Genomic DNA, 229,667 nt, shown 5'->3' on the forward strand with positions numbered 1-229,667 from the left:
CGAAGCTGCCCGTCATCCTGCTGGTGAACAAGACCGACCGTCCCGACGCCCGCATCGCCGAGGTGGAGGAAGAGGCGCACGACCTGCTCCTCGGCCTCGCCGGCGATCTGGCGGACGACGTGCCCGACCTCGACGTCGACGCGCTGCTCGACGTGCCCGTGGTCTACGCCTCGGGTCGCGCCGGAGCCGCATCGCGCACGCGCCCCGGCAACGGCGAACTGCCCGACAACGACGACCTCGAGCCGCTGTTCGAGGCGATCCTCGAGCACGTCCCGGCTCCGGCCTACGACGACGGGGCTCCGCTGCAGGCCTGGGTGACGAACCTCGACTCGAGCCCGTTCCTCGGGCGCCTCGCACTCCTGCGCGTCTTCAACGGCACGCTCAAGAAGGGTCAGACCGTGGCCTGGGTGCGCGCCGACGGCACCACGAGCAACGCGCGCGTCACCGAGCTGCTGAAGACGCGTGCGCTCGAGCGCTTCCCCGCCGACGACGCCGGCCCCGGCGACATCGTCGCCATCGCGGGCTTCCCCGACATCACGATCGGCGAGACCATCGCCGACCCCGACGACGTTCGGCCGCTCAAGGCGATCACGGTCGATGACCCCGCCATCTCGATGACGATCGGCACCAACACCTCGCCGCTCATGGGCAAGGTCAAGGGCCACAAGCTGACGGCGCGCATGGTCAAGGACCGGCTCGACCGCGAGCTCATCGGCAACGTCTCGCTCAAGGTCGTCGACATCGGGCGTCCCGACGCCTGGGAGGTGCAGGGCCGCGGCGAGCTCGCGCTCGCGATCCTCGTCGAGAACATGCGCCGCGAAGGCTTCGAGCTCACGGTCGGCAAGCCGCAGGTCGTCACCAAGCGCGGTGAAGACGGCAAGCTGAAGGAGCCGTTCGAGCACCTGACCATCGACGCCCCCGAGGAGCACCTCGGCGCGATCACGCAGCTCATGGCCGCGCGCAAGGGTCGCATGGACGGGATGTCGAACCACGGCACCGGATGGGTGCGCATGGAGTTCGTCGTCCCCTCGCGTGGCCTCATCGGGTTCCGCAGCGAGTTCCTGACGATCACGCGCGGCACCGGCATCGCCAATGCGATCTCGCACGGCTACGACGACTGGGCGGGCTCGATCACGACCCGCCAGAACGGATCGATCGTCGCCGACCGCTCGGGCGTCGTGACGCCGTTCGCGATGATCGCCCTCCAGGAGCGCATGAGCTTCTTCGTGCAGCCGACCGAGGAGGTCTACGAGGGCATGGTCATCGGCGAGAACTCGCGCGCCGACGACATGGACGTCAACATCACCAAGGAGAAGAAGCTCACGAACATGCGTTCGTCGACCTCCGACTCCTTCGAGTCGATGACGCCCCCGCGGGTGCTCACCCTGGAGGAGTCGCTCGAGTTCGCGCGCGACGACGAATGCGTCGAGGTCACGCCCGAGAAGGTGCGCATCCGCAAGGTCGTGCTCGCGGCGACCGATCGCGCCCGGGCGACCGCGCGCCTGAAGCGTCAGGACGCCAACGCCTGATCACGGTTCACACGAGACCCCGCGCGCCGCACCGGCGGGCGGGGTCTCGTCGTCTCCGCCGACGGTGCACGGCGCGACGCCCCCGGCTCGATAGCATCGGAGCGATGGAGCAGGATGCCGCGACGCGGCGCGCGTGGCGCGATGGGGTGGGCGTCTCCGTCGCCACGAGCGCGTACGGAGTCTCTTTCGGCGCACTGGGCGTGGCGGCGGGCCTGGACATCTGGCAGACGTGCGTGCTCAGCCTGCTCATGTTCACCGGGGGATCGCAGTTCGCCTTCGTCGGCGTCATCGCGAGCGGCGGATGGGCTGCGCTGCCCGCGGCCATCGCCTCCGCGGCCCTCCTGGGGGTCCGGAACGTCGCCTACGGGCTGCGGATGGCGCCTGTCGTCGGTGGCAGCATCCGACGGCGGCTCGCGGCCATCCCGTTCACGATCGACGAGTCGACGGCCGTCGCGCTCGCACAGACCGAGCCGCGCGCCCGGCGCGTCGGCTTCTGGGTGACCGGCATCGGCATCTACGTCGGCTGGAACCTCTTCACGCTGGTGGGCGCGCTGCTCGGCGATGTGCTCGGCGATCCGCGCGCCTTCGGCCTCGACGCCGCCGCGGCCGCCGCCTTCCTCGCGCTGCTGTGGCCGCGGCTGCGCCGCGCCGAGGCGGTCGTCGTCGGCGTCGCGGCCGGGTTCGTGGCCGGCGTCGCGACGCCCCTCACGATGCCCGGGATCCCCGTGCTCATCGCGGCGGTCGTCGCGATCGCGTTGGCCGCCGCGACACCCGCCGGCCGGCCGGCCGGCGCCGGCGGTGCGGAATCGACGGCGGAGGAGTCGCGATGACCCCGTGGACCGGCATCCTGGTCGCAGCCATCCTGTGCGTCGCACTCAAGGCGATCGGATACCTGCTGCCGCCGCGCTGGTTCGACGGGCCGCGCGCGCAGCGGGTCATCGACCAGCTGACCGTCGCTCTGCTGTCGGCCCTCGTCGTGGTGCAGACGCTCGGTGCCGGCACCGCGATCGTGCTCGACGCGCGCGTACCGGCCGTCCTCGCGGCGGCGGTGCTGCTCGCGCTCCGCGCGCCGTTCCTCGTCGTCGTCGCTGCGGCGGCGCTCGTGGCCGCCGGTCTCCGGGCGGTCGGGTGGGCCGCCTAGACTGTTCCGGTGACTCAGACCTGGCCCCGCCTCGCCGGATGGGTCGTCGCCGCGATCGCCGGCGCCGTCTACGGCGTCGCGGGTACGATCACGCAGGCATTCGTGTGGGGTGTGCTGCCGGTGGGGCTCGTCGTCGCCGTCGCGGGCGTCACCGGACTCGTCGCGGGCCTCCGCTTGCTGACGGGCGACCGGTGGGTCGCCCTCGCCTGCGGTCTCGGCGCCCTCGTCGCGACGATCGTGTTCTCGGGTCGCGGCCCCGGCGGTTCCGTCGTCGTTCCCGCACCGCCGGATGGTCAGCTGAGCACGGGCCTGATCTGGACGTTCGCCCTGCCGATCGTGGTCGCGATCGTCGTGGGCTGGCCCTCGTTCTCGGGGGCCCGGACGGCGGCCGCTCCCGATCGCACGAACTAGACTCGTCGTGTGACTTATGTGATCGCCCTCCCGTGCGTGGACGTGAAGGACCGCGCGTGCATCGACGAGTGCCCCGTGGACTGCATCTACGAGGGCGAGCGGTCGCTGTACATCCACCCGGACGAGTGCGTCGACTGCGGTGCCTGTGAGCCCGTGTGCCCCGTCGAGGCGATCTACTACGAGGACGACCTGCCCGACGAGTGGCAGGACTACTACTCGGCCAACGTCGAGTTCTTCGACGACCTCGGGTCGCCCGGCGGAGCTGCCAAGGTCGGGGTCATCGCCAAGGATCATCCCCTCGTGGCCGCGCTGCCGCCGCAGGGGGAGGGGCATTGAGCGTCCGCGACCTCGCGGACTACCCCTGGGACGCCGTCGCCCCGTACGCGCGGACGGCCCGGAACCATCCCGACGGCATCGTCGACCTCTCGATCGGGTCACCGGTCGACCCGACGCCCGACGTGGTCGCCGCGGCGTTGCGCGCGGCCACCGATGCGCACGCGTACCCGCAGACCGTGGGAACACCCGCGCTGCGGGAGGCCATCGTCGACTGGTACGCGCGCCGGCGCGCCGTGACGGGACTGACTCCCGAGCACGTGCTGCCGACGATCGGCTCCAAGGAGCTCGTCGCGCTCCTGCCCCTGCTGCTGGGGCTCGGCGACGGCGACGTGGTCGTCCATCCGCGGGCGGCCTACCCGACCTACGAGGTGGGTGCGCGCCTCGTCGGTGCGACCCCGGTCGCGGCCGACGAACCGCAGGACTTCCCCGAGGGCACGCGGCTCATCTGGGTGAACTCGCCCGGCAACCCCGACGGGCGCGTGCTCGACGTGTCCGCCCTGCGCGAGATCGTCGCGCGTGCCCGCGAGCTCGGCGCCGTCGTCGTCTCGGACGAGTGCTACGCGGAGCTCGGCTGGGACGGGCCCTGGGCGAGCGAGCCCGTGCCGAGCGTGCTCGACCCGCGCGTGAGCGAGGGCGACACGAGCGGGCTCCTGTCGGTGTACTCGCTGAGCAAGCAGTCGAACCTCGCGGGATACCGCGCGGCCTTCCTCGCGGGCGACGAGGAGATCGTGGCGCGGCTGCTGACGGCCCGCAAGCATCTCGGACTCATGCTGCCGCTCCCGGTGCAGTCGGCGATGGTGGCCGCCCTCCGCGACGACGAGCACGTCGTCCGGCAGAAGGACCTCTACCGGCGTCGCCGCGACGTCCTGCGACCCGCGCTCGAGCGGGCGGGATTCCGCATCGACCGCAGTGAGGCCGGACTGTACCTCTGGGCGACGGCGGGTGAGGACGCCTGGGACACCCTCGGCCGCCTCGCCGAGCGCGGCATCCTCGTCGGGCCCGGGCACTTCTACGGCGACCACTTCCCCCAGCACGTGCGCTTCTCGCTCACCGCGTCGCAGGAGCGCATCGAGGCGGCAGCCGCTCGCCTCGCCGATTCGTAGGTTTTCTCCTACGGAATCGGCGATCCCTTGGCGCCGTGCGGAGTAGGCCCGCGCGCCCGATAGGCTGTAGAGACCGCACCGGACGATCGCAAGGAGGCTTCGTGGACGACACGGGCACCCCGCAGATGGCCACCGTCACCATCGGTGACCGCACCGCAGAATTGCCGGTGCTGCATGGAACCGCTGGAGTTCCGAGCGTCGACTTCTCGACGTTCACGAAGCAGACGGGGCACACGAGCCTCGACTACGGCTTCGTGAACACGGCCGCGACGCGCTCCGCCATCACCTACATCGACGGCGACCAGGGCATCCTCCGCTACCGCGGGTACCCCATCGAGCAGATCGCGAAGCACTCGACCTACCTCGAGGTGGCCTGGCTGCTGCTGTACGGCGACCTGCCGACCGCCGACGAGCTCGCCGACTTCGACGACCGCATCCGTCGTCACACCCTCTTGCACGAGGACCTCAAGCGCTTCTTCTCGTCGCTGCCTCATACGGCCCACCCCATGTCCGTGCTGTCGGCGGCCACGGCGGCGCTGTCGACCTACTACGAGGACCAGTCCGACCCCAACAACCCCGAGCACGTCGAGCTCAACACCATCCGACTGCTCGCGAAGCTGCCCGTGATCGCGGCCTACGCGCACAAGAAGAGCGTCGGACAGGCCTTCCTGTACCCCGACAACTCGCTGAGCTTCGTCGACAACTTCCTGCGACTGAACTTCGGCGTCCTGGCCGAGACCTACGAGGTCAACCCGGTCGTCTCGCGCGCGCTCGAGCGCCTGCTCATCCTGCACGAGGACCACGAGCAGAACGCCTCGACCTCGACCGTCCGTCTGGTCGGCTCCACGGGGGCCAACCAGTTCTCCTCGATCTCGGCGGGCATCAACGCGCTGTACGGTCCGCTCCACGGCGGCGCCAACGAGGCGGTCCTCGACATGCTCGCGCGCATCCGCGACTCGGGCGAGAGCGTCGAGCGTTTTGTCGCGAGGGTGAAGAACAAGGAAGACGGCGTGAAGCTCATGGGCTTCGGGCACCGCGTGTACAAGAACTACGACCCGCGCGCGAAGCTCGTAAAGGAGTCCGCGGACGAGGTGCTGAACGAGCTGGGTGTCGTCGACCCGCTCCTCGACCTCGCTAAGGAGCTCGAGGAGATCGCGCTGAGCGACGACTACTTCCGCGAGCGCCGTCTGTATCCCAACGTGGACTTCTACACGGGCGTCATCTACAAGGCGATGGGCTTCCCCACGCGCATGTTCACGCCCCTGTTCGCCATCGGCCGTCTGCCGGGCTGGCTCGCGCACTGGCGTGAGATGCAGAACGATCCGCAGACGAAGATCGGGCGGCCGCAGCAGCTGTACACCGGCTCCGCGGAGCGCGACTACCCCGTCGCCTGACCAAGGCTCCCTCCGCCCGAGAGGCCGGCGCGTTCACCACGCGCCGGCCTCTCGTGCTTCGCCGGGGCCGGCGCCGGCAGAACCGAGACCTGGTGCCGTCCACAGGCTGGATGCGCTTGTGGCACCGGCTAGGTCCGCGTCGATAGCAGTTCAGCCTGTCGGCGGGACGTCGAGGGATGGGCACAGGTACCCGGGCCGGCGCCGGTGGCGGCCGTCCCGACGCCGCCGGTAGAGCCGAGACCTGGTGCCGTCCACAGGCTGGATGCGCTTGTGGCATCTGCTGGCTCCCCTTGGATAGCAGTTCAGCCTGTCGGCGGGACGTAGAAGGACGGGCACACGTACCCGGGCCGGCGCCGGCCGCGGTCCGCTCGATCCGGTGCGCCGAGCCCCGGACGAGGACGGTCCGGCGGCGATGCGACGCGGCTCGCCCCCTGTCGCCGAGCCGTTCTGTCCCGCCGACAGGTTCGGTAGCTCGTCGAGTGGCCGGCCGTCGGGTTTCGGGGCACTGGGCCTGTGGACGGCACGACCAGACCTTCGCGTGCGCCACCCCGGCGCGTACGCCGCATCGTGCCGACCTGCCGCCTCGGCATTCGTCGTGCATCCGCATCGGCATCCGCATCTGCATCTGCGGCGGCAGCTGCTGCCGCGGCCGTGTCGATATCAGTCGGCGGGCGGCGGCGTGTGCCGTCGACAGGGCCGTTCGGGTTGGAGCCTGCCGGGGCCGGCGGGCGCGGGCCAGCCAACCTGTGGACGGCACGACGCGCATGGGGCCGCGGCCGGAGCGCCAGCCCACGGCCAGCCCGGGCCGCTCCGCGCGTCGCCGCGGGTCAGTCCTTCAGGAGCGTCGCGGCGTGGTCGGGCACGTATCCGTCGAGCTGCTGAGGCGGCCGGTCGTAGCCTCCGGACGGCGGTCGCGGTGGGATCTCGATCTCGGGCCGGTCGACGACCTCGAAGGGGATCTGCTGCAGCAGATGGTGGATCATGTTGATCCGGCCGCGCCGCTTGTCCTCGTTGTCGACCTCGTGCCAGCGCGCCTCGGGGATGTCGGTGTGCACGAACATGGTGTCCTTCGCGCGAGAGTAGTCCTCCCACTTCGTGATCGAGAGCACATCGTTGGGGGAGAGCTTCCACCGGCGCATGGGGTCCTCATTGCGTGAGCGGAAGCGCTTCTCCTGCTCGACGTCCGAGACGCTGAACCAGTATTTGAGCAGCAGGATGCCGTCCTCGACGAGCATCCGCTCGAAGATCGGAGCCTGGTGCAGGAAGCGGTGGTACTCCTCGTTGGTGCAGTAGCCCATCACCCGCTCGACGCCGGCGCGGTTGTACCAGGACCGGTCCATCAGCACGATCTCGCCGGCCGCGGGCAGATGGGAGACGTACCGCTGGAAGTACCACTGCGAGCGCTCGCGCTCGGTCGGTGCGGGGAGGGCGACGATGCGGGCGACACGGGGATTGAGGTATTCGGTGACGCGCTTGATGGTCGAGCCCTTGCCGGCGGCGTCCCGGCCCTCGAAGATCACGACGATGCGCGCCCCCGTCGCCTGGACCCACGCCTGCATGTCGACCAGCTGCGCCTGGAGCCGTTCCAGCTCGGCCCGGTACACCTTCTTGGGCACCCGTTCGGTCATCGGACCACCTCCTGCCGCGAGCATACGCCCCTGGCCTCCGGCGCCGGGGCGACGCTAGGGTGGGGCGCGACGGCGAGCGGGGGAGTGGCGTATGTGGATGCAGACGACCGATCCGCTGGGCTCGCTCGTCCTCTCCGCGCTCGTGGCCGCCATCCCGATCGTCGTGTTCCTCGTCGCTCTCGTCGGCCTGCGCCTGAGCGGTATCGTCGCGGGGCTCATCGCTCTCGTCGCGCAGCTCGTCGTCGCGACTCTCGGGTTCGGGATGCCGCTCTCAGCGGTCGGCGGTGCCGGGCTGCTCGGCGTCCTGACGGCGGTGTGGCCGATCGCGTACATCATCGTGATGGCCGTGTGGCTGTACAAGCTGGCGGTCGCGAGCGGTCGGTTCGACGTCATCCGTTCGTCCATCGGCGGCATCTCGAAGGATCAGCGGATCCAGGTGCTGCTGATCAGCTTCGCCTTCGGCGCCTTCCTCGAGGGGGCGGCGGGATTCGGGGTACCGATCGCGATCTGCGCCGCGCTGCTCGTGCAGTTGGGGTTCCGGCCGGTCCGCGCGGCGATGATCTCCCTCGTGGCGAATGCGGGCGCCGGGGCGTACGGCGCGATCGGGATCCCCGTGATCGTCGGCGCCCAGGTCGGCGGTCTCGAGGTGCACGAGCTGTCGCGCGCCATGGTCCTCGTGCTGCAGCCGCTGACGCTGCTCATCCCGTTCCTGCTGGTGGTCATCCTCGACGGTCTCCGCGGTCTGCGCGAGACGTGGCCCGCGACCCTCGTGGTCACCGTGGTCTTCAGCGGCGTGCAGGCCGGGGTGCTGTGGTTCCTCGGGCCGGAGCTGGCGGATCTCGCGTCGGGCTTGGCGGCGATGGTCGCGTTGTTCCTGCTGGGCCGTGTCTGGCAGCCCCGGCGCATCCATCGCGAGCCGGGTGCCCCCGAGCCGGAGGAGCGTCGTACCGGCCTTCGCGAGGTGGTGACGGCCTGGAGTCCGTTCTACATCCTGACCGCGGTGATCCTGGTGTGGAGCCTGCCGGCCTTCAAGAACCTGTTCGCCTCCGGCGGGCCGCTCGCCGGCCTCGTCGCGGTGATCCCCATGCCGGGGCTGACCGGCAGCGTGCAGACGCCGTCCGGCGATGTCGTGACGGCCGCATGGAGTTTCACTCCGCTGAACGCGACGGGGACGGCGATCCTGATCGCCGTCCTGGTGTCGTTCTGGACGACGCCGAGCCTGGGCGCACGCGATCTCGGACGTGCCCTCGCCGCGACGTTGCGCGAGCTGTGGCGCGCGCTGCTGCTGATCGCGATCATCCTCGTACTGGCGAACATCGCGAACTACTCGGGCGGCTCCGCGTCGATGGGAACGGCGCTGGCGGCGGTGGGGCCGTTGTTCCCGCTGCTGGCTCCCATCATCGGCTGGATCGGCGTCTTCCTGACGGGGTCGGTCGTGAACAACAACACCCTGTTCGCGCCGCTGCAGGTGGCGACCGCGGGTCAGCTCGCGGTGGACCCGGCGCTGCTGGTCGCCGCCAACACCGCGGGGGGAACCGCCGCGAAGGTCATCTCGCCGCAGTCGATCGCCATCGCCGCGGGCGCCGTCGGGCTCGCCGGTCGCGAGTCGGAGATCCTGCGGGCATCGCTCTGGTACAGCCTCGGCATACTCGCGGTCATCTGCCTGTGGAGCGGCCTGCTTTCCGTGCTCCTCGCCTGACGTGCGCGCGGCGCGAGTCCTGACGTTCGCGCGCGGCGCGACCGGTGCTCAGGCGTGCAGCGCCTCGTTCAGGGTCACCCCGACGCCGGCGCGACGGACGGCTTCGATCGCTCCGGTGAGCGAGTTACGACGGAACAGGATGCCGTCGCGGCCGGACAGCTCGGCCCCCTTGACCGTCGGACGTGTCCCGGCCGCGGTCGCGGGCTCGTCGGCCAGCACGATCTTCGACCCGGCCGTGACGTAGAGCCCCGCCTCGACGACGCAGTCGTCGCCGAGCGAGATGCCGATGCCCGCGTTGGCTCCGAGCAGCGTGCGGCGACCGATCGCGACGCGGTGGCTGCCGCCGCCCGACAGGGTGCCCATGATCGAGGCGCCACCGCCGATGTCGCTGCCGTCGCCCACGACGACGCCTTGCGAGATGCGACCCTCGACCATCGATGCACCGAGGGTGCCGGCGTTGAAGTTGACGAAGCCCTCGTGCATCACCGTCGTCCCCGGCGCGAGGTGCGCGCCCAGTCGCACGCGGGAGGCATCGGCGATGCGGACGCCCGAGGGGGTGACGTAGTCGAGCAGGCGGGGGAACTTGTCGAGGCTGTGCACCTGGATGCCGTCACGCTGAAGCAGCGGGCGGCGGCGGGTCGCGTCGTCCGGGTGCATGGGGCCCGCGGTGGTCCACGCGACGATCGGCAGGTGGCCGAAGATCCCGTCGAGGTTGACCGTGTTCGGGGCTGCGAGGCGGTGGGAGATGACGTGCAGGCGCAGGTACGCGTCGGGAGTCGAGGCCGGCGCGGCGTCGAGGTCGATCGAGACGGTGACGGCCTCGACCGTCACTCCGCGGCGCTCGTCGTTCGCGGCCAGCGGAGCCCAGGTGACCATGGCGGCCGCCGATTCCGCGGCCGCGGGCGTTCCCAGCGCGGGCTCGGGGAACCAGGTGTCGAGTGTCGTGCCGTCGCTGCTCGAGGTCGCGAGTCCCACGCCCCATGCCCACCGTTCGCTCATGCCTCCAGGTTATCGGGCCCGTCGGCGTCGATAGACTCGCGGCATGCCTGAGCTCGATCTGACCGTCTCCAGCGCCGATCTGACCCGAGCCGTCTGCGACATCCCGAGCGTGTCGGACGACGAGACGACGCTCGCCGACGCGATCTTCGCCGCCGTCTCGCCGCTCGCGCATCTCGAGGTCGTCCGTGACGGCGACACGATCGTGGCGCGTACGCGGCTCGGCCGGTCGCAGCGCGTGGTCATCGCGGGACACATCGACACCGTCCCGATCAACGACAACCTCCCCGTCCGAGACATCGTCGAGGAGGGCGAGCGGATGCTGTGGGGCCGGGGCACGGTCGACATGAAGGCGGGCGTCGCGGTGCAGCTCAAGCTCGCTGCGGAGCTGGTCGACCCGCGGGTCGACATCACCTGGATGTGGTACGACCACGAGGAGGTCGCCGCCGAGCTCAACGGCCTGACCCGCCTCGCCGCGAACCGTCCCGATCTTTTCGCCGGGGACTTCGCGATCCTCGGTGAGCCGTCGAACGGTCAGGTCGAGGGCGGCTGCAACGGCAACCTGCGCGCTGTCGTCCGCACGCACGGCGTCCGCGCGCACAGCGCGCGCGCCTGGATCGGCGACAACGCCATCCATCACGCGGCGCCGATCCTGCAGCGACTGGCCGAGCACACCCCCGCGGAGGTCGAGGTCGAGGGGCTGGTCTACCGCGAAGGACTCAACGCCGTCCGCATCTCCGGCGGAGTCGCCGGCAACGTCATCCCCGACCTGTGCGAGGTCGAGGTGAACTACCGCTTCGCTCCGAGCCGCTCACCGGAGGAAGCCGTCGAGAGGGTGCAGGCCTTCTTCTCGGGGTTCGAGGTCGAGGTCGTCGACCTCGCGGGCGGAGCACGCCCCGGACTCGATGCGCCGCTGGCTCGCGAGTTCGTCGCCGCCGTCGGCGCGGAGCCGCGACCCAAGTACGGGTGGACCGACGTCGCCCGTTTCTCCGCGCTCGGGGTGCCCGCCGTGAACTACGGCCCGGGCGACCCGTCGCTCGCCCATCATGATCACGAGCGCGTGCCGGTCTCGCAGATCGACGCCGTCGAGCGCGGGCTGCGCGCGTGGCTGTCGTCGCCGTGACCTCCCCGGCATGAGGAACAGCGCGCGCACGCGGTCGCTGCGCCGCGCCGTGGTCGGTATTCCCCCCACGGCGACGATCGCGCTCGTCTATCTGCTCTCCCGTGCCGTCACGACGCTCTTCCTCGTCATCGCGGCCGAGCTGAGCGGCCCCGAGTCGCGCTTCGGCGCGGACGCGACTCTCGGCAGCCTGACGATGGGGTGGGATGCGCAGTGGTATTGGCTCATCGCCTACAGCGGATACCCGACCGAGCTGCCCCTCGACGCGGCCGGCAACGTGGCGGAGAACGCGTGGGCGTTCATGCCCGTCTATCCCGCGGTCGCCGACGCGCTCGGGCGGCTCGTCGGTGGATTCCCGGTCGCGGCGCCGCTCGTCTCCGCCGCGGCGGGTTACCTCGCCTGTCTCGTTCTCTTCGCGCTGCTGCGTGCCCGCATCGGTCGCGTCGCGGCGATGTGGGCGGTCGTGTTCTTCAGCACTGCAGGCCCGATGGCCGCGCTGTTCCAGCTGGGGTACGCCGAGTCGCTGTTCCTCCTGTGGCTGCTGCTGGCCCTCTTCGCGGTCGACCGGCGCCGATGGTGGTGGCTCTACCTGTGGATCCCGCTCCTGGCGTTCACGCGCCCCGGTGTGCTGGCCTTCGCGCTCATGCTCGCGCTCTACGGTGTCTGGCGGTGGGTGCGCCGCCGCCGGGAGCCGCTGGCCGGCTCCGAGATCGCCCACATCGTGGCGGCGGGACTCCTGGCCGCCGCCTGCGGTTTCGCGTGGCCGGTGATCACGGGGATCGTGACCGGCGACCCCGGGGCCTATCTTCACACCGAGCTGGCGTGGCGTCGGGCCTGGGTGGGGGATCACGGCGGATTCGTGCCCTTCGATGGCACGGTGCGGGCGACCCTGTTGTGGTCCGGCATCTGGGGCATCCCGGTCTGGGTCGGCCTGGCGGGACTCGCGATGATCGTCGTGGCGGTGACGCTGGCGCTCGTGGCGGGGCGACGAGTGCGGCGGCTCGGCATGCCGATCCGGCTGTGGTCGGCCGCGTATCTGATCTACCTGCTGGCGGTGTTCTTCCCCCAGTCGAGCACGTTCCGGCTGCTCGTCCCGCTGTCGCCGCTGTGGGGAGCCGTCGCCGCGTCGCGGTCGTGGGCGTGGCGGTCCGGTGTGCTGATCGTGGGTCTCGTCGCGCAGTGGTGGTGGATCCACGAGATGTACGCCGTCGGCAGCACCTTCGCTCAGATTCCCTGAGGCGCGTGTCCGCGCTGTGCCTGCGCTGCACGATAAACTCTTCAGGTAGTCCTCATGACGAAAGGGAGCCGCGATGGCAGCCATGAAGCCGCGAACCGGAGACGGACCGATGGAGGCCGTGAAGGAGGGGCGCCTGATCATCGTGCGTGTCCCCCTCGAAGGCGGAGGGCGTCTGGTCGTCTCGGTCAATGATGAAGAGGCCAAGGAACTCCACAGCGTGCTGAGCGGAGTCGTCGGCGCCGCCTGACGACCTCGCGAACGACGAGACGGCCGATCCCCGCGGGGACCGGCCGTCTCGTCGTTCGCGCTGAGCGAGACTCAGGGTGCGGCGGTCGTCGTCAGTTGGAGCAGTCCCTCGCCCACGATCGACAGCGCTCCCAGGACGGCGGGAGACGACTGGGTCTCGTGGATGAGCGAGCGGTACGCCCGCGTGACCGCGTCGCGGCGCACGGGATCGGCGACGGCGCCGCCCGCGAGGACGCGGGGGACGAGCACCATGCCGCCCGGGCGCACGAGCCTCAGCCCGTGCTCGACGTAGTCGATGACGCCCTCGGCGTCCGCGTCGACGAGGACGATGTCGTAGGAGGCCTCGTTCATCCGCGGCAGCACGTCAGCCGCCCGGCCGGTGATGAAGCGCGCTCGAGCCGGCGGCACCTTGGCCTCGGTGAACGACTGGCGGGCGACGGCGAGATGCTCGGGCTCGATGTCGATCGTCGTCAGCGTGGCGCGCGGCGAACCGTGCAGCAGCCACAGCGCCGATACGCCGCCTCCTGTGCCGATCTCGACGATGTTGAGCGCCCCCGTCGCCGCGGCGAGGACGGCACACTGCGCCCCCACCGGAGGACTGATCGGAGCAGCCCCGATCTCGAGGGCGTGAGCGCGCGCGCGAGCGATGTGCTCCGGTTCCACCGTCGCCTCCATCGCGAACCTGCGGATCGCTTCCTGATCACCCATGGTTTCCTCCTTCCTCCAGCGTAGGCGTCCCGATGGCCGCGTCCGTTGAGGCGCACGGGTAATCTGGGGTCATGTTCTTCGGCCTAGACGGGGACAAGCTCATCCTCATCGGGGTCGCGGCTGTCCTGCTCCTCGGTCCCGAGCGCCTTCCCAAGCTCGCCGAGACGCTGGCACGCTTCACGGTGCGTGCCCGTGACTGGGTGAACGGGGCGAAGGATCGCGTCAAGGACGAGATGGGCGAGGACTTCTCCGACGTCGAGTGGCGCAAGCTCGACCCCCGTCAGTACGACCCCCGGCGCATCATCCGCGACGCTCTGCTCGAGGACGCGCCGGTTCCCACGGTCCGCGCCGCGGCGGCGGGAGCTGCGTTGACCACTGCGGCCGCGGTGGGCATGGACGCGGCCGGCGAGGCGGCGCTGCGGTTCGAACGTGGTGCCGCGGTGCCGTTCGACGACGAAGCGACCTGATCAGGTCACGCGCAGCGGCAGCGGACGGCCGTTGAGCTCTCGTCGGCCGCGCGTCAATTCGTCGGCGATCGATCCGATCGCGACCGCGGCCGGGTCGTCGGGATGCGCGAGGACGACGGGCACCCCCGCATCGGCGTCGCTGCGGAGCGACGGGCTCAGGGGCACCGAGCCGAGCACCGGGACGGCGCCGTCGGCCGACAGCGCTGTGGCGACCCGTTCGCCGCCGCCGCTTCCGAACAGGTCGAGGCGAGTGCCGTCGGGGAGGGTCAGGGCCGACATGTTCTCGATGACGCCGACAACTCGCTGGCCGGTCTGCCGGGCGACGAGGCCGCTTCGAACGGCGACGTCCGCGGCGGCCGTCTGCGGCGTCGTGACCACCACGACGTCGGCGTGGGGGAGCAGCTGCCCGACACTGATCGCGACGTCGCCGGTTCCCGGCGGCATGTCGATCAGGAGAACGTCGATGTCGCCGAAGAAGACGTCGGTGAGGAATTGCGAGACGGTGCGATGCAGCATGGGGCCGCGCCAGGCGACGGCACCGGGGGACGTCTGATCGCGCGGCAGGAACATGCCGATCGAGATGGTGCGCACCTCGTGGGCGATCGGCGGGATCATCAACCCGTCGATGCGGGTGGGCTGGGGCGGCAGGCCGTCGTCACCGATGAGCCCGAGCAGCGCGGGGATCGAGAAGCCGTGGACGTCGGCGTCGATCAGTCCGACGGCGAGACCGCGCTGCGCGAGCGCGACGGCGAGGTTCGCCGTGAGGGTCGACTTCCCGACCCCGCCCTTGCCGCTGGTGACGGCCACGACACGCGTCAGCGAGTCGGGGCCGAAGGGGTTCTCGCGTGCGGCGCGCCCGCCGCGCAGCCGGTCGGTCAGCGCGGCGCGCTCAGACGGTGTCATCACGCCGACTTCGATCGTCACCGACGCGATGCCGGGTACCGACAGCGCCGCATCCCGGACGTCACGCTCGATGCGATCGGCCGCGGGACAGCCGACGATCGTCAGCGCGATACCCACGTGGGCGCGGTCGTCGTCGACGGCGACGTCGCGGACCATGTCGAGTTCACCGAGCGGGCGGCGCAGCTCCGGGTCACGGACGGCCGCGACGGCCGCACGGACCGCGTCCGCGCTCATCGCGGGTCCGGCCGGTCGTCGGAGTCGAGACGGTCGAGCGCCGTCCGCAGCTCCGCGCGCAGCGTCTCCTTCGTGACGAGGCCGTCGGTGAGATCGGAGATCGCCATGCGCAGCGCCACGACCTCGCGGGCGAGGTACTCCGTGTCGGCGAGGTTCCGCTCCGCCCGCTGCCGGTCCTGCTCGATCTGCACGCGGTCGCGGTCGTCCTGCCGGTTCTGGGCCAACAGGATGAGCGGAGCGGCGTACGACGCCTGGAGCGAGAGCATGAGGGTGAGCGCCGTGAACCCGTTGGCGGCGGAGTCGAAGCGCAGCCCGACGGGCATGAGCGTGTTCCAGGCGAGCCACGCGGCACAGAACAGCGACAGCCCGACGAGGAACCCCGGCGTGCCCATCGCGCGAGCGATCCACTCGGTGAAGCGGCCGAACCGGTCTCGCGAGGGCTGCGACGTGCGCTGTCCGAGCACACCGCTCACGCCCCCGCGGCGTCCGCGGGGGGCCTCGAGCGTCGGTGTCTTCGACGAACGGGCCATCAGCGGCGTCCCCGCAGCGCTGCGGCGTCCTGCGGCTCGACGTCCTGCGAGCGCCAGTCATCGGGCAGCAGGTGGTCGAGCACGTCGTCGACGCTCACGACGCCGACCAGGCGCCGTGCCTGGTCGACGACCGGGACGGAGACGAGGTTGTAGCTCGCGAGCATGCGCGCGACCTCCGCGGCCGACGAGGACGCGGCGACCGGGTCGACCGCGTCGTCGATGATGGCACCGAGCCGTTCGTGCGGCGGGTAGCGCAGCATCCGCTGGAAATGCACGGTGCCGAGCAGCCGGCCCGTCGGCGTCTCGTACGGGGGCAGCGTCACGAAGACCGACGCGGCGAGAGCAGGATGCAGCTCGTGACGGCGGATCAGCGCGAGCGCTTCGGCGACGGTGGCCTCGGCAGACAGCACGATGGGGTCGCTCGTCATGAGACCGCCCGCCGTGTCGGGGCCGTACTCGAGCAGCGCGCGGACGTCCTCGGCCTCCTCGGGCTCCATCAGTTCGAGCAGCTGCTCGACGCGCCCCTCCGGCAACTGGCCGAGCAGGTCGGCGGCGTCGTCGGGCTCCATGGCGTCGAGGATGTCGGCGGCGCGCTCGTCGCCGAGTCGCTCCAGGATGTGCACCTGCTCGTCCTCGGGCATCTCCTCGAGCGCGTCGGCGAGGCGCTCGTCGGGAAGTTCCTCGGCGACCTCGAGCAGTCGCTCCTCGGGGAGGTCGAGCAGCGTGTTGGCCAGGTCGGCAGGCTTGAGCTCGGAGTAGGTTGCCACGAGCTGTTCGGCCGATTGAGCGGTGCCCGACGACTGGTCCTGGCGGACGTCGCCCCAGGCTGCGAAGGTGGTGGGGCCTTTCGCGAACGGTGACGCGCTCGTCTTGGGACGGCGGAGGAACAGCTGTCCGATGTCCCATTCGCCGAGCCGGTTGCGTTCGATGGCGACGTCCTCGATCACCGCACCGCCGGAACCGTCGCGCAGGTAGACCTGGCGGCCCAGCAGCTCTGCCATCACCCGCACTTCGCCGCCGCGCTGCTCGAAGCGGCGGACGTTGATGAGTCCGGTCGTGATGACCTGTCCGGTCGCGATCGAGGTCACGCGACCGATCGAGAGGAACACGTTGCGGCGCCCGGGGATCTCGACGACCAGGCCGATGACTCGCGGAGGGTCCGACTTGCGGAAGATGACGACGACGTCCCGGACCTTGCCGAGGCGGTCGCCGGCGGGATCGAACACGACGCACCCGACGAGGCGCGCGACGAAAACCCTCTGCGTACTCACCGCTCCAGCGTAGTCGGCGACCGCGGGGGTGGCCCGTGACACAATGACGGGATGAGCATGATGGGCGGGAGGCCCGCTGTCACGGGCGAGAAGGTCGCTGACTACGCGTCGTACGAGGCGGCGCAGAAGGCGGTGTCGACCCTGATCGCCGCCGACATCCCGGCGCGTGAGATCGCCATCGTCGGGTCGGGACTCCGCTCGGTCGAGACCGTGACCGGACGTCTCGGTTATGCGACGGCGGCGCGGACGGGCGCGATCAACGGCATCCTGCTCGGGCTCATCTTCTCGCTCATCTTCGTGTTCGGAACACCGGACGCCGCCATCCAGCTCTTCCTCGGAGTGATGCTGGTGGGCGTCGCGATCGGCATGATGATGAGCCTGGTGATGTTCGCCCTCGTCCGGCGTCGGCGGGACTTCGCCTCGGTGACCCAGGTGGTGGCCGATCACTACGAGGTGACGGTGCAGGCGAGCAGCGTCCACCGCGCGCGCGGCGCCCTCAACGTCGCTCCGGCCCGACCGCAGACGCCCGCCACGAGCGTCGCTGACAGCCCGCCCCGCTATGGCGAACGCATCGATCCGGTCCCCGGCCCGGGCGCCGAGCGCCCCGCGCCCGGTCCTGCGGCACCCGCGGGGACGCCGGCGGGTCCTCCCGCCGGTCCGTCGGGCACCGGCTCACCCCTCCCGCCCGCCAGCGGCCCGGTACCGGGCGGTGAAGCCCCGGGTCCGGATCTGCCGTCGGCGCCGGAGTCACCGGGCGACGCGCAGCGATGATCGACGCGGTTCCCGTCGCCCTGGCGGCCGGGGCCGTGTCCGTCCCGCTTCTCCGGGACAGCGCCGATGCCGCGCAAGCCGTCATGGTCCTCGCCCACGGTGCCGGGGCCGGGCCCGACCACCCCTTCCTCGCCGGGTTCGCGCGCGGATGCGCGAACGCGGGTCTCGAGGTCGTCCGTTTCCCCTTCCCCTACATCGTGGCCGGTCGCCGTCTGCCCGGGACCGCGGCGGATGCCGTCGAGACCTGGGCGGCCGTCATGCAGGCCGTCACGGCAACGCATCCCGATCTCCCGGTCGTGGCGGCGGGCAAGTCGTACGGCGGACGGATGGCGTCTGTAGCGGCCGCGCAGGGTCGCATCGACCCCGCTCTGCTCGTCTACCTCGGGTACCCGCTCCACCCGCCCGGTCGGCCGGACCGCCCGCGCGTCGAGCATCTGCCCGGCGTGACGGGGCCGCAGCTCTTCGTCTCAGGCACGCGCGACCCGTTCGTCGAGCCCGTGGCCGATCTCGAGGCCGCGGTCTCCACGTGTGTCGACGCGGAGATCGTCTGGGTCGAGGGCGGCCGGCACTCGTTCGAGGTCGCGGGCTCGCGGCGTGAACCCGAGGTCGTCGGCGCCGAGCTCGCGGCGGTCATCGCTCCGCGGTGCCTCGCTCGCGTGGGTGCCTGAACCGGCGGATGCCAGCGGCCGAACGCCTCAGCGGCCCGCGGCGTACCCCTGGGCGCCGCGCGGGTTCGCCGCGGCCCAGAGCACACCGCGTTCGCGGTCGATGCCGACGGCCGAGAGACGCCCGAGACTCCACGGCCCGGTCCGGATGACATCGTGGCCGCGTGCGGTGAGGCCGTCGGTGGTCCCGTCGTCGAAGCGGTCCTCCATGACGACGCCCGCTGGCGTCCAACTGCGCGGCCAGAACGAGTCGATCATCGCGGTGGTGTGGAACGTCGGGGCGTCGATCGCGGACTGGGCGTCCCACCCGCCGACCAGCATCCGCAGCAGCATCGGCAGCTGCCACTGATCCTGCTGATCGCCGCCGGGTGTGCCGAGCGCGATCTCGGTGCGGTCGCCCGCCATCACGAGTGTCGGCGAGAGCGTCGTCCGAGGCCGCATCCCCGGGCGCAGGGCGGATGGCGACGACTCGTCGAGCCACGTCATCTGCAGGCGTGTTCCGAGCGCGAAACCGAGTTCGGGGATGGTCGGCGAGGACTGCAGCCAGCCGCCCGACGGTGTCACCGACACGATGTTGCCCCAGCGGTCGACCACGTCGATGTGGCAGGTGTCGCCGCGCGTGTCGCCGGCCCGACCGACGGTCGGCTCTCCGGTGCCGGCCACGGCGCTCCCGTCCGGGCGTACGAGCGGCGGACGGAACGGCGGACGGTCGCCGGGGTCGCCCGGCCGCCAGGTCTGCGACGCCTCCTCGGCGATCTCGGCGCGACGCGCGTCGGCGTACGCCGGCTCGAGAAGCCCGGTGATGTCGATCCCGTCGCCGTAGTACGCGTCGCGATCGGCGAGGACGAGCTTCATCGCCTCGACGACGGTGTGCACGCCGACCGAGGTCCCCGGGTCGATGCGGTCGTCGGGCAACGCGTCGAGCAGCGCGAGCGCCTGCAGGAGCACCGGGCCCGAGCTCCATGAGCCGGCCTTGACGATCGTGCGACCCCGGAACCCGATGGTGAGCGGCTCCTCGTAGCCGGCCGAGAAATCCGCGAAGTCCTCGACCGTGATGACACCCGCGTGCCGCCCTCCCGTCGAATGGCGGTGCGGTCGCGCGACGAAGGCCGCCGCGGCTCGCGCCACGGCGCCCGTCTTCCATTCGCGGCGTGCCGCCTCGATGCGTGCGACGCGATCGGACTCGCTCCCGCCGGCCGACACGAGCGAGACGTAGACGTCCGCGAGCGCGGGGTTGCGCTGCAGATACCCCGCGACGGGCGGCTCGCCGTCATCGTCGAGCCAGAGCGCGGCCGAGCTCGGCCATTCGTCACGGAAGAGGTCGGCGACGCGCTCGATCGTCGCGACCGCCGAGCGCAGCAGCGGATGTCCGTCGCGGGCATAGCCGATCGCGAACTCGAGGACGTCGCCGAGCTCCCAGGTGCCGTAGTCCCGCAACAGGACGAGCCACGCGTCGACGGCCCCCGGCGCGGTGGCTGCGAGGGCGCCGGCGCCCGGCACACGGTCGAGCCCCTCGGCGAGGTAGTGCGCGATCGTGGCCGCGCGGGGTGCCGGGCCCTGCCCCATCAGCACGCGCGGCCGGCTGTCGGCCGCGGCGTGGAGGAGTCCGACCAGGTCACCGCCCGGGCCGTTGAGATGAGGCTCCACCACCTGCAGCACGAAGCCGCCGGCCGCGGCGGCGTCGAACGCGTTCCCGCCGCGTTCGAGCACGGCCTGCGCCGCGGCCGTCGCGAGCCAGTGCGTCGAGGCGGTCATCCCGAAGGTCCCCGTCAGCAGGGGACGGGTCGTCTGCGCCGCGGGCGTCGAGAAGGGCGCGGTCACGACGCGGCGCGGGCGATCCAGGCCTCGACCTCGTCGGCGGTGCGCGGGATGTCGGCCGACAGGTTGACGGGTCCGCTCTCGGTCATGAGGATGTCGTCTTCGATCCGCACGCCGATGCCGCGATACTCCTCGGGAACCGTGAGGTCGTCGATCTGGAAGTACAGGCCCGGCTCGATCGTGAAGACCATGCCGGGCTCGAGGACGCCGTCGTAGTACATCTCGCGACGCGCCTGAGCGCAGTCGTGCACGTCGATGCCGAGGTGGTGGCTCGTCCCGTGCACCATGTAGCGGCGATGCTGCCCGCCGCGGTCGGCGTCGAGCGCTTCGTCGGCGCTCACGGGGAGGAGGCCCCATTCCGCCACGCGCGATGCGATCACTCCCATCGCCGCCTCGTGGATCGACCGGAACGTCACGCCGGGCCGAGCGGCGGCGAAGGCGGTGTCCGCGGCCTCGCGCACGGTCTCGTAGATGCGGCGCTGGATCTCGGTGAAGCGGCCGGACACCGGGATGGTGCGGGTGATGTCGGCGGTGTAGAGGCTGTCGACCTCGACGCCCGCATCGATGAGGATGAGGTCGCCGGGAACGACGGGGCCGTCGTTGCGGGTCCAGTGCAGGTAGCAGGCGTGCGGGCCGGAGGCGGCGATGGTGTCGTAGCCCTCGCCGTTGCCGTCCGTCCGGGCGCGCAGGTGGAACACGCCCTCCACCACGCGCTCGCCCCGCGGGGTCGCGACGATGCGCGGGAGGTCGGCGACGATGTCGTCGAAGCCACGCGCGGTCGCCGCCACCGCGAGGCGCATCTGCTCGACCTCGTACTCGTCCTTCGTCAGCCGCAGCTCCGAGAGGGCCCGGGTGAGATCGGCGTCGGCCTCGAGCACGAGGTCGTCCGCGCGCAGCTCGACGTCGGCGAGGTGCGCCGTCGTGATCCCCAGGTCGGCGGCCACGTCGTCGAGCGCCGGGCGGGGGCCGATCCAGAACTCGCCCACCGCCGCGTCGGCGTAGAACTCCGCCGTCGTGCGGTCGGCCCGGTCGCGCAGGTAGAGCGTGACCTCGTGACCGGCGGTCGTGGGCTCGAAGACGAGGACCGAGTCGGGGACGGCGTCGCTGCCCCATCCGGTGAGGTGCGAGAAGGCGGAGTGCGCGCGGAACGGGTAGTCGGTGTCGTTCGAGCGCTGCTTGAGCGATCCGGCGGGGATGACGAGGCGGCGGCCGGCGAACTCGCGTGACAGGCGCTCACGGCGCGCGGCGGCGAAGGGCGCCGCCGCGCGGGGCGTGACGGCGGTCGCGGGGCGCGACCCCCAGCCGTCGGAGATCGTGTCGAGGAAGCCCTGGGGGAACGGCTGGCGCCGGTTGGTGTTCTCCGCGGCGGCCTCTGTGCTGGCGGCGTCGGTTCCGGTCGTGTCGGTCTCGCTCGTGCTCATGCCTCCAGTCTCGCACCCTCGCCGCGGGCGTGTGAGAGCTCAGCGCCGCGTGTACTGGACGACGAGCGGGCGGTGGTCGCTACCCGAGTCGTCGAGCGACGAGATGACGACGGAGCCGGTGGCCCGCCAGGCATCCGTCGCCATGATGTGGTCGATGGGCGCGCCGAGCGGGGCCGGCAGGTCGGTGGGCCAGGTGCCGATCCCGCCGTTACCGGTCGAGCGCGCGGCGTCGTGGCAGCGTCCCACGTCGGCGTCGTCGATACCCAGCCGTGCCATGTGGTCGAGGGTCGCGTTGAAGTCGCCGGCCATGATGACGTCGTCGGTCGCGCACTGGTCGGCGAGCCACTGCAGATCGCTGCGCCAACTCGACATCTCTTCGGGACGAGGCGCGACGGCGTGCACCGCGATCACGACCGGACCGTCGCCGTCGACCGGCATCGCCACAGCGCTCGGCACGATCGTGGTGTTGCTGGTGCCGGCGGCTTCCGACTCGATCACCGCATAGTCGCCGAGCTCGGGCGAGATCAGCAATGCCGTCGAGTTCGCGGCCCAGCTGTCGGGGCCGTCGTAACTGTCGACGTGGGCCCACATCGGGCGGCCGCGCTCGCCCATGGCGACGGCGACCGCGCGTCCGGTGTCCATCGTCGTCTCGGGGAGGGCGACGATGTCGGCCTGCATGGCGACCGCGGTCTCCGCGATCGTCTCGGCATCGGTCGCGGCGCCGGCGGTGTTCCAGGTCATGACCCGGATGCTGTCCGCCGTCTTCTCGGGGAGCGTCTCGGCGCCGAGACCCCGCACCGCCAGCGTCGCGGCACCGCCGACGGCGGCGACGAGCGAGACGACGACGATCCACAGGCAGAAGGCGCGGATGCGGCGCCCGAGCGAGAGCAGCAGGAAGAAGGCGGCGATGGCGACGAAGGCCCCGATCAGCAGCGGTCGCAGCGCGACGATCTGCGCGAAGGGGAACTCGCGCTCGACCCGCAGGACACTCGGCCAGGTCGCTGTGACGGCGACCGCGGCGAACAGTGCCACCACGAGGGCCCCGAACACGCGCTTCACGCCTCGACTCTAGGAGACGGAGCCTGGACGATCGCCGGGCACGGCTACGCTGTGGAGGATGGGAACGGCAGAGCGCGAGCGGGGCTTCCACGGCCCCAGCGACCTGCACATGCACTCCCTCCGCTCCGACGGCACCGAGCCGCCGGCCGGTGTCGTCCAGGCGGCGCATCGCGCAGGGCTGCGGACGATGGCGCTGACCGACCACGACACGACGGCGGGCTGGGCGGAGGCGGCCGAGGCCACGGCCTCGCTCGGCATGACCCTCCTCCCCGGCATGGAGCTGAGTGCGCGCCACGAGTGGCGCACGGTGCACCTGCTCGCCTACCTCTTCGACCCGGACCATCCGCGGCTGCGCGCCGAGACCGAGCGCATCCGCGAGGACCGGGTGGGGCGCGCCGAGCGCATCGTCCGCAGCATCGCCCGCTCGCACGATCTCACGTGGGACGACGTCGTGGCGCAGACGGGCGCGGGTGCCACCGTGGGAAGACCGCACATCGCCGACGCCCTCGTCGCGCGGGGCCTCGCGGTCGATCGGGCCGCCGCCTTCGCCGGCATCCTGCACCCGAGCCAGGGGCACTTCACACCGCATTACGCGCCCGATCCGGGCACGGCGGTCGAACTCGTCGTCGCGGCCGGGGGAGTCCCGATCCTCGCACACCCGTCACCCAGCGGCCGCGAGCGCATGATGCCGCCCGCGGTGCTCCGCGAGCTCGTCGGCCGCGGCCTCGCGGGATTCGAGATCGAGCATCGCGAGAACACGCTGGACGGCAAGCGTGCCCTGCGTGCGCTCGCGACCGAGCTCGATCTCATCGTCACCGGCTCGAGCGACTATCACGGACTCGGCAAGCCGAACGTGCCGGGTGAGAACACCACGTCGGACGGCATGGTCGCCCGCATCATCGCCCGCGCGAACGGAACGGCGCCCGTCTACGCGTAGACGGGCGCCGTGATCGTTCTCAGCCTGCGGCGGGAGCTGCGCCCCCGGCCGCACCGGCTCCCGATCCGCCGCGGCGCCGACGACGCCGACGCGGCGAGGTCTTGCCGTCCCGGTGCTCGGCGCCGCCTCCGTCGTGCGTGCCGGTACCGGCGTCCGCTTGCGTCGTGTCGGCGGCGGTTCTCGTGGTGGCGGTGTCGACGGGCGCGGTGGAGTCATCGCCTGCACCGCGCGAACGGCGGCGACGGGGGCGCTTGGCTCCGGCCTCACCCGACTCGGGCGCGACCGTCTTGACTGTCTGCGTGGTGGGCAGCTTGCGCAGCCGTCCCTTGGTTCCCGCGGGGATGTCGAGGTCTTCGAAGAGGTGCGGGCTCGACGAGTAGGTCTCGACCGGCTCGGGCTGCCCGAACTCGAGCGCCCGATTGATGAGCGCCCACTTGTGCAGGTCCTCCCAGTCGACGAAGGTCACGGCGACACCGGTGTTGCCGGCTCGTCCGGTCCGACCCGCGCGGTGCAGGTAGGTCTTCTCGTCGTCGGGGATGGTGTGGTTGATGACGTGCGTGACGTCGTTGACGTCGATACCGCGGGCGGCAACGTCGGTGGCGATCAGCACGTCCTTCTTGCCCGCCTTGAACGCGGCCATCGAGCGCTCGCGCGCCTCCTGGCTCATGTCTCCGTGCACGGCGGCGGCGTTGAAGCCGCGGTCGCCCAGCTCGTCGACGAGCTTCTGGGCGGCCCGCTTCGTCCGCGTGAAGATGACGGCCTTCTCGCGCCCCTCCGCCTGCAGGATGCGGGCGATGACCTCGTCCTTGTCGAGCGAGTGCGCGCGGTAGACGAGGTGCTTGATGTTCGCCTGCGTGAGTCCCTCGTCGGGGTCGTTGGCGCGCATGTGGATGGGGTTCGACATGAAGCGACGCGCGAGGGCGACGATCGGGCCGGGCATGGTCGCCGAGAACAGCTGCGTGTGACGGACCGCGGGCACCTTCGAGAAGATCTTCTCGATGTCGGCGAGGAAGCCGAGGTCGAGCATCTTGTCGGCCTCGTCGAGCACGACCTCGGTCGCGTTCGACAGGTCGAGGAGTCGCTGGCCCGCGAGGTCGATGAGACGACCCGGGGTGCCGACGACGATCTGGGCGCCCGCCTTGAGCTGGTCGATCTGTCCTTCGTAGGCCTTGCCGCCGTAGATCGCCACGACGCTCGTCGAACGGTTGCGGGTCAGCATGTCCATGTCCTCGTAGACCTGTACCGCGAGCTCACGGGTCGGGACGACGATGAGGGCCTTCACACCCGGTGCGGGGTCGAGCCCGAGCCGCTGGACGACGGGGATGCCGAACCCGAAGGTCTTGCCGGTGCCCGTCTTGGCCTGGCCGATGATGTCCTGCCCGGGCAGGCCGAGCGGGATCGTCTGCTCCTGGATGGGGAACGCGTCGACGATCCCCTTCTCGGCGAGGGCGTCGACGATGTCCTGGTCGACGCCGAGATCAGCGAATGTGGTCATAGGTGACGTGCCTGTCTGGCGGTGAGAAGCCGCCGGGATGGGAGTCCACGCCCTTCACTCAGCCACAGGCGCGGGGCCCCGGTCCGATGCCGGGGCGCATCCAGCCTACCGCGACCCTAGGCTGGAGCCGTGGTGAGCTGGTTCTTCAAGCGCAAGCGTCCCGTCGGCCGCACCCTCCGGCTGCGTTCGCGGGGCGACTACGGCGACGTCCGTCGCGTCGACTTCGAGGAGCTCGCTCCCGACGTCGACACCTTCCTGGGCCAGGCGGCGTACCTCCAGCTCGGGTATTTCGAGACCTTGAGCGACCTGATCGCCTCGACTCCCGAGCTGTCGCAGAAGGAGTCGCTCTCGCTCGCCGCGGGCACGGCGCTGCTGAAGCATCGCGAGCTGGTCGGCGTCATCCGCGACCGCGGCGCCGACCCGCTCGAGCTCATGCTGCCGTTCCGTGAGCCGCTCGACGCTTTCCGGCGTGCGACGCACGGAGCGCGGCCGCTCGAGACCATGCTCTCCGTCCACCTGACCGCCGGCATGCTGGACGACTTCTACATCGCCCTGTCGGCGAGCTACGGCGACACGGGCCGCCAGGTCGCCGTCATCCTGCGGGCGCACGACGACCGGAGCGCGCTGGTGCGCATCATCACCGATGCCATCGTCGCCGACCAGCAGTGGCGGGGCCTGCTCTCGTTGTGGGGCCGACGACTGGTCGGCGACACGCTGCTGATCGCGCGCGCCGCACTGCGGTCGACGTCGTTGCAGCCCGCGGACGAGAAACGCGTCGAACCCACCTACTCGGAGGTGATCGCGGCGCATTCGAGACGCATGGCTGCGATGGGGCTCGAGGCCTGACGAGCGCCCAGGGGAGACCCGGACTCGATCAGCCGATGCGCAACCGGCGCCGTTCGGCCGCGTCGGTGCGTGCCCGTGATCGCGTGAGCGCGAACAGCACGGCGGGAACGACGACGACCGGTGCCAGCAGCGACACGGCCCAGATGGCGGGGTGGTCGAAAGCGAGTCCCGCCCAGGTGAGCGCGGTCCAGGAGAGGCCGCCGGCGGCCGCGCCCAGGAGCGGCGCGAGCGCGGAGCCGCGCGCATCGCGCCCCGGCATCACGAACTCGGCCGCCAGGCCGATCGCCGCACCGATGATGAGGGCGAGGACGACCTGCACGGTCAGGCGACGAAGCCCACGCGGCGGGTCTGGTCGGTGCCGACCTCGACGAACGCGATGCCCGCGGTCGGCACGATGTACGAGCTGCCCTTCGCGTCGGTGAGTTCGACGAACGGGGCGCCGGAGGCGAGGGCCTCGGAGACGGTCGCGCGGACGGTGTCCGCCGAGTCGTTGGATTCGAGGCTGAGCTCGCGGCCGGTGTTCGCGATGCCGATACGGATCTCCACGGATTCCTCCTCTTCGCACCCGTGCCTCGGGCGCTCTTCGACTCTACGACACGTGTCGCACGGGGATGCCGGCGGTGTCACGCCGTGGGCGAACGCGTGTCGGTGCGGCCGGTTAGCGTGGAGACATGGGTCCCCTCTCCGCCGGCGCCGAGCCCGATGTCGCGCAGGCGCGGGTGCTCGCGCTGCCCGCAACGGCGAACGCGGTCGTGGTCGGTGCTCCCGGCACAGGCAAGTCGCGAACCATCGTCGAACGCGTGCGCCGGCTGGTGGCGGACGGCGCCGACCCCGACGGTGTCGTCGTGCTCACCGCGACGCGTCAGGCGGCCACGCGGCTCCGCGACGATCTCGGTGTGGCCGTCGGTGTCGCGACCGCGGGGCCGCTGGCGCGCTCGGCGACGGCGTTCGCGTTCCAGATCGTCCGCGCCGCGGCGGTACGCCGCGGCGCCGAGCCCCCGCGGCTGCTGACCGGCGCCGACGAGGACGCGATCGTCCGAGACCTCCTCGACGGCGACGCCGAGGACGAGGCCGCCGGCGTGGCGCGCTGGCCCGCAGACCTGCCCGCGCACGTCCGGGGGTCGCGTGCGTTCCGCGCGGAGCTGCGCGCCTTCATCGCCGAATGCACCGCCGCGGGCATCGATCACCGCGCGCTGGCCGACCGCGCGCAGCGGGAGCGGCGGCCCGCTTGGCTGGCGGCGGCTTCCTTCATGTCGGAGTACTTCGGGGTGCGCGACGCCATGCGCGGACCGCACCGCGACGCCGCGGGGCTGATCCGCGAGGCAGGTGAGATCGTGGCCCGACACGGGCTGCCGGGTCTCCGGCACGTGCTGGTCGACGACGCTCAGGAGCTGACGAGCGGAGGCGTCGACCTGCTCGAGGCATGCCGCTCGCGCGGCGTCGCCGTTCTCGCGTTCGGCGATCCCGACGTGGGGTCCGGCGCGTTCCGCGGTGCGACGCCGGAGAACTTCGCCCGGCTCGCCGGCGCCGGCGACGTCCTGGTGCTCGACACCGTCCATCGCGCCGAGGGACGTCACGCCCCACTGGTCTCGACGGTCACGGCGCGCATCGGCGCCGTGGGTCTCGTCGCGCACCGTCGAGCGGTCGACCCGGATGCGCCGGCGGTCGGCGTGCGCGCGCTGACGCTGCGCTCCCGGTCGGAGGAGTTCGACGCGGTCGCGCGCCTGCTGCGGGAGCGACACGTGCACCACGGCGTGCCCTGGGAGGAATGCGCGGTCATCGCGCACGACAGTCGGCAGGTGACGGCGCTGGAAGCCGAGTTGGCCGCGCGTGACGTGCCGACCGCGTCGTCCGGCACCGGCACTGCCCTGGGCGACTCGCCGGTGGTACGCGATCTGCTGCGGCTCGTCGACCTCGCGGCACGTCCGGGCGATACCTGGACCCGCGATGAGGTGGTCGCGGCGTTGACGGGTGCGGGGCTCGACGCCGTCGACCAGCGCCGACTGCGCGCAGCCCTGCGTCACTCGTTCCCGTCGACGGACGGCGACCCGGTGTCGGCATGGGAGCTGGTGCGGTCCGCCATGCTGCACCCTGCGGAGCTGGCGCTGCTCGATCTGCGCGAGGCGCGCCGTGCGGCCCGCGTAGCCGAGACGCTCCGCCGCGTGCACGAGCTCATCGCCGACGAGGCGACGGCTCACGAGTTGCTGTGGGCGGCCTGGGAGGGTTCGGGACGCGAGCGCGGAATGCGCGAGGCGTCGCGGGGACACGGACCGCTCGCCGCGCAGGCCGATCGCGACCTCGACGCCGTGGTCGCGCTCTTCCAGGCGGCCAAGCGACACGGTGAGCGCGAGGACGGGACGACGCCGATCGTCTTCCTCCGCGGCATCCTGGATGCAGACGTGGGTGACGACCGCTTCGTCCCGCCGCCCGTCAGCGGCGCGGTCCGCGTCCTGACGCCCGCCGCCGCGCTCGGTACCGAATTCGACACGGTGGTCGTCGCGGGAGTGCAGGAGGGCATCTGGCCGAACCTCCGCGTCCGGGGCAGCCTGCTCGACACCTGGCGGCTCCCGTTCGACGATCCTGCGGTTGCCGATGCGCTCGACCGCCGCCGCGGCGTGCTGCACGACGAGCTCCGGCTGTTCGCCCGGGCGCTCTCTCGCGCACAGGATCTCGTCGTCGTCACCGCGGTGGACGACGACGACACCGGCCCGAGCCCGTTCTTCGAGCTGCTGCCCGACGCCGAGGGCGCCCCGCCCGAGGCAGCCCATCCGTTGACGCTCCGCGGCCTGGTAGCCCGCCACCGCCGTATGCTCACCGAATCGCATTCCCCCCATCCGGAGCGCGAGCGGGCGGCCGGTCAGCTCGCGCTGCTGGCCGCGGCCGGCGTCTCGGGCGCCTCCCCGGACGAGTGGTACGGGGTGCGTCCGCCCACGACCACGGCGCCCTTGCGCGACCGTGAAGGCGAGACCATCCGGGTGTCGCCCTCACGCCTCGAGACACTCGAGGAGTGTCAGCTGAACTGGGTCATCGCCGACCTCGGGGGCGATGCCGCCCGTGCGACCGCAGGAATCGGCACGATCGTCCACAGCGCGCTCGAGGTGGCCTCGCCCGACGAGGAGTCCCTCTGGCAGGCGGTGTCCTCCCGATGGAGCGAGCTGGAGTTCGAGTCGGCATGGCGGGAACGGGCGGAGCGCACGCGCGCACGTGACCTCGTGCGCCGACTGGCCCGCTACCTGCGCGACTTCGAGCGCGACGGCGGTCGCCTGTTGAGCGCCGAGCCGAGGTTCGAGGTCGAGCTCGCCCACGACGACGGTGACGGGCGCATCGTGCTCAGCGGTGCCGTCGACCGCGTCGAGCAGCGCGGTGACGGCAGCGTCGTCATCGTCGACCTCAAGACCGGCAAGCGCGAGCCGCAGACCGACCGCGCCGTCACGCATCACGCTCAGCTCGCGGCGTATCAGCTCGCGCACGAGCGCGGTGCGATACCGGCGGCGGCCGGGCTGCCCTCGGGCGGTGCGATGCTGCTGGTGCTCCGGCCGAGCGCCGCCTCGAAGGACTACGCGACGCCGCGCCAACCGCCATTCGGGGCCGATGAGCGCGCAGCGTTCCTCGACAGGCTCGACGGTGCCGCGCGGGTCATGAGCGGCGTGCGGTTCGAGGCCCCCTTCGAAGAGCACTGTCGCGACGACCACTCGTTCGGCCTCTGCCGTATCCACACCATCGCGGCGGTGAGCGCCACGTGATCGTCTCACCCGGAGCACTGGCAGCAGCTCTCGGACAGTTCCCGCCGACACCGGAGCAGAGCGCCGTCATTGCCGCGCCGCTCGCGCCCGCGCTCGTGGTGGCGGGGGCCGGCAGCGGCAAGACCGAGACGATGGCCGGCCGGGTCGTCTGGCTCGTCGCGAACCGCCTCGTCCCGCGGTCGGGCGTGCTCGGCCTCACGTTCACCCGGAAGGCGGCGGGCGAGCTCGGCGAGCGCATCCGCCGACGGCTCGACCGTCTCGCGGAGTTCGAGGACGCCGGTCTCGTGCCGTACCTCGACGACCTGCATCGGCGGGGCGCACTCGACGTCTTCGGCGAGCTCGAGCGCGCCGGCGACCCGCGCGGCGCGGGTCGGCACGCGGCGCAGCGGCGGCTCGCCGACGACACCGGTGCGCAGACTCTCGGTGCAGTCGTCGACTCGCTTCTCGAGCGACCGACCGTGTCGACCTACAACAGCTTCGCCGACGGAATCGTCCGCGAGAACGCCGTCCGGATCGGCCGCGACCCGGAGGCCGCCGTCCTCAGCGAGTCCGCGGCGTGGCTCCTGATGCGCCGCGTCGTCCTCGACTCCGACGACGAACGGCTCGAGACCCGCGAGAACGCCCTGCGCAGCATCATCGACGGAGCGCTCCGGATCGCGCGCGACGGCGTCGACAATCTCGTCGACTTCGCAGAGCTCGCCCGTTTCGGCGACGCGTTCCAGGACGTGCTCGAGCGTCCTTCGACGCGCAGCGGTACGACCGTGTACGCGGATGTCGCACGCGCGGCCGACCAGGTGTCGGGCCTGCCGCTCCTCGCGGATCTCGCGCTGGAGTATCAGCGGCGCAAACTGCGATCGGGCGTCATCGACTTCTCGGACCAGGTGGCGGGCGCACTGGCGGTCGTCCGAGCCCACCCGGGCGTCGCCGCGGATCTGCGCGAACGGTATCCCGTCGTCCTCCTCGACGAATACCAGGACACCTCCGTCGTACAGACCGAACTGCTGAGCGCCGTGTTCGCGGGGGCGTCGGTCATGGCCGTCGGCGACCCGCATCAGTCGATCTACGGGTGGCGCGGAGCCAGCGCCGGCAATCTGGGCGACTTCGCCGCCGCGTTCTCGCCGGCCGAGACGGCCGGTCGCTTCTCACTGGCGACGAGCTGGCGCAACAGCGAGCGGATCCTCGACGCCGCCAACGCCGTGCTCGCCCCGCTCGCGGAGAGGTCTCCGGTGCCCGTCGACCGACTCCGGCCGCGCCCGTCGGCCCCGGCGGGCGATGTCGAGCTGCTCTTCGAGCCCGACCTCGACACCGAGACCGATCGGGTCGCAGCCTGGTTCGAGCGCGTGCGCGGTGAGCGCGCCCAGCGCGGAGCGCCGACCAGCGCGGCCATCCTGCTGCGCAGTAAGAAGCACATGGTCCGGTACGCCGACGCGTTGGCGCGCCGCGGCATCCCGCATCGCATCCTCGGTCTGGGCGGGCTTCTCAGCACCCCCGAGGTCGTCGACGTCGTCTCGGCGTTGCGTGTCATCAGTGACCCCACGGCGGGTTCGGCGCTACTGCGCCTGCTGGGCGGACCGCGATGGTCGATCGGCTTGCGCGACCTCCGTTCCCTGGCCGACCTCGGACGGAGGCTGGCGCGCTCCGACGCGGCACTTCAGCCGCTTCCGACCGGGGCAGGCACCGACGACGACGCCTCTATCGTGGACGCGCTCGACTTCTTCGTGCGGGTGGGACCGGACCACGGCTGGCTCACCGCGTTCACCGACGACGGCCGCGTGCGCCTTCGTGAGGCGGCGGCGACCTTCGCCGCTCTGCGCCGGGCGTCGTCGATGCCGATCCCCGAACTGGTGCGACTGATCGAGGCCGAGCTCCGACTCGACATCGAGCTGGCGGCGAATGAGAGCAGGGGATCGGCGCGCGTCGCGTCCGATCAGCTGCGCGCGTTCGTCGACGAACTCCAGGGCTTCCTCGCGACCGACGAGGCGGGCTCGTTGCCGAGCCTGCTCGCGTGGCTCGACCATGCGGAGCGGCAGGACGAGTTCGCACCCCGCACCGAGCCCCCGGAGGAGGACGTCGTCCAGATCCTGACGATCCACGGCTCGAAGGGGCTGGAGTGGGACGCGGTCGCCGTCGGGCGAGTGGTGGCCGACGAGCTGCCGGCTCGCGCCCGCGACAAGCAGGGCTGGCTGGGGTTCGGGGTGCTGCCCTACGGCTTCCGCGGCGACGCGCGGTGGCTGCCGCGACTGACGTGGGAGGCACACGCGGCTCCCACCCAGCAGGATCTCAAGGCCGCGCTCGCCCGGTTCGCGGACGAGAACGCCGACCGGCAGCGTGAGGAGGAGCGGCGCCTCGCCTATGTCGCGGTAACCCGGGCGCGGGATGCCCTCCTCCTCAGCGGATCGTTCTGGTCGGGCACGCGAAACCCACGGGGGCCGAGTCCGTTCCTGCGCGAGATCGCCGACGGGCTCGCCTGCGAGCTGGTCGACGCAGAGCCGGGGGAGAACCCGTACCTCGACCGGCGGCAGGTGCTCGAGTGGCCGCTCGACCCGCTCGGTGAACGCCGCACGCGCGTCGAGTCCGCTGCCCGAGCCGTCCGCGCCGTCGCGGCGGCAGGGCGCGACGTCGAGCCCGAGCGCGACCTCGCCCTGCTGCTCGCCGAGCGCGACGAGCGCGCCGCGGGATCGCGACGCGTCGCGCCGACGCGCATCCCGGCGTCGCGCTTCAAAGACTTCGCGGCCGACTACGACGCCGCGGTGGAGGCCACCCTGCGCCCGCTGCCCGAGCGCCCCTACCGGGAGACGCGACTGGGTACGCGGTTCCACGCGTGGGTCGAGCAGCGTTCCGGCGTGGCCGCGCGGGGCGCGCAGCCCGATGCGGCCCTCTGGGAGGTCGATGACGACTCCGCCGACGCCTCCGCCCCGGGCGGCCGGGTGGTGGACGGTGACGACCTCGCCCGTCTCCAGGAGGTCTTCCTCCGATCGGAGTGGGCGACGCTGCAGCCGATCGAGGTCGAGACCGAGATCGATTTCACCGACGACCGGATGCTGGACGACGGCCGCCCGCACGTCATCATCTGCAAGCTCGACGCGGTGTACCGTCGCGCCGACCGCGGCGGACGCATCGAGATCGTCGATTGGAAGACCGGCCGGCCGCCGCGTACGGCACCCGAGCGCGCTGAACGCATGCTCCAGTTGGAACTGTATCGCCGGGCATACTCCGTGCGGCACGGCATAGACGAGTCGGAGATCGACGTCGCCCTCTTCTACGTGGCCGACGACCTCGTCATCCGCGGTTGAGGACGCGGGTCACTCGGCGCCCGACCACCGCCGCAGGGCGTTGCGCGCAGCTTCGGCGTGCTCCTCGTCGCCCGCTCCGTCGTCCCCGGCGTCGCGCTGATCCCCGGACGCGGCCTCGTTGCGGAGCATGGGCATCGAGCCGGTGTCCGACCGTCGGTCGCTCGACGCTCCGTCGGGGGTCCAGTCCGACAGGTCGATCGGAACGGTCTCGATGTCGGCCTGCTCGGCGGTGTCGCGGTCAGCCAGGTATGCGGCCAGCAGGGCGGGATCGTAGGTATCGGTCTGCATCGAGGTATCGCCCGCGGCGACCGCGGCGGGCGTGCGACCCAGCAGCTCGAGCGCGTCGTCGACGGTCGTGTAATCGTCGGGGAGCAGCGGTTCGTCGCGCACGCCGTCGTCGAGAGCGGTCAGCAGCGCCACGGCATCCTCGACGACGCGGGCAGCGCCGGTCTCGTGGCCGTGGGCGAGCCAGCGGGCGAACTCGAGCTCCGCGTAGAGGCGCGAACGGGCCGCGAGCGCGGCATCCGGTGTGTGGTGCGCCGTCTTCGCGTACGCTTCGAGCACATCGTCACGGGCGTCGGGCGCCGACGCGAGCCAGCGGAGGTCCTCCGCCGGGTCGCCGACACCCAGGCCGTGCCAGGCGAGCAGGCCGGTGACGGTCGGCCCGGCCGCCGTGTCGCTCAGCACGAAGCGTCCGGGATCCACACCGCCGAGCGTGACCGTCGCCTCGAAGCGCCAGAGCCTGTCCGCGCCGAGCGCCGTGCTCCAGCGACGGAGGAGACCGAAGGGCAGCGCCCCGGTCGCCTCGGCGCGATCCAGCAGACGCTCCGCGTCGTGGCGCACCTCGGCGCTCGTGCGCGTGCGCAGCCCCGCGTCGCGCGCGACGGCGTGCGGGAGCGCGTGGACCTTGGCGATCGCCGATCCGAGCGACCATGCGGCCCCCCGACCGGCGGGGATGTGGCCCGCCTCGACCCGGTATCCGGCGACGTACTCCTGGACCACGGCGGTGAAGCCGTCCATCCGTGCGGTGCCCAGCACGGTGGGCGCGTCGAACGGCAGGAGGCGACGGACGCCCGGCGTGAGCGCGCGCAGCGCGCGCGTGTCGGCGACGAGCTCGAGATCGGCGTCGGTGTCGACCGGAACGCGCACGACGACGCGGCGACCGTCCTCGAGAGTGACCAGCGCGCTGTCGTAACGGCCGTCGGTCCGCTCGGTCAGCTCGGCTGCGCCCACGACGGCGGCACCGGGGAGAGCCGAACTGACGGACGCGGCTAGAGTGAAGGGAGAGCGAGCCATGCCATCAGGGTAGGTCGGGCGGCCGCGCAGGCCGACGCGCCACGCCCGCGAGAGGGGTCCCCGAGATGCGAATGCAGCCGCCGGCGCTGGCCCGGTCCGTCTTCGAGCCGTCACCGGCCGAACGTGCCGACGACACCCTCATCGAGCGGCTCCGCGCCGAGTCGACCACGCGCGTCCTGCAGGTGCGCGGCGACCGCGCCCGCGTCCGCGGCGACCGCCTCGTCTGGGCCGCGGCCGCGGACGTCGTCGAGCAGGCGCCGTCGGCGGAGTGGGCGTTCCTCGGACGCGCCTCCGACGGGTCCGCGAGACTCGTCGCGGCGAGCCCGGCTGCGACGGCCGACGCCGGAACCGACCGAGACGACGAGGCGACATGGTCGTCGTTGCGGACGTCGGGCGGCGATCTGGTCGACGAGGATGCCGGCGCCTTCGTCACCGCCGTCGCCCTCGGCCGCTGGTTCGCGGACTTCGGGTTCTGTCCCCGGTGCGGATCACCGGCGCGGCTGCGCTCAGCCGGATGGTCGCGGCAGTGCACGGGATGCGGGCGCGAGCAGTTCCCTCGGACCGACCCCGCGGTCATCGTGGCGGTGCGCGACACGCGCGACGAGCGGCTGCTGCTCGGTCAGAACGCGTCATGGGCGGCTGACGGCCGTTTCTCGACGTTCGCCGGTTTCGTCGAGGCCGGCGAGTCCCTCGAGACCGCCATCCGTCGCGAGGTCGAGGAGGAGGCGGGAGTCGTGGTCGACGATCTCGAGTACCGCGGCTCGCAGGCGTGGCCCTATCCCCGATCGCTCATGCTCGGCTTCCATGCCGTCGCCGCCGATCAGCCGCAGGCGCGGCCGGACGGCGAGGAGATCGTCGCGGTCCGGTGGTTCGACCGCGACGAGATCCGCAGCGCCCTTGCGGGAGAGGGTCCTGTCGCGCTCCCCGGCAGCGCCTCGATCGCGCGACGCCTCATCGCAGACTGGTGCGGGGCGACGGCGTGACCGACCCGCTGGCCGGCCTCGACGACCAGCAGCGCGAGGCGGCCTCCGCGCTGCGCGGTCCCGTCTGCGTGCTCGCGGGTGCCGGGTCGGGCAAGACCCGGGTCATCACGCACCGCATCGCACACGGCGTCGACACCGGCGCGTACTCACCGGGCCGCGTCATGGCGGTCACCTTCACCGCGAAGGCCGCGGGCGAGATGCGCGGACGCCTCCGCGCGCTCGGAGTGGGCGGAGTCGCAGCTCGGACCTTCCACGCTGCGGCGCTCGCGCAGCTCAACTACTTCTGGCCGCAGCTCGCGGGCGACGCCGCGCCCACGATCCTCGGCAGCAAGGTCCGGCTGCTGGTGCAGGCGGCCGATTCGATCGGCCTCGACCCCGATCCGGCCGTGCTCCGCGACGTCGCCACGCGCATCGAGTGGCGCAAGATCACCCTGCGTTCCATCGAGCGGTACGCGCTGGACCGGCCCGAGCCGGTGGGATCGCTTTCGCTCGACGCCGTCGTCGCGCTGCAGCGTGCATACGAGAAGCTGAAGGACGAGCGACGTCAGCTCGACTTCGAGGACGTCCTGCTCGCGTGCGCGGGGATGCTCGAGGCCGAGCCGCGCGTGGCGGCCGAGGTGCGCGAGCAGTACCGGCACTTCACGGTCGACGAGTTCCAGGACGTCTCGCCGATCCAGCACCGGCTCCTCGAGCTGTGGCTCGGAGATCGACGCGATCTCTGCGTCGTCGGTGACGCGAGCCAGACGATCTACTCGTTCGCGGGAGCAGACCCCGCGTACCTCCTCGACTTCGGCGTGCGGCACCCCGATGCACGTATCCTTCGCCTCGAGCGCAACTACCGTTCCGAGGCGAACGTCGTCGCGGTCGCCAACGCGCTCATGCGGGGGAGACCGGGCGCGCTCGAACTCGTCGCGCAGCGCGCCACGCCCGATGTCGACCGACCCACCGTGCGCGAGTTCGCCGACGACGCGGCCGAGGCCGACGGTGTGGCCGCGGCGGTGGCCGACCAGCTCGCGCAGGGCGCCGATCCGCGCGACGTCGCGGTGCTCTACCGCGCCAACTCCCAGTCCGCGTCGCTGCTGGCAGCGCTGGCCCGGCGTGGCATCGCCGCGGCCGTGCTCGGCGGTGCGCGGTTCTTCGACATCCCCGAGGTGCGGCAGGCGGTCATGGCGCTGCGGGGCGCCTCCGTCGCGCCGAGTTCGGGAGACCTCATCGCCGATGTCCGCTCCATCCTGAGCTCGCTGGGTCTGACCGACGAGCCCCCCGCGGCCGGCGGACCCCTGCGGGACGCCTGGGAGGCGCGCGCGGCGTTGCTGCGACTGGCCGAGGAGGCCCCGACGGGCACCACGATGCGGGCGTTCACCGACGACCTGCAGATGCGAGCGAAGGATCAGCACGAGGTCGCCACTCGCACGGTGACGCTCTCCACGCTGCACGCGGCGAAGGGTCTCGAGTGGCCGCACGTGCATCTCGTCGGCCTCGCCGAAGGGCTGCTGCCGATCGCGTATGCCACGACATTCGAGCAGATCGACGAGGAGCGGCGCCTCGCCTACGTCGGCGTCACGCGGGCCGCGCGATCGCTGAACATCTCGTGGGCGCGAGGGGCGGGGCGGTATGAGCGGCAGGTCTCGCGCTTCGTCCGGGAGATCGGCACCAGCACCCTGGATGCGGTTCGTGCTCGTACCACGTCGGCTCGCCGTCCCGAGCGGGCAGGGTCACCGACCTCGTCCGCTCGGCCAGCGGGGCGCTGACGAGCCGCATCGCCGTCGCGCACGCCTCGGTGACGAGGCGGGGTTCGGTCGGGGGTGCGGCTCGGGCGACGAGTTGAGCCGCGAGGGTCGGCCACGCCGGGTCGCGCTCGCGGCGATACTCGTGCAGGCAGGCGAGGCAGCCGGTGAGTCCGGGGACGACGAGAGGCCCCACCGACACGCGGTCGCCGCCGAGCTCGAGGCGCAGGTGCGGAACGTCGTCCGCGACGAGCGTCGCCGCTCGGCGCGGCTCGACGAGCCGCGATCCGACGAGGACCACGACCCTCTCCGCGGGCGCATCGCCGTCCGGAGCGAGGCAGGCCCCCGCGACCGTGAACGCGGAGCGCACTCTCGCCCGGTCGGCGGCGCAGATCTCGTCTCCGAAGGCCAGGAGCAGCGGCCGAGCCTCGTCGTGGCTCGGCGCGAGGATCGGACGCAATGCTTCGAGCAGCACGCCGGCCGCATCGGAGGGCGCGCCCGCATTCCGGGCGATCGTGTCGAACACCCCGTCGGGGATCCCGGTGGCCAGTGCCTCGACGACCCGCTCGTGCCACGGCTCGACGGGTTCGAGCACGATCGCCGGCTCCTCGCCGAACTGCAGCGCCGAGGGTGAGCGCCAGAGGGGCAGAGCGGATGCGGCGAGGCGGAGCATGCCCCGATTCTGCGGCCGCCGCCGACGGCGTCGGCGCGCTGTCCACAGGGCTGCGGTCGGCGATCATCCGACCGCAGGCTGGGGAGATGCCGTGCGCGACGCGAGCGGACGAAGCGGTGGGTCAGACGGGCGCAGGCCCGGCGGGACCCTCGTCGGGGCGGTCCGAGCCGTCGCCGCGTGGTTCGTCGCCGGCATCGCCGGCCTCGTCGACCGCCGCCGAAGCGAGCAGCGCGTCGAGCGCGTCGTCCATCTCGTCGCGCTCCGGCGCTTCCCCGCGGGCGCGGGCCTGCAGGCGCGCGATGAGCGACGACGGGTCGTCGACATCGGCGGGCGAGGGCATGAGGTCGGGGTAGTCCCACAGGCCGTCTCGGGCCTCGCGGCCGACGGCGTCCGTGATCGCACGCCACATGGCGGCCGCCTCGCGCAGCCGCCGGGGACGCAGCTCGAGCCCGACCAACGAGGCCATGGCCTGCTCGGCCGGGCCGCCCACGGCACGCCGGCGGCGGACGGCCTCGGCGATGCGGTCGGCAGCCGGCAGACGGGTCGTGGCGTCGGCCGAGACGACGTCGACCCATCCCTCGATCGTCGCCAGGAGGTGCTCGAGACGCGTCAGCGCCGCGGACTGGGCCTCGGAGCGCTGGGGGAGGAGCACCCCGCTCTCGAGGGCCTGCCGCAGCTCGTCGGGCTGCGAGGGATCGAAGCGCGAGGCGAGCTCCTCGAGGGCGTCGGTGTCGACGTGGATGCCCCGCGCGAAGTCGGTGACCTGCGAGATCACGTGCAGGCGAAGCCACCGGGCGTGCCGGAACAGCCGGGCGTGAGCGAGCTCACGCGTCGCGAGCGCGAGGGCGAGCTGCTCGTCGTCGATCCCGAGGTCGCGGCCGAAATCGGCGAAGTTCTGGGGGAGGATCGCGGCCTCGCCGTCGGGCATGACCGGGATGCCGACGTCGCCGCCCGAGACGACCTCGAGGGAGAGCTTGCCCATGACGGCGCCGAGCTGCGCGGCGAACAGCGAACCGCCGACCGTACGCATCAGCCGACCGGCGCCGGCGATCATGCTCTGCATGTCCTCAGGCGCCTGGGACTCGAGGGCCGCCGTGAGCGCATCGGCCACCGACGTCGCGACCGGCTCGGCGAGCTCCTGCCAGACGGGCAGGGTCGCTTCGACCCAGGCCCCGCGGGTCAGGGCACGCGGCGGGGCGGCCAGATCCGAGATCGTCGTGGCCTCGCTCAGCCACAGCGTGGCGAGCGCGAAGGCGTCGGAGAAGTCCTGGCGATCACCGGCGCTGATCCCGTGCCCGTCCTTGTTCGCGAGGTGCAGGGCCTGGGTCCGCGTCGCGCTCCAGTCGATCGCGCCGTCGCCGCCCGCGGCGAAGGCACCCTGGAGGTGCTGCATCATCTGCTGGAGCATCGCGGGGTCGACGCCCATCGCGGACAGGCGCTCGAGCTGCTCGGGCCCGAGCGTGCCGCCCTGGCCCAGCAGGCTGCGCAGCAGCTCCTGGAACTCTTCTTCGGGAGAGCGGTCGTCATCAGCCATGTCAGGCGCCTTTCAGCAGGGCGGTCAGCTCGCGTTCTACGCTAGCCGCACGACCTCGTCGCACGGCTCGAACGGCCCTCGTTCGCTTTCGCCGGTCGCGAACGACCGGGACCAGAAAGCAGCACGTGTCACTTTTCGACGAGAACGCCCCCGTCCCCGCGCCCCGGCGCCGCCGGCCCAGCCGCGCGTTTATCGCGGGTCTGTGGGCGGTGTCGTTCTCGCTGGTCGCCCTGCTCGTGCTGACGATCGTGCCCACGTCGTTCGTCATCCAACGCCCCGGTCCCGTCTACGACACCCTCGGCTCCGTTGCGTCGGGCGACGGCGAGGAACGCCCCCTCATCAGCGTCTCCGGGGCCGAGACCTTCCCGACGTCCGGGACGCTGGACCTGCTGACGGTCGAGGTGCTCGGCAACCGCGAGCGGACGCCGTCGTGGCTCGAGCTCGCCGGCGCCTGGTTCGACCCCGCGCGCGCCGTCGTGCCGATCGACGACATCTTCCCCGAGGGGGTCACGACCGAGCAGCGCAACGACGAGAACGCGGCCCTCATGGTCGACTCGCAGAAAGAGGCGACGGCGGCGGCACTGACCGAGCTCGGGTACGACGTCACCTCGCTCGTGCGTGTCTTCACGCTGGCGGACTCGTCGCCGGCGGAAGGCCTCCTCGAGCCCGACGACGTCATCCGGTCGGTGGACGGCACCGCGGTGGCGACGACGACCGCGCTGCGGGACGCGATCAACGCCGCGGGCGGGAGCGCGGTCGCTCTCGATGTGGAGCGCGATGGCGAGACTCGCACCGTCGAGGTCACACCGACGCAGGCGACGGTCGACGGCGAGACGCGCTGGGTGATCGGCGTCACCATCGCGCAGGACTTCGACTTCCCGATCGACGTGACCCTGCAGCTCGACAATGTCGGCGGACCGAGCGCCGGGATGATGTTCGCGCTCGGCATCATCGATACGCTCACGCCCGGTGAGCTGACCGGCGGCGAGCGCTTCGCAGGCACCGGCACGATCGATGCCGGCGGCACCGTCGGACCGATCGGCGGGATCCGGCAGAAGCTCTACGGCGCGAAGGATGCCGGTGCGGAGTGGTTCCTCGCTCCCGAGCGCAACTGCAACGAGGTCGTGGGGCACGTCCCCGACGGCCTGCGGGTGTTCTCGGTCGCGGATCTCGACGACGCGCTCGCGGTCGTCGACGCCGTCAGCACGGGCGGCGACCTCGACGCGCTGCCGACCTGCACCACGGGGTGAGCACGGCTTCCCCCCAGCGGGCGACGCCTAGGATGGAGGGGTGACCACGACCTCAGCGCCGAACCCGGCCACACCCAGCAAATCCCGCCGCGCCGTCGGCATCACCCTCGCCGTCATCGCGGCCGTGGTGGTGGCCTTCTTCATCTTCGCGAGCCTCTACGCGGATTGGCTGTGGTTCCGCCAACTCGGCTTCGACGGCGTCCTGGTGACGCAGTGGTCGGCGCGCGCGATCATGTTCGTCGTCGGCTTCGTCGCGATGGCCGTGCCCGTCTGGCTGTCGATCCAGCTCGCCTACCGGCTGCGGCCCGTGTACGCCCGGCTGAGCTCGCAGCTCGACCGGTACCAGGAGGTCGTCGAGCCGTTGCGCCGGCTCGGCATGTGGGGCATCCCGACGTTCTTCGGGTTCTTCGCCGGCTTCGCCGCATCCGCCCAGTGGGAGACCGTCGCGCTGTGGATCAACGGCGTGACGACCGGGACGACCGATCCGCAGTTCGGCCTCGACACCGGGTTCTACCTCTTCACCCTGCCCTTCATCTCGGCCGCCGTCGGCTTCGTCTCGGCCATCGTCATCGTCTGCCTGCTCGTGACCGCCCTCGTGTCGTACCTCTACGGCTCGGTGCGCGTCGGTCAGCGCGAGCTGCGCATCTCGAAGTCGGCCCGCATCCAGCTGGCGGTGCTCGCGGGCGTCTACCTGCTCGTCCAGGGCGTCAGCATCTGGATCGACCGCTACCGCACGCTGGTCACGCCGAACGACCGCATCACCGGCGCCGGGTACGTCGACGTCAACGCGGTCATCCCGGGGCAGACGATCCTGGCGATCGCCGCGGCGATCGTCGCCGTGCTGTTCTTCGTCACCGCGATCATCGGGCGCTGGCGCTTCCCCCTCATCGGAACGGGACTCCTCGTCGTCACCTCGCTCGTCGTGGGCGTCGCCTACCCGTGGTTCGTCAACAACGTGCAGGTGCGCCCGAACCAGCTGACGCTCGAGTCGCAGTACTACGAGCGCAACATCGAGGGAACCAAGCTCGCCTACGGCATCGACGGTCTCGAGAAGACGGACTTCCAGGCCGTGACCGACGTCGAGCCGGGCCAGCTGCGCGCCGACGCCGACACGACGGCGTCCATCCGCATCATGGACCCCGCCATCATCGGTCCGACCGTGCGTCAGATCGAGCAGTACCGCTCGTACTACCAGTTCGCCGAGCCCCTCGACGTCGACCGTTACCAGATCGACGGCCAGTCGCAGGACACGGTGGTGTCGGTGCGTGAGCTCAACGTCAACCAGCTCGGCGATGCCGCATCGTGGTACAACACGACGCTCGTCTACACGCACGGCTACGGCATGGTCGCGGCCAAGGGCAACGAGCGCACCGCCGACGGGAACCCGGTGTTCGTCGAGCGCGGCATCCCCGCCGCGGGCGAGCTCACGCTCGACCAGGAGTATGAGCCGCGGGTGTACTTCGGCGAGTTCTCGCCCACCTACTCGATCGTCGGCGCCCCCGAGGGATCCTCGCCCATCGAGCTCGACTACCCGCGTGGCCAGGAGGGCGAGAGCCAGACGAAGACCACCTTCGACGGCGACGGCGGGCCGTCGATCGGCGACGTGTTCCACCGGCTGATCTACTCGCTGAAGTTCCAATCGACCGACATCCTGTTCTCCGACGCGATCAACGAGAACTCGCAGATCCTCTACGACCGCGATCCCGCCACACGCGTGCAGAAGGTGGCTCCCTACCTCGAGCTCGACAACGACCCATACCCCTCGGTCGTCGACGGCCGCATCGTCTGGATCGTCGATGGGTACACGCTCAGCGCGAACTACCCGTACTCGTCGATCGTCAGCCTGAGCGACGCCATCTCCGACTCGTCGAACCCGCAGCCGCGCGTCGCCCTCGACAACATCAACTACATCCGCAACTCGGTCAAGGCGACGGTGGACGCGTACTCGGGCGAGGTCACCCTCTACGCCTGGGACGCGGACGAGCCCCTGCTGCAGGCGTGGCAGAAGATCTACCCGAACACGCTCAAGCCGATCAGCGAGATGAGCGGCGATCTCATGAGCCACGTCCGCTACCCGACCGACATGTTCAAGGTGCAGCGCGCCATGCTCGGCACCTACCACGTCGACACCGCGCAGTCGTTCTACTCGCGCGACAACGCGTGGAAGACGCCGAACGACCCCCAGCAGGACACCCAGCTGCAGCCGCCGTACTACCTGACGATGAAGATGCCCGGGCAGGATGCTCCGTCGTACTCGATGTTCTCGTCGTTCATCCCCGGCGGTCAGGACACGCGGAACGTGCTGATGGGCTATCTGTCGGTCGACTCCGACGCGGGTGCCGAGGCGGGGACGGTCAGCGAGGCGTACGGCAAGCTGCGCATGCTCGAGATCAACGCCGAGACGCCGGTCGCCGGCCCGGGCCAGGTGCAGAACACCTTCGACGCCGACCCCGAGGTCTCGTCGTTCTCGAACATCCTGCAGCAGGGCCAGTCCGAGGTGATCAACGGAAACCTGCTGACCCTTCCGGTCGGCGGCGGTCTGCTGTACGTGCAACCCGTGTTCGTCCAGTCCTCGGGCGCCACGAAGCTGCCGACCCTCCAGAAGGTGCTCGTCGGATTCGGTGACGAGGTCGCGTTCGAGAACACCCTGCAGGAGGCGCTCGACGTCCTCTTCGGCGGCGACTCGGGTGCCAGCACCGGAGACACGGACGTCGTGCCCGACCCCGTCCCGGGTGACGACGCGACCCCGACCCCGACCCCGACTCCCACCGAGTCCGGCGACGGCGGAACCGCCACCCCCGGAACGCCGAGCCTCGACTACCAGGCCGCACTCGACCAGGCCCGCGATGCTCTCGCCGAGCGCAACGCGGCGATGCAGAGCGCGGACTGGGCGGCTTACGGTGAGGCGGACGCGAAGCTGACGGCTGCGATCGCCCGGCTGCTGGAGCTCGGCGACCAGGGCTGAGCCCGTCCCGCGAGAAAGGCCCCGACTCCAGGAGTCGGGGCCTTTCCGCTGTGCGCCGCGGACGCGGCGTCAGCGACGGGTGTAGCGGCGGGCCCGTCCGGAGAGACCGGCGAAGTGGAACGGGCCGGCCGAATCGGGAGCGATCTCGACGTCGACCGTACTGTCACGGTGCGTCGCGTCATGCAGCTCGCGGTAGGTCGGCACGTCGACGGGGGTGCGTGCCGCGAGGATCGCCTCGGTCTCGGCGCCGCGCGTCGCCTGCTGGTAGCCCGACTGCACCACGAGCGTGAAGAACTCGCTGACCGAGCCCGAGCCGTAGCTGAAGAGACCGATGCGCGCGCCGGTGAGGTCGCGGTCGCTCTCGAGGAGCGCGGCCAGCGCGATGTAGAGCGAAGCGGTGTACGAGTTGCCGATGCGACGGTTGTAGCCCGTCGTGGCGGTGACGAGCTCGGGGTCGAGCTCGACGCCGACGTGCTGCGCGAGAGCCCGATGCGCCTTGACCGCCATCTTCGTGAAGGGCTGGTGGTGGCAGAACCAGTCGATCTCGTCGATGTCGACGCCGCCGCGCGACCGGTAGTCGTCCCACGCGCCGGCGACCCCGTCGAGGTAGGCGCTGACCGACAGCTTGCCGTCGACGACGGCGGTCACGCTGTCGTTCGGCCGCCAGAAGTCGTCGACCTCCGCGGTGTAGACGCCGGCGGCGGTCTCGAGGACCGCGACGGCGGGGTCGGCCGCGACGAGGAACGCGACCGCGCCGGCGCCCTGCGTGGGCTCCGCAGCCGTGTCGAGCTCGTAACGGGCGACATCGCTGGCGATCACGAGGACGCGCTCGTCGGGGTTCCGCGCGATGAGGCCGGCCGCCGCCTGCAACGCGGCGGTCGCCGAGTAGCAGGCCTGCTTCAGTTCGACGACCCGCACCGATCGCGGCAGGCCCAGCAGCTCGTGGACGTGCACACCTGCGGCGCGGGACTGGTCGATACCGGTCTCGGTGGCGAAGAACAGCGTGCGGATGCCGTCGACGCCGTGGCGGTCGATGATGCGCTGAGCCGCGGCCGCACCCATGGTGACGATGTCCTCGTCGAGGCCGGGGATGCTCATCTGCTCCTGCCCGAGCCCGATACGGAACTTGGCGGGGTCGATGTCGGCCCGGGCGGCCAGGTCGTCGAGCTCGACGACGTGCGAGGCGGTGGCGACGGCGAGGTCGTGGATGCCGATGGTGGTCACTTCGAGGAATCCTTCCGGCGCTCGAGGAGAAGGTGCGATTGCATCAGCTCCCCGGGGTTGGTCTGGGCGGCGAGCAGCGAGAGCTCGCCGCAGAGGACGGTGGCGGCGATCAGCCCGGCGAGACGCCGAGCGTTCTCGCCGGACGGGCGCTCGTCGCGGCAGCCGAGCCGCGCGAGGGCGTCGTCGACCGCGGGCAGGTCCTTGCCGTTGCCGACGGTGCCGACGATGAGGTGGGGCAGCGTGCACGAGAAGTACAGGTCGCCGTCCCCGCGCACCTCGGCCCATGTGAAGCCCTGAGAGCCCTCGACGATGTTCGCGGCATCCTGGCCCGTGGCGAGATAGAACGCCAGCAGCATGTTCGCGTAGTGGGCGTTGGCCGACCGCAGCGCGCCGGCGATCGTCGAGCCGACCAGGTTCTTCTGCACGTTCAGATCGACGATGCGCTGCGCCGTCGAGCGCAGCTGCTTGTCGACGAGCTCGGCGGGGATCAGGATCTCGGCGATGACGCTGCGCCCGCGGCCGAGGATGCCGTTGACGGCCGTGGCCTTCTTGTCCGTGCAGTAGTTGCCGGAGATCGAGCCGTACGACAGCTCGGGGTGCCACGACAGCACCCGCTCCATCAGGGTCTCCGCGGCGAAGGTCACCATGTTGTGCCCCGAGGCGTCACCGGTCGTGAGCGCGAAGCGGAGGTACAGCAGGTTCCCCACGATCTCGGTGTCGAGATCGATGAGCTTCGCGTGACGGCTGCGTTCCGAGACCGCGGCTGCCAGCTCGTCGAACCGCTCGACGATCGCGCGCGACGCGGCGACGGCAGCGGCGGCGCTGTCGGCGACGAACAGGGACGACCGGGTCATCCGCTCGTCGACGACGGTGACGCGGATCCCGTCCTCGACCAGACGCGAGATGCGGGCACCGCGGCCGACGGAGGGCCACAGCGGCGACTCGTAGGTGGCGAGCGGCACATCCTGCTCGGTCTCGACGTCGCCCGTGAGCCGCAGCGGTCCCACCCAGCGCAGGGGGATCGGGGTGAACTCGGCGCTCATCACGCGTCCTTCCCGCCGGCGCGACGCGCCAGGCTGTCGATGTCGATGCCCCGAGCACGGGCGAACTCCGCCGCGCCTCCGTGGATCATCAGGTCGGTCCGGCGGAGGTCCGCGGGACGGGTCGCCCCCACCAGGGAGTGCAACGCCGTCAGGTGGTCAGACCATTCCCGGATCCGCGAGATTAGGGCATCCGCGCCGCCGTCGAGAACGACGGAGAGGAACGAGCCCGATGCTCCGACGGCCCGCGCGCCGAGGGCGAGCCCCCGTGCGACGTCGAGAGGTGTTCGCACGCCTCCCGACGCGAGCAGCGTGGGCGCGTCGGCGGGCGCCTCGAGCAGGCACTCGACGGCGGACTGGCCCCACCCCGCGAGGTAGGCGTAGTCGCGGCCCGACCGGCGGTCGTTCTCGATGCGCATGAAATCGGTTCCGCCGACCCCGGACACGTCGGCGAACTTCACGCCGATCGACGAGAGACGCGAGAGGGTGGCGGCGCTGAGGCCGAAACCGACCTCCTTGACCACGACGGGCACGTCGACCGCGGCGACGATGGCCTCGAGCGACCCGGGCCAGCTCGAGAACGATCGGCTGCCCTCGGGCATCACCGTCTCCTGCATCGCGTTGACGTGCACCTGGAGCGCGTCGGCGCCGAGCGCGTCGACGGCGCGCTGCGCATCCGCCGGCGATCGCTCGATCCCGACGTTGGCCATGACGAAGCCGTCGGGGTTCTCGTCGCGGATGACCCGGAAGGTCGACATGAGCTCGGGGTTGTCGAGTGCGATGCTCAGCGATCCCGAGGCGATCGCGACGCCGGTCTCGCGCGCGGCGATCGCGAGGTCGCGGTTGATGGCACCGGTCGACGCGCTGCCGCCGGTCATCGCGTTGACGTAGAACGGCAGTGCCCAGCGCGAACCGGCGACCTCGACGCCGAGGTCGACGCGGTCGGCGTCGACGCCGGCGAGCGCGTGATGGACGAACCGGACGTCGTCCCAGCCGTTCGGCCGCGGCGCCTCCTTCTGCTGGGCGGCGGCGAGTCGGACGTGATCGTCCTTGCGCTCGGAGGCCTGTTCAGCCGGCATGATGCGCTCCTTCGGGCGGGTGGACGGCGATCGTGAGGTGGCGGATGTCGTTGGTCTCCCAGACGCGCAGCATCCCCGCGACGTCGGCGCCCGCCGGTGCGAGGACGATGCCGCAGTCTCCGCCGCCGGCACCGGACGGCTTCCCCGCGGCGCCGATGCGCTCGGCGGCGTCGCAGAGGACGCGCAGCCGCTCGGTCTCGATCGTCACTCCCGAGCGCTCGCCCAGACCCTGCAGGAGGCGTCGGTTGCGGCGGATGGCATCGAGGGCGAGCCCGGTCGCTGCGCCCGGGTGCTCGTGACCAGCGCCGTCGCGCACGGCGAGCGCGCGCCACAGGTCCTCGACGCAGGATCGGGAGGCCTCGAGGAATCCGGCGTGCGCGTCGCCGCCGACGTCGGCACCGCGGGAGACTCCGCTGACTAGTCGCTCCGTTGATGCGGGGTGTCCCGTCCAGCCCACCAGCAGGCTCACGTCTTCGGGGGCGGCGAGCCGGATGATCTCCGTGCCGGCCCAGGCATCGCTGCCAAGCACCGCACCGACGCCCCGCTCGGCGCGCGCCGCGCGCAGGCGGTCGCGGTCCGGAGACCGGTAGCCGATCCACCCGCCGTAGGTGCTGGCGGCGACATCCCCGCCGGAGGCGTTGGGGGCCACGGCGATCGTGGCGAGCATCGCCAGCTCGTAACGGCCGCGCGTCCCCAGCCCGAACCCGTAGAACTCGTCAATGGCGGCGACGGTTGCGACGGTGACCGCCGCCGACGAGCCCAGCCCGAACTTGCGACCGCTCGGGTCGTCGAGTCCGCTCTCGATGTGCAGGTCGAAGAACCGGGGACGCAGCCCGCGCTCCGACCGCAGCCGCTCGGATGCCTCGATCGCCGCGATGACGTAGTCGTACGGGTGGTGCTCGCGATCGAGCGTGAGGCCGTCCTGGCCGCGCGTCCAGCGCACCGGCATCCGGCTGTACTCGGGGGAGTGGATGCTGCCGGCGTCGACGCTCTCGGTGAGCGAGACCGTCAGGTAGCGATCGACCGCGATGAGCACGGAGGGCTGCCCGGGCGACACCACGGCGTACTCGCCGGCGACGAAGAGCTTGCCCGGCGCGCGAGTGACGATCGCGCCCGATGCGTCGGAGCGCGTCATCCGTCTGTCCGAGGGAGCAGCGATGCGGCGGGTCCGGGGTGGGCGACCGCGAGCTCGTTGACGCCGTCGAGAGCGGCCGTCACGGCGGAGACCGACTCGGGCCGGGTGAGGACGACGACGTTCGGGCCGGCGTCGGCGGTCGCCCACGCGTCGACGCCGGTGTCGCGGAGGGCCGCGATCCGGTCGAAGATCTCGATGCTGACGGGGCTCAGGTACCGGATGGGCGGGTCGCACGACTGGATGAGCGCGTGCATGCGGAGCGCGTTGACCTCGGTGATCCGTCCGAGTCGCTCGATGTCGCCCGCCCGGCAGGCCTCGATCGCGGCCTCGAGACTCTCGGCGGTCGACGACACCCACGCCGGGTAGAAGGGCGAGGTGAGAACCGTGCGCCGCATCGCCTCGCGGCTCGACACCGCTTTCTCGCCCTTCTCGACCATCGCCACGACCATCGCGAGGTCGGGCGCGTCGACGGGCTCCGCGAACGAGGAGGCGTCGTCGTCGCCGGCGTGCCAGACCGCGAAGCCGGGGATGACCGAGCGTGATGCCGAGCCCGATCCGCGGCGTGCCAGCCGGCTGAGCGCCGCAGCATCGAGGTCGAGTCCGTACGCGCTGGCAGCGGCGACGGCGAGGGCTGCGAAGCCCGAGGCGGACGACGCGAGGCCCGCCGCCGAGGGGACCGTGTTGACCGTCTCGACGCGCGCACGGAGGGCGCTGCCGGCGAGATCGCGCACGATGTCGAGGAAGCGCGTGACGCGCTCGGCCGGGCCGTCGGTCCGCTCCGCGCCGTTGAAGACCAGGACGTCGTGGTCGGCGCTGTCGTCGAGCGAGACCGTCGTCGTCGTCGGGAAGATGTCGAGCGTCATGGAGAGGCTGCCCGTCGCGGGCAGATTGATGGCGCTGTCGCGCTTGCCCCAGTACTTCACGAGGGCGATGTTGGGATGCGCGATGGCGGTCGCGGTGCTCATGACGATCCTTCGACGGTGGTGGTCCAGACCGCGGCGGCGCCGGCGCGGGTGAGTCGTTCGCTCAGTTCGACAGCGGAGGCGGCATCGGACGCGAGCGCGAGGACGCATCCGCCCCGGCCGCCGCCCGTGAGCTTGGCACCCAGAGCACCGCCGGCGGTCGCGGCGTCCACGAGGTGGTCGAGCGCGGGATCGCCGACGCCGAGGCCGTTCAGCAGCACGTGCGCGCGGGCCATCGCGTCGCCGATCGCCGCGCGGTCGCCGTGCGAGACGTGCTCGCGCAGATCGGTCGCGAGGCTTCCGAGCTCGTCGAGAGAGCGTTCGACGGCCGCCGGCGCCTCGGCACGACGCTGCGCCACGGCAGCCACGGCCTCGCGGGTGCGCCCGCGCACACCCGTGTCCGCGATCACGAAGACGAGGTCGGATCCCACCGCGACGCGCTCGATGCGCCCGCCGTCGAACCAGACCGCGGCACGGGCCCGGACGGTGCGGGCGTCGAGGCCGCTCGGCGCCCCATGCGCAGCGCGCTCGGCGGTCTGAATCAGTTCGTGCATGGTCTCGTCGTCGGCGGTGTACCCGCAGGCGCCCAGGACGGCCTCGATCACGGCGGCCGACACCGCGGCGCTCGAGCCGAGTCCGCGTTCGGCGGGGATGCTGCTGTCGATCGCGATGTCCAGGTGCGCGGTCGGCTGTCCGGCTGCGGCGAGCGCGGCCCGCATCGCCGTCATCGTGACCGCGAGGCGCTCCGGCGCCCGTGCGATCGGGCCGTGGTAGAGCGTGCTCGACAGGCGGCCCGGACCCGCCGCGGGACGCGCCACCGCTTCGACGCCCAAGGCGCGCACGGGGACGGCGATCGCGGGCCGGCCGTAGACGACCGCGTGCTCGCCGAGGAGGATAGCCTTCGCACCGGCGCGGCCCGTCGCTCCCGGCTCCGCGGCCGAGCCGTGCGTCGCCGCGTGCAGACGAGCGTCCGGTGCGATGGGGACGTCGGTCGATGCAGTCATGGAATTTCGTCGAGCGTAACAGCCCGCCCCTGCCTGCGACCCGAGCGCCGGCGGATGTGCCGCGGGGCCCGTCCGGGCGCTATCATGGGCGCCGCACCCAGCAACCTTTAACACCGTCCCGTGAGGCGGAGAAGGGAGTGGCGGATGAGCACGCGAACCGTGCTGCATGAAGCCGACATAGCCCGGGCCCTGACGAGGATCTCGCACGAGATCCTCGAGTCGAACAGGGGACCCGCCGAGCTCGTCATCCTCGGGATCCCCCGGCGGGGAGTGCCCCTCGCGTCCCGCATCGGCGCGCTGCTCGCCGACATCTCCGGAACCGCGGTACCCGTCGGAGCCCTCGACGTGACGATGTACCGCGACGATCTGCATCGCAACCCCACGCGGGCGCCGCAGCCCACCGACATCCCGGCCGGCGGGGTCGACGGGAAGACCGTGGTCCTCGTCGACGACGTGCTCTTCTCGGGCCGTTCGATCCGCGCGGCCCTCGACGCTCTCCAGGACATCGGCCGCCCCGCGGCGGTCCGCCTCGCGACCCTGGTCGACCGGGGCCACCGTGAGCTGCCCATCCGGCCCGACTTCGTCGGCAAGAACCTCCCGAGCGCCCGCGAGGAGCGCGTCAACGTGCGTCTTCGCGAGATCGACGGCGCCGAGGAGGTGACGATCGGCTCATGAGGCACCTCCTCGACACGAAAGAGCTCGACCGCGCCCGGGCGCTGCGCATCCTCGACGTCGCGGAGGACATGGCCGCGACCCAGCAGCGCGAGGTGCGGAAGCTCCCCACCCTGCGCGGCAAGACCGTCGTGAACCTCTTCTTCGAGGACTCGACCCGCACGCGCATCTCGTTCGAGGCGGCCGCGAAGCGGCTCTCCGCGGACGTCATCAACTTCTCCGCCAAGGGCTCGTCGGTGTCGAAGGGCGAGTCGCTCCAGGACACCGCCCAGACGCTGCAGGCGATGGGAGCCGACGCCGTCGTCATCCGGCACGGAGCGTCGGGCGCGCCGCAGACCCTCGCGACGAGCGGATGGATCAGCGCGGGCGTGGTGAACGCCGGGGACGGCACCCACGCGCATCCGACGCAGGCGCTGCTCGACGCCTTCACGGTGCGCAAGCGCTTCTTCGGCGACGACAGTCGCGGCCGCGATCTCGCCGGCCTGCGGGTGACCATCGTCGGCGACATCCTGCACTCCCGCGTCGCACGCTCGAACGTCTGGCTCCTCGCGACCCTCGGAGCCGAGGTCACTCTCGTCGCGCCGCCCACCCTCGTCCCGCAGGACGTGTCGGCCTGGCCGGTGCGCGTGCGTTATGACCTCGACGAGGCGATCGCGGACGGACCCGACGCGCTGATGATGCTGCGCATCCAGCTCGAGCGCATGAACGCCGCGTATTTCCCCACTGAACGGGAGTATTCGCGGACGTGGGGCCTGGACGCCGAGCGTCTGGCGGCTCTGCCGGCCGATAGCATTGTGCTGCACCCCGGGCCGATGAACCGGGGGATGGAGATCTCCGCCGCTGCCGCCGATTCGCCGCGCTCGACCGTGCTCGAGCAGGTCGCGAACGGTGTGTCGGTGCGGATGGCCGTGCTCTACCTGCTGCTGGCGGGGGAGCGCACCGATGCTGAGGAGGACGGACGATGAGCGAGAGCTTCCTCATCCGCGGGGCCCGCCGCGCCGGCGGCGACGCGATGGACATGATCGTCCGGGACGGCCTCGTCGCCGAGACCGGGTCGCACCTGAGCGCATCGGGTGCGACGGTCGTCGACGCCGACGGGCTCATCGCGCTGCCCGGCCTGGTCGACCTCCACACCCACCTGCGCGAACCCGGTTACGAGGCGTCGGAGACGATCCTGACCGGTTCGCGTGCGGCGGCGGCCGGCGGCTACACGACGGTGTTCGCGATGCCCAACACCTCGCCCGTCGCCGACACGGCCGGCGTCGTCGAACAAGAGCTCGCCCTCGGCGAAGCGGCGGGCTACGTCCACGTGCAGCCGATCGGCGCCGTGACCATCGGTCAGAAGGGCGAGCGGCTCGCCGAGCTGGGAGCCATGGCCGCCTCCCGCGCGCGCGTGCGGGTGTTCAGCGACGACGGATTCTGCGTGTTCGACCCGCTCATCATGCGGCGTGCCCTCGAGTACGTGAAGTCGTTCGACGGGGTCGTCGCGCAGCACGCGCAGGACCCGCGGCTGACCGAGGGCGCGCAGATGAACGAGGGCACCGTCTCGGCCGAGCTCGGTCTGGCCGGGTGGCCGGCCGTGGCCGAGGAGTCGATCATCGCCCGCGACGTGCTGCTGGCCGAGCACGTGGGGTCTCGTCTCCACGTCTGCCACCTCTCGACGGCCGGCTCGGTCGACATCATCCGGTGGGCGAAGAAGCGCGGCGTGAACGTCACCGCCGAGGTCACCCCCCACCACCTGCTGCTCTCGGAGGAGCTGGTGCGCGGCTACGACGCGCGCTTCAAGGTCAACCCGCCGCTCCGGCGCGACGAGGATGTGCTGGCCGTTCGCGAGGGACTGGCCGACGGCACGATCGACATCGTCGCGACCGACCACGCTCCGCACCCCGCCGAGGCGAAGACGTGCGAGTGGGCCGCAGCGGCGAACGGCATGGTCGGCCTCGAGTCGGCGCTTCGCGTCGTGCAGCAGGCCGTCGTCGACACGGGGATGCTGAGCTGGGACGACGTCGCGCGCGTCATGTCGGCGGCTCCCGCCCGCATCGGTCGTCTCGACGACAGCGGCACGCCCCTCGAGGCGGGACGCCCGGGCTCGTTCACGCTGTACGACCCGCGGCCCGTGCGCACCTTCTCGGCCGCCGACCTGCGCGGCCGCAGCGTGAACTCGCCCTACCTCGATCGCGAACTGCCCGGCGAGGTGCGCTGGACCTTCTTCCGCGGCACCGCGACCGTGGCCGACGGTCACCTGCTCGACACGGCCGGGGTGCGCGCGTGAGCCGCGAGGGCGCGCTGCTCGTGATGGTGGCGGTCGCGCTCGTCCTGCTCGCTCTCGGCGTGTGGGCGTGGCGACGACGAACGCGGCGCGACAGCGGCCTCACCGCGCCGGTCGGCGAACTGCCCGACCGTGCCGTCGAGACGGCGGTGATCTCGGGACTGTACGTCGCGACGACCCGCCACGACGAGCCGCTCGAGCGCCTCGCCATCCGCGGACTCGGCTTCCGATCCCGTGTCGAGGTCATCGTCGCCGACGGCCCCGCCGGCGGTGGAGTGGCCATCGACCTGACCGGTCAGCCCCGGCTGTTCATCCCCGCCGAGCGCATTGTCTCGGTCGATCAGGCCACGGTCGCGATCGACCGCGTCGTCGAGAAGCAGGGGCTGACCCGCCTGTGCTGGCTGATCGACGACGAGACGATCGTCGACAGCTACTTCCGCCCCCAGACCGCCTCGGCGCGTGCCCTGGCCGAGTCCATCCAGACCATCGTGACCCCCACTCAGACCCCAGGAGGCGACGCGTGACCCTGTTCACCCGTGACCCCGCCGTGCTCGTTCTCGAGGACGGAACCCGCCACGTCGGCCGCGCCTATGGCGCGCGCGGCACCACTCTCGGCGAGGTCGTCTTCGCCACCGGCATGACCGGATACCAGGAGACCCTGACCGATCCGTCGTACGCCGGTCAGATCGTGCTGCAGACCGCCCCCCACATCGGCAACACCGGCATGAACGCCGAGGACGTCGAGTCGCGACGCATCTGGGTGGCCGGCTACATCGTCCGCGATCCCTCGCGCGTCGTGTCGAACTGGCGCTCCGAGAACTCGCTCGACGCGTCGCTCGAGAGCGACGGCATCGTCGGCATCAGCGGCATCGACACGCGCGCCGTGACCCGGGTCCTGCGCTCCGCCGGCTCGATGCGCGGCGGCGTGTTCAGCGGAGACGCCGCCGACATCGACCCCGACGAGCAGCTGCGCATCGTGCGCGAGGCCCCGGCGATGAGCGGCCGCAACCTCTCGGCCGAGGTGTCGGTGCCCGCCGCGGAGGTGACGCCGGCGGCGGGTGAGCGCCTGGGCAACCTCGCGGTGCTCGACCTCGGCGTCAAGCAGGCCACGGTGAACAACCTCGCCGCGCGCGGCTTCGACGTCCACGTCCTGCCGCAGGACGTGACCCTCGAGCAGCTTCGCGCCATCGATCCGGTCGCCGTCTTCTACTCGAACGGGCCCGGCGATCCCGCCGCGAGCGACCATCACGTCGAGCTGCTGCGCGGTGTGCTCGCCGAGCGGCTGCCCTTCTTCGGCATCTGCTTCGGCAATCAGCTGCTCGGCCGCGCCCTCGGCTTCGGCACGTACAAACTGCCCTTCGGGCACCGCGGCATCAACCAGCCGGTGCTCGACAAGCAGACCGGCCGCGTCGAGATCACCGCCCACAACCACGGCTTCGCCGTCGACGCGCCCCTCGAGGGCGTCATCGACAGCCCCGCCGGCTTCGGCCGCGTGGAGGTCAGCCACGTGGGCCTCAACGACAACGTCGTGGAGGGCCTGCGCGCCCTCGACCTGCCCGCCTTCTCGGTGCAGTACCACCCCGAGGCCGCGGCGGGACCGCACGATGCCAACTACCTCTTCGACCGCTTCCGCGACCTCGTGATCGCGACCCAGGAGACCAAGAACTGATGCCCAAGCGCGACGATATCCAGAGCGTCCTCGTCATCGGGTCGGGCCCGATCGTCATCGGCCAGGCCTGCGAGTTCGACTACTCCGGCACCCAGGCGTGCCGCGTCCTCCGGGAGGAGGGCGTGCGCGTCATCCTGGTGAACTCGAACCCCGCGACGATCATGACCGACCCCGACTTCGCCGATGCCACGTACATCGAGCCGATCACGTGGCAGGTCATCGAGACGATCATCGCCAAGGAGCGCCCCGACGCGATCCTGCCGACCCTCGGCGGTCAGACCGCGCTGAACGCCGCGATCGACCTGCACAAGCACGGCATCCTCGAGAAGTACGACATCGAGCTGATCGGCGCGAACTTCGAGGCGATCAACAAGGGCGAGGACCGCCAGATCTTCAAGCAGCTCGTCATCGACTCGGGGGCGGATGTCGCCGACAGCCGTATCTGCCACACGATGGACGAGGTGCTCGCCGGCGCGGCCGAGCTCGGCTATCCGCTGGTCGTCCGTCCCTCGTTCACGATGGGTGGGCTCGGCTCCGGTTTCGCCTACGACGAGAACGACCTGCGCCGTATCGCCGGCGCCGGGCTGCGCGACTCGCCCACGACCGAGGTGCTGCTCGAGGAGTCGATCCTCGGGTGGAAGGAGTACGAGCTCGAGCTCATGCGCGACACGGCCGACAACACCGTGGTCGTCTGCTCGATCGAGAACGTCGACCCGGTCGGCGTGCACACCGGCGACTCCATCACCGTGGCCCCCGCGCTGACGCTGACCGACCGCGAGTACCAGAAGATGCGCGACATCGGCATCGACATCATCCGCGCGGTCGGCGTCGACACCGGCGGCTGCAACATCCAGTTCGCCGTCGACCCTCAGACGGGCCGGATCATCGTCATCGAGATGAACCCGCGCGTCTCGCGCTCGTCGGCGCTCGCCTCGAAGGCGACGGGCTTCCCGATCGCCAAGATCGCGGCGAAGCTCGCCATCGGCTACCGGCTCGACGAGATCCCGAACGACATCACCAAGGTGACGCCGGCGAGCTTCGAGCCGACCCTCGACTACGTCGTGGTCAAGGTGCCGCGATTCAACTTCGAGAAGTTCCCCGCCGCCGACACGACGCTCACGACGACCATGAAGTCGGTCGGCGAGGCGATGGCCATCGGGCGCAACTACGCCACCGCTCTGCAGAAGGCGCTGCGCTCGCTCGAGAAGCGCGGCTCCAGCTTCCACTGGGGCGACGAGGACCGCTCGGTCGAGGAGCTGCTCGACATCGCTCGGACGCCGACCGACGGCCGCATCGTGGTGCTGCAGCAGGCCATGCGCAAGGGCGCGACGATCGAGCAGGCGTTCGAGGCGACCGCGATCGACCCGTGGTTCCTCGACCAGATCGCGCTCATCAACGAGGTCGCCGCCTTCGTCTCGGAGGCCGCCGAGCTCGACGTCCACGTGGTGCGGACGGCGAAGGAGCACGGCTTCAGCGATGCGCAGATCGCGCAGTTGCGCGGTGTCGGCGAGGACGAGGTGCGCGGCCTCCGCCACGGCCTGGGGCTGCGGCCGGTCTTCAAGACGGTGGACACGTGCGCGGGGGAGTTCCCCGCTCTCACGCCGTACCACTACTCCTCGTACGACACCGAGACGGAGGTCACCGCCTCCGACCGCACGAAGGTCGTCATCATCGGCTCGGGCCCCAACCGCATCGGGCAGGGCGTCGAGTTCGACTACTCGTGCGTGCACGCGAGCTTCGCGCTGGCCGAGGCCGGGTACGAGACGATCATGGTCAACTGCAACCCCGAGACCGTGTCGACCGACTACGACACGAGCGACCGGCTCTACTTCGAGCCGTTGACGCTCGAGGACGTGCTCGAGGTCCTGCACGCGGAGTCGAAGTCCGGCACGATCCTCGGTGTCATCTGCCAGCTCGGCGGACAGACTCCGCTGGGCCTGGCCAAGGGGATCGAGGCGGCCGGATACAGCATCCTGGGCACGCAGCCCGCCGCGATCGACCTCGCCGAGGAGCGTGAGCTGTTCTCGCGCCTGCTCGACGACGCCGGACTCGTCGCGCCCCGCAACGGCACCGCGATCGACGTCGAGGGCGCCGTGGAGGTCGCCGAGTCGATCGGGTACCCCGTCCTCGTCCGCCCGAGCTTCGTGCTCGGCGGACGGGGCATGGAGATCGTCTACGACACCGACAGCCTGCGCGACTACTTCGTGCGCGTGGCGGACCAGGCCATCATCGGCCCCGGTCTGCCGCTCCTGGTCGACCGGTTCCTCGACGACGCCGTGGAACTCGACGTCGACGCGCTGTTCGACGGCGACGAGCTCTACATCGGCGGCGTGATGGAACACCTCGAGGAGGCCGGCATCCACTCCGGCGATTCGAGCTGCACGCTGCCCCCGATGTCGCTCGGGCGCACCGAGATCGACCGGGTCCGCGAGGCCACACTCGCCATCGCGCGCGGTGTCGGCGTCCGCGGCCTGCTCAACGTGCAGTTCGCGGTCTCGGCGGGCGTCCTGTACGTCATCGAGGCGAACCCCCGCGCGAGCCGCACGGTGCCCTTCGTCTCGAAGGCGCTGGGCATCCCGCTCGCCAAGGCCGCATCGCGGATCATGGCGGGCTCGTCGATCGCCGAGCTCAAGGCCGAGGGGCTCCTGCCCGTCGAGGACGGGTCACGAGTTCCGCTGGACGCGCCCGTCGCCGTCAAGGAGGCCGTGCTGCCCTTCAAGCGCTTCCGCACCGCCGACGGCCGTACGGTCGACTCCGTCCTCGGACCCGAGATGCGCTCGACGGGCGAGGTCATGGGCATCGACCGCGACTTCCCGACCGCCTTCGCGAAGAGCCAGGCCGCCGCGTACGGCGGCATGCCGACGTCGGGCACGGTGTTCCTCTCGGTCGCCGACGACGACAAGCGCGCCGTCATCCTGCCCGCCCACCGGCTGCAGGAGCTCGGCTTCCGCCTCATCGCCACGGAGGGCACCGCCGAGATCCTCGCGCGCAACGGCATCCGCGTCGAGGTCGTCGGGAAGTACTCCGAGACGCAGGGCTCGGACGAGCGCAACATCGTCGACCTCATCAACGCCGGCGAGGTCGACATGGTCGTGAATACGCCCTCGGGCGGCACGGCGCGTGCCGACGGCTACGAGATCCGCGCCGCCGCCGTGGCCGCCGATCGGGCGCTGTTCACGACGATGGCCGTGCTCGGCGCCGCCGTCAGCGCTCTGCCGGTGCTCCGGGAGGGCTTCGAGGTGAAGAGCCTGCAGGACTACGCGATCGAGCGGGCGGGGCGCCGGTGACCGGATTCGGGGAGCGCCTCACCGGCGCGCTCGCGCAGTACGGGCCGCTCTGCGTCGGCATCGATCCGCACGCCGCGCTGCTCGCGGACTGGGGCCTGCCGGCCTCCGCCGCGGGCGTCCGAGAGTTCGGCCTGCGCGTCGTGTCGGCCGCCCACGGGCGCGTCGGCATCGTCAAGCCGCAGGTGGCCTTCTTCGAGCGCTACGGCTCGGCCGGCTTCGCCGCTCTGGAGGACGTGCAGCGCGCCGCACGCGAGGCCGGGCTGATCGTCATCGCCGATGCCAAGCGGGGTGACATCGGCAGCACGATGGACGGCTACGCGGCGGCCTGGCTCGAGCCGGGCGCACCCCTGGAAGCCGATGCCGTCACCGTGAGCCCGTACCTGGGGCCCGGATCGCTCCGCGGCACCATCTCGGCGGCGGCACGGGCCGGCAAGGGCGTGTTCGTCCTGGCCGCGACGAGCAACCCGGAGGCGTTCGGCCTGCAGTCCGCCGAGGTCACCGCGGTTGACGCCCAGCGGGGCCAGACGGTCGCCGACTGGGTGGCGAGCGGCGTCGCATGGGCGAACCGCGCCGCGGTCGACGCCGGCGGCCTCGGCCACGTGGGTCTCGTCGTGGGCGCCACCGTCGACCGCGACGAGCTCGGCCTCGGCGACGACGCGCTGCGCGGCGCGCCCATCCTTGCGCCGGGCTTCGGAGCGCAGGGCGCCGCACTGCGCGACCTGCGCGGCGTGTTCGGCGCGCACGCGTCGCAGGTCGTCGCGAGCGCGAGCCGCAGCGTCCTGGCGGCCGGTCCCGACGGGATCGAGGCGTCGATAGACGAGCACCGGCGCGAGCTCTCCGCCGTGGAGGAGGAAAGACGTGGCTGATCGTCCCCAGCCGCCGGAGGTCGATCGGGCGGCGGCATCTCGTCGCGCGGTCGAGGCCCGTCGGGCGCGCGCCGGTCTGAAGAGGGACGTCGCGATGCGCGTCATCTCGCCCCAGGAACTGCTGCGCCGCGCCCTCGCGGACCCGACGTCGGCCGCGGGGGCCATGCGCGTCACCGACTTCCTGACGGCCATCCCCGCGATCGGGGAGAACAAGCGCGACCGCATCCTCGCCGACCTCGACATCTCGCCCGTCAAGCGTCTGGGGGGGCTCGGCTCGCGTCAACGTCTCGCGCTCCAGGCGTTCCTCGACGAGCGGCTGCCCGAGCCGCGGCCGCGGGCCGGCCGGTCGCGACTGCTGGTTCTCGCCGGGCCGACCGCCGTGGGTAAGGGCACGGTCGCCGCGCACATCCGCGACAACCACCCCGAGATCCTGCTGTCGGTGTCGGCGACCACGCGTGCGCCGCGCCCGGGCGAGGTCGACGGCGAGCACTACTACTTCGTCGACGATGCCGAGTTCGACCGGCTCGTCGCCGAGGATGAGCTGCTGGAGTGGGCGACGGTGCACAACCGCCACCGGTACGGGACGCCGAAGGCCCCGATCGAGGCCGCCCTCGGTGCGGGGCGGACCGTGCTGCTCGAGATCGACCTGCAGGGCGCGCGACAGGTGCGTGCCGCGGCGCCGGATGCGACCCTCGTCTTCCTCCTGCCGCCCAGCTGGGACGAGCTCGTGCAGCGGCTCGTCGGGCGTGGGACCGAGGATGCCGAGGAGCGCGCGCGCCGGCTGCGCACGGCGCGCGTCGAGCTCGCGTCGCAGAACGAGTTCGACTACCGCATCGTGAACGACACCGTCGCCCGCGCAGCCGCCGAGGTCGCCGCGCTGGCCGACTGATCGCGTAGACTGGGGGGATGCCTGCGCCTGCGGTGCGGCAGCAGACTCTCCACCGACATCGATCCCGGAAGGATCCGCCATGGCCGGAAGCAACGAAGGCATCATCGACCCGCCCATCGACGCCCTGCTCGACAAGGTCGACTCCAAGTACCAGCTCGTCATCTACGCGTCCAAGCGCGCGCGTCAGATCAACGACTACTACTCCGACCTGCACGAGGGCAACCTCTTCGACAACGTGGGTCCGCTCGTCGACTCGTCGGTCGAGGACAAGCCGCTGACGATCGCGATGCACGAGATCCACGAGGACAAGCTGCGCCTGCGCTCGCTCGACTGATCCGACGCTCGTCCCGTCACATTTCTGCCCGCGGCAGCCGGATGTCGGCCGCCGCGGGCAGAATCGTCTCCATCCCGATCCCGCCCCGTTCCGTCCTGCCCCACAGGGAGTCCCGATGAGCCAGCTGCGCCTGTTCACGTCCGAGTCCGTCACCGAGGGTCACCCCGACAAGATCTGCGACCAGATCTCCGACAGCATCCTCGACGCCCTGCTGACGGTCGACCCGGGCTCGCGGGTCGCGGTGGAGACTCTCGTCACCACGGGCCTCGTCCACGTCGCCGGCGAGGTGCGCACGGACGGGTACGCCGATATCCCGGGCATCGTCCGCGGAGTGGTGAACCGCATCGGCTACACCTCGAGCGACACGGGGTTCGACGGCGACTCGTGCGGTGTGACGGTCTCGATCGGCGAGCAGTCGGCCGACATCGCGGCGGGCGTCGACAACGCCCTCGAGCACCGCGAGCAGGGATCGGTCGATCCCGCCGACGCGCTCGGCGCGGGCGATCAGGGCATCATGTTCGGCTACGCGACGAACGAGACGCCGCAGCTGATGCCGATGGCGATCTGGACCGCGCACCGCATCGCCGAGCGGCTGACCACGGCGCGCCGCAGCGGTGCGCTGCCGTTCCTCCGCCCCGACGGCAAGACCCAGGTCACCCTGGGCTACGACGGAGCCGTCCCCCGGACCGTCGAGACGGTCGTCCTGTCGACGCAGCACCAGCCCGACATCTCGCTGCCGGCGCTGCGCGCGGCCGTCCAGGCCGAGGTCATCGAGCCGGTGCTCGCCGAGACGGGACTCGACCTGTCCGACGTCGAGTACGTCATCAACCCCGCGGGCCCCTTCGTCGTCGGCGGGCCCAAGGGCGACGCGGGCCTCACCGGGCGCAAGATCATCATCGACACCTACGGCGGCGCTGCACGTCACGGGGGCGGCGCGTTCAGCGGCAAGGATCCGTCCAAGGTCGACCGCTCCGCGGCATACGCGATGCGCTGGGTCGCCAAGAACGCGGTCGCCGCGGGTCTGGCCGACCGGCTCGAGGTACAGGTCGCCTATGCCATCGGTCGTGCTGCGCCGGTCGGGCTCTACGTCGAGTCGTTCGGCACGGGCCACGTCTCCGACGAGGCGATCTCGGCCGCCATCCGCGATGTCTTCGACCTGCGCCCGCAGGCCATCATCGACCGCCTCGACCTGCTCCGGCCGATCTACGCGCAGACGGCTGCCTACGGTCACTTCGGTCGGGAGCTGCCCGAGTTCACGTGGGAGCGCACCGACCGCGTCGAGGAGTTGCGCACCGCCGCAGGGCTGTGACCGGCGCCTCGCGGCGCGTCGCGCGCGTCCTCATCGACTCTCCGCTGCCGCAGCTCGACCGGCTGTTCGACTATGCGGTGCCCGACGGTCTGCTCGCCGCGGCCGTCCCGGGGGTGCGGGTCAAGGTGCCGCTCCGAACCGTCGGGCGGACTGTCGAGGGATACCTGGTCGAGCTCGGCGACGAAGCCGACGGCGACCGCCCCCTCTCCGAGCTCGACGAGGTGGTCTCGCGGGTCGAGGTGCTGCCCGCCCGGCTCTATGCGCACGCGCGTCGCGCCGCCGACCGGGCCGCGGGGTCGGCGAGCGACATCCTGCGCCTGGTGATCCCGAAGCGGATGGTGCGGGCTGAGAAGGCGTGGACGGCCGCGGGTGCGCCGGAGACTCCGGCGGTCGACGAGGGCGACCGGGGCTGGGCAGCGGACGTCGTGGCGGCGTACCCCGACCTCGCGAGTGCGGTCGAGGGCGGCGAGCGCATCGCCGTCGACGCGCCGCCGCGCCCGTCCGATGACGTTCCGGCCTGGGCGGAGCTCCTTGCGGCGACGGCAGTGCTCACGCTGTCACGCGGCAGGAGCGCGGTCATCGTCGTTCCCGATCACCGCGACGAGGCGCACGTGCTCGCCGTCCTCGAGAGACACGTCGACGCGGCGGCGGTCGTGCGAGACGACGCGCGTCGGTCGGGCCCGGAGCGGTACGCGAGCTACCTCCGCCTGCTCGCGGAGGTGCCGTGCATCGTGGTGGGCAACCGGTCGAGCGTCTACGCACCCGCGCACGACGTGGGCGCCGTCATCGTGTGGGACGACGGCGACCCCCTGCTCGCCGAACCGCTCAGCCCCGGCGTGCACGCCCGCGATGCCGCCCTCGTTCGGCAGGAGCTGCAGGACTGCGCCCTCGTGTTCGCCGGCCTCACCCGCTCGACCGACGTGGAACGGCTCGTCGCGCTGGGCTGGGTGCGCGAAATCTCGGCGCGCCGACGGGAGAGCCCGAGGATCGTGCTGTCCGCGACGCGGGAGGGCGAGTCGCGCGGGACCCGCGTGCCGTCCGCCGCCTTCGCCGCCGCACGCGAGGCGCTCACGCACGGTCCGGTCCTCGTCCAGGTGGCGCGGCCGGGATACGCGCCCGTCCTCGTGTGCGCCGACTGTCGCACGCCCGCGCGCTGCGCCCACTGCGCCGGCCCCCTCCGGGCGCGACGCCCGGGGGCGGTGCCGGAGTGCGCGTGGTGCGGCCGGTCCGCGCCCGCGTGGGCATGCGCGTCGTGCTCGTCGCACCGCCTGCGCATGGCGTCATCGGGCAGCGAGCGGACGGCCGACGAACTGGGGCGCGCGTTCCCGAACACGCGCGTGATCGTCTCGGACGGCGAGCACCAGCTCACGCACGTCGACGCCAGACCCGCGCTCGTCATCGCGACCCGCGGGGCCGAGCCGTTCGCGCCGGGCGGGTACCGTGCCGTCATCCTGCTCGACGGCGATCGGATGCTCATGACCGAGCAGCTGCGGATCGCCGAGGCGTGCCTGCGCTGGTGGTCGGACGCCGCGGCGCTCGCGGCCCCCGGAGCGCCCGTCCACCTCGTCGGCGTCGCCGGCCCGGCCGCCCGCGCGCTCGCCACCTGGACCCAGGCCGCGTATGCGCGGGCCGAGCTCGCCGAGCGCGCGCCGCTGCACATGCCGCCGACGGTGCGCGTCGCCGCGATCGACGGCACTGCCGCGGCGGTGCCGGAGGCCATCGCTCAGCTCCGGCACGATGTGCCCGAGCTGTCCGAGTCGGCGGTGCTGGGGCCTGTTCCCCACGATGATGTCGTGCGCGCCCTCGTTCGGTTCGAATACTCCCTGGGCCGCGGGGTGGCGGAATCGCTGCGAGCCTCGGTCGTCGCGGCAGCACTGCGCGGGCGACGCCGGCGCGGGGCGCCCCCCGGCCCGCGCAATACACTCAGAGTGCGTCTCGACGTGCCCGATCTCGATCTGTGAGGAGCGCTATGCGCATCGTCTTCGCCGGCACCCCCGAACCGGCTCTCCCGTCGCTGCGTCGCCTCGCCGACTCGGCTCACGAGATCGTCGGGGTGGTCACGCGACGCGACGCCCCGCTCGGGCGCAAACGCGTGCTCACGCCCTCGCCCGTGGCTGCGATGGCGACGGAGCTCGGCCTGCCCGTCGTGAAGACCGACCGTCTCGACGCGGCCGCGACCGAGGCGATCGCGTCCTGGGGAGCCGATCTGGGGGTGATCGTGGCGTACGGCGGTCTCGTCCGTGAGCCTCTGCTCTCGGCGCCCACGCACGGCTGGATCAATCTGCACTTCTCCCTGCTGCCCGCCTGGCGCGGCGCGGCGCCCGTCCAGCACGCCCTCATCGCGGGCGACCGCGTCACGGGGGTGAGCGTCTTCCAGCTCGTGCCCGAACTCGACGCGGGCGACGTCTTCGCGCGCACGCGGCACACCGTCGAACGCGGCGCGACCGCGGGGGAGCTGCTCACCGAGCTCGCGGATCTGGGTGCCGACACCCTCGCCGGCGTCGTCGATGCCATCGCCGACGGCAGCGCGGTCGCGCGGCCGCAGGACGGCGAGGTCTCCGTCGCCCCGAAGCTGACGATCACGGACGGCCTGCTCGATTTCGGCGTGCCCGCCGACATCGTCCTCGACCGGTTCCGCGGGACGACGCCCGAACCCGGCGCGCACACGACCATCGCGGGTCAGCGACTCAAGGTGATCGCCGCTCGCCGCGGGGCCGAGGCCGCCCTCGCGGTGGGCGAGATCCGTCTCGTCGGCAAAGAGGTCCTCGTCGGGACCTCCGACGGCACGGTGTCGCTCCTCACGGTGCAGCCGGCCGGCCGGGGGGCCATGCCCGCGGCCGATTGGTGGCGCGGCCAGCGCGCCGCGAGCCTCGAGGCGGGATCGTGAACCCGGCTCGCCGCGTGGCGTTCGACGTCTTGCGCGCCGTCGCCGATTCGGACGCCTACGCCAACCTCCTGCTGCCCCAGGAGCTCCGCCGCGCCGGTCTCTCTCCGGCGGATGCGGGCCTGGCGACGGAGCTCACGTACGGCACCCTGCGCCGTCAGGGGACGTACGACGCGATCATCGAGCAGGCTTCGGGGCGATCGGTCGAGACGATCGACCCGCCCGTGCGAGACGCGCTCCGGCTGGGGGTGCATCAGCTCCTGTCGACGCGGGTGGCTTCGCACGCCGCGGTGAACGAGAGCGTCGAGCTGGTGCGACGCGCCGGGGCGCACAACGCCGCGGGCTTCGCGAACGCCGTGCTGCGCCGCGTTGCGCGCGACAACCCGGGCGACTGGCTGCAGCGCGTCGGCGAGGGTGCGCGCTCCGAGGACGAGCGGCTCGGTCTGCGCTTCTCGCACCCGGTGTGGGTCATCCGAGCGTTCCGCCGTGCGCTCGCGGCGGAGGGGCGGGCCGACGAGCTCGAAGACATGTTGACCGCCGACAACGTCTCACCGAGTGTCACCATGACGGCGCTCCCCGGCCTCGCCGACATCCCGTCCGACCGCGCGCGCACCCCCTATTCGCCCCTCGGCTTCCGGCTCGACGGCGGCGACCCCGAGCCGATCGTCCGCCGCTCCGAGGGACGCATCCGTGTTCAGGACGAGGGCTCTCAGCTCGCCGCTCTGGCGCTCTCGCGGGCACGGCCCGTACGGGCGGGCGAGCGATGGCTCGACCTGTGCGCGGCACCGGGAGGGAAGACGGCCGTGCTGGCCGCCGAGGCGCTGGCCGGGGGAGCGGCGCTCGAGGCGAACGAGATATCCTCGGCACGCGCCCGCCTGGTCCGCTCCTCGCTCTCCGGCGTGCCGCTCGAGGTGCCGGTCTCGGAGGAGGACGGCCGCCAGCGGGCCGGTCGTGGTCGCTACGACCGCATCCTGGTCGACGCGCCGTGCACCGGCCTCGGGGCGCTACGGCGCCGCCCCGAGGCCCGGTGGCGGAAGACCCCCGGCGACGTACCCGATCTGAGCGCCCTGCAGCGCGATCTGCTCGATGCCGCCGTCGGGGCGCTCGCCCCGGGCGGTCTCGTGGCCTACGTGACCTGCTCGCCCCACCTCGCGGAGACGGCCGTGGTGGTGGCCGACGTGCGCAGCGCCCACCCCGAGCTCGACGAGCTCGACGCCCGCCAGGTGCTGCGGTCGATCTCGCGCGACGCGATCGACCTGCCCGACCAGAACGACGGATCGGGCCGCGCGCAGCTCTGGCCGCACAGGCACGGTACCGACGCGATGTCGATCACCCTGCTCCAGAAGCGGTGAGCGGGGATAATGGGCGCGTGAGCGAACCCGACGCCGTGCGCATCAATCCCAGCATCCTGGCCGCCGACTTCGTCAACATGCAGCGTGAGCTGGAACGCATCGGGTCGGCCGACTTCGTCCACGTCGACGTCATGGACAACCACTTCGTGCCGAACCTCACGTTCGGTCCGCAGATGGTCGAGCGCATCCAGGCGACGAGCCCGGTGCCGCTCGACGTGCACCTGATGATCTCCGACGTCGACCGCTGGGGTCCGGGGTACGCCGAGCTCGGAGCCGCGAGTGTGACGTTCCACCTCGAAGCCGCAACCGATCCCGTCGCGCTGGCCCGCCGGCTCCGCGCGGTCGGGTCGCGCGCCGGTGTCGCCGTGAAGCCGGCGACACCCGTCGAGGGCCTGTTCGACGTCCTCGACGAGTTCGACCAGATCCTCGTCATGACCGTCGAGCCGGGCTTCGGCGGACAGAGCTTCCAGGCCGATCAGATGCCCAAGCTCCGCCGGCTGGCCGACGAGGCCCGACGCCGCGGCTCGCAGGTGTGGCTCCAGGTCGACGGCGGCGTCTCGGAGTCGACCATCGCGCAGGCTGCCGAAGCGGGAGCCGACACGTTCGTGGCCGGCTCCGCGGTCTTCGGCGCCGCCGAGCCCGATGCCGCCATTGCGGGCCTGCGCGACCAGGCCCGCCGCGCCCACCGACACTGACGCGAGCGTCGCGCGCGGTCGGCGACCCCCGCTGGGCCCGGTACCCTGGCTAGGTGAAGACGTTCGACGCCCTGTTCGCAGAGCTCACCTCGATCGCTGCGACCCGTCCCGAGGGTTCGGGCACGGTCGCGCAGCTCGATCGCGGCGTGCATGCCATCGGCAAGAAGATCGTCGAGGAGGCCGCCGAGGTCTGGATGGCGGCGGAGTACCAGTCCGACGTCGAGACGGCCGAGGAGATCTCGCAGCTGCTCTACCACCTCCAGGTGCTCATGATCAGCAAGGGTCTGAGCCCCGAGGACATCTACCGACATCTCTGAGCGACGCCCCGTCCTCCCGCTCTGAGACAGAAAGACCCCCATGCTGCGCATTGCCGTTCCCAACAAGGGATCGCTCGCCGAGACCGCCGCCGAGATGCTCGCGGAGGCCGGGTACACCGGTCGGCGCGACTCCAAGGACCTCCACGTCATCGACCCGCTGAACGAGGTCGAGTTCTTCTACCTGCGACCGAAGGACATCGCGACCTACGTCGGGTCCGGCGCGCTCGACGTCGGCATCACCGGCCGCGACCTGCTCCTCGACGCCCGCATGCCGGGCGCGCGCGAGATCGAGCGACTCGGGTTCGCCGGCTCCACGTTCCGCTTCGCCGCGCCGACCGGGACGTTCACCGACGTCGCGGAGCTCGCGGGCAAGCGCATCGCGACGTCTTACCCGGGCCTCGTCGACGCGTTCCTCGACGAGCGCGGCATCGCGGTCGATCTGGTCCCGCTCGACGGCGCGGTGGAGTCGGCCGTGCGACTCGGCGTCGCCGACGCCGTGGCCGATGTCGTCGAGACCGGCACCACGCTCCGCCAGGCCGGGCTCGAGGTGTTCGGTCCGGAGATCCTGCGCTCCGAGGCCGTGCTGATCGCGGGACCCCACGACGCGGACGGCACCGAGCGACTGCTGCGCCGACTGCGCGGGGTGCTCGTCGCCCGGCGCTACGTGCTGGTCGACTACGACCTGCCGGCGGAGCTCGTCGACCGCGCGGTCGAGATCGCCGGTGGCATCGAGTCGCCCACGATCTCGCCGCTGCGCGATCCCGCCTGGGTCGCGGTCCGGGTGATGGTGCCGCGGTCGGGCGTCAACACCACCATGGACGAGCTCTACGCCATCGGTGCGCGCGCGATCCTCGTCACCGCCATCGACAACGCGAGGCTGTGACGTGACACCGGCACGCCGCGTCATCCCGTGCCTCGACGTCGCCGCGGGACGGGTCGTCAAGGGCGTCAATTTCGAGAATCTCCGCGACATGGGCGACCCCGTCGAGCTGGCACGGCTGTACTTCGAGCAGGGCGCTGACGAGCTCACCTTCCTCGATGTGACGGCGACCGTCGATGGCCGCGCCACGACGTACGACGTCGTCCGTCGCACGGCCGAGCAGGTGTTCATCCCGCTCACCGTCGGCGGCGGCGTCCGATCGGTCGACGACGTCGCCAGGCTGCTGTCGGTGGGCGCCGACAAGGTGGGGGTCAACTCCGCCGCGATCGCACGCCCCGCCCTCCTCGGCGAGATCGCCGATCGGTTCGGGGCACAGGTGCTGGTCCTCTCGCTCGATGTCAAGCGTGCACCGGGCACCGAGTCGGGTTTCGTGGTGACGACGCACGGCGGCCGCACCGCCACGTCGATCGACGCGCTCGCCTGGGCGCGCGAGGCGATCGATCGAGGCGCGGGCGAGCTGCTCGTCAACTCGATCGACGCCGACGGGACGAAGGACGGCTTCGACCTGGAGCTCATCGGTCTCATGCGCGAGCTGTCGAGCGTGCCCGTCATCGCCTCGGGCGGCGCCGGCGCGGCCGAGCACTTCGCCCCCGCCATCGAGGCCGGGGCGGACGCCGTTCTCGCCGCCTCGGTATTCCACTCCGCGCAGCTCTCGATCGGCGACGTCAAGGATGCTCTCGCCGCGGACGGGATCGAGGTCCGACGGTGAGCGAGAGCATCGAGCAGCGGCTCGCGCGCGTCTCGTTCGACGACACCGGACTGGTGGCGGCCATCATCCAGCAGCACGACACGCGCGAGGTCCTCATGCTCGGCTGGATGGATGCCGAAGCGCTGCGCCGCACGCTGACGACCGGTCGCGTGACCTTCTGGTCGCGCTCACGTCGGGAGTACTGGCGCAAGGGCGACACCTCGGGTCACATCCAGCTCGTGCACGGCGCGCGTCTCGACTGCGACGGCGACGCCGTGCTGATCGCCGTCGAGCAGGTGGGCGCCGCCTGCCACACCGGGACCCGCACGTGCTTCGACGCCGACGACCTCGATCCGGTGGTGGCCCCGTCATGACGCGTCGCTCGCGCATGACCGCCGTTCTCTCCGCCGTGCTCGGCGGCGGTCTGGCGGTCATCGGATCGACGCAGCCGTGGCTCGAAGCGACGCTGCGCGACGGCGCCCACGCCGTGCTCCCCGTGCCCGGTACCGAGGCGTTGCCGCTCGTCACGCCTCTCGGGCTGGCCGCCCTGGCCCTGGGCCTCGCGATCTCCATCGTGGGCACGGTGCTGCGTTACGTGTTCGGCGGCATCGGGGTGCTGATCGGCGTCGCGCTCCTCGCGGAGTCGCTCCGGATCGCCGTCACGGCCCCGCCTGCGGCAGTCGTCGGCGTCGTCGCGGACTCGACCGGGCTCATGGGCGTCGCCGCCGTCGAGACACTCGTCTCATCGATCACGGTGACCGCGTGGCCCTGGATCACCGCCGTCGGCGCGCTCGCGGTCTGCGCCGGGGGAGTGCTGACGCTCGTCAGCGCGCGCTCGTGGCAGAGCACCGCCCGCCGCTACCGCACAGACGCCGTCGCCGAGACGAGCCGACCGCGCGGTTCGCGCCCGCACGACTCCCATGATCCGATCGATTCCTGGGACGACCTGAGCCGTGGGTCCGATCCGACGGCCTGAGCCCCGGTAGACTGTCCGAAGCCCGAGAAATCCCGCGAAGGAGAACAATGAGCAACATCGGCGACCCCGGCCACGGACACTCCCCGGCGGCGTGGACGGCTGTGGTGATCATGCTCGTCGCTTTCGCGCTGGGAACGTTGTTCTTCTGGCTCGACATGCCGGTGCTCGTCTGGGCATCGGTGGGTCTTCTCGTCATCGGTCTCGTCGTCGGCTGGGCGATGTCGAAGGCGGGTTACGGCGCCTACGGCGACAAGTACACCCCGAAAGCGCACTGACGTGCTGGCCGGTCTCACGGCCGGCGCCGTCGAGGACGCCGCGGCCCGTGCGGCCGGACGTCCCCTCGACGTCGTCGAGCGCGAAGCGCTCGCTCAGTCCCCGGCACGCGACGCCCTCGCGGCGCTCGCTCCGGCCGAGCGGGTCAAGATCATCGCCGAGGTCAAGCGGGCGAGCCCGTCGCGCGGTGACCTCGCGGCCATCCCCGACCCGGCGCTGCAGGCTGCGCGCTACGAGCAGGGTGGGGCGTCGGTCATCTCCGTGCTGACCGAGGGCCGCAGGTTCAAGGGCAGCCTCGCCGATCTCGAGGCCGTCCGCGCCGAGGTCTCGGTGCCCGTGCTGCGCAAGGACTTCATCGCCAACGCGTATCAGGTCCTCGAGGCCCGGGCGTCGGGCGCCGACCTCGTGCTGCTCATCGTGGCGGCGCTCGACCAGCCGGTACTCGCCGAACTGCACGAGCTCGTCCTCGAGCTCGGCATGACGCCGCTGGTCGAGACGCATTCGCTCGACGAGGTGCACCGTGCGGCCGACATCGGCGCGCGTCTCATCGGCGTCAACGCCCGTGACCTCTCCACATTCGAGCTCGACCGCGACCTGTTCGGCCGCCTGGCCGAGCACCTGCCCGCAGACGCCGTGAAGATCGCGGAGTCCGCGGTGCTCACCCCCGCGGACGTCGCGCATTACCGTCGCGCGGGCGCTGACGCCGTCCTGATCGGCGAAGCGCTCGTGACGAACGACCCGGTGACGACGCTGCACTCATTCCTGGAGGCCGGCGCATGAGCCTGCGAGACCAGCACGGACCGTTCTTCGGCGACTTCGGCGGGCGTTTCATGCCGGAGTCGCTCATCGCGGCCATCGACGAACTGACCGCCGTGTACGAGTCGGCGATGGCCGACCCCGGCTTCACGGCCGAGCTGACGCGCACGCTCGCCACCTACGCCGGTCGGCCGTCGGCGCTCACCGAGGTCCCGCGCTTCGCGCAGCATGCCGGCGGCGCCCGGGTCTTCCTCAAACGCGAGGACCTCAACCACACCGGATCGCACAAGATCAACAACGTCATCGGCCAAGCGATGCTCACCCAGCGTCTCGGCAAGACGCGCGTGATCGCCGAGACCGGAGCAGGACAGCACGGCGTCGCGACGGCCACGGCCGCCGCGCTGTTCGGCTTCGACTGCACCATCTACATGGGTGAGGTCGACACGGAGCGTCAGGCGCTGAACGTCGCGCGCATGCGCCTGCTGGGCGCCGAGGTGGTGCCGGTCACGACCGGCTCCCGCACGCTGAAGGACGCCATCAACGAGGCGTACCGCGACTGGGTCGCGTCGGTCGAGACGACCAATTACATCTTCGGAACGGCTGCGGGTCCGCACCCGTTCCCCGCGATGGTCCGCGACTTCCAGAAGATCATCTCCGAAGAGGCCCGCGAGCAGCTGCTCGCGGAGACCGGACGCCTGCCCGACGCGGTCGTGGCGTGCGTCGGCGGCGGATCCAATGCGATCGGCATGTTCGACGCATTCCTCGACGACGAAGGCGTCGCGCTCTACGGCGTCGAGGCTGCGGGTGAGGGAGTCGACACCGAGCGCCACGCCGCGTCGATCGAGCGGGGTCGACCCGGGGTGCTGCACGGCGCGAAGACCTTCGTGCTGCAGGACGAGGACGGACAGACCATCGAGTCGCACTCGATCTCGGCGGGCCTGGACTACCCGGGCGTCGGTCCCGAGCACGCCTGGCTCTCCTCGATCGGTCGTGCGTCGTACATCCCGGCGACCGACACCGAGGCGATGGAGGCGCTCCGCCTCCTGAGCCGCACCGAGGGCATCATCCCGGCCATCGAGTCCGCTCACGCCCTCGCGGGCGCGCTGCGGATCGGGCGCGAGCTCGGCCCCGAAGCGATCATCGCCGTCAACCTGTCGGGTCGCGGCGACAAGGACATGGACACCGCCGCGCGCTGGTTCGAGCTGTACGACGCCGACGCCGAGCCGGTGGTTGAGCCCGCGCACGACGACGCCGCCTCCGGCGAAGGGGTGGAACTGTGAGCTCGCGCGTCGCGGCCGCCATCGACGCGGCCCACGCCGAAGGGCGCGGTGCGTTCGTCGGTTACCTGCCGCTGGGGTTCCCCGATCTCGCGGGGAGCATCGACGCCGCCGTCGCGCTGGCGGAGGCGGGCGCCGACGTCCTCGAGCTCGGTCCGCCCTACAGCGACCCGGTGATGGACGGCGTGGTCATCCAGGAGGCCACGCAGACCGCGCTCGCGGCCGGCTTCCGCCTGCGTGACACATTCACCGCGGTGCGGGAGATCGCCGCGCGCGTCGACGTGCCGATCCTCGTCATGACCTACTGGAACCCCGTCCTCCAGTACGGCGTCGACCGCTTCGCCGACGATCTGGCGGCGGCCGGCGGGGCCGGGCTCATCACGCCCGACATCACCCCGGATGCGGCGCCGGACTGGATCGCGGCATCCGACCGCACCGGTCTCGACCGGGTCTTCCTCGCGGCGCCCACCTCGACCGACGAGCGGCTGCGCATGATCGTCGAGGCCTCGACCGGCTTCGTCTACACCGTGTCGACGATGGGCATCACGGGGGAGCGCGCCGAGCTCGACGCCGCCGCCCGCACGCTCGTCGGACGTCTCCGCGCCCTCGGCGACGTCCACGCCTGCGTCGGGATCGGCATCTCGACGCCGGACCAGGTCGCGGGCGTCGTCGACTACGCCGACGGCGCGATCGTCGGAACCGCTCTCGTCCGCGCACTTCGCGACGGCGGGCTCGCCGCCCTGGCCGACACCGGTCGAGCGCTGGCTGCGGGCACGGCGCGCGAGCGCGTCTAGACTTTTCCGGTCGCACGACCGCCGAATCCCGAGGGACGATCCGATGATCCACGCCGCACACACGCTCGTCGCGAGCATCCCGAGCCCGTCGGTGAGCTACATCGACCTGGGTCCGCTGCGCATCCACTTCTACGCGCTGTGCATCATCGCGGGCATCATCATCGCGACGCTGATCACGAACCACCGCCTCACGCGGCGCGGCGCCGAGCCGTGGGTCGTCATCGACATCGCGCTCCTCGCCGTGCCTCTCGCGCTGGTCGGTGCGCGGGCGTTCCACGTCCTCACCCACCCCGGTTTCTACTTCGGTCCCGATAAGAACCCCTGGGCCGTGCTGTTCATCTGGGAGGGCGGCATCGCCATCTTCGGCGCCCTGATCGGCGGCGCCGTGGGCGCGTACCTCGGGTGCAAGTGGACGGGCATCCGGTTCTGGAGCTTCGCCGACGCGCTCGCCCCCGGCCTCCTGCTCGCCCAGGCCATGGGCCGTTTCGGCAACTGGTTCAACCAGGAGCTGTTCGGGCTGCCGACGGACCTGCCGTGGGGCCTCGAGATCGACCGCGACAACCCGGCCTTCCCGGCCGGCCTCGCGCCGGACACGCTCTTCCACCCGACCTTCCTGTACGAGGTCGTCTGGAACGGCATCGGCGTGCTCGTGCTGCTGTGGGTGGGGCGCAAGACCTGGGCGCAGTGGGGCAAGCTCTTCGGCCTGTACCTCGTCTGGTACGGCGCGGGCCGGGTCGTCTGGGAGTCGATCCGCATCGACCCCAGCGAGATCTTCTTCGGGCTCCGCACGAACGTCTGGGCGGCGATCCTCGCGATCGCGGTCGGCGTCGCCATCATCGTCGTGCAGTCGCGGCGGCACCTCGGTGACGAGCCGACGCCGTATCAGCCGGGACGCGAGTGGGTCGCTCCGAGCGCGCTACAATCGCAGAGCACCGAAGACTTCGTGGATCTGAGCGCACCCCCGACGCCCGAAGCTCACGCAGACAGCGCCACAAGCGCAGTCACCTCGAAGCAGTAGTTCCCCAGGGCCGACGTCGTCCCGGTTCAGCACCAATGTGAGGACGGTCAGTATGGCCTCGAGCCCTCGACCCCAAAAGTCCGGATTCGGTTCCTTCCCCCCCAAGCAGGGCATGTACAACCCTGCGTTCGAGAAGGATGCCTGTGGTCTGGCGATGGTCGCCACGCTGCGCGGCGAAGCCGGCCACGACATCGTCGAGCTGGCGCTCACCGCGCTGCGCAATCTGGAGCACCGCGGCGCGATCGGCTCCGACGCCGGCACGGGCGACGGTGCGGGCATCCTGACGCAGATGCCCGACGCGTTCCTGCGCGCCGTCGTCGACTTCGACCTGCCCCCGGTCGGCGAGTACGCCGCCGGTATGGCCTTCCTGCCGCGCGACGCCGACGAGCGCCACGCCCTGAAGGCCGCCATCGAGACACTCGCCGGCGCTGAGGGCCTGTCCGTCCTGGGGTGGCGCGAGGTCCCCACCGACGACGACAACCTGGGCAAGCTCGCATTCGCAGCCCGCCCTGCCTTCGAGCAGCTCTTCGTCTCGCGCCCCGCCGTCGGCGACGCCCCCGCGCTGGCGGGCATCGAGCTCGACCGGCGTGTCTACCGACTGCGCAAGCGTGCGCGCCACGAGCACGACGCGTACTTCGTCTCGCTCTCGAGCCGCACCCTCGGCTACAAGGGCATGGTCACCACGCTCCAGCTCGAGCCGTTCTACCCCGACCTGCAGGACGAACGCTTCGCGTCGGAGCTGGCCGTGGTCCACTCGCGCTACTCGACCAACACCTTCCCGTCGTGGCCGCTCGCGCAGCCCCTGCGGATGCTCGCGCACAACGGCGAGATCAACACCGTCAAGGGCAACCGCAACTGGATGCGGGCGCGCCAGTCGCAGCTCGAGTCCGAGCTGCTGGGCGACGTGCGCCCGCTCCTGCCGATCTGCACCGACGGCGCCAGCGACTCCGCATCGTTCGACGAGGTCCTCGAACTGCTCACACTGACGGGGCGCAGCCTCCCGCACGCCGTCATGATGATGGTCCCCGAGGCGTACGAGAAGCAGACCGACATCGACCCCGACCTCCGGGCGTTCTACGACTACCACTCCATCCAGATGGAGCCCTGGGATGGCCCCGCCGCGCTCATCTTCACGGACGGCACGCTCGTCGGTGCGACCCTCGACCGCAACGGTCTTCGACCGGGCAGATGGACCGAGACCACCGACGGGCTCGTCGTGATCGGCAGCGAGACCGGCGTACTCGACTTCGCCCCCGAGCGCATCAAGCGGCGCGGCCGCCTGCAGCCCGGTCGCATGTTCGTCGTCGACACCGCGCAGGGCCGCATCGTCGAGGACGAGGAGATCAAGCGCGAGCTCGCCAGCCTGCATCCGTGGCAGGAGTGGCTCGACGCCGGCCGGGTGCGGCTGAAGGACCTGCCCGAGCGCGAGCACATCGTGCACCCGATCGCCTCGATCACCCGCCGTCAGCGCACCTTCGGCTACACCGAGGAAGAGGTGCGCATCCTGCTGACGCCCATGGGCCAGGTGGGAGCCGAGCCCCTCGGCGCGATGGGCAGCGACACTCCCGTCGCGGTCCTCAGCGAGCGGCCGCGTCTGCTGTTCGACTACTTCACGCAGCAGTTCGCACAGGTCACCAACCCGCCGCTCGACTCCATCCGCGAAGAGGTCGTCACCTCGCTCTCGCTCGGCCTCGGGCCGGAGGCCAACCTGCTCGCCTGGGGCCCGAAGCACACGCGCACCGTGACGCTCGACTTCCCCGTGATCGACAACGACGAGCTCGCCAAGATCCAGCACATCGACACGGCGCTGAAGGGCCGCTCGTCGGTCACCATACGCGGCCTGTACCGTGTCGAGGCCGGTCACAAGGGCATGCAGAAGCGCCTCGCGCAGATGTGCGCCGAAGCCGACCAGGCGATCGAGGACGGCGCGGAGTTCCTCGTTCTGAGCGACCGCGACTCGAACAAGGACCTCGCTCCGATCCCTTCGCTGCTCATGCTCGCGGCCGTCCACCACCACCTCATCCGTCAGCAGACCCGCATGCGGGTCGGTCTGGTCGTCGAGGCCGGAGACGTTCGCGAAGTGCACCACGTCGCGACGCTGCTCGGATACGGCGCCTCGGCCGTCAACCCGTACCTGGCGATGGAGACCGTGGAGTACCTCGTTCGCGCGGGCTACATCACCGGCGTCTCGCCCGAGAAGGCGGTCAAGAACCTGATCTACGCGCTCGGCAAGGGCGTGCTGAAGATCATGTCGAAGATGGGCATCTCCACGGTGTCGTCCTATGCCGGCGCGCAGGTGTTCGAGGCCGTCGGTCTGTCCGACGACTTCGTCTCGAAGTACTTCACGGGCACCGAGACGAAGCTCGGCGGCATCGGCATCGAGGTCATCGCAGCCGAGAACGCCGCACGCCATGCGTACGCCTACCCCGAGGACGCCGCCGTGCGCGCGCACGAGCGGCTCTGGACCGGTGGCGAGTACCAGTGGCGTCGCGATGGCGCCCCCCACCTGTTCAACCCCGACACGGTGTTCCGGCTGCAGCACGCGACCCGCACGCGTCGATACGACATCTTCCGGGAGTACACGAAGCTCGTCGACGACCAGGCTGCCGAGCTCAAGACGCTCCGCGGCATGTTCAAGCTGCGCACGGGCGTCCGCCCGGCCGTGCCCATCGACGAGGTCGAGTCGGTCGCATCCATCGTCAAACGCTTCTCCACGGGCGCCATGAGCTACGGCTCGATCTCGCAGGAGGCGCACGAGACCCTCGCCATTGCGATGAATCGGCTCGGCGCGAAGTCGAACACCGGTGAGGGCGGAGAGGACGTCGAGCGCCTGCTCGACCCCGAGCGTCGCAGCGCCATCAAGCAGGTCGCGTCCGGACGTTTCGGCGTGACGAGCATGTACTTGACGCACGCCGAAGACATCCAGATCAAGCTCGCGCAGGGCGCGAAGCCCGGCGAGGGCGGCCAGCTCCCTCCCGGCAAGGTCTACCCGTGGATCGCGCGCACTCGCGGCGGTACCCCCGGCGTCGGTCTCATCTCGCCGCCTCCGCATCACGACATCTACTCGATCGAGGACCTCAAACAGCTGATCTTCGACCTGAAACGCGCGAACCCCGCCGCGCGGGTGCACGTGAAGCTCGTGAGCCAGTCGGGCATCGGAGCCGTCGCGGCGGGCACCGCCAAGGCGCTCGCGGACGTCATCCTCGTGTCGGGCCACGACGGGGGGACGGGCGCAAGCCCGCTCAACTCCCTCAAGCACGCCGGCACGCCGTGGGAGCTCGGACTCGCCGAGACCCAGCAGACCCTGATGCTCAACGACATGCGCGACCGCGTCGTGGTGCAGGCCGACGGCCAGCTCAAGACCGGCCGCGACGTCGTCATCGCCGCTCTGCTCGGCGCCGAGGAATTCGGCTTCGCGACGACGGCCCTGGTGGTCGAGGGATGCATCATGATGCGCGTCTGCCACCTCGACACCTGCCCCGTCGGCGTCGCGACGCAGAACCCGGTGCTGCGTCAGCGTTTCACCGGGAAGCCGGAGTTCGTCGTCAACTTCATGGAGTTCGTCGCGCAGGAGGTGCGGGAGTACCTCGCCGAGCTCGGTTTCCGGTCGCTCGACGAGGCGATCGGCCGCAACGACGTCCTCGACGTCGACGGCGCGATCGACCATTGGAAGGCCAGCGGCCTCGATCTCGGTCCGATCCTCACCGGCCCCGCGTTCGCCGACGACGCCCCGCGCCGTCACCACCGCGATCAGGACCACGAGCTCGACGAGCACTTCGACGTGCAGCTGATCGAACGGGCGCAGGATGTCGTGGCCCATGGCGGGCGCATCCGGATCGATCTGCCGATCCGCAACACGGAGCGCGCCGTGGGCACGATGCTCGGCAACCGGGTCACCCTCGCGCACGGCGAGAACGGGCTGCCGGCCGACTCCATCGAGGTGAACCTGACCGGCTCGGCCGGCCAGTCGTTCGGCGCGTTCCTTCCCGCGGGCATCACGCTGCGGCTCGAGGGCGACTCCAACGACTACGTCGGCAAGGGGCTCTCGGGCGGTCAGATCGTCGTGCGGCCGCCGCGCGACGCCGTCTTCGACGCATCCGAGAACGTCATCGCCGGCAACGTCATCGGCTACGGCGCGACGCAGGGCACCATGTTCCTGCGGGGCGTCGTGGGGGAGCGGTTCCTCGTCCGGAACTCCGGCGCGACGGCGGTCGTCGAGGGCGTGGGCGACCACGCGCTCGAGTACATGACCGGCGGCTTCGCCGTGATCCTCGGCGCCACGGGCCGCAACCTCGGCGCCGGGATGTCGGGCGGCAACGCCTACGTGTACCGCCTCGACACAGCGAACGTGAACCGCGAAGCCATGGCCACCGGCGAGCTCGTCCTCGGGGAGATGGGGTCCGGCGATGCCGAGATCCTCCGCGATCTGCTCGAGCGCCACGTCGCCGAGACCGAGTCCGAGCTGGCCGTGCGCCTTCTCGACGACTTCGAGAACGAGGTCGCCAACTTCGTCCGTGTGGTGCCGCGCGACTACGCCGCGGTGCTCGAAACCCGACAGACGGCGGCCGCCGAGGGGCTCGACCCCGACGGCGACGAGGTCTGGAGCCGCATCCTGGAGGTGACCCGTGGCTGACCCCAAGGGCTTCCTGAAGACCACGGAGCGAGAGCTCCCCAAGCGTCGTCCCGTGCCCGTCCGCATCATGGATTGGCGCGAGGTGTACGAGCCCGGCGACACCGCCGTCCTCCGCCGGCAGGCGGGTCGCTGCATGGACTGCGGTGTGCCGTTCTGCCACCAGGGCTGCCCGCTGGGGAACCTGATCCCCGAGTGGAACGACCTCACCTGGCGCGGCGAGGGCCGATCGGCCATCGAGCGGCTGCATGCGACGAACAACTTCCCGGAGTTCACCGGTCGGCTGTGCCCGGCACCCTGCGAGAGCTCCTGCGTCCTGGGCATCAATCAGCCGCCGGTGACGATCAAGCAGATCGAGGTCTCGACGATCGACGAGGCCTTCGCCAACGGATGGGTCGAGGCCGAGCCTCCCGGGCGGCTGACCGGCAAGACCGTGGCCGTCGTCGGTTCGGGCCCGGCCGGACTCGCGGCGGCGCAGCAGTTGACGCGCGCCGGGCACACGGTCGCGGTCTACGAGCGCGACGACCGCATCGGCGGTCTGCTGCGGTACGGCATCCCCGACTTCAAGATGGAGAAGCGCCACATCGAGGCTCGTCTGCGTCAGATGCAGGACGAGGGCACGCGCTTCCGTGCCGGCGTCGAGATCGGTAAGGACATCACGTGGGATGCGCTCCGCGCGCGCTACGACGCGGTCGTGGTCGCGACGGGCTCGACGCAGCCGCGCGATCTGGCCATCCCCGGTCGTGACCTCGCGGGTGTGCACTTCGCGATGGAGTACCTCGTGGAGTCGAACAAGGCGGTCGCGGGCGACCAGGTCGCCAACCAGATCCACGCCGAGGGCAAGCACGTTGTCGTCATCGGCGGCGGCGACACGGGCGCCGACTGCATCGGCACCGCGCACCGGCATGGCGCTCTCAGCGTGACCAACCTCGCGATCGGCCAGCAGCCCCCGTCGGACCGGCCGGACAGCCAGCCTTGGCCCATGATGCCGACCGTCTTCGAGATCGCTTCGGCGCACGAGGAGGGCGGTGAGCGCAGCTACCTCGCCTCGACCGTCGAGTTCCTCTCGAACGACGCGGGGGAGGTGCGCGCCCTGCGCGTGGCCGAGACCGAGTTCGTCGACGGCCGTCGTGTCCCCAAGAGCGGGACCGAGCGCGAGATCCCCGCCGACCTCGTCCTCATCGCGATGGGTTTCACCGGCCCCGAGCGCAGCGAGCTCGAGAGCCAGTTGGGTACCGTCTTCACCGATCGTGGCAACCTCGAACGCGCCGACGACTACCAGACGACCACGCCGGGCGTGTTCGTCGCGGGAGACGCCGGACGGGGTCAGTCGCTCATCGTGTGGGCCATCGCGGAGGGCCGCGCCGCGGCCTCGGCCGTCGACCGCTACCTGATGGGCGACACCGACCTCCCCGCGCCGGTGCGTCCGACCGACGTCGCGATCGGGCTCCAGCGGGCATAGGCTGGACCCATCCCCTCCCCACCCGAGACCACCGGAGATTCAGTGAGACGCGCCAAGATCGTCGCCACCCTGGGACCGGCCACAGCCAGCTATGAGATGGTGCGAGCCATCATCGATGCCGGCGTGGACGTGACCCGATTCAACCTCAGCCACGGAGACTATTCGGAGCACGAGGTCCGCTGGGCCAATGTGCGCAAGGCCGCCGACGACGCGGGTCGTCCCGTCGCCATCCTGGTCGACCTTCAGGGTCCGAAGATCCGCCTCGGCAAGTTCGAGAACGGTCCGCACAACCTGGCCGTCGGCGACATCTTCAAGATCACCACCGATGACATCCTCGGCACGAAGGAGATCGTCTCGACGACCTTCAAGGGCCTGCCGGGCGACGTGACGCCGGGTGACTTCCTGCTGATCGACGACGGGAAGGTCCGGGTCGAGGTCGTCTCGGTCGAGGGCTCGGTCGTCACGACGAAGGTCATCGTCGCGGGCCCCGTGTCGAACAACAAGGGCATCAACCTGCCGGGCGTGGCCGTGAGCGTGCCGGCGCTGTCCGACAAGGACGAGGCCGACCTGCGCTGGGGGCTGCAGCAGGGCGCCGACATCATCGCGCTGTCGTTCGTGCGCGACGCCGCCGACGTCGACCGCGTGCACGAGATCATGGCCGAGGAGGGCCGTAAGGTCCCCGTCATCGCGAAGATCGAGAAGCCGCAGGCCGTCGACAACCTCGAGGAGATCATCGACGCCTTCGACGGCATCATGGTCGCGCGTGGAGACCTCGGTGTCGAGCTCCCGCTCGAGGCCGTGCCGATCGTCCAGAAGCGGGCCGTCGAACTCTGCCGCCGCATGGCCAAGCCGGTCATCGTCGCGACGCAGATGCTCGAGTCGATGATCGAGAACCCGGTGCCGACTCGCGCCGAGACGAGCGACGTCGCCAACGCCGTCCTCGACGGTGCCGACGCGGTCATGCTGTCGGGCGAGACGAGCGTGGGCAAGTACCCGGTCGGCGTCGTCGAGACCATGGCCCGCATCGTCGACTCGACCGAGACCCACGGTCTCGACCGCATCGCGCCGCTGACCGCGAAGCCCCGCACGCAGGGTGGCGCGATCACCCTGGCGGCGATGGAGGTCGCGCAGTTCATCGAGGCGAAGTTCCTCTGCATGTTCACGGAGTCGGGCGACACCGCGCGCCGGATGTCGCGCCTGCGTCCCGAGATCCCGATGATCGCCTTCGCGACCGACCCGGCGATCCGTCGCCGCATGACCCTGACGTGGGGCATCCGCTCGAGCCTGGTCGAGGAGGTCGCGCACACCGACCTGATGTACCGCCAGGTCGACGACTTCTTCCTGTCGAACGGTCTTGCCGAGGTCGGCGACAAGGTCGTCGTCATCTCCGGTTCCCCTCCCGGGATCCAGGGGTCGACGAACGACATCCGCATCCACAAGATCGGTGACGCCGTCCACGGGCGCGCCCCGATCTACCAGGCGATCCAGTAGCCGACGAGTCACGCTGGACCGTCGAAGGGCGGATACCTCGCTGAGGGGTATCCGCCCTTCGGGCGTTCGCGGACGGGTTGCGGTCAGCTGTTCAGCAGGAAGAGCACGGCCGCGTACGGCGGCGCAGCGACGAGCGCCAGCTGACCGATCTGGGCGCCGAGGGCTCGGGCGAACCGCCGCCATTGCCGCCGGCCCCGTGGCCAGAACCCGGGGATCACATCGCGCACGCCCCGCATCCCCGAGAACACCGCGGTCGTCCACCCCAGCGCTGCCAGCGGGATGAGGATCGGCCACTGCACGGCGGGCGTGGTCAGTGCGGTGAGCGACCCGAAGACGAATGCGCCGCCCACGCTCAGGATCAGGCAGAAGCGGAAGCGGTTCTCCGATGCCTGATCATAGGCGGGCGCGTGGACGTCGATGCATCGGGTGCCGCACCGGGGACACTCGTCGGCGGCATCGTGCACCCAGAGCGTTTCCCCCGGCTCGGGCGGGCGCGGAGTGAAGACGATGATCGCGGCGCCCTCGGGCCCGCGCGTATCCACGGCGGAGATCATTGGCCCACGGTATCGCCGCAGGGCTCAGGATCTCGTCGTGCCGGTGGTGGGAGTCGAACCCACACGTCCGAAGACAACCGAGTTTGAGTCGGTCGCGTCTGCCATTCCGCCACACCGGCGCACTGGGTTCGACAATACCGCCTCCCGCCGCATCGCCCGACGGAAGCGTCGCCCGAACGCCATACCGTAGGATCGAAAGGTGACAGAGCAAGAAGAGGCCCCCACGTCGGCCGCGCCCGCACCCCGCCGTGTCGTCGTGGCCGAGGACGAGTCGCTGATCCGCCTCGACATCGTCGAGATCCTCCGCGACAACGGTTACGACGTCGTGGGCGAGGCCGGAGACGGCGAGACCGCCGTTCAGCTCGCGACCGAGCTCCGCCCGGACCTCGTCATCATGGACGTCAAAATGCCCGTGCTCGACGGGATCTCGGCCGCTGAGCGGCTCGGCAAGGCCCACATCGCCCCCGTCGTGCTCCTGACGGCGTTCAGCCAGAAGGAGCTCGTCGAACGGGCCACCGAGGCGGGTGCCCTCGCCTACGTCGTGAAGCCGTTCACCCCCAACGACCTCCTGCCCGCGATCGAGATCGCCCTCGCGCGTTACGAGCAGATCATCACGCTCGAGGCCGAGGTCGCCGACATGGTCGAGCGCTTCGAGACCCGCAAGCTCGTCGATCGTGCCAAGGGCCTCCTCAACGAGAAGATGGGCCTGAGCGAGCCCGAGGCGTTCCGCTGGATCCAGAAGGCGTCCATGGACCGCCGGCTGACCATGCAGGACGTCGCCAAGGCGATCATCGAGCAGCTGGCTCCCAAGAAGTAGTCCGGCCCGCGACGTCCGAGGCCCCCTCCCGGTCGATCGGGAGGGGGCCTCGTCGTGTCGAGCCGTGCTCGCGTCAGGATGCCGCCGGGGCGTCCTTGATCATGTTCGTGATGCGGATCGTCGAGCAACGGCGGCCCTGCGCGTCGGACACGACGATCTCGTGGACGGTCATCGAGCGTCCGAGGTGCAGGGGAGTGCAGACGCCCGTGACCACGCCGCTCGTCGCGGAGCGCGTGTGCGTGGCGTTGATGTCGACGCCCACCGCGAGGCGCCCCGGTCCGGCGTGCATGTTTGCGGCCATCGAACCGAGCGACTCGCCCAGCACGACATAGGCGCCGCCGTGGAGCAGCCCGACGGGCTGTGTATTGCCCGCGACGGGCATCGTCGCGACGCAGCGCTCGGTGGTGAACTCGGTGAACTCGATGCCCATCCGCTCGGCCAGCGCACCTTTTCCGCGCCCCTGGGCCCACGCGAGCCCGTCGTCGATGTCGGTGTTCTCGAGCATGCTCCACCCTCGGTCGCAGCGGGTCGTGGTGTCCGCCGTCGTCGTTAGGCTGGACGGGTGACGGACTCCGCAAAGCCTACTCTCCTCGTCGTCGACGGCCACTCGCTGGCCTACCGGGCGTTCTTCGCGCTCCCGGTCGACAACTTCACGACGAAGGACGGCCAGCACACCAACGGCATCTACGGATTCCTGTCGATGTTCGTCAACCTGATCAAGGCCGAGAAGCCGACCCACCTCGCCGTGGCCTTCGACACCTCGCGTCAGTCGTTCCGCACGCGCGAGTACGCCGAGTACAAGGCGAACCGTTCCGAGTCGCCGGCGGAGTTCAAGGGGCAGATCCCCCTCCTGCAGGAGTGCCTCGCCGCCATGAACGTGACGGTGCTCACGAAGGAGGACTTCGAGGCCGACGACATCCTCGCCACCCTCGCGACCGAGGGTGCCGCCGCCGGCTTCGACGTCCTCGTCTGCTCGGGCGACCGCGACACGATCCAGCTCGTCACCGACGACGTGACCCTGCTGTACCCGAGCGTGCAGGGCGTTTCGCAGCTGAAGCGCTACACGCCCGAGACCGTCGTCGAGAAGTACGGACTGCCGCCGCACAACTATCCCGACATCGCCGCTCTCGTAGGCGAGACGAGCGACAACCTCCCCGGCGTCCCCAAGGTGGGGGAGAAGACCGCGGTGAAGTGGTTGACGCAGTGGGGATCGCTCGACGCGCTGCTCGAGAACGCCGACAAGATCGGCGGCGTCGTGGGCGGCAATCTTCGCGAACACCTCGACGATGTGCGGCGCAATCGCACACTGAACCGGCTGCTTCGCGACGTCGAGCTGGGGGTCACGCCCGACGATCTCGCGGTCGGTCCGATCGATGCGGAGGCGGTGCGCGACATCTTCGCGCGGCTCGAGTTCCGCACCCTCCTGCCCCGCGTCTTCGAGGCTGCAGGGGCCGATCCGGCCATGGCCGTCGAAACCGCAGCCCCCGCGGTCCCCGCACCGACGGCAGCCCAGCTGGACGCGCCCGCGCTCGCTGCGTGGGTGACCGGACACGACGGCGATGTCGGTGTCACGGTCGTCGTCGCCGGAGGCTTCCCGCAGCGCATCGGCCTCGCCACCGCGGATGAAGCCGTCGAGGCGACGTGGGACGATGACGTCGCTGTGGCCCTGCGGCCCTGGCTCGAGTCCGACGCCGCGAAGGTGCTGTCCGACGCCAAGGTCCAGGTCAAGGCGCTGCGCCGGGGGGGAGTCCGCCTCGGCGGCCTGGTCTTCGACCCGATCCTCGCGGGCTGGTTGCTGCGTCCGAGCTTCCCCGACAAGACGCTCGCCGACCTCGTGCACCGCTACCTCGACGAGAAGCTGCCCGAGGCCGACCCCACACAGCTCGTCCCCGAGACCGAGGGCGCGACCCCGGGCCAGCTGTCGTGGTTCGCCCTGCGGGTCGCCGAGGCGGTCCGGGCCGAGCTTCCCGCCCCGGTGTCCAGCGTGCTCACCGACATCGAGCTCCCGACGCTCGACACGCTCGCCGACATGGAGCTCGCGGGGGTCGCGGTGTCGCACGAGAAGTTGTCGACGTTCTCCGCCGAGCTCGCTGCGCGAGCCGACGACATCGCGCAGCGCGCCTATGCCACGATCGATCGCGAGGTCAACCTCGGGTCGCCGAAGCAGCTGCAGGAGGTGCTCTTCGAACAGCTCGAGCTGCCGAAGACCCGCAAGACGAAGACCGGCTATTCGACGGACGCGGCGGTGCTCGCCGACCTCCAGGAGTCGAACCCACATCCCTTCCTCGAGCTCCTGCTGCAACATCGCGAGGCGACGAAACTGCGTCAGATCATCGAATCGCTCGACACGGCGATCGCCGCCGACGATCGCATCCACACGACCTACGTCCAGACCGGCAGTCAGACCGGCCGGCTCTCGAGCACCGACCCCAACCTCCAGAACATCCCGATCCGCAACGAGGAAAGCCGGCGGATCCGCGCCGCATTCGAGGTCGGCTCCGGCTACGAGACGCTCCTGACGGCGGACTATTCGCAGATCGAGATGCGCATCATGGCGCATCTGTCCGAGGACCCCGGGCTCATCGAGGCATTCGTGTCGGGCGAGGATCTGCATCGGTTCGTCGGCGCGCGGGTGTTCGGCGTCGACCCCGCCGATGTCACTCCCGCGATGCGCACGAAGGTCAAGGCGATGTCGTACGGCCTCGTCTACGGCCTGTCGGCCTTCGGTCTGTCGAAGCAGCTGCGCATCGAGCAGTCCGAGGCCAAGCAGCTGATGCTCGAGTACTTCGCGCGTTTCGGCGCCGTGCGCGACTATCTCCGCTCGAGCGTCGAACAGGCGCGCATCGACGGCTACACCGAGACCATATTCGGCAGGCGGCGCCCGTTCCCCGACCTCGCGAGCCCCAACCGCGTCCTGCGGGAGAACGCCGAGCGTGCGGCCCTGAACGCCCCGATCCAGGGCAGTGCCGCCGACATCATGAAGGTCGCGCTGTTCCGCATCGACCGGGAGTTTCGCGCCGAGGGCCTGCGCTCGCGCGTGCTGCTCCAGATCCACGATGAGCTCGTGGTCGAGGTGGCGGAGGGCGAGTGGGATGTCGCCGAGCGCATCGTCCGCGAGCGCATGGGCGACGCGGCTGATCTGACGGTTGCCCTCGACGTCCAGATCGGGCGCGGCGGCGACTGGGACGTGGCCGGCCACTGACCCTCGCGCTCCGGGGGTGCGCGGCTAGGCTCGGGGGATGACCGAAACACAGCGCACGCCCACGCCGATCGATCGGATCTCCGACGCGTGGGTCGATACCCTGGCCGAGCTCTCACCCGGGCTCGCGACCTACATCGGCCGGTTCGAGCACAACGCGCGTCTCGACGACTACTCCCCGGAGGGCACCGCCCGCGCCCTCGCCGCGGCGCGCAGCACGTTGGCCGAGCTCGAGGCGGCGGAGCCCGTCGACGATGTCGATGTCGTCACACGGGCCGACCTCGCCGGTGACCTCCGCCTGCAGATCGAGCTCGCGGAGGCCGGCGCGCACCTGCGCGACGTCAACGTGATCGCCTCGCCCGCGCAGGAGATCCGAAACACCTTCGACCTCATGCCCACGGCGACGGTCGACGACTGGGGCGTCATCGCCGCTCGCCTCGGCGCCGTTCCGGCTGCCATCGAGGGTTACATCCGCACGCTGCGGGAAGGCATGGAGCGCGGGGTGGTGCCCGCACGGCGCCAGGTCGTGGAGGTGTCGACCCAGATCGGCCGGTACACCGCCGACACGGGCTTCTTCGCGACGTTCGCCGCCGACGCCGCGCCGGCCGAGGGCGGGCTGCCCGCCTCGGTCGCCCGCGAGCTGGCAGACAACGCCAACGCCGCGCGCGTCGCCTACGACGGGCTCGCATCGTTCTTCACCAGCGAGTTGCTGCCCGAAGCCGGCGAGACCGACGCCGTCGGACGCGAGCTGTACGCGCTGCACTCGCGGCGGTTCCTCGGGGCGACGATCGACCTCGACGAGACCTACGAGTGGGGTCTCCAGGAGCTGGCGCGCATGGTCGCCGAACAGGAGTCCATCGCGAACGAGATCCTCCCGGGCGCCTCCGTCGAGGAGGCCGTCGCCCATCTCGAGAAGGACGAGTCGCGCAAGCTGCATGGCGCCGACGCCCTGCAGCGGTGGATGCAGGAGACCAGCGACCGGGCCGTCGCCGAGCTCGGCCGCACCCACTTCGACATCCCCGAACCCATCCGCACGCTCGAGTGCATGATCGCACCGACGAACGAGGGCGGCATCTACTACACCGGGCCGACCGACGACTTCTCGCGACCCGGCCGGATGTGGTGGTCGGTGCCGGAGGGAGTGGACTCGTTCGATACTTGGCGGGAACTGACCACGGTCTACCACGAGGGGGTTCCCGGCCACCACTTGCAGATCGCGCAGGCCGTCTACAACAGGTCGGAGCTGAACTCGTGGCGCCGTCTGCTCGCCGGTTCCAGCGGTCACGCCGAGGGGTGGGCGCTCTACGCGGAGCGGCTCATGGAGCAGCTCGGCTACCTCGACGATCCGGCCGATCGGCTCGGGATGCTCGACGGGCAGCGGATGCGCGCGGCGCGCGTCGTGCTCGACATCGGCGTCCACCTCGGCAAGCAGCGTCCCGACGGTCAGGGCGCCTGGGATGCCGACTACGCGTTCGAGTTCATGAAGCGCAACGTCAACATGCCGGAGGAGTTCGTCCGCTTCGAGGTCAACCGCTACCTGGGCTGGCCCGGGCAGGCGCCGTCGTACAAGGTCGGGCAGCGCATCTGGGAGCAGATCCGCGACGAGGACGCGGCACGCGCGGGCGACGCGTTCGACGTCAAGGCCTTCCACATGAAGGCCCTGCGCCTGGGCGGCGTCGGCCTCGACACGCTGCGCATGGCCCTCGCCGAGAGCTGAGGGTCGCGACGATGAGCCGGGAATACCCCTCCCGGCTCATCGTTGCATTCATGTGAATGAAAGGTGGCCCCATGACCGCGACATCCGTCCAGTTCGCCCTCGACACGTTCGGGGACGTCACCCGCGGAGCGGACGGCGAACTGCTGTCCGACGCCCAGACGATCCGCAACACGGTCGACCAGGCGGTGCTCGCCGACGAGGTGGGGTTGAGCTTCTTCGGCGTGGGGGAGCACCACCGCCGCGAGTTCGCGGTCTCGAGCCCCGAGATCGTCCTCGCCGCAGCGGCGTCGCGCACCCGGGACATCAGGCTCGGCACCGCGGTCACGGTGCTCTCGAGCGATGACCCCGTGCGCGTCTATGAGCGATTCGCCACGCTCGACGCCGTGTCGAACGGCCGCGCCGAGATCATCCTCGGGCGCGGGTCGTTCACCGAATCGTTCCCGCTGTTCGGCTTCGACCTGGCCGACTACGAGATCCTCTTCGAGGAGCGGCTCGACCTGTTCGGCCGCCTGCGATCGGAGCAGCCGGTGACCTGGCAGGGCAAGACGCGTCCCGAGCTCCGCGACGCCGATGTGTTCCCCAAGACCGAGAACGGCATCCGCGCGTGGGTCGGGGTGGGCGGGTCTCCCGAGTCGGTCCTGCGCACCGCGCATCACGGGTACGGGCTGATGCTCGCCATCATCGGCGGCGGCGCCGCGCGCTTCCGGCCGTACGTCGACCTGTTCCATCGCACGCGCGACGCCATGGGCGCCGAGCGGCTGCCGGTGGGCGTGCACTCGCCGGGCCACGTGGCCGACACCGACGAGCAGGCGTGGGAGGAGGTCTACCCCGCCATGAAGGTCAACCGCGACGCGATCGGCGCCGAGCGCGGATGGCCGCCCTACTCGCGAATGCAGTTCCAGCACGACCTCGGTCCGGACGGGGCGGTCTACGCCGGTTCGCCCGAGACGGTCGCCCGCAAGCTGGCAGAGACCATCCGCACCCTCGGGCTCGACCGGTTCGATCTCAAGTTCTCTCACGGCACCCTCGCCCACGAGCGGATGATGCGGTCGATCGAGCTCTACGGGACCCGTGTGGTGCCTCTCGTGCGCGAGATGCTCGCCGACGCGTGACGTGCTGACGCCGGAGGGCGTCGCGGGTCAATAGCATGGTCGAATGACCGATACCGCGACGCCCTCGGTGGCGCGCCGCCTCGACGAGCTGCCCTTCGGCCGTCGACACCTGAAGATCCTGACGGGTTCGGGCCTCGGCTGGGCCCTCGACGCGATGGACGTCGGGCTCATCTCGTTCATCATCACCGCGCTGATCGCGCAATGGTCCCTCGACACGACGCACGCGTCCTGGATCGCATCGGCGGGTTTCGCCGGGATGGCGATCGGGGCGAGCATCGGCGGCCTCCTGTCCGACCGGTTCGGGCGCCGCTCGGTGTTCGCGATCACACTCCTCGTCTACGGCCTGGCCACGGGCGCGAGCGCGCTCGTCGGCGGCCTCGCGGCGCTGCTCGTGCTGCGCTTCATCGTGGGGCTCGGGCTGGGCGCCGAGCTGCCCGTCGCCAGCACGTACGTGAGCGAGTTCGCTCCGGCGCGCATCCGCGGCCGGGTCATCGTCGTCCTCGAGGCGTTCTGGGCGGTCGGCTGGACCGCGGCCGCCCTCATCGGTTACTTCGTCATCCCGCAGATCGACGAGGGATGGCGCTGGGCGTTCGCCGTGGGCGCGATCCCGGCCGCCTACGCGCTCATCGTGCGCTGGGGCCTGCCCGAGTCGGCGCGCTGGCTCGAGCGCCGCGGCCGGCACCGCGAGGCGGACGAGGTCGTCCGTGGATTCGAGTCCGCGGCACGCCCACACACCCACGCCGCGCACCGCGGACCGGTCGCGCCGATCGTCGCGGACACGCTGGCCCCCTCCGTCGCGACCTCGGCGGGCGGGCGCCTCGGCGCGCTGTGGTCGACCGAGTTCCGAGGCCGCACCGCGAGCCTCTGGCTCGTGTGGTTCTGCGTGAACTTCTCCTATTACGGCGCGTTCATCTGGATCCCGACCATCCTCTACACCCAGGGCTACGACCTGGTCCGCTCGTTCGGCTTCACCCTCATCATCACCCTCGCGCAGCTGCCGGGGTACGCGGTCGCGGCCTGGCTCATCGAGGTCTGGGGGCGGAGACTGACGCTCTCGGTGTTCCTCGTCGGATCGGCCGCGGCGGCCGTGGTGTTCGGCACGGCCACGACCGAGGTCGTCATCATCGCCGCCGGCATGGCGCTGTCGTTCTTCAACCTCGGAGCCTGGGGTGCGCTGTACGCGGTGACGCCGGAGATGTATCCGACCTCGCTCCGCGCGACGGGAGCGGGGTGGGCGGCCGGCGTCGGCCGCATCGCCTCGATCCTGGCGCCGCTCTCGGTGCCGCCACTGCTCGTCTGGGGCGGCGCACCCGTCCTGTTCATCGTGTTCGCCGTGTTCTTCGTCCTCGCCGCCGCCGGCGCGTGGGGCCTCATCGACCGCAGAGGAGTGTCGCTCGATGACCGCTGAGTCGGAGGAGACCGAGGTCCGGTTCGTCGCGATCGGCGATTCCTTCACCGAGGGCGTCGGCGACGAGCTGCCCGACGGCGCGGTGCGCGGCTGGGCCGACCTCACCGCCGCCGGATGGGCGGACGCCACCGGCCGAACCATCAGATACGCGAACCTCGCCATCCGGGGCAAGCTCGTGCGGCCCATCGTCGATGAGCAGCTCGAAGCTGCACTCGCGCTCCGGCCGACGCACCTGTCGTTCAACGGCGGCGGCAACGACATGCTGCGACCCCGGACCTCGATCGAGGACATCGTGGGCGCGTTCCTGCAGGTGATGCGGCGGTGCGACGAGGAGGGCGTGCGCCTCATCCTGCTGTCCGGCGCGAACCCGTCGGCCCAGTTGCCGCTCGGTGGTCTCATCCATCGACGCGGCGATGCATTGTCCGACGCCGTCGTCGATCGCATCGCCGACCGTGACGACATCGTGCGGGCGCTCAATTGGTACGACCGGACGCTTACGCATCCGTCCTACTGGTCAACAGATCGGCTGCACATGAACGCCCGCGGCCACCACCGGGTGGCCGCGCGCGTGCTGCAGGCGCTCGGGATCGAGGCGCCGGGGGAGTGGTGGTCGCTCCCCGTCGAGACCCAGACCGCGGTGTTGGCGCGTGGCGAGTACTTCCGCGAGCATCTTGCGCCGTGGGTGCGGCGGCGGCTGACGGGGCGTTCGTCGGGTGATGATCGCGATCCCAAGTTCGGTTCCTGGGTCGAGGTCGCCGCGCGCTCCTGACACGGGCCCTCCGCCTCTGTCAAGGCGCTGTGCACGGGACGGGGGGCACGGGAGGATCATCACGTCCGTTCGTCCGGAAGGAACTGTCATGAGCATTGGTGCCGGTATCGCCCTCTTCGTGATCGGCGCGATCCTCGCGTTCGCCGTCAACGTGCAGGTCGAGTGGGTGGATCTCGATCTGATCGGATACATCCTCATGGGCGCGGGTGCGCTCATCTTCTTCCTCGGGCTCATCCTGATGGTCCGTCGCCGTCAGACGGAGAGCGTCAGCCGTACCGCCGTCGATCCCGCCAGCGGACAGCGCGTCACCCGCAACAGCACGACCACGTCGGGCGATCCCACGCTCTGAACCCGCGTGGCGCGACTCACGCTCCGCCCGCTCGACCGTGCTCGGGTCGGGGACGGCGCGGGAGGTCCATGCCGATATGGATGCGGGTCTTCTTACGCTCGATCGCGATGAAGGTGCCACCGATGATCCACAGTGGCACCTGGGCGAGGAATGCGATGCGGAAGGCATCGAGCGAGTAGGTCGACGGTGATCCGGCCCCCTGCAGATCGAGGGCCAGCCCGATCGCGAACACGGCGATCAGCGCGGCGAGGAAACCGCCGGCGTTCGTGAGGCCGGTCGCGGTGCTCAGACGGTGCGAAGGGTTGTGCGTGCGGGCGTGATCGAAGGCGATCATGGACGCGGGCCCACCGGTCGCGAGTGCGACCACGAGGACGATGAGCAGCCACAGCGGAGCTGTGCCCGGCCATGCGATCACGGCCGTCCAGGCCAGCAGCTGTACTCCGACGGCGGGAAGGACGAGCGCCCGTGAACGCAGGTTGGGGATCCGTCGGGACAGGTCGCCCATGATGGGGCCGAGCGCCATGCCTGCGAAGACGTACAGCGTCGTGATGAGCGTGGCCTCGGCCTGCGTGCGCCCCTCACCCGCGGTGAGGAAGGGAATGCCCCACAGCAGGATGAATGCCGTACCAGCGAACGGGGTCGTGAAGTGCGACCAGAACGCCAGCCGCGTGCCCGGATGCGCCCAGGCTGCGCGGATGCCGACGCCGGTGTCGATGCTGGAGGTCACGACACGGATCGCACCGGTGTCGGTGTCGACGCTGACATCGCGGCCGATCTCCGGCGGGTGGTTGCGTACGAGCAGGAAGACGAGGATCGCGAAGAGCACGCCGAGGCCGGCGACACTGCCGAAGGCCACCGACCAGCTCGTGGCGTGCAGCAGCGCCGAGAGAGGGACGATGGCGACCAGCTGACCCGCCTGGCCGAGGATGCCGGTCAGCTGCACCATCAACGGTCCGCGTTGTGCGGGGAACCAGGTGGCCACGAGCCTCAGCACCGCCGGGAAGATGGCGGCGTCGCCGGCGCCGAGGAGCATCCGCGCGATGATCGCGACGCCGACGCTGGGGGAGAGGGCCATGGTCAGCTGCCCGACGGCCATCAGCATCATGCCGATGGTCATGATGGGGCGTGAGCCGTAGCGGTCGAGGAGCACACCGACGGGGATCTGCATCCCGCCGTACACCGCCAGCTGCACGACCGCGAACATCGACAGTGTCGCTGCGTCGGCCTGGAACCGCTCGGCGGCATCCACCCCGACGGCGGCGAGCGAGGTGCGGTTCGTGATGGAGAGCACGTAGGCGGCGACACCGGTGCCCCACACCAGCCAGGCCCGCAGCCCGGGTCCACTCACCCGCGCGGCGGGGATCATCGGCAGGATCCCTCGGGCATGACGGACGTCGGGGAGATCACCGTTCCACGGTACTCCTGACCGTGATCCGACATGCGCGCGTCGCGGCTCGGGCCGGCTGGCCGTCTGAGATGATGCGGAACATGACTGCACCGCTGATCCGACGATGACCGCCCTCTCGTCGTTCGAGACCGACGCGGCGATCGTCGTCGAGCATGTCGCCCGGCGGGCGACGCCGGTCGACGGCGAAACGGTCGCGCGGCTGCGATCGGAGTTCCCGCGACTGCATCGGCTCTTCAGCAGCCTCTACGGCGGTCGTCCCGACGGCCTCGACGCATTGCTGCGCCTCGTCGACACGACCTTGGATGCGCGCGCCGAGCGTACGCCCGAGCTGAGACGGCTCGATCGCGAACGCGCCGGCCGCTCCAACTGGTTCCAGTCCGAGCGCATGCTCGGCGGCGTCTGCTACGTCGACCGCTTCGCCGGCGACCTCGCGGGTGTCCGCGAGATGATCCCGTACTTCCAGGAGCTCGGTCTGACCTACCTGCACCTGATGCCGCTGTTCGCGACCCCGGAGGGTGACGACGACGGCGGATACGCGGTCTCCGACTACCGCACGGTAGACCCGGCCCTGGGCACGATGTCCGATCTGCGATCCCTCGCCGAGGAGCTGCGCGCCGCCGGCATCTCCCTCGTGCTCGATTTCATCTTCAACCACACCTCCAACGAGCACGCCTGGGCCCAACGCGCCCTCGCCGGCGATCCGTCCTACGAGGACTTCTACCTCATCTTCCCCGACCGTGAGATGCCGGACGCCTACGAGAAGACCACGCGCGAAATCTTCCCCGAAGACCATCCGGGATCCTTCGTCGCCCTTCCGGACGGGCGGTGGATCTGGGCGACCTTCTACCGGTTCCAGTGGGATCTGAACTACGCCAACCCCGACGTCTTCACGGCGATGGCGGGGGAGATGCTCTTCCTGGCGAACCAGGGCGTCGAGATCCTGCGGATGGATGCGGTCGCCTTCATCTGGAAGCGTCTGGGGACGGCGTGCGAATCGCTGCCCGAGGCGCACCTGCTCCTGCAGGCGTTCAACGCCGTCCTGCGCGTCGCCGCCCCCGCGGTGCTGTTCAAGTCCGAGGCCATCGTCCATCCCGACGAGGTGCTGGACTACATCTCGCCCGAAGAGTGCCAGCTCTCGTACAACCCGCTGCAGATGGCTCTCACGTGGGAAGCGCTGGCGACCCGAGACGCGCGACTTCTGCAGCTGGCTCTCGACGAGAGGCATGCTCTTCCGCCGGACACCGCGTGGGTGAACTACGTACGCAGTCACGATGACATCGGATGGACCTTCGCCGACGAGGATGCCGCGCGGCTCGGGATCGCGGGCGGGGCGCATCGCCGCTTCCTCAACGACTTCTACATCGGACGCTTCGACGGCTCGTTCTCGCGCGGGTACCCGTTCCAGGAGAATCCGCGCACGGGCGACGCGCGCATCGCCGGCACCACCGCATCGCTCGCGGGCGTGGGAGCAGGCGACGACGGTGGTGAGGACCGCGTCGTCCTCGCTCACGCGCTCGCCATGTCGACCGGCGGCATCCCGCTGCTGTATCTCGGCGACGAGGTCGCGCAGCTCAACGACGACACGTTCCAGCACGACCCGGCACGCAGCGCCGACAGTCGGTGGGCGCACCGTCCGCCGCGGCCCGAGCACCGCTACGCGCAGCGGTCCGACGCGACGACGACGGCCGGCCGGGTCTTCGCACGCCTTCGGCGGCTCATCGACGTGCGTTCGGCGACGGCCGAGTTCGCGGGCAACGCCCTACTTCCGTTCCATACGCCCGATGCTGCCGTCGTGGGCTTCCTTCGGCCGAACTCGCGCGGTGACGGGGGAGCGGTCCTCGTGCTGGCGAACGTCGGAGACGACCCGGTGGGGGTCTCGGCGCAGACGCTGGCGGGACTCGGCGACGTCGCGGTCGATCTTCTCGAAGACCGCGAGCGTCGCCTGGAGGGCGGACTCGAGCTGCCCGCGCATGGGTTCGTCTGGCTGCGCGTCCGCCCGCGATGAGCCGTGAGCGAGAACTGCACTCTCGGGACGCTTTCTGCAGGCGTGTCAGCTTGCCTCGAGCGCGCCGCGCCCGATCGGTGCGAACGGCGCCCAATAGGTCAGGGTGGTGTGCTCGGGTGACAGCACCGCACTCGCTTCGCCGGACCGCCAGGCGCGGTTGAAGAGGAAGACGCCGACTTCAACAGGCAGATCGCTGGGCACGAGCCACGTCCCGAGGCCCCATTGTGCGGGCTGGCCGCGCCCGTCGATGACGACGGTCGGACGGACGCCGACGAGCAGGTGCAGTCGGGGACGGCGGAGGTCGAGGGTCACGCGGCGCGCGTTCTGGCTCGCATCGGCGCTCATGCGCTCGACTTCGCAGTCCGTCGACGGTTTCTCATCGAGTCGAACGTACTGCGAGACGGCGTCGGGACGGAATCCGGCTACTTGCGGGAAGCTACTGTTACCTGTAACACTAGCTTCGTGACCGATGACGCCAAGCTTGCCGCCCTCCGTCGGGGGATGCTCGAGCCGCTCGTGCTGGCGAGCATCGAAAAGCACCGCCGGTACGCGGCCGAGATCGTCGAAGCTCTGCGCGTCTGCAACTTTCCCGTCCTCGAAGGAACGCTCTATCCGCTCCTCAACAGGCTGCGTCGTGACGGTCTGATCGAACACGAATGGCAAGAGTCGACGTCCGGCCCACCGAGGAAGTACCTCGCACTGACCGCCGAGGGGCATGCGCAACTCGCAACGTTCCGTGACTACTGGACCGGTCTCACTCACACCCTCTCGAACGTAGGAGATTGACATGTCCGACATCCAGCACATGCGGCTCAGCGGCCACGCCGGAACCTTCCCGCTCACTCCGGAAGCGCACAGCCTGCTCGTCAGCTACGTGACCTCGTCCCGCGAACAGCTCGCCGATACTCTCGATGCCGATGAGACCGTCCGCGATCTGGAGGGCGCACTCGGTGATCGGCTGCACGCGTTGCTCGGAGCATCCGAGAAAGCGATCGATGATCGTCAGATGACCGAGATCATCCGTGATCTGGGTCACGTCGAGCCCTTCTCGGCTCAGCCCGCACGGAGTGGTGGCGGGACCTGGACCCGGATCGACGAGGGGAAGTGGTTCGGCGGCGTCTGCGTCGGCTTAGCCGTTCGCGGTCACCTTCGTCTCGACTGGGTGCGTACGATCGGCGTCTTCCTCATGCTCCTCACGGGGGGACTGATCGGCATCGTCTATCTCGGGCTCTGGGCGTTTCTTCCTCGAGTCGGGGCCGTCAATGAGTACGAACAGCGCACCAGGACCGCACATCCCGCGTTCTGACCCCCGCAGTGTCGGTCTGCCGAACTGACATAATGTGCATTATCGGATTATGCGACAGCGGAGTTCGAGAGGGGGCGGTGCCGGCCTGACGGAGTCGCGGCGCTCGCGGCCAGCGCGCCGAGGACGGTCGCCGTGATGGTCGTGACCGTGAGGACGGCGGTGACCGCCGTGCGACCGGGCCCGGCGGCGTACGAGGCGCACAGTGCGATCGCGGTCATCGCCGCTCCGAAGATCAGCACCGCGGTGATGGCGCGGAAACGTCGCTCGCGCACGGTCGGCAGTCGAGACCCACGAGCGCTCCCGCCTCGGCGGACGGCCGTCACGAACAGCGCGGCGACGGAGCTCCAGAAGCCGACGACCAGGCTCGCCGTCACGACGTCGCTCGGACGATGCCAGCCCGCCGCGATCACTCCCATGCCGGCGACCGACGCCCAGACGACGAGCGCGGGCGCCAGGACGAACTTCATGCGGGGCGGCGCCGCGAACAGGGCCGCGCACGCTGCCGCGATCGCGATGGTCGCGTGTCCGGACGGCAGCGAGTTGCCATACGCGCCCCAACCGTCGGCGAGCTCCGGTCGCGCGATCACCTCGTGTTTGAGTATCTGCGTGACGATGCTCGATCCGATGAAGACGACGCCGGCCGCGGCGGCCTCGGCGAAGCGACGCCGGACGAGCGCGGCGGCCAGGCTCGCCAGCATGATGACGGCGGCGACGATCAGGATGTAGTTCGCGCTGATGTGCTGGGCGGCGAGAAGCATCGGGTTCGTCGAGTTGGCGGCTGCGACCATCGCCGTCTGATCGGCATCCTGGCCGGATGTGGTGAAAACGCAGACGGCGATCGTCACCGCGATCGCGGTGACCTGCACGCCTGCCAACTGCAGGTATCTCAGACTGCGTCCCATGCCGGCACCTCGCTCTCCGTCGCCCTCCACGGTACGGAGGTTCGGCTGTGAACCCCGTCAACGATCCAGCGCGCCGCGCTCCCCCGCCGTCGGGCCCGCGACCGCCCCCTAGGCTCGAAGGGTGCAGGTGCTGACCGGATTCGTCGTCGTCGGGGTCGCGATCGTGGTCGGTTACATCATCGGACGCATCGATCTGCTGGGCCCGCACGGTCGTCCGGTGCTGGCCCGACTCATCTTCTTCGTCCTGTCACCGTTCCTCATGTTCGTCGTCCTGTCGCAGGCTGACGTCTCGACCCTGTTCTCGGCGCTCCTCCCGGTTTCAGCCATCGCGGCCGTGTCGATGTTCGTCATCTACGCGGCCGTCGCACGATTCGTGTGGCATCGATCGGTCGGCGAGGCGCTCATCGGCACGCTCTCGGCCGGGCAGGTCAACTCGAACAACATCGGCATCCCGCTGTCGCTCTATCTGCTGGGCTCGGCGGCCCTGCCGGCACCGGTGATCCTCATGCAGCTGATCGTGTTCACCCCGGTGACGATGGCGATCCTCGAGGCGGTGACGACAGGCCAGCGTCGTCCCTTGCCGATCCTCAGGCGGACCTTCGCCAACCCCATCGTGATCTCCTCGCTCGCCGGCGTCATCGTGTCGGTCTCCGGGCTCGAGCTGCCGCCCATCGTCCTCGATCCGCTGCAACTGATCGCCGACGCGTGCGTTCCGGTGCTGTTGATCGCCTACGGCATGTCGCTGCACGGGCAGCGTGTCCTGGCGCCCTCGGGCCGGCGTCGTGACATCCTGCTCGCGTCCGGTCTGAAGCTCGTCGCGATGCCGTTGGTCGCCTGGGCCGTCGCGGCGCTCCTCTTCCGCCTCTCCCCCGCCGAGGTCCTCGCCGTGACGGTCCTCGCGGCCCTGCCGACCGCTCAGAACGTCTTCAACTTCGCACAGCGCTACGACGTGGGCGAGACGATCTCGCGCGACACAGTGTTCATCACCACGCTCGGGTGCGTGCCCGTCCTGCTCACCGCGACCCTCATCCTCGGCTGAATCCCGGTCGGGTCCACGCGCCGCCGAGGCCGTGTCGGCCTCGTCGTGGTTGCACTACCGTGTGGAATGTCGGGGGTGTGCGGCCCCCACGAAGGAGGTTCTCTCATGTCCACTTCTGATAACACCAGCACCAGGTTCGTCAGGTCGCTGCGCACGGCGTTCATCGTCGGCGGCATCCTGTCGATCGTGCTCGGCCTTCTGATCCTCATCTGGCCCGGGCGCACCGCCCAGGTCTTGACGGGGATCATCGCGGCGTACACGATCGTCGCCGGCCTCGTCTATGCCGCTCTCGGCATCTTCTCTCGGACGAAGGGCGGCTGGTCGCGCATCGGGCACATCGCCCTGGGCGTCTTCTTCGTATTCGTCGGCATCGTCGCGTTCGCGAACCTCGCGGCCTTCACCCTGTCGTTCGCGCTGTTCCTGGGCGTGCTCGTCGGCATCCTGTGGATCATCGAGGGTGCCGTGTCTCTCTCGGTGGTCGGTCAGTCGTCGTCGCGGGGCTGGACGATCGCCTTCGCGGTGCTGTCGATCATCGCGGGTGTCGTGCTGCTCTTCTCGCCGCTCTGGGGCGCGATCGTGCTCTGGTGGCTCCTGGGCATCTCCGCCGTCGCGCTCGGCATCGTGAACGTGGTGCGCGGTCTGTCGTTCCGGTCCTGACCCGACGGGGCGTCAGACCGGCAGGTGGCGGCCCCACCACTCGAGGACGGCCTCGAACCGCTGCACGCGGTGGCGGGGCCGTCCCGACCGGGTGAGCTCGTGATCCTCGCCGGGGAAGACGAGGAGCTCGGCGTCGACCCCGTTCCGGCGGAGGGCCGTGTAGTACCGGGTCGCCTGCTCCAGCGGGCAGCGGAAGTCGAGCTCCGAGTGCATGACGAGGGTGGGCGTCCGCACCTCGCCGACGACGGCCATGGGGCTCTGCTCCCGGATCGTCGCGGCATCGGTGCCGACGTACTCATCGCCGAAGAACGAGCCGATGTCGCTCGTGCCCTGGAACGTCTCCGGGTCGAGGAACCCGCGCTCGACGATCGCCGCCGCGAAGCGGTGCTCGTGCGCGATCGCCCAGGCCGTGAGGTACCCGCCGTACGAGCCGCCCATGATGCCGACTCGGGAGCCGTCGAGGCGGCTGTCGGCCTCGATCGCGCCGTCGAGGAAGGCGAGGACATCGACGAGGTCGTCGGTGCCCATCCGCCCCCGGATGCTCCTACCGTGGGCGCGTCCGTAGCCGGCGCTCCCACGCGGGTTGCAGTACACGACGGCATATCCGGCTTCGACGAGCACCTGGGTCTCGTCGAAGAGATGCACGCCGTACGACGCGTAGGGCCCGCCGTGGATCTGCAGAACGACGGGGAAGGGGCCCTCCCCCGCAGGCACGGCGACCCAGCCGTGGACGGGGTAGCCGTCGCCGGCCGTGACGTCGAGCTCGCGCGGCAGGACGTAGCCGGCGCGCCGGGCCGCGTCGCCGAAGGAAGTCAGCAGGCGGGCGTCGACGCCCGCCGCATCGAGCAGCAGGATCTCGCCCGCCGACCGGCTCGTGGCCACGGCGCAGACGATGCGCTCCCCCGCGGCGTCGGCGGCATGTCCGACGACCTCGAGCCCGCCGCGGAGCCGGCTCGAGGTCCCGTCGCGCGAGACACGGAGCAGGTGGACTTCGCCGCGCGTGCGGTTCTGCACCAGGAAGTCGTCGCCGACGGCCGTGACATGCGATCCGACCTCGCCGAGGTCGACCGTCTCGGGGTCGGTGAGCCGGCGCGGTGCGTCGCCGTCGAGGATCCAGAGCGCGACGCCGGGCGCTACGAAGTCGATGCCCGTGGCGCCGGGATCGGACGCGAGCAGGGCGATGGTTCCGTCGGGCGCCACGGCGATGTCGCTGATCGACAGGCTGGGCGGGAGCATCGAGCGCTGTCCGCCGCCGTCGACCGGCACGGCGAGAAGCGGGGTCCGCAGGTCGCGGTGCTCGGGCTCGATGGCATCCGTGGTGGTGAGGATCTCCCGGCCGTCGCGGGTGAAGACGACCCCGACGTGCGAGAGCGGACCGGACGTCAGCTGCCGCGCCTCCTCCGGCACCGGACGATGCGAGCCCGCATCCGGCGTGCCGGCGGACGGTGCTGCGTCGTAGGCGGGTTCTGCGCCCGGGTCGGGAACGCTGACGACGAATACGTGCGCCGGTCGATCGGCGACGTAGCCGAGGCCGTTCGCGTGCCATCGAATCCCTGTGATGCGACGGGGCGGCTCAGCCTCCGGCGCGATGCCGTCGATCGAGCCGTAGCGTCCGGGCTCGGGCACGCGAGCGGTGAAGCCGATGTGATCTCCGGTCGGCGACCACGCGAAGGCCGTCACGCCGAGGGGCGCGTCGGTGACCTGCACGACCTCCGAGCCGGCGGCGGCGATGATGTGCACCTGGGGCCTGCCTCCCGCGTCCGCGCGGAGGAAGGCGATGCGGCTGTCGTCGGGCGCCAGCCGGGGCGCGGAGTCGGCGACACCGCGCGTGATGCGTCGGGCATCCCCGGCCGGCAGATCGATCCGCCACAGCTGGCCGACATTGCGGTCGGCCCGGAGATCGGGGCGCGACGTCGCGAACACCGCGAACGAGCCGTCTCCGGCGATGGCGGGGCGGCCGACCGAGACGAGCGCCTCGATGTCGTCGGGGCGCATGCTCACTCGCCGCCGAAGGACGAGATGTCTCCCACCAGCCGGGTGTTGTCCGACGCGATCGGCTCGACCGCCGCCAGTGCGATCTCGGCAGCGAACTCCGAGACGTTGTAGAGCTTCCCGGCCGACTCGCGGCGCGTCGCGATGGCGCCGGGGCTGGCCCGCTCGAGCAGGGTCGCGGTGATCGTGCCCTCGATCATGTCGCCTGAGACGACCACGAAGCCGATGCCGCGCTCGCTCAGCTCGCCGATGCGCTCGCGGAGGGCGTCCTCGCCGGCACGCTTCGAGAGAGCGACGGCCTCGTACTCGGGCATCGTCGGCGTCGTGCGGATGAAGTGCGCCTGATGGCTGGTCACGAACACGACCCGCGAGCCGTCCTCGAGCAACGGCAGTGCGGCTTCCAGCGCACCGACCTGAGCATCGCGGTTGAGCGTGAGGGCGTAGTCCTCGGCCATGCCGCCCTCCATGCCCCCGGACGCGTTCAGGACCAGGAGATCGAGGCGACCGAACGTCTCGCGGACGGTGGCGAACATCTCGTCGACCGAGGCCCGGTCGGTCAGGTCGGCGCCGACGACCAGGACCTCGACGCCCAGCTCGCGGAGCTCGGCCGCGAGCTTCTCCGCGCGCGGTGCCTTGTTGCGGAAGTTGATGACGACGTTGGCCCCGGCCTGCGCCAGGTAGCGCGCGGTGTCGGCGCCGATGCCGCGCGACGATCCCGTCACGAGGGCCGTGCGGCCGGTGAGGGTTCCGGCGGGAAGGGGCTGAGTCATGGGGGCGCTCCTGCGGGGATGTTCGGCTCTCGGCGCGGCGGTCCGCCGGCACCGACCGAGCCTATCAACCGGCCCGGTGGCGACCCTCGACTGGTAGGTTCGGGGCAGGGAAGAAGGAGCGCAGATGTTGCCCGATCTCACGCAGTACCTCTGGATAGCGTGGCTCGTGCTGGCATTGATCTTCGTGATCGTCGAGCTGCTCACGCTCGAGTTCACGTTCCTGATGCTCGCCGCCGGCACGCTCGTCGGCGGCCTCGGCACCAATCTCCTCTCCGCGCCGTGGTGGCTCCAGGTCGCGGCGGCCGCCGGGGTCTCCGCTCTCCTGCTGTTCACGATCCGGCCGCTGCTGCTGCGTGCGCTGCATCGCAGCAGCGCGCTGATCCCCACCAACGTCGACGCCCTCGCCGGAACGGGCGCGCGGGTCCTCGTGCCGTTCATCGAGGGCGCGGGCTCGGTCAAGCTCGACAACGGCGAGACCTGGACCGCTCGGCTCGTCGACAGCCCCGCCGACGTCGCCGTCGGCACCCGGCTCATCGTCCGCGCCGTGCGCGGCGCCACTGTAGAGGTGACCGTCCCCGTCCCCGACCCGAAGGAGAACACCCATGGTTGACGTCGGCGCCTTCATCGGGCAGATCTTCGTGATCGTGCTCCTCGTCGTGCTCGCGATCTTCGTGATCGTCGTGCTGTTCCGCGCGATCCGGATCATCCCGCAGGCGTACGCCGGGGTCGTCGAGCGTCTCGGCCGCTACCAGCGGACCCTCTCCCCCGGGCTGAACATCCTCATCCCCTTCATCGACCGGGTCCTGCCGCTCGTGGACATGCGCGAGCAGGTCGTGTCGTTCCCGCCTCAGCCCGTCATCACCGAGGACAACCTCGTCGTCTCGATCGACACCGTCGTGTACTTCCAGGTCACGGATGCCCGGGCGGCGACGTACGAGATCAACAACTACCTCGGCGCCGTCGAGCAGCTCACGACGACGACCCTGCGCAACGTCGTCGGCGGTCTCAACCTCGAACAGGCCCTGACAAGCCGCGACAACATCAACGGTCAGCTGCGCATCGTCCTCGACGAGGCGACGGGCAAGTGGGGCATCCGCGTCTCGCGCGTCGAGCTGAAGGCCATCGACCCGCCCATCTCGATCCAGGACTCCATGGAGAAGCAGATGCGAGCGGAACGCGACCGCCGCGCCGCGATCCTCACCGCGGAGGGCTCGAAGCAGTCGCAGATCCTTGAGGCGGAGGGGCGCCGACAAGCGGAGATCCTCACGGCCGAGGGTGACAAGCAGGCCCAGATCCTCCGTGCCGAGGGCGAGTCGGCGGCGATTCAGACGGTGTTCCAGGCCATCCACGACGGCAATCCCGACGACAAGCTTCTGGCCTACCAGTACCTGCAGACGCTGCCGAAGATCAGCGACAGCGCCTCGAGCAAGCTCTGGATCATCCCGAGCGAGTTCACCGAGGCGCTCAAGAGCATGACCGCCGGATTCGCTCCTCGGCGTGACGCCCCCTCGGAACCGCCCGCGGACCGCAGCGCTCCGCCCGCTCCGTGACGCACCCGTTCTTCGCGTCCTCTCGCCCGCGCATCCTCGCGCACCGCGGGTTCGTGCCCCCGGATTCGGAGGGCATCGTCGAGAACACGTTCGCCGCGTTCGCGGCCGCGCATGCGTTGGGGGTCGCGTACGTCGAGTCGGACTGCCACCTGAGCGCCGACGGTACCGTCATCCTGTTCCACGACGCCGATCTCGAACGGGTCGCCGGCGACCCGCGTCCGATCTCGGAGGTCGGCGACCGCGAGCTCGAGACGCTGATGGCCGACCGAGGTGGGCTCGTGACGCTCGAGCAGGCGCTGGAGGCCTTCCCGACGCTTCGCTTCAACCTCGATGTCAAGGCCGCCGCGGCCGCCGACGAGGTCGGGCGGATCGTCGCGCCTTTCGCCGACCGCGTCCTGGTCACCAGCTTCTCCGATCGCCACCGAGCCCGCGCGCTCCGTGCCGCCCGCGCGGCCGGCGGCCATCCGGCGACGTCGGCCGGAACGGTCCGGATCGCGGCTCTCGTCGCGGCGGTCGCCTCGGGTGTGCCATGGTTGATGAGTCGCGCATTGCGCGGCATCGACGCGGTGCAGGTCCCCGAGCGTCGAGGACCGCTCCGCATCGTCACCCCCCGCATGATCCGCGCCGTGCACCGCGACGGCGTGGAACTCCACGTCTGGACGGTCAACGACGCAGACGATATGAGGCGCCTGCTCGCGGCCGGCGTCGACGGTCTCGTCACCGATCGGGCCGACCGAGGACTGAGCGTCGCGGCGGAGACCCGCTGAATACCCCGACACGCTGAATATCGGCTGTGAAACCCCGAAGACCACCCATCGTTCGGATGATGCACACAGCCGCGCACGTTACAACTGATAGCCGACGAGAGGACCACACAATGGCAGACCGCAGCTTGCGCGGCATCCGACTCGGCGCCTCGAGCCTACAGAGCGAAGAGGGCGTCGTCTTCCACGACCGGATCAACCACACGTACGTGTGTTCGCGCTGTGCGCACGAGACCGTCATGACGTTCGCGGCCGACGCAGATGCGCCGGAGACCTGGGAGTGCCGCGCGTGCGGCGCCGAGGCTCTCCTGCGCGTGGGCGAGACCGTCGTCGAGGTCGACCACTCGGGCGACAAGGCCGCCCGCACCCATTGGGACATGCTGCTCGAACGCCGCACGATCCCGGAGCTCGAGGAGCTTCTCGAGGAGCGTCTCGCGCTTCTCCGCGAGCGTCGCGGCTCCCGCTTGAGCGCCTGAGCCTCCAGCTCTACGCCGACGCCGCCGGTCCTTGGGCCGGCGGCGTTCTCATGCCCTCTGCCTGCGCGACGCCCGTCCGCGTGCGAGCGCGAGGAGGGTGCCGCAGGCAAGGAGGGCGGCGAGGCTGCCCCACCCGATGATGGCCTGCACTGCTCCCCCGATGATCACGGCGGGCGTCAGGCCGGTGCGCAACGGCACATCGGTGATCATCGCTCCGGCCTCGGCGGCCGGCAGCCCGTCGATCTCCGCACCGTCGGGCGCGATGACCTGACTGGTACCGACGGTCGAGATGTTCACGACCGAGCGGCCGGTCTCGATCGCGCGCATGCGCGCGAACGCCAGCTGCTGCAGGTTCTCGTCGGTGTCGCGGAAGTCGGCGTTGTTGGTCTGGAACACGTAGACCTCCGCCCCATCGCGAGCTCCCGACCACAGGACGTCGTCGTAGAGCACGTCGAAGCAGATCGCGAGTCCGACGCCGACCCCCGAGACGTCCACGAACGGGGCATTCGTGCCCGGGGTGTATTCGCGCTGGATCAGGCCGATCAGGTCCGGCACGATCATCTCGAAGAACCAGCGGTCGGGGACGTACTCGCCCATCGGCACCGGGCGCGATTTGTCATGGAGCGCGACCGGGTTGTCGGCCCCGGCTTCCCAGAGCATCGAGGTGTTGAAGATGTCGTCGCCCCGCGTGGTGGCCGCGTTGACGAGCAGCGGTGCGTCGACGCGGGCCGACAGTCGGTCCAGGGTCTCGGCGACGGACGCGTTCGACAGCGGATCGGCATCGATGCCGCCCTCGGGCCAGACGAGCAGATCCATCGGCTCGTCGATGATGGCCTGCGTCGCCTCGAGCTGCGAGCGCAGCACGCCGTAGGGCTCGCGCTCGTCGAAGTAGCCCGCGGGGCCGTTGCCCTGCACGGAGCCGATGCGGTACGTCCCGGCGTCCGTCGTGGGGAAGGCCGGGACAGCGACCAGGACCACCGCGACCGCGACGGCGGGAACGGCGGTCCGGAGGTCGCGCACACGGGCGCAACGCAGCCATTCGATGACGGCGGCCGTCACGAACACCATGAGGAACGTGAGTCCGGAGACGCCGGTCCAGGAGGCGAGATGGGCGAGCGGACTCTCGGACTGGCTCATCCCGATGCGCCCCCAGGGGAAGCCCGTGTACGGCCAGGAGCCCATGAAGAGCTCGCGCGCGGTCCACAGGCCGGCCACGAGGGTCGGGAGGGCGATGAGCCGGGCCCAGAGTCCCGGGAGCAGACGAGGGAGCCAGCGATAAGCGAGCATGATCGGGATCGACCCCGCCGCGAAGAACACGGTCTCGATGCCGGCGAGGCCGAACCACGGCAGCGGACCGAGGTAACGCGTGATCCAGGAGATGTGGATGAAGTAGAACGACGCGCCGAACACGGCCCCCACCGCGAGCGCGCCCCACGAGGACCGGCCGATGAGCCCGACAAGGCTGAACGCGATCCCCGCGAAGGCGAGCGGCCACCATCCGATGTCGGGGAAGGCGGCGTCGAGCACGGCACCGCCCACGAGGGCGCTGACGAGTGCCAGCCACAGGGGGATCAGGGGCCGCGCGGCGGCCGCGGACGAGACGGGCACGTGTTCGAGCCTAGACGCCCGAATACGCGACGATCCCGCGCCGGACCGCCTCGAGGGCCGCTCGGGCACGCCGACCGAGATCGGCGTCCGCCACGAGGGACAGTTGATCGAGGAGATCGATCGTCTGCTTCGCCCAGCGGACGAAGTCCCCCGCAGCCATGTCCGCCTCGACGAGGACCCGGTCGAGCATCACGCCCCGCGCCCAGGAGTGCATGGCTTTGGCGAGTCCGGTGGCGACGGGTTCGGTGCCCGGCAGACGATGGTCGCGCTCGAGATCGTCGAGGACGGCCCAGAGCTCCTGCGTGTCGGTCAAGGCGGTGCGGAAGGCGCCCCGAGGCAGGCCGTACTCCCCCGGCCCGTCGCCTTCGCGCCGCGGCTCGTACACGAGGCACGATGCGAGAGCGGCCAGCCCCGCAGGGTCGAGGTCCTTCCAGAGGCCGCGGCGCAGGGCCTCGGCCACCAACAGGTCGCGCTCGCCGTAGATGCGGCGCATCGTGGAGCCGGCGGACGTCAGCGACGTGGCTCCCTCGTCGTCGACCGCGACGTAGTCGAGCGCCGTGAGGACGTCGACGACGCGATCGAAGACCCGCGCGACAGTGCCCGTGCGGGTGTCGATCTGCTGGCGCACCTTCTGCACCTCGCGTCGCAGCCGCCAGTAGCGCTCGGCCCAACGTGCGTGGTGCTCCCGGTCGGGGCAGTCGTGGCAGGGGTGCCGCTGCATCCGTTTGCGCAGGCCCGCGAGCTCGTCCTGTCGGCGCTGTCGGATGCGCGCGGGTGCGGTGCGGTCGTTGCGGTTCAGCTTCTCGAGGTCGCTCAGCTCCCGCCGGATGCCGGAGTACTCGGCGAAGTCGCCGCGGTCGCAGGTCATCGAGCGCGCATAGCCCTCGAGGGTCTGCTCCTTTTCCTTGACCTGCCGGGCGAGCCCGACGACGGAGCGGTCGGCCTGGAACTGCGCGAACGACGACTCGAGGATCTCGCGGGCGCGGTCGCGACCGAAGCGGTCGATCAGGTTGACGGCCATGTTGTACGTCGGCCGGAAGCTCGAGTTCAGCGGGTACGTGCGCCGCGACGCGAGCGCGGCGACCGCCTGCGGGTCGAGGCCCTCTGTCCACTGGATGACCGCATGGCCCTCGACGTCGATGCCGCGGCGGCCGGCGCGGCCCGTGATCTGCGTGTACTCGCCCGACGTGATGGCCACGCGGGCTTCGCCGTTGAACTTCTCGAGCTTCTCGAGCACGACCGTCCGGGCCGGCATGTTGATGCCCAGGGCGAGGGTCTCGGTCGCGAAGACGGCTTTGACGAGCTTGCGCTGGAACAGCTCTTCGACGACCTCTTTGAACGCGGGGAGAAGCCCGGCGTGATGGGCGGCGACGCCCCGCTCGAGATTGTCGCGCCACTCCCAGAAGCCGAGGACCGCCAGGTCCTCCTGTGCCAGGGCGAGCGTCCGCCGCTCCACGATCGCGCGGATCTCGTCGCGCTCTTCGGGCGTCGTGAGTCGGATGCCGGAGCGGCGCACCTGCTGCACGGCACCGTCGCAGCCGGCTCTGCTGAAGATGAAGAAGATGGCGGGCAGCAGGTTCGCCCGCGCGAGGAGCTCGACGACGTCGGGACGGTCGAGCCTCTCGATCCGCTGGGTCGTGGACGGGCGGATGGGGCGCTTCCCGCCGCGATGCGGTCGCTGTGCCTCGCGCCCGCCGCCGCTCCGATGCGCGTGCGCTCTCTGGTTGCTCTCGAAGCGCTGCCCCTGGGGGGACCGCAGCCGCGTCAGCTCCTGATTGACCTGTGCCGTCGCGACGCCGGCGCGGTCGTCGAACAGCGGGAGTAGGTCGCCCCGGACCAGGACGTGCTGCTCGAGCGGCACCGGCCGGATCTCCGAGACGACGACGGCGGTGTCGCCGCGCACCGTGTCGAGCCAGTCGCCGAACTCCTCGGCGTTCGAGACGGTGGCCGAGAGGGCGATCATTCGCACCGTCGGATGGAGATGGATGATGACCTCCTCCCATACGGCGCCGCGGAAGCGGTCCGCGAGGTAGTGGACCTCGTCCATGACGACGAAGCGCAGGCCGCGGAGAGCGGGAGAATCCGCATACAGCATGTTCCGCAGCACTTCGGTGGTCATCACCACGATGCGGGCGTTGCCGTTGATGTTCGTGTCCCCGGTCAGCAGACCGACCTCGTCGGGGCCGTACACGTCGACGAGCTCTCGGAACTTCTGGTTCGACAGCGCCTTCATCGGGGTCGTGTAGAACGCCTTCGTGCCGGGCTCGCGCATCGCGAGGTGCATCGCGAACTCGCCCACGATGGTCTTGCCCGCGCCGGTGGGCGCAGCCACGAGCACGCTCCGGCCGTCCTCCAGGGCGTGGCATCCCGCGATCTGGAACGGGTCGAGATCGAATCGCTGCGCCTCTGCGAAGGCGGTGGTGAGCGGATGCGCACGCGTGGACTGCGCAGCGAGGAACCGCTCGGCGGGACTGTCGCCGGTCACGGGAGCGGGTCGCTCGTCGGGGGCGGGCCGGGAACGGTCAGGACGGGGGCGCGACGCGATCGCCGAAGGTCGAGGAGCAGCGACAGCGCGGCGGCGGCGAAGTAGAGGACGGTCAGGATCGAGGCCAGCATGAGCATGCTCACGATGTCGGCCGCGGGCGTCGCGAGGCCCGAGAAGACGACCGCGATGAGGATGGCGACACGCCACCCTTTGAGGATCGCCTTGCCGCTCATGATGCCGGCGAAGTTCAACGCGACGAGGAACACCGGGATGATGAATGCGACACCGACGACGAGCAGCAGCTTGAAGACGAAGTCGTAGTAGTACTTGCCCTCGTAGAAGTTGGCCGACGCCTCCGGCGAGAAGGTGGCCATGATCTCGACGATGTGCGGCATGACGAGCCAGCCGGTGAAGACGCCGGCGAAGAAGAGCGGGACCGCCGCCGACACGAACCCGACCGTGTAGCGGATCTCCTTGCGGGTGAGGCCCGGCATCAGGAATGCCCACACCTGCCAGAGCCACACCGGCGCGGAGAGGATGATGCCGACCGAGAACGATATGCGCAGGCGCATGTCGAACGGTCCGGTGATCGTCGAGTACATCAGCTTGACGGCCTCGGTGTCGCCCCGCTGCTCGGCGACGACGCGGATCGGCTCGGTCATCGCCCAGATGATCCAGTCGGTGAGGAAGAACGACACCACCATCGACACGACGAGAGCGATCGCCGCGATGATGAGACGTCGGCGCAGCTCGATCAGATGCTGCCCCAGAGACATGCGCTTGTCACGCCGGGGCGCACCGTCCGCCCCTGGGCGCGTGCGCTCAGCCGTCACCACGCGGGGTTACGGTGTGGGCGCTGCGGGACCGCTCTTCGGCTCCGCCGGCTTCTCGACGGGGGTCGCGTCGGCGGTCGTCGAGGCGGCAGTGCCGGCCGTCGTGTCGTCGTCCTTCATGGCCTTCATCTCACCCTTGAAGATGCGGGCGGACTGTCCCATGCTCTTCGCCAGTGCCGGAAGCTTCGCGGCGCCGAAGAGCAGCAGAATGACAATGAGTAGGATCCACAGGTGCGGGCCTGCGAACAGATTGCTCATAGCGTCTCCTCGTCGATCGTTTCGCTCAGTCTAACCCCCGCATCGGGGCGGGCGGCCGCGCCGGGCCGGGCGGCTGTACTGGGTTCCGGCCTCGGTATCGCGGGCCCCGTCCTCAGCGGTACTGGTCGAGCGCCGCGTCGGCCCACTCGCCGGCCGCGCGTCGCGCCTCTTCGGGCGCGATGACCTCCACCGTGCCGCCGCTGCGAGCGACGAGGCGCTTCAGCGAGCGCGGGTCGGCGACGCGGATCAGCGCCGTCCGCGTCGCGCCGTCCGTGCGGACCTCGGCGTTGGTGAGGAACTCCCCCACCGCGGACGCAGCATGCGCGGGATAGCGGATCTCTGCGACCGCCTCGTCGTCGCCGGGCTCGAAGAGTCCGGGGACGGGCTCGGACGAGTGGGTCGCGGGGACGTCGGTGAGCGCGGCCTCCGTGACGCGGTCGAGATGGAACGTGCGCATCGCACGCCGCGTGTGGCACCAGCCCTGCAGATACCACTGCCCTCCCGCGATCGACACGGTCACGGGATCGACGGTGCGCGTGGTGGGACGCGAGTCGGGTGCCGTGTAGCGGAAGGAGACGGCGACGCGCTCGCGGAGCGCGCGGGCGACGGTCTCGCGGACGTCGTCGACCGGTGCGGGCGCGACGATCACCTCGGCCGGCGTCTGACCGGCACCACGGGCGAGCTTCGCCAGGAGGCCCTGCACGATGCCGCTGTCGCCGACACCCGGCACGGCGGCCGCGAGCTGGAGTCCGGCCAGCAGAGCGGCTGCCTCGCGAGCCGTCAACCGGGGCGAGCGCTCCAGCCCCACGGTGTTGGTGATGACGATGCGGTCTTCGCGATCGAGCAGGTCCCAGTCGATGTCGAAGAGATCATTCGCCATCTGCCAGAAGCCGCCCTCGCCGGGCAGCCCGATCACCGTGAGCTTCTCGACCATGGCGCGCATCTGATCGGGCTCGACCTCGAAGTCCCGAGCAGCCTGCTCCACCGTGACCTCGCCCTCGGATATGAGGTACGGCACGAGCTGCAGGATCAGTGCGGCGCGATCCGTCGCGACGATCGGTTGTCCGCTCACGGGATCACCGCCGAGCTCGCCTGTGCGCCGCGGAGCCGATGGACCACGGCGTCGCGGAGAGCGTCGGGCTCGAGGACGAACACCTCCGGGCCGTACGACGCCAGTTCGTCGGCGAACACCTCGAGATCCACGAAGGGCACGCGCAGCCGACGCCCCGGAGCCTCGTCGGCGACGGCTCGGCGACGCAGTCGCAGCTCGGCCTCCGTACCCGGGACCACGGTCACCGCGGCGTGCTGACGCGTCGCGACCTCGCGCAGTCCCGACAGTGCCCGCTCGCCGGCGCCGGAGCGCTCCGACGGGTCGAAGGCCTGCCGGGTGAGGGCGACATCGGAGAGGATGCGCGACAGGAGGAATGTCCGCTCGGCGGAGACGCCGGTGTCGAAGGCGAAGAGATGCCAACGCGCCTCGAACTCGACCAGGGCGAGCGGGCGCACGCGCCGGCGCCGGGGGCTCGCCGAGCCGGGACGGAGGTAGTCGAACTCGACCTCGCGGGCCTGCTCGATCGCGCGCTGCAGAGGCAGGAAGGAGGCGTCGTGCAGGTTGAGCCGTGGAGCGAACCCGATGATCGGCTCGTCCACGGCGATGCCGAGCGAGCGGATCTTCCGCAGCCCCGATCGGGCGCCGGCCGACAGGGTGTGCTCTCCCCACACGCCGCCGGCGAGGGTGAGCACGGCGAGCTCCGCGGGGGTGAAGGTGATGTCGGCCGGCAACTCGTACTCCGCCGCAGGGATCCGGTAGCGGGCCTCGCGGAGATCGTCCGGGTCGGCGTAGTCGCCGATCGTCTCGATGGGCACGCCGAGGCCGCGCAGGTTCTCCTTGTCGCGCTCGAACATCTTCTCGAGCGCCTCGCGCCGCGTTCCGGCCTCGCCCTGCTCGCGGTAGCCCGACACCGACCCGAGGATCGTGTCCTTCGTCACGCCCTGCTCGGTCGCCATGAGGGCGACGACGAGGTTGACCAGGCGTTCCTCGGGAGGGACGCGGGTGGCGGTGGCGGACATGCCTTCGATTCTAGGCGCGCGCACCGCGGGACGAGTCAGGACGCGGGGTCCAGTCCGAGCACGTCGACGACGAAGACGAGCGTCGATCCGGCGGGGATGCCGGCCTGCGCGGTGTCGCCGTAGCCCTGGTCGGGAGGCACCACGACGAGGATCTGCGACCCCACGGTCTGCCCGCGGAGGGCGTCGGCGAAGCCCGGGATCATGCTGTCGAGCTCCACCGGCTGAGCGCCGCGGTCCCACGTGGTGTCGAACACCTGGTGGTCGTCCCATGTCACGCCCGTGTAGTGGACGCGGACGGGGACGTCTCCGGTGACCTCGGGGCCGTCGCCCTTCTTCAGCACCTCGACGGCGAGATCCGCGGGCGGCGTGCTGTCGGGCACGACGATGCCGGGCCGGCCGTCGGGGGCGAGCACGACGGAGGGCATGCCCATCCTGTCGTTGAACTGCTCCGCACCGTCGGCGGCGGCCGGGTAGACCTTCTGGAGGTCGAGGACGACGACCGTCGTGGCGTCCTCGGCCATGCCGAAGCGCGCACGCGTGTCGGCCGTGACCTCGTCCGGTCCGAGCGCCATCACGACGCGCGAGCCCTCGGTGGCGCACTGCAGACCGTCGACGAGCCCGGGGAACGTCGCCTCCCAGCTGTCGAGCGGGTAGATCTCCGACAGGGTGCCGGTGTATCCGGAGGCCGCGATCGGCGTCCCCGACGAGCCGTCGAGCACGGTGAGGTCGAAGACGACATCCTGCGCGTCGCTCGTGATGGCGCGGCCGTCTCCGGAGACGGTGTCGGCCACCGCGAGGTCGGAGACGTTGACCGGCGCCGTCAGCGAGACGGTCGGCTTGGTGCCGACCGCCGTGTCGGAGACGTCGACCAGGTCGAGCGCCGACGAGCCGGAGACATCGCGAACACACGACGCCGAACCCGACGACGTGGTCGCGCACGCCGTCAGGGCGAGCACGGTCAGGGAGAGGGCGCCGGCGGCGGCGATGATCCTACGCACCGCAGCAGTCTACGCGGACTCGTCGTCGCCGCCGGCCGAAGCGGCCAGCGTGCCACGGGCCGCTTTCTGCGCCTCGCGGACGCGCTTGCGCAGATTCTTGTCGGTGATCTCGCGGTCGCCGACGGCGCCCGGCGTCCAGGCCTCGACGTCGTGGTCGGCGTACGAGGGCTTTTTGAGGGCGCGCTTGCGCACGTCGGGCGGGATGGCGCCCGGGGCGAGCCGACGGGCGGTCAGGAGGAAGCCCGTGTGGGCGACCATCCGATGATCGGGACGCACGGCGAGACCCTCGACATGCCAACCGCGGATCATCGTCTCGGATGCGTCGGGATCGGTGAACAGACCAGTCCCGCGCAGGTACTCGGCGACGCGGCTGAGCTGGGTCGCGGTCGCGACGTAGCAGAGCACGACCCCGCCGGGCGCGAGCGCGTCCGCGACGACGTCGATGCACTCCCAGGGGGCCAGCATGTCGAGCACGACACGGTCGACGGAGCCGGGCGTCACGGCGTCGGGCAGGCTCTCGACGAGGTCTCCCACGACGACCGACCACGTATCGGGCGTGCCGCCGGTGAAGGTCGCGACGTTCGCCTGGGCGACCTCGGCGAACTCGGCACGGCGCTCGAACGACACGAGCCGGCCGGTGTCGCCGATGGCGCGCAGCAGCCACAGCGACAGGGCGCCCGAGCCGACCCCCGCCTCGACCACGGTCGCGCCCGGGAAGATGTCGGCGGCGGCGAGGATCTGCGCGGCGTCCTTCGGATAGACGATCGCGGCACCCCGCGGCATCGACATGACGAAGTCGCGCAGCAGGGGCCGCAGGGCGAGGTACTCGTGACCGCCGCTGTTCGTGGCGACCGAGCCATCCGGCTGGCCGACCAGCACCTCGTGCCGGAGCACCCCGTGGTGCGTGTGCAGCTCGCCACCCTCGCGGAGCGTGATCGTGTGCATGCGGCCCTTCGGGCCGGTCAGCTGCACGCGGTCGCCGTAGCGGAACGGGCCGCGCGGCTCGAGGTCGTCGGTCATGCGGAGGCTCCGAGTCGGTGGTGGGAGAACAGGTCGGCGAGGTCGGCGACGGAGCGCCCGGCGAGCGAGTCCCACAGCGCATGTGCGCCCAGACCGTCGAGCGGCACCATGAGGGGCACGCCCAGGGCAACGGCGCCGGAGGCGACCGCCGACCGCAGGCCGTTCGGGGAGTCCTCGATCGCGACGGTGTCGGCGATGTCGACGCCGAGGGCCTCGCAGGCCTGGAGGTAGGGGTCGGGGAACGGCTTCGGCCGCGTGGCCTCGTCTCCGGCGACGACGACGTCGAAGGCGTCGAACGGGATCGACGAGACGACGGTGTCGGCCATCCGCCGCATCGACATCGTGACGAGCGCCGTCTTGATCCCGGCATCGCGCAGGCCCGACAACAGCTCGCGCGCACCGGGACGGAACGGGGCGCCGCCGGCCGCGAGCTGGCCCGACACGGTGTCGGTGAGGTGATCGATGATCTCGTGGGTCTGCATCCGGACGCCGGCGTTCTGCAGGATCCGGGCGGAGTCCTCGAGTCCGAGACCCACGAGGCCCAGAGCCTGCTCGTGCGTCCACGTGCCGCCGAAGCTCGCGACGAGTGGGCCTTCTGCGGCCATCCAGTACGGTTCGGTGTCGACGAGGGTGCCGTCCATGTCCCAGAGGACTGCGGCAGGAGCGCGTGAAGTCATCCGCACCATGCTACCGATGCCGCACGGCAGGCCTGCGTGGCCCGACCCGCGCCGGGCGCCCTCGGCGTATCGTTGACCAGACCCGCTCGGGCAGAGAGCGGGACGCCGGAACGGAGGACGGGTTGAACAGTCTGGGACGCCGCGTGCTCGTGGTCGCGTTCGACGGGTGGAACGACGCCGGCGAAGCCGCGACGGCCGCAGCGACGCAGCTGCGCGAGTCCCGGCCGTACGACGCGGTCTACTCGGTCGATCCCGAGCTCTACTTCGACTACATGTACACCCGGCCGCACATCGAGGCCGATGCCGACGGCCGTCGCACCCTGCGCTGGCCGGACGCCACGATCTGGCGCCCGCAGGCGACGGCGCGCGGCACCCGCCTCTGGGTGCTGAGCGGTGCCGAACCAGCACGCGCGTGGAAGTCGTTCGCCGCAGAGCTGGTCGATGCGGCGCTGCGCGAGGACATCACGGGACTGGTCGCGCTGGGCTCGATGATGAGCGACGTCCCCCATACGCGGCCCATCACGGTCTTCAGCGGCAGCGACAACGACGAGCTGCGCACCGCCCTCGGCCTCGAACGCTCGACGTACGAGGGACCGGTGGGGATCCTCTCCGTCATCGCGGCCGCAGCCGAAGAGGCGGGCATCCCGACGGCGGCCCTGTGGGCGAGCGTGCCGCACTACGTCGCGGGGCATTCGCCCTCGCCCAAGGCCACCCTCGCTCTCCTCGACAAGCTCGAGACGATCACGGGAGCCAAGGTCGCGCGCGGATCGCTCCCCGGCGACGCGCTGGCCTGGGAGGCGACGATCGACGCCGCCGCGGCGGACGACGAGGAGATGACCGAGTACATCCGTCAGCTCGAGCAGACACGCGACACGTGGGACTCCCCCGACGCGTCCGGAGACGCCATCGCGCAGGAGTTCGAGAAGTATCTGCGTCACCGCGGCGACGGCGGCGACGGTCGCGGCCTCGGCCGCGGCCCGCATCGCTGAGACACGGGCCGCCGCCGCGACCGGTCAGTAGGCCTGCAGCACGCCGAGCGAGAGCAGCACGATCAGGACCGCGCCGAGCCCCACCCGGTAGAGCACGAACGGCAGGAAGCTGCCGCGCTTGAGATACCTCATGAGGAAGGCGATCACGGCCAGTCCGACACCGAAGGCGACGACCGTCGCCACCGCGGTGTCGACGAGCGAGAACACCGACGATCCCGGCTCGCGGATGGCCTGCAGCAGCTCGTAGAGGCCGCTGCCGAAGACGGCCGGGACCGCGAGCAGGAACGCGACCTCCGCGGCCGCCGGACGCGTGTAGCCGAGGGCGAGTCCCATCGTGGTCGTCGCGCCCGATCGCGAGACGCCCGGGATCAGGGCGAGCGCCTGCGCGAAGCCGAGTGCCAGACCGTGGCCGTACGTGAGGTCGTTCTCGGTGCGGATCCGTCGCCCGAGCGCATCGGCGACGCCGAGGATGAGACCGAACACGATCAGCACGATGGCGACGAGCCAGAGGTTGCGGAAGGTGTCGCGGATGACGTCCTGGAACAGGAACCCGAGCACACCGATCGGGATCGTGCCGATGATGACGATCCAGCCCAGACGAACGTCGGCATCGTCGCGCGGGACCGACCCGCTGAACGACCGGAACCATCGGCCGATGATGCGTGTGATCTTCTTCCAGAAGTAGACCAGCACCGCCAGTTCCGTACCGATCTGGGTGATGGCCGTGAAGGTGGCACCCGGGTCCTGCGCCGACGGGAGGAACTCGCCGACGATGCGCAGGTGGGCGCTCGAGGAGATCGGCAGGAACTCGGTCAGACCCTGGACGATGCCGAGGATGATGGCCTCGAGGAGCTGCATGGCGCGCCTTTCAGTACGTGCGGATGAGGTCGGTGAGCACGCGCTGCCCGAAGACGAGCGCGTCGATCGGGACGCGTTCGTCGACACCGTGGAACATACCGGTGAAGTCCATGTCCGCCGGGAGGCGCAGCGGCGCGAAGCCGAATCCCGCGATGCCCAGTTCGGAGAGGGCCTTGTTGTCGGTACCGCCGCCCATGAGGTACGGCAGGACCGGAACACCGGGATCGTGGCGCCCGAGGGCGCCCACCATGGCGTCGACGAGCGTGCCCTCGAACGGCACTTCGAGCCCGATGTCGCGGTGGACGATCTCGATGTGGATGTCTTCTCCGACGATGCGCTGGATCTCCGCGAGCACGGCGTCCTCCTGGCCCGGCAGCGTGCGCACGTCGATGGCGGCGGATGCGGCGTCGGGGATGACGTTGTGCTTGTAGCCGGCGGTCAGACCCGTGGGGTTGGTCGTGGTGCGGAAGGTGGACGCGAGGAACGCCGCGGTCGGGCCCGTCGCGTCGGCCACGGCATCCGGGTCCGCCGCGTCCCGCCCGCTGAGGGCGGAGAGGTCGTCGACGAGACGTCGTGTCGTGCTCGTGAGCTCGATCGGCCACCGGGCCCGGCCGAGCTTCGCTACCGCCTCGGAGAGGCGCGTGATGGCGTTGTCGGGGTGCAGGCGGCTGCCGTGCCCGGCGCGCCCCGTCGCGTGGAGGCGCAGCCACACGAGGGCCTTCTCGCCGACCTGCAGGAGGTAGGCGCGGTGCCCGTCGACGCCGATGGAGTAGCCCCCGACCTCGCTGATCGCCTCGGTCGCACCGGCGAACCACTCCGGGCGGTCGCGCACCACGAGCTGGGACCCCTCGACGCCGCCGTTCTCCTCGTCGGCGAAGAACGTCACCACGAGATCACGCTCGGGCTGCTCCCCCGCGCGCAGCAACTCGGCGACGGACGTGAGGATCATGGCGTCCATGTCCTTCATGTCGACGGCGCCGCGTCCCCACAGCATCCCGTCGCGGACGACGCCGGCGAAGGGGTCGACGCTCCAGTCGTCCGCCAGGGCAGGCACGACGTCGAGGTGCCCGTGCAGGACGAGCGCGGGCTTCGACGCGTCGCGTCCGGGGATGCGCACCGACACGTTCGTGCGCCGTGGGATCGGCTCGTAGTACTCCGGGCGAAGCCCGAGGGCCTCCAGGTAGGCACCGACGTACTCGGCGGCCTCCCGCTCGCCGCGCGAGCGCCCCTCGCCGAAGTTCGTCGTGTCGAAGCGGATCAGATCCCGCGCGACGCGGGCGACCTCGGGCAGATCGTCGTTCTCGGACATGATCTCCACGGTAGTCGCGAACCACCGGCGGGAATGACGAAGGGCCCCGTCTCCGGGGCCCTTCTGGTCACTGTGCGCGAGGGGGGACTTGAACCCCCACGCCCTATACGGGCACTAGCACCTCAAGCTAGCGCGTCTACCTATTCCGCCACCCGCGCAGTGTTTTTCCGGTTGTTCCCAACCGAGGATCAACACTAACACGTCCCCGGCGAGGTGAAGAATCAGCGGCAGCCCGGGCGTGGCGGCCGATCACGAGCGCACCCGCGACCGCAGCATTGCGATGCGGGCCTGGAGCTGGGCGACCGTGGCGTGCGAGACGGCGGGACCGCCGCAGACACGGCGGAGCTCGGCATGGATCTGTCCGTGCGCCTCGCCGCTCTGCCGGGCGTAGAGGCCGACGAGACTGTTGAGCAGCTGCCGCTGCTCCTTGAGCGATCGATGGAGAGGCTCGGGCAGCGTCGTCCCACCCGCCGATGAGTCCTCACTCGCAGCCGGCCCGTCGGACTTCTCGCGCGCCTCGCGGCTGTGGCGATGCTTCGTCTGCCGCGACTGCCGCTGCATCAGCAGTTCGTGGACGTGCTCGGGCTCGAGCAGCCCGGGGATCCCGAGGAACTCCTCCTCCTCGGGGGTGCCGGGCACCGCGAGCTGACCGAATTCGGCGCCGTCGAAGAGCACCCGGTCGAAGTGCGCGACGGAGCCCAGCGCCTGATAGGTGAACTCCTGCGTCAGCTCGTCGGAGGCCTTGTCCTCGCTCTCGGCCTCGGCGAGGAGCGTGTCCTCCAGCCCGTCGTCGTCGCCCGCCTCGCGGTCGAGCGCGTGATCGCGCTGTCGTTCCATCTCGGCGGCGAGACCGAGCAGCACGGGGACGTTCGGGAGGAAGACGGATGCCGTCTCGCCGCGCCGCCGGGCACGCACGAAGCGTCCGATGGCCTGGGCGAAGAAGAGCGGGGTCGAGGAGGAGGTCGCATACACGCCCACGGCGAGACGGGGGACGTCGACACCCTCCGACACCATGCGGACCGCGACCATCCAGCGTGTCGTCGCCTGCGCGAAGATCTCGATGTTGCCCGACGCGGACTTGTCGTCGGAGAGCACCACCGTGGGGGCCTCGCCGGTGATCTGCTGCAGGATGTCGGCGTATGCGCGGGCTGCCGTCTGATCGGTCGCGATCACGAGCCCGCCGGCGTCGGGCACGTCCTGACGCACCTCCGACAGGCGCCGGTCGGCGGAGCGCAGGACCGCGGGGATCCAGTCGCCCTCGGGGTTGAGCGCGGTTCGCCAGGCCTGCGACGTGATGTCCTTCGTGTTGTCCTGGCCCAGGTGGGCCTCGAACTCGTCGCCCGTCTTGGTGCGCCACTTCATGTGGCCGGCGTAGACGAGGAACAGCACGGGACGGACCACACCGTCGGCGAGGGCGCGGCCGTAGCCGTAGTTGTAGTCCGTCCGCGACAGCCGGATGCCCTTCTCGTTCGGGTGGTATTCGACGAACGGGATCGGCGCGGTGTCGCTGCGGAACGGAGTGCCCGAGAGAAGCAGTCGGCGCGTCGCGCGGCCGTACGCCTCGCGCAGCGCATCGCCCCAGCTGAGGGCGTCGCCGCCGTGGTGCACCTCGTCGAGGATCACCAGGGTGCGCGCGTCCATCGTCAGGCGCTGATGGACCGACGCCTTGACCGCCACCTGGGCGTACGTAACGGCGACACCGTGATACTGACGCGACGGGATGCCGTGGCGGTTGCTGAACCGCGGGTCGAGCCGGATGCCCACTCGTCCGGCCGCATCGGCCCACTGCGTCTTGAGGTGCTCGGTCGGGGCCACCACGATGATGCGATCGACCACGTCGCGGCGCAACAGCTCGGACGCCAGGCGCAGCGCGAAGGTCGTCTTGCCGGCGCCCGGTGTCGCGGCCGCCAGGAAGTCGCGCGGGCCGCGCCCCACGCCCTCCGGGCCGTCGGCTCCGAAGTACTGGTCGAGCGCTTCGGCCTGCCAGGCTCGCAGCCGCTGCGCCGTACCCCACGGCGCTCGTTGCGGGAACGAGGGCGACAGATGCTCGGCGGCGAAGCTTCCGAAATGCTCCTGCGGGTCCTCTGTCACGATGGACCACCCTAAACGACCCCACCCCCACGATCGGCCGCCGGGGGTACCGTGGCAGGGACGACGTTTCGAGGAGGGTCATGAGAAACAACGAGCCATCCGAGGACGTAGCCCGCACACCGTACGTGCCCAACGAGACGGCGCACCCGTGGCGGCGGATGGTCGCGATCGGCGACTCGTTCACCGAGGGGATCGGCGATCCCGAACCGGGCAGCCCGGGTGGGCACCGCGGCTGGGCGGACCGCGTCGCCGAGGTCCTGAGCTCGCAGGTCCCCGACTTCGCGTACGCGAACCTCGCGGTCCGCGGCAAGCTGATCGGTCAGATCGTCGCCGACCAGATCGAGCCCGCCCTCGCACTCAGGCCCGACCTCGTGACCTTCTCGGCCGGGGGCAACGACGTCATCCGCCCCGGCTCAGACCCGGATGCCGTCGCCCAGCAGTTCGAGGATGCCGTCGTCCGGCTCTCGTCGACCGGGGCGACCCTGGTGCTCTTCACGGGCATCGACACGAACTTCACCCCCGTCTTCCGCGGCATCCGGGGCCGCGTGGCCATCTACAACGAGAACATCCGCGCGATCGCCGACCGGTACGACGCGATCGTCGCCGACCAGTGGGCGCTCAAGGAGGTGCAGGACATGCGCTTCTTCGACGACGACCGCTTGCACTACAACGCGCTCGGACATCACGAGGTCGCCCGGATGGTGCTCCGTGCGCTGAACGTGCCCAACGATCTGCAGCCCCTGCAGCCCGACACGACCCCCGTGCTGACCTGGCGAGCCGCGCGCGGCAACGACCTCGTCTGGGCGCGCGAGTACCTCGTGCCCTGGGTCCTGCGCCGCCTGCGTCACCAGTCGTCGGGCGATCACATCACGGCGAAGCGGCCGGAACCTCTTCCCGTCCTCCGGCGCGCCGACTCCGCGGACTGATCAGCGCAGCGCCCAGAGCGACACGGCTGCTGCGGCGGCGACGTTCAGCGAGTCCACTCCCCCGGCCATCGGGATCGTCACGACGGTGTCTGCGACGGCGAGGGCGCGGCGACTGAGGCCGTCGCCCTCGGTGCCCATCAGCAGGGCGACGCGTTCCGGGCGCGCGGCGGCGAACTCGTCGAGCGGCACCGCATCGTCGGCGAGGGCGAGCGCCGCGAGGTGCAGGCCCGCGTCGCGCAGGATCGGAGCGGCCTCCGGCCAGGCGGGGAGACGCGTCCACGGCACCTGGAACACGGTCCCCATGCTCACCCGCACGCTGCGCCGATAGAGCGGATCGGCGCACCGTTCGCTCACGAGGACGGCGTCGGCGCCGAGCCCCGCGGCGGCACGGAAGGCCGCCCCGACGTTCGTGTGATCGACGATGTCCTCGAGCACCAGCACGAGGCGCGCGTCGGCGACGACCTGCGACACGGGCGCAGCGGGCGGCCGATGCATCGCCGCGAGCGCCCCGCGGTGCACCGCGTACCCCGTCAGCTCTTCGGCGACGGCGTCGGACACCACATAGACGGGTGCGTCGCCCGCGAGCTCTTCGACGTCGGGCAGCCACTTCTCCTGCACCAGGAACGAGCGCGCTCGGTGCCCCGCGGTGTGCGCGCGCCCGATCACCTTGGCCGATTCCGCGATGTACAGGCCGCCCGCCGGCTCGAGCACGCGGCGCAGCGCGACGTCGGTCAGGTCGCGGTAGTCGGCGAGGCGGGGATCGGAGGCGTCGTCGATGCGGAGCACGGGCACTCCCCCACCCTCGCACGGTCGCGGCTGCCGTGGCGCCGTCATCGCCGGCCGGGCGACGCCTCGGCCGGGACGCGATCGTAGAGTAGAGACGTGACGACTCCCGATCGCGTTCCGCCCGACGGCGACGCGATGGCCGCCGCCCTCGAGGTGCTGGCGGGCCGACGGATCGCGGTGCTGACCGGGGCGGGGGTCTCGACCGACTCCGGCATCCCCGACTACCGCGGCGCGGGCGCGCCCGTCCGCACGCCGATGACCGCTCAGCAGTTCCTCGCCAGCGACGACGCGCGGCGCCGGTACTGGGTGGGCAGCCACCTCGGCTGGCAGGCCTTCGCGGCGGCTCGGCCGAACGACGGACACGCCGCACTGGCCGACCTCGAGCGCGGCGGTGTCGTGACGGGCGTCGTCACTCAGAACGTCGACGGCCTGCACCTGCGCGCTGGCAGCAGCCGGGTCGTCGAGCTGCACGGCACCATGCGACGGGTCTTCTGCCTCCACTGCGGTCAGGTGTTCGACCGTCGTGACCTGGCCGAGCGCGTCGAACGCGACAACCCGTGGATCACGGTGCCCGAGAACGTCGAGCTGGGGCCCGACGGCGACGTCCTGCCGGCGACCAGCGACGGATTCGTCGTTCCCACGTGCACCGTCTGCGCGGGCATGCTCAAGCCCGACGTCGTCTTCTTCGGCGAGTTCGTGCCCCGTGAGAAGTTCGCCGAGGCCGAGCAGCTCGTGCGTACGAGCGACGCGTTGATCGTCGCGGGATCCTCGCTCGTGGTGAACTCCGGCGTGCGTCTCGTCGAGCGCGCGCGCCGCCGCCGCCTGCCGGTCGTCATCGTCAACCGCGGAGTAACGCGGGCGGACGCGAAGGCGACGGTGAAGATAGACGCCGGCACGAGCGAGGTGCTGCGGGCCATCGCCGATGCGCTGACGCGCGGCTGAGAGCGGCGCGTCGTGTCGGCCGCGTAGGGTCGAGGGGTGACCATCCTGACACTCGTGCGCCATGGCGAGACCGACTGGAACCGCGACCGCCGGATCCAGGGCTCCACCGACATCCCGCTCAACGAGACCGGTCGCGAGCAGGCGAGGGCCGTCGCGACGCTGCTCGGCGAATCGGTGACCGGCGACGTCGTCGTGGCGTCGAGTGATCTGTCGCGCGCCGCCGAGACGGCCCGCATCATCGCCGAGAGGCTCGGTGCCGCGGCACCCCGGACGTACCCGGAGCTGCGTGAGCGCGGCTATGGCGACGCCGAGGGTGTGGGGGTCGAGGAGTTCCACGCGCGGTGGGGAGAGTGGGCGGTCGCCGACGTGCCCAACGCCGAGCCGTGGGCGGCGGTCCGCGACCGGGCGCTCCGCGGACTCGAGCGTGCCGTCCGCGATGCCCGGGCGGACACGGCGCCCCGCTCGGTACCCCTGGTCGTCGTGGCCCACGGAGCCCTCATCCGAGAGGTGATCCGGTACGCGACCGCGGACGAGTTCCCGCTCCAGGGCGTGCGTCTCGCCAACGGCTCGGCGCACACCTTCCTCATGGAACGCGAGCGCCTCAGCCTCATCGACTCACCGGTCCTCGTGGCTTCCTGATCGCTCGTGCGGTCGATCGTGAAGCACGGTGCTCAATGAGTGTCGGCGAATCGGTGTATCGTCCAGCATCATGACCACGCACGACCGCGTCGATCTCGCGCTGCTCGAGGCCCTCGCCGACGACCCCCGGGCGACGGTGGTCGCTCTCGCCGAGCGACTCCGCATGTCCCGCAACACCGTGCAGGCCCGCATGGGTCGGCTCGAGCAGTCGGGCGCGTTCCTGTCCTACGAACGATCCATCTCGACGCGGGCCCTGGGTTTCCCGATCGAGGCGCTCGTCAGCGTGGTGCTCCGGCAGCCCGACCTCCCGCGCATCGCTCAGGAGCTCGCGACGATCCCCGAGGTGCTGCAGGCGCAGGGTCTGAGCGGTCAGGTCGATCTGATGGTGCGGGTCGTCGCGCGCGACACCCAGCATCTCTTCGCGATCGACGCGCGCATCCTCGCGATCGACGGCGTCGACCGTACCGAGACCTCGCTCATCATGGACGAGGTGATCCCCCACCGGGTCAAGCCGCTGCTGTCCGACGGTCGCTCGGCCTGACGCTCGGCGCGGTCCGCTCCGCGTCCAGTCGGACGAGTACCACGCCGACGAGGATGAGCGCGCCGCCGACGAACTGCACCGGAGCGGGAGCCTCGGCGAGCAGCAGCCAGGCGAAGCCGAGGGCGAAGAGCACCTCCGACAGCCCGATGAACGAGGCCAGCCGCGAACCGGTACGCGGTACGGCCGACACTCCGAGCGCGTAGGCGGTGCCCGTCGCGGCGCCGACCCACAGCAGGACGACCACGGGGGGCAGCTGCATCCCGACGACGTCCGCGAGGACTCCCGCCGTCGAGAACGGCAGGAGTCCGGTTAGGAGGAGCACCCCGATGACCGTCGTCGCGACGACCATCCCGCCGGCGGCGAGGACGAGGGGCGGGAGGGAGTCGCCGGTGCGTTCGGCCATGACGAAGTAGACGCACGTGCACAGTGCGGCTCCGAGCGCGAGCACCGTGCCCCAGAAATCGAACCGCGCCCCCGCTACGTCGACCACGAGGACGAGCCCGACCATCGCGACGGCGGAGCCGGCGACGACGGTCGGTGACGGCCGACGCCGCGTCGTGAGCCACACCCACAGCACCAGGAGGACCGGCGCGAGGTACTGGATGAGGAGCGCGACCGCCACGGGCATGCGCTGCATCGCCGAGAAGTAGAACAGCTGACAGCCCACGACCGGCATGACGCCGAACGCCACCAGCGAGACGCCGTGCCGACGCAGGAAGCCGCGCTCGCGCGCCACGGCCCGCACGAGGAACGGCGAGAGCACGAGCGCCGCCACGCCGATGCGGACCAGCAGAGCCGCGCCGAGGGACCAGCCGCTCTCGAGCAGCGGCTTGACGAGCGGGCCGCTCGACGAGAACGCGAGCGCGGACGCGACCGCCATCGCGATGCCGGTGGTGCGCCGCGCCGCCGCGGTCGCCGCGGGTGTCTCGGATGCGCCTGGGATGATGGGCAGGGGCGCAGTCGGATTCGTCATCGGGCAGCCTCGACGGTCAGGAGTGAATGTTATCTACACTCGTGACAGTAACCGCAGTGAACGTCAGGAGTCAACGTGGTCTTTCCCCATGACACGGAATTGTCGCTTCGTGCGACGGCGGCGCTGGTCAACACGCTGCCCCGCACGAGCGCCGGCACCTCCGACACCCTCGCCGTCGGCGCCGATCTCGACGCCTTCCTGGCGGACTTCGCGTTCACCGGCGCCATCGTGCGCGACGACGCCGAGCTTCAGGCGATGCGCCGCATCCGCCCCCGCCTCCGGGAGCTGTGGGACCTCGATCGCGACACGGCGGTACCGCACGTCAACGCCATGCTGCGCGACGGGCACGCCCAGCCCCAGCTGGTGATCCACGACAGCTACGACTGGCACATCCACGCCACCCCGGACGACGCCCCGCTCGCGACGCGGGTGCTCGTCGAGGCGGCCATGGCGTTCGTCGACGTCATCCGCGCGGACGCCTACGACCGTGTCCGCGTCTGCGCGGCGGACGACTGCGCCGCCGTCTACGTCGATTTCTCGAAGAACGGGTCGAAGCGTTACTGCGACACCGGCAACTGCGGCAACCGGATGAACGTCAACGCGTACCGCCGTCGGAAGGCGCGAGAAAGCGCGTGATCGCTGCGGCCGCCTCGCGCGGCTTCTCGTAGTGGATCAGGTGCCCGACGCCGTCGATCTCGACGAGGCGGGCGTCGTCGAACAGCGTCCGCAGCCGCCGTTCGGCCGCGATCGGGGTGATGTCGTCCTGCACCGCCGCGATGAGGAGCGTCCGCTGTCGGATCCGAGGGGCGGACGCACGGACGTCGTTCGACACCGACGTCACGAAGGCGTCGCGCAGGACATCCCGGTCGGCGAATCGAGAGAAATAGGTGTCGTGCTGGTCGTGCACGAATCGGCGCAGCACCCCGTCGCGCGTCTTGACCATGGCGAGACTCATGACCCGCACGATGACGCGGTTGCGCAGCAGCGCCTCGCCCCAGCGCCGCGGCAGCCGAGCACCGAGCGCGTAGTACCAGACCGCGAGCCGGGTGAAGACTCCCCGCGGGCCTTCGAGGGCGGGCGCGCCGATGGGGTTGATGAGCACCAGGGCGGGTGTCGGCAGCCCCTCCGCGACCGCGGCGGCCGAGACGATGGAGCCGAACGAGTGTCCGACGACGACGGCCTCGGGCGCGACCGCTCCGGCGAAGGCCCGCAGCCACTCTGCGTAGACCGCGAGGTCGTGTGTGCGTCCGGGGATCGCGGGCGACTCACCGAAGCCCGGGAGGTCGGGCATGACGACGCGGAAGCCGTCGAGATGCGCGACCACCGGCTCGAGGCCGTGGTGCTCGCCGCGGAAGCCGTGCACCGCCAGCAGGGTGTGTTCGGCGTCGTCGCTGCCGTAGACCCAGTAGACGGTGGTCCCGCCCAGCACCTCGATCTCGGCGCGACGCACCGGGACGCGGGCGAGCAGGTCTGCGTAGGGTGAGGCGGTCGGCACCCGTCGAGTCTACGGAGGCGGCGCGTCGCGCTTCGCGTGTCGGCGGTGCGCCGTAGCCTCGGAGCCGTGGAACCCGACCGCACCCGAGCGAACGCTGCGCCCGAGCTCGACCTGTGGCCCTGCGACTCGCCCGACTGGTCGCGGGTGGTCGGCGTCTTCGACCTCGAGACGACGGGCGTCGACGTCACCTCTGATCGCATCGTGACGGCCCACGTCGGTGTGCTCGACGCCGACGGAGCTCCCGCCCGCGCCGAGAGCTGGCTTGCCGACCCGGGGATCGCCATCCCCGAGGGCGCCGCGGCGATCCACGGCATCACGACCGATCAGGCGAGACGCGACGGGCGCCCGGCCCCCGAGGTGGTGGCCGAGGTCATCGCCGCCCTGCGCGGACTGTTCGATGCGGGGATCCCGGTCGTGGCATACAACGCCCCCTTCGACTTCTCGATGCTCAAGTACGAGGCGCTCCGGCACGGGATCGAGCCGATCCTCGCCCCCGCCCCCGTCATCGATCCCCTCGTGCTCGACAAGCGCTACGACCGTTACCGCCGCGGCAAGCGCACGCTCTCCGTCGTCGCGCAGCACTACGAGGTCGTCCTCACGGGAGCGCACGAGGCCTCGGCCGACGCCGTCGCCGCCGGACGCGTCGCGCAGATGCTCGCCGAGCGATTCGCGGACGGACTCCCGGCGACGGCGGTCGAGCTGCATGCTCGTCAGATCGGGTGGGCCCGTGCGCAGGCCGAGAGCCTCAGTGAGTACTTCGTGAGCATCGGTCGGCTCGATGCCGAGGTCGACGGCGCCTGGCCGATCCGCTGACCGAGCGCGTCCTCGGCGTCACTCGGCGGGAGGACAGCCCCCGTCGAGTGACGCCGCCGACGTCCACCGTGACCCGGTCGGGGCCGAACAGGACGTCGCCGGCGCGCGCGCGTCCGGATGTCGGGCATGCGCAGAGCGCCGGCGCGAGAGTGGCCGCCATCACGACTGCGGCCGCTCTCGCACCGCGACTTACGGGCGGCTCATCGCACGGCGGTCAGCTCGGAGGCGCGTTCGCGGGTGCGGATCGCGCGATTCACGCACGACACCACGGCCTTCAGGCTGGCTGTCGAGATGTCGCCGTCGATGCCGACGCCCCAGAGTCGCTGATCGTCGACCTGCAACTCGACGTAGGCCGCGGCCTGCGCGTCGCCGGCGGAGCTGAGGGTGTGCTCGACGTAGTCGTAGAGCGAGATTTCGAAACCGCGCTCGCGCAGTACCGCGAGGAAGGCGGCGATGGGGCCGTTTCCCGAGCCCGACGCCTCCTCGCGCGCGTCGCCGTCGCGCAGCGTGACGTCGAGGCGCACGTCGCCCGACATGTCGCTCTGCGTCCGGGTGCCGAGGAGTTCGAAGCGCCCCCATTTCTCGTCGTCGTGCGAAGCGGGCAGGTACTCGTCGGTGAAGATCGACCAGATCTGGTCGCTCGTGACCTCGCCGCCCTCCGTGTCGGTCTTCTCCTGCACGACGCCGGAGAACTCGATCTGCAGCTTGCGGGGCAGATCGAGGGCGTGGTCCGTCTTGAGGAGATACGCGACGCCGCCCTTCCCGGACTGCGAGTTGACGCGGATGACGGCTTCGTACGAACGGCCGAGATCCTTCGGATCCACGGGCAGGTAGGGCACGGCCCATTCGATCTCATCGATGGAGACCTCGGCCGCGGCCGCGCGGGCGGCCATGGCCTCGAAGCCCTTCTTGATCGCATCCTGGTGCGAACCGCTGAACGCCGTGAAGACGAGGTCACCGGCCCACGGGCTCCGTTCGGGCACGGGCAGCTGGTTGCAGTATTCGACGGTCCGCTTGATGCCGTCGACGTCGCTGAAGTCGATCTGCGGGTCGATCCCCTGCGTGAAGAGGTTGATCCCCAGTGCGACCAGGTCGACGTTGCCCGTGCGCTCACCGTTGCCGAACAAGCAGCCCTCGATGCGATCCGCACCCGCCATGTATCCCAGTTCGGCGGCCGCGATCGCGGTGCCGCGGTCGTTGTGGGGATGCAGCGACAGCACGACGTTCTCGCGGTGGGCCAGGTGGCGACTCATCCACTCGATCGAGTCGGCGTACACGTTGGGGGTGGCCATCTCGACCGTCGCGGGCAGGTTGATGATGACCTTGCGCTCGGGCGTCGGCTCGAGGATCTCGATCACCTGGTTGCAGACGTCGACGGCGAACTCGAGCTCGGTGCCCGTGTAGCTCTCCGGCGAGTACTCGTAGTACACGGCCGTCTCGGGGACGGTCTTCTCGTACTGCCGGCACAGCCGCGCACCCTCGAGCGCGATGTCGATGATGCCCTGGCGGTCGGTGCGGAAGACGACCTCGCGCTGCAGGATGCTCGTCGAGTTGTAGAGGTGCACGATCGCCTGCTTCGCCCCGGCGATGGCCTCGTAGGTGCGCTTGATGAGGTGCTCCCGCGCCTGGGTGAGCACCTGGATCGTCACGTCGTCGGGGATCAGCCCATCGTCGATGAGCTGGCGGACGAAGTCGAAATCGGTCTGGCTCGCGCTCGGGAAGCCGACCTCGATCTCCTTGTAGCCCATCTGCACGAGCAGCTCGAACATGACCCGCTTGCGCTCGGGGCTCATCGGATCGATGAGTGCCTGATTGCCGTCGCGCAGGTCGACGGCGCACCAGCGCGGTGCCGTCTCGATCCGCTTCGCGGGCCAGGTGCGGTCGGGCAGATCGACACGGATCTGCTCGTGGAACGGCCGGTACTTGTGGACCGGCATGCTCGAAGGCTTCTGGTTGTTCTCCATGGTGGTCTCGCTCTTCCTCATCGGGTGTGGCGGGCCAACGCGAAGCTCCGCGACGAGAGAGGCCCTAGAACGAGGACTCGTCGCGGCGACTAAGGAGGAGAAGTCGGCCGAAGCGCATGCGCCCAGGCTACACCTGCTCGCCGCTCGAGCGCACATGGGCGTGCCGTCCATGAGACGATCGCGGTGTGCGCGACACTGACCGGATATGAGAGCTCCGCGCATCGCCCTTTCCGTCCTCGTCGCCTGCACGGTCGCGATGACCGCCGGGTGCGCCACCACTCCGGCCGCCGGACCCGCTTCGCTCGATCCCGAGCCGCCGACCGGCGAGGTCGTCGCTCAGGGCACCGTCCTCGATGCCGGGTCGGGGCCGGAGCTGTGCCTCGGCGCGGTGGCCGAGTCCGCTCCCCCGCAATGCTCGGGCATTCCGCTGCGCGGGTGGGACTGGGCCGCGCTGACCGACGCGACCGTCATGTCGGGCGCCACGTGGGGGACGTATGCGGTTCAGGGGCGGTACGACGGGTCGGCTCTCACGGTGACCGCACCGGCCGTTCCGCTCGCGCTGTACGACCCGCTGCCCGTGGCCGATCCGACGGGCGGCGTCGCGGGCACGGCCGATGAGGCCGAGTTGCGCGACGTCGAGCAGCGCGTGCACGACACGCTCGGTGACGAGGTCCTCGCCTCGGGCGCCTACGACGGCCGGCTGTGGGTGACCGTGGTGTGGGACGACGGGACGCTGCAGGACGCCGCCGACGCCGAGTTCGGATCCGACGTCGTCGTCGTCCAGTCCGCGATGCGCGAGGTCGGTTAGAAGCCCAGGCGCCCGAGCTGCTTCGGATCGCGCTGCCACTCCTTCGCGACCCGGACACGCAGCGACAGGAAGACGCGGCTGCCGAGGAGGGGCTCGATCTGCGCCCGGGCGCGTGCGCCGACGTCGGCAAGCCGCGATCCCTTGCGTCCGATGATGATCGCCTTCTGGCTGTCTCGCTCGACCACGATGTTCGCGTAGACATCGGTGAGGTCGGATCCCTCGCGGGGTGCGACGTCCTCGACGGTCACCGCGATCGAGTGGGGCAGCTCGTCGCGGACGCCCTCGAGTGCCGCCTCGCGGATGATCTCGGCGATGCGGTCCTCGGTCGACTCGTCGGTGACGACATCGTCGGGATAGAGCGCAGGCCCCTCCGGCATGAGGGCGAGCAGCTCGTCGGCGAGGACGTCGAGCTGGTCGTCGGTGACGGCCGAGAGGGGGATCACGGCCGCCCAGTCCTCGCGGAGGCTGTCGACCTCCATGAGACGCTCCATGATCTCGTCTCGCCCACCCAGGTCCGTCTTCGTGACGATCGCCACCTTCTTCGCCCGGGGGTAGCCGTCGAGCGACGCCGCGATCCGCCGGTCGCCCGGCCCGACCTTGTCGACGGCGGGCACGAGGAAGCCGATGACGTCGACGTCGCCGAGGACCTGCTCGACGAGGTCGTTCAGGCGCTGGCCCAGGAGCGTGCGCGGCTTGTGGATGCCGGGGGTGTCGACGATCACGAGCTGGCCGCCCGGCCGATTGAGGATGCCGCGGATCGCTCGCCGCGTGGTCTGCGGCTTGTCGCTGGTGATCGCGACCTTCTCGCCCACCAGGGCGTTCGTGAGCGTCGACTTGCCCACGTTGGGACGACCCACGAACGTCACGAACCCCGAGCGGTTCTCTGCTGCGGTCATCTGTCTTCTCCTCTTCGTGGCACGCGGACCTCGCCGGTGCGCGGATGATCGGAGTCGCCCGCGTCGGCGACGGCCGCGCGTTCGACGAAAACTGTCGCAAGACCTCGGCCCCGGCCCCGGGAGACACCGCCCGTGATGGTCACCCCGTCGACCGTGACGGTCGCACCGGGCATCGGGACGCGCCCGAGCAGCTTGCCGAGCAGGCCGCCGACCGAGTCGACGTCCTCGTCGTCCAGCTCGACGCCGAACAGCTCGCCGACCTCGTCGAGGCCCAGGCGTGCGCTCACACGGTAGCGGCCCGGCTCGAGCTCGACGACCTCGGCCGCGCCGCGGTCGTACTCGTCGGCGATCTCGCCCACGAGCTCCTCGATGAGGTCCTCGAGCGTGATGAGACCGGCGACACCGCCGTACTCGTCGACGACGAGGCACACGTGCACGGCATCCCGCTTCATCTGCTGCAGGAGCGATTCCGCCCGCATCGACTCGGGGACGAAAACGGCGGGGCGTGACACGCGACCGACCGGCACGTCGCGCCAGCCCGTCGCGTCGCCGTACGAGAACTGCACGAGGTCCTTGAGATAGACCACCCCGACGATGTCGTCGCGCTCGTCATCGGTGACCGGCACGCGTGACACCCCGCGTTCGAGGAACAGGGCGAGGGCCTCGTGCGTGGTCGCGGTCTGCGGCACGGTCACCATGTCGGTACGCGGCACCATGACCGCGCGAACGAGGGTGTCGGTGAAATCGAAGACCGAGTGGATGAGATCGCGGTCGTCCGCCTCGATGAGGTCCCGCGAAGCGGCTTCGTCGACCATGCTGAGCAGCTGCTCCTCGGAGGCGAACGACGTGCCGCGGGACACCCCGGGAGTCACCAGGTTGCCGACGATGACGAGCAGATGGGCTAGCGGTCCGAGAACGACGCGCGCCGCGCGCACGAGGGGCGCGCACGCGATGAGCAGGCCGCGGGCATGCTGCCGTCCGACAGACCGCGGACTCGCGCCTACCAGCACGAACGAGACCGCCGTCATGAGCACGGCCGCGGCGAGGATCGCCCACCAGAGATTGTCCAGGGCCAGGGTGAAGGCGGCCGTGACGAACACGGCGGCGGTCGATTCCGCCAGGATGCGGATGAACACCACCGCGTTCCCGTGCGCCGTCGTGTCATCGGCGATGCGTCGCAGGGCGGACTGCCGACGGCTGGACTCGGCCCAGTCGGCGAGGTCCGCCCGCGAGGTGACCCCCAGCGCCGCATCGAGCGCCGCCATCAGACCCCCGAGCGCGACGAGGAGGACCGCGCCGAGGACGAGGAGGAAGACGGTCACGCGTGCCGGCGCTCGCTCGCGTGGAAGGCCGTGATGAGCTCGCGCTGGAGCCCGAACATCTCGCGCTCGTCCTCGGGCTCTGCGTGGTCGTATCCGAGCAGATGCAGCAGACCGTGGGTCGTGAGCAGGATGAGCTCGTCGAGGGTCGTGTGACGCGCCGCCTGCGCCTGGGCCTCGGCCACCTGGGGGCACAGGACGATGTCGCCCAGCAGGCCCGGCGGAGTGGGGGCGTCCTCGGTTCCGGGACGCAACTCGTCCATGGGGAAGCTCAGGACATCGGTCGGACCCGGCTCGTCCATCCACTGGACATGGAGCGACTCCATGGCGCCCTCGTCGACGAGCAGGATCGCGAGGTCGGCGTCCGGGCTCACGTTGAGCTCGGCCAGATTGTGCTCGGTGAGGCGCAGCAGCACGGTCTCGTCGATCGAGACTCCGGACTCGTTGGTGATCTCGATCGTCATGATGAACGTCCTCGTTTCGGGAGTCGGTCGCGCGGCCCCGCAGGGCGCGACGCGGTACGGCGCTCGGCGCGGTTGGCGAACTCGCTCGCCTCGTCGCGTTCCCGGCGCGCGGCGAGACGTTGCTCGTCGTACTCGCTGTACGCGTCGACGATGCGCCCGACCAGCGTGTGCCGCACCACGTCCTCGCTGGTGAGGGTCGCGAAGTGGATGTCGTCGATCCCCTTCAGCACACGCGTGACCGTCCGGAGGCCGGAGGTGCCCTGCGGCAGGTCTACCTGCGTGATGTCACCGGTGACCACCATCCGCGTGCCGAAGCCCAGACGCGTGAGGAACATCTTCATCTGCTCGGGCGTGGTGTTCTGCGCCTCGTCGAGGACGACGAACGAGTCGTTCAGCGTGCGACCGCGCATGTACGCGAGCGGGGCGACCTCGATCGTGCCGGTCGCCATGAGCTTCGGCACCAGCTCGGGATCGAGCATCTCGTTGAGTGCGTCGTAGAGGGGGCGCAGGTAGGGGTCGATCTTGTCGGTCAGCGTGCCCGGGAGGAAGCCGAGCCGTTCGCCCGCCTCGACGGCGGGGCGGGTGAGGATGATGCGGTTGACTTCTTTGCGCTGCAGTGCTTGCACGGCCTTCGCCATCGCGAGGTAGGTCTTGCCGGTACCGGCGGGACCGATGCCGAAGACGATCGTGTTCTCGTCGATCGCGTCCACGTAGGCCTTCTGACCGGGCGTCTTCGGCCGGATGACCTTGCCACGCGACGAGAGGATCGCCTCGCCGAGGACCTCGGAGGGGCGTGGGTCGTCGTCACCGGTCCGGCGCTGCAGGATGCGGCTCGAGGTCGCGACGTCGCTCGGGTCGAGTCCCTGGCCGGCTCGGGCCATCGCGATCAGCTCGTCGACGAGCGCGTGCGCCGCCGCGACGTCCCCGCTCGGCCCCGTGAGGGTGATCTCGTTGCCGCGCACGAGGACGTCGACGTCCGGGTGCTCGCGTTCGACGACGCGCAGCAGGCGATCCTGCGGACCGAGCAGCTGCACCATGGCGACACCGTCGGCGTAGATCGTCGCGACGGTCGGTTCGGAAGCGTCAGCCACCGAGGCTCCCTTCGGAGAGGCCACCGGCGAGGACGTGCGCATGGACGTGGAAGACGGTCTGTCCTGCGCCCGGGCCGGTGTTGAAGATCAGTCGGAAATCGCCGTCCGCGTGCTCGGCGGCGACGGTCTCGGCGAGTCCCACGAGCTCGGCGAGGAGCGCGGGATCTCCCGCAGCGAGCTCGACCACCGTGCGGTAGCGCTCGGTCTTGGGGATCACGAGGAGGTGGACCGGGGCTTGCGGGGCGATGTCGCGGATGGCGAACGCGTTCTCGGTCTCGGCGATGATCTCCGAGGGGATCTCACCGCGGAGGATGCGCGTGAAGACGGTCGGTTCGCTCATGTCCCCAGTCTATCGACGGGCCGCGCCATCGAGACGGGATGTCGCGTCACCAGCGGCCGAGCGCGACGTTGACGACGCCGAGGGCCGCGGGCCCGGCGGTGGAGGTGCGCAGGACGGTGTCACCGAGGCGCACGGTCGTGGCGCCCGCGGATCGCAGCGCGTCGAGCTCGGCCGAGGAGATCCCGCCCTCCGGTCCGACCACCAGTGCCACGTCGCCGTCGCCGAGGTCGGTCGTGCTCAGGCGCGCCGTCGCCGTCGGCTCGAGGACGAGGACACGCTCCGCGGCGCACCTCGCCACGAGATCGGCGGTCGAGACGGGCGCGTCGACCCCCGGCACCCATGCGCGGTGGGCCTGCTTGGCCGCCTCGCGTGCGATGGTCGCCCACCGCTGCACCCCCCGATCGAGCTTGGGCCCGCTCCAGCGCGAGACACTTCGCTCGGCCTGCCACGGCACGATCCGATCGACGCCGAGCTCCGTACAGGCCTGCACGGCGAGCTCGTCGCGATCCCCCTTGGCGAGTGCCTGGATCAGCGTGACCCGCCGTGCGGGCGCGGGCTCGTGACGGCGGGAGAGGACGTCGATGCGAACGAGCTTCGGGTCGGCAGCGGCTACCGTCCCCTCCAGCCAGACCCCCGCGCCGTCGCCGACGGTCACCGTCTCGCCGGCGCGGACGCGTCGCACGCCGGCGGCGTGGTGGGCTTCCGCGCCCGTGAGTTCGACGACACCGCCCGGGCGCGCGTCGAGGGCATCATTGACGAGGAAGTGCAGCGCCACGCGCTCAGCTGTTCCGGAACCGGTCGCGAAGCTTCGCGAACATGCCCTGGTGGAACTCCGCGAGGCGCGGCCCCGGCGCCTTCGTGCGCTTCTTCAGTTCTTCGATCAGCGCGCGCTCCTTGGCGTCGAGGCGCGTCGGAGTGACCACGTGAACCCCGACACGCAGGTCGCCCCGGGTCGAGCCGCGGAGGGGGGTGATGCCCCGCCCCTTGATCGTGAGCACGTCGCCGGACTGCACGCCCGGTCGCAGCTCGAGGTCGACCGGGCCGTCGAGCGACTCGATCGTCGTCGTCGCGCCGAGCACGGCGTCGGGCATCGAGACTTCGAGGGTGGCCAGCAGGTCGTCCCCCTCGCGGCTGAAGACGTCATGCGTATCGACGGTGACCTCGAGGTACAGGTCGCCGTTCGGTCCGCCGGCGGGGCCGACCTCGCCGGAGCCCGGCAACTGCAGGCGGAGGCCGGTCTCGACGCCCGCGGGGATGTCGAGCGACACCGTGCGGCGGGCGCGGACACGTCCCTGACCCTGGCACGTGGTGCAGGGATACGGGATCGTGGTGCCGTACCCCTGGCAGACGTTGCAGGGCTGCGAGGTGACGACGTTGCCCAGAAGGCTGCGCACCGTACGCTGCACGTTGCCGGCGCCGTGGCAGACGTCGCAGGTCACCGGCTGCGTACCGGGCTGACAGCAGGAGCCCTGACAGGTGTCGCACAGGACAGCGGTGTCCACCTCGATGTCGCGATGGACGCCGAACACGACGTCTCCCAGCTCGAGCGTGACGCGCACGAGAGCGTCCTGCCCGCGCTCGCGCCGTGAGCGCGGTCGCCCCGCGCGTCCCCCGCTGCCCCCGCCGCCGAAGAAGGTCTCGAAGATGTCGCTGAACCCGCCGAAGCCGGCGGCGCCCCCGAACCCGCCCGCCGAGTCGCCGCCCATGTCGTAGCGCTGCCGCTGCTCGGGATCGCTCAGGACGTCGTAGGCGTGGGTCACGAGCTTGAACTGCTCGGACGCGTCCTCGCCCGGATTCACGTCGGGATGCAGCTGGCGCGCCAGACGTCGATAGGCCTTCTTGATCTCATCGGGCGACGCGTCGCGCGCGACACCCAGGACCTCGTAGTGGTCAGCCACGGATCGCCTTTCCGCCCGTACGGGCGTGTTTCGGAACGGTCAGCGCGAGCTCTCGTCTTCTTCGAGCAGTCGGCTGAGATAGTGCGCGACGGCACGGACCGTCGCGAGGTTGGTCGGGTAGTCCATACGCGTCGGGCCCATGAGGCCGATCCGCGCCTGCGAGCCCGGCACGTCGTAGTCGCTCGTCACGACGGACGCCTCGGAGAGGCCGTAGGCCTCGTTCTCACGCCCGATTCGCGCCGCGACGCCGCGATCGTCGGCGACCATCTCGCCCATGAGGCGGAGCAGGGTGACCTGCTCCTCGATGGCCTCGAGGAGGGGGTAGATGCTGCCGCGGAAGTCCGCCTCGCGTCGCGCGAGAGTCGCCGTGCCCGCCATGACGAGCCGGTCCTGCCGGAACGTCTCGAGCTCCTCGACGAGGATGTGTGCGATCTCGCGGACCGCCTCGCCGAGGGTGTCGCCCGCCGACTGCCCGTCGGCGAGGGAGGAGACCGCGCTGACGGCATCCCGCACGGAGCTCCCGGTGATCGCAGCCCGGAGTGTCGCCTTCGCGACGGCGAACTGGGCCTCGTCGAGCACGGTGCGCACGACGCCGACGCGCTGCGACACGCGACCGGTGTCGGTCACGACGATCACGACGAGACGGCCGCCGCCCAGGTCGACCAGCTCGAGGTGCGAGACCTGCGCACGAGAGAACGACGGGTACTGCACCATCGCCACCTGGCCGGTGAGCTGCGTCAGCGCCCGGACGGTGCGGACCAGCAGGTCGTCGAGATCGGCAGGCCCGTCGAGGAACGTGGTGATCGCGGATCGCTGCGCCGTGCTGAGCGGGCGGAGACCCGCGAGGTGGTCGACGAAGACCCGGTATCCCTTGTCCGTGGGTATCCGACCCGACGAGGTATGGGGTGCGGCGATCAGCTCCTCGTCCTCGAGCAGCGCCATGTCGTTGCGGATGGTCGCAGCCGAGACGCCGAAGGCGTGGCGCTCGACGATCGACTTGCTGCCGACGGGCTCGCGGGTGTCGACGTAGTCCTGCACGATCGCCCGGAGCACCTGCAGTCCTCGTTCCGAGACCATGTCCGTCACCCCCTGCCTGGCACTCGATGTCTGTGAGTGCCAATTCTATCGCGTGGACGGCGACGATCGTCCACTGCGATCACTCGGTGAGAGCCCGCACCACCGCATCCGCCATGAGGCGTCCGCGCCGGGTGAGGACGACACGGCGCCGGACGGCGTCGGCACCCTCGATGAGACCGTCCGCGATGAGCGACGCGACCGCGCGACGTCCGCCCTCGTCGAGGTCGTCGATCGCGAGACCCTCGGCGATCCGCGAGCGCAGGAGCACGGATTCGAGGCGCTGCGCCTCGGCGTCCGGACGCTCCCGGCCTGCCGCGGGCGATGCGCCGGACGCGAGACGCTGCGCGTAGGCCGCCGGGTGCTTGACGTTCCACCAGCGCAGACCGCCGATGTGGCTGTGCGCGCCCGGTCCGTAGCCCCACCAGTCGGTGCCGCGCCAGTACGCCAGGTTGTGCTGCGACCGCTGATCGGCGGAGCGCGCCCAGTTGGAGACCTCGTACCAGGCGAACCCGGCGGCGGCGAGCATGTCGTCGGCGAGCTCGTACATGTCGGCCTGCAGATCGTCGTCGGGCGCCGGCACCTCGCCGCGGCGGATCTGCCGCTCGAGCCGCGTCCCCTCCTCGATGATGAGCGCGTAAGCCGACACGTGGTCGGACTCGAGCGCGACCGCGGTCTCGACCGAGCGGCGCCAATCGTCGAGGCTCTCCCCCGGCGCCCCGTAGATCAGGTCCACCGACACGTCGAGCCCCGCGCTGCGCGCGGCCGCGACCGCCGTCGCGACGTTCTCGGGGTCGTGCGTCCGGTCGAGCGCTGCGAGGACGTGCGGGACCGCGGACTGCATCCCGATCGACAGTCGCGTGACGCCCGCGGCGGCCAGCTCGTCGGCGACGCGCTGCGTCATCGTGTCGGGGTTGGCCTCGACGGTGACCTCCGCCCCGCTCGCGATGCCGAAGGTACGCCGCACCCCGTCGAGCATGCGGGCCAGATCACCCGCGGGAAGCAGCGTGGGCGTGCCCCCGCCGAAGAAGACGGTCTGTGCGGGCCGCCGCGGCCCACGCTCATCGAGGACCGTCGCCGACAGGGCGATCTCGCGCAGAACCTCGTCGGCATAGGCGTCCTGACGCGCGCCGCGCAGCTCGGTGGCCGTGTACGTGTTGAAGTCGCAGTACCCGCAGCGCACCCGGCAGAAGGGCACGTGCAGGTAGACGCCGAAAGCGACGTCGGGGGCGACGACGAGATCCTCGGGCAGGGTGCCGGCGACCGGGACCGGATCGCCGAGGGGCAGTGCCGCACCCATCAGGCCCCGGGAGTCGCGTACAGCGGCGAGATGGCTCGGAGGTAGCCCTGGAAGAGCAGCCGACGGCGGCGGCGGACCAGGCCCGCCAGCATCCGGTAGGCGAACGCGGTCGGACGGTCGAACGCCCGGACCACGAACCAGACCTCGTCGTTGTCGCGCCACTCGAGCAGGAACGACTCCTCGCCGCTGACGACCGAGCCGCCGACCGTACCGAGGGCGAACGCAACGCGGCGCGGCTCTTCGTCGACGAAGATGACACGCAGCTCGGCATCGGCGCTCTGCCCCGAGACGCGGCCGTGCACCTGCAGCGTCGTGCCCGCACCCACGTACGGGGTGCCGTCGGCCGCGAAGCGCTGCTCGTGATCCATGCTGCTCGGGGCGACCGCGTTGCCCTCGTCGTCGAAGGCGACGCCCGTGTACATCGGCCCCGACGCTGGCCGGACGTCGGCGACGCGCAGGCCTGCGCCACGCAGCGCGGACCACGACATCAGCAGGTCCGCCGCCGTCTCGAACCGCGCCTGGCCGCTGCCGATGCGCCAGGAGTCCTCGGCGGGGATGCTGCGCTCGGGCGGATAGGCCATGAGATCGTGCGCACGGGTCGCGCCGACCGCCGCGTAGTCGACGGTCTCGTCTCGGAAGGTCCCGCGTCGGTGATGCATGGGTCTCCTCGTCGCTCCGGGAAGTGCTACTTCTTGTCCTTGCCCTCGACATCGCCGGAGAGAGCGGCGATGAAGGCCTCCTGTGGCACCTCGACACGTCCCACCATCTTCATGCGCTTCTTGCCCTCTTTCTGCTTCTCGAGGAGCTTGCGCTTGCGCGTGATGTCGCCGCCGTAGCACTTGGCCAGGACGTCCTTGCGGATCGCGCGGATGTTCTCTCGGGCGATGATGCGTGCGCCGATCGCGGCCTGGATCGGGACCTCGAACTGCTGGCGCGGGATGAGCTTGCGCAGCCGCTCGGTCATCATCGTGCCGTACGCGTAGGCCTTCTCTCGATGGACGATCGAGCTGAACGCATCGACCTTCTCGCCCTGCAGCAGGATGTCGACCTTCACCAGATCGGCGGTCTGCGATCCGGCGGGCTCGTAGTCGAGGCTCGCGTAGCCCTGCGTCCGCGACTTCAAGTGGTCGAAGAAGTCGAAGACGATCTCGCCGAGCGGCATGTTGTAGCGCAGCTCGACGCGGTCCTCGCTCAGGTAGTCCATGCCGAGCAGGGTGCCGCGGCGCGACTGGCAGAGCTCCATGACCGTGCCGACGTAGTCCTTGGGCGCGAGGATGCCGACCTTCACGACCGGCTCCGAGACCTCCGCCACCCGGCCGTCGGGGTACTCGCTGGGGTTCGTCACCACGACGGTCTCGCCGGTGTCGGTCGCGACCTCGTACGTCACCGACGGTGCGGTGGTGATGAGGTCGAGCCCGAACTCGCGCGAGAGGCGCTCGGTGATGATCTCGAGGTGCAGGAGGCCCAGGAAGCCGCAGCGGAACCCGAATCCGAGCGCGACGGAGGTCTCAGGCTCGTACTGCAGCGACGCGTCGGACAGCTTCAGCTTGTCGAGTGCCTCGCGCAGGTCGCCGTAGTCGCTGCCGTCGATCGGATAGATGCCCGAGAACACCATCGGCTTCGGATCGGTGTAGCCCGGCAGGGCTTCGGTCGCCGGCTTGCGGTGGTTGGTGATGGTGTCGCCGACCTTCGACTGGCGGACGTCCTTCACCCCCGTGATGAGATAACCGACCTCGCCGACACCGAGCCCTCGCGTCGGGATCGGCTCCGGGCTCGACACGCCGATCTCGAGCAGCTCGTGCGTCGCACGGGTCGACATCATCTGGATGCGCTCGCGGGGCTCGAGCTTGCCGTCGATCATGCGGACGTACGTGACGACGCCGCGGTAGGCGTCGTAGACGGAGTCGAAGATCATGGCGCGAGCCGGGGCGACCGGGTCGCCGACGGGCGCGGGGATGCGGTCCACGATGCGGTCGAGAAGCTCCTCGACGCCCATCCCCGTCTTGCCGCTCACGCGCAGCACGTCCTCCGGGTCGCCGCCGATGAGGTTCGCGAGCTCGGCCGCGTACTTCTCAGGGTCGGCCGCGGGCAGGTCGATCTTGTTGAGCACCGGGATGATCTGCAGGTCGTTCTCGAGCGCGAGATACAGGTTCGCGAGCGTCTGGGCCTCGATGCCCTGTGCGGCGTCGACGAGCAGGATCGCCCCTTCGCACGCGGCCAGGGATCGGCTGACCTCGTAGGTGAAGTCGACGTGTCCGGGCGTGTCGATCATGTTGAGCGCGAACGTGCCGGCGTCCTTCGCCCACGGCATGCGGACGGCCTGGCTCTTGATCGTGATGCCGCGCTCGCGCTCGATGTCCATTCGGTCGAGGTACTGGGCGCGCATGTCGCGGTCGGCGACGACGCCGGTGATCTGCAGCATGCGGTCGGCCAGGGTCGATTTGCCGTGGTCGATGTGGGCGATGATGCAGAAGTTGCGGATGAGCTCGGGCGGCGTGGCGGCGGGCGCGAGCGGCTGGAGTGCGCGCGGAGACATGTCCCGGGAAGTCTACCCGGGCCGCGAAGACACGACCGCCGGAAGCGGCTCGGCGCGACCCGCGCGCGCGACAATAGGCGGTCGCACCGCAGACACGCCAGCTGGAGCACGCGTGATAAACAATTAACCGTTTCGCCACTTGCTCAACACATCGATCGCGTCGAATGCTCAATGCGGCGGTCGGTCATCGCGCGAAATCCCCCCGCGCCCGGTCCGCCCCGGGAGAGCACCGTGATCACAGCAGACCCCGTCGTGCCCGCACGACGATCGTTGCGGACCTGGGTGGCGTCCGGCGCCGCCCTCGCACTGGCCGTCGGGGGTGCGAGCCTCGGCGCGACGCCCGCCGTCGCCGCCGTGTCGCCCGACGCGCCCGTCGTCATCGAAGAGATCTACGGCGGCGGCGGCAACAACGGCGCGGCATACAACCGCGACTTCATCGAGCTCCGCAACGTGACGGATGCCGCGCTCTCGCTCGACGGGTGGAGCGTCCAGTACGCGTCGGCAACGGGCGCCTCATGGCAGGTGACCGAGCTCGCGGGAGCCACCGTCGCCCCCGGCGGCAGCCTGCTTATCGGGCAGGCCTTCGGCAACAACGCCGACCTGCCCGCCATCGCGGCCGACGTCGAGGGCTCGATCGCGCTGAGCGGCACGCAGGGCAAGGTAGCCCTGGTGTCGTCCACCACCCCGCTCGACGGGGCGGCCGGACTCGCGCAGCGCGAGCCGGTCGTCGACTACGTGGGCTGGGGTGGGGCGACGGACTTCGCCGGCTCGGCCGCGGCGCCCGCCACCAGCAACGCGACGAGCATCGCCCGACAGGGGGCCGTCAACACCGGCGAGAACGGCGACGACTTCGTCGCCGGCGCGCCCACACCGACCGGGTCGGGGTCGACGCCGGAAGATCCGGGCGAACCCGAGCAGCCGGGCGAGCCCGAAGAACCCGGCGAGCCGGAGCAGCCCGGCGACCCGGCCGTGGTCGCGATCTCCGAGATCCAAGGCACGGGCGGCGCCTCGCCGCTTGCAGGCCGGACAGTCGCGACCGAGGGCGTCGTCACCGCCCACTACCCGACCGGCGGTTACGACGGATACGTCATCCAGACCGGCGGCACGGGCGGCGCCCTCGATCTCGCGATGCACGAGGCGTCGGATGCGGTCTTCGTCTACTCCCCCGCCGGCGTCGGAGAGGTCGCGCTCGGTCAGACGGTCCGCGTGACCGGCGTGGTCGGCGACTACTTCGGTCTCACCCAGATCACCGTCGACGCCGGGGCCGCCCAGCAGATCGCGGATGCCCCGGCGGTCGTGCCGGTGCCGCTCTCGTGGACCGAGGACATCGCCCGAGAATCGCTCCAGTCCATGCTCGTCGCCCCCCAGGGTGCCTACGTGATCGCCGACAACTACAACCTGAACCGCTACGGCGAGCTCGTCCTCGCCGCCGGAGACGAGCCGCTCCGCCAGCCCACCGACGTCGCACCTCCCGGCTCCCCCGAGGCCGACGCCGTCGAGGCGGACAATGCCGCGCGCCGTGTCGTGCTCGACGATGGGTCATCGCGCAACCTGGGTCAGGCTGCGCTCACACCTCCCTACATCTCCACGACTGAGCCGGTTCGCGTGGGTGCGGGCGTCGCGTTCGATGAGCCCGTCGTCCTCGACTACCGCAACGACTCGTGGAAGTTCTCGCCCGTGCGCCACATCATCGGAGACGACGCGCGCGACGACGGGATCAGCGTCGTGAACACCCGCACGGCCGAGCCCGCGGACGTAGGCGGCGACATCACGGTCGCGTCGTTCAATGTGCTCAACTACTTCACGACGCTCGGCGACTCCGATCCGTCGTGCGTGCCGTACACCGATCGCGAGGGCAACGGCACCAACGTCCAGGACGGCTGCGCGCAGCGCGGCGCCTGGGATGCGGCCTCCTTCGCCCGGCAGCAGAGCAAGATCGTCTCGGCGATCAACGCCCTCGACGCATCCGTCGTCGGCCTCATGGAGATCGAGGATTCCGCGAGCCTCGGCGAGCCCACCGACGAGGCCACCGCTTCACTGGTCGAGGCGTTGAACGCCGCGGCCGGGAGCGAACGGTGGGCCTTCGTGCCGTCGTCCGATGAGCTTCCGGATGCCGATGGCCGAGACGTCATCACTAACGCGATCATCTACCAGCCGGCCGAGGTCGAGCGCGTCGGCGATGCGCGGGCGCTCGGTGACGAGTCGGCTCCGGGCGAGGCCTTCCAGAACGCTCGCGCGCCGATCGCGCAGTCGTTCGCGTCGGCCGCGGGAGGCGACGAGTTCCTGTTCGTGGTCAATCACTTCAAGTCGAAGGGCTCAGCCGGTCCGTGGGCCGGAGACGCGGACGCCGGTGATGGCCAGGGCTTCTCGAACGAGTCGCGCATCCGCCAGGCCGAGGCGCTCGACGCCTGGGTCGACCGGATCACCGGCGAGGGCGAGGCCGTCCTGCTGGCGGGCGACTTCAACTCGTACTCGCGAGAGGATCCGCTCGAGGTGCTCTACGAGTCCGGGTACGTCGACGCGGGGATCCAGTTCGATCTCCAGCAGCCCAGCTACGTCTTCCGGGAGCTCTCCGGTTCGCTCGACCACATCCTCATGAACGAGGCTGCGTACGAGCGCGCGACCGGCGCCGACATCTGGAACATCAACGCCGGCGAGTCGATCTTCCTGGAGTACAGCCGGCACAACTACTTCCCGGTCGACTTCCACGACGACGGCCCGTACCGATCGTCCGACCACGACCCCGTTCTCGTCGGGCTGGCCGCCGAGACCCCCGCGGCCGCGCCGGTGGACCTCACGCTGCTCGGGTTCAACGACTTCCACGGCCGTATCGCGGGGATCACTCCCCCGCGTCCGGCAACCGGGACGACCGTCGCCACCCCGGAGGACGCCGGAACGGTCGGCTTCGCCGGAACGATCGAGGAGCTTCGGGCGGAAGCTCCGGACGCCGTGCTGCTCTCGGCGGGCGACAACATCGGGGCCTCGCTGCCGGCATCCTCGCTGCAGCAGGATCAGCCGACGATCGACGTGCTGAACGCGCTCGGACTCGAGACCTCGGCGGTCGGGAACCACGAGTTCGACCGCGGATATCCGGATCTCCGCGACCGTGTGATCCCCGCTGCGGACTTCTCGTACCTCGGCGCGAACGTGTACGCCGAGGGTACGGAGGAGCCGGTGCTCGATGAGTACCAGCTCGTGGAGTCGCAGGGTCTCACGATCGGCGTCATCGGCGTCGTGACGGAGGAGACCGCGTCGCTGGTCAGCGGCTCGGGCATCGCGGGACTCGACTTCGGTGACCCCGTCGACGCCGTGAACCGCGTCGCGGCCGACCTCACCGACGGCAGCGGCGACCAGGCCGACGTCATCGTCGCGATCTACCACGAGGGCTCCCCCGACAACGGCTCCGACGCGAGCCTCGACGACGCGATCGCCGACAGTCCGGTCTTCGAGCGCATCGTGAACGAGACGTCGCCGGAGGTCGCGGCGATCTACACCGGGCACACGCACAAGCAGTACGCCTGGTCGGCGCCCATCCCGGGGACCGACCGGACGCGCCCGATCGTGCAGACCGGCTCGTACGGCGCGAACATCGGCAAGATCGTGCTCACCGTCGACGCTGAGACCGGTGAAGTCCTCGCCCATACGGAGGAGAACGTCGGGCGAACGGAGACGTCGGCGGCCGACCTCATCGCGACCTACCCCCGGGTCGCCGAGGTCGACCGGATCGTGCAGCAGGCGCTGGCCGACTTCGCGGAGATCGGCAACCAGGAGGTCGCGACCATCACCGCCGACATCACGACCGCGCACAGCGGTGGCACGTACGTCGACGGTGTCTACACCGGCGGCAGCCGCGACGACCGCGCGTCGGAGTCCTCGCTGGGGAATCTCGTGGCCGAATCGATCCGCTCGAGCCTTGCCAACCTCCCCAACGGCGCGCAGATCGGCGTCACGAACTCGGGAGGACTGCGTTCCGACCTGTTCGACACGCAGGCGGAGTTCGGGCAGAGCGCGGTGCCCGGCGTCCCGGACGGCACCATCACGTGGGGTCAGGCGTACGCGGTGCTGCCCTTCAACAACACGATGGCCCTCATCACGCTCACGGGCGCGGACTTCATCGACGTCCTCGAGCAGCAGTGGCAGCGGGCGGCGGACGGATCCGTGCCGTCGCGCCCCTACCTGCAGCTCGGGCTCTCCGACAACGTGACCTACACGTTCGACGAGACTCGGCCCGAGGGCGACCGCATCACATCGGTCACCGTCGACGGTCAGCCGCTCGACCCGGAGGCGGAGTACCGGATCGGTACGCTGTCGTTCCTGGCCACGGGCTCCGGCGACAACTTCCGCGCATTCGCCTCGGGGACCGACTACGTCGACACCGGATTCCTCGACCACGAGGCCTGGATCGAGTACCTCGGAGCGCAGCAGCCGGTCTCGCCGTCCTTCGACAAGCACGCGGTGCGGGTCCAGGGCGTGCCCGATTCGGCGCAGCCGGGACAGGAGCTGACCCTCACGGTCTCGAACCTCGACATGACGAGCCTCGGCGCTCCGCAGAACTCCGCCGTCGACGTCTCGTGGAACGGTCAGGTCGTGGCGACGGCCCCGGTCGCGGGCGGAAGCGCGGTGGTCTCGGTGACCCTGCCGGCCGACCTTCCCGACGGGACGACGCAGCTCGTGATCACGGCCGACGCGACCGACACCGCGGTCACGATCCCGCTCGAGATCTCGTCGACGGGCACGGAGCCCGGCACCGGTCCGGGAACGGATCCGGGCACGGACACCGGAGCGTGGGCCGAGGTGTCGCTGTCGACCACCCGGGTCGAGCAGGGCGGCTTCATCGACGTGCGCGTCACCGGCCTCGAGCCGGGCCAGCAGATCGGCGCGACGCTTTACAGCGATCCCATCGCCGTCTCCGGCATCCCGGCCGCCGGCGCGGAGGGCACCACCTCGTTCCGCGTCGCGATCCCGGCGGAGCTGCCGCTCGGGGCGCACACCCTTCGGATCACCTCGGGGAACGAGCAGCCACTCGACTTCGCGATCACGGTCGTGCGAGCGGGTGCGCTCGCGGTCTCGGGCGCCGAGGCACCGCTCGGTGCCCTGCTGGCCGCGTCGCTGCTGATAGTGGGGGGCGGAGTCCTGGCCCTCACGCGCCGCCGCACCCCGGTGTCCGCGCGCTGACGCCTCGCCCCACGAGGGCGGTCGGGCTCCCACCCGGCCGCCCTCGTGCGTCCCGGCCATCCCCACGACCCGCGAGACTGCAGTTGCGCCCCGAGCGGGCGGGGCGACGCCGGGGTTTCGGGGCGCAGGTGAGGTCTCGCGGGACGGGGGGCTTCGTAGAGTGGGGGCATGACCGCGCAGGTGGTGCTCGTGCACGGGATCCGGACCTCGGCCACGATGTGGCGCGCGCAGGTCGCGCACCTGCACGAGGGCGGCATCCCGGTCGTCGCGCTCGACCTGCCCGGTCACGGCACGCGCATGGCCGAGACCTTCACCCTCGACGGCGCATTCGCCACGATCGATGACGCGGTGAGGGATGCCGCCGAGCGCGGCCCCGTGCTGCTGGTCGGGCACTCGATGGGCGGGCTGCTCAGCACCGCGTACGTCGGGCGTGAGGACCGTCCCCCGGTGTCGGCCTTCATCGCCGCGTCGTGCACCGCGATCCCGCGCGGTCCCGGGCTGGCGATGTATCGCGCCCTCGCGCTGGGCTTCGACCGCCTGCCCGGCCGTGGCCAGCGCATCACCGACTGGGTGCTCGACCGCACCCTCCCCCTCGAGACCCGTCCGGACTTCGGCGCCGGCGGATACGCGTACGACGCTCAGGATGTCGCGCTGTCCAGCCTGTCGGTGCTCGACCTGCTCGCCGCGGTCCGTCGCATCGACGTCCCGACCTGGTTCGTGAACGGTCAATACGATCAGCTTCGCGTCAACGAGCGGCTGTTCGCGAAGCTCGCTCCGGCTGCCGAGCTCATCGTCGTGCCGCGCACGAGCCACCTCGTCACCGCCATGCGGCCCCGCGTGTTCAACGCGGTGGTCGACCTGGCGCTCGCGACACTCGCCGATACCGGCTACCGCGGGCCGACCTGATAGACTCTCAAGTCGGCTTGCCGTGTGGGTTCCTCCCTCACACGACCGCCGTGCGGCATCCCTCTACTGTCGTCCGGCACATCCACCGAAAAACTCCGAACGAAAGATACGTCGAACGTGGCGAACATCAAGTCGCAGATCAAGCGCAACAAGACCAACGAGAAGGCGCGCGAGCGCAACAAGGCCGTCAAGAGCGCGCTGAAGACCGAGGTGCGTCGCACCCGCGAGGCCATCGCCGCCGGCGACAAGGCCGCCGCGGAGAAGGCGCTGGCCACGGCCACGAAGAAGCTCGACAAGGCCGTGAGCAAGGGCGTCATCCACGAGAACCAGGCTGCGAACCGCAAGTCGGCCATCGCGAAGCAGGTCGCCGCTCTCTGAGCCGCCTCCCGCTGTGCCTCGAAGGCCCGCCCCGCTCGTCGGTGCGGGCCTTCGTCGTCCCCCGGCCGGCCGCCTCGGAAGCGCGAGACCTCAGCCGCGCCCCGAGACGACGGGTTGGCGCCCGGGTCTCGGGCCGCGAGTGAGGTCTCGCGGTTCAGGACGGGCGCGCGGGCGGAGTCAGGAGGCGTAGGGCGCGCGGGTTGCGATGACCGTGACGAGGCGTTCGACCGCGAAGACGGGGTCACGAGACGCGCCCTTGACCTCGGCGTCCGCGCGCGCAGCCGCTTGGATCGCGGTGGCCAGAGCCGACTCCGTCCATCCGACCAGGTCGCGCTTGGCGCGATCGACCTGCCAGTCCTTCATGCCGAGGCGCGTCGCGAGAGCGCTGGACGGCTCCCGCGTTCCGACGACACGGGCCATCGTGCGCAGCTTCGATGCGATCGCGGCGACGAGCGGCACAGGATCGGCGCCGCTTGCGAGAGCGTGGCGGAGCGTGATGAGCGCCTCGCCGTAGCGGCCCGCGATCGCGGTATCGGCCACGGCGAAGGCCGTGGTCTCGACGCGGCCGCCGTAGTAGCGCTGGACGACCTGGTCACCGATGTCGCCGGGCACGTCGGAGATGAGCTGCTGGCACGCCGCCGCGAGCTCGGTGAGGTCATCGGCGAAGGCCGAGACGAGAGTGCGGAGAGCGGACGGAGCGATGCGCTTACCCGCGGCCTTGAACTCCCCCGCTGCGAAGTCGAACCGGTCGGAGTCGCGCTTGATGGCGGGAACAGCGATCTCGACGCCCCCGCCCGAGCCGCCCCGGATCGCCTCGAGAAGCTTCTTGCCTCGGACGCTCGCACCGGTGTGGCGCAGCACGATCGTCGCGCCCTCCTGAGTGTTCTCGAGGTAGGCCAGCGCCTCGGTGAGGAAGGCGTCGGAGCACTTCTCGACGCCCGCGACCCGCACGAGTCGCGGCTCGCCGAACAGCGATGGTGACGCCATGCCCAGCAGCGTGCCGGAGGCGTAGTCGTCGGCGCGGATGTCGGAGACCTCGAGACTGGGGTCCTCGGCCTTCAGGTAGTCGCGGAGTCCGGCGATCGCGCGCTCCGCGCAGACCTCCTCGGGCCCGGCGACGAGAACGATCGGCGCCGGCTCGGGAGCTCGCCACGACAGCTGCCGGATGGCCGACTTGGCGGGGCCGCGGGCGGCGGGTCGGCGGGGGCTCGGCGGCATGGTCTCAGCCTAATCCGCGGCACGGACAGCCAGGGGCCGGCTCAGAGGGTCACGACGAGCTTGCGTGCCGACACGCCCCGGTGCAGCCGATCCAGCGCGGACTGGATGCTCTCGAGGCCGTCGCCGACGACCTCCGCGACCGGGGCGCACACATGCCGGCCGTCCGCCAGCGCGGCAGGCAGGTGGTGCTCCCACAGCATCGGTCCGACCTCGTTCGACATCAACGCGCTTCCCCAGACGAAGCTGGTCCGGATGCCGCGAAGGCGCGCTCGCACCAGCACCCCGAACTGCCCCCATGCGACAGTGCTCATCGTCCGGACGAAGGCCATGCTCGGACCGCCGCGTCGTGGGAGCGAGCCGAACGACACCGGCGGGCTCAGCAGCGCGACGCGCTTCGCGCCCGCCGCGGCGGCGATGCGCACGGCGGGCGCGCCCGAGCCCGGTCCGACCGCCGCGACGCCGGCGAGAGCGTCACCGCGGAGTGCCGCCAGGATGTCGCGTTCGACGCTCGCCGAACTGTAGTCGAAGACGTCGCTCGCACCGAGTCCGCGCAGAAGGTCGGCGTTCCGGGCGGATGCGGTGGTGATGACGCGATATCCGGCCGCAACGGCCAACTGGATCGCATTCATCCCGACGCTCGTCGATCCACCCCAGACGAGGACGACCCCGGTGCCCGGCTGTGCGGCGGTGGGGGGCACGAGACCCAGGTTCTCGGTCTGGAACAGGGCCGTCGCCGCCGTCGATACCGCAAGCGGCAGCACGACCGCGTCGGCGAAGGCGAGATCGTCCGGGAGCGGCGCTGCCAGGTCTTCGCGGACGACCGTGTACTGCTGGAAACCGCCCTCGGCGTCGTGGCGGCGTCCGCGCTCCATTCCGACGGCGTACGCGGCCACGCGGTCGCCGGCCGAGAACCGCGTCACACCCGGACCGACCGCTTCGACGACGCCAGCGACATCCTCGCCGAGGATCATGGGGTACGACAGCCAGCGGTACATGAGGTCGCCCGTCCATTGCTTGAGTTCGTCGAGGGGATTCACGGCCACCGCCCGATTGCGGAGAAGGATCTCGCCGCGGCCAGGAACGGGCATGTCGGCGGGGCCGACGACGAGGTCGGCTCGGGGGGAAGCGAGCCAGGCGGCGGTGTTGACGGACATGGCGACTCCGATGGTCGAAGGGATGACACGAGATGACATCACTCACTATAGGCCCGATGACATGTCGTGTCGTCAGTTAGAGTGGGCTGATGGCACGCTGGGCACCGGACGCCGCTCTTCGACTCGAACGGGCGGCGATGGATCTCTTCCTCGCGGACGGGTACGCCAAGACCACCGTGCCCCGCATCGCCGAGCGGGCAGGCCTGACCACCCGCACCTTCTTCCGACATTTCGCCGACAAGCGCGACGTGCTGTTCCTGCGGGAACGCGAGTTCCCGGCTGTCGTGCGACGACTGCTCGAGGATGCACCCGCGGGTCTCGATCCCATGGCGCTCGCGCTGCACGGTGTGACCGGGGCCGCCGGCGAGCTCGAGCAGTGGCGCGAACAGATCCGCATCCGCCGCACCGTGATCGAGTCGGACGCACGGCTTCATGAGCGGGAGCGACTGAAATCGGCGGCGCTGACGGAGGCCATCCGCTCGTCGCTGGTCGATCATGGAACCGCCGCCGTCGAGGCCGCACTCGTCTCGAGCACCGCCGTCTCCCTGTTCGATACCGCTGTCGACCTCTGGATCGGCGGCGACTCGACGCGAAGCCTGGTGTCGGTCCTGGACGGTCTTCGAGCGCTGCTCGCCTCGTTCGCGACCTCGGTCGACGTCCCCGGCGCCGAGCCGCGATAGGCCACCGCCGAGGCTCGCGTCGTTCGCCCGGGTGATGCGCGCCGGATCACGATGTCGAGCTCAGGGCGGCTCGGATCGCTCGCGCCAGACGCGGATCCCCTCCGACGTCATCGAGATCGTCGCGCTGCCCGTCATGTCGGTCCGCACGATCTCGGCTCCCAGCGCCCCCAGGAGCGTCAGCGTCTCCGCTCGCGGGTGGCCGTAGTCGTTCTCCCCCACCCCGATCAGGGCGATGCGAGGCATGACGCGCCGGTACAGCGCGGGCGACTGGTCGGCGCTGCCATGATGGGCGACTTTGACGACGTCGTAGCCACCCGCGACCCGCCCTCCCGCCACCCGCTGCGCCGTCTCCGAGAGGTCGCCGAGCAACAGCGTCGACGGCATCCCGCGGCCGCTCACCTCGAGGACGACACTCGCGTCATTACCCGGCGGGAAGCCGTGGACGGTCGCGCTCGGCCAGAGGACCGACCAGGATGCTTCGCCGAGGGTCCCGCTCATCCCGGCGACCGCGGGCAGGACGTCGGCGCCGCGTTCCGAGAGGCGGGTGAGCAGTGCTTCGTCGCTCGCCCCGCCCACGGGCCCGTGCAGGACCAGAGCGACGCGATCCGCAACCGCATCCGCGCCGCCGATGTGGTCGAGATCGAAGTGCGTGAGGACGAGGAGGTCGACACGAGCGATGTCGAAGCGCGCGAGGCAGGCGCCGAGAGCTTGCGGGTCGGGCCCGACGTCGATCAGCGCGATGCGCCCCGCCGACCGGATGAGGACGGCATCCCCCTGTCCGACGTCGCACAGCGCCACGGCCCAGTCGCCCGGCGTGCGGGCCTGTTCGAGCGGGCCCGCCACGATAGCGATGCCCGCCGCGGCGCCGAAGGCGAGCGCGACGATCATGATCCCGGTCCGCCGGACGACCCGGGGAACACCGGGGAGCAGCACGGCGACGACGGCGGCACAGAGCGCGGCGGCCAGCAGGACCCCGGGCGCATCGGAGAGCCACGGGACGGATGCGCCGGGCGCGGCGGCGAAGACCTCTGCCGCGGCGGCGATCCAGGCGCAGGGCAGCCACGCGATGGCGGCGAAGCCGCTCGCGAGCACCGGGACCGGCGCGCTGAGACAGGCCAGAAGGCCGGCGACCGTCGCGAGCGGTGCGGCCGGCGCGGTGACGGCGTTGGCGATCACCGCGTAGACAGGAAGACGCGGGTCGATCATCACCAACAGGGGCGTGCAGGCGAGCTGAGCGGCGACGGGGACCGCGATGGCCAGCGCGAGAGGACGCGGCACGAAGCGGGCCAGCGACTCGGTGACCGGGCCTGCGAGGACCAGCAGCGCGCCCGTCGCCGCTGCGGAGAGCGCGAAGCCCATGCTCGCCGCGAGCCAGGGATCGGCGATGAGGCAGAGGATCACGGCGTTGGTCAGCACGGCGACACCGGCGCCCGCCCGTCCGAGCAGCGCGGCGAGCATGGCGATCGCAGCCATGGCGGCCGCGCGGACGACGCTCGGCTCGGGCGAGACGAGGACGACGAACCCGGCGAGCGTCGTCACAGCGGCCGCCACGCGCCACCCGCGGGGCAATCCCAGGAGCGCGGCTCCAGCGAAGGCGATCCCGACGACGAGCGCGCAGTTCGCGCCGGACACGGCCGTGAGATGTGACAGCGAGGCCGTCTTCATCTGCTCATCGAGGCCGGTCGTGACCGCGGAGGTGTCTCCGACCGCGAGGCCCGCGATGAGTCCCGCCCCGGGCTGCGGCAGCGACGCCGCCTGATCGAGCAGCGCGGCGCGGAGCGCGGACGCGACCGCGAATGGCCCGCTCGCCTCGTCGAGCACGTCGGGCGGACGCGCGGCGTTCACCACGATGACGGCTCGATCTGCGGCATCCGCCACGAACGCAGTGCCCTGCATGGAGACCGATGCGCCGAGGTCCAGCCCCGCCGATCGCTCCGCGGTGCGGATGACGACGGGCACGCGGGTCTCGACCTCGTCGGCGCCGACCCGGATGCGCGTCGCGAGGGCGTCGAATCGCCATCCGGTCGCCGACCCCTCGATCTTTCCCGTGACGTCGGCCTCGACGACGACGGAGCGGCCCCCCGTGATCGGCAGGTCGGCGACCCGCTCACGCTCGGGAGACGCGATGGCCACGTGCGACACGGCCGCCGCCGCGAACGCGAGGGCGACGACCGCGGTCGCGGAACCGGCGCCCCGGGCGCCCCGGCTCCGCCGCGTGCCCCGGCTCCCGCCGGCGCTCTCCGCCCGGGACGACGCTCGGAGCCGACACGACACCATGAGCCCGGTGGCTGCGGCGCCCCACAGCAGCAGCGCGCCGAGAAGGGCGGTCTCGGGCAGGCAGATGGCGGCGAGTGCCGCGGCCCAGACGACCGCGGCGACGGGCATGAGACGGAAGTCCCTCCGACGGGTCGGGCCCGTCACACGCGCACCCGGTCGCGCAGCGCTTCGAGCATCTTCTCGCCGATGCCCGAGACCGCGAGCAGGTCCTCGACGCTCGTGAACTGGCCGTTGTCCGTCCGCCACGCGATGATCCGCTCCGCGAGAGCCGGACCGACGCGGGGCAGCGTGTCGAGCGCCGCGGCATCCGCGGTGTTGAGGTCGACGAGGCCGTCACCGGGCGCTCCGGGGCCGGTGACGCTCGAGCCCAGCTGCGGAGGTGGAGCCTCCCCCGGTCGCGGCACGTATAGCTGTTCGCCGTCCGACACGGTGCGGGCGAGGTTCACTCCCGCGGGATCGGCGTCGTCCGTCATGCCTCCGGCGGCAGCCACGGCGTCGACGACGCGCGCATCGCTCGCGAGTCGGTACAGACCGGGGGCGTTGACGGCGCCGTGGACATGGACGTAGACCGCGGCGTCGGGCGTCGCGTCCGTGGTGACGTCGACGCTCGGGGCGGGTGCCACGATCTCGACCGGCGTGGTCGCCGACCGGATCACGCCGATGCCCACGGTGATGCCCGCGGCCGCGAGGACGAGCACGATGACCGCGCCGGTGCTCAGCCGACGCCGCCGCGTCTGCCGATCACGTGAAGTCACCGGCCCAGGCTAGGGAGGCGTGAGCAGACCCTCCCGGCCTCCGCGCCACCCCGTGCAAACCCCCGGCGCCCGGCGCGCCGGGGAGGCGACGGTGCTCGTGAGGAGATCTAGGCCCGCACCCGGCCGACGACGCCCACCCGCTGCAGGAGCAGGTACATCTGGCAGCCCAGGCAGAACCCGAACGCGGCGTTCAGGAAGGCTGCAGCGAAGGCGAGGGCCGCTGAGATCGGCAGCGCCCATGGCACGCCTGCGAGATGCAGGAGCAGCCCCGCCGAGGTCACGACGAGGCCGACTCCCTGCGCGAAACGAGGCGGTCGAGGGTCCTCGAACTCGCGTGGCGGCGACAGACGCGGTCTCACCACCCGACGGAACAGCACGCCCCAGGGCGCGGTCCGCGGTGAAGCGACGCCCCAGAGGAACAACAACGCGGCGAGGAGCACGAGGAGGAAGCCGACGTCGGCGAGGCGGGCGGGAATCGGCGTGGCCGGCAGCAACCAGCCGGCACCCGCGGAGGCCGTCGCCGTCCCCAGCAGCGACGCCAGCACGGCGGCCAACAGCAGGGCGGCGGTGAGCGATGCTGCGAAGCGCGGGGCGCGCACGTCGAGGCGGTCGGTGGCGGTCATGTCAGGCCTCCTGCAGCAGTCGGATGAGCTCGGACTCCAGCGCAGAACGATCCGGGAGGCCACCCGTACGTTGCCGCACTCGTCCCGTGCGGTCGAGGACGAGAACCGTGGGCGTTTGCATGACGGAGAACCGTCGAGCCAGATCCGGACGGTACGTGAGGTCCACGTCGACGTGCCGGACGCCGTCGAGCCCGTCGGCGAGCGACGACAGCACGCGTCGTGCTCCCGGGCATCGCGTGCACAGCTCGGTGCTGAACTGGAGCAGCGTCGCGGCTCGACCGAACGCGGGCGCGTCGACCATCGCGGGAGTCACGACCTCGCCGTCGGCCACCCGCAGGGGCCGCCCGCTGCGTCGTCGGGCGAGCACGCCGCAGGTCGCGACGAGCACGACGAGCGCGACGGTCAGAGCGACGGCGGGAAGCGGCTGCACGATCGCCACGGTAACCCGAACCGCGGGTGGCGGGGGAAGTGTGTCACCGCGTGACACTCCCCCGCCGGCGTCAGCGGGCGGTGGTGAAGCTCACGACCTTCGGCGCCCGCACGACGGCACGCGCGATCTCCCGGCCGTTGAGCGCGCGGACGACCTTGTCATCCGCGCGTGCGAGGGCTTCGAGGTCGTCCGAGGAGATCTTCGCCGAGACCGTGAGCGTGCCGCGGACCTTGCCGTCGATCTGCACGACCGCGGTGACGGACTCCTCGACGAGCAGGGTCGGGTCGGGCTGCCGCCACACGGCGAGGCCGACGAACGGGCGGTACCCCAGCGTCTCCCACATCTCCTCGGCGGTGTGCGGGGCGAACAGGTCGAGGATGACGGCGACGGCCTCTGCAGCCTCGCGCACCGCAGGATCACCCGCGCCTGCGCCGCTGTCGATCACCTTGCGCGTCGCGTTGACCAGCTCCATGAGACGCGCCACGACGACGTTGAACTTGGTCTGCTCGATCAGGCCCGGTGCATCGGCCCACAGGCGGTGCGTCACGCGTCGCAGCGCAGCATCCCCCTCGGCCCAGACCACGTCGGTCTCGCTGTCGACGTCGGCCGCGACGCGCATCGCGCGGGCGAGGAACTTCGCCGCGCCCGTGGTCGACACGTCGGCCCAGTCCTTGTCGTCCTCGACCGGCCCGGCGAAGGCCAGGGCGACGCGCAGGACGTCGGCACCGTGCTGCTCCAGCTCCTCCTGGAAGAGCACGAGGTTGCCCTTGCTCTTCGACATCTTGGCGCCGTCGAGGATGACCATGCCCTGGTTGATGAGGCTCGAGAAGGGCTCGGTGAACTCGACCTGGCCCATGTCGAACAGCGCCTTGGTGATGAACCGCGCGTAGAGCAGGTGGAGGATCGCGTGTTCGACCCCGCCGATGTAGAAGTCGACGGGTCCCCACTTGTCGGCTTCGCGCGACGCGAACGGCTGTCCGGCGTCGTTCGGCGACAGGAATCGGAGGAAGTACCACGAGCTGTCGACGAAGGTATCCATCGTGTCGGGGTCGCGCAGCGCGGGCTCGCCCGTCTCGGGGTCGGTCGTCGTGACCCAGTCCGTCGCCGCTCCCAGGGGCGACGCGCCCTTCGGAGTCAGGTCGAGGCCCTCGACCGACGGCAGACGCACCGGCAGCTCCTCGCCCGGCACGGGGACGATGCGCCCGTCCTGGGTGTGGACCATCGGGATGGGCGTGCCCCAGAAGCGCTGACGCGAGATGAGCCAGTCGCGCAGGCGGTAGGTCTTCGCGGCGCGACCGGTGCCGCTCGCCGTCAGCTGCTCGATGGCACGAGCGATGGCGTTGCGCTTGCTCAGTCCGTCGAGCGCGCCGGAGTTGATCATGCGTCCGTCGCCCGTGAGAGCGACCCCGGTGCGTGCCGGGTCGAGGTCGTCGATCTCGGGCGCCGCGTCGACGGGCACTCCCTCGTCGTCGAGCTCGATGACCGGCATCGCGCCCGTCACCGGCGCCGTCGTGTCGACGACGACCCGCACGGGCAGGTCGAAGGCGCGTGCGAAGTCGAGGTCACGCTGGTCGTGTGCCGGAACCGCCATGACGGCCCCGTGACCATAGTCGGCCAGCACGTAGTCGGCGGCCCAGATCGGGAGCCGCTCCCCGTTGATGGGGTTGACCGCGAAGCGGTCGAGGAAGACACCCGTCTTCGGACGGTCCGCGGTCTGCCGGTCGATCTCGCTCGTCTTCTGCACCGTCTGCAGGTACTGACGGAAGCGCTGCTGGACCTCGTCGGACGAGCCGGCCGCGAGTTCGGCCGCCAGGTCGGAGTCGGGCGCCACGACCATGAAGGTCGCGCCGTGCAGGGTGTCGGGACGGGTCGAGAAGACCGTGATCTTCTCGTCACGCCCCTCGATCTCGAAATCGATGTCGGCGCCCACCGAGCGGCCGATCCAGTTGCGCTGCATCTGGATGACCTTCTGCGGCCAGAACCCTTCGAGCTGGTTCAGATCATCGAGCAGCCGGTCGGCGTACTCGGTGATCTTGAAGTACCACTGCGTGAGCTTCTTCTTCACGACCTCGGCGCCGCAGCGCTCGCAGTGCCCGTCGACGACCTGCTCGTTGGCGAGCACCGTCTGGTCGTTCGGGCACCAGTTGACCGGGCTCTCCTTGCGGTAGGCGAGGCCCTTGTCGTAGAGCTTCTGGAACAGCCACTGGTTCCACGTGTAGTACTCGGGGTCGCTCGTGTGGAGCACGCGGCTCCAGTCGAACGAGACGCCGTACTCGTGCAGACTCTGCTTCTGCTGCGCGATGTTGTCGTACGTCCAGGCGCGCGGATCGGCGCCGCGCTTGATCGCGGCGTTCTCCGCCGGCAGGCCGAACGAGTCCCATCCGATGGGGTGGAGCACGTTGTAGCCGCGATGACGCCAGAAGCGGGCGACGATGTCGGAGTAGAGATAGTTCTCGGCGTGCCCCATGTGGAGGTCGCCCGAGGGGTACGGGAACATCGCGAGCACGTACTTCCGGGGCCGCTTGTCGTCGTCGCCGCCGGCACGGAAGGGATCGGCGTCGGCCCAGGCACGCTGCCACTTCGCCTGGACGGCGTGGGCGTCGAATGCGACGGAATCGGGCGTGGTGGCGCGATCAGTGGAGATGTCGGTCACGGGTGAACCAATCTGGGAATGCGAAACGGGCGCGAGAGCACCTCTCCCAGGCTACCGGACCCGCTCGCGCCACCGGGGCGGGAGCACCGCGCCGAGGGCGCGCAGCGGCGCGCGAGCCTTCAGCGCGACCTCCTCGACCTCCGCCTCGGCCTCCGATCCCCAGGTGATGCCCCCACCGGCCCCGACGTACGCGGTCGCGCCGTCGAGGACGATCGATCGGATCACCATGGCCAGGTCGGCGTCGCCGTCGACGCCGATCCAGCCGAAGCATCCCGCGTATATCCCGCGCGGCGCCGCCTCCAGCTCGTCGAGGATGGTCATCGCCGAGAGCTTGGGGGCGCCCGTCATGCTCCCCGCAGGGAAGGTGGCGGCGAGCACGTCCGAGAGCCGTGAGCCGCCCCGGACCCGGCCCGACACGCTGCTGACGAGCTGATGGACGGTCGGATAGGTCTCGACCTCGAGCAGTGTCTCGACCACGACCGAGCCGGCGTCGCTGACCCGCTGCAGGTCGTTGCGCATCAGGTCGACGATCATGACGTTCTCGGCGCGCTCCTTCGGACTCGTCCGCAGTTCGTCGACGAGCTGGGCGTCGGATGCCGCATCGGTGCCGCGACGTCGGGTGCCTTTGATGGGACTCGTCCGCACCACGCCCGCCTCGAGCTGCAGAAAACGCTCGGGGCTCGCGCTGACGAGGGCGCGGCGTCCCGACCGGATGAGCCCGCCGTGGTGCGACGACGCCGCGGAGCGCAGCCGCAGGAAGACGGCGAGGGGATCGGGCGCCGGATCGGCCACCAGGTCGAACCGCGTCGTGAGGCAGAGCTGATAGGCATCCCCCCGCCGGATCGCGGAGCGACACTCCTCCACGAGGACCGCGTAACGGTCGGGCTCGACGCGTGCGGTCGCCACGAGCGCCGGCTCCCCCGGGTGCGACGGTGCGAGCTGCACCGGCGTCGCCGCCGCACGCCACTCCCGCACCTCCTCGACGAACGCCGGAAGCATCGCAGCGTCGGCGACGGCCCAGAGTCTCCGCGTCGCGTGATCGAAGGCGACGAGTCGCTCGACCCGCAGCCAGAGGTCCGACGGCTCTGCGGCATCCGCTGTGGTCGGCGCACCCGCGCGCGACGCGGCGAGGTCGTAGCCGGACCATCCCACCCATCCTCCGCGGAACGGTCCGCCATCTCCGGCACGGGAGTCGGGGGCGGCCGACCCGTCGACGAGAGGATCCGGCCGGTCCTCGGGGCGTCCGGTGCCCAGCCAGCTCCAGCCGCTCGTCGCCCCGACACCTGCGTCGAGCCAGAAGAGATGCTCACCGGGGACCGCGCCGACGAGCTCGGCGGGATCGACCCAGCCGTCGAGGAGTCGGCAGCTCGGGGTCTCGGGCACGGACTCAGGCTATGCCCCGGGTGGCGCCCCTAGGCTCGGAGCGTGAACGAGATCCTCGACTGGATTCTGAACACCGTGCAGAGCATCGACCCGGTGCTGCGGACGGTCGTGGCGGGGATCGCGATCATGCTCGAGACCAGTGTGCTCGTCGGGCTGGTCGTGCCGGGCGACACGATCGTCATCGTCGCGGCGACCGCCGTCGGGAGTGTCGCCGAGGGGTTCATCCTGGGAGCCGTCGTCGTCGCCGGGTCGCTCGCGGGCGAGTCGATCGGCTTCCTGCTGGGCCGCTGGCTCGGACCCCGCATCCGCTTCTCGCGCCTCGGCCGCCGCATCGGAGAGGACAACTGGGTGCGGTCCGAGCTCTACCTGCGCCGCCGGGGCGGCCCCGCGATCTTCCTCTCGCGCTTCCTGCCGGTGCTGCACTCGCTCGTGCCCCTCACAGTGGGGATGAGCGGCTTCTCGTATCGCCGCTTCATCGCCTGGACCGCTCCCGCCTGCGTCATCTGGACCTCGCTCTATGTCGGCGTGGTGGCCGCCGCGGCCAAGACCTACCGGGAGGTCTCGGAGAACATCCAGTACGCCGGCTACCTCTTCGTCGCCGTCATCCTGGTCTTCCTCGTCGCCGCGTATCTCGTCAAGCGACTGATCTCGCGCCGGGAGGCGCGCCATCTGCGACTCGGCGACGAGTCCGGACGGCGCGCAGACGGGGACGTGAAAGACTGAGCCGATGGCTTCCTCACCGGCACCACGGAAGAAGATCCTGTGGTTCGCGCGCCTCGAGCGTCGCTTCCACTCGTGGCGCGAGCGGCGCGCCCGCGCGCGCGGGCAGCGACCGACCGTCGCCGCGTATCCGGGCTACGGCGGCGAAGGCTGGGTGAGGGTTCTCGGACGCGTCCTCATCGCACCGAAGGTGCGCCCCGCCGACAACGGCGAGTACGCCTCAGTCAGGGGATGGCGCAGCTTCGCGTCGGTCCCCGTCGCGTTCGCCCAGGTGCGGGTGACGATCGCGGGGGTCAGTCACGAGATCGTGGCCGACCGCGGCGGCGTCATCGACGTCGAGCTGCCGGGCACCCTCGAGCCCGGCTGGCAGACGATCACGATGACGGTGGAGGCCAGCGAGCCCATCGAGACGCGGGTGTTCGTCATCGCTTCGGACGTCGAGTTCGGCATCGTCTCCGACATCGACGACACCGTGATGGTCACGGCGCTCCCGCGACCGTTCGTGGCGGCGTGGAACTCCTTCGTGCTCGACGAGCACGCCCGCCAGCCCGTCCCCGGCATGGCGGTGATGCTCGAACGGCTCACCCGCGACCGGCCGGGCAGCCCCGTCATCTACCTCTCGACCGGCGCCTGGAACGCAGCTCCGACGCTCATGCGCTTCCTCCGCCGTCACGTCTTCCCCTCCGGCCCCATGCTCCTGACGGACTGGGGTCCGACGCACGACCGTTGGTTCCGCAGCGGCCGCGACCACAAGGCCGAGAATCTCCGTCGTCTGGCCCAGGAGTTCCCGCACGTGCAGTGGCTGCTGGTGGGCGACGACGGTCAGCACGACGACGCCCTCTACACGGCTTTCGCCAGTGAGCACCCCGACCGGGTCCGCTGCGTGGCGATCCGACGGCTCTCCCCCGCCGAGGCCGTCCTCGCGGGTGGGCGGACCGCGGTCAACGACCATTCAGCGGCGCAGGTCCCGTGGGTCAGCGGCTCGGACGGCGCAGCGCTGCTCGATCGGCTCGCCGACGTCGGAGTCATCGAACGGCACTGAGCATCGACGTCGGGGGTGCGCCCTACGCTGAGATCATGTGCGGTCGTTTCGTCGTAGCCCGCGTCGGTTCCGAGCTGGCGGGTGTCCTGCGCGCCGAGGTCGTTCCCGACGACCTCCCGGCGCCCTCGTTTAACATCGCGCCCACGGCGCGCGCGGCCATCGTCCTCGACTCGGCGAAGACCGAGCCGCCCACGCGTCGACTCGCCGCGGCCCGGTGGGGCCTCGTGCCGCCCTGGTCGAAGGATGTCTCCGCCGGTGCACGCGCTTTCAATGCGCGCTCGGAGGAGGCCGCCGAGAAGCCGATGTTCCGCAAGGCGCTCGCTGCTCGCCGGGCCGTGGTCCCGGCATCCGGCTACTACGAATGGCAGGGCGCGGCCGGCGCCAAGACCCCGCACTTCATCCGTCCCGAAGGCGACGAGCCGCTGTTCTTCGCGGGTCTTTATGAATGGTGGAAAGACGATGCGCGCGCCGACGACGATCCCGAGCGTTGGCTGCTGAGCTTCACGATCCTGACTCGGTCGGCCGTCGGCGGCCTCGCCGACATCCACGATCGGATGCCGCTCATGATCGACGTCGAGTACGCCGACGTCTGGCTCGATCCCACGACGGAGTACCCGGCCGACCTGCTCGACGCCGTCGTCGACGCCGCCCCGTCGGTCGTCGACACCCTCACCTGGTTCCCCGTCGGATCGGCCGTCGGCAACGTGCGCAACGACGACCCGACGCTCATCGAACCGGTGTGAGGCAGTCTCCGCGCACGCCGATGTCTATCCTCGAGAGGTGATGCTCCGACTCTCCGAACGCGCTCGGCTCGCGCCCGAGGTGTGGCGCGACATGTCGGATGCCCATGCGGAGCGCGCTGACGAGCTCACCGAGGCGCACCGCCGTCGCGCCTCCCGGGCCGAGAAGCACCCGGTCGAAGACTTCCTCTTCACCTACTACTCCTACAAGCCGGCCATCCTGCGGCGGTGGCACCCGGGTCCCGGCGTCGTGCTCGAGGGCGCGGGCCGGGAGCGTGGCGGCTGGCGCTGGTACACGACGGTCGGCGTCGGCGACGCTCGGGTCGCCGACGAGCAGTTCCGCGAGGAGCGGGGCTCGCTCTACCGCGGTGTCACGGGGCTCCTGCGCGCCACGCGCGACCGCGCCGGGGTGTTCGGCTGCTTCGGGCTCCATGAATGGGCGATGGTGTACCGCTCCGACGAGACGCGCCACGAGATCCCTCTCCGCCTCGGCGCGGCCGGCACGGACGCCGTCGTCGACGCGCACGACCTGCGCTGCACCCACTTCGACGCGTTCCGGTTCTTCACTCCCGAGGCCGTGCCGCGCAATCGTGAGGCGCTCGACCGCGACGGTGCGGTCGGCCGCGAGCAGCCCGGATGCCTCCATGCCGGTATGGACGTCTACAAGTGGGTACTGAAGCTCGGACCGCTCGTCCCCGGGCACCTGCTGATCGACGCGTTCATCCTGGCCCGCGACATCCGCGAGCTCGACATGCGCGCCTCGCCGTACGACCTGCGCGACTGGGGCTACTCCCCCGTGCCGATCGAGACCGCCGAAGGGAAAGCCGAGTACGTGCGTCAGCAACGGCTCCTGAGCGCACGCGGACAAGAGCTGCGCACCGCCGTGCTGACGGTCGTCGGGGGATGATCGTCGAGGCCACCCTCTCGGGCGTGTCGTCGACGCACCACCTCGCGCATGCAGCGGACGGATGAGGCCGAAAAACACGAAATCCCCGCCGAAGCGGGGACTTGGTGGACCTGAGGGGACTCGAACCCCTGACCCCCTGCATGCCATGCAGGTGCGCTACCAGCTGCGCCACAGGCCCGTGGTTTCCGCTCTCGCGGCAACTCATTCAGCTTACAACATCACCGGGGGTGCTCGTGACCACGGGCGCCTCGATCGGGATGACGGGGCAATCCTTCCAGAGGCGCTCGAGGCCGTAGTAGATGCGCTCCTCCTCGTGGAAGACGTGGACGACCAGGTCGCCGAAGTCGAGCAGCACCCACCGCGACTCGCTGCGTCCCTCGCGGCGCAGGCGCTTGTGGCCGGCCTCGAGCATGCTCTCCTCCACGGCGTCGGCGATCGCGGCGACGTTGCGCTCGCTGGTGCCGCTGACGATGAGGAACGCGTCGACCAGCGGCAGCGGCTGGGACACGTCGAGCGCGACGAAGTCCTCGCCGCCCTTCGCGTCGGCTGCCGCGGCGGCGACGGACACCATGTCGATGACTGCTTGTGAACTCATCCGAAAACTCCTGTGAAAAGCGAGACGAGCAGAACGCCCGCCAGGGCGAGAGCGAGTGCTCCCGCGGTGATGGCGAGGGCGACCGTCCAGCGGCTGCCCTTCTCGGGCGCCGGCGGACGGATGACGTCCTCGGCGCTCTTGATGGTCGAGATGGCCGCGCTCGCGGCGATCGGGGTGGGCGACGACGATGCCGGCAGCTCGCCGTCGATGAGAACGGCATCGACGTCCTTGCCGTCCGCGACGCCCGGGACGACGCCGGTCGACCCGAAGTTCTCGGGGAGCGAGAACGTGCCCGTGATGAGTACCTCGCCCGTCGCCGTGACCGGGGCCACGAGCGGGCCGCCGTCGGGGCTCTGAGCGAGGATGAGGGCGCTCGGCGTTGTGAACGCGCCCGTCGCCGTGGCGCTGCGGGTGAGCAGCTGATCGAACGAAGCGGGTACGTCGGGCGTCGTCGAGGCTCCCGCGAGGAGGTCCGCGCCCAGGTCGCCCGATACGACGTGACGCTCCTCCTCGGGCTCTGACGTCGCGTCGTCGGTGTGCGCCTCGCTGGCATCCGCGTCGGCGGCATCCGCGTCCGCGTCGGCGGCATCCGCGTCCGCGTCGGCGGCATCCGCGTCCGCGTCCTCGGCATCCGCGTCCGGGTCGTCGGCGTGTGTCTCCTCGGCATCGACGCGCACGTCGTCGGGCGCACCTTCGTCGCCCTCGTCCCCACGCGCTTCCTGTGCGGTCTCGTCGGAGTGGTCGACGTCGAAGGCTGCCTCGTCACGCTCGGCTGCGTCTTCGGAAGACGTGCCGGGCGCCTCGTCGGGCGACTCGACGCTCGGCTCAGCGTCCGGGGCCGCGTCGATCCGATCCGTGACATCCGAGCCGGGCAGCAGGGCGTGCTCGCCGGTCGCCGTGATGACGGGGATGGATGCCGTGCGGATCTTCTCCTGCAGCCGGGCCTGACGACGCGTCAGCGCGGGCGCCCCGAGATCGACCGAGGCCTGCGGCACCGGAGCCGGCGGCACCTGCACGGGTTCCGCGGGGCGCGGGAGCGGTGCGGCGACCGGAGTCGGCTCGGCGCCGATGGCGGCAGCCTCGTCGGTGGCCCCCGGGTCGACGATGATGGGGGTCGAGGCGGTGTTGCGCAACTCACGCAGTTGGCGGCGCGTCAGCTGCGGAGTCGGTGGCTGTTGCTCGTTATCGCTCATGCCTTGCTCCGATAGAGATGATGCTTCGCAATGTATTGGACGACCCCGTCGGGGACGAGGTACCACACCGGGTGGCCACGTCCCACGCGCGCCCGGCAGTCGGTGGACGAGATCGCGAGCGCGGGGATCTCGAGCAGGCTCACATCGTCGCTCGGCAGGCCTGCGCTCGACAGGGTGTGGCCGGGACGCGAGACCGCGACGAAGTGGGCGAGCTCCCACAGTTCATCATGGTTCCTCCAGCTGAGAATCTGCGCGATGGCGTCGGCACCGGTGATGAAGAAGAAGTCGGCATCGGGTCGCTGCGCCTTCAGATCCCGGAGCGTGTCGATCGTGTAGGTGGGGCCGTCGCGGTCGATGTCGACGCGACTGACGGTGAACATCGGGTTCGAGGCCGTCGCGATGACGGTCATGAGGTAACGGTCCTCGCCCGGCGAGACGAACGATTTCTGCCAGGGCGTGCCCGTGGGAACGAAGATGACCTCGTCGAGATCGAACGACTGCGCGACCTCGCTGGCGGCCACGAGGTGACCGTGGTGGATCGGGTCGAACGTGCCGCCCATCACGCCGATACGCGGCGCACGCGTTCCCGTCATCGAAGCGGCCTCAGTGGTGGCCGTTCCCCGACTGCGTCAGTTGGTTCGCGTGAGCAGCGGCGTAGGCGTCGGCCTTGCCCGCGTGACGGTTGGCGACGTTGCGGTACGACAGCGTGACGAGCCCGAGCGAGAGGAAGATGACCAGGGCGATGACGCCGAAGATCATCGTCTCCGCCTGCACGTTGCCGTGATGCTCCGTCTGCTCGGCGGCGAATGCGGTGATCGTGGCGAGGGTCATCGGGGCTCCGTTCGTTTCGCGCGGCGGCGCAGGTCAAGTTTAGGTGGTCAGGCGCGGGTCTGCCCGGCGCCGCGCGCGAGCCACTTCGTGCTGGTCAGTTCCGGGAGGCCCATCGGCCCCCGAGCGTGCAGCTTCTGAGTCGAGATGCCGACCTCGGCGCCGAAGCCGAACTCGCCGCCGTCCGTGAATCGCGTCGAGGCGTTGGCCATGACGACGGCGGCATCCACCTCGGCGAGGAAGCGCTCGGCGTTCGCCTCGTCCTCCGTCACGATGGCCTCGGTGTGCATCGTCGAGTAGCGACGGATGTGCTCGAGGGCCTCGTCGAGGTCGCCGACGACGCGCATCGACAGGTCGAGGCTCATGTGCTCGGTGCCCCACTCACCCTCGGTGACCGCGACTGCCTGCGGCACCAGCCGGCGCACCTCGTCGTCGCCGTGGATGGTGACACCTGCGGCCAGGAGGGCTCTGGCGACCGAGGGGATGAGGCGCTCGGCCGCGGGCCGCAGCACGAGGACGGTCTCGACGGCGTTGCAGACGCTCGGCCGCTGGACCTTCGCATTGACGACGATGTCACGGGCCCAGTCCAGCCGAGCCGAGTCGTCCAGCACGATGTGGACGACGCCGGCGCCCGTCTCGATCACGGGGACCGTCGACTCGGTCACGACGGTCTCGATGAGCTGCGCGCTACCGCGCGGCACGAGCACGTCGACCAGGCCGCGGGCCCGCATGAGCGCCTTCGCCCCGTCGCGCCCGAAGTCGTCGACGGTCTGGATGCCATCGGGGTCGACGCCCGCCCGTTCCAGAGCTCCCCGCATCGCCGTGATGAGTGCGGCGTTCGTCGCCTGCGCCGCCGACCCGCCCCGGAGCACGGCGGCATTGCCCGATCGCAACGCGAGGGCCGTGATGTCTACCGTGACGTTCGGGCGCGCCTCGTAGATCGATGCCACGACGCCGAACGGCACGGACACCTTCTGCAGCCTGACCCCGCCGGGCAGCACGCGCTCGTCGAGGACGCGGCCGACGGGATCGGGCAACCGGGCGACGTCACGCACGGCTTCTGCGAGCGCGGCCACGCGTGAGGAGTCGAGCATGAGCCGGTCGCGCAGCCCGGCACTGATATCATCTGCGTCGCCTCGCGCGAGGTCGTCCGCGTTCGCGGCCACGATCCGCTCGGCGTCGACCTCGAGGGCATCGGCGATGTCCTCGAGCAGCGCCGTCTTCGCGGCGTCACCGAGCAGACCGATGGATCGGCTCGCCCGCTTGGCGGCGTGCAACCGCGAGGCGAGATCGGGCGTGACGGCGATGCTCATCAGACGAGTCTACCGAGAGCGGCCTCAGGCTCCGGCGACGCCGATGGCGCCGGTTCCGGCGGGCACGGCGGGCTCCGGGTGGGGTTCGAACCACGTGCCGACGGCGGCTCCGGCGAGTGCGTCGGCGGCGAGATCGATACTCGTCACGAGCGCCGCGACACCGCCCTCGGCCGCCAGTCGCGCGGCAGAGGCCTTCGTCGCGGCTCCGCCGGTGCCCACGCTGTTGACGACCGTCGCTCCGAACTCGTAACCGCTGAGGTCGTCGTCGAACGACACGGCGTCGATGGGCTGTGCGCCCGGCTCACTCGGAGGTCGCGTGTACAGGCAGGCGATGTCGCTGAGAAGCACGAGCCCGTCCGCGCCGATCAGGCGCGACACGAGTGCGGCGAGGCGATCGTTGTCGCCGAATCGGATCTCGTGCGTGGCGACGGTGTCGTTCTCGTTCACGATCGGGAGGATGCGCAGTCCCAGCAGGCGCTCCATCGCGCGACGCGCGTTCGAGCGGTGGGTCGGGTCGTCGAAATCGCCCGCCGTCAGCAGCACCTGGCCCGCCACGATGCCGTACTGGCGCAGCGCGTTCTGGTACCGGTACACGAGGACGTTCTGGCCGACCGCCGCCGCGGCCTGCTGCGTGGCGAGGTCGGTGGGACGCTCGTCGAGCTGCAGGTACGGCATGCCGGTCGCGATCGCGCCGGACGAGACCAGCACGACCTCGGTGCCCCGAGCGTGCGCGGCGGCGAGGGCATCGACGAGCGATGCGATCTTGCCGGCGTTCTCGCCGCTGATGGAGGACGAACCGACTTTGACGACCACACGGCGCGCGCCGTCGAGATCGGCGCGGCTGCGCAGGGTCACGCGTCGCCCTCGTCGGTACCTCGCGACTTCTCCGCACGACGCTCGGCCTCGAGCTCGGCCCGAGCCTCGGCCTTCGCATCCATGCGCTCGTGGTAGCGGTCACGGCGCTGGTTCGAGGTTCGGCGCGGGTTGAGGTCGAGTCTCGGATCGGTGCCTCGCGGTGCCGTCATCAGTTCGGCCGCCGACGACATCGACGGATGCCAGTCGAACACGATTCCGTCGCCCTCGCCGATCACGACCGTCGACCCCGGCGTCGCGCCGAGGCGGAAGAGCTCGTTCTCGACTCCCAGCTTGTCGAGACGGTCGGCGAGGAAGCCGACGGCCTCCTCGTTCTGGAAGTCCGTCTGCTGCACCCAGCGCACCGGCTTCGCTCCGAGGATCCGGTACAGGTTGCCGTACGTACCGCCCTCGACCCGCACGGTGAAGTCCTTCTCGGCGCCCTTCGGCCGGATGACGATGCGTTCGGCCGGAACGTCCGCGGCCGCCGACACGCGGTGCTCGGCGACGAGCTCGGCCATCGCGAAGGACAGCTCTCGCAGTCCGTGCCGGCTGACCGTCGAGATCTCGAAGACACGGAACCCGCGTGCTTCGAGGTCGGGCCGCACCAGGTCGGCGAGCTCGCGCGCCTCGGGGACGTCGGTCTTGTTGAGCGCGATGAGCTGGGGGCGCTCGAGCAGCGGCACCTGGCCCTCCGGGACGGGATACGCGCCGAGCTCCGCGAGGATGACGTCGAGGTCGGTCAGCGGGTCGCGTCCGGGTTCGAGGGTGGCGCAGTCGAGAACGTGCACCAGAGCCGAGCAGCGCTCGACGTGACGCAGGAACTCGAGTCCGAGTCCGCGGCCCTCGCTGGCTCCCTCGATGAGGCCCGGAACGTCGGCGATGGTGTACCGGATGTCGCCGGCCTGCACCACACCCAGGTTCGGGTGGAGAGTCGTGAAGGGATAATCCGCGATCTTCGGCCGTGCTGCCGACATGGCGGCGATCAGGCTCGACTTGCCGGCGGACGGGAAGCCGACGAGGGCGATGTCGGCGACGGTCTTCAGCTCGAGCGCGACGTCGCCCTCCCACCCCGGGGTGCCCAGCAGAGCGAAGCCCGGAGCCTTGCGCTTCGGCGAGGCGAGTGCGGCGTTCCCGAGACCGCCTTGACCGCCCGGAGCAGCGACGAATCGCATCCCCGGCGTGACCATGTCGACGAGGGTCTCACCGTCGGACGTCTTGACGACGGTACCCACCGGAACCGGGAGCTCGAGGTGCTCCCCCGCCGCGCCCGAACGATTGTCGCCCATGCCGAACCCGCCGTTGCCGCCGGAGCGGTGGGGCGAGTGATGGTACGACAGCAGGGTCGTCACCTGGGGGTCGGCGACGAGGACGACATCGCCGCCGTCACCGCCGTTGCCCCCATCGGGGCCGGCGAGCGGCTTGAACTTCTCACGGCGCACCGACACGCAGCCGTTGCCGCCCTTGCCGGCACGCAGATGCAGCGTGACCCGGTCGACGAACGTCACCATGCGGTGCCTCCTGAAAACAGGGCGAGGGGCGAGCCGAAGCCCGCCCCTCGCCGCGAAGTGGTCTGGTCCGAATTACTCGGCGGCCGCCACGATGTTGACGACCTTGCGGCCACCCTTCTTGCCGAACTCGACGGCACCGGCCGCGAGAGCGAAGAGAGTGTCGTCGCCGCCACGGCCGACGTTGGCGCCGGGGTGGAAGTGCGTGCCGCGCTGACGGACGAGGATCTCGCCGGCGTTGACGGCCTGGCCGCCGAAGCGCTTCACGCCGAGGCGCTGTGCATTGGAGTCACGACCGTTACGGGTGGAGCTTGCGCCCTTTTTGTGTGCCATCTCTGCGTCTCCCTGGCTTACTTGATGCCGGTGATCTTGACGCGCGTGAGGTCCTGACGGTGGCCCTGGCGCTTCTTGTAGCCGGTCTTGTTCTTGAACTTCTGGATCACGATCTTCGGGCCGCGCTCCTCACCGAGAACCTCGGCGGTGACCGTGACCTTCGCGAGCTTGTCAGCGTCGGTGGTCACGGCGTCGCCGTCGACGAGGAGAACGGCGGGAAGCTCGAGCTTGTCGCCGATCGAAGCCGCCTGACGGTCGAGGACGACGATCGTGCCGACCTCCACCTTCTCCTGACGGCCGCCGGCGCGCACAACTGCGTAAACCACTTCACACCTGTTTCTTCTGTGGAGCGCACGGCTCCGATTGTCTTTGCGAGACTGGAAAGTCTTGGTGCGCGTGCCCCAGATGGTCCTGGGACTGAGCCGCGATCATGACGGGACGTCGACGGACTCGCTGCACCAAGGGTCCACTTTACCGGATGAGGCGGGATCCGGCAAAAGGACGCCCGGGTGTGTCGCGGTCAGGTCCGGCGATCTCCCCCGTTCGTAGGATCGGAGCATGGCGATCCTCATCGATGATCCGCGCTGGCCGGCCCACGGCCGGCTGTGGGCCCACCTGGTCAGCGATTCCGACCTCGACGAGCTGCACGCCTTCGCACAGCGCCACGAGCTGCCGGCGCGCGCGTTCGACCTCGATCACTACGACGTGCCGGACTCCGCCTTCGACCGGCTGGTCGCCGGCGGTGCGCAACACGTCTCCGGGCACGAACTCGTACGCCGTCTGATCGCGTCGGGGCTGCGCATCACCGCGCGCGAACGCCGCGGGATCTGACGGGATCCCGCGGCGTTCGGAGGCTGTTCGGCGGCCGCTCAGTCGTCGGCGGCCGGAGCTGCCGAGACCGGAGTGCCGCTCAGCGCTGCGGTGGTCACCCGACGCCGGCCACGGCCCTGGCCGGGTGCCTTCGGCTCGGGCAGGGCGTTGAGCACCGAGTCGAGGAGCAGGTCCTTCTCGGTGCGGGGCCCCTTCGTGTCGGACTTCTTGTGCCGCGGCTTCTTCGCGCGCTCGACGGGCGGGGTCTCGGCCTCAGCCGCGGGCGCGATGACTTCTGCGTCCTCCTCGGCCGCAGTCGCCTGGATCGTGGATGCGGCGATCTGCGCGAGCGCGGATTTCGCCCCCTCGGTGATGACGTGGGTGCCGCCGTTCGCCGGGGCCGGCGCGGTGTTCCCGTTCCCGTTGCCGTTCCCGCCGTTGCGCCCACTGCGTCGGTTGGTCCCACCGCCGTTCTGAGCGGGGGTGCCGCGGTGCTTGACGACCGGATCGTGATGCACGATCACACCACGACCGGCGCACACGTCGCATGCCTCGCTGAACGTCTCGAGCAGACCGAGCCCGAGCTTCTTGCGTGTCATCTGGACGAGTCCCAGCGAGGTGACCTCGGCGACCTGATGCTTCGTCCGGTCGCGGCTCAAGCACTCGATGAGACGCCGCAGCACCAGGTCGCGATTCGATTCGAGAACCATGTCGATGAAGTCGACGACGATGATTCCGCCGATGTCGCGCAGACGGAGCTGCCGGACGATCTCCTCGGCGGCCTCGAGGTTGTTCTTCGTGACGGTCTCCTCGAGGTTGCCGCCCGAGCCGACGAACTTGCCGGTGTTGACGTCGACGACGGTCATCGCCTCGGTGCGGTCGATGACGAGGGAACCCCCGGACGGCAGCCAGACCTTGCGGTCGAGCGCCTTCTCGATCTGCTCCGTGACACGGAACGCGTCGAAGGGATCCTGCTCGTCCTCGTACTTCTCGACGCGCTCGAGCAGGTCCGGCGCGACCCCGGTCAGGTACGACGTGATCGTCGCGTGCGCCTCATCGCCCTGGATGAGCATCCGCGAGAAGTCCTCGTTGAAGACGTCGCGAACGATCTTGACCAGGAGGTCGGGCTCCGAATGCAGCAGTGCGGGGGCCTGGATCTTCTCGAGCTGCGCGCTGATGTGCTCCCACTGCGAAGTGAGTCGCTGCACGTCCCGGGTCAGCTGGTCCTCGGTGGCGCCCTCGGCGGCCGTGCGCACGATCACGCCGGACGACTCGGGCAGGACCTCCTTGAGGATGCGCTTGAGTCGCGCCCGTTCGGTGTCGGGCAGCTTGCGGGAGATGCCGTTCATCGCGCCGCCGGGCACGTAGACGAGGTAGCGGCCGGGCAGCGAGATCTGGCTCGTCAGGCGGGCACCCTTGTGCCCGACCGGGTCCTTCGTGACCTGAACGAGCACGCGGTCGCCCGATTTCAGCGCCAGCTCGATGCGGCGCGGCTGATTGCCCGTCTCGACCGCATCCCAGTCGACCTCGCCGGAGTAGAGGACCGCGTTGCGGCCGCGTCCGATGTCGACGAAGGCCGCCTCCATGCTGGGCAGGACGTTCTGGACACGACCGAGGTAGACGTTCCCGATGAGGGAGGCGTCCTGGTTGCGGGCGACGTAGTGCTCGACCAGCACATTGTCCTCGAGCACGGCGATCTGAATGCGTCCGCTCTTGGAACGCACGATCATCACGCGATCGACCGCCTCGCGGCGCGCGAGGAACTCCGCCTCGGTCACGACCGTGCGGCGTCGGCCGGCCTCGCGGCCGTCGCGCCGTCGCTGCTTCTTCGCCTCGAGCCGGGTCGAGCCCTTGATGCGCTGCGGCTCGGTGATGAGCTCGACGGCGCGCTGTCGGGGCGCGGGCTCAGCGTTGTCGTCGCCGGCGGCACCTCCGCGGCGTCGTCCCCGACGACGCTGGCTGCCGGCTCCCGAGGTCGAGCCGTCGTCGTCGGGCTCCTCGTCGGGGATGGCGGGAAGCGGGGCGATCTCGGGCGCGTAGAAGTGCAGCGCGGTCGAGACGGCGGAGACGAAGTCCGCGGGAAGGAGGCCGAGCGAGACGGCCGTGACGGGCCCGGAGTCGGGCGCCTCGCCGGCGTCCGCCGCCGGAACAGGTGAGTCCTCATCGGGCTCGGACTCTGCAGCGCGCCGAGGCTCTCCTGCCGGAGCGGGCTCCTCCGCGGGTGCGGGCTCCTCCGCGGGTGCGGGCTCCTCCGCGGGTGCGGGCTCCTCCGCGGGTGCGGGCTCCTCCGCGGGTGCGGGCTCCTCCGCGGATGCGGGCTCCTCCGCGGGTGCCGGAGTCTCCTCCGCCTCGTCCGTCGCGCGACCACTGTCGATGTGCTCTTCCGTGGCATCGATCGATGCCACGGCGTCTGCGAGCTCTGCGCGAGCCGGGTCTACCGCGCTCGGGGACTCATCGGGGGTCGGATTGTCGTTGCGATCATCGGCCATCACTGGCTTACTCCTCTTCGGGCGGCACCGCGCGCCACCCGGCACATCTCTGGCGGCGTCGCTCCCGGAAGGACGAGCCGCGAACTCACTCGGTGTGCAGCCGGCTCTCGGCGCGGCCTGCGTGGGCAGCCATTGCCCGAAGTCTCTCGTGATACCCGTCGCAGCGCGGCTGCTCGTGCATCGACGACCATTATCGCACTACCCGCGTCGGGATGTGGGACGTCGCGGTCCGAGGCTCTCGGTCGGGTCATCGACGGCGGTGCGATAATCGCCGTCATGCCCGCTTCCCGCAGTCACGCTCGTCCCGTCGCCCTCGCCGTCTGGCTCATGATCGCGGGCGTCATCGGGTGGATCGCGGCGTTCGCTCTCACGACCGAGCGCCTTCATCTGCTCGAGGATTCGTCGGCCACGGCATCCTGCGACTTCAACCTCGTCGTGCAGTGCGGCGCCAACCTGACATCACCGCAGGGGTCCGTGTTCGGCTTCCCCAACCCGCTCCTCGGTCTCACCGGCTGGGTGGCGCCGATCGTCGTCGGGGCGGCGATCCTCGCGGGAGCGCGTTTCGCCCGATGGTTCTGGGTGCTGTTCTGGGCGGGAACGGCCTTCGCCTTCGGCTTCGTCGTGTGGCTCATCTCGCAGAGTATCTTCGTCCTCGGCACGCTCTGCCCGTGGTGCATGGTCACCTGGTTCGTCACGATCCCGACCTTCTACGCCGTGACGCTGCATCTGCTGCGATCGGGCGTCGTGCCGCTCCCCCGTCGCGCGCGCGACCTCGCGGCGGCGCTGTCGGGCTGGATCCCACTCCTGGCCGTCGTGAGCTACGTCGCGATCGCCGTGATCGCGCAGGTGCGCCTGGACTGGATCGGATTCCTCTGAGACGACGCAGCCCGCGAGGTGACGGAAGGTCGTCGCCTCGCGGGCTGGGCTGTCAGCAGGAAGGTTCAGCCGAACCAGATCTCGAGTTCGCGCGCGGCGGACTCGGGGCTGTCGGACCCGTGCACGAGATTCTGCTGCACGGCGAGGCCCCAGTCACGACCGAGATCGCCGCGGATGGTGCCGGGCGCGGCGGTCGTGGGATCGGTCGTCCCGGCGAGCGAGCGGAAGCCCTCGATCACGCGGTTGCCCGCGAGCCGGATCGCGACGGACGGGCCGCTCTGCATGAACTCCAGGAGGGGCTCGTAGAAGGGCTTCCCGGCGTGCTCCGCATAGTGCTTCTCGAGCCGGTCCCGGTCGGGCTCGACGAGACGGACGTCGACGAGGGCGTAGCCCTTCGCCTCGATGCGGGCGAGGATGGCGCCGGTGAGGCCGCGGGCCACGCCGTCGGGCTTGACGAGCACGAGGGTCTCTTCGGTGGGCATGTCAGTCTCCGTTCGATTCGTCGGCTGCGAGGGCGGCGTTCCGCCGGTCGAGTGCAGCCCCCTTGATGGTCGCATACGCGTACATGCCGCCGAAAACGAGCGCCACGATGCCCAGAGCGGGTACCAGGAACACGCCGAGGGCCAGGACGACCTGCAGCAGCCATCCGACGATGATGCCCCACCGGTGGCGCAGCGCACCCGCGGTGATGATCATGATGAGTGCGAGAAGCGATCCGGCGACCACACCCCACCAGTCGGCGATGCCCTCCGGCAGCACGTCGAGACCGTAGATGGTCAGCCCGCCGAGGAAGACCACGATCGACTCGAACCCGAGGACGACCGAGCCGAGCGATTCGGCGGCACCGCGGCGGCGGCGCGCCCGAGGCGGCCGCGAACCGGTCACGCGTGCCATCCCGACTTCCAGTCCTCGGCGCCCGCGAGGGCGATGGCCTCGCCGGCGAGCACGACCGAACCGGCGATGACGACCGCGCGACGCTCCGCCGCCGCCGCCCACTCGCGCGCGGCTTCCGCCGCCTCGACGAGATCGCGGTGCTCCGTCACCGTGAGCCCGCGCTCCTCGGCGAGATCCGCCACGTGCGTCGGCTCCGAAGCGCGCTCCGAGTCCGGTGCGGTCGCGAAGACGTGCGCGGCCACCGGCGCGAGCGCATCGATGATGCCGGCCGCATCCTTGTCGCCCAGCACGCCCAGCACGATCCCCCACTCGTCGAAGTCGAACGATTCGCGCAGCGCGACGGCGAGAGCAGCGGCACCGTGCGGATTGTGGGCGCTGTCGACGAGGACGGTCGGCGCGACGCCAAGCAACTGCAGACGCCCGGGCGACGTGACCGCTCCGATTCCATCGGCGACGACCTCGGCGTGCAGCGGCCGGTCATCGGCTCCGATGAGCGCCTCGACCGCGGCCACCGCGAGCGCCGCGTTCTCCGCCTGGTGCGAGCCGTACAGGGGCAGGTAGAGCTCGGGATACTCGCCGGCACGACCGCGGACGCTGATCTGCTGGCCGCCCACCGCGAGGCTGTGGCCGGTGAGCCCGAAGTCCTCGCCGGCGACGGCGAGGGTCGCCGAGACCTCCGCGGCACGAGCCCGGATCTGAGCCGCCGCTTCCGGAGTCTGCACGGCGGACACCGCCGCCGCCCCCGGCTTGATGATGCCGGCCTTCACCGCTGCGATCTCGGCGACGGTGTCGCCGAGCCGGTCGGCGTGGTCGAGCGCCACGGGCCCGATCACGGCGACGTCGCCGTCGGCCGTGTTGGTGGAGTCCCACGAGCCGCCCATGCCGACCTCGACGACCGCCACATCGACCGGGGCGTCGGCGAAGGCGACGAACGCGAGCACCGTCAACAGCTCGAAGAAGGTCAGCGGTGCGTCGCCCGCGGCGTCGAGCTCGGCGTCGACCATGTCGACGAAAGGCGAGATCTCCTCCCACGCCTCCGCGACGGCCGCGTCGGCGATCGGCTCGCCGTCGACGAGGATCCGCTCCGTGAACCGTTCGAGATGCGGGCTCGTGAACAGACCGGTGCGCAGCCCGTGCGCCCGCACCAAGCTTTCGATCATGCGACTCGTCGACGTCTTGCCGTTCGTCCCGGTGACGTGCACGACGCGGTAGGTGCGCTGGGGGTCGTCCAGGAGCTCCAGGACACGGCGGGTGCGTTCCACGCGCGGTTGGACCCACTGTTCGCCCTGCCGTTGCAGGAGAGCGGCGTACACGGCGTCGGCTCGGGCCTGGTCGGTCATGCGCTCTCTCCTGTCAGTCGGGCGACGCTGACGGTGAGGTCGCCCCGGTTGGCGTAGGTCTTCGCGGCGACGACGGCCTCATGTTCGGCCTCGTCCGCGACGACGGCCTCCTCCGAGGCCGCGACGACCTCGGAGCGCGATCGCACGGCCCACGCACGGGCAAGGGTCTCGCCCGCCACGTCGGCCGCAGCGAAGGCCGAGGCCACGGCGGCGGCGTCCTCGTCGGAGTCGAACGTCAGCACCAGTCGGATGCGGTCGCTGACCTCGAACCCGGCGGCCTTGCGGGTGTCCTGCACCACGCGGACGACGTCGCGGGCGAGGCCCTCGGCCTCGAGCTGCGGGGTGGTCGTGGTGTCGAGCAGCACGAACCCGCCGCCCGACAGCAGTGCGATCGCGGTTCCCTCGGCGACGCCGCCCGCTTCGAGCGTCAGGTCGTACTCCCCTGGCTCGAGGGCGATGCCGTCGACCGTCACGACGCCGTCCTGCTCGTTCCAGAGCCCGGTGCGCGCGCCCGCGATCACGTGCTGCACCTGCTTCCCCAGGCGGGGGCCTGCGGCACGTGCGTTGACGGACAGGCGCTGGCTGATGCCGTACGACGAGGCCAGATCGTCGGACAGCTCCGCGACGGCGACGTCCTTCACGTTGAGCTCGTCGCGCAGGATGTCTGAGAACTGCTCGAGCGATTCGGCGTCCGCGATCGCGACCGTCAACTGCGGAAGCGGCAGTCGGACGCGCTTGCCCTCCTTCTTGCGTAGCGCGTTCGCGACCGACGAGACCTCGCGGACGGCGTCCATGGCCGAGCGGATGTCGGCAGCGGGGGCGAACTCGTCGGCATCCGGCCAGTCGGTCAGGTGCACGCTGCGCCCGCCGGTGAGGCCCTGCCACACGCGTTCGCTCACGAGCGGCAGCAGCGGAGCGGCCACCCGCGTCAGCGTCTCGAGCACCGTGTACAGGGTGTCGAAAGCCTCGGTCGACGCGTCGTCGCCAGGGACGACGCCCACCCAGAACCGGTCGCGCGAGCGGCGGATGTACCAGTTGGTCAGCGCCTCGGCGAAGTCGCGGAGCTTGGCTGTGGCCATGGTGGAGTCGAGCGCCTCGAGGTCGGCGGCGACGTCGCGCACGAGGTCGCCCGTCAGCGCCAGGATGTAGCGGTCGAGGACGTTGGTCGAGTCGGTGCGCCGGCGTGCCTCGTACCCGCCGCCGCCCGCCCCTCCCGCGGCGTTGGCGTACGTGGCGAAGAAGTACCACGTATTCCACAGCGGAAGGAGGAACTCGCGGACGCCCGCACGGATGCCCTCCTCGGTGACGACGAGGTTGCCGCCGCGCAGCACCGACGACCCCATGAGGAACCAGCGCATCGCGTCGGAGCCGTCCCGGTCGAACACCTCGGAGACGTCGGGGTAGTTCCGCAACGACTTCGACATCTTCTGACCGTCGCTGCCCAGCACGATGCCGTGGCAGGCGACGCCCGAGAACGCCGGGCGGTCGAACAGCGCCCCGGAGAGCACGTGCATGACGTAGAACCAGCCGCGCGTCTGCCCGATGTACTCGACGATGAAGTCCGCCGGCGCATGCTCGTCGAACCACTCGCGGTTCTCGAACGGGTAGTGCACCTGCGCATAGGGCATGGATCCCGAGTCGAACCACACGTCGAACACGTCCTCGATGCGACGCATCGTGGAGCGCCCCGTGGGATCGTCGGGGTTCGGACGCGTGAGCTCGTCGATGAACGGGCGATGGAGGTCGACCTCGCCCGCCTCGTTCCGCGGCAGATGCCCGAAGTCTCGTTCGAGATCGGCGAGGGAGCCGTAGACGTCGGTGCGCGGATACTCGGGATCGTCGCTCTTCCAGACCGGGATGGGCGAGCCCCAGAACCGGTTGCGGCTGATCGACCAGTCGCGGGCGCCTTCGAGCCACTTGCCGAACTGGCCGTGCTTGACGTTCTCGGGGGCCCAGGTGATCTGCTCGTTCAACGCGAGCAGGCGGTCCTTGATGGCCGTCACCCGCACGAACCAGCTCGAGACCGCCTTGTAGATCAGGGGGTTCCGGCAGCGCCAGCAGTGCGGATACGAGTGCTCGTAGCTCGCTTCGCGCAGCAGGCGGCCCGCCGAGGCGAGCAGGCGGATGAGCGGTCGGTTGCCGTCCATCCAGAGCTCGCCGGCCACGTCCGACACCTGAGGCAGGAAGCGCCCGCCGTCGTCGAGGCTCATGATGAGCGGGATGCCGGCCGCTGCGGTCACCCGCTGGTCGTCCTCGCCGTAGGCCGGTGCCTGATGCACGATGCCGGTTCCGTCCGTCGTGGTGACGTAGTCGTCGACGAGGACCCGCCACGCCGTGCCCGTACCCCAGGTCTCGGCGTCGGCGTAGTAGTCGAAGAGCCGGTCGTACTGCACGTCGGCGAGCTCGGCACCGGTCACGGTGCGCTCGACGGCCCCGCGCGCCGACTCCGCGTCGGGGTAACCGAGGTCCTTGGCGTAATTCGGGAGAAGATCCGCGGCCAGCAGATACCGGTGCGCGTCGGCCTCGACGCGGTCCTCGTGCACGTCCGCAGCACCGCCGGGGCCGCCGGGCACCACCGCGTAGGTGATGTCCGGACCGACGGCCAGCGCCAGGTTCGTCGGCAGGGTCCAGGGAGTCGTCGTCCACGCGAGGGCCCGCACACCGGTGAGGCCGAGCGATTCCGCCTTCGCGCCGACGAACGGGAACGTCACGGTGACGGAGGGGTCCTGACGCATCTTGTAGACGTCGTCGTCCATTCGCAGCTCGTGGTTCGACAGCGGAGTCTCGTCGCGCCAGCAGTACGGCAGCACGCGGTGACCCTCGTAAGCGAGGTCCTTGTCCCAGAGTTCCTTGAATGCCCACAGCACCGACTCCATGAAGCCGGTGTCGAGCGTCTTGTACCCGCGCTCGAAGTCGACCCAGCGCGCCTGACGGGTGACGTAGTCCTCCCACTCGCGCGTGTACTCGAGCACCGAGGAGCGCGCCTTCTCGTTGAAGGCGGCGATGCCCATCTGCTCGATCTCGCTCTTCTCGGTGATGCCGAGCTGCTTCATCGCCTCGAGCTCGGCGGGGAGTCCGTGCGTGTCCCAGCCGAACACGCGGTCGACCTTCTTGCCCCGCATCGTCTGGAAGCGGGGGAAGACGTCCTTGGCGTAGCCGGTGAGGAGGTGGCCGTAGTGCGGCAGTCCGTTGGCGAACGGCGGGCCGTCGTAGAACACCCACTCCGGAGCACCGTCACGCTGCTCGATCGAGGCGCGGAAGGTGTCGTCGCGATCCCAGAACGCCAGGACGTCGCGCTCGACGTCGGGGAAGCGCGGGCTGGGCACGACGCTGTCGGCGGCGGGGCCGAAAGCGGAAGTCTTCGGATAGGTCATGGCATCTCTCGCAGGGTCGGACATCCTGCGAGGACGATCATGCGACCGCGGTACCACCCCGCTTGCCCCGGAGGGCCACTCGTTCGGCGGCTGTGACGGGCCTGACCCGCTCGGCTCTACTGGGCGGGCGACCGCTGTTCTTCCGAGAGCTCCCCGGTGATGGCCGGATCGATGCTGGTGTCTCCATCATACCGTCGGCTTACGCTGAGGTCATGGCCCGCCCGCGCAGTCGTCCCCTCCCGCCCCGCGTCAGCGATCCCGACATCCCCCGTCATCTCGAGCCGGGCGTCCTCTCCCGTCGCGCCGAGCTCGTCGAGGCATCGATCGTCGTCGTCCCCGATGCGAGCGACGGCGCCCACGGACGTCTGAGTGAGAGCGTGGTCCGGGCTGAGGCGGTGGATCGCCTGGACCTGACCGGTGCCGTGCTCGCGGACGTCCTCGTGCAGGACGTGTCCCTGGCGGAGCTGCATGCCGGTGACGGCAGCTGGCGCTCCGTCTCGGTGGTCGGTGGGCGGCTCGGGACCGTCGACGCGAAACGCGCCCGTTGGGACGGCGTGACACTCACCGGCGTCCGCATCGATTACCTGTCGATCCCCGCGGGCACCCTGCGCGACGTCACGATCGTCGGATGCCGCATCGGAGCGATCGATGCGCCCGGGGCGCTGCTCGAGCGCGTGCGCTTCGCCGACACGACCGTCGACGAGTTCGACACGCGCGGGATGACCGGCACCGATGTCGACCTCCGGGGACTCGAGGCGCTGGCCTTCACCGATGTGCGAGCGCTCGCGGGTGCGACCGTGTCTCGACGACAGGTCGAGGCGCATGCGGCCGCGTTGGCGGGAGCGCTCGGCTGGGACGTGCGCGACGAGCACGCCGCGCGGTCGTCCCGATGATGACCCGCACCGAGCGCCTCGTGCTCCGTCCCATGACAGAGGACGACCTCCCACCCCTCCGCGCGATCCTCTCCGACCCGGTCGCGATGGCCGCGTACGAGGGGGCATTCGACCACGACGAGAGCGCCGCCTGGCTCGCCCGCAATCTGCGCCGCTACGACGAGGACGGGTTCGGGCTGTGGGCCGTCGACCTCCCGGGCACCGGGATGATCGGACAGTGCGGCATCACCCGGCAGTTCGTCGGCGACGAGCCGGTGCTCGAAGTGGGCTATCTCTTCCAGCGGGCGCACTGGCACCGCGGCTACGCCGTGGAGGCCGCCTCTGCGGCTCGGGACTGGGGCTTCCGGGAGCTCGGAGCGCCCACGATCTGGGCGAAGGTCCGCGACACGAACATCGCCTCGATGAACGTCGCCATCCGGCTGGGCATGACGGTACGCCGGCGCTTCGTGGTCCACTACCGCGGCGTGGACATGCCGCATCTGGGCTTCGCCGTCGACCGGTGATCGCGCGGCGTCAGGCGTCAGACCAGGATTCGGCGCGCACCGTCACGAGCGGCGACGCGTGCAGCAGTCGCGACACCGGGCACCGATCGTGCGCCGCGGCGGCGAGCTCGGCCGCGGCCTGCTCGTCGACCCCCTCCGCCGACACGAAGGCCGTCGCCACGAACTCGTAGCCGCCGCGTCCCTCGGCGTCGCGCATCGCGACGTCGACCCGCACCCTCGTCCGGCGTTCGCCTCGCACGATCGCCTGCGCCGTGGCGCTCAGACACGTCGACCAGGCGAGAGCGAGCAGCTGCTCGGGGTTGCTCGCGGTCTCATCATGACCCGGCTGGAGGGGATTCGACACCGCGACCTCGAGTCCGCCCGCGACCCGGCTCACACCGGTGCCCCCGTCGTCGTTGGAAGCGGTGGTGCGGTATCTCACGGCCATGCCTCGACTATAGTTGAACGTCGTCCAACTAATGGAGGATGCCCCGTGCCACCGTCCGACGCTCCGATCGCCCTCCGTGGCGTCGGCGTCACCTATCCCGGCGGCACGCGCGCCCTGACCGACGTCGACCTCGAGATCCGGTCGGGCGAGATCTTCGGCGTCATCGGCGAGAGCGGCGCCGGCAAGAGCACCCTCCTCTCCCTGCTCACCGGCGAGATGGCACCGTCCGAGGGAGGGGTCGCCGTCCTCGGCGCCGATCCGACCGCTCTCGATCCCGTAGCCCTGCGTGCGCTCCGCCGACGGATCGGTGTCGTCTTCCAGGGTGTCCACCTGCTCGCCAACCGGACCGTGCGCCAGAACGTCGCCCTGCCCCTGCAACTGCGCGGGCGACGCGGGCGGGCGGACTCGGCGGCCCGCCGAGACCTCGTCGCCGATGTCCTGCGATTCGTCGGGCTCGACGGCCGTGCCGACGCCTACCCGGCCCAGCTCAGCGGGGGCCAACGGCAGCGGATCGGCATCGCACGCGCCCTGGTCGCTCGACCGGACATCTTGCTGTGCGACGAGCCTACGTCGTCCCTCGACGCCGGTACGACCGACGGCGTGCTCGCGCTGCTGCGCGAGGCACGCGACCAGTTCGGCACCACCGTGGTCGTCGTCACGCACGATCTCGCCGTGGTGCGCCGGGTCTGCGACCGCGTCGCGCTCTTCGAAGCGGGTCGGCTGCGCGACATCCTGTCCGTCCGCCCCGACACCGGCCACGGGACCGAGAGCTACCTCGACCGCGCACGTCGGGAGCTGGGAACGTGAACGCGCTGCTGGAAACGCTCGAGCGCCGCGGCGTCGACCTGCTCGAAGCGCTCGGTGAGACCGGATACATGCTGCTCGTCTCGCTCACCGCCGCCGTCGTCCTCGGCCTCCCGCTCGGGATGACCGTCTACCTCACCGGCCGGGGCGGAACTGCGCCGAACCGCGTCTTGTGGACGATCGGCAACCTGTTCATCAACGTCGTGCGCTCGTTCCCGTTCCTGCTGCTGGTCGTCTTCCTCGTCCCCGTCACCCGTCTCGTCTACGGCACCACGTTCGGGACACCGGCGGCGACGTTCTCGCTCTGCTTCGTCGCCGTCGCCATCTACGCGCGTCTCGTCGAGCAGATCCTGCGCGAGGTCAGCCCCGGCATCCCCCGCGTCGCTCGCACGATGGGGGCGACGCTGCCGCAGACTGTGGTGCGTTTCCTGCTGCCCGAGGCGTTCCCCGGTCTCGTGTACGCCCTCACCTCGGCGACCATCAGCCTGCTGTCCTACTCCACCGTCCTCGGAGTCGTGGGCGGCGGCGGCATCGGAGACTTCGCGCTCCGCTATGGCTATCAGGAGTACGACTATCCGCTGATGTACTTCACCATCGCGGTCATCCTGATCATCGTGCTGCTCATCCAGTCCATCGGGCACCGCCTCTCGATCCGACTCGACCACCGCTGACCCCCGACCACTGCACACCACCCGCTCTCACGAGGAGAACCCCATGCCCCTTCGCACCGTCCGCTCCCGCATCGCCTCCGCTGCCTTCGCAGCCATCGCGACGGCGGTCGTGCTCACCGGCTGCGCCGCATCGTCCGGCGATGCCGCATCGGACGTCATGACGCTGCGGGTTGGGGCGGTCACCTCCCCCGCGACCGACATCGTCGAAGCCGCCGGCGCAGCGATCGCAGACGGCTACGAGATCGAGCTCGTCGAGGTCTCGGACTACGTCACGATCAACAACATGCTCGCCGCAGGCGACATCGATGCGAACTTCTCGCAGCACGAGCCCTATATGCAGGAGTTCAACGCCAAGAACGGCGCGTCGCTCGAGGCCGTGCAGCCGATCTACAACTTCGTCATCGCCTTCTACTCGAAGACCCTGACCGACATCGATCAGCTGCCCGAGGATGCGACCGTGGCGATCCCGAACGACGCCTCCAACACGGCGCGCGCGCTCAAGCTTCTCGCCGACGCAGGGATCATCGGCCTGAGCGACGGGATCGACCCGTATGCGGCCACCCTCGACGACGTGGTCTCCAATCCCCAGAACCTCCAGTTCCTCTCGCTGGAGATCAACCAGCTCAACACCGCCTACGACGAGGCCGATCTCGTGTTCCAGTGGCCGTCCCACATCGCGGCGCTGGGTCTCACCCCTCAGGACGACGGACTGCTCACGGAGCTCGACGACCGTTTCGCCCTGCAGCTCGTGGTTCCCTCCGCCGAGGCGGACTCCGATGCGACCAAGGCGCTCATCGATGCGTTCACGAGCGACGAGGTGCGGAAGGTCATCGACGGCAACGACACGATCGAAGCGGCGTTCTGAGCACGGGTGGGGCGCGAGCGCCGCGCCCCACCCCGAGTAGAATCGTACGACCCACACTCAGGCACGCTCACACAGTGCCGCACATATCGCCGAGGAGTCCCATGACCGCGCAGATCCCCGACAAGCCCGCTCTCGAAGGCCTCGAGCAGAAGTGGGACGACGCGTGGTCCGAGCAGGGCACGTACCTGTTCGACCGGGTGCGCGCCGCCGAGGCGGGTCGCGCCGGCGTCTTCTCCGTCGACACCCCGCCGCCGACGGCCTCGGGCTCGCTCCACATCGGCCACGTCTTCTCGTTCACGCACACCGACCTCAAGGTCCGTTTCGAACGCATGCGCGGCAAGAGCGTCTTCTACCCGATGGGCTGGGACGACAACGGCCTCCCGACGGAGCGCCGCGTGCAGAACTACTACGGCGTGCGCTGCGACCCCGGTCTGCCCTACGACGCGTCGTTCGTTCCGCCGTTCGAAGGCGGCGACAACAAGTCGAGCCGCGCTGCCGACCAGATCCCGATCAGTCGTCGCAACTTCATCGAGTTGTGCGAGAAGCTCACGATCGAGGATGAGAAGCAGTTCGAGACCCTCTTCCGGCAGCTGGGCCTCTCCGTCGACTGGACGCAGACCTATCGCACCATCTCCGACGAGACCATCCGCACGAGCCAGCTGGCGTTCCTGCGCAACATCGAACGCGGAGAGGCCTATCAGGCGCTCGCGCCGACCCTCTGGGACATCGACTTCCGGTCGGCGATCGCGCAGGCCGAGCTCGAGGACCGCGAACAGCAGGCCTCGTACCACCGCATCGCGTTCCACAAGACCGACGGCACGGGGGACATCCACATCGAGACGACACGACCGGAGCTCCTCCCCGCCTGTGTCGCCCTCGTCGCCAATCCCGACGACGAGCGCTATCAGCCGTACTTCGGCAAGACCGTGCGCACACCGCTGTTCGATGTCGAGGTTCCGGTGCTCGCGCACCATCTCGCGCAGCCCGACAAAGGCTCCGGCATCGCCATGATCTGCACCTTCGGCGACGTGACCGACATCATCTGGTGGCGCGAGCTCGACCTGCCGAACCGCACGATCCTCGGTCATGACGGCCGTATCCTCGCCGACGCGCCCGACGTCATAGCGACCGACACTGCTCGCGAGGCCTACGCCGAGCTCGCGGGCAAGACGGTGTTCAGCGCCAAGAAGCGCATCGTCGAGCTGCTCGAGGAGTCGGGCGAGCTCCTCGAGGTGTCGAAGCCGTTCAGCCACCCCGTCAAGTTCTTCGAGAAGGGCGACCGACCGCTCGAGATCGTCTCGACGCGCCAGTGGTACCTACGCAACGGCGCACGCGACGCCGAGCTGCGCGAACGACTCATCGAGCTCGGCACGCAGATGTCGTGGCACCCCGATTTCATGCGGGTGCGCTACGAGAACTGGACGAACGGACTCACCGGCGACTGGCTCGTCTCGCGTCAGCGCTTCTTCGGCGTACCCATCCCCGTCTGGTACGGACTCGACGAGAACGGTGATCGCGACTATGGGCGCGTCCTCACACCGGATGCTGCACAGCTGCCGGTGGACCCCACCACCGACGTTCCCGCCGGCTACACGGCCGACCAACGCGGCGTGCCCGGCGGCTTCGACGCCGAGCGCGACATCTTCGACACGTGGGCGACGTCGTCACTGACGCCGCAGCTCGCCGGCGGATGGCAGCGCGATGAAGAACTCTGGAACCTCGTCGCACCCTTCGATCTCCGCCCACAGGGGCAGGACATCATCCGTACCTGGCTCTTCTCGACGATGCTGCGAAGCGCCCTCGAGGACGGGCGCGCTCCCTGGTCCGACGCCGCGATCTCGGGGTTCATCGTGGATCCCGACCGCAAGAAGATGTCCAAGTCCAAGGGCAATGTCGTGACGCCCGCCGACATCCTCGCGCAGCATGGCACCGACGCGGTGCGGTACTGGGCGGCATCGAGCCGCCTCGGCTCCGACGCGGCGTTCGACCCGCAGAACCCCACACAGGTCAAGATCGGTCGCCGTCTGGCGATCAAGGTGCTCAATGCCGCGAAGTTCGTCCTGTCGTTCCCGGTCCCCGAGGGCGCGCAGGTGACGCACGACCTCGACGCCGCGATGCTCGCCACCCTCGACCGGGTCGTCGTCGACGCCACCCGAGCCTTCGAGGCGTACGACCACGCGCGGGCGCTCGAGATCACCGAGGCGTTCTTCTGGACGTTCTGCGACGACTACCTCGAGCTCGTCAAGGAACGCGCCTACGATCGCAGCGATGCGGGGCAGGCATCGGCGGCGCTGGCTCTGCGACTCGCCCTGTCGTCGTTGCTCCGCCTGCTCGCCCCGGTTCTCGCGTTCGCGACAGAGGAAGCGTGGTCGTGGTTCGAGGACGGATCGGTCCACACGGCTGCGTGGCCCGAGCCCAGCGGCATCACGGGCGACCCGGCCGTCTTGACGGCAGCGAGCACCGCCCTGATCGGCATCCGCCGCGCGAAGACCGAGGCGAAGGCCTCGCAGAAGACGCCGGTCTCGGTCCTCGCGCTCCGCGCCGATGCCGACACCGTCGACCGCCTCCGTCGAGCGGAAGGCGACCTCAGGGCCGTCGGACGAATCGACGAGCTGCAGCTCGTCGAGGCCGACGGCGAGCTCATGATCGAGCGCGTCGAGCTCGCGACGCAGGAGAGCTGAGATGCGCCTCGGCACCCGCTGGACGAGCGGTGACGACCCGCCCGTGTCGCTGCCCGCGGCCTTCCGCGACCAGGTACGGGCGGTCGATCGGTTCCTCGACGTGGATCCGCGCCCGCGGTGGACGCTCACCTGGCTCGAGGGGCGGCCCGTGGCCGAGCTCGAGACGGGCGTCGTCGTGTCCCTCGACGCCGACGGCACGCCCGTGGTCGGTCAGATCGACGACGACACGTTCTGACGGGCGGGTGCGGCCGCCGCTCATCTGTCGTCAGCGGCCGCACCCGCGGTCGAGGCCGACCGGATGAGCCGGGTGCTCATCGCCGTCGCGGCGAGACAGACGACGCCGGCGACGACGAACGGCAGGCGCAGGTCGATCGACGCCACGAGGCCGCCCAGCACCGTCGCGACCGGGAAGAGCCCCCACGTGAGAGTGCGGATGACGCCGAGCGTCCGTCCGAACAGCGCCGGCGGGATGATCTGCTGCCTCAGCGCACCCCAGGGTACGTTCCACAGCGACACCGCGAACGCCATACCCGCATAGGCCATGACCGCCAGGATGAGGTGCGGTGCGCAGCCGACGCCGATCATGCACGCGGCGGCAACGATGTTGGCGATCCACATGACGTTGCCCCGACCCCAGCGTGAGACCAGTCGTGCCGCCATGAGCGAACCTGCGAGCGCACCGACGCCGACGCCGGCGGTGATGAAGCCGATCGCGGCCTCGGGTACGCGGTGGACGTCGAGGAAGTAAAGCAGGGTGGGTGCCTGTGCGAAGGCAAAGCCGCACCCGACCACAGAGGTGTACACCACGAGCGCCCGCAGGAACCGGTGCCGCCACAGATAACGGAGGGCCGCGGACGCCGGAACGGCGGGCTGTCGCGCGGCCGGTTCCGCGGCGGGGGCTCCGTCAGGGATGTGGCGTGCGCGCGCCGCCGAGAGGGGCAGCATCAGTGCGAGGGCGATCGGCACGAGGTAGGCCGCGGCGCCGATCCAGAGCGGCAGGACGAGCGCGACGGCGAAGAGCACGCCGGCGACCGGCTGTGCGAGGAAGCTGTCGATCGTGATCTGAGCCGCTTGGATCCGGCCATTGGCGCGGTCGAGCTGATCGCGCTCGACGACCCCGGGGATGACCGCGTTCGTCGCGTTGTCGAAGAGCGTCTCGCCGAACCCGAAGACGAGCGTTCCCACCAACAGCCACACGATGTCGAGGCCGCCCGTCACCGTGAGCAGGGCGAGGCCCACCGCCGCTGTGCCGCGAACGGTGTTGGCGACGGCCATGACGCGACGCCGGTCGAACCTGTCCACGATGACCCCGGCGGCGACGCCGAAGACCAGCCAGGGGACGAAAGCGGCGGCACCGAGCAGGGAGATGAGCAGCGGGTCACGCGTGAGCGTCGTCGCGATCAGGGGGACCGCGGTGCGGCCCAGCCCGTCGGCGAGGTTGCTGAAGGCGGCCGCGGTCCACAGCCGCGAGAAGTCCCGGCCCATCGGGCGCGCCACCGATCGGGTGCGGGGGGAGGTCTCCGCGGGTGCGCTCATCGTCCGTCACCCCCGTCGACGAGCGGGAATGCGTCGGCGCGCAGCGCGACGACACGCCGTTCGCCGTCGGAGATCCCGTCCGTGTCCCGCTCGAGCCGGTATTCATCGACGATCTCGTCGACGGCCCGCTGGATGCGGGCGTTGATCTCACCGAGCTGATCCGCCGTCACCGTCACGCTGGCCGAGGTGATCAGTGCGTTCTGCGCCCAGGGGTCGAGCTCGTCGCGCAGGGTCGTGCTGACGTACCGCATGAGCTGTGCGTGCCGTCGGTCGAGGAATTCGCCCATCACCACCTGGGTCGCGGCCCGACCCGCGGGCGTCCGGAGGGCATCCGGCCCGGGGAAGGAGACCCCGCCCGAGGGGCGCTCCCACCAGCGTTCTCGCGCCGTGCCCCGTTCCGGCAGTTCACGGATGAGGTCGTGCTTCGCGAGCGCACGCAGGTGGTAACTCGTCGACCCCGATGACTCCCCCGTCATCGCCGCGAGCGAACTCGCCGTCTGCGGCCCCTGTTGGCTCAGGATGTCGTACAGCTGCACCCGCACGGGGTGCGCGAGGGCCCGCAACGCCCCCGCATCGAGTGCCCGGATCTCGCGGTGCCCCGGTGCCCGGGACGTGTCATCGCTCATGAATGCAAACGTATCTTTGCAAGCATTTCTTTGCAACAAGTTCTTTGCGTGCGTCGTAGGGTGGACGCATGCCGGAATCCGCGAACCCCCTCCTGTCCGCATCGACGCTCCCCTGGGACCTCCCCGACTATCGCGACATCTCCGCCGAGCACTACCTCCCGGCGTTCCGGGAGGCCTTCGATCGGCAGCGTTCGGAGATCGAGTCGATCGCGCACGAGAGCGAGGCACCCACGTTCGAGAACACCCTCGAAGCATGGGAGAAGAGTGGACGCCTGCTCGGTGAGGTCGCGCGGATCTTCGGCACCGTCAGCTCGGCCGACGCCACACCGGCAATCCAGTCGATCGATGAGGAGCTCGCGCCGCTGATGTCGGCGCACTCCGACGCGATCCTGCTCGACCCGCGACTCTACGACCGTGTGCGCCGGATCCATGCTGCACGCGACGCGCTCGGACTCACCGATGAGCAGCGCTACCTCGTCGAGCGGCGCTTCGTGCAGATGACCCATGCCGGGGCGGGTCTCGACGACGCGGCGAAGAAGCGACTGGTCCAGATCAACGGCCGACTGTCGGTGCTCACGACCGCATTCGAGAGGAACCTGCTCGCCGACACCAACGATCTGGCGGTCGTCTTCGAGACACCCGGGGAGCTCGACGGACTGAGCGAGGGCGAGCTGTCGGCGGCGGCGCGCGCTGCCGCCGACCGCGGGCTGCCGGACGCCTACGTCATCACCCTGCCGCTGTTCACCGGCCATCCGTTGCTCGCCTCTCTCACCGACCCGGACAGCCGCGAGCGCATCCTCGCGGCTTCGCGCGCACGGGGTTCGCGCCCCGGAGCGCACGACAACCGGGCCGTGCTGCTCGAGATCGTGCGGCTGCGAGCGGAACGTGCCGAGCTCCTGGGCTTCGCCTCGCACGCCGCCTACGTGACCTCCGATCAGACGGCGGGCAGTCCCGACGCGGTGTCGTCGCTCCTCCGTCGTCTCGCCGCACCCGCGGCGGAGAACGCCCGTCGTGAGAAGGCTGAGCTGCAGGCTGTCGTCGACGGGCACGACATCCGCGCCGCCGATTGGGCCTTCGCCACCGAGCAGGTGCGCCGGGCGACGCTCGACATCGATACCGCGGCCCTCCGCCCATGGTTCGAGGCCGAACGCGTGCTTCGTGACGGCGTGTTCTTCGCGGCGACACGGCTCTACGGCATCACCTTCCGCGAGCGCCCGGATCTGCCCGCCTACCACGAGGGCGTCCGCGTCTTCGAGGTCTCGAACGAGGACGGCTCGCACCTGGGCCTCTACATCCTCGATCTCTACACCCGTGACACCAAGCGCGGCGGGGCGTGGATGAACTCCATCGCGTCGCAGTCGCGCCTGCGCGGAACGACACCGATCGTGGTCAACAACCTGAACGTGTCGGAGCCCGCGCCGGGCACGCCAACCCTCCTCACCCTCGACGAGGTCACGACCCTCTTCCACGAGTTCGGACACGCACTTCACGGGCTCTTCGCGACGGTGACCTATCCGTCGTTCGCGGGCACGAGCGTGTACCGCGACTTCGTCGAGTTCCCGAGCCAGGTGAACGAGATGTGGATCTTCCACCCCGAGGTGCTGTCGAACTACGCCCGCCACGTCGAGACCGGCGAGCCCCTGGATGCGGCGATCGTCGAGCGACTCCGCGCATCCGGCACGTTCAACGAGGGATTCGCGACCAGCGAGTACCTCGCGGCCGCGTGGCTCGACCTCGCCTGGCACTCGCTCGGCGCGGCAGAGGCGGCGGCGGTGACCGACGTCGCACGTTTCGAAGCCGAGGCCCTGGCCGAGATCGGGCTGGACGACCCGGCGGTCCCGACCCGCTATTCATCGACCTACTTCGCCCACATCTTCTCGGGTGGATACAGCGCCGGCTACTACTCCTACATCTGGAGCGAGGTCCTTGACGCCGACACCGTCGAGTGGTTCGACGAGAACGGCGGCCTGAACCGCACGAACGGTGATCGTTTCCGCCATCGCCTCCTCGGAGTCGGCGGCTCGATGGACCCGCTGACCGCCTACCGTGACTTCCGCGGGCGCGACGCGCATATCGAACCGCTCCTCGCGCGCCGGGGACTCACGGCCTAGTCGCGCGGACTGTCGACTCCATCGGCGCGGCGTCGGCGATGACCGCATCCCCGTCGGCGGACTCGACATCGTAGACGAGTCGCGCGAACGCGCCGACGACGCGGGCCGACCGTAGAGTCAGCCGGCCCGCGTCGACGCGCCGCGGCAACAGAGGTGATCCTGCGCCCAGCGCTACCGGTGCCACGGAGACGGCGATCCGGTCGAGCGCGTCCGCGTCGAGGAACTGCCCCGCCAGGTCGCCTCCCCCGACGACCCAGACGTCGCGCGCCCCGGCTGCCGCTCGGATCCGAGGCAGAACGTCTGCGACCGCGCCCGACACGAAGGTGACGTCCGCGCCGTCCGGACGGGGCAGGCGACGCGTGGTGAACACGAAGGTCGGCCGGTCGCCGGCGAACTCTCGCCACCGACCGGGATGAGCGAGGATGTCCGATTCGGCGAGGATCCACTCGTAGGTGGTCGACCCCTCGACGAGCGCACCCGCGTCGGCGGGGAGCAGGCTCTCATCGGGCTCGGTGCCACCGTCCACGGCGAACAGCCATGCGAGCGAATGGTCGGGGTCCGCGATGAACCCGTCGAGAGAGGACGCGGTGTCGTAGATGATGCGTTGCACGCGGCAACGCTAGACCGGGTCGCCGACATCGGCGCCGCGATCGCGGCGCGCGTGAGATCAGGCGCTCTTGCGCTTCTGCCGAAGGACCAGCGTGGGCGGCGCACCCTCGTCGACCGCGGCCCGCGTGACGATCACCTTGTCGACGTCGTCGGCCGACGGGATCTCGAACATGATGGGACCGAGGACATCTTCGAGGATGGCACGGAGGCCGCGCGCGCCGGTCTTGCGTGCGACGGCGAGGTCGGCGATGGCCCGCAGAGCGTCGTCCTCGAACTCGAGCTCGACCCCGTCGATCTCGAACATCCGCTGGTACTGCTTGACGAAGGCGTTCTTCGGGCCGGTGAGGATCTCGATGAGCGCCTTCTGATCGAGCGGCGAGACCGAGGTCACGACGGGAAGTCGGCCGATGAACTCGGGGATGAGACCGAACTTGTGCAGGTCTTCGGGCTCGACCTCGCGGAACAGGTCGAGCTCCTTGTCCTTCTCCTGCAACCGCGCGCCGAACCCGACGCCGTGTTTGCCGACCCGCGAGGAGATGATCTCCTCGAGTCCGGCGAACGCCCCAGCGACGATGAACAGCACGTTCGTCGTGTCGATCTGGATGAATTCCTGGTGCGGGTGCTTGCGTCCGCCCTGCGGCGGCACCGAGGCGACCGTGCCCTCGAGGATCTTCAGGAGCGCCTGCTGCACGCCTTCGCCCGACACGTCGCGGGTGATCGAGGGGTTCTCGGCCTTGCGGGCGATCTTGTCGACCTCGTCGATGTAGATGATGCCGGTCTCGGCGCGCTTGACATCGAAGTCGGCCGCCTGCAGGAGCTTCAGCAGGATGTTCTCGACGTCTTCGCCGACGTAGCCGGCTTCGGTGAGCGCGGTGGCGTCAGCGACCGCGAAGGGCACATTGAGCCGCTTGGCCAGGGTCTGCGCGAGGTACGTCTTGCCGCATCCAGTCGGCCCGAGCAGCAGGATGTTGCTCTTCGCGATCTCGACGTCGTCTGCCCGCTGCTCTGCGGGTTGGAGGGTCGAGTGCGCGCGAATGCGCTTGTAGTGGTTGTACACCGCCACCGAGAGGGCCCGCTTGGCCGGGTCCTGGCCGACGACGTACTCCTCGAGGAACGAGAAGATCTCGCGCGGCTTCGGCAGATCGAAATCGGCGACAGACTCGTCGCCCGACTCCGCCATCCGCTCTTCGATGATCTCGTTGCACAATTCGACGCACTCGTCGCAGATGTAGACGCCCGGTCCTGCGATCAGTTGCTGGACCTGCTTCTGACTCTTCCCGCAGAACGAGCACTTGAACAGGTCGGCACTCTCACCGATGCGAGCCATGTACCCCTCCTGGATCCCAGAACCGTCGCTCCCCTGAGAACGCGGTGCTCCGAGCCTAACCTCTCCCGCGGACATCCCCGCGGATTTGGGCGGGGTTCTCCGAGAACCACCGCCGAGACGGATATGGCCCCGGCTCGTCGCCGGGGCCATATGCATCGGTGGGTGTCGTTCAGGCGGTGATCGCCGCCGGCGTCCGCTTGCGCGAGGTCAGCACCTGGTCGACGATGCCGTAATCCAAGGCCTCTTCAGCGGAGAGGATCTTGTCGCGGTCGATGTCCTTATTGACCTGCTCCTGCGTCCGATTGGTGTGACGAGCCATCGTCTCCTCGAGCCAGGTGCGCATGCGGAGGATCTCCGCCGCCTGGATCTCGATGTCGGACGCCTGCCCGTGACCCGCCTCGCCGACGGCCGGCTGATGGATCAGGATACGGGCGTTCGGGAGCGCCAGTCGCTTACCCGGGGCGCCCGCGGCGAGCAGCACCGACGCGGCCGAAGCCGCCTGGCCCAGGACGACCGTCTGGATCTGCGGCGATACGTACTGCATCGTGTCGTAGATCGCGGTCATCGCGGTGAACGAGCCGCCCGGAGAGTTGATGTACATGATGATGTCGCGATCCGGGTCCTGCGACTCGAGCACGAGCAGCTGGGCCATGACATCGTCGGCCGAGGCGTCGTCAACCTGCACGCCGAGGAAGATCACGCGATCTTCGAACAGCTTGTTGTACGGGTCCTGGCGCTTGTAGCCGTATGCGGTGCGCTCCTCGAACTGCGGGAGGATGTAGCGGCTCGAGGGCATCGCTGCGCCGTGGGGAAGGCCGAAGGCGGGTGTGTTCATCGTTGTCTGTCTCCTTCGGTCGATCAGTTCTCGGTGCCGCCGCCGCCGACGACGTCGGTGGCCGACTCGCGGATGTGGTCGACGAAGCCGTACTCGAGGGCCTCCTGGGCGGTGAACCAGCGGTCGCGGTCTCCGTCCTCGTTGACCTGCTCGACGGACTTGCCGGTCTGGGCCGCGGTGATCTCGGCGAGTCGGCGCTTCATGTCGAGGATGAGCTGCGCCTGCGTCTGGATGTCGCTCGAGGTGCCCCCGAAACCGCCGTGAGGCTGGTGCAGGAGGACGCGCGCGTTGGGCGTGATGTACCGCTTGCCCTTCGTGCCGGCGGTCAGCAGAAGCTGACCCATCGAGGCGGCCATGCCGATGCCCACCGTGACGATGTCGTTCGGCACGAACTGCATCGTGTCGTAGATCGCCATGCCGGCGGTGATGGAGCCGCCGGGCGAGTTGATGTAGAGGTAGATGTCCTTCTCGGAGTCCTCGGCGGCGAGCAGGAGGATCTTCGCGCAGATCTCGTTCGCGTTCTCGTCGCGCACCTCCGACCCGAGCCAGATGATGCGGTCCTTGAGCAGCCTGTCGAAGACGCTTGTTGCGATGAGGGGGTCAGCCATGTGTGCTCCTGATCCGAAGTTTCGTGACGTGTCGAATCTACCGACGCCGCCCGGCGCCCCCGACCGTGTTCGCCCTGGGCATAGCCGTGTCCCCACCGCGGCCGGGTCGACCGGTCCGCAACGACGGAAGGGGCGGATGCCGCAGCATCCGCCCCTGAGTCGTCGGTCGAGCGACCGCCGGGATCACACGATCACTCGGCGGCGGTCTCCTCCGCGGGCTTCTTCTTGGCCGGAGCCTTCTTCGCGGGCGCCTTCTTCGCGGGCGCCTCCTCGGTCTCGGCCGGGGCGTCGGCGGCGTCCGCCGCCTTCTTCGCCGGGGCCTTCTTAGCGGGCGCCTTCTTCGCCGGAGCCTTCTTGGCCGGCGCGTCCTCGGTCTCGGCCGGAGCGTCGGCGGCGTCCGCCGCCTTCTCTGCCGGGGCCTTCTTGGCGGGCGCCTTCTTGGCGGGAGCCTTCTTCGCGGCAGGGGCCTCGACGGCGGCATCCTCATCGGCGTCGTCGGCGGTCTCCTCGCCCTCGACGGTGATGAAGCCGCTCAGGTCGACCGACTTGCCGTCGGTGTCGACCACCGTGACCTTGCCGAGCGCGACAGCGAGCGCCTTGTTGCGGGCGACCTCGCCGACCATGACGGGCAGCTGGCCGTTCTGCTGGAGCGTGTTCACGAAGTCCTGCGGAGCCATGCCGTACTGCGCCGACGCCTGGATCAGGTACTGGGTCAACTCGTCCTGCGAGACCTGGATCTCGTGGGTCTCGGCGATCTTGTCGAGGACCATCTGCGTGCGGAACTGCTTCTCGCTCGCCTCGGTGACCTCGGCGCGGTGGGTGTCGTCCTCGAGGCGTCCCTCGCCCTCGAGGTGAGCGTGCACCTCGTCCTCGACCAGGCCGGCGGGCACCGGGATCTCGACCTTCTCGAGAAGAGCATCGACGAGCTTCTCGCGCGCGGCGGCACCCTGGGTGAACAGGCTCTGCTGCGAGACCCGCTCGGCGAGGCTCTCGCGGAGCTCGGCGATCGTGTCGAACTCGCTCGCCATCTGCGCGAAGTCGTCGTCGGCGTCGGGCAGCTCGCGCTCCTTGACCGCCGTGACGGTGACGGCCACCTCGGCCTCTTCGCCCGCGTGGTCACCTCCCACGAGCTTCGAGCGGAACGTGGTGTCCTCGCCGCCCGTCAGCGAGTCGATGGCCTCGTCGATGCCCTCGAGCAGCTCGCCGGAGCCGACCTCGTACGACACACCCTCGGCGCGGTCGATCTCGTTGCCGTCGATCGTCGCGACCAGGTCGAGCTCGACGAAGTCGCCCTTCGTGGCGGGGCGGTCGACGGTGACGAGCGTGCCGAAGCGGCCGCGCAGGCGGTCGAGCTCCTCGTCGATCGCAGCCTCGTCGGTCGCGACCGGCTCGACCTCGATCGTGATGTCCGCGTATGCGGGCAGCTCGAACTCGGGGCGCACGTCGACCTCGACCTCGACCTTCAGGTCGCCCGAGAAGTCCTTGTCGCTCGGCCAGTCGACGACCTCTGCCGACGGACGACCCAGCACGCGCAGCTCGTTCGCCGTGACGGCCTCGCGGTAGAAGCCGTCGAGGCCCTCGCTGACGGCGTGCTCGATGACCGCGCCGCGGCCGACGCGCTGATCGATGATGGGAGCGGGCACCTTGCCCTTGCGGAAGCCGGGGATCTGCACGTCCTGAGCGATGTGCTCGTACGCGTGGCTGATGCTCGGCTTGAGCTCGTCCGGGCTGACCGTGATGTGGAGCTTCACCCGGGTCGGGCTGAGCGTCTCGACGGTGCTGGTGACCATGCCTGTCGTTCTCCTTCATGCGGACGCGAACACGCGCGTCCGTTCGGTGGTCTGGGTTCGTGGGGCCGTTTGTCGGGGCGACAGGATTTGAACCTGCGGCCTCCCGCTCCCAAAGCGGGCGCTCTACCAAGCTGAGCTACGCCCCGGGCGCGCCGCGACGTGCGTCGTAAAACGGCCGTGGTCAGTCTAGCCGACGGAGTCCGCTAGACTGATCGGGTCGCCTTCCGCGGGGCTTGCACCCCGTCCGGATGGCTACCCCGTCCGGTTCTGATCGGATGCGGGGCTGTAGCTTAGTGGTAAAGCCTCTGTCTTCCAAACAGATGATGCGAGTTCGATTCTCGTCAGCCCCTCCACCGCTCCTCGTCGCCCAGCGTCGAGGAGTGTTCTTCATTCCCCGATCGTCGCGGCATGCTCCGCGGACAGCGCGAGGTACGTCTCCGCGTTGCGGCGGAGCCCCGCCCGCTCGTCGTCGGTGAGCGGGCGTCGCACGCGCGCGGGAACGCCTGCGACCAGGGACCCCGGCGGGACGACCGTCCCCTCGAGGACCACCGCTCCCCCGGCCACGAGCGAACCGGTCCCGACCACGGCACCGCTGAGCACGGTGCTGTTCATCCCGATGAGGCATCCGTCCTCGATCGTGCAACCGTGCACCACGGCGTTGTGTCCGATCGAGACATCGGCGCCCACGGATACCGGAGACTCCGCGTCGGAGTGGATGACGACGCCGTCCTGGACGTTGCTGCGCGGCCCGACGGCGATGGTGGAACGGTCCCCGCGCAGGACGGCGTTGTACCAGACGCTCGCGCCCGGGCCGATGACCACGTCACCCACGATCCGGGCGCCGGCGGCGACGAGAGCGGTCGGGTCGATGATCGGCCGAGCATCGGCCAGCGGCAGGAGCGAGGCTGCGGACGAGACGGGCACGGCCACACGTTACCCCTGGTGAGCCCAGCCTTCTCTTGCTTGCGGAATGTTCGGGCGTGAGTAGCGTTTGACCAGACGCAGGCCCCGACCTGCACGAAGGAGGCGCAGACATGACCGACACGAACATCACCACCCCCGCACTCACCGCCGACCCCGAGGTCGCCGCAGCAGCCGCGCAGTTCCTCACGCCCGTCGTGCACAAGATGCAGGCGCTCGTCGTCAACGGCAAGCAGGCCCACTGGAACGTCCGCGGCTCGAACTTCATCGCCATCCACGAGCTGCTCGACTCGGTGGTCGCGCACGCGCAGGACTACGCCGACACCGCCGCGGAGCGCATCGTGGCCCTGGGCCTGCCGATCGACTCGCGCGTGTCCAGCGTCGCTGAGAAGACGACGACCGCCGTGCCCGCCGGCTTCGCGCCGTGGCGTGACGAGATCAAGGCCGTGGTGTCGGACATCGACGCCGCCCTCGTCGACCTGCAGGCCGCGATCGACGGCCTCGACGAGGTCGACCTCTCGAGCCAGGACGTCGCCATCGAGATCAAGCGCGGCGTCGACAAGGACCGGTGGTTCCTGCTCGCGCACCTCGCCGAGTAACACGGCGTCGGCATCCTCGCTCCGAGACGGTGCGGGGGCCGGAGCCGGGCGCGTCGAGCGCCCGGTCGACCGGTCCCCGCACCGTCTCGCTCGTTTCGGGCGAGACGGTCACGCCAGGTGGGTCAACCGTCCGGCGAGGAGCGTCGCGAACACCGACGTCGCGCGGAGATCGGCGGCGTTCGCACACGCCAGCGGGTCGCGGTCGACCACGATCAGATCGGCGATGCCGCCCGGAGCGATGCCCGACCCGGTGTGCGAGCCGCCCGCGGTCGACGCGGCCAGCGCCAGGGCCGAGGTGACCCTCTGATGCGGCCGCCAGGGCGCCCGTGCATCACGCGTGCGGAACACGGCGTCGGCCATCGTGGTCCACGGATCGAGCCGTGCCACCGGCGCGTCGGAGCCGAACAGCAGATTGGCGTCGGCGGCGGCGAGCTCGCTCAGCGGATAGGGGATCGCCGTCTGATCGACCCAGTACTCCTCCGCCACGTCCCGGTCGTCCACCGCGTGCGACGGCTGCACGCTGGCCGCGACGCCCAGCCGGGCGAACCGGGGGATGTCGGCGTGCGCGACGAGCTGGGCGTGCTCGATCGTGCCGGTCGCCCCCGTAGCGGCGAAGGCGTCGAGCGCGTGGCTGTTCGCAACGTCGCCGATGGCGTGCACGGCGCAGGCGATGCCCGCGCCCGTCGCCCGCCGCATCAGGGCGAGGAGTTCGGCGGGCGGCACCGTCATGACCCCGAAGTCGTCGTCGGTCCCCGGGTAGCGGTGCGAGCACGCCGCCGTGCGCGTTCCGAGCGAGCCGTCGGTGATGACCTTGAACGACCCCATGCGCACGAGGCCGGCCGTATCGATCGCGTCTCCGGTCGCCAGGCCGGCGGTGATCGCGCGCTCCAACGAACTCGCGTAGACGCCGAACGAGACGCGCGCGGCGTCGAAGCCCTGGGCGAGGCGTCTCGCCCAGGCCTCCGCGTTCCATGCCATGTCGAGGTCGACGACACCGACGATGCCACGGGCGGCCGCCCGCGTCATGGCCTCGGAGACCGCGGCGTCGGCGATCGCGACATCGAGCGCGTTCAGTCGGCGGGATATCTCGAAAGCGGGCTCCTCGCGGAGGACGCCGTCGGACGCGGTCATGCCCTCGCGGTGGAGAGCGGCGCTGTTGAGCCAGACGCTGTGGACGTCGGCGTTGATGAGGTACGTCGGGAGGTCGCCCGTCGCCGCATCGAGCAGCTCGAGGCTCGGTCGATCCGCCCAGAGCGCGTCGCGGAATCCCGATCCGACCCGACGCCCGTCCTGGTCTGCGGCGACGCGTCCCATGAGGGCCGCCGCCGCGGCCGCGGATCCCGCGCCCTCGAGGTCGGCTCGACGGGCGGCGAGAGCCCACTGCACCGTATGGACGTGGTGATCCCAGAGCCCGGGGAGCAGCCATCCCCCTGCTCCGTCGAGCACTGCTCCCGACCGGACCAGTGCCCCGGCCGGTGCGATGTCGACGACGGTCCCGTCCGCGATGTGCACGTCGACGAGCTCGGTCCCGAAGGGATCGGTCCGATCCGGCCCGGTCAGCCGGACGTCGGCGATGACGTCGACGGTCTCGCCCCGGCTGCGACCGACGCCGGTGGTCATGTCGCACCCTCCCGCGCAGCGCGGATCGTCTCGTGCGCCCGCCGCATCTCGGCGGCGAGGCGGACGTCGGCATACGGGCTCTCGCCCGACTCGATCCGTTCGACGATGGTGTCGACGACGGCATCCGGCCGGTTCTGGCTCAGCTTCCGCTTGGCGCTGACACGGGTGGGGGTCAGCCGGAAGCCGACCGTGCCCCGCTCGAGGCGTCGCACGAAGTCCTCGTCGTTGGGGGCCGACCACATGCCGCGCGGCTGGGGAAGCGCCGACTCGAACCGGTCGACGAGGCGCTCGAGCACGCGGAGGTTCTCCTCGGGGGTGAGGATCTCAGCGACTCCCGCGAGGTGGACCGAGACGAAGTTCCAGGTGGGCACGGCGGCGACGTCTCCGTACCAGCTGGGCGACACATAGCCGTGCGGACCCTGCACCACGACGAGCATCTCCGTGTCGCCGAGACCGTGCACGACATCGTCGGGACGGCCCACGTGGCCCACGATCGTCAGGTCGTCTCGCTCGTCGTCGAGGAGCACCGCGTAGTGCGATGCCACGAGCCCGTCGGCGGACGAGCTGACGAGCGTGACCCAGGGATTCTGCTCGATCACCCGACGCAGTTCGGCCACGTCGGTCATCGCGAAACTCGGATTCTGTCTCATCGGCTCACCTCTGACAGTTCGGGCACCAGTACAGCTTCCGCGAGGCCATCTCCTCGAGCACGATCGCCGTACCGCACACCCGGCACGGCAGACCCGCGCGGTGGTACACCCAATGGCGGTCGTCGCGATGTGCCATCGCCCGCCGCCACGCCTCGGGATCGAGGTCGTCCATCGTCATCATCTGACCGGTCTCGACGCCGATGGCCAGCAGACGCACCCAATCGCGCCAGAGCCCGCGAACGGTCTCGTCCGAGACCTCCCGTCCCGGCGTGTGAGGGTTCAGGCGCGCCCGGAAGAGCATCTCGGCCCGGTAGACGTTGCCGATGCCACTCACGACGCTCTGATCCATCAGCAGCAGGCCGATGGGCGTCGGCTTGCGGCGCACGACGGACGTGAAGCGCTCCTCCCCCGTGGTGCTGTCGTCGACGAGGGGGTCGGGTCCCAGCTTGGCGATCGTCTCCTGCACCTCGTCGGGCGTCTGCAGCCGGCACGCCGTAGGCCCGCGGAGATCGGCGCACGTGACGTCGGTGAGCAGCCGCAGCCGCACCTGCCCGACCACCGGAGGCGGCCATTCCGCCGTATCGGTCGCATCGTCGCCGAGGCCCGTCGTCTGCTCGCTCATGCGCACCCGGGAGCGACGGGGCGCGCCGATCGAGCTGAGCGAGTTCTCGCCCGCGCTGTCGAACACGACGTCGAGCTGGGTCCCGCGCTGATTGGTCTGACCCATGCGCCCGTTCGCCGAAGCGATCGTGGGGTCGGCAGCGATCTCGCCGGCGAAGTCCCAGGCCCCGTACATGCCCAGGTGTACTCGCAGCCACACATCGTCCTCGAAGGCGAGGAACATCTGCTTGCCGACCGCGCGCGCCTCGATCGCCTCGCGGCCGTCCAACACCGCGGCGCCCTCGGCGAACCGACCCTGCGGACTCGACGCACCGACGCGGCGGCCCACGATGTTCCGGTCGAACTGCCGGGCGATGCGATGGACGGAGTGCCCCTCGGGCATCAGCCTGCTTCCGGGTCGAACGAATCCGTGGCGGGAAGCGGCGAGGTCGTTCCCGCAGCGCTCTCACGCGGGTCAGGCAGCAGGCTGCCGTCGGCCTCGTAGGCGGCGAGCTGGGCGATGCGGCGCGAGTGGCGCTCCTCGTCGCTGAACGGCGTTGCGATGAACCTGTCGATGAAGGTCACGGCCTCGTCGAACGTGTGCTGACGCGCGCCGATGGCGATGACGTTCGCATCGTTGTGCTCCCGAGCCAGCTCGGCGGTGGCGATGTTCCACACGAGGGCGGCACGGGCACCGTGGACCTTGTTGGCGGCCATCTGCTCGCCGTTGCCGGACCCGCCGAAGACGACCCCGAGGGCGTCGACGCCGGCAGCCCGGTCACGCACGACGGCCTGCGCCGCGCGGATGCAGAACGCCGGGTAGTCGTCGACCGGGTCGTACTCGATGGGGCCGTGATCGACGACGTCATGGCCGGCGGCGGCGAGGTGGTGCTGGAGCTGGGTCGAGAACTCGAGACCGGCGTGGTCGGTCGCGATATGGATGCGCATGGCACCATCCTATGAACGTGCGAGCCCCGGAAGCGTAGGCTGGCACGGTTGCCGTCGGCGCCAGCAGCGCGCGGCCCCGAACCTCACCCCGACCCTGGGAGCAGAACGCACGTGCCTGGAGAGAACCTCACCCGCATCGAGGCGCAAGAGCGCCGCGCGATCGTCGACACGCAGTCCTACGACATCGCCCTCGACCTGACCGTCGGCGCGGAGGTGTTCCGCTCGCGTACGGTGATCCGCTTCACCGCAGCCGAAGGAGCATCGACCTTCGTCGACCTGATCGCACGCGAGGTGCGCGAGATCACATTGAACGGACGCTCGGTCGACCCGTCGGCATTCGACGACTCACGCATCGCCCTCGATGACCTCGCCGCCGAGAACGAGCTCATCGTCGACGCCGACTGCCTGTACACGAACACCGGCGAGGGCCTTCACCGCTTCGTCGACCCCGTCGACGGCGAGGTATACCTCTACTCCCAGTTCGAGGTGCCCGACTCGCGCCGCGTCTTCGCCGTGTTCGAGCAGCCCGACCTGAAGGCGCAGTTCCGCTTCACCATCACCGCTCCCGCGGAGTGGAAGGTCGTCTCGAACTCCCCCACCCCCGAGCCGGTCGCCGGCGACGGCGGCACGGCGACGTGGGCGTTCGAGCCGACGCCGCGCATCTCGTCGTACATCACCGCTCTCGTCGCCGGCCCCTACGAGCAGGTCTTCTCCGAGCTGACGAGCGCCGACGGTCGGGTGATCCCCCTCGGCGTCTATGCACGCAAGAGCCTGTGGCAGTACCTGGACGCGGACTACGTGTTCGACAAGACCCGACAGGGTTTCGCGTACTTCGAGGACAAGTTCGGCGTGCCGTACCCCTTCGCGAAGTACGACCAGCTCTTCGTGCCCGAGTTCAACGCGGGCGCGATGGAGAACGCCGGGGCCGTCACGTTCACCGAGACCTACGTGTTCCGTTCCAAGGTCACCGATGCGGTGAAGGAACGGCGCGTCGTCACGATCCTGCATGAACTCGCACACATGTGGTTCGGCGACCTCGTGACGATGAAGTGGTGGAACGACCTCTGGCTGAACGAGTCGTTCGCCGAATGGGCGTCGACGATCGCGACCGCCGAGGCGACGGAGTGGACCGAGGCCTGGACGACGTTCAACGCCATGGAGAAGACCTGGGCCTACCGTCAGGATCAGCTCCCCTCCACCCACCCGGTCGTCGCGAGCATCACCGACCTGGAAGACGTCCAGGTGAACTTCGACGGCATCACCTACGCGAAGGGCGGGTCGGTGCTCAAGCAGCTCGCGGCCTGGGTGGGGGTCGAGGCGTTCTTCGCCGGCGTCTCCGCCTACTTCCGCAAGCACGCGTGGAGCAACACCGAGCTGTCGGATCTCCTCGTCGAGCTCGAGGCCACGAGCGGGCGCGAGCTCGCGACCTGGTCGAAGAAGTGGCTCGAGACCGCCGGCGTGAACACCCTCGAGCCCGAGATCGCGACCGACGTCGAGGGCCGGATCACACGATTCGCGATCGTGCAGACCGCTCCTGCGGACTACCCAACCATCCGCCCGCACCGCCTGGGCGTCGGCTTCTACTCGCTCAGCGACGGCGCCCTCGTGCGCACGCACCACGTCGAGCTCGACGTGGACGGCGACCTCACCGAGGTCCCCGAGCTGAAGGGGCGCACCCAGCCCGACCTCGTGCTGCTGAACGACAACGACCTCGCTTACGCGAAGATCCGCCTCGACGAGCGGTCGCTGCGCACCGCGATCGAACATCTCGCCAAGATCTCCGACCCGCTCGCCCGGTCGCTCGTGTGGGGAGCAGCGTGGGACCAGACCCGCGACGCCGAGGCGTCGGCGACGGACTACATCGACCTGGTGCTGCGCAACATCGGCACCGAGACCGAGTCGACGACGGTCCGGACCACCCTCGGTCAGCTGCAGCTCGCCGCGAACTCGTACGTCGACCCCCGCACCCGGGATGCGGCACGTCAGCGCGTCGCCGACGGGCTCTGGGCGCTCGCACACGACGCGGAGCCCGGCAGCGACAGTCAGCTGCAGTTCGTGACCGCCTTCGCGTCGGCCGCGTCCACGCCGCAGCACGCCGAGACCGTCGCGGCTCTGCGATCGGGGGACTCGGCTCTTCCGGGTCTCGAGATCGACGCCGACCTCTCGTGGACCCTGCTCGTGTCGCTCGCGGCGGCCGGAGCCGTCTCCGCCGCGGACATCGACGCCGCGCTCGCTGCGGACAACACCGCCAAGGGCGGCGAGTTCGCCGCGCAGGCGCGTGCAGCCCTGCCCACGGCGGAGGCGAAGCACGCGGCCTGGTCGTCGCTGGTCGACAGCGACGACCTGCCGAACACGGTCGTCCGGTCGGCGGCGATGGGGTTCACGCATCCGGCGGGAGTCGAACTCCTGACGCCGTTCGTCGACGAGTACTTCCGGATGCTGCTCCCCGTCTGGGAGTCGCGCAGCTACCAGATCGCCCAGTACTTGATCGTCGGTCTCTATCCCGCGGCACTCGCGAACGTCGAGCTGCGCGACGCGACCCGGACCTGGCTCGGCCAGAACATCGAAGCCCCGGCGGCGCTCCGCCGCCTCGTCGCCGAGAACCTCGCCGGCGTCGAGCGTGCCCTCTCGGTGCAGGAGCGCGACGCGCAGGACTGAGGTCATCCGTTCGAGCGATGGGCGTCGTACTGCGGTACGACGCCCATCGTCGTATCCGGCACCGCCGTCGGACGCCGTTCCGGCGCTGCCTCATTAGCGTGGGACGCATGATCGTTGCAGATGGCCTCACCAAGAGGTACGGAGACAAGACAGCCGTCGACGGGGTGAGCTTCACCGTCCAATCGGGCAAGGTGACGGGCTTCCTCGGACCCAACGGCGCCGGGAAATCCACCACGATGCGCATGATCGTGGGGCTCGACCGCCCGACGTCCGGCAGCGTGACCATCGATGGGCGCGACTACCGGACACTGCGTTCGCCCCTCACCGAGGTCGGCATCCTCCTCGATGCGAAAGCGGTGCACACGGGACGCAGCGCCCGCAACCACCTGCGGGCGATGGCGGCGACCCACGGCATCCCTCGTTCCCGTGTCGACGAGGTGATCGAGATCACCGGTCTCGGCTCGGTGGCCGGCAAGCGCGCCGGCAAGTTCTCCCTGGGCATGGGACAGCGCCTGGGGATCGCCGCCGCCCTCCTCGGCGACCCGCAGACCCTCATCCTCGACGAGCCGGTGAACGGCCTGGACCCGGAGGGTGTGCGCTGGGTGCGCCAGTTCGTGCGCGGGCAGGCCGCACAGGGCCGGACCGTTCTGCTGTCGAGCCACCTGATGAGCGAGATGGCGCTGACCGCCGATCACGTCATCGTGCTCGGCAAGGGCCGCGTCCTCGCGGATGCCGGCATCGACGAGCTCGTGCGTTCGTGGACCAGCAACACCGTCGTCGTCCGCACCCCGCGTGCCGACGACCTGACCCGTCTCATCGCAGGACCGGATGTCGCGGTCACGAGCGGCGAGCCGGGACTGCTGCAGGTCGCCGGTCTGAGCGCCGCCGCGATCGGCGACGCCGCCGCCGCCCACGGCATCCCGCTCCACGAGCTCACGCCGAGAGCGGGCTCGCTCGAGGACGCCTATCTCGCACTGACCGAGGGCTCGGTCGAATACCAGACGAAGGGGGCCGTGCGATGAGCACCACCACCGTGCAGACTCCGGCACCCGTCCGAGCCGCGCAGCCGAACGTGCGACTGTCCTTCGGGCGCGTCGTCCGGAGCGAGGCGATCAAGCTCCTGACCCTCCGCTCGACCTGGTGGTCGCTCGGCGTCACGGCCGCGCTCGCGATCGGGATCTCGTTGCTCATGGCGTGGGCCTCGCGCGACTTCCCGGGCGACTTCTCCCCCGTGGTCGCCGTCACGGCGCCCATGCAGTTCACGATGCTCGTATCGGGCATCCTCGGCGCCATGGCCATCACCGGCGAGTACTCGACCGGCATGATCCGCTCGACCCTCACGGCGGAGCCGCGGCGAGGCGCCGTCCTCGCCGCCAAGGCCCTCGTCGTGGGCGTGCTCCTCGGCGTGACCACGGTCGTCACCTCGCTCGCTGCCGTGGTCGTGACGACCCCGGTCTTCGGCGAGAGCGCGATCGACTGGTCCGATGCCGAGTCGTCACTCGTCCCGCTCGCCTTCGGCGTGCTCGCCATGGCGACCTTCGCGCTGCTGGGACTCGGGTGGGGCTTCATCATCCGCAACGGCGCCGGCGCGATCGCCGCCACTGTCGGCATCCTCTTCGTGCTGCCCATCGTGCTCAGCCTCTTCACGTTCGGTGGCGAGGCATGGGCGTGGATCGTCGACCTGACCCAGTACCTCCCCGCATCCGCCGCGCAGAGTCTCACGGTCCCGGGCGCCGACGACATCGCCGGCTCGGTGCTGACCCTCCTCGCCTGGCCCGCAGCGACCCTGCTCGCGGGATGGGCCATCCTGCGCACGCGCGACGCGTAGGGTACGAGGAGTGTCCCCCGGAAGCCGCGGCTCGTCGTCCAGCGACGATGACCTGCGGCTTCCGCGTGCGCCGGGGGTGCTCCGGCGCTTCTGGGGCCGGCATCCGGTCTTCGCCGACATCCTCACGGCGCTCGTATGCCTGCTGCTCTCGCTCGTGCCGGCGACGAGCTTCACAGACCGCATGGACGACGCGATCGGCATCGGGGCGCATTGGCCCATCACCGCCCCCGTCGTCATGGTCGTCATCGTCCTCGGCTGCGCGTCGCTGCTCCTGCGCCGGCGCTTCCCGACCGCCGTGTTCGTCATCGCGGCGCTCGTCGCGCTCGCCTACCTTCTCGCGCCCGTCGCTACCGGCGGGCCGATCCTCGGGATCGCCGCCTACACCCTCGCCGTCCATCGCAGCACCCGCGCGTGCCTCATGGGAGTCGCGATCGCCCTCGGCGTCATCGGCACCGCCGCCGCCACCCTCGGGCTCACCGGGTGGATCGCTCCCACCATCGCGTGGAACGCCCTCGTCGGCGAGATCCTGACAGCCCTCATCGGCGCGCTCATCGGCACGAACATCGGCAACCGGCAACGGTACGTCGCCGCTCTGATCGATCGTTCCCGTCAGCTCGTCGTCGAACGCGACCAGCAGGCGCGGCTCGCCTCCGCCGCCGAGCGCGATCGCATCGCGCGCGAGCTCCACGACATCGTCGCCCACTCGCTCACCGTCATGGTCGCCCTCGCCGAGGGCGTGGCCGCATCAAGCGACATCGACCGGGCGCGTCCCGGGGCGACGGCTATCGCGACCACGGGCCGCGAGGCCCTGCGCGACATGCGCGCTACCCTCGGCGTCCTCCGCGACGGCGGCGCCGCGCCGCTCGTCCCCCTCGCCCGCGACACCACCGCCGAGACCGTGAGCTCGGCGCGCGCGGCGGGCTTCGACGCGACCCTGACGGTCTCCGGCGACCGCGCGGAGCTCCCGGGCACCGTGCAGCTGGCCATCTCGCGCATCGTCCAAGAGGGCGTCACCAACGCCATGCGCCATGCCCGCGGTGCCACGCGGATCGACGTGCGCATCGCTCACCGCCCGGAGGGTGTCGAGGTCGAGGTCGTCGACGACGGCGATCAGCTTCTCACGGCGCCCGCCGACAACGGCGGATACGGCATCCGCGGCCTGCGGGAGCGTGTCGGCCTCGCCGGCGGCGCGGTCACCGCCGGGCCCGGGCCCGGGCTCGGGCGCGGCTGGCGCGTCCACGCCTACCTCCCCCGCGAACAGGAGAACCATGAGCGCTGACGCCGCGCCCGCGATCCGCGTCGTGATCGTCGACGACCAGAGCCTCATCCGATTGGGGTTCCGCATGGTGCTCGACGCGGCCGAGGGCATCGAGGTGGTGGCCGAAGCCGCCGACGGCGCCGCCGCCCTCGAGGCGGTGGCCGAGTCGACGCCCGACGTCGTGCTGATGGACGTCCGGATGCCGGGCGTCGACGGGATCGAGGCGACCGCGCGCATCCGTGCGCAGCACCCCGCTGTCGCCGTGCTCGTGCTCACGACTTTCGATCTCGACGAGTACGCGTTCGGCGCGCTCCGTGCAGGCGCCGGCGGCTTCCTGCTCAAGGATGCGCGCCGCGACGAGCTCGTCGCCGCCGTCCGCGCCGTCGCCGCGGGAGAGGCCACTCTCGCGCCGCGCGTGACCCGGCGGATGATCGAGCTCGTCACCGCATCAGGGCTGCCGGCACCGGAACCGTCGACGCCGTCGGTGCTGACGGCGCGCGAGGCCGACGTGCTCGCGGCGATGGCGCGCGGACTCACGAACCTCGAGATCGCTTCCGAGCTGTTCCTGAGCGAGTCGACCGTGAAGACGCATGTCGGCCGCATCCTCACGAAGCTGCCCGCCCGAGATCGGGTGCACGCCGTGCTGATCGCGCACGGCCTCGCCGAAACGGGCCTCGACGCCTGAGGGCCTTCTCGGGGACGTCCGAGGCATCGTCGTTAGGATCGGATCGATGATCCCCGCCGCCGAAACCGAGACCGATCCCGCGCCGTTCGCCTGGGACTTCGCCAGCGACGAGTTCTGGACGTTTCTGACCGAGGCCGGGTGGAACATCGCGGCCGTCGTCGGCATCGTCCTCGGAGCCCTCGTGCTGTCCTGGCTCATGCGCCGCCTCATCGGACGCATCGTCGATCGAGTCGTGCGCGGGGCGAAGACGCGTGCCGAGGCCGAGGACACGCGGGCGATCGACATGTCTCCGCTCGCTCAGGTGCGCATCGTGCAGCGCACCCGGACTCTCGGCTCCATCCTCACCAACATCGTGAACGTGACGATCGTCATCATCGCCGTCCTCATGATCGTGGGGGTGCTCAGCCCGAACATCCTCGGATCGTTCACGCTGCTCTCCGCGGCCATCGGCGCCGGCCTCGGCTTCGGTGCGCAGAACATCGTGAAAGACGTCCTCAACGGCATCTTCCTCGTCGCGGAGGATCAGATCGGCATCGGCGACGTGGTCGATTTGGGTCTCGCGACGGGGATGGTGGAGTACGTCAGCGTGCGCGTGACGCATGTCCGCGACGTCAACGGCACCCTCTGGTTCGTCCGCAACGGCGAGATCACCCGCATCGGCAACATGTCCCAGGGGTGGGCCCGCGTGATCATCGACGTGGCGGTTCCCGTCGACGCCGATGTCGAGACGGTCGAGCAGGCCATGCTCGACACCGCCGAAGGACTGGCGCGCGAGCCGAAGTGGCGCACCCGGATCATCGAGCAGCCCGAGATCTGGGGACTCGAATCGATCAACGACGACACCCTCGTGATGCGGCTGGTGATCAAGACCCGGCCCAACGCCAAGGACGACGTCGCGCGAGCACTGCGTATGCGGTTGAAGCAGGCGATCGACGCCCTCGGCGTGTCGCTCCCGCAGCTCGGCTCGATCGTGTTGACCGGGTTCGACGGTGCCCAGAGCATCCGCGGTGCGAACCCGCCTCAGACCAAGCCGCAGCCGATCGCGTCGCCCACGCTGAAGATGCGGCCGCAGTGGCGTCCGAAGCGCAACCGGGGTCGGGCGACGGACGTACCGCAGGCCGACGGCGACGCCACAGGGTCGCCCGAGGCATCGGATGATGAGAAGGGCAGGCCGTGAGCGAGCAGCGGAGCTTCTACGACGAGATCGGGGGCCACGACACCTTCGCCCGGCTCGTCGACGCGTTCTATCGCGGCGTCGCCGCCGACGACGTGCTGCGTCCGATGTACCCCGAGGCCGACCTCGGACCCGCAGCCGAGCGACTGACGATGTTCCTCGAGCAGTACTGGGGCGGCCCCACGACATACGGCGAGCAGCGTGGCCACCCGCGGTTGCGGATGAGGCACCGTCCCTTCCACGTCGATCCCGATGCTCGGGACCGGTGGCTCCGTCACATGCGGACCGCGCTGGACGAGCTGGCTCTCCCACCCCTGCACGAAGCCACCCTGTGGGACTATCTCGAACGCGCCGCGTATGCGATGGTCAACACGTTCGAGCCCGCCGGGGGCCGAGGACCCGGGATCGTCACGCCGAACGATCCGCCTCTGCGATCACCACAGGCCTGATCAGCCCGGCGCACCCGTCCGCCTGACCGGCGTGAGCCCCATCGCCACCGGGCCCCGCGTCAGCACATGGCCGCGCGCGAACGTGATCCGGGTCCAGACGTCGGTGCGGCGGATCGGCGGACGCTCCTCCCCGGCGATGAAGCCGAGCCCCACCGCCGCGAACGCGACACCGAGGGGGAGACCGCCGAGCTCGTCGTCGGGAGCACCCCACACCGAGGAGCGGACGAGGTGCACCACGTCGTCGCCGGCGGCGGCGGGCAGTTGGCGTGCGACGGCCGCGATCCCCCACTGCGCCCGCAGCGAGACACGGGCGGAATCCAGCGCCCCGCCCTCGCGCCACCCGGTGCGCGGCGGTGACACGCCCGCCCAGGAGGCGGTCACGCCGCTGTCGGGCAGTCGCACCGCGAACGGGTCGGCGTCGGGGGCGAGCGCGGCGGCGTCGACGGTGAGATCGCACTCGATCTCCGGGTCGATCCGAGCCGTGCGGAGAGCCAGGACGAACGGCGTCGCATCCGTCAGCGAACGGGGCGCGAGCGGCGCGCACGTCATCGCGAGCACGCCGCTGCCGGCCTGCAGCCGGACGATGCCGTCGCCGTGTCGGGCGGCGCGACCTGCGAACGTCAGAACGTCTCGCGCGACCTCGGACTGGGGGAATATGAGGCGCTCGGACATCCGTCCTAGACTACCGATCGATGACCGAACAATCCGGAGAGCGCGCGTCCGACCGCCCCGTGGGATCGTCCGACCCCGTCGCCGCCATGCTCGACGTGCTCGACCTCTCCTCGGGCGAGGCACGCACGACCGAAGACATCTTCACGGGTCGGTCGCAGGTGATGCCGCAGGGCCGTGTGTTCGGCGGGCAGGTTCTCGCGCAGGCCACAGTGGCCGCGCTGCGGACGGTCCCCGAGGAGCGCGTGCCGCACTCCATGCACGGGTACTTCCTGCGTCCGGGCGACTCGTCTCGCCCGATCACCTTCTCGGTCGACCGCATCCACGATGGACGCTCCTTCTCGACGCGTCGGACGCAGGCCTTCCAGAACGGGCTGCCGATCTTCTCGATGATCGCGTCATTCGAGGACGAGGACCCCGGCGTCGAGCACGGCGAGCCGATGCCCGACGGCATCCCCCAGCCCGAGGAGCTGCCGTCGCTCGAGGACCAGCTCAGCGGGATGCACCCGACGAGCCGCCGGATCTTCTCGGCGAGCCCGATCGAGCTCCGGCACGTTACCGCGCCGATCTACCTCGAACCGGATGCCGACGCCACGCCGCGCCAAGCGGTCTGGACGCGCACGCGTTCGACGCTCCCCGACGACCCCGCGGTCCACCGGGCCGCGCTCGCCTTCCTCAGCGACCTGACGATCCAGGAGCCGGTTCTGCGCGCGCACGGGCTGGCATGGGCCACGCCCGGGCTGAAGGTGGCGAGCCTCGACCACGCGATGTGGTGGCACCGCTTCGCGCGCGTCGACGAATGGCTCCTGTACGTGCAGGAGTCGCCCAGCGCCCGCGGCGGGCGCGGTCTGTCGACGGGACGGATCTACGACCGGTCGGGTGCGCTGGTCGCGAGCGTGGCGCAGGAGATCATGGTGCGGGTCCCGTCGACGACCGCGGGATGACGACGGGCGGGCGCTCTCAGCGTCGGTGCGCGTACACGATCGGGTCGCCCACGATCGGCGACCACGCCGCGCGCATCCGCTCGGTCAGCCGAACCGGACGTCCCGTCTCGGTCGAGACCATGACGACGACGGCGGTAGACCGTGCGTAGCAGATCTGCTCGTCATCGCCGCGGGGGCTGAAGACCTCGTAGCAGACGTCGATGCTCGAGCCGCCGACCCGCCCGATCCAGAGCTGCACATCGAGCGGACGCTGCCCGTAGGGCACGGGTGCCAGGTACTCGATCTCCTGGCGGGCGACGAGGGTCATCGTCTCCGCCGACAGGCTGAGCGCATCGAGGATGGCGGTCGGCGGGCCCGACAGTCCCGCCTCCGGCTTCCAGAAGGCGCGCAGCCGCGCCTCTTCGAGCAACTTGAGCATCGACGTGTTGTTGACGTGCCCGAGCGCGTCGAGGTCGCCCCATCGCAGGTGGATGGGGATGTGGACGCGGGTGGCCCCGGCGGTCTGCACCACCGAGGCCACCGCCGTCGATGACGTGCTCTCAGTCACGCGTCAGCTTGCGGTAGGTCGATTTGGCCGGGTTGGCGGCATCCGCCCCGAGCCGCTCGATCTTGTTCGCCTCGTAGGCCTCGAAGTTGCCCTCGAACCAGTACCACTGCGACGGGTTCTCCGCTGTGCCCTCGTAGGCCAGGATGTGGGTCGCGATGCGGTCGAGGAACCACCGGTCGTGGGTGATGACCACGGCGCAGCCGGGGAACTCGAGCAGGGCGTTCTCGAGCGAGCTCAACGTCTCGACATCCAGGTCGTTGGTCGGCTCGTCGAGGAGCAGCAGGTTGCCGCCCTCCTTCAGCGTCAGGGCCAGGTTCAGTCGGTTGCGCTCACCACCGGAGAGCACGCCCGCCTTCTTCTGCTGGTCGGGTCCCTTGAAGCCGAACTTCGACACATAGGCGCGCGAGGGGATCTCCGTCTTCCCGACCGTGATGATGTCGAGCCCGTCCGAGACGACCTCCCAGAGCGTCTTCTCGGGGTCGATGTTGCCGCGGGACTGGTCGACGTAGCTGATCTTCACGGTCTCGCCGATCTTCAGGTCGCCGGCGTCGAGGGGTTCGAGCCCGACGATCGTCTTGAAGAGCGTCGTCTTGCCGACACCATTGGGGCCGATGACGCCCACGATGCCGTTCGGCGGGAGGTTGAAGCTCAGCCCGTCGATCAGCACGCGGTCGCCGAACGCCTTGTGCAGCTTCTTCGCGTCGATGACGACGCTGCCGAGGCGCGGACCGGCGGGGATCTGGATCTCCTCGAAGTCGAGCTTGCGCGTGCGCTCGGCCTCGGCTGCCATCTCCTCGTAGCGGGCGAGGCGCGCCTTCGACTTGGTCTGACGCCCCTTCGCCGAGCTACGCACCCATTCGAGCTCCTCCTTCAGGCGCTTGGCGAGCTTCGCATCCTTCTTGCCCTGGATGTCGAGGCGCTCGCCCTTCTTCTCGAGGTAGGTCGAGTAGTTGCCCTCGTAGCTGAGCAGTCGTCCACGGTCGACCTCCGCGATCCATTCCGCGACGTTGTCGAGGAAGTACCGGTCGTGGGTGATCGCGATGACGGCGCCCTTGTAGGCCTGCAGGTGCTGCTCGAGCCAGAGGACGCTCTCGGCATCGAGGTGGTTCGTGGGCTCGTCGAGCAGCAGGAGATCGGGCTTCTGGAGCAGAAGGCGGGCGAGCGCGACACGGCGACGCTCACCACCCGAGAGGGGAGCCACCGACGCGTCCGCCGGCGGCGTGCGGAGCGCCTCCATCGCCTGGTGCAGCTGCGAGTCGAGGTCCCAGCCGTCCGCGGCGTCGATCTCCTCCTGGAGCGTGCCCATCTCGGCGAGCAGCGCGTCGAAGTCGGCGTCGGGATCGGCCATGAGGGCGGAGATCTCGTTGAACCGGTCGAGCTTCGCCTTGATGGCGACACCCGCCTCGATGTTTTCGAGTACCGTCTTGGTGTCGTCGAGCTCGGGCTCCTGCATCAGGATCCCCACGGTGAAGCCCGGCGAGAGCTTCGCCTCGCCGTTCGAGGGCTGGTCGAGGCCCGCCATGATCTTCAGGATCGTCGACTTACCGGCGCCGTTCGGGCCGACCATGCCGATCTTGGCACCGGGGAGGAATGCCATCGTGACGTCGTCGAGGATCAGCTTCTCGCCGACTGCCTTGCGGGCACGGACCATGGAGTAGATGTATTCGGCCATAACGAATCGAGTCTAGTCGCCGGTCGCTGGCCGTTCAGCCCGTGAGCGACGCCGGTTCACCAATCTATGGGGCGGGTCGACCCCAGGAGGCAGCCGCCGCTGGGCAACTCGGGAAGCACCATCGCGGTGGGGGCCGGCGTGGAGGGGCCGACCTGACCGACCAGGCACTCCCCCGCCCAGAGCACGGAGAACTGCAGGCTGTCGACCGGGTCGTCGACCGACGTCCGGTCGGCAGTGACCTGCATCGCGCCCTTCTCGAAGCCCGCGGCGACGAGGGCATCGACGTAGGCGCGGCCAGCCACGCCGTCCGCCGATGCCGCCACCCGGTCGACGACCGCAGAGAAGAACGGCAGATTGTCGTGCGCGCTGCCTTCCAGCATGAGCACCGACGGCGCATCCTCCGCATCCGCCGTCGCCCCGGCATCCGCAGCGGTCACGTCCGGCGAGGCTCCCGGCGACGCGGGTGGCTCGGGCGTGCAGCCGACGACGGCGAGCACGAGCACCGCGGCGGCGGTGACGACGGCCGGGCGGAGAAAAGTGCGAAGCGGGCCCACGGCGAGATTCTAGGGGCCGTGCCCGTGTGGCGGCCCGGAGGTCAGAACGGAGTCCGGTCGGCGGACGCGGCGTCCGCGAGCGGCGCAACGGCCCACTCCGCCCCCGCGCCCGGATGATCCGCGCTATCCGACGCGACGGACCACTCCCCGGACGTCGTCGCGTTCGGGTGCGTCGTCGCTGCCGGCCCCGATGCCGGAGCCCCACCATCGACTCGTGGCGCCCGCTGGAAGACCGCCGTGCCCCACTTCAGCTCGGGACCGATCGCGTCGGCATCGATCTCGACCTCCGTGCCGCGCTTGCCGTTGGCCTCCCACTCGCGCAGACGCAGACGCCCCTCGACGATGACCCGCTGCCCCTTCCGCAGCGAAGCGAACGCGTGCTCGCCGAGTGAGCGGAAGACGCTCACGCGGTACCAGTTGGTCGCACCGTCGACCCACTCGCCCGAGGAGGCGTCGCGGTAGCGCTGCGTGCTCGCGAGGCGGAACGCGGTGGCGGGGACCCCGTTGCCGGTCCGGCGCTGCTCTGGCTCGGTGGCGATGTTGCCGATGACGGTGATGCGATCTGACATGTCGACTCCTGGAAGGACGCGTGCGATGGGACGCTCCGGCACCCGAGTGCCCGTCGGGTGCCGGAGCGCAATCAGCTTCACGCCGCGCGTCACGAAGACGGGGGCGGTCCCGCACATCTGTGCAGAACCGCCCCCGGGAGCGCGTGGGGAGAACAGGTCAGCCGCGGGCGTACTCCGCGAAGCGAGCACGCACCTTGTTGACCTTGGGCACGGCCACCGCCAGGCAGTAGCCCTGACCCGGGTTCTTGGCGAAGAAGTCCTGGTGGTAGTCCTCGGCGGGGTAGAAGGTCCCAGCGCGTTCCATGGTGGTCACGACGCCGCCGCCCCAGAGATCGTCGGCGCGATCGCGTGCCGTGGTGAACAGCTCGACCTGTGCGTCGTCGAGCGGGAACATCGCGGAGCGGTACTGGGTGCCGACGTCCGCACCCTGTCGGTTCAGCTGGCGCGGGTCGTGCATCGTGAAGAAGGCGTCGAGGATGACGTCGGCGGGGATGACCTCGGGATCGAAGGTCACGGCGACGGCCTCGGCGTGGCCGGTCGTCCCCGTGCACACGGCCTCGTAGCTCGGGTTCGGCACGTCGCCGCCGATGTAGCCGGACACGACCTCGGTGACGCCGTTCAGCGCACGGTAGGCGGCATCCAGGCACCAGAAGCAGCCGCCGGCGAGGATGAAGGTGGTGGTCATGGAAAGCTCCGTTCTCCCGCTTGCGCGAGGTCTCCCCCTAGCCAACCATCCCTCGACGCCGGGTGTTCCCGCCGATGTCGGAGGTGCTCTCTAACCTCGGAGGCGAGAAGGGGGTCCTCATGTCGACACAACAGCTCCACCGCACCGCGACGCTGATTCCGCTCGGCGTCGACCGGTGGCGTGTCGTCGAGGCGGACGGCCGCGTTCGCGGGCTGATCGAACGGGCCGGTGCGCCGACCGGTGCCCGCTTCCGCGCCCTCCGATACCACCTGGCGTCGCGCTCGTTCCGAGGCATCGGCGAGTTCTGGAGCCTCGCCGAGGCAGCCGAGACGCTGCGCCTGTCGCGCTGAGGCCGTCGTCGTCACACCAGCACGTCGACCGGGGCGGGACCGGCGGTCGGCACTCCGGCACGCACCCGCTCCCACACGCCCGCGAGCACGTCGACGGCGCGCCCGATCTCGGCCGGAGGCGCCGTGAACGGCACGCGCAGCCGGTTCTCGTGCCCGCCATCGACGGCGAACCGGGGCCCCGCGCTGAGGTAGACGGCCTCAGCGCGGGCACCGAGCACGAGCGGTGCACTCAGTGGGGCGGGAAGCCCGACCCACAGGGCCACGCCGCCCGAGACCTCGGGCACCTCCCACTCGGGCAGACGGTGCTGCAGGGCGGCGCGCGCCGCCCTGTACCCCGCCGAGAGCAGCTCGGCCCGCTGGGGCAGGATCTCGGACATCCGCTCGACGAGACGCGATGCGACCGCCTGCTCGAACTCCGGGGTGCCCAGATCGCGGGCCGGACGGGCCGCGTGCAGGCGTCGGATGACATCCGGGCGGGCACGGATCCAGCCGACGCGGAGACCGCCCCAGACGGTCTTTCCGAGGGAACCGAGCCGGATCACCTCGTCGGGGGCGAATGCAACCGGCGCAGGCCGCTCGAAATGCAGTTCCGCGGTCGTCTCGTCGACGACCAGCGTGCAGCCCCGTCGCGCTGCGTCGCGGAACGCGTCCTGCTCGCGATCGGTCATCGAGCGACCGGTCGGGTTCTGGAAGGTGGGCATGAGATAAGCGAGGGTGGGCCGCGTGCGCTGCGACGCCTCGCGGAGGCGATCGAGGTCCCACCCGTCCGCGGTTGTGACCGGCACGGCGACGAGACGGGCTCCGGCCGCCCGCAACGCCTCCGCGGCGTGGGGGTAGGTGGGCGTCTCGGCGAGAACCCGGTCGCCGCGAGCGACGAGCACCTCGGCGATCAGATGAATCGCGCTCTGGGCGCCCGCCGTGACGAGCACCTCCTCGGCGGAGGTGGGGATGCCCCGCGCCTCGTAGCGCTGCGCGATGACCTCGCGCAGCCGACGCGAGCCGAGGGTGTCGTAGCCGGTGCGGGAGACCAGGGTCGCCGCCTCCGCGGCCGTCTCGGTGAACACGCCGGCGAGCCCGGGCCAGGCGCTCGGACTCGCCTGCTGCAGGTCGATCGACCCGGGTTCTGCGAAGACGGTGCCGCCACCGCGCAGCGGCTGTGCCGTCGTGACGCTCCCCGAGCCACGGACGCTCTCGATGTGTCCGCTCGCCCGCAGGCTCGCGTACGCGCTCGCCACCGTCGTCCGGCTCACGGCGAGCGTCTGCGCCAAGAGGCGTTCGGCAGGTAGGAGCGTGCGGGCGGCGATGCGATTGTCGAGGCAGAGAAGCCGGATGCCGTCGGCCAGGGCCTCGTAAGCGGGCTCACGCGTTCGCCATCCGCCGAGCGCTGTCTCGAGGGAGCGGGCTGAGATCCGGGAGTGCATACGGCCACCGTAATGGGATTGGCATCTTTCACAGAAGCCAATATCGCGATCCAATGGAGCCGTGACCCTGCGCATCGCCCAGCTCCTCGTCGGACTCGTCCTCTTCGGTGCCGGGTGCGCCGTGATGATCGACGCCGGCATCGGGCTCGATCCGTGGACGGTCTTCTCCGAGGGAGCCGGCAAGCTCACCGGGCTCGGCATCGGATGGGTTGTCAACATCACGGGCTTCCTGGTCCTGCTGCTGTGGATCCCCCTCCGCCAGCGGCCCGGGATCGGTACCGTGGCGAACATCCTCGTCGTGGGCACCGCCATACAGCTGACCCTCCCGCTCCTCGCGACGCCGGAGCCCGGGGTCGCGAGGTTCCTCATGTTCCTCGCCGGCACGTTGCTCGTCGGGCTCGCGTCGGGCATCTACATCGGCGCACGACTCGGCCCGGGCCCACGCGACGGCCTCATGACGGGACTGCATCAGCGGTGGGGGTGGCCGATCTGGGCCGGTCGGCTGGGCGTCGAGGCGACGGTACTCGTCACCGGCTGGCTTCTGGGCGGGACGGTGGGCTGGGGCACGGTGCTCTTCGCCGTCCTCATCGGACCGGTCGTGCACGTGAGCCTGCCGCTCTTCGACCGCCGCCAGCGCGGCCGCAGTCCCGGCGGCGAGCGGGACCGCTCCGCACCCGCCGTCAGTGCTGCCGGAACGTAGGCCAGTCCGCGCCGGGCGCGAGATGTGCGTGGAGGGCGCTCTTCGCCACATCCATCGCGGGATACGTGCCGAGCTCGGCATCGGCGCCGGCCATCGTCACGATGTACTCGTCGCCACGGTGGCGGATCATCCCGACGACTCCCCCGGAACCGTAGGCGACCCAGAGTGCCGTCGATCGTGTCTGTGCGTTCATCATCGAACCCCTTCCGACACCGGCAGGCTACGCCCGCCACAGGCGCGGGACCAGGGGTGCGCGCGATCCGGCTTCGGGGCCGGTGGATGATCGTGCCCCCGACAGGATTCGAACCTGTGACCAACGGATTAGAAGGCCGCTGCTCTATCCACTGAGCTACGGAGGCCCGCCCCGCGACGCGAGGCGTTGCCACCAGGCTACCGGGCCCGGGTGTCGCGCCCGGTCATTAGGATGGGCGGCATGGTGGGAACTGCCGAGAACGATCGTCTCGTATGGATCGACTGCGAGATGACGGGGCTGGATCTCAGCGTCGACGAGCTCGTCGAGGTCGCCGTCGTCGTCACCGACTACGAGCTTTGTCCGCTCGACCCGGGCTTCCAGCTCGTCATTCGTCCGAGCGATGCGGCGCGCGCCAACATGGGCGACTTCGTCACCAGGATGCACGAGACATCCGGGCTCCTCACCGAGCTCGACGGGGGCGTGAGCCTCGACGAGGCCGAATCCGCGGTGCTCGAGTACATCCGACGCTTCGTGCCCGAGGGCAAGGCGGCGCTCGCGGGCAACACCATCGGCACCGACCGCATGTTCCTCGCCAAGTACATGCCACGGGTCGACTCGTGGCTGCACTACCGGAACGTCGACGTCTCGAGCATCAAGGAGCTCTCGCGTCGGTGGTTCCCGCGAGCCTACTTCCAGGCGCCCGCCAAGGACGGCGGGCACCGCGCGCTCGCCGACATCCGCGAGTCGATCCGTGAGCTGGCGTACTACCGTTCCGCGGTGTTCGTGCCCGGACCCGGCCCCACGAGCGACGAAGCGCGCGCCGCAGCAGAGGCGGCCGTGTCGTCGTACACGTCATCCGTGTAATACAATCGTCTGGTTGCCCGGTTTCACCGGGAGACATGGTGGCTATAGCTCAGTTGGTAGAGCACCGCGTTGTGGTCGCGGGGGTCGCGGGTTCAAGTCCCGTTAGCCACCCCAGAGAACATCCCGCTTCGGGAGTGCGCATGATCGAGATGGACGTCACGGAGTTCGAGCTCCTCGTGACCGACGAGCTCGATCGGTTGCCCGACGACATGGTCGACGGGCTCGACAATGTGATCTTCGTCGTCGAAGACCGACCCGAGGACGGCAGCCTCGACCTCCTCGGGCTGTACGACGGTCTCGCTCTCACCGAGCGCGATCGGTACGGCCAAGGAGAGCTGCCCGACCGCATCGTCGTGTACCGCGAGCCGCACCTGCATGCGTGCGAGGACGTCGACGCCCTGCGCGACGAGATCCACACGACGCTCGTCCACGAGATCGCTCATTTCTACGGAATCGACGACACACGCCTCCACGAGCTCGGATGGGCGTGATGAGCACGGCTCTCCCCGATGTCGGCACCGACCTCGATCTCGATCCCGACATCGATCTGCGCGCAGCGCGCATCGAGCCGTGGCAGACCGTCGTGTGGAACGACCCCGTGAACCTCATGTCGTACGTCGTCCACGTCTTCCGCACCTACTTCGGGTATTCGCGCGAACGCGCCACGCAGCTCATGCTGGGCGTCCATCACGACGGCCACGCGATCGTCGCGGAGGGCCCTCGCGAGGCGATGGAGGCGCACGCGCGGGCCCTGCACGAGTACGGGCTCTGGGCGACGGTGCGGCGGTCGGGCGAATGACGCGCAGCGTGCCGTTCGCACTGCCCGTCGGCGAGGTCGACTACCTGCGCGAGCTCGTCGAGCAGTACCTCGCATTCGTCACGGCGCCGACGGATCCGCACGACCCCGCCGCCCGGCGTCTCTCCCCTGATGCATATCCGGACGCGCCCGAAGCCTCGGCGGAGTTCCGCGATCTCACCGCAGCGGATGTGTCGACGACGCGCGCGCGGGATGCCGAGCTCGTCCTCGCGATGCTCAGCGCAGACGACGCGGAAGATGCTGCCGCGAGGGCCACGGTGCGCACCATGAACCTCGACGAGGCGCACCAGCTCGCCTGGCTCCGGACGCTCGCGGGCCTGCGGCTCGTGCTCGCCGAGCGCATCGGCATCACCGATGAGAGCATCATGCCGGTCGGCGACCCGCGCTTCGACGTGTACGAGTGGCTCGGGTACCGTCAGGAGATGCTGCTGCAGGCTCTCGACGCCTGACGTCAGGCCAGCTCGAGGAGGTGCGTCGCGAGCCGCTGGGGGTCGTTGCGGCGGATGTGCTGCTCCTCCTGGGCCGCCCATCGCTCCCAGTGCGGGCGGTAGCCATCGCCGTCCCGCGCGAGGGCGCGCTCACGACGGACGTCTGCCGGGGCATCGAGCCAGACCCGGACGGCGGCGAACCCTGCTGCCTCCGGCGTGAGCGCGCCGCTGCCCTCGAGCACGATGCCGCTGCCCGCGTCGAGCTCGCAGTCGCCGTCGTAGCGGTCCGTCGCCCAGTCCCAGCGCTGCCAGCGGGCGGGTCTGCCGGCCGCATGGGGCGTCAGCACCCGAGCAACCGCGTACATCGCGCCGGCGGCGAGTCCATCCCACCCGGGATAGAGGTCATCGAGGGCGATCACGTGCGCGTGTCCCGCGTGAGGCCACCGTCGGGCGAGCTCACGGGCCAGCGTCGATTTGCCCGCGCCGCTCCGGCCATCCACGATGATCAGGTCTCCGTCGGAGGCCGCGTCGAGGACGAGGGCGACGGCTTCTGCGAGCGGGACCTGCTCCCGTTCCCTACTTCTTGAGGGCTCGGATGACACGGCTGAGGGCGCGACCCACGACCCAGACGAAGGGAATGCCGACAGCCACCAGCGAGACGAGGTTCGGCTCGAAACGCAGGTCGTCGCCCGTGCGGACGTAGGCGCCCACGGGGATCGCGTATCCTCCCCCGCCGCCGCCGGAGTTGCCGTCCGAGTCCTCACCGCCGCCGAATCCGGTCCACGTCAGCGCGACCGGGATGAGCGTGATGCCCCCGACGTCCTGCTGTTCGCCGTAGACGCTGCCGACGCCGATGTTCGCGGTCTGCTTGCCGAGTTCGAGTGCGAGGTTGGGCATGGTCTTACCGTACCTTCCCGCAGGGCAGCGGTACAGGCGTCAGTGCTCGTGATCCGGTCGGGGATTCGTGGGCATCGCGCCGACATCCCGCCGCGGCCCGAGGACACTCGCACGCGTGACCGCTCCCCGTCCGAATCGCGCCCGCGCACCATCGAGCGCATCGTCGACACGACGCCACTCCTCGTCGTCATCCCAGAGGGTGAGACCGCCGGTGCCATCGGGTCGAAGCTTCTCGGCTCGGACGCCGATCAGCCGCACGGGCTGCGACAGGTCGACCGACGACAGCAGCTCGATCGCTGCGGAGCCGATGCGCTGCCCGACGTTGGTTGCCAGGGGCAGCGTCTGCGAACGCGAATAGGTGGAGAAGTCGCTCAATCGCACCTTGATGGAGACCGTGGCAGCCTCCCACCCTCCGGCCCGCAACCGCGCCCCGACCCGATCGGCCAGCCGCCGCAGCTCGGAGCGGAGCACCGTGACGTCGTGCACATCCTGCGAGAACGTCTCCTCGTGCGAGATGCTCTTCTCGGCGCGTTCGGTCTGCACCTGGCGCGTGTCGTGCCCGCGCGACAGATGCCACACTCGCTCTCCCATGGCAGGACCGAGGGCGCGATCGAGCACGGAACGCGGCGTGTCCCAGACATCGGCCACGGTGCGGATGCCGCGCGTCAGCAGTGCCTCGACGGCCTTGGGCCCGACACCCCACATGGCCCCGACGGGTCGGGATCCGAGGAAGCGGAGCGTCTGATCCTCGGCGACGACGAGGAGCCCGTCGGGCTTCGAGATCGTGGACGCCATCTTCGCGACGTGCTTGGTCGCGGCGACACCGACGCTGCAGGTGAGGCCGGTCTCGGCCCGTACGCGTTCGCGGATGAGCTGCGCGATCTCGCGCGGGCTCCCCCAGAGCCGTCGCGCACCGCCGACGTCGAGGAACGCCTCGTCGATCGACAGCGGTTCGACGAGTGGCGTGATCGAGCGGAAGATCTCCATCACCCGCCGGGAGATCTCGGTGTAGCGCTCGAACGTGGTCGGCACGACGATCGCCTGCGGGCACAGCTGCAGGGCGCGCGCGACGGGCATCGCCGACCGCACCCCGAAGCGACGGGCCTCGTACGACGCGCTCGAGACGACCCCGCGACGCTCCACACCTCCCACAATGATGGGCTTGCCGGCCAACGACGGGTCGTCGAGCACGGCGACGGCCGCGTAGAACGCGTCCATATCGACGTGGAGGATCCGCGTGCCGGCGTCGTCCGCGTCGGGCGGCGACACGATTCGCCCCGTGCCGTCGCCGCGTCCCATACCCCCATTGTCCTCCGCCCCCACGACATCCGCTCCTCCACCCGCCCCGCCCCGAACCGCGAGACGACAGTTCCGCCCCGAGACGCTGGGGCGGAGCCAGGGTCTCGGGGCGGAAGTGTGGTCTCGCGGATCAGGGCGAGGTGGGGCGGGGTGGGGGCTACTGGGCGGCGCGCTCGAGGACGAGCTCGCGCACGCGGGCGGCGTCGGCCTGACCGCGCATGGCCTTCATGACCGCGCCGATCACCGCGCCGGCGGCCTGGACCTTGCCATCGCGGATCTTGGCGAGGACGTCGGGCTGCGCGGCGAGGGCCTCGTCGATCGCCGCGATCAGGGCACCGTCGTCGGAGACGACCGCGAGGCCGCGCGCATCGACGATCTCCTGCGGCGAGCCCTCGCCGTCGATCATGCCCTCGAGAACCTGACGAGCCAGCTTGTCCGTCAGGGTGCCGGCGTCGACGAGCTGCTGCAGCGCCGCGACGTCCGCGGGCGCAACGAGGTCCTGCGGCTCGGCACCGCGGGCGTTCGCCACTCGGCTGATCTCACCGGTCCACCATTTGCGTGCGGAAGCAGGTGATGCACCCGCCGCGACGGTCGCGTCGACCTCGGCGAGCAGACCGCCGTTGACGACGTCCTGGAACTCGAGATCCGTGAAGCCCCATTCACCCTGCAGACGACGACGCCGGGCAGCCGGCGGTTCGGGAAGCGCAGCGCGCAGCTCCCCGATCAGCTCGAGCGACGGGGCCACCGGGAGCAGATCCGGCTCGGGGAAGTAGCGGTAGTCGTCCGCGTCCGACTTCGGACGCCCCGGCGACGTCGTGCCGGTGTCCTCGTGCCAGTGACGCGTCTCCTGCGTGATCGTTCCGCCCGCGGCGAGGATCGCCGCCTGACGCTGGATCTCGTACCGCACAGCGCGCTCGACCGACCGCATCGAGTTGACGTTCTTCGTCTCGGTGCGCGTGCCGAGCTTCTCCTGACCGCGCGGACGCAGCGAGACGTTGGCGTCGCATCGCAGGTTGCCCCGCTCGAGCCGCGCCTCGGAGATGCCCAGCGCCATCACGATGTCGCGGATGGTCCGGACGTACGCCTTGGCGATCTCCGGAGCCCGGTGCTCGGCGCCGAAGATCGGCTTCGTCACGATCTCGACGAGCGGCACACCGGCACGGTTGTAGTCCACGAGCGAGAACTCGGCACCCTGGATGCGGCCCGCGGCGCCACCCATGTGAGTGAGCTTGCCGGCGTCCTCCTCCATGTGCGCCCGTTCGATGTCGACGGACACGGTCGTGCCGTCGGAGAGTTCGACCTCGACCACCCCCTCGAACGCGATGGGCTCGTCGAACTGCGAGATCTGGTAGTTCTTGCCGAGGTCGGGGTAGAAGTAGTTCTTCCGCGCGAAGCGGCTCGACGGGGCGATCGAGCAGCCGAGTGCCAGCCCGAGGCTGATCGACGAGCGGATCGCGGTGGCGTTGACGACCGGAAGCGCTCCCGGCAGGCCCATGTCCACCGGTGCGACCAGGGTGTTCGGGGCGGCGTCGTGGTTGTCGGGGTGTGCCGGGTTCGCCGCGGGCGAGAACATCTTGGTCCGCGTGTTCAGCTCGACGTGCACCTCGAAGCCGAGGACCGGCTCGAACAGCTCGAGCGCCTCGTCGAAGTCCATCAGTGCGACCTTGGCAGCCATCAGCGTGCCCCTCCCAGGATCGGTGCGCGGTCGAGGAGCGGGCCGCCCCACGAGTCGACGAGCAGCGTCTCGAGTGCGGCGCCCACGCGGTAGAGCTGCGCGTCCTGACGGGCGGGCGCGATGAACTGGATGCCCACGGGAAGACCGTCGTCGTCCGACAGCCCGGACGGGATAGAGATCCCGGGCACACCCGCCAGGTTGACGGGGATCGTCGTGACGTCGTTGAGGTACATCTGCAGCGGGTCGTCGATCTGCTCACCGAGGCGGAACGCCGTCGTCGGAGCGGATGGCGTCGCGATCACGTCGACCTGCGCGAAGGCATCGTCGAAGTCGCGCTGGATGAGGGTGCGCACCTTCTGCGCGCTGCCGTAATACGCGTCGTAGTAGCCCGCGGACAGCGCGTAGGTGCCCAGGATGATGCGGCGCTTCACCTCATCGCCGAACCCGGCATCCCGGGTGACCGACATGACATCCTCGACCGTGCCCCCGGGCACGTCGACGCGCAAGCCGAATCGGACCGAGTCGAACTTCGCCAGGTTGCTCGAGGCCTCGGCCGGCAGGATGAGGTAGTAGGCCGCGACGCCGTATTCGAAGTGCGGCGCGCTGATGTCGACGATCTCGGCGCCCTGCGCCTCCATCGCAGCCAGCGAGGCGCGGAACGAGGCGGTCACGCCGGGCTGGAATCCCGCGTCCGCGAGCTCGCGGATGACGCCCACCTTGAGGCCGCGCAGCACGTCGCCGCGTGCGCCGTCGCGAGCGGCGGCGGCGAACGACGGCCACTGCTCGGCGAGCGAGGTGGAATCGTGCGGGTCATGGCCGCCGATGACGTCGTGGAGCAGAGCGGAATCGAGCACGGTGCGCGACACGGGGCCGACCTGGTCGAGGCTCGAGGCGAGCGCGATCGACCCGTACCGGCTCACGCCGCCGTAGGTCGGCTTCACACCGACCGTGCCGGTCACGTGCGCGGGCTGGCGGATCGAGCCGCCGGTGTCGGATCCGAGCGCGAGCGGCGCCTCGAAAGCGGCCACAGCGGCTGCCGATCCACCCCCGGAGCCGCCGGGGATCCGATCGAGGTCCCACGGATTGCGCGTCGGACCGTAGGCCGAGTGCTCGGTGGACGACCCCATCGCGAACTCGTCCATGTTCGTCTTGCCCAGGGGGACGAGTCCTGCCGCGCGGGCGCGCGCCACCACGGTGGCGTCGTAGGGTGACATGAATCCCTCGAGGATCTTCGACCCGCTCGTGGAGGGCATGTCGGTCGTCACGAGGACGTCCTTGATCGCGAGCGGCACGCCCGCGAGCTCGCCGAGCTGCTCGCCGCCGGCACGGCGCTCGTCGATGGCCGCGGCCACCTCGAGCGCGTGGTCGGAGACGTGCAGGAACGCGTGCACGTCGGCGTCGACGGCGGAGATGCGGTCGAGGTGCGCCTGCGTCGCCTCGACGCTGCTGACGCTGCGGTCGGCCAGGCGCGCGGCGAGTTCCGCTGCGCTGAGTCGGATGAGGTCGCTCACTGTTCCTCCCCCAGGATCGCGGTGACGCGGAAGCGGTCGTCGGCGCGTTCGGGTGCGTTCTGGAGCACCTGGTCGAGCGTGAGCATCTCGCCCGGGACGTCCTCGCGGAAGACGTTCTCGAGGGCGACCGGGTGGCTCGTCGCCGGCACGTCGGGCGTTGCCACCTCCGATACCTTGGCGATGTTGTCGACGATGGCGTCGAGCTGTCCCGTGAGACGCTCGACCTCCTCGTCGCTCAGCTGGATCCGGGCGAGCACGCCGAGATGGCGCACGAGATCGGGGGTGATTTCAGACACCCGTCGATTCTAGTTGGGGCCGGATCGACGCTGAGACCCGTAGGGTGTCAGCGTGACGACCTACGACCCGCCACGCCCCTGGATCGCCAGCTACGCCGACGGGGTGCCGGAGGATCTCCCACCCATCGAGGGGTCGCTCGTCGACATCGTCGCGAGATCGGCGCGTGAGCATCCCGACGCCCCCGCCCTCGAATTCTTCGGGCGCACGATGTCGTACCGGCAGATGCAGGAGCGCATCGATCGGGCGGCCGCCTATTTGCGCGACGCCGGTGTCCGGCGCGGTGACCGGGTCGCGATCGTGCTGCCGAACTGCCCGCAGCACATCGTCGCGTTCTACGCCGTGCTGCGACTCGGGGCCGTGGTCATCGAGCACAACCCGCTCTACACGCCGCGCGAGATGCGCAAGCAGTTCGAGGACCACGGCGCGAAGGTCGCGATCGTCTGGAGCAAGCTCGTCCCCGTGCTCCTCGACTTCCCGGACGATCTCGCCCTGAGCGCGGTCATCGGCGTCGACATCACGACGGCGATGCCGTTGCACATGCGCGCGGCGCTGCGTCTGCCGGTCGCGAAGGCCCGCGCCTCGCGCGACGCTCTCACCGCACCGATCCCGCGGCATCGGGTGCACGGCACCTGGTCCGAGGCCGAACGGCACGCGCCGCTCCCGCCGACCCATGTCGGCCCCACCACGGGCGACCTCGCCCTCATCCAGTACACGAGCGGCACGACGGGCACACCGAAGGGCGCCGCGCTGACGCATCGCAATCTCCTCGCGAACGCCGCGCAGGCTCAGGCATGGGTGCCGACGATCGATCGGGGCGCCGGCTGCGTCGTCTACGCCGTGCTGCCCATGTTCCACGCCTACGGGCTCACCCTCTGTTTGACCTTCGCGATGTCGATGGGCGCGCGGCTGGTCCTCTTCCCGAAGTTCGATCCCGATCTCGTTCTCGCCGTCCACAAGCGGCACCCCGCGACTCTCCTCCCCCTTGTCCCCCCGATCGCCGAGCGGCTCCTGGCGGCCGCCGACGCGGCCGGCATCTCGCTCGCCGGGACCCAGGTCGCGATCTCGGGCGCGATGGCCCTCCCGCACGAGCTGGTCGTGCCGTTCGAAGCGTCGACGGGCGGGTACCTCGTCGAGGGGTACGGTCTCTCGGAGTGCTCCCCCGTGCTGATGGCCAATCCGGTGGCCGAGAACCGCGTGCCCGGTACCGTCGGGCTGCCGCTCCCGGGCACCGAGTGCCGCGTCGTCGACCCGGACGAACCGACGCGCGATGTCGAGCCGGGTGGACGCGGTGAGCTGCTCGTACGGGGGCCGCAGGTCTTCAGTGGCTACTACGGCAAGCCCGAGGAGACCGAGAAGGTCTTCGTCGACGGCTGGTTCCGCACCGGCGACATCGTGACGATCGACGATGCGGGGTTCGTCCGGATCGTCGATCGCATCAAAGAGCTCATCATCACCGGCGGGTTCAACGTCGCTCCGACCGAGGTCGAGATCGCGTTGCGGCAGCACCCGCAGATCGCGGATGCCGCGGTGGTGGGGCTCCCCAGCGAGCACTCCGGCGAGGACGTCGTCGCCGCCGTCGTCGCGGCGCCCGGGGCGACGATAGACGAGGACGATGTGCGAGCCTTCTGTCGCGGCATCCTGACCGCGTACAAGGTGCCGCGACGCATCGTGGTCGTCGACGAGCTCCCCAAGTCGATGATCGGCAAGGTGCTCCGGCTGCAGGTGCGCGACCGCCTGCTCGCCGGCTGACCGCTCCTCTCGACGGTTCAGGCGTCGAGAGCAGCCGGCCCCTGCTCGACGAGGAGACGGAACTGCGCGGCGTCGATGATGCGCACGCCCAGCTGCTCGGCCTTGCCCAGTTTCGATCCCGCTCCGGGGCCGGCCGCGACGAAGTCGGTCTTCTTCGAGACGGACGAGCCCGCCTTGCCGCCCGCAGCGAGGATGGCCTCCTGCGCCCCCTCACGCGTGTAGCCGTCGAGCGAGCCCGTCGCGACGACGGTGATGCCCTCGAGCACTCCCCCTTCGACGACAGCGGCACCGGGCCCCGGGTGTCCGGGTACCTCCAGACGGGCACCCGCGGCCGCCCAGCGCTCGACGATCTCGCGATGCCAGTCGACCTCGAACCAGTCGATCAGCGAGTCGGCGATGATGCCTCCGACCCCTTCGACAGCCGCGAGCTCGTCTCGGGAGGCAGCGCGGATGGCAGCGATCGAGCCGAACCACTGCGCGAGGGCGCGAGCGGCGACGGGGCCCACGTGGCGGATGCTCAGCGCCACCAGGAACCGCCACAGCTCCTTGGTCTTGGCCTTCTCGAGCTCCTCGAGCAGCTTCGTCGCCTGAGCCGAGGGCTGAGGCCCCGTGAGCCCCTCCTTCTTCTCAGCGGCCGACGGGTTGCGGCGGAACGGCGCGCGCCGCACCGGCTCGCCCGACCTCTCGTCGACGCGCGGCTCGCCGGTCTCGGAGTCGCGGACGATGACCTCGATCGGGACGAGACGATCGAGGGTGAGCTCGAAGAGCGCGGCCTCGGTCACGAGCGGCGGCGAGTCGTCCCCGAGCGGCTGTGTGAGGGCTGCTGCCGTCACCTCGCCCAGGGCCTCGATGTCGAGCGCGCCGCGGGATCCGACGTGCTCGACGCGCCCCCGGACCTGTGCCGGACAGGAGCGCGCGTTGGGGCAGCGAAGATCGATGTCGCCCTCCTTGGCGGGACGCAGCGTCGACCCGCACTCGGGGCAGTTCGTCGGCATGACGAATGCCCGCTCGGTGCCGTCGCGCAGTTCGACGACCGGCCCCAGCACCTCGGGGATGACGTCACCCGCCTTGCGGAGGACCACCGTGTCGCCGATGAGAACGCCCTTGGCTCGCACGACGTCCTGGTTGTGCAGGGTGGCCTGACGCACCACGCTCCCCGCCACGCGTGCCGGAGCCATCACGGCGAAGGGAGTGGCACGTCCGGTGCGTCCCACTGAGACGACGATGTCGAGAAGCTTCGTGTTGACCTGCTCCGGCGGGTACTTGTAGGCGATCGCCCAGCGCGGCGCACGGCTGGTCGCGCCGAGCTCGTCGTGGAGGACCAGCTCGTCGATCTTCACGACGACCCCGTCGATCTCGTGCTCGACGCTGTGACGGTTCTCGCCGTAATGCGCGACGTACTCCAGGACTCCGTCGACGCTCTCGTGGGTCTGGGAGTGAGGGCTGATCGGCAGACCCCACTCGTGCAGCAGGTCGTAGACCTCGCTCTGCGACGAGACCGGCGGATTCTGCCACGCTCCGATGCCGTGGACGTAGAGCCGCAGCGAGCGGACGCGCGCCTCGGCGGCCTCGAGTTCGAGCCCGGTCTTCTTGTCGAGCTGCTGGCGCAGGCCCCCGCTCGCCGCGTTCCGAGGATTCGCGAAGGCCGGAAAACGGCGCTCGGCGCTGATGCGCGCGCGTTCCTCGTCGAAGCCTCGGGCTCGGGCGCGGGCGTCAGCCACGACCCGATCCCGCATCTCGGCCTGCAGCGCGTTGAGGGCGGCGAACTCGGCGACCGGGATGAACACCTCGCCGCGGACCTCGACGATAGGAGGGTGTCCGGAGCCGTCGAGCCGCGGGGGGATGCCCGACACGCGGAGCGCGTTGACCGTGACGTCCTCGCCGACGCGACCGTCGCCCCGCGTCGCCGCCGAGGTCAGGACGCCGTTCTCGTAGCGCAGGCTGATCGCGAGTCCGTCGATCTTGAGCTCGGAGAGCCAGCGCACGCCTCGGCCGGCCGACCCGGCCGCCTTGACGCACCAGTCGGTCAGCTCCTGCGGGGAGAACACGTTGTCGAGGCTGAGCATCCGCTCGGCGTGAGTGACAGGCGCGAAAAGGGTCGACTCCGCGGCACCGACGGTCTGCGTCGGCGAGTCCTGCGACTGGAGCTCCGGATGGAGCCGTTCGAGCTCGTCGAGCCGGCGCATCCAGCCGTCGTAGGTCGCGTCGTCGACGACCTCCGCATCGCGACCGTAGTACGCGTCGCGGGCCGCGGTGATGCGCTCGACGAGCCGACGCGACTCGTCACGCGCCGCGTCGAGGGTGATCTCGGGGAGTTCTCCGTCTGCCACCTCGTCAGTCTAGGCAGGGGGCACGACGCCGCCGACGGGGTTTCCGCCTACCGAGCGGATGCGGTAGACGAACCGTCCCCGGTAGCGGAAGACCTCGCCCAGCCCGCGCACCCGGACGCGGACGTCGACCTCTTGCCGTGAGGGGTCGTCGGAGTCGACGCGCTCGTCGACGGTGACCCGCGCGACCGAGGGAAGCGGGATGCGGATCGGTCCGACATGCAGGGCGAGGGCGACCGAGCGGAGCCGGAGTCCGTCCGCGCGCACCTGGGGCCGCAGTCGCACCTCGAGTCCGCCGCGGTGTCCGAGGCGGTCGACGATCAGCCCGTCCGGGCCGGCCGTCATCGCATCGACCATGCGCTGGCGACCGCCCGGGAACATGAAGTCGCGACAGGCGCTCAACGAGCCGTCCGACTCGGGCGTGTTGACGACGGTGAAGGGAACACTCGTGGCTGCGTCGGGGAACAGCACTCCACGACCGGCGAAGAGCCTCATGAGGGGCCGGAGAAAGCGGGGTCCGACGTAGCCCGCGTGCTCGTAGACCCCACGCCCGACGCCCTCACAGCCGCGCGGGATCGCTCCGAAATAGCGCCGCAGTGATGGCGGGAGGACTGCGAAGCCACCGCCGATGGCCTGCTGATACACCGAACGCTCGGACGGACCCCTCGGCACGGCATCCTCATTGCTGAACATGTTCAGAAACTACTACGCTGTGGTCATGCACGGAACACTCCCCCGGGCGGTCGTCGCCGGATCGTCGGGTTTCATCGGCTCTGCGGTGGTCGAGGCGCTCGAGGCCGACGGTTACACCGTCGTGCGGATCGGCCGCCACGCGGCGACCACGTGGACCGATGCGGATGCCGTCGACGCCGCGGTCGACGGCGCCGACCTGGTGGTCAATCTCGCGGGCAAGTCCGTGGACTGCCGGTACACCGACCGCAACCGCGGGGAGATCCTGCGGTCGCGCGTCGCGACCACGCGGGCATTGGCGGCAGCCGTGTCCCGTGCCTCACGACCCCCACGCCTCTGGGTGAACGCCTCGACGGCGACGATCTACCGCCACGAGACGGTCCGGGCGAACACGGAGCAGCGCGGGATCCTCGGCGCGGGGTTCTCCGTCGACGTCGCCCGGGCGTGGGAGGAGGCGTTCTTCGCCGACGAACTGCCGGGCACACGGCGGGTCGCGCTGCGCATGGCGATCGTCATCGGACCGGGCCCGGCGATGGCGATGCTGCTGCGACTCGCCCGCTGGGGGCTGGGCGGCCCGCAGATCGACGGCCCGCTCATCCCTCATCGTCGCTATCGGGGCATCGGCGACCGTCCCACCGGCGACCGAGCGGCCTGGCACCGCACGCGCGGACGGCAGCGGTTCAGCTGGGTGCACCTCGACGACGTCGTCGGAGTCCTGCGATTCGTGCGCGACCACGAGGACATCGCCGGCATCGTGAACGTCGCGAGCCCCCTCGCCTCCGACAACCGCACCCTGATGCGGGAGCTGCGGTCGGTCACGGGCATGCCGATCGGGCTCCCCGCGTGGCGATGGATGCTCGAACCGGCGATGTGGCTGCTTCGCACCGAGCCCGAGCTCGTCCTGAAGAGCCGCTGGGCGGCTCCCGAAGTCCTGCTGGAGTCCGGCTACCGGTTCCGGCGCACCGACCTCGGCGCGGCCCTGCGTGCCGCCTCGGCGGAGATCAGGCGTGGGCCGGAACGGCCGAGACGGTCCGGTCGATCGTGAACTGACCGATCACGCGCGTGCCGTCGTAGATGACCGCGGTCTGCCCGGGCGCGACACCGTCGAACGGAGTCTCCGGCACGATCACGATCTCGTCGTCCCGCAGCTCCGCCCGAGCGGGCACGGGATCGGCATGGGCGCGGATCTGCGCCTCGCAGACGAAGGACCGCTCGCGCGGGCTCCGGCCCGCCCACGTGAAGCGTCCGCCGCCGATCTCCGCGGTGGCCAACGCCTCCTTCGGGCCCACGACGACGCGGTTGTCGACGGGACGGACCTCCAGGACGAAGCGCGGTTTGCCGTCGGACGCCGGGACTCCGAGCTGCAGCCCTCGCCGTTGACCCACGGTGAATGCGTGGGCGCCCGCGTGCGTGCCGACGACGGCACCCGATCTATCGACGATCTCACCCGCCTCGGCGCCGACCTTGTCGGCGAGCCAGCCGCGGGTGTCGCCGTCGGGGATGAAGCAGATGTCATGACTGTCGGGCTTCTGCGCGACGGTCAGGCCGCGCTCCTCCGCTTCGGCACGGACCTCGGCCTTCGACGGCGTCGTGCCCAGCGGGAAGTACGTGTGAGCGAGCTGCTCGGCCGTCAGCACCCCGAGCACGTACGACTGGTCTTTCGCGGCATCCGATGCCCGGTGCAGCTCACGCCCGTCCGGTCCGTCGACGAGCAACGCGTAATGCCCGGTGCAGACGGCGTCGAATCCGAGTTCGAGTGCCCGCTCGAGCAGCGCCGCGAACTTGATCTTCTCGTTGCACCGCATGCACGGGTTCGGCGTGCGCCCAGCCTGGTACTCCGCCACGAAATCGTCGATGACATCTTCGCGGAAACGCTCCGAGAAGTCCCAGACGTAGAACGGGATGCCGAGCCTGTCGGCAGCACGGCGGGCGTCCATCGCGTCCTCGATCGTGCAGCATCCCCGACTGCCGGCGCGGAGCGTGCCGCCCGCACGCGACAGGGCGAGATGCACTCCGACCACCTCGTGTCCGGCGTCGACGGCGCGCGCCGCGGCGACCGCCGAGTCGACGCCACCGCTCATCGCAGCCAGTACTCGCATATGCCCAGTCTACGGGCGGGCCGCGTGACCGGCTCGGGCCGCGCGGGCGCGACGATGCGCCTCCGGGAGCGC

At 70.5% G+C, this 229,667-nt stretch carries 215 protein-coding genes and 7 tRNA genes (2 of these 222 running past the window's edge); 110 read left to right on the forward strand and 112 right to left on the reverse strand.

The window, feature by feature from the left end; translation table 11 throughout:
- The 7 genes from typA to BLT21_RS00765 all read left to right on the forward strand — a co-directional run.
- Positions 1–1,529, forward strand: the 3' portion of a protein-coding gene (gene typA / locus BLT21_RS00735) for a translational GTPase TypA (RefSeq protein WP_091497564.1). 385 nt of this gene lie to the left of the window's left edge; the window shows 1,529 of its 1,914 coding nt (coding positions 386–1,914); its start codon lies beyond the left edge, outside the window; its stop codon occupies positions 1,527–1,529.
- Positions 1,530–1,633: 104 nt separating this feature from the next.
- Complete coding sequence (locus BLT21_RS00740; RefSeq protein ID WP_091497568.1) at positions 1,634–2,359, forward strand: AzlC family ABC transporter permease; 726 nt, start codon at positions 1,634–1,636, stop codon at positions 2,357–2,359.
- Positions 2,356–2,670, forward strand: a complete 315-nt coding sequence (locus tag BLT21_RS00745; RefSeq protein WP_091497571.1) for an AzlD domain-containing protein — start codon at positions 2,356–2,358, stop codon at positions 2,668–2,670. The genes BLT21_RS00740 and BLT21_RS00745 overlap by 4 nt, the downstream gene beginning before the upstream one ends.
- Before the next feature lie 9 nt (positions 2,671–2,679).
- Positions 2,680–3,081 carry a histidinol dehydrogenase gene (locus BLT21_RS00750; protein WP_091497575.1) on the forward strand — a complete coding sequence of 134 codons (402 nt, stop codon included), beginning with the start codon at positions 2,680–2,682 and terminating at the stop codon, positions 3,079–3,081.
- Between the two features lie 9 nt (positions 3,082–3,090).
- A complete protein-coding gene (gene fdxA, locus BLT21_RS00755; protein WP_091497579.1) occupies positions 3,091–3,417 on the forward strand; it encodes a ferredoxin in 327 nt (108 codons plus the stop codon).
- Positions 3,414–4,520: a succinyldiaminopimelate transaminase gene (gene dapC / locus BLT21_RS00760; RefSeq protein WP_091497582.1), complete on the forward strand. Its 1,107-nt coding sequence runs from the start codon at positions 3,414–3,416 to the stop codon at positions 4,518–4,520. Before fdxA ends, dapC begins: the two co-directional genes overlap by 4 nt.
- Positions 4,521–4,621: 101 nt before the next feature.
- On the forward strand, positions 4,622–5,914 hold the full coding sequence (locus tag BLT21_RS00765) for a citrate synthase (RefSeq protein ID WP_091497587.1): 1,293 nt from the start codon (positions 4,622–4,624) through the stop codon (positions 5,912–5,914).
- Positions 5,915–6,741: 827 nt separating this feature from the next.
- Here BLT21_RS00765 and ppk2 read toward each other — a convergent pair.
- Complete coding sequence (gene ppk2 / locus BLT21_RS00770; RefSeq protein ID WP_176786776.1) at positions 6,742–7,542, reverse strand: polyphosphate kinase 2; 801 nt, start codon at positions 7,540–7,542, stop codon at positions 6,742–6,744.
- 91 nt (positions 7,543–7,633) lie between these two features.
- Between ppk2 and BLT21_RS00775 the strand changes: the two genes are divergently transcribed.
- On the forward strand, positions 7,634–9,241 hold the full coding sequence (locus BLT21_RS00775) for an L-lactate permease (RefSeq protein WP_091497590.1): 1,608 nt from the start codon (positions 7,634–7,636) through the stop codon (positions 9,239–9,241).
- Positions 9,242–9,289: 48 nt separating this feature from the next.
- On the opposite strand, the gene dapD is transcribed toward BLT21_RS00775, so the two are convergent.
- Positions 9,290–10,240, reverse strand: a complete 951-nt coding sequence (gene dapD / locus BLT21_RS00780; protein WP_091497593.1) for a 2,3,4,5-tetrahydropyridine-2,6-dicarboxylate N-succinyltransferase — start codon at positions 10,238–10,240, stop codon at positions 9,290–9,292.
- Between the two features lie 43 nt (positions 10,241–10,283).
- Here dapD and dapE point away from each other — a divergent pair, with 43 nt between their 5' ends.
- The 3 genes from dapE to BLT21_RS00795 all read left to right on the forward strand — a co-directional run bounded on the left by dapE (position 10,284) and on the right by BLT21_RS00795 (position 12,841).
- Complete coding sequence (gene dapE, locus BLT21_RS00785; protein ID WP_091497597.1) at positions 10,284–11,360, forward strand: succinyl-diaminopimelate desuccinylase; 1,077 nt, start codon at positions 10,284–10,286, stop codon at positions 11,358–11,360.
- 10 nt (positions 11,361–11,370) lie between these two features.
- Positions 11,371–12,594 (forward strand): hypothetical protein, encoded by a 1,224-nt coding sequence (locus BLT21_RS00790; protein WP_256335868.1) that lies wholly within the window; start codon positions 11,371–11,373, stop codon positions 12,592–12,594.
- Between the two features lie 73 nt (positions 12,595–12,667).
- The gene (locus BLT21_RS00795; RefSeq protein ID WP_023950528.1) at positions 12,668–12,841 is read left to right on the forward strand and encodes a DUF3117 domain-containing protein; all 174 of its coding nucleotides are present in this window, start codon (positions 12,668–12,670) and stop codon (positions 12,839–12,841) included.
- 71 nt (positions 12,842–12,912) lie between these two features.
- On the opposite strand, the gene BLT21_RS00800 is transcribed toward BLT21_RS00795, so the two are convergent.
- Positions 12,913–13,548, reverse strand: a complete 636-nt coding sequence (locus BLT21_RS00800; RefSeq protein WP_091497600.1) for an O-methyltransferase — start codon at positions 13,546–13,548, stop codon at positions 12,913–12,915.
- A 71-nt stretch (positions 13,549–13,619) separates the two neighbouring features.
- Here BLT21_RS00800 and BLT21_RS00805 point away from each other — a divergent pair, with 71 nt between their 5' ends.
- Entirely contained in the window at positions 13,620–14,015 is a 396-nt protein-coding gene (locus tag BLT21_RS00805; protein ID WP_091497604.1) for a twin-arginine translocase TatA/TatE family subunit, read from the forward strand.
- Here BLT21_RS00805 and BLT21_RS00810 read toward each other — a convergent pair whose 3' ends face one another.
- From BLT21_RS00810 to BLT21_RS00820, 3 genes are read right to left on the reverse strand one after another with little or no spacing between them, the layout of a single operon-like run.
- Positions 14,016–15,152 (reverse strand): Mrp/NBP35 family ATP-binding protein, encoded by a 1,137-nt coding sequence (locus BLT21_RS00810; RefSeq protein ID WP_091497607.1) that lies wholly within the window; start codon positions 15,150–15,152, stop codon positions 14,016–14,018.
- Complete coding sequence (locus BLT21_RS00815; protein ID WP_091497611.1) at positions 15,149–15,682, reverse strand: DUF1003 domain-containing protein; 534 nt, start codon at positions 15,680–15,682, stop codon at positions 15,149–15,151. Before BLT21_RS00815 ends, BLT21_RS00810 begins: the two co-directional genes overlap by 4 nt.
- A complete protein-coding gene (locus BLT21_RS00820; protein ID WP_091497614.1) occupies positions 15,682–16,953 on the reverse strand; it encodes a magnesium transporter MgtE N-terminal domain-containing protein in 1,272 nt (423 codons plus the stop codon). Before BLT21_RS00820 ends, BLT21_RS00815 begins: the two co-directional genes overlap by 1 nt.
- Positions 16,954–17,004: 51 nt before the next feature.
- Between BLT21_RS00820 and BLT21_RS00825 the strand changes: the two genes are divergently transcribed.
- Positions 17,005–17,724: a YflT domain-containing protein gene (locus BLT21_RS00825; RefSeq protein ID WP_091497617.1), complete on the forward strand. Its 720-nt coding sequence runs from the start codon at positions 17,005–17,007 to the stop codon at positions 17,722–17,724.
- On the forward strand, positions 17,721–18,392 hold the full coding sequence (locus BLT21_RS00830) for an alpha/beta hydrolase family protein (RefSeq protein ID WP_091497621.1): 672 nt from the start codon (positions 17,721–17,723) through the stop codon (positions 18,390–18,392). The genes BLT21_RS00825 and BLT21_RS00830 overlap by 4 nt, the downstream gene beginning before the upstream one ends.
- Positions 18,393–18,419: 27 nt before the next feature.
- On the opposite strand, the gene BLT21_RS00835 is transcribed toward BLT21_RS00830, so the two are convergent.
- The 3 genes from BLT21_RS00835 to BLT21_RS00845 all read right to left on the reverse strand — a co-directional run bounded on the left by BLT21_RS00835 (position 18,420) and on the right by BLT21_RS00845 (position 22,687).
- On the reverse strand, positions 18,420–20,144 hold the full coding sequence (locus BLT21_RS00835) for a gamma-glutamyltransferase family protein (protein WP_091500625.1): 1,725 nt from the start codon (positions 20,142–20,144) through the stop codon (positions 18,420–18,422).
- 62 nt (positions 20,145–20,206) lie between these two features.
- Positions 20,207–21,628 (reverse strand): aminopeptidase P family protein, encoded by a 1,422-nt coding sequence (locus BLT21_RS00840; RefSeq protein WP_091497624.1) that lies wholly within the window; start codon positions 21,626–21,628, stop codon positions 20,207–20,209.
- 39 nt (positions 21,629–21,667) lie between these two features.
- The gene (locus BLT21_RS00845) at positions 21,668–22,687 is read right to left on the reverse strand and encodes an endonuclease/exonuclease/phosphatase family protein (RefSeq protein ID WP_091497628.1); all 1,020 of its coding nucleotides are present in this window, start codon (positions 22,685–22,687) and stop codon (positions 21,668–21,670) included.
- A gap of 58 nt (positions 22,688–22,745) precedes the next feature.
- On the opposite strand from BLT21_RS00845, the gene BLT21_RS00850 reads away from it, so the two are divergent.
- The gene (locus tag BLT21_RS00850) at positions 22,746–23,624 is read left to right on the forward strand and encodes a PHP domain-containing protein (protein WP_091497630.1); all 879 of its coding nucleotides are present in this window, start codon (positions 22,746–22,748) and stop codon (positions 23,622–23,624) included.
- A 19-nt stretch (positions 23,625–23,643) separates the two neighbouring features.
- Here BLT21_RS00850 and BLT21_RS00855 read toward each other — a convergent pair whose 3' ends face one another.
- Complete coding sequence (locus tag BLT21_RS00855; RefSeq protein ID WP_091497634.1) at positions 23,644–25,119, reverse strand: DEAD/DEAH box helicase; 1,476 nt, start codon at positions 25,117–25,119, stop codon at positions 23,644–23,646.
- Between the two features lie 129 nt (positions 25,120–25,248).
- Between BLT21_RS00855 and BLT21_RS00860 the strand changes: the two genes are divergently transcribed.
- Complete coding sequence (locus BLT21_RS00860; RefSeq protein WP_091497638.1) at positions 25,249–25,965, forward strand: ferritin-like fold-containing protein; 717 nt, start codon at positions 25,249–25,251, stop codon at positions 25,963–25,965.
- A 28-nt stretch (positions 25,966–25,993) separates the two neighbouring features.
- Here BLT21_RS00860 and BLT21_RS00865 read toward each other — a convergent pair whose 3' ends face one another.
- Positions 25,994–26,284 (reverse strand): hypothetical protein, encoded by a 291-nt coding sequence (locus BLT21_RS00865; RefSeq protein ID WP_091497643.1) that lies wholly within the window; start codon positions 26,282–26,284, stop codon positions 25,994–25,996.
- Positions 26,285–26,286: 2 nt separating this feature from the next.
- Positions 26,287–26,511 carry a DUF3107 domain-containing protein gene (locus tag BLT21_RS00870; RefSeq protein ID WP_091497646.1) on the reverse strand — a complete coding sequence of 75 codons (225 nt, stop codon included), beginning with the start codon at positions 26,509–26,511 and terminating at the stop codon, positions 26,287–26,289.
- Positions 26,512–26,636: 125 nt separating this feature from the next.
- Here BLT21_RS00870 and BLT21_RS00875 point away from each other — a divergent pair, with 125 nt between their 5' ends.
- Together BLT21_RS00875 and BLT21_RS00880 are read left to right on the forward strand one after the other, a co-directional pair.
- The gene (locus BLT21_RS00875) at positions 26,637–29,708 is read left to right on the forward strand and encodes an ATP-dependent DNA helicase (RefSeq protein WP_091497651.1); all 3,072 of its coding nucleotides are present in this window, start codon (positions 26,637–26,639) and stop codon (positions 29,706–29,708) included.
- Complete coding sequence (locus BLT21_RS00880; protein ID WP_091497656.1) at positions 29,705–33,001, forward strand: ATP-dependent DNA helicase; 3,297 nt, start codon at positions 29,705–29,707, stop codon at positions 32,999–33,001. The genes BLT21_RS00875 and BLT21_RS00880 overlap by 4 nt, the downstream gene beginning before the upstream one ends.
- A 9-nt stretch (positions 33,002–33,010) precedes the next feature.
- On the opposite strand, the gene BLT21_RS00885 is transcribed toward BLT21_RS00880, so the two are convergent.
- Complete coding sequence (locus BLT21_RS00885) at positions 33,011–34,297, reverse strand: protein kinase family protein (protein WP_091497660.1); 1,287 nt, start codon at positions 34,295–34,297, stop codon at positions 33,011–33,013.
- A 65-nt stretch (positions 34,298–34,362) separates the two neighbouring features.
- On the opposite strand from BLT21_RS00885, the gene nudC reads away from it, so the two are divergent.
- Positions 34,363–35,280 (forward strand): NAD(+) diphosphatase, encoded by a 918-nt coding sequence (nudC, locus tag BLT21_RS00890; RefSeq protein WP_091497664.1) that lies wholly within the window; start codon positions 34,363–34,365, stop codon positions 35,278–35,280.
- Complete coding sequence (locus BLT21_RS00895) at positions 35,277–37,031, forward strand: ATP-dependent helicase (RefSeq protein WP_091500626.1); 1,755 nt, start codon at positions 35,277–35,279, stop codon at positions 37,029–37,031. Before nudC ends, BLT21_RS00895 begins: the two co-directional genes overlap by 4 nt.
- Before the next feature lie 770 nt (positions 37,032–37,801).
- On the opposite strand, the gene BLT21_RS00905 is transcribed toward BLT21_RS00895, so the two are convergent.
- Positions 37,802–39,214, reverse strand: coding sequence for a zinc-dependent metalloprotease (locus BLT21_RS00905; protein WP_091497672.1), 1,413 nt, complete (start codon positions 39,212–39,214; stop codon positions 37,802–37,804).
- A gap of 125 nt (positions 39,215–39,339) precedes the next feature.
- Here BLT21_RS00905 and BLT21_RS00910 point away from each other — a divergent pair, with 125 nt between their 5' ends.
- Both BLT21_RS00910 and BLT21_RS00915 read left to right on the forward strand, forming a co-directional pair.
- Positions 39,340–40,464, forward strand: a complete 1,125-nt coding sequence (locus BLT21_RS00910) for a YlbL family protein (protein ID WP_091497675.1) — start codon at positions 39,340–39,342, stop codon at positions 40,462–40,464.
- Positions 40,465–40,504: 40 nt separating this feature from the next.
- Entirely contained in the window at positions 40,505–43,429 is a 2,925-nt protein-coding gene (locus BLT21_RS00915) for a UPF0182 family membrane protein (protein WP_091497678.1), read from the forward strand.
- Positions 43,430–43,498: 69 nt separating this feature from the next.
- Here BLT21_RS00915 and BLT21_RS00920 read toward each other — a convergent pair whose 3' ends face one another.
- Genes BLT21_RS00920 through mvk form a run of 6 tightly spaced genes read right to left on the reverse strand, consistent with a single transcriptional unit; the run spans position 43,499 to position 49,873 of the window.
- A complete protein-coding gene (locus BLT21_RS00920) occupies positions 43,499–44,653 on the reverse strand; it encodes a hydroxymethylglutaryl-CoA synthase (protein ID WP_091497683.1) in 1,155 nt (384 codons plus the stop codon).
- On the reverse strand, positions 44,650–45,696 hold the full coding sequence (locus tag BLT21_RS00925; RefSeq protein ID WP_091497688.1) for a hydroxymethylglutaryl-CoA reductase: 1,047 nt from the start codon (positions 45,694–45,696) through the stop codon (positions 44,650–44,652). The genes BLT21_RS00920 and BLT21_RS00925 overlap by 4 nt, the downstream gene beginning before the upstream one ends.
- Complete coding sequence (gene fni, locus BLT21_RS00930) at positions 45,696–46,772, reverse strand: type 2 isopentenyl-diphosphate Delta-isomerase (RefSeq protein ID WP_091497692.1); 1,077 nt, start codon at positions 46,770–46,772, stop codon at positions 45,696–45,698. Before fni ends, BLT21_RS00925 begins: the two co-directional genes overlap by 1 nt.
- Complete coding sequence (locus BLT21_RS00935) at positions 46,762–47,907, reverse strand: phosphomevalonate kinase (RefSeq protein ID WP_091497696.1); 1,146 nt, start codon at positions 47,905–47,907, stop codon at positions 46,762–46,764. The genes fni and BLT21_RS00935 overlap by 11 nt, the downstream gene beginning before the upstream one ends.
- Positions 47,904–48,872, reverse strand: a complete 969-nt coding sequence (mvaD, locus tag BLT21_RS00940) for a diphosphomevalonate decarboxylase (protein WP_091497700.1) — start codon at positions 48,870–48,872, stop codon at positions 47,904–47,906. The genes BLT21_RS00935 and mvaD overlap by 4 nt, the downstream gene beginning before the upstream one ends.
- Positions 48,869–49,873 (reverse strand): mevalonate kinase, encoded by a 1,005-nt coding sequence (gene mvk / locus BLT21_RS00945; protein WP_176786777.1) that lies wholly within the window; start codon positions 49,871–49,873, stop codon positions 48,869–48,871. Before mvk ends, mvaD begins: the two co-directional genes overlap by 4 nt.
- 144 nt (positions 49,874–50,017) lie before the next feature.
- Here mvk and pyrR point away from each other — a divergent pair, with 144 nt between their 5' ends.
- From pyrR to pyk, 27 genes are all read left to right on the forward strand, one after another.
- Complete coding sequence (gene pyrR / locus BLT21_RS15480) at positions 50,018–50,548, forward strand: bifunctional pyr operon transcriptional regulator/uracil phosphoribosyltransferase PyrR (protein WP_143024911.1); 531 nt, start codon at positions 50,018–50,020, stop codon at positions 50,546–50,548.
- Positions 50,545–51,510: an aspartate carbamoyltransferase catalytic subunit gene (locus BLT21_RS00950; RefSeq protein WP_091497708.1), complete on the forward strand. Its 966-nt coding sequence runs from the start codon at positions 50,545–50,547 to the stop codon at positions 51,508–51,510. The genes pyrR and BLT21_RS00950 overlap by 4 nt, the downstream gene beginning before the upstream one ends.
- Positions 51,507–52,817, forward strand: a complete 1,311-nt coding sequence (locus BLT21_RS00955) for a dihydroorotase (protein WP_091497712.1) — start codon at positions 51,507–51,509, stop codon at positions 52,815–52,817. The genes BLT21_RS00950 and BLT21_RS00955 overlap by 4 nt, the downstream gene beginning before the upstream one ends.
- A complete protein-coding gene (locus BLT21_RS00960) occupies positions 52,814–53,338 on the forward strand; it encodes a PH-like domain-containing protein (RefSeq protein ID WP_091497715.1) in 525 nt (174 codons plus the stop codon). Before BLT21_RS00955 ends, BLT21_RS00960 begins: the two co-directional genes overlap by 4 nt.
- Complete coding sequence (carA, locus tag BLT21_RS00965; protein ID WP_371113411.1) at positions 53,335–54,483, forward strand: glutamine-hydrolyzing carbamoyl-phosphate synthase small subunit; 1,149 nt, start codon at positions 53,335–53,337, stop codon at positions 54,481–54,483. The genes BLT21_RS00960 and carA overlap by 4 nt, the downstream gene beginning before the upstream one ends.
- Positions 54,483–57,770, forward strand: coding sequence for a carbamoyl-phosphate synthase large subunit (gene carB, locus BLT21_RS00970; RefSeq protein ID WP_091497719.1), 3,288 nt, complete (start codon positions 54,483–54,485; stop codon positions 57,768–57,770). The genes carA and carB overlap by 1 nt, the downstream gene beginning before the upstream one ends.
- Positions 57,767–58,636: an orotidine-5'-phosphate decarboxylase gene (gene pyrF / locus BLT21_RS00975; RefSeq protein ID WP_091497723.1), complete on the forward strand. Its 870-nt coding sequence runs from the start codon at positions 57,767–57,769 to the stop codon at positions 58,634–58,636. The genes carB and pyrF overlap by 4 nt, the downstream gene beginning before the upstream one ends.
- A complete protein-coding gene (gmk, locus tag BLT21_RS00980) occupies positions 58,629–59,525 on the forward strand; it encodes a guanylate kinase (RefSeq protein WP_091497726.1) in 897 nt (298 codons plus the stop codon). The genes pyrF and gmk overlap by 8 nt, the downstream gene beginning before the upstream one ends.
- 79 nt (positions 59,526–59,604) lie before the next feature.
- Positions 59,605–59,859 carry a DNA-directed RNA polymerase subunit omega gene (gene rpoZ / locus BLT21_RS00985; RefSeq protein WP_023950606.1) on the forward strand — a complete coding sequence of 85 codons (255 nt, stop codon included), beginning with the start codon at positions 59,605–59,607 and terminating at the stop codon, positions 59,857–59,859.
- 115 nt (positions 59,860–59,974) lie between these two features.
- On the forward strand, positions 59,975–61,168 hold the full coding sequence (gene metK / locus BLT21_RS00990) for a methionine adenosyltransferase (protein WP_091497730.1): 1,194 nt from the start codon (positions 59,975–59,977) through the stop codon (positions 61,166–61,168).
- Positions 61,165–63,129, forward strand: coding sequence for a primosomal protein N' family DNA-binding protein (locus BLT21_RS00995; RefSeq protein ID WP_091497734.1), 1,965 nt, complete (start codon positions 61,165–61,167; stop codon positions 63,127–63,129). The genes metK and BLT21_RS00995 overlap by 4 nt, the downstream gene beginning before the upstream one ends.
- Before the next feature lie 8 nt (positions 63,130–63,137).
- The gene (fmt, locus tag BLT21_RS01000) at positions 63,138–64,055 is read left to right on the forward strand and encodes a methionyl-tRNA formyltransferase (protein ID WP_091497737.1); all 918 of its coding nucleotides are present in this window, start codon (positions 63,138–63,140) and stop codon (positions 64,053–64,055) included.
- A complete protein-coding gene (locus tag BLT21_RS01005; RefSeq protein ID WP_091497740.1) occupies positions 64,052–65,404 on the forward strand; it encodes an RsmB/NOP family class I SAM-dependent RNA methyltransferase in 1,353 nt (450 codons plus the stop codon). The genes fmt and BLT21_RS01005 overlap by 4 nt, the downstream gene beginning before the upstream one ends.
- Positions 65,405–65,421: 17 nt before the next feature.
- On the forward strand, positions 65,422–66,099 hold the full coding sequence (gene rpe, locus BLT21_RS01010; protein ID WP_176786778.1) for a ribulose-phosphate 3-epimerase: 678 nt from the start codon (positions 65,422–65,424) through the stop codon (positions 66,097–66,099).
- A 53-nt stretch (positions 66,100–66,152) separates the two neighbouring features.
- Positions 66,153–66,416 carry a phosphoribosyl-ATP diphosphatase gene (locus BLT21_RS01015; protein WP_091497750.1) on the forward strand — a complete coding sequence of 88 codons (264 nt, stop codon included), beginning with the start codon at positions 66,153–66,155 and terminating at the stop codon, positions 66,414–66,416.
- Between the two features lie 40 nt (positions 66,417–66,456).
- Complete coding sequence (gene hisG, locus BLT21_RS01020; RefSeq protein WP_091497754.1) at positions 66,457–67,299, forward strand: ATP phosphoribosyltransferase; 843 nt, start codon at positions 66,457–66,459, stop codon at positions 67,297–67,299.
- 1 nt (position 67,300) lies between these two features.
- Positions 67,301–68,065 carry an imidazole glycerol phosphate synthase subunit HisF gene (gene hisF, locus BLT21_RS01025; protein ID WP_091497758.1) on the forward strand — a complete coding sequence of 255 codons (765 nt, stop codon included), beginning with the start codon at positions 67,301–67,303 and terminating at the stop codon, positions 68,063–68,065.
- The gene (gene hisI / locus BLT21_RS01030; RefSeq protein ID WP_091497763.1) at positions 68,062–68,418 is read left to right on the forward strand and encodes a phosphoribosyl-AMP cyclohydrolase; all 357 of its coding nucleotides are present in this window, start codon (positions 68,062–68,064) and stop codon (positions 68,416–68,418) included. The genes hisF and hisI overlap by 4 nt, the downstream gene beginning before the upstream one ends.
- A 14-nt stretch (positions 68,419–68,432) precedes the next feature.
- Positions 68,433–69,020 (forward strand): Trp biosynthesis-associated membrane protein, encoded by a 588-nt coding sequence (locus tag BLT21_RS01035; protein ID WP_256335869.1) that lies wholly within the window; start codon positions 68,433–68,435, stop codon positions 69,018–69,020.
- Positions 69,021–69,067: 47 nt separating this feature from the next.
- Positions 69,068–69,295 carry a DUF6704 family protein gene (locus BLT21_RS01040; RefSeq protein WP_091497770.1) on the forward strand — a complete coding sequence of 76 codons (228 nt, stop codon included), beginning with the start codon at positions 69,068–69,070 and terminating at the stop codon, positions 69,293–69,295.
- Between the two features lies 1 nt (position 69,296).
- Entirely contained in the window at positions 69,297–70,073 is a 777-nt protein-coding gene (trpC, locus tag BLT21_RS01045) for an indole-3-glycerol phosphate synthase TrpC (protein WP_091497774.1), read from the forward strand.
- Entirely contained in the window at positions 70,070–71,329 is a 1,260-nt protein-coding gene (trpB, locus tag BLT21_RS01050) for a tryptophan synthase subunit beta (protein ID WP_091497777.1), read from the forward strand. Before trpC ends, trpB begins: the two co-directional genes overlap by 4 nt.
- The gene (gene trpA / locus BLT21_RS01055; RefSeq protein WP_091497780.1) at positions 71,326–72,120 is read left to right on the forward strand and encodes a tryptophan synthase subunit alpha; all 795 of its coding nucleotides are present in this window, start codon (positions 71,326–71,328) and stop codon (positions 72,118–72,120) included. The genes trpB and trpA overlap by 4 nt, the downstream gene beginning before the upstream one ends.
- A 43-nt stretch (positions 72,121–72,163) precedes the next feature.
- Positions 72,164–73,138: a prolipoprotein diacylglyceryl transferase gene (gene lgt / locus BLT21_RS01060; protein ID WP_091497785.1), complete on the forward strand. Its 975-nt coding sequence runs from the start codon at positions 72,164–72,166 to the stop codon at positions 73,136–73,138.
- A 52-nt stretch (positions 73,139–73,190) separates the two neighbouring features.
- Entirely contained in the window at positions 73,191–77,771 is a 4,581-nt protein-coding gene (gene gltB / locus BLT21_RS01065; RefSeq protein ID WP_091497790.1) for a glutamate synthase large subunit, read from the forward strand.
- Complete coding sequence (locus tag BLT21_RS01070) at positions 77,764–79,230, forward strand: glutamate synthase subunit beta (protein WP_091497794.1); 1,467 nt, start codon at positions 77,764–77,766, stop codon at positions 79,228–79,230. The genes gltB and BLT21_RS01070 overlap by 8 nt, the downstream gene beginning before the upstream one ends.
- 42 nt (positions 79,231–79,272) lie before the next feature.
- Entirely contained in the window at positions 79,273–80,721 is a 1,449-nt protein-coding gene (gene pyk / locus BLT21_RS01075) for a pyruvate kinase (protein WP_091497797.1), read from the forward strand.
- Positions 80,722–80,804: 83 nt separating this feature from the next.
- Here pyk and BLT21_RS01080 read toward each other — a convergent pair whose 3' ends face one another.
- Both BLT21_RS01080 and BLT21_RS01085 read right to left on the reverse strand, forming a co-directional pair.
- Positions 80,805–81,275 (reverse strand): hypothetical protein, encoded by a 471-nt coding sequence (locus BLT21_RS01080; RefSeq protein WP_091497800.1) that lies wholly within the window; start codon positions 81,273–81,275, stop codon positions 80,805–80,807.
- A gap of 38 nt (positions 81,276–81,313) precedes the next feature.
- Positions 81,314–81,394: transfer RNA gene (locus tag BLT21_RS01085), tRNA-Leu, on the reverse strand.
- Between the two features lie 80 nt (positions 81,395–81,474).
- On the opposite strand from BLT21_RS01085, the gene BLT21_RS01090 reads away from it, so the two are divergent.
- The gene (locus BLT21_RS01090; RefSeq protein ID WP_023950638.1) at positions 81,475–82,092 is read left to right on the forward strand and encodes an ANTAR domain-containing response regulator; all 618 of its coding nucleotides are present in this window, start codon (positions 81,475–81,477) and stop codon (positions 82,090–82,092) included.
- A gap of 73 nt (positions 82,093–82,165) precedes the next feature.
- Here BLT21_RS01090 and BLT21_RS01095 read toward each other — a convergent pair whose 3' ends face one another.
- Positions 82,166–82,597, reverse strand: coding sequence for a hotdog fold thioesterase (locus BLT21_RS01095; protein WP_091497805.1), 432 nt, complete (start codon positions 82,595–82,597; stop codon positions 82,166–82,168).
- Between the two features lie 57 nt (positions 82,598–82,654).
- Here BLT21_RS01095 and polA point away from each other — a divergent pair, with 57 nt between their 5' ends.
- The 6 genes from polA (at position 82,655) to BLT21_RS01125 (ending at position 90,646) form a co-directional block, all read left to right on the forward strand.
- Positions 82,655–85,294, forward strand: coding sequence for a DNA polymerase I (polA, locus tag BLT21_RS01100; RefSeq protein ID WP_091497809.1), 2,640 nt, complete (start codon positions 82,655–82,657; stop codon positions 85,292–85,294).
- 37 nt (positions 85,295–85,331) lie between these two features.
- Entirely contained in the window at positions 85,332–87,008 is a 1,677-nt protein-coding gene (locus BLT21_RS01105; RefSeq protein WP_091497813.1) for a DUF885 domain-containing protein, read from the forward strand.
- A gap of 71 nt (positions 87,009–87,079) precedes the next feature.
- Positions 87,080–88,120, forward strand: a complete 1,041-nt coding sequence (locus BLT21_RS01110) for an LLM class flavin-dependent oxidoreductase (RefSeq protein ID WP_091497836.1) — start codon at positions 87,080–87,082, stop codon at positions 88,118–88,120.
- Between the two features lie 43 nt (positions 88,121–88,163).
- Positions 88,164–89,528, forward strand: coding sequence for an MFS transporter (locus BLT21_RS01115; RefSeq protein ID WP_091497839.1), 1,365 nt, complete (start codon positions 88,164–88,166; stop codon positions 89,526–89,528).
- Positions 89,518–90,297, forward strand: coding sequence for an SGNH/GDSL hydrolase family protein (locus tag BLT21_RS01120; RefSeq protein ID WP_091497842.1), 780 nt, complete (start codon positions 89,518–89,520; stop codon positions 90,295–90,297). The genes BLT21_RS01115 and BLT21_RS01120 overlap by 11 nt, the downstream gene beginning before the upstream one ends.
- Before the next feature lie 88 nt (positions 90,298–90,385).
- Entirely contained in the window at positions 90,386–90,646 is a 261-nt protein-coding gene (locus BLT21_RS01125) for a DUF6458 family protein (protein ID WP_091497846.1), read from the forward strand.
- Positions 90,647–90,662: 16 nt separating this feature from the next.
- On the opposite strand, the gene BLT21_RS01130 is transcribed toward BLT21_RS01125, so the two are convergent.
- The gene (locus BLT21_RS01130; protein WP_091497851.1) at positions 90,663–92,012 is read right to left on the reverse strand and encodes an MFS transporter; all 1,350 of its coding nucleotides are present in this window, start codon (positions 92,010–92,012) and stop codon (positions 90,663–90,665) included.
- A gap of 145 nt (positions 92,013–92,157) precedes the next feature.
- On the opposite strand from BLT21_RS01130, the gene BLT21_RS01135 reads away from it, so the two are divergent.
- Positions 92,158–94,059: an alpha-amylase family protein gene (locus tag BLT21_RS01135; RefSeq protein WP_091497855.1), complete on the forward strand. Its 1,902-nt coding sequence runs from the start codon at positions 92,158–92,160 to the stop codon at positions 94,057–94,059.
- Positions 94,060–94,104: 45 nt separating this feature from the next.
- On the opposite strand, the gene BLT21_RS01140 is transcribed toward BLT21_RS01135, so the two are convergent.
- A complete protein-coding gene (locus BLT21_RS01140) occupies positions 94,105–94,404 on the reverse strand; it encodes a hypothetical protein (RefSeq protein ID WP_091497859.1) in 300 nt (99 codons plus the stop codon).
- A gap of 117 nt (positions 94,405–94,521) precedes the next feature.
- Between BLT21_RS01140 and BLT21_RS01145 the strand changes: the two genes are divergently transcribed.
- Both BLT21_RS01145 and BLT21_RS01150 read left to right on the forward strand, forming a co-directional pair.
- Positions 94,522–94,845, forward strand: coding sequence for a PadR family transcriptional regulator (locus BLT21_RS01145; RefSeq protein WP_218125702.1), 324 nt, complete (start codon positions 94,522–94,524; stop codon positions 94,843–94,845).
- A gap of 1 nt (position 94,846) precedes the next feature.
- Complete coding sequence (locus tag BLT21_RS01150) at positions 94,847–95,365, forward strand: PspC domain-containing protein (protein ID WP_091497865.1); 519 nt, start codon at positions 94,847–94,849, stop codon at positions 95,363–95,365.
- A 47-nt stretch (positions 95,366–95,412) separates the two neighbouring features.
- Here BLT21_RS01150 and BLT21_RS01155 read toward each other — a convergent pair whose 3' ends face one another.
- Positions 95,413–96,267 carry a phosphatase PAP2 family protein gene (locus tag BLT21_RS01155; RefSeq protein ID WP_143024912.1) on the reverse strand — a complete coding sequence of 285 codons (855 nt, stop codon included), beginning with the start codon at positions 96,265–96,267 and terminating at the stop codon, positions 95,413–95,415.
- 121 nt (positions 96,268–96,388) lie between these two features.
- Between BLT21_RS01155 and BLT21_RS01160 the strand changes: the two genes are divergently transcribed.
- Both BLT21_RS01160 and BLT21_RS01165 read left to right on the forward strand, forming a co-directional pair.
- Positions 96,389–97,306, forward strand: a complete 918-nt coding sequence (locus tag BLT21_RS01160; protein WP_091497875.1) for an AEC family transporter — start codon at positions 96,389–96,391, stop codon at positions 97,304–97,306.
- Between the two features lie 105 nt (positions 97,307–97,411).
- Positions 97,412–97,963, forward strand: coding sequence for an HdeD family acid-resistance protein (locus BLT21_RS01165; RefSeq protein ID WP_091497879.1), 552 nt, complete (start codon positions 97,412–97,414; stop codon positions 97,961–97,963).
- Between the two features lie 12 nt (positions 97,964–97,975).
- Here the strand turns inward: BLT21_RS01165 and BLT21_RS01170 are convergent, their stop codons facing one another.
- Together BLT21_RS01170 and BLT21_RS01175 are read right to left on the reverse strand one after the other, a co-directional pair.
- Entirely contained in the window at positions 97,976–99,958 is a 1,983-nt protein-coding gene (locus BLT21_RS01170) for a S9 family peptidase (protein WP_091497883.1), read from the reverse strand.
- 2 nt (positions 99,959–99,960) lie between these two features.
- Positions 99,961–100,725, reverse strand: coding sequence for an SDR family oxidoreductase (locus tag BLT21_RS01175; RefSeq protein ID WP_091497887.1), 765 nt, complete (start codon positions 100,723–100,725; stop codon positions 99,961–99,963).
- 124 nt (positions 100,726–100,849) lie between these two features.
- On the opposite strand from BLT21_RS01175, the gene BLT21_RS01180 reads away from it, so the two are divergent.
- The 4 genes from BLT21_RS01180 (at position 100,850) to BLT21_RS01195 (ending at position 103,515) form a co-directional block, all read left to right on the forward strand.
- The gene (locus BLT21_RS01180; RefSeq protein WP_091497891.1) at positions 100,850–101,335 is read left to right on the forward strand and encodes an NfeD family protein; all 486 of its coding nucleotides are present in this window, start codon (positions 100,850–100,852) and stop codon (positions 101,333–101,335) included.
- Entirely contained in the window at positions 101,328–102,275 is a 948-nt protein-coding gene (locus BLT21_RS01185) for an SPFH domain-containing protein (RefSeq protein WP_091497895.1), read from the forward strand. The genes BLT21_RS01180 and BLT21_RS01185 overlap by 8 nt, the downstream gene beginning before the upstream one ends.
- Positions 102,272–103,042 carry a glycerophosphodiester phosphodiesterase family protein gene (locus BLT21_RS01190; protein ID WP_091497899.1) on the forward strand — a complete coding sequence of 257 codons (771 nt, stop codon included), beginning with the start codon at positions 102,272–102,274 and terminating at the stop codon, positions 103,040–103,042. The genes BLT21_RS01185 and BLT21_RS01190 overlap by 4 nt, the downstream gene beginning before the upstream one ends.
- A 110-nt stretch (positions 103,043–103,152) precedes the next feature.
- Entirely contained in the window at positions 103,153–103,515 is a 363-nt protein-coding gene (locus tag BLT21_RS01195) for an RNA polymerase-binding protein RbpA (protein ID WP_091497902.1), read from the forward strand.
- Between the two features lie 48 nt (positions 103,516–103,563).
- Here BLT21_RS01195 and lnt read toward each other — a convergent pair whose 3' ends face one another.
- From lnt to BLT21_RS01240, 9 genes are all read right to left on the reverse strand, one after another.
- Entirely contained in the window at positions 103,564–105,123 is a 1,560-nt protein-coding gene (lnt, locus tag BLT21_RS01200) for an apolipoprotein N-acyltransferase (RefSeq protein ID WP_091497905.1), read from the reverse strand.
- Positions 105,124–105,133: 10 nt separating this feature from the next.
- Positions 105,134–107,608, reverse strand: a complete 2,475-nt coding sequence (locus BLT21_RS01205) for a DEAD/DEAH box helicase (protein ID WP_091497909.1) — start codon at positions 107,606–107,608, stop codon at positions 105,134–105,136.
- Entirely contained in the window at positions 107,605–108,384 is a 780-nt protein-coding gene (gene tatC, locus BLT21_RS01210) for a twin-arginine translocase subunit TatC (RefSeq protein ID WP_091497914.1), read from the reverse strand. The genes BLT21_RS01205 and tatC overlap by 4 nt, the downstream gene beginning before the upstream one ends.
- 66 nt (positions 108,385–108,450) lie before the next feature.
- On the reverse strand, positions 108,451–108,699 hold the full coding sequence (locus tag BLT21_RS01215) for a twin-arginine translocase TatA/TatE family subunit (protein WP_091497918.1): 249 nt from the start codon (positions 108,697–108,699) through the stop codon (positions 108,451–108,453).
- Between the two features lie 112 nt (positions 108,700–108,811).
- The gene (locus BLT21_RS01220; RefSeq protein ID WP_091497921.1) at positions 108,812–109,771 is read right to left on the reverse strand and encodes a helix-turn-helix transcriptional regulator; all 960 of its coding nucleotides are present in this window, start codon (positions 109,769–109,771) and stop codon (positions 108,812–108,814) included.
- Positions 109,768–110,769: a helix-turn-helix transcriptional regulator gene (locus BLT21_RS01225; RefSeq protein ID WP_091497923.1), complete on the reverse strand. Its 1,002-nt coding sequence runs from the start codon at positions 110,767–110,769 to the stop codon at positions 109,768–109,770. Before BLT21_RS01225 ends, BLT21_RS01220 begins: the two co-directional genes overlap by 4 nt.
- Before the next feature lie 35 nt (positions 110,770–110,804).
- Entirely contained in the window at positions 110,805–111,767 is a 963-nt protein-coding gene (locus tag BLT21_RS01230; RefSeq protein ID WP_091497928.1) for an FKBP-type peptidyl-prolyl cis-trans isomerase, read from the reverse strand.
- 9 nt (positions 111,768–111,776) lie between these two features.
- Positions 111,777–112,787 (reverse strand): tRNA (adenine-N1)-methyltransferase, encoded by a 1,011-nt coding sequence (locus tag BLT21_RS01235; protein ID WP_091497931.1) that lies wholly within the window; start codon positions 112,785–112,787, stop codon positions 111,777–111,779.
- Positions 112,784–113,464: an HAD family hydrolase gene (locus BLT21_RS01240; protein WP_091500628.1), complete on the reverse strand. Its 681-nt coding sequence runs from the start codon at positions 113,462–113,464 to the stop codon at positions 112,784–112,786. The genes BLT21_RS01235 and BLT21_RS01240 overlap by 4 nt, the downstream gene beginning before the upstream one ends.
- 122 nt (positions 113,465–113,586) lie before the next feature.
- On the opposite strand from BLT21_RS01240, the gene BLT21_RS01245 reads away from it, so the two are divergent.
- Positions 113,587–114,453, forward strand: a complete 867-nt coding sequence (locus tag BLT21_RS01245) for a PAC2 family protein (RefSeq protein ID WP_091497935.1) — start codon at positions 113,587–113,589, stop codon at positions 114,451–114,453.
- Between the two features lie 24 nt (positions 114,454–114,477).
- Here BLT21_RS01245 and BLT21_RS01250 read toward each other — a convergent pair whose 3' ends face one another.
- The 4 genes from BLT21_RS01250 to BLT21_RS01265 all read right to left on the reverse strand — a co-directional run bounded on the left by BLT21_RS01250 (position 114,478) and on the right by BLT21_RS01265 (position 118,714).
- Positions 114,478–115,311: an undecaprenyl-diphosphate phosphatase gene (locus BLT21_RS01250; RefSeq protein WP_091497939.1), complete on the reverse strand. Its 834-nt coding sequence runs from the start codon at positions 115,309–115,311 to the stop codon at positions 114,478–114,480.
- A gap of 10 nt (positions 115,312–115,321) precedes the next feature.
- A complete protein-coding gene (locus tag BLT21_RS01255; protein ID WP_091497942.1) occupies positions 115,322–116,620 on the reverse strand; it encodes a M20/M25/M40 family metallo-hydrolase in 1,299 nt (432 codons plus the stop codon).
- Positions 116,621–116,693: 73 nt separating this feature from the next.
- Positions 116,694–116,778: transfer RNA gene (locus BLT21_RS01260), tRNA-Leu, on the reverse strand.
- Between the two features lie 91 nt (positions 116,779–116,869).
- Complete coding sequence (locus BLT21_RS01265; RefSeq protein ID WP_091497946.1) at positions 116,870–118,714, reverse strand: DEAD/DEAH box helicase; 1,845 nt, start codon at positions 118,712–118,714, stop codon at positions 116,870–116,872.
- A 77-nt stretch (positions 118,715–118,791) separates the two neighbouring features.
- Here BLT21_RS01265 and BLT21_RS01270 point away from each other — a divergent pair, with 77 nt between their 5' ends.
- On the forward strand, positions 118,792–119,637 hold the full coding sequence (locus tag BLT21_RS01270; RefSeq protein ID WP_091497950.1) for an SGNH/GDSL hydrolase family protein: 846 nt from the start codon (positions 118,792–118,794) through the stop codon (positions 119,635–119,637).
- Here BLT21_RS01270 and BLT21_RS01275 read toward each other — a convergent pair whose 3' ends face one another.
- Positions 119,638–120,429, reverse strand: coding sequence for a TrmH family RNA methyltransferase (locus BLT21_RS01275; protein ID WP_091497954.1), 792 nt, complete (start codon positions 120,427–120,429; stop codon positions 119,638–119,640).
- 129 nt (positions 120,430–120,558) lie between these two features.
- Between BLT21_RS01275 and BLT21_RS01280 the strand changes: the two genes are divergently transcribed.
- The 3 genes from BLT21_RS01280 to BLT21_RS01290 all read left to right on the forward strand — a co-directional run bounded on the left by BLT21_RS01280 (position 120,559) and on the right by BLT21_RS01290 (position 122,545).
- Complete coding sequence (locus tag BLT21_RS01280; protein WP_091500629.1) at positions 120,559–121,365, forward strand: Sir2 family NAD-dependent protein deacetylase; 807 nt, start codon at positions 120,559–120,561, stop codon at positions 121,363–121,365.
- A gap of 36 nt (positions 121,366–121,401) precedes the next feature.
- Positions 121,402–122,004, forward strand: a complete 603-nt coding sequence (locus BLT21_RS01285; protein ID WP_091497959.1) for a histidine phosphatase family protein — start codon at positions 121,402–121,404, stop codon at positions 122,002–122,004.
- A 70-nt stretch (positions 122,005–122,074) separates the two neighbouring features.
- A complete protein-coding gene (locus BLT21_RS01290; RefSeq protein ID WP_091497964.1) occupies positions 122,075–122,545 on the forward strand; it encodes an Lrp/AsnC family transcriptional regulator in 471 nt (156 codons plus the stop codon).
- Here the strand turns inward: BLT21_RS01290 and BLT21_RS01295 are convergent.
- On the reverse strand, positions 122,511–123,518 hold the full coding sequence (locus BLT21_RS01295; RefSeq protein ID WP_091497968.1) for a DMT family transporter: 1,008 nt from the start codon (positions 123,516–123,518) through the stop codon (positions 122,511–122,513). The genes BLT21_RS01290 and BLT21_RS01295 overlap by 35 nt on opposite strands.
- A 75-nt stretch (positions 123,519–123,593) precedes the next feature.
- Between BLT21_RS01295 and BLT21_RS01300 the strand changes: the two genes are divergently transcribed.
- Positions 123,594–124,154 carry a CGNR zinc finger domain-containing protein gene (locus BLT21_RS01300; protein WP_091497972.1) on the forward strand — a complete coding sequence of 187 codons (561 nt, stop codon included), beginning with the start codon at positions 123,594–123,596 and terminating at the stop codon, positions 124,152–124,154.
- Here the strand turns inward: BLT21_RS01300 and BLT21_RS01305 are convergent.
- Positions 124,114–125,013, reverse strand: coding sequence for an alpha/beta fold hydrolase (locus BLT21_RS01305; RefSeq protein WP_091497975.1), 900 nt, complete (start codon positions 125,011–125,013; stop codon positions 124,114–124,116). The two genes, BLT21_RS01300 and BLT21_RS01305, sit on opposite strands and share 41 nt — an antisense overlap.
- 111 nt (positions 125,014–125,124) lie before the next feature.
- On the opposite strand from BLT21_RS01305, the gene BLT21_RS01310 reads away from it, so the two are divergent.
- Positions 125,125–125,826 (forward strand): 3'-5' exonuclease, encoded by a 702-nt coding sequence (locus BLT21_RS01310; RefSeq protein WP_371113426.1) that lies wholly within the window; start codon positions 125,125–125,127, stop codon positions 125,824–125,826.
- Between the two features lie 200 nt (positions 125,827–126,026).
- Here BLT21_RS01310 and leuA read toward each other — a convergent pair whose 3' ends face one another.
- Positions 126,027–127,790 carry a 2-isopropylmalate synthase gene (gene leuA, locus BLT21_RS01315; protein ID WP_091497982.1) on the reverse strand — a complete coding sequence of 588 codons (1,764 nt, stop codon included), beginning with the start codon at positions 127,788–127,790 and terminating at the stop codon, positions 126,027–126,029.
- A 205-nt stretch (positions 127,791–127,995) separates the two neighbouring features.
- Between leuA and BLT21_RS01320 the strand changes: the two genes are divergently transcribed.
- Positions 127,996–128,598, forward strand: a complete 603-nt coding sequence (locus BLT21_RS01320; protein ID WP_091497985.1) for a hypothetical protein — start codon at positions 127,996–127,998, stop codon at positions 128,596–128,598.
- Here the strand turns inward: BLT21_RS01320 and era are convergent.
- From era to lepA, 11 genes are all read right to left on the reverse strand, one after another.
- Positions 128,595–129,494 (reverse strand): GTPase Era, encoded by a 900-nt coding sequence (gene era, locus BLT21_RS01325; RefSeq protein ID WP_091497987.1) that lies wholly within the window; start codon positions 129,492–129,494, stop codon positions 128,595–128,597. The two genes, BLT21_RS01320 and era, sit on opposite strands and share 4 nt — an antisense overlap.
- Positions 129,491–130,816, reverse strand: a complete 1,326-nt coding sequence (locus BLT21_RS01330; RefSeq protein WP_091497991.1) for a hemolysin family protein — start codon at positions 130,814–130,816, stop codon at positions 129,491–129,493. Before BLT21_RS01330 ends, era begins: the two co-directional genes overlap by 4 nt.
- Complete coding sequence (gene ybeY, locus BLT21_RS01335; protein WP_091497996.1) at positions 130,813–131,277, reverse strand: rRNA maturation RNase YbeY; 465 nt, start codon at positions 131,275–131,277, stop codon at positions 130,813–130,815. The genes BLT21_RS01330 and ybeY overlap by 4 nt, the downstream gene beginning before the upstream one ends.
- A complete protein-coding gene (locus BLT21_RS01340) occupies positions 131,274–132,410 on the reverse strand; it encodes a PhoH family protein (protein ID WP_091497999.1) in 1,137 nt (378 codons plus the stop codon). Before BLT21_RS01340 ends, ybeY begins: the two co-directional genes overlap by 4 nt.
- Positions 132,361–132,708 (reverse strand): HIT domain-containing protein, encoded by a 348-nt coding sequence (locus BLT21_RS01345; RefSeq protein WP_091498004.1) that lies wholly within the window; start codon positions 132,706–132,708, stop codon positions 132,361–132,363. The genes BLT21_RS01340 and BLT21_RS01345 overlap by 50 nt, the downstream gene beginning before the upstream one ends.
- 46 nt (positions 132,709–132,754) lie before the next feature.
- On the reverse strand, positions 132,755–133,483 hold the full coding sequence (locus BLT21_RS01350) for a 16S rRNA (uracil(1498)-N(3))-methyltransferase (RefSeq protein ID WP_091498008.1): 729 nt from the start codon (positions 133,481–133,483) through the stop codon (positions 132,755–132,757).
- Positions 133,484–133,487: 4 nt separating this feature from the next.
- Entirely contained in the window at positions 133,488–134,606 is a 1,119-nt protein-coding gene (gene dnaJ / locus BLT21_RS01355) for a molecular chaperone DnaJ (RefSeq protein ID WP_091498011.1), read from the reverse strand.
- A 39-nt stretch (positions 134,607–134,645) separates the two neighbouring features.
- Positions 134,646–135,683: a heat-inducible transcriptional repressor HrcA gene (gene hrcA / locus BLT21_RS01360; protein ID WP_091498016.1), complete on the reverse strand. Its 1,038-nt coding sequence runs from the start codon at positions 135,681–135,683 to the stop codon at positions 134,646–134,648.
- Between the two features lie 79 nt (positions 135,684–135,762).
- On the reverse strand, positions 135,763–136,980 hold the full coding sequence (gene hemW, locus BLT21_RS01365; RefSeq protein WP_091498020.1) for a radical SAM family heme chaperone HemW: 1,218 nt from the start codon (positions 136,978–136,980) through the stop codon (positions 135,763–135,765).
- Positions 136,980–137,639 carry a DUF1990 family protein gene (locus BLT21_RS01370; protein ID WP_091498023.1) on the reverse strand — a complete coding sequence of 220 codons (660 nt, stop codon included), beginning with the start codon at positions 137,637–137,639 and terminating at the stop codon, positions 136,980–136,982. The genes hemW and BLT21_RS01370 overlap by 1 nt, the downstream gene beginning before the upstream one ends.
- Positions 137,640–137,665: 26 nt before the next feature.
- Complete coding sequence (gene lepA, locus BLT21_RS01375; RefSeq protein WP_091498027.1) at positions 137,666–139,516, reverse strand: translation elongation factor 4; 1,851 nt, start codon at positions 139,514–139,516, stop codon at positions 137,666–137,668.
- A 231-nt stretch (positions 139,517–139,747) separates the two neighbouring features.
- Between lepA and BLT21_RS01380 the strand changes: the two genes are divergently transcribed.
- From BLT21_RS01380 to rpsT, 3 genes are all read left to right on the forward strand, one after another.
- Complete coding sequence (locus BLT21_RS01380; RefSeq protein WP_256335872.1) at positions 139,748–144,691, forward strand: ExeM/NucH family extracellular endonuclease; 4,944 nt, start codon at positions 139,748–139,750, stop codon at positions 144,689–144,691.
- Positions 144,692–144,859: 168 nt separating this feature from the next.
- On the forward strand, positions 144,860–145,597 hold the full coding sequence (locus BLT21_RS01385) for an alpha/beta fold hydrolase (RefSeq protein WP_091498036.1): 738 nt from the start codon (positions 144,860–144,862) through the stop codon (positions 145,595–145,597).
- A 117-nt stretch (positions 145,598–145,714) separates the two neighbouring features.
- Positions 145,715–145,975 carry a 30S ribosomal protein S20 gene (rpsT, locus tag BLT21_RS01390; protein WP_091498039.1) on the forward strand — a complete coding sequence of 87 codons (261 nt, stop codon included), beginning with the start codon at positions 145,715–145,717 and terminating at the stop codon, positions 145,973–145,975.
- A 177-nt stretch (positions 145,976–146,152) separates the two neighbouring features.
- Here the strand turns inward: rpsT and holA are convergent, their stop codons facing one another.
- Both holA and BLT21_RS01400 read right to left on the reverse strand, forming a co-directional pair.
- Complete coding sequence (gene holA / locus BLT21_RS01395) at positions 146,153–147,193, reverse strand: DNA polymerase III subunit delta (protein WP_091498044.1); 1,041 nt, start codon at positions 147,191–147,193, stop codon at positions 146,153–146,155.
- A gap of 41 nt (positions 147,194–147,234) precedes the next feature.
- The gene (locus tag BLT21_RS01400) at positions 147,235–148,347 is read right to left on the reverse strand and encodes a zinc-binding alcohol dehydrogenase family protein (RefSeq protein ID WP_091498050.1); all 1,113 of its coding nucleotides are present in this window, start codon (positions 148,345–148,347) and stop codon (positions 147,235–147,237) included.
- Between the two features lie 89 nt (positions 148,348–148,436).
- Between BLT21_RS01400 and BLT21_RS01405 the strand changes: the two genes are divergently transcribed.
- Positions 148,437–149,027, forward strand: coding sequence for a TetR/AcrR family transcriptional regulator (locus BLT21_RS01405; protein WP_091498053.1), 591 nt, complete (start codon positions 148,437–148,439; stop codon positions 149,025–149,027).
- A gap of 60 nt (positions 149,028–149,087) precedes the next feature.
- On the opposite strand, the gene BLT21_RS01410 is transcribed toward BLT21_RS01405, so the two are convergent.
- From BLT21_RS01410 to BLT21_RS01435, 6 genes are all read right to left on the reverse strand, one after another.
- The gene (locus BLT21_RS01410; RefSeq protein ID WP_091498058.1) at positions 149,088–151,412 is read right to left on the reverse strand and encodes a ComEC/Rec2 family competence protein; all 2,325 of its coding nucleotides are present in this window, start codon (positions 151,410–151,412) and stop codon (positions 149,088–149,090) included.
- Positions 151,413–151,444: 32 nt separating this feature from the next.
- Positions 151,445–152,059: a ComEA family DNA-binding protein gene (locus BLT21_RS01415; RefSeq protein WP_091498061.1), complete on the reverse strand. Its 615-nt coding sequence runs from the start codon at positions 152,057–152,059 to the stop codon at positions 151,445–151,447.
- 107 nt (positions 152,060–152,166) lie between these two features.
- On the reverse strand, positions 152,167–152,682 hold the full coding sequence (locus BLT21_RS01420) for a DUF4395 domain-containing protein (protein ID WP_091498064.1): 516 nt from the start codon (positions 152,680–152,682) through the stop codon (positions 152,167–152,169).
- A gap of 1 nt (position 152,683) precedes the next feature.
- Positions 152,684–153,112: a TlpA family protein disulfide reductase gene (locus BLT21_RS01425; RefSeq protein ID WP_256335873.1), complete on the reverse strand. Its 429-nt coding sequence runs from the start codon at positions 153,110–153,112 to the stop codon at positions 152,684–152,686.
- Between the two features lie 70 nt (positions 153,113–153,182).
- Entirely contained in the window at positions 153,183–155,756 is a 2,574-nt protein-coding gene (gene leuS, locus BLT21_RS01430; RefSeq protein WP_371113427.1) for a leucine--tRNA ligase, read from the reverse strand.
- Between the two features lie 60 nt (positions 155,757–155,816).
- Positions 155,817–157,148 (reverse strand): anthranilate synthase component I family protein, encoded by a 1,332-nt coding sequence (locus BLT21_RS01435; protein WP_091498071.1) that lies wholly within the window; start codon positions 157,146–157,148, stop codon positions 155,817–155,819.
- A gap of 42 nt (positions 157,149–157,190) precedes the next feature.
- Between BLT21_RS01435 and BLT21_RS01440 the strand changes: the two genes are divergently transcribed.
- Genes BLT21_RS01440 through BLT21_RS01455 form a run of 4 tightly spaced genes read left to right on the forward strand, consistent with a single transcriptional unit; the run spans position 157,191 to position 160,557 of the window.
- Positions 157,191–157,871, forward strand: a complete 681-nt coding sequence (locus tag BLT21_RS01440) for a DedA family protein (protein ID WP_091498076.1) — start codon at positions 157,191–157,193, stop codon at positions 157,869–157,871.
- A gap of 4 nt (positions 157,872–157,875) precedes the next feature.
- Positions 157,876–158,910: an App1 family protein gene (locus tag BLT21_RS01445; protein ID WP_091498079.1), complete on the forward strand. Its 1,035-nt coding sequence runs from the start codon at positions 157,876–157,878 to the stop codon at positions 158,908–158,910.
- Positions 158,911–158,945: 35 nt separating this feature from the next.
- Entirely contained in the window at positions 158,946–159,653 is a 708-nt protein-coding gene (locus BLT21_RS01450; RefSeq protein WP_091498084.1) for an SOS response-associated peptidase, read from the forward strand.
- 40 nt (positions 159,654–159,693) lie between these two features.
- Positions 159,694–160,557, forward strand: coding sequence for a 3-methyladenine DNA glycosylase (locus tag BLT21_RS01455; protein ID WP_091498089.1), 864 nt, complete (start codon positions 159,694–159,696; stop codon positions 160,555–160,557).
- A 102-nt stretch (positions 160,558–160,659) separates the two neighbouring features.
- Here BLT21_RS01455 and BLT21_RS01460 read toward each other — a convergent pair.
- From BLT21_RS01460 to rplU, 10 genes are all read right to left on the reverse strand, one after another.
- Positions 160,660–160,735 (reverse strand) — tRNA-Ala (locus BLT21_RS01460).
- 27 nt (positions 160,736–160,762) lie between these two features.
- The gene (gene rsfS / locus BLT21_RS01465; protein WP_091498093.1) at positions 160,763–161,152 is read right to left on the reverse strand and encodes a ribosome silencing factor; all 390 of its coding nucleotides are present in this window, start codon (positions 161,150–161,152) and stop codon (positions 160,763–160,765) included.
- Positions 161,149–162,345 (reverse strand): hypothetical protein, encoded by a 1,197-nt coding sequence (locus BLT21_RS01470; protein WP_143024913.1) that lies wholly within the window; start codon positions 162,343–162,345, stop codon positions 161,149–161,151. Before BLT21_RS01470 ends, rsfS begins: the two co-directional genes overlap by 4 nt.
- The gene (gene nadD, locus BLT21_RS01475) at positions 162,342–162,938 is read right to left on the reverse strand and encodes a nicotinate-nucleotide adenylyltransferase (protein WP_091498101.1); all 597 of its coding nucleotides are present in this window, start codon (positions 162,936–162,938) and stop codon (positions 162,342–162,344) included. The genes BLT21_RS01470 and nadD overlap by 4 nt, the downstream gene beginning before the upstream one ends.
- Positions 162,939–162,948: 10 nt before the next feature.
- The gene (locus BLT21_RS01480) at positions 162,949–163,176 is read right to left on the reverse strand and encodes a hypothetical protein (RefSeq protein WP_091498104.1); all 228 of its coding nucleotides are present in this window, start codon (positions 163,174–163,176) and stop codon (positions 162,949–162,951) included.
- A gap of 47 nt (positions 163,177–163,223) precedes the next feature.
- On the reverse strand, positions 163,224–164,486 hold the full coding sequence (locus BLT21_RS01485; protein WP_091498108.1) for a glutamate-5-semialdehyde dehydrogenase: 1,263 nt from the start codon (positions 164,484–164,486) through the stop codon (positions 163,224–163,226).
- 24 nt (positions 164,487–164,510) lie between these two features.
- Positions 164,511–165,341: a glutamate 5-kinase gene (proB, locus tag BLT21_RS01490; protein ID WP_091498112.1), complete on the reverse strand. Its 831-nt coding sequence runs from the start codon at positions 165,339–165,341 to the stop codon at positions 164,511–164,513.
- Positions 165,338–166,849, reverse strand: coding sequence for a GTPase ObgE (gene obgE, locus BLT21_RS01495; protein WP_091498115.1), 1,512 nt, complete (start codon positions 166,847–166,849; stop codon positions 165,338–165,340). Before obgE ends, proB begins: the two co-directional genes overlap by 4 nt.
- Positions 166,850–166,921: 72 nt before the next feature.
- Positions 166,922–167,179, reverse strand: coding sequence for a 50S ribosomal protein L27 (gene rpmA / locus BLT21_RS01500; RefSeq protein ID WP_091498118.1), 258 nt, complete (start codon positions 167,177–167,179; stop codon positions 166,922–166,924).
- 17 nt (positions 167,180–167,196) lie between these two features.
- Complete coding sequence (gene rplU / locus BLT21_RS01505) at positions 167,197–167,505, reverse strand: 50S ribosomal protein L21 (RefSeq protein WP_176786779.1); 309 nt, start codon at positions 167,503–167,505, stop codon at positions 167,197–167,199.
- Positions 167,506–167,737: 232 nt separating this feature from the next.
- Here rplU and BLT21_RS01510 point away from each other — a divergent pair, with 232 nt between their 5' ends.
- A complete protein-coding gene (locus tag BLT21_RS01510; RefSeq protein ID WP_091498126.1) occupies positions 167,738–168,010 on the forward strand; it encodes a DUF4031 domain-containing protein in 273 nt (90 codons plus the stop codon).
- A 38-nt stretch (positions 168,011–168,048) separates the two neighbouring features.
- Here the strand turns inward: BLT21_RS01510 and BLT21_RS01515 are convergent, their stop codons facing one another.
- A complete protein-coding gene (locus BLT21_RS01515) occupies positions 168,049–170,478 on the reverse strand; it encodes an Rne/Rng family ribonuclease (protein ID WP_091498129.1) in 2,430 nt (809 codons plus the stop codon).
- Between the two features lie 276 nt (positions 170,479–170,754).
- On the opposite strand from BLT21_RS01515, the gene BLT21_RS01520 reads away from it, so the two are divergent.
- Positions 170,755–171,354 carry a vitamin K epoxide reductase family protein gene (locus tag BLT21_RS01520; protein WP_091498133.1) on the forward strand — a complete coding sequence of 200 codons (600 nt, stop codon included), beginning with the start codon at positions 170,755–170,757 and terminating at the stop codon, positions 171,352–171,354.
- A gap of 65 nt (positions 171,355–171,419) precedes the next feature.
- Here the strand turns inward: BLT21_RS01520 and ndk are convergent, their stop codons facing one another.
- The 4 genes from ndk to ileS are packed head-to-tail and all read right to left on the reverse strand — an operon-like array spanning position 171,420 to position 176,962.
- Positions 171,420–171,836, reverse strand: coding sequence for a nucleoside-diphosphate kinase (gene ndk / locus BLT21_RS01525; RefSeq protein WP_091498137.1), 417 nt, complete (start codon positions 171,834–171,836; stop codon positions 171,420–171,422).
- Position 171,837: 1 nt separating this feature from the next.
- On the reverse strand, positions 171,838–172,248 hold the full coding sequence (locus tag BLT21_RS01530; protein ID WP_091498141.1) for a DUF4233 domain-containing protein: 411 nt from the start codon (positions 172,246–172,248) through the stop codon (positions 171,838–171,840).
- A complete protein-coding gene (locus BLT21_RS01535; protein ID WP_091498144.1) occupies positions 172,236–173,588 on the reverse strand; it encodes a bifunctional folylpolyglutamate synthase/dihydrofolate synthase in 1,353 nt (450 codons plus the stop codon). Before BLT21_RS01535 ends, BLT21_RS01530 begins: the two co-directional genes overlap by 13 nt.
- A complete protein-coding gene (ileS, locus tag BLT21_RS01540) occupies positions 173,585–176,962 on the reverse strand; it encodes an isoleucine--tRNA ligase (RefSeq protein ID WP_091498146.1) in 3,378 nt (1,125 codons plus the stop codon). The genes BLT21_RS01535 and ileS overlap by 4 nt, the downstream gene beginning before the upstream one ends.
- A 212-nt stretch (positions 176,963–177,174) precedes the next feature.
- On the opposite strand from ileS, the gene BLT21_RS01545 reads away from it, so the two are divergent.
- Together BLT21_RS01545 and BLT21_RS01550 are read left to right on the forward strand one after the other, a co-directional pair.
- The gene (locus BLT21_RS01545) at positions 177,175–177,855 is read left to right on the forward strand and encodes a hypothetical protein (RefSeq protein WP_091498150.1); all 681 of its coding nucleotides are present in this window, start codon (positions 177,175–177,177) and stop codon (positions 177,853–177,855) included.
- Positions 177,852–178,358 carry a GNAT family N-acetyltransferase gene (locus tag BLT21_RS01550; RefSeq protein WP_091498154.1) on the forward strand — a complete coding sequence of 169 codons (507 nt, stop codon included), beginning with the start codon at positions 177,852–177,854 and terminating at the stop codon, positions 178,356–178,358. Before BLT21_RS01545 ends, BLT21_RS01550 begins: the two co-directional genes overlap by 4 nt.
- Positions 178,359–178,368: 10 nt before the next feature.
- Here the strand turns inward: BLT21_RS01550 and BLT21_RS01555 are convergent, their stop codons facing one another.
- Complete coding sequence (locus tag BLT21_RS01555; protein WP_091498158.1) at positions 178,369–178,785, reverse strand: OsmC family protein; 417 nt, start codon at positions 178,783–178,785, stop codon at positions 178,369–178,371.
- Between the two features lie 45 nt (positions 178,786–178,830).
- Between BLT21_RS01555 and BLT21_RS01560 the strand changes: the two genes are divergently transcribed.
- From BLT21_RS01560 to BLT21_RS01580, 5 genes are all read left to right on the forward strand, one after another.
- Entirely contained in the window at positions 178,831–179,592 is a 762-nt protein-coding gene (locus tag BLT21_RS01560) for a methionine ABC transporter ATP-binding protein (protein WP_256335874.1), read from the forward strand.
- Entirely contained in the window at positions 179,589–180,260 is a 672-nt protein-coding gene (locus BLT21_RS01565; protein ID WP_256335875.1) for a methionine ABC transporter permease, read from the forward strand. Before BLT21_RS01560 ends, BLT21_RS01565 begins: the two co-directional genes overlap by 4 nt.
- A 43-nt stretch (positions 180,261–180,303) precedes the next feature.
- Positions 180,304–181,125, forward strand: coding sequence for a MetQ/NlpA family ABC transporter substrate-binding protein (locus BLT21_RS01570; protein ID WP_091498164.1), 822 nt, complete (start codon positions 180,304–180,306; stop codon positions 181,123–181,125).
- A gap of 101 nt (positions 181,126–181,226) precedes the next feature.
- Positions 181,227–183,806 carry a valine--tRNA ligase gene (valS, locus tag BLT21_RS01575; protein WP_091498169.1) on the forward strand — a complete coding sequence of 860 codons (2,580 nt, stop codon included), beginning with the start codon at positions 181,227–181,229 and terminating at the stop codon, positions 183,804–183,806.
- Position 183,807: 1 nt separating this feature from the next.
- Entirely contained in the window at positions 183,808–184,041 is a 234-nt protein-coding gene (locus BLT21_RS01580) for a hypothetical protein (RefSeq protein WP_091498172.1), read from the forward strand.
- A gap of 20 nt (positions 184,042–184,061) precedes the next feature.
- On the opposite strand, the gene BLT21_RS01585 is transcribed toward BLT21_RS01580, so the two are convergent.
- Both BLT21_RS01585 and BLT21_RS01590 read right to left on the reverse strand, forming a co-directional pair.
- Complete coding sequence (locus BLT21_RS01585) at positions 184,062–185,342, reverse strand: MFS transporter (protein WP_091498176.1); 1,281 nt, start codon at positions 185,340–185,342, stop codon at positions 184,062–184,064.
- The gene (locus tag BLT21_RS01590; RefSeq protein WP_091498181.1) at positions 185,339–185,968 is read right to left on the reverse strand and encodes a winged helix-turn-helix domain-containing protein; all 630 of its coding nucleotides are present in this window, start codon (positions 185,966–185,968) and stop codon (positions 185,339–185,341) included. The genes BLT21_RS01585 and BLT21_RS01590 overlap by 4 nt, the downstream gene beginning before the upstream one ends.
- Before the next feature lie 68 nt (positions 185,969–186,036).
- On the opposite strand from BLT21_RS01590, the gene BLT21_RS01595 reads away from it, so the two are divergent.
- Positions 186,037–188,079 carry a M3 family metallopeptidase gene (locus tag BLT21_RS01595; protein WP_091498184.1) on the forward strand — a complete coding sequence of 681 codons (2,043 nt, stop codon included), beginning with the start codon at positions 186,037–186,039 and terminating at the stop codon, positions 188,077–188,079.
- Here BLT21_RS01595 and BLT21_RS01600 read toward each other — a convergent pair.
- The 6 genes from BLT21_RS01600 to BLT21_RS01625 form a co-directional block, all read right to left on the reverse strand.
- Positions 188,069–188,689, reverse strand: a complete 621-nt coding sequence (locus BLT21_RS01600) for a dihydrofolate reductase family protein (RefSeq protein WP_091498188.1) — start codon at positions 188,687–188,689, stop codon at positions 188,069–188,071. The genes BLT21_RS01595 and BLT21_RS01600 overlap by 11 nt on opposite strands.
- A 57-nt stretch (positions 188,690–188,746) precedes the next feature.
- Positions 188,747–190,015, reverse strand: a complete 1,269-nt coding sequence (gene clpX, locus BLT21_RS01605) for an ATP-dependent Clp protease ATP-binding subunit ClpX (protein ID WP_091498192.1) — start codon at positions 190,013–190,015, stop codon at positions 188,747–188,749.
- Positions 190,016–190,184: 169 nt separating this feature from the next.
- A complete protein-coding gene (locus tag BLT21_RS01610) occupies positions 190,185–190,850 on the reverse strand; it encodes an ATP-dependent Clp protease proteolytic subunit (RefSeq protein WP_091498197.1) in 666 nt (221 codons plus the stop codon).
- A gap of 23 nt (positions 190,851–190,873) precedes the next feature.
- Positions 190,874–191,458: an ATP-dependent Clp protease proteolytic subunit gene (locus BLT21_RS01615; RefSeq protein ID WP_091498200.1), complete on the reverse strand. Its 585-nt coding sequence runs from the start codon at positions 191,456–191,458 to the stop codon at positions 190,874–190,876.
- Between the two features lie 191 nt (positions 191,459–191,649).
- Positions 191,650–193,248: a trigger factor gene (gene tig / locus BLT21_RS01620; protein ID WP_091498203.1), complete on the reverse strand. Its 1,599-nt coding sequence runs from the start codon at positions 193,246–193,248 to the stop codon at positions 191,650–191,652.
- A 72-nt stretch (positions 193,249–193,320) separates the two neighbouring features.
- Positions 193,321–193,394: transfer RNA gene (locus BLT21_RS01625), tRNA-Pro, on the reverse strand.
- Positions 193,395–193,527: 133 nt separating this feature from the next.
- Here BLT21_RS01625 and BLT21_RS01630 point away from each other — a divergent pair.
- A tRNA-Gly gene (locus BLT21_RS01630) sits at positions 193,528–193,601 on the forward strand.
- Positions 193,602–193,635: 34 nt separating this feature from the next.
- On the opposite strand, the gene BLT21_RS01635 is transcribed toward BLT21_RS01630, so the two are convergent.
- Positions 193,636–194,172: a gamma carbonic anhydrase family protein gene (locus BLT21_RS01635; RefSeq protein ID WP_091500632.1), complete on the reverse strand. Its 537-nt coding sequence runs from the start codon at positions 194,170–194,172 to the stop codon at positions 193,636–193,638.
- 110 nt (positions 194,173–194,282) lie between these two features.
- Here BLT21_RS01635 and BLT21_RS01640 point away from each other — a divergent pair, with 110 nt between their 5' ends.
- On the forward strand, positions 194,283–194,768 hold the full coding sequence (locus BLT21_RS01640; RefSeq protein WP_091498206.1) for a Dps family protein: 486 nt from the start codon (positions 194,283–194,285) through the stop codon (positions 194,766–194,768).
- 108 nt (positions 194,769–194,876) lie between these two features.
- On the opposite strand, the gene BLT21_RS01645 is transcribed toward BLT21_RS01640, so the two are convergent.
- Genes BLT21_RS01645 through BLT21_RS01660 form a run of 4 tightly spaced genes read right to left on the reverse strand, consistent with a single transcriptional unit; the run spans position 194,877 to position 198,586 of the window.
- Positions 194,877–196,388 (reverse strand): amidohydrolase, encoded by a 1,512-nt coding sequence (locus BLT21_RS01645; RefSeq protein WP_091498208.1) that lies wholly within the window; start codon positions 196,386–196,388, stop codon positions 194,877–194,879.
- A complete protein-coding gene (locus tag BLT21_RS01650) occupies positions 196,385–197,038 on the reverse strand; it encodes an FMN-binding negative transcriptional regulator (protein ID WP_091498211.1) in 654 nt (217 codons plus the stop codon). The genes BLT21_RS01645 and BLT21_RS01650 overlap by 4 nt, the downstream gene beginning before the upstream one ends.
- Positions 197,039–197,042: 4 nt before the next feature.
- Positions 197,043–198,041, reverse strand: a complete 999-nt coding sequence (locus BLT21_RS01655; protein WP_091498213.1) for an Fpg/Nei family DNA glycosylase — start codon at positions 198,039–198,041, stop codon at positions 197,043–197,045.
- Positions 198,041–198,586, reverse strand: a complete 546-nt coding sequence (locus BLT21_RS01660; protein ID WP_091498216.1) for a ribose-5-phosphate isomerase — start codon at positions 198,584–198,586, stop codon at positions 198,041–198,043. Before BLT21_RS01660 ends, BLT21_RS01655 begins: the two co-directional genes overlap by 1 nt.
- 111 nt (positions 198,587–198,697) lie before the next feature.
- Here BLT21_RS01660 and pepN point away from each other — a divergent pair, with 111 nt between their 5' ends.
- From pepN to BLT21_RS01695, 7 genes are all read left to right on the forward strand, one after another.
- A complete protein-coding gene (pepN, locus tag BLT21_RS01665) occupies positions 198,698–201,244 on the forward strand; it encodes an aminopeptidase N (RefSeq protein WP_091498220.1) in 2,547 nt (848 codons plus the stop codon).
- A 107-nt stretch (positions 201,245–201,351) separates the two neighbouring features.
- A complete protein-coding gene (locus tag BLT21_RS01670; RefSeq protein ID WP_091498222.1) occupies positions 201,352–202,266 on the forward strand; it encodes an ABC transporter ATP-binding protein in 915 nt (304 codons plus the stop codon).
- A complete protein-coding gene (locus tag BLT21_RS01675) occupies positions 202,263–203,072 on the forward strand; it encodes an ABC transporter permease (protein ID WP_091498226.1) in 810 nt (269 codons plus the stop codon). Before BLT21_RS01670 ends, BLT21_RS01675 begins: the two co-directional genes overlap by 4 nt.
- Positions 203,073–203,082: 10 nt before the next feature.
- Positions 203,083–204,351, forward strand: coding sequence for a sensor histidine kinase (locus BLT21_RS01680; RefSeq protein WP_256335876.1), 1,269 nt, complete (start codon positions 203,083–203,085; stop codon positions 204,349–204,351).
- Positions 204,341–205,015: a response regulator transcription factor gene (locus BLT21_RS01685; RefSeq protein WP_176786781.1), complete on the forward strand. Its 675-nt coding sequence runs from the start codon at positions 204,341–204,343 to the stop codon at positions 205,013–205,015. The genes BLT21_RS01680 and BLT21_RS01685 overlap by 11 nt, the downstream gene beginning before the upstream one ends.
- A 46-nt stretch (positions 205,016–205,061) precedes the next feature.
- Positions 205,062–206,192 carry a mechanosensitive ion channel family protein gene (locus BLT21_RS01690; RefSeq protein ID WP_091498229.1) on the forward strand — a complete coding sequence of 377 codons (1,131 nt, stop codon included), beginning with the start codon at positions 205,062–205,064 and terminating at the stop codon, positions 206,190–206,192.
- On the forward strand, positions 206,189–206,638 hold the full coding sequence (locus tag BLT21_RS01695) for a globin (RefSeq protein ID WP_091498232.1): 450 nt from the start codon (positions 206,189–206,191) through the stop codon (positions 206,636–206,638). Before BLT21_RS01690 ends, BLT21_RS01695 begins: the two co-directional genes overlap by 4 nt.
- On the opposite strand, the gene BLT21_RS01700 is transcribed toward BLT21_RS01695, so the two are convergent.
- Complete coding sequence (locus BLT21_RS01700; protein WP_091498235.1) at positions 206,639–207,310, reverse strand: DUF8185 domain-containing protein; 672 nt, start codon at positions 207,308–207,310, stop codon at positions 206,639–206,641.
- A 20-nt stretch (positions 207,311–207,330) separates the two neighbouring features.
- On the opposite strand from BLT21_RS01700, the gene BLT21_RS01705 reads away from it, so the two are divergent.
- On the forward strand, positions 207,331–208,251 hold the full coding sequence (locus tag BLT21_RS01705) for an acyl-CoA thioesterase (RefSeq protein WP_091498238.1): 921 nt from the start codon (positions 207,331–207,333) through the stop codon (positions 208,249–208,251).
- 16 nt (positions 208,252–208,267) lie between these two features.
- On the opposite strand, the gene BLT21_RS01710 is transcribed toward BLT21_RS01705, so the two are convergent.
- From BLT21_RS01710 to msrA, 5 genes are all read right to left on the reverse strand, one after another.
- Positions 208,268–208,798, reverse strand: a complete 531-nt coding sequence (locus tag BLT21_RS01710; protein WP_256335877.1) for an acyl-CoA thioesterase — start codon at positions 208,796–208,798, stop codon at positions 208,268–208,270.
- Complete coding sequence (gene ettA / locus BLT21_RS01715; protein ID WP_091498250.1) at positions 208,791–210,470, reverse strand: energy-dependent translational throttle protein EttA; 1,680 nt, start codon at positions 210,468–210,470, stop codon at positions 208,791–208,793. The genes BLT21_RS01710 and ettA overlap by 8 nt, the downstream gene beginning before the upstream one ends.
- A 56-nt stretch (positions 210,471–210,526) precedes the next feature.
- A complete protein-coding gene (locus BLT21_RS15780) occupies positions 210,527–211,024 on the reverse strand; it encodes a DUF6993 domain-containing protein (RefSeq protein WP_256335878.1) in 498 nt (165 codons plus the stop codon).
- A gap of 41 nt (positions 211,025–211,065) precedes the next feature.
- Entirely contained in the window at positions 211,066–211,593 is a 528-nt protein-coding gene (gene ssb, locus BLT21_RS01725; protein ID WP_091498253.1) for a single-stranded DNA-binding protein, read from the reverse strand.
- A gap of 157 nt (positions 211,594–211,750) precedes the next feature.
- Positions 211,751–212,278, reverse strand: coding sequence for a peptide-methionine (S)-S-oxide reductase MsrA (msrA, locus tag BLT21_RS01730; protein ID WP_091498256.1), 528 nt, complete (start codon positions 212,276–212,278; stop codon positions 211,751–211,753).
- A gap of 119 nt (positions 212,279–212,397) precedes the next feature.
- Between msrA and BLT21_RS01735 the strand changes: the two genes are divergently transcribed.
- The gene (locus tag BLT21_RS01735; RefSeq protein WP_143024914.1) at positions 212,398–212,628 is read left to right on the forward strand and encodes a hypothetical protein; all 231 of its coding nucleotides are present in this window, start codon (positions 212,398–212,400) and stop codon (positions 212,626–212,628) included.
- 11 nt (positions 212,629–212,639) lie between these two features.
- Here the strand turns inward: BLT21_RS01735 and BLT21_RS01740 are convergent, their stop codons facing one another.
- Entirely contained in the window at positions 212,640–214,049 is a 1,410-nt protein-coding gene (locus tag BLT21_RS01740) for a MocR-like transcription factor YczR (protein ID WP_091498260.1), read from the reverse strand.
- Positions 214,050–214,110: 61 nt separating this feature from the next.
- Here BLT21_RS01740 and BLT21_RS01745 point away from each other — a divergent pair, with 61 nt between their 5' ends.
- Positions 214,111–214,749: a membrane protein YczE gene (locus BLT21_RS01745; RefSeq protein WP_091498263.1), complete on the forward strand. Its 639-nt coding sequence runs from the start codon at positions 214,111–214,113 to the stop codon at positions 214,747–214,749.
- Here BLT21_RS01745 and BLT21_RS01750 read toward each other — a convergent pair.
- Positions 214,730–214,942, reverse strand: a complete 213-nt coding sequence (locus tag BLT21_RS01750; RefSeq protein ID WP_256335879.1) for a methyltransferase — start codon at positions 214,940–214,942, stop codon at positions 214,730–214,732. The two genes, BLT21_RS01745 and BLT21_RS01750, sit on opposite strands and share 20 nt — an antisense overlap.
- Positions 214,943–215,035: 93 nt before the next feature.
- Positions 215,036–215,108 (reverse strand) — tRNA-Arg (locus BLT21_RS01755).
- Between the two features lie 74 nt (positions 215,109–215,182).
- On the opposite strand from BLT21_RS01755, the gene orn reads away from it, so the two are divergent.
- From orn to BLT21_RS01780, 5 genes are all read left to right on the forward strand, one after another.
- Positions 215,183–215,806, forward strand: coding sequence for an oligoribonuclease (orn, locus tag BLT21_RS01760; RefSeq protein WP_091498268.1), 624 nt, complete (start codon positions 215,183–215,185; stop codon positions 215,804–215,806).
- A gap of 38 nt (positions 215,807–215,844) precedes the next feature.
- A tRNA-His gene (locus BLT21_RS01765) sits at positions 215,845–215,920 on the forward strand.
- Positions 215,921–215,946: 26 nt separating this feature from the next.
- Entirely contained in the window at positions 215,947–216,297 is a 351-nt protein-coding gene (locus BLT21_RS01770; RefSeq protein WP_091498272.1) for a metallopeptidase family protein, read from the forward strand.
- Complete coding sequence (gene clpS / locus BLT21_RS01775; protein WP_091498275.1) at positions 216,288–216,605, forward strand: ATP-dependent Clp protease adapter ClpS; 318 nt, start codon at positions 216,288–216,290, stop codon at positions 216,603–216,605. Before BLT21_RS01770 ends, clpS begins: the two co-directional genes overlap by 10 nt.
- Before the next feature lie 8 nt (positions 216,606–216,613).
- Positions 216,614–217,072 carry a DUF2017 family protein gene (locus tag BLT21_RS01780; protein ID WP_256335880.1) on the forward strand — a complete coding sequence of 153 codons (459 nt, stop codon included), beginning with the start codon at positions 216,614–216,616 and terminating at the stop codon, positions 217,070–217,072.
- A gap of 2 nt (positions 217,073–217,074) precedes the next feature.
- On the opposite strand, the gene BLT21_RS01785 is transcribed toward BLT21_RS01780, so the two are convergent.
- The 6 genes from BLT21_RS01785 to gatC form a co-directional block, all read right to left on the reverse strand.
- Positions 217,075–217,653, reverse strand: a complete 579-nt coding sequence (locus BLT21_RS01785) for an AAA family ATPase (RefSeq protein ID WP_091498283.1) — start codon at positions 217,651–217,653, stop codon at positions 217,075–217,077.
- A complete protein-coding gene (locus BLT21_RS01790; protein WP_091498285.1) occupies positions 217,628–217,948 on the reverse strand; it encodes a hypothetical protein in 321 nt (106 codons plus the stop codon). The genes BLT21_RS01785 and BLT21_RS01790 overlap by 26 nt, the downstream gene beginning before the upstream one ends.
- 39 nt (positions 217,949–217,987) lie before the next feature.
- On the reverse strand, positions 217,988–219,247 hold the full coding sequence (dinB, locus tag BLT21_RS01795) for a DNA polymerase IV (protein ID WP_091498288.1): 1,260 nt from the start codon (positions 219,245–219,247) through the stop codon (positions 217,988–217,990).
- Positions 219,248–219,404: 157 nt separating this feature from the next.
- Positions 219,405–220,922, reverse strand: a complete 1,518-nt coding sequence (gatB, locus tag BLT21_RS01800; protein WP_091498292.1) for an Asp-tRNA(Asn)/Glu-tRNA(Gln) amidotransferase subunit GatB — start codon at positions 220,920–220,922, stop codon at positions 219,405–219,407.
- A complete protein-coding gene (gatA, locus tag BLT21_RS01805) occupies positions 220,922–222,433 on the reverse strand; it encodes an Asp-tRNA(Asn)/Glu-tRNA(Gln) amidotransferase subunit GatA (RefSeq protein WP_091498296.1) in 1,512 nt (503 codons plus the stop codon). The genes gatB and gatA overlap by 1 nt, the downstream gene beginning before the upstream one ends.
- The gene (gene gatC / locus BLT21_RS01810) at positions 222,430–222,729 is read right to left on the reverse strand and encodes an Asp-tRNA(Asn)/Glu-tRNA(Gln) amidotransferase subunit GatC (RefSeq protein WP_091498299.1); all 300 of its coding nucleotides are present in this window, start codon (positions 222,727–222,729) and stop codon (positions 222,430–222,432) included. Before gatC ends, gatA begins: the two co-directional genes overlap by 4 nt.
- 52 nt (positions 222,730–222,781) lie before the next feature.
- On the opposite strand from gatC, the gene BLT21_RS01815 reads away from it, so the two are divergent.
- Entirely contained in the window at positions 222,782–224,479 is a 1,698-nt protein-coding gene (locus tag BLT21_RS01815) for a long-chain-fatty-acid--CoA ligase (protein ID WP_091498303.1), read from the forward strand.
- A 17-nt stretch (positions 224,480–224,496) separates the two neighbouring features.
- On the opposite strand, the gene ligA is transcribed toward BLT21_RS01815, so the two are convergent.
- Both ligA and BLT21_RS01825 read right to left on the reverse strand, forming a co-directional pair.
- Positions 224,497–226,809: an NAD-dependent DNA ligase LigA gene (ligA, locus tag BLT21_RS01820; protein ID WP_091498308.1), complete on the reverse strand. Its 2,313-nt coding sequence runs from the start codon at positions 226,807–226,809 to the stop codon at positions 224,497–224,499.
- Between the two features lie 9 nt (positions 226,810–226,818).
- On the reverse strand, positions 226,819–227,499 hold the full coding sequence (locus BLT21_RS01825; protein ID WP_091498312.1) for a DUF4166 domain-containing protein: 681 nt from the start codon (positions 227,497–227,499) through the stop codon (positions 226,819–226,821).
- 25 nt (positions 227,500–227,524) lie between these two features.
- Here BLT21_RS01825 and BLT21_RS01830 point away from each other — a divergent pair, with 25 nt between their 5' ends.
- Complete coding sequence (locus BLT21_RS01830; RefSeq protein ID WP_091500637.1) at positions 227,525–228,541, forward strand: epimerase; 1,017 nt, start codon at positions 227,525–227,527, stop codon at positions 228,539–228,541.
- Here BLT21_RS01830 and mnmA read toward each other — a convergent pair.
- Positions 228,498–229,595, reverse strand: coding sequence for a tRNA 2-thiouridine(34) synthase MnmA (gene mnmA / locus BLT21_RS01835; protein WP_091498316.1), 1,098 nt, complete (start codon positions 229,593–229,595; stop codon positions 228,498–228,500). The genes BLT21_RS01830 and mnmA overlap by 44 nt on opposite strands.
- 9 nt (positions 229,596–229,604) lie before the next feature.
- Positions 229,605–229,667 carry the end of a cysteine desulfurase family protein gene (locus BLT21_RS01840; RefSeq protein ID WP_091498319.1) on the reverse strand. 1,119 nt of this gene lie beyond the right edge of the window, so the window shows 63 of its 1,182 coding nt (coding positions 1,120–1,182); its start codon lies off the right edge, out of view; it ends in the stop codon at positions 229,605–229,607.

This window comes from Microbacterium sp. cf332, assembly GCF_900102175.1.
GTDB lineage: Bacteria > Actinomycetota > Actinomycetes > Actinomycetales > Microbacteriaceae > Microbacterium.

Bases quoted from the DNA above. Each gene is read 5' to 3' on its own strand.
- BLT21_RS00740 (WP_091497568.1), top strand. From the start codon at position 1,634: ATGGAGCAGGATGCCGCGACGCGGCGCGCGTGGCGCGATGGGGTGGGC.
- BLT21_RS00745 (WP_091497571.1), top strand. From the start codon at position 2,356: ATGACCCCGTGGACCGGCATCCTGGTCGCAGCCATCCTGTGCGTCGCA.
- ppk2 (WP_176786776.1), bottom strand. From the start codon at position 7,542: ATGACCGAACGGGTGCCCAAGAAGGTGTACCGGGCCGAGCTGGAACGG.
- BLT21_RS00775 (WP_091497590.1), top strand. From the start codon at position 7,634: ATGTGGATGCAGACGACCGATCCGCTGGGCTCGCTCGTCCTCTCCGCG.
- dapD (WP_091497593.1), bottom strand. From the start codon at position 10,240: ATGAGCGAACGGTGGGCATGGGGCGTGGGACTCGCGACCTCGAGCAGC.
- dapE (WP_091497597.1), top strand. From the start codon at position 10,284: ATGCCTGAGCTCGATCTGACCGTCTCCAGCGCCGATCTGACCCGAGCC.
- BLT21_RS00790 (WP_256335868.1), top strand. From the start codon at position 11,371: ATGAGGAACAGCGCGCGCACGCGGTCGCTGCGCCGCGCCGTGGTCGGT.
- BLT21_RS00795 (WP_023950528.1), top strand. From the start codon at position 12,668: ATGGCAGCCATGAAGCCGCGAACCGGAGACGGACCGATGGAGGCCGTG.
- BLT21_RS00800 (WP_091497600.1), bottom strand. From the start codon at position 13,548: ATGGGTGATCAGGAAGCGATCCGCAGGTTCGCGATGGAGGCGACGGTG.
- BLT21_RS00805 (WP_091497604.1), top strand. From the start codon at position 13,620: ATGTTCTTCGGCCTAGACGGGGACAAGCTCATCCTCATCGGGGTCGCG.
- BLT21_RS00810 (WP_091497607.1), bottom strand. From the start codon at position 15,152: ATGAGCGCGGACGCGGTCCGTGCGGCCGTCGCGGCCGTCCGTGACCCG.
- BLT21_RS00815 (WP_091497611.1), bottom strand. From the start codon at position 15,682: ATGGCCCGTTCGTCGAAGACACCGACGCTCGAGGCCCCCCGCGGACGC.
- BLT21_RS00825 (WP_091497617.1), top strand. From the start codon at position 17,005: ATGAGCATGATGGGCGGGAGGCCCGCTGTCACGGGCGAGAAGGTCGCT.
- BLT21_RS00830 (WP_091497621.1), top strand. From the start codon at position 17,721: ATGATCGACGCGGTTCCCGTCGCCCTGGCGGCCGGGGCCGTGTCCGTC.
- BLT21_RS00835 (WP_091500625.1), bottom strand. From the start codon at position 20,144: ATGACCGCCTCGACGCACTGGCTCGCGACGGCCGCGGCGCAGGCCGTG.
- BLT21_RS00840 (WP_091497624.1), bottom strand. From the start codon at position 21,628: ATGAGCACGAGCGAGACCGACACGACCGGAACCGACGCCGCCAGCACA.
- BLT21_RS00850 (WP_091497630.1), top strand. From the start codon at position 22,746: ATGGGAACGGCAGAGCGCGAGCGGGGCTTCCACGGCCCCAGCGACCTG.
- BLT21_RS00855 (WP_091497634.1), bottom strand. From the start codon at position 25,119: ATGACCACATTCGCTGATCTCGGCGTCGACCAGGACATCGTCGACGCC.
- BLT21_RS00875 (WP_091497651.1), top strand. From the start codon at position 26,637: ATGGGTCCCCTCTCCGCCGGCGCCGAGCCCGATGTCGCGCAGGCGCGG.
- BLT21_RS00885 (WP_091497660.1), bottom strand. From the start codon at position 34,297: ATGGCTCGCTCTCCCTTCACTCTAGCCGCGTCCGTCAGTTCGGCTCTC.
- nudC (WP_091497664.1), top strand. From the start codon at position 34,363: ATGCGAATGCAGCCGCCGGCGCTGGCCCGGTCCGTCTTCGAGCCGTCA.
- BLT21_RS00905 (WP_091497672.1), bottom strand. From the start codon at position 39,214: ATGGCTGATGACGACCGCTCTCCCGAAGAAGAGTTCCAGGAGCTGCTG.
- BLT21_RS00925 (WP_091497688.1), bottom strand. From the start codon at position 45,696: ATGAGCGCCGAGTTCACCCCGATCCCCCTGCGCTGGGTGGGACCGCTG.
- fni (WP_091497692.1), bottom strand. From the start codon at position 46,772: ATGCCGGCTGAACAGGCCTCCGAGCGCAAGGACGATCACGTCCGACTC.
- BLT21_RS00935 (WP_091497696.1), bottom strand. From the start codon at position 47,907: ATGACGCGCTCCGACGCATCGGGCGCGATCGTCACTCGCGCGCCGGGC.
- mvaD (WP_091497700.1), bottom strand. From the start codon at position 48,872: ATGAGCACCGCGACCGCCATCGCGCATCCCAACATCGCCCTCGTGAAG.
- mvk (WP_176786777.1), bottom strand. From the start codon at position 49,873: ATGACTGCATCGACCGACGTCCCCATCGCACCGGACGCTCGTCTGCAC.
- pyrR (WP_143024911.1), top strand. From the start codon at position 50,018: ATGAGCACGCGAACCGTGCTGCATGAAGCCGACATAGCCCGGGCCCTG.
- BLT21_RS00950 (WP_091497708.1), top strand. From the start codon at position 50,545: ATGAGGCACCTCCTCGACACGAAAGAGCTCGACCGCGCCCGGGCGCTG.
- BLT21_RS00955 (WP_091497712.1), top strand. From the start codon at position 51,507: ATGAGCGAGAGCTTCCTCATCCGCGGGGCCCGCCGCGCCGGCGGCGAC.
- carB (WP_091497719.1), top strand. From the start codon at position 54,483: ATGCCCAAGCGCGACGATATCCAGAGCGTCCTCGTCATCGGGTCGGGC.
- rpoZ (WP_023950606.1), top strand. From the start codon at position 59,605: ATGGCCGGAAGCAACGAAGGCATCATCGACCCGCCCATCGACGCCCTG.
- metK (WP_091497730.1), top strand. From the start codon at position 59,975: ATGAGCCAGCTGCGCCTGTTCACGTCCGAGTCCGTCACCGAGGGTCAC.
- fmt (WP_091497737.1), top strand. From the start codon at position 63,138: ATGCGCATCGTCTTCGCCGGCACCCCCGAACCGGCTCTCCCGTCGCTG.
- hisG (WP_091497754.1), top strand. From the start codon at position 66,457: ATGCTGCGCATTGCCGTTCCCAACAAGGGATCGCTCGCCGAGACCGCC.
- BLT21_RS01035 (WP_256335869.1), top strand. From the start codon at position 68,433: ATGACCGCCGTTCTCTCCGCCGTGCTCGGCGGCGGTCTGGCGGTCATC.
- BLT21_RS01040 (WP_091497770.1), top strand. From the start codon at position 69,068: ATGAGCAACATCGGCGACCCCGGCCACGGACACTCCCCGGCGGCGTGG.
- trpB (WP_091497777.1), top strand. From the start codon at position 70,070: ATGAGCCTGCGAGACCAGCACGGACCGTTCTTCGGCGACTTCGGCGGG.
- lgt (WP_091497785.1), top strand. From the start codon at position 72,164: ATGATCCACGCCGCACACACGCTCGTCGCGAGCATCCCGAGCCCGTCG.
- gltB (WP_091497790.1), top strand. From the start codon at position 73,191: ATGGCCTCGAGCCCTCGACCCCAAAAGTCCGGATTCGGTTCCTTCCCC.
- BLT21_RS01080 (WP_091497800.1), bottom strand. From the start codon at position 81,275: ATGATCTCCGCCGTGGATACGCGCGGGCCCGAGGGCGCCGCGATCATC.
- BLT21_RS01095 (WP_091497805.1), bottom strand. From the start codon at position 82,597: ATGCTCGAGAACACCGACATCGACGACGGGCTCGCGTGGGCCCAGGGG.
- BLT21_RS01105 (WP_091497813.1), top strand. From the start codon at position 85,332: ATGACCGAAACACAGCGCACGCCCACGCCGATCGATCGGATCTCCGAC.
- BLT21_RS01110 (WP_091497836.1), top strand. From the start codon at position 87,080: ATGACCGCGACATCCGTCCAGTTCGCCCTCGACACGTTCGGGGACGTC.
- BLT21_RS01115 (WP_091497839.1), top strand. From the start codon at position 88,164: ATGACCGATACCGCGACGCCCTCGGTGGCGCGCCGCCTCGACGAGCTG.
- BLT21_RS01120 (WP_091497842.1), top strand. From the start codon at position 89,518: ATGACCGCTGAGTCGGAGGAGACCGAGGTCCGGTTCGTCGCGATCGGC.
- BLT21_RS01125 (WP_091497846.1), top strand. From the start codon at position 90,386: ATGAGCATTGGTGCCGGTATCGCCCTCTTCGTGATCGGCGCGATCCTC.
- BLT21_RS01130 (WP_091497851.1), bottom strand. From the start codon at position 92,012: ATGATCCCCGCCGCGCGGGTGAGTGGACCCGGGCTGCGGGCCTGGCTG.
- BLT21_RS01135 (WP_091497855.1), top strand. From the start codon at position 92,158: ATGACCGCCCTCTCGTCGTTCGAGACCGACGCGGCGATCGTCGTCGAG.
- BLT21_RS01140 (WP_091497859.1), bottom strand. From the start codon at position 94,404: ATGAGCGCCGATGCGAGCCAGAACGCGCGCCGCGTGACCCTCGACCTC.
- BLT21_RS01150 (WP_091497865.1), top strand. From the start codon at position 94,847: ATGTCCGACATCCAGCACATGCGGCTCAGCGGCCACGCCGGAACCTTC.
- BLT21_RS01155 (WP_143024912.1), bottom strand. From the start codon at position 96,267: ATGGGACGCAGTCTGAGATACCTGCAGTTGGCAGGCGTGCAGGTCACC.
- BLT21_RS01165 (WP_091497879.1), top strand. From the start codon at position 97,412: ATGTCCACTTCTGATAACACCAGCACCAGGTTCGTCAGGTCGCTGCGC.
- BLT21_RS01170 (WP_091497883.1), bottom strand. From the start codon at position 99,958: ATGCGCCCCGACGACATCGAGGCGCTCGTCTCGGTCGGCCGCCCCGCC.
- BLT21_RS01175 (WP_091497887.1), bottom strand. From the start codon at position 100,725: ATGACTCAGCCCCTTCCCGCCGGAACCCTCACCGGCCGCACGGCCCTC.
- BLT21_RS01180 (WP_091497891.1), top strand. From the start codon at position 100,850: ATGTTGCCCGATCTCACGCAGTACCTCTGGATAGCGTGGCTCGTGCTG.
- BLT21_RS01185 (WP_091497895.1), top strand. From the start codon at position 101,328: ATGGTTGACGTCGGCGCCTTCATCGGGCAGATCTTCGTGATCGTGCTC.
- BLT21_RS01195 (WP_091497902.1), top strand. From the start codon at position 103,153: ATGGCAGACCGCAGCTTGCGCGGCATCCGACTCGGCGCCTCGAGCCTA.
- tatC (WP_091497914.1), bottom strand. From the start codon at position 108,384: ATGTCTCTGGGGCAGCATCTGATCGAGCTGCGCCGACGTCTCATCATC.
- BLT21_RS01215 (WP_091497918.1), bottom strand. From the start codon at position 108,699: ATGAGCAATCTGTTCGCAGGCCCGCACCTGTGGATCCTACTCATTGTC.
- BLT21_RS01225 (WP_091497923.1), bottom strand. From the start codon at position 110,769: ATGTCCGCCACCGCCACCCGCGTCCCTCCCGAGGAACGCCTGGTCAAC.
- BLT21_RS01235 (WP_091497931.1), bottom strand. From the start codon at position 112,787: ATGACCGACGACCTCGAGCCGCGCGGCCCGTTCCGCTACGGCGACCGC.
- BLT21_RS01240 (WP_091500628.1), bottom strand. From the start codon at position 113,464: ATGACTTCACGCGCTCCTGCCGCAGTCCTCTGGGACATGGACGGCACC.
- BLT21_RS01250 (WP_091497939.1), bottom strand. From the start codon at position 115,311: ATGCAGCTCCTCGAGGCCATCATCCTCGGCATCGTCCAGGGTCTGACC.
- BLT21_RS01255 (WP_091497942.1), bottom strand. From the start codon at position 116,620: ATGTCCGAGAACGACGATCTGCCCGAGGTCGCCCGCGTCGCGCGGGAT.
- BLT21_RS01270 (WP_091497950.1), top strand. From the start codon at position 118,792: ATGAGAAACAACGAGCCATCCGAGGACGTAGCCCGCACACCGTACGTG.
- BLT21_RS01280 (WP_091500629.1), top strand. From the start codon at position 120,559: ATGGCCGCCGCCCTCGAGGTGCTGGCGGGCCGACGGATCGCGGTGCTG.
- BLT21_RS01290 (WP_091497964.1), top strand. From the start codon at position 122,075: ATGACCACGCACGACCGCGTCGATCTCGCGCTGCTCGAGGCCCTCGCC.
- BLT21_RS01295 (WP_091497968.1), bottom strand. From the start codon at position 123,518: ATGACGAATCCGACTGCGCCCCTGCCCATCATCCCAGGCGCATCCGAG.
- leuA (WP_091497982.1), bottom strand. From the start codon at position 127,790: ATGGAGAACAACCAGAAGCCTTCGAGCATGCCGGTCCACAAGTACCGG.
- BLT21_RS01320 (WP_091497985.1), top strand. From the start codon at position 127,996: ATGAGAGCTCCGCGCATCGCCCTTTCCGTCCTCGTCGCCTGCACGGTC.
- era (WP_091497987.1), bottom strand. From the start codon at position 129,494: ATGACCGCAGCAGAGAACCGCTCGGGGTTCGTGACGTTCGTGGGTCGT.
- ybeY (WP_091497996.1), bottom strand. From the start codon at position 131,277: ATGACGATCGAGATCACCAACGAGTCCGGAGTCTCGATCGACGAGACC.
- BLT21_RS01340 (WP_091497999.1), bottom strand. From the start codon at position 132,410: ATGCGCACGTCCTCGCCGGTGGCCTCTCCGAAGGGAGCCTCGGTGGCT.
- BLT21_RS01345 (WP_091498004.1), bottom strand. From the start codon at position 132,708: ATGAGCGAACCGACCGTCTTCACGCGCATCCTCCGCGGTGAGATCCCC.
- hrcA (WP_091498016.1), bottom strand. From the start codon at position 135,683: ATGGTCTCGGAACGAGGACTGCAGGTGCTCCGGGCGATCGTGCAGGAC.
- hemW (WP_091498020.1), bottom strand. From the start codon at position 136,980: ATGGGTGCGGCACTGCCCCTCGGCGATCCGGTCCCGGTCGCCGGCACC.
- BLT21_RS01370 (WP_091498023.1), bottom strand. From the start codon at position 137,639: ATGCATCACCGACGCGGGACCTTCCGAGACGAGACCGTCGACTACGCG.
- lepA (WP_091498027.1), bottom strand. From the start codon at position 139,516: ATGTCTCCGCGCGCACTCCAGCCGCTCGCGCCCGCCGCCACGCCGCCC.
- BLT21_RS01385 (WP_091498036.1), top strand. From the start codon at position 144,860: ATGACCGCGCAGGTGGTGCTCGTGCACGGGATCCGGACCTCGGCCACG.
- holA (WP_091498044.1), bottom strand. From the start codon at position 147,193: ATGCCGCCGAGCCCCCGCCGACCCGCCGCCCGCGGCCCCGCCAAGTCG.
- BLT21_RS01400 (WP_091498050.1), bottom strand. From the start codon at position 148,347: ATGTCCGTCAACACCGCCGCCTGGCTCGCTTCCCCCCGAGCCGACCTC.
- BLT21_RS01405 (WP_091498053.1), top strand. From the start codon at position 148,437: ATGGCACGCTGGGCACCGGACGCCGCTCTTCGACTCGAACGGGCGGCG.
- BLT21_RS01410 (WP_091498058.1), bottom strand. From the start codon at position 151,412: ATGCCCGTCGCCGCGGTCGTCTGGGCCGCGGCACTCGCCGCCATCTGC.
- BLT21_RS01420 (WP_091498064.1), bottom strand. From the start codon at position 152,682: ATGACCGCCACCGACCGCCTCGACGTGCGCGCCCCGCGCTTCGCAGCA.
- BLT21_RS01445 (WP_091498079.1), top strand. From the start codon at position 157,876: ATGGCTTCCTCACCGGCACCACGGAAGAAGATCCTGTGGTTCGCGCGC.
- BLT21_RS01450 (WP_091498084.1), top strand. From the start codon at position 158,946: ATGTGCGGTCGTTTCGTCGTAGCCCGCGTCGGTTCCGAGCTGGCGGGT.
- BLT21_RS01455 (WP_091498089.1), top strand. From the start codon at position 159,694: ATGCTCCGACTCTCCGAACGCGCTCGGCTCGCGCCCGAGGTGTGGCGC.
- rsfS (WP_091498093.1), bottom strand. From the start codon at position 161,152: ATGAGTTCACAAGCAGTCATCGACATGGTGTCCGTCGCCGCCGCGGCA.
- BLT21_RS01470 (WP_143024913.1), bottom strand. From the start codon at position 162,345: ATGAGCGATAACGAGCAACAGCCACCGACTCCGCAGCTGACGCGCCGC.
- nadD (WP_091498101.1), bottom strand. From the start codon at position 162,938: ATGACGGGAACGCGTGCGCCGCGTATCGGCGTGATGGGCGGCACGTTC.
- BLT21_RS01480 (WP_091498104.1), bottom strand. From the start codon at position 163,176: ATGACCCTCGCCACGATCACCGCATTCGCCGCCGAGCAGACGGAGCAT.
- BLT21_RS01485 (WP_091498108.1), bottom strand. From the start codon at position 164,486: ATGAGCATCGCCGTCACGCCCGATCTCGCCTCGCGGTTGCACGCCGCC.
- obgE (WP_091498115.1), bottom strand. From the start codon at position 166,849: ATGGTGACGTTCGTCGACCGGGTCACGCTGCATCTGCGTGCCGGCAAG.
- rpmA (WP_091498118.1), bottom strand. From the start codon at position 167,179: ATGGCACACAAAAAGGGCGCAAGCTCCACCCGTAACGGTCGTGACTCC.
- BLT21_RS01510 (WP_091498126.1), top strand. From the start codon at position 167,738: ATGGCGATCCTCATCGATGATCCGCGCTGGCCGGCCCACGGCCGGCTG.
- BLT21_RS01515 (WP_091498129.1), bottom strand. From the start codon at position 170,478: ATGGCCGATGATCGCAACGACAATCCGACCCCCGATGAGTCCCCGAGC.
- BLT21_RS01520 (WP_091498133.1), top strand. From the start codon at position 170,755: ATGCCCGCTTCCCGCAGTCACGCTCGTCCCGTCGCCCTCGCCGTCTGG.
- ndk (WP_091498137.1), bottom strand. From the start codon at position 171,836: ATGCCCACCGAAGAGACCCTCGTGCTCGTCAAGCCCGACGGCGTGGCC.
- BLT21_RS01530 (WP_091498141.1), bottom strand. From the start codon at position 172,248: ATGGCACGCGTGACCGGTTCGCGGCCGCCTCGGGCGCGCCGCCGCCGC.
- BLT21_RS01535 (WP_091498144.1), bottom strand. From the start codon at position 173,588: ATGACCGACCAGGCCCGAGCCGACGCCGTGTACGCCGCTCTCCTGCAA.
- ileS (WP_091498146.1), bottom strand. From the start codon at position 176,962: ATGACCTATCCGAAGACTTCCGCTTTCGGCCCCGCCGCCGACAGCGTC.
- BLT21_RS01545 (WP_091498150.1), top strand. From the start codon at position 177,175: ATGGCCCGCCCGCGCAGTCGTCCCCTCCCGCCCCGCGTCAGCGATCCC.
- BLT21_RS01550 (WP_091498154.1), top strand. From the start codon at position 177,852: ATGATGACCCGCACCGAGCGCCTCGTGCTCCGTCCCATGACAGAGGAC.
- BLT21_RS01555 (WP_091498158.1), bottom strand. From the start codon at position 178,785: ATGGCCGTGAGATACCGCACCACCGCTTCCAACGACGACGGGGGCACC.
- BLT21_RS01570 (WP_091498164.1), top strand. From the start codon at position 180,304: ATGCCCCTTCGCACCGTCCGCTCCCGCATCGCCTCCGCTGCCTTCGCA.
- valS (WP_091498169.1), top strand. From the start codon at position 181,227: ATGACCGCGCAGATCCCCGACAAGCCCGCTCTCGAAGGCCTCGAGCAG.
- BLT21_RS01580 (WP_091498172.1), top strand. From the start codon at position 183,808: ATGCGCCTCGGCACCCGCTGGACGAGCGGTGACGACCCGCCCGTGTCG.
- BLT21_RS01585 (WP_091498176.1), bottom strand. From the start codon at position 185,342: ATGAGCGCACCCGCGGAGACCTCCCCCCGCACCCGATCGGTGGCGCGC.
- BLT21_RS01590 (WP_091498181.1), bottom strand. From the start codon at position 185,968: ATGAGCGATGACACGTCCCGGGCACCGGGGCACCGCGAGATCCGGGCA.
- BLT21_RS01595 (WP_091498184.1), top strand. From the start codon at position 186,037: ATGCCGGAATCCGCGAACCCCCTCCTGTCCGCATCGACGCTCCCCTGG.
- clpX (WP_091498192.1), bottom strand. From the start codon at position 190,015: ATGGCTCGCATCGGTGAGAGTGCCGACCTGTTCAAGTGCTCGTTCTGC.
- BLT21_RS01610 (WP_091498197.1), bottom strand. From the start codon at position 190,850: ATGAACACACCCGCCTTCGGCCTTCCCCACGGCGCAGCGATGCCCTCG.
- BLT21_RS01615 (WP_091498200.1), bottom strand. From the start codon at position 191,458: ATGGCTGACCCCCTCATCGCAACAAGCGTCTTCGACAGGCTGCTCAAG.
- tig (WP_091498203.1), bottom strand. From the start codon at position 193,248: ATGGTCACCAGCACCGTCGAGACGCTCAGCCCGACCCGGGTGAAGCTC.
- BLT21_RS01640 (WP_091498206.1), top strand. From the start codon at position 194,283: ATGACCGACACGAACATCACCACCCCCGCACTCACCGCCGACCCCGAG.
- BLT21_RS01645 (WP_091498208.1), bottom strand. From the start codon at position 196,388: ATGACCACCGGCGTCGGTCGCAGCCGGGGCGAGACCGTCGACGTCATC.
- BLT21_RS01650 (WP_091498211.1), bottom strand. From the start codon at position 197,038: ATGAGACAGAATCCGAGTTTCGCGATGACCGACGTGGCCGAACTGCGT.
- BLT21_RS01655 (WP_091498213.1), bottom strand. From the start codon at position 198,041: ATGCCCGAGGGGCACTCCGTCCATCGCATCGCCCGGCAGTTCGACCGG.
- BLT21_RS01660 (WP_091498216.1), bottom strand. From the start codon at position 198,586: ATGCGCATCCATATCGCGACCGACCACGCCGGTCTCGAGTTCTCGACC.
- BLT21_RS01670 (WP_091498222.1), top strand. From the start codon at position 201,352: ATGATCGTTGCAGATGGCCTCACCAAGAGGTACGGAGACAAGACAGCC.
- BLT21_RS01675 (WP_091498226.1), top strand. From the start codon at position 202,263: ATGAGCACCACCACCGTGCAGACTCCGGCACCCGTCCGAGCCGCGCAG.
- BLT21_RS01685 (WP_176786781.1), top strand. From the start codon at position 204,341: ATGAGCGCTGACGCCGCGCCCGCGATCCGCGTCGTGATCGTCGACGAC.
- BLT21_RS01690 (WP_091498229.1), top strand. From the start codon at position 205,062: ATGATCCCCGCCGCCGAAACCGAGACCGATCCCGCGCCGTTCGCCTGG.
- BLT21_RS01700 (WP_091498235.1), bottom strand. From the start codon at position 207,310: ATGTCCGAGCGCCTCATATTCCCCCAGTCCGAGGTCGCGCGAGACGTT.
- BLT21_RS01705 (WP_091498238.1), top strand. From the start codon at position 207,331: ATGACCGAACAATCCGGAGAGCGCGCGTCCGACCGCCCCGTGGGATCG.
- ettA (WP_091498250.1), bottom strand. From the start codon at position 210,470: ATGGCCGAATACATCTACTCCATGGTCCGTGCCCGCAAGGCAGTCGGC.
- ssb (WP_091498253.1), bottom strand. From the start codon at position 211,593: ATGTCAGATCGCATCACCGTCATCGGCAACATCGCCACCGAGCCAGAG.
- msrA (WP_091498256.1), bottom strand. From the start codon at position 212,278: ATGACCACCACCTTCATCCTCGCCGGCGGCTGCTTCTGGTGCCTGGAT.
- BLT21_RS01735 (WP_143024914.1), top strand. From the start codon at position 212,398: ATGTCGACACAACAGCTCCACCGCACCGCGACGCTGATTCCGCTCGGC.
- BLT21_RS01740 (WP_091498260.1), bottom strand. From the start codon at position 214,049: ATGCACTCCCGGATCTCAGCCCGCTCCCTCGAGACAGCGCTCGGCGGA.
- BLT21_RS01750 (WP_256335879.1), bottom strand. From the start codon at position 214,942: ATGAACGCACAGACACGATCGACGGCACTCTGGGTCGCCTACGGTTCC.
- orn (WP_091498268.1), top strand. From the start codon at position 215,183: ATGGTGGGAACTGCCGAGAACGATCGTCTCGTATGGATCGACTGCGAG.
- BLT21_RS01770 (WP_091498272.1), top strand. From the start codon at position 215,947: ATGATCGAGATGGACGTCACGGAGTTCGAGCTCCTCGTGACCGACGAG.
- clpS (WP_091498275.1), top strand. From the start codon at position 216,288: ATGGGCGTGATGAGCACGGCTCTCCCCGATGTCGGCACCGACCTCGAT.
- BLT21_RS01790 (WP_091498285.1), bottom strand. From the start codon at position 217,948: ATGCCCAACCTCGCACTCGAACTCGGCAAGCAGACCGCGAACATCGGC.
- dinB (WP_091498288.1), bottom strand. From the start codon at position 219,247: ATGGGACGCGGCGACGGCACGGGGCGAATCGTGTCGCCGCCCGACGCG.
- gatB (WP_091498292.1), bottom strand. From the start codon at position 220,922: ATGGCTGCCAAGGTCGCACTGATGGACTTCGACGAGGCGCTCGAGCTG.
- BLT21_RS01825 (WP_091498312.1), bottom strand. From the start codon at position 227,499: ATGTTCAGCAATGAGGATGCCGTGCCGAGGGGTCCGTCCGAGCGTTCG.
- BLT21_RS01830 (WP_091500637.1), top strand. From the start codon at position 227,525: ATGCACGGAACACTCCCCCGGGCGGTCGTCGCCGGATCGTCGGGTTTC.
- mnmA (WP_091498316.1), bottom strand. From the start codon at position 229,595: ATGCGAGTACTGGCTGCGATGAGCGGTGGCGTCGACTCGGCGGTCGCC.